170 protein-coding genes, 1 pseudogene and 1 riboswitch (1 of these 172 cut by a window edge) are annotated in these 230,686 nt (G+C 50.8%); of the genes and pseudogenes, 131 read left to right on the forward strand and 40 right to left on the reverse strand.

Annotated elements, in window-relative coordinates; genetic code table 11:
• Positions 1-8: 8 nt before the first annotated feature.
• The 3 genes from AC1DF0_RS06920 (at position 9) to AC1DF0_RS06930 (ending at position 1,996) form a co-directional block, all read left to right on the forward strand.
• Positions 9-104, forward strand: a complete 96-nt coding sequence (locus AC1DF0_RS06920) for an IS3 family transposase (protein ID WP_477573710.1) — start codon at positions 9-11, stop codon at positions 102-104.
• Positions 105-368: 264 nt separating this feature from the next.
• Entirely contained in the window at positions 369-1,004 is a 636-nt protein-coding gene (locus AC1DF0_RS06925) for a glycoside hydrolase family 11 protein (RefSeq protein WP_337102616.1), read from the forward strand.
• A 143-nt stretch (positions 1,005-1,147) separates the two neighbouring features.
• Positions 1,148-1,996: a formylglycine-generating enzyme family protein gene (locus AC1DF0_RS06930; RefSeq protein WP_477573478.1), complete on the forward strand. Its 849-nt coding sequence runs from the start codon at positions 1,148-1,150 to the stop codon at positions 1,994-1,996.
• Between the two features lie 82 nt (positions 1,997-2,078).
• Here AC1DF0_RS06930 and AC1DF0_RS06935 read toward each other — a convergent pair whose 3' ends face one another.
• The gene (locus tag AC1DF0_RS06935) at positions 2,079-2,237 is read right to left on the reverse strand and encodes a hypothetical protein (RefSeq protein WP_477573724.1); all 159 of its coding nucleotides are present in this window, start codon (positions 2,235-2,237) and stop codon (positions 2,079-2,081) included.
• A 99-nt stretch (positions 2,238-2,336) separates the two neighbouring features.
• Here AC1DF0_RS06935 and AC1DF0_RS06940 point away from each other — a divergent pair, with 99 nt between their 5' ends.
• The 11 genes from AC1DF0_RS06940 (at position 2,337) to AC1DF0_RS06990 (ending at position 14,374) form a co-directional block, all read left to right on the forward strand.
• A complete protein-coding gene (locus AC1DF0_RS06940; protein ID WP_477573479.1) occupies positions 2,337-3,077 on the forward strand; it encodes a metallophosphoesterase in 741 nt (246 codons plus the stop codon).
• 70 nt (positions 3,078-3,147) lie between these two features.
• Positions 3,148-3,837, forward strand: a complete 690-nt coding sequence (locus tag AC1DF0_RS06945) for a metal-dependent hydrolase (RefSeq protein ID WP_442053177.1) — start codon at positions 3,148-3,150, stop codon at positions 3,835-3,837.
• 203 nt (positions 3,838-4,040) lie between these two features.
• A complete protein-coding gene (locus AC1DF0_RS06950; protein ID WP_477573480.1) occupies positions 4,041-4,910 on the forward strand; it encodes an AraC family transcriptional regulator in 870 nt (289 codons plus the stop codon).
• 105 nt (positions 4,911-5,015) lie between these two features.
• Positions 5,016-6,608 (forward strand): extracellular solute-binding protein, encoded by a 1,593-nt coding sequence (locus AC1DF0_RS06955; RefSeq protein WP_442053179.1) that lies wholly within the window; start codon positions 5,016-5,018, stop codon positions 6,606-6,608.
• A 49-nt stretch (positions 6,609-6,657) separates the two neighbouring features.
• Positions 6,658-7,620: an ABC transporter permease gene (locus AC1DF0_RS06960; protein WP_477573481.1), complete on the forward strand. Its 963-nt coding sequence runs from the start codon at positions 6,658-6,660 to the stop codon at positions 7,618-7,620.
• 13 nt (positions 7,621-7,633) lie between these two features.
• Positions 7,634-8,515, forward strand: a complete 882-nt coding sequence (locus AC1DF0_RS06965; protein WP_477573482.1) for a carbohydrate ABC transporter permease — start codon at positions 7,634-7,636, stop codon at positions 8,513-8,515.
• A gap of 33 nt (positions 8,516-8,548) precedes the next feature.
• Positions 8,549-10,582, forward strand: a complete 2,034-nt coding sequence (locus tag AC1DF0_RS06970) for an alpha-L-arabinofuranosidase C-terminal domain-containing protein (protein WP_477573711.1) — start codon at positions 8,549-8,551, stop codon at positions 10,580-10,582.
• A complete protein-coding gene (locus AC1DF0_RS06975) occupies positions 10,579-12,339 on the forward strand; it encodes a glycoside hydrolase family 2 protein (RefSeq protein WP_477573483.1) in 1,761 nt (586 codons plus the stop codon). The genes AC1DF0_RS06970 and AC1DF0_RS06975 overlap by 4 nt, the downstream gene beginning before the upstream one ends.
• A gap of 32 nt (positions 12,340-12,371) precedes the next feature.
• Complete coding sequence (locus tag AC1DF0_RS06980; RefSeq protein WP_477573484.1) at positions 12,372-13,880, forward strand: sulfatase family protein; 1,509 nt, start codon at positions 12,372-12,374, stop codon at positions 13,878-13,880.
• Positions 13,881-14,087: 207 nt separating this feature from the next.
• Entirely contained in the window at positions 14,088-14,216 is a 129-nt protein-coding gene (locus AC1DF0_RS06985) for a hypothetical protein (protein ID WP_442050002.1), read from the forward strand.
• Between the two features lie 20 nt (positions 14,217-14,236).
• On the forward strand, positions 14,237-14,374 hold the full coding sequence (locus tag AC1DF0_RS06990; RefSeq protein WP_442050001.1) for a hypothetical protein: 138 nt from the start codon (positions 14,237-14,239) through the stop codon (positions 14,372-14,374).
• 2 nt (positions 14,375-14,376) lie between these two features.
• On the opposite strand, the gene pdxR is transcribed toward AC1DF0_RS06990, so the two are convergent.
• Positions 14,377-15,813 (reverse strand): MocR-like pyridoxine biosynthesis transcription factor PdxR, encoded by a 1,437-nt coding sequence (pdxR, locus tag AC1DF0_RS06995; RefSeq protein ID WP_477573485.1) that lies wholly within the window; start codon positions 15,811-15,813, stop codon positions 14,377-14,379.
• A gap of 90 nt (positions 15,814-15,903) precedes the next feature.
• On the opposite strand from pdxR, the gene AC1DF0_RS07000 reads away from it, so the two are divergent.
• From AC1DF0_RS07000 to AC1DF0_RS07025, 6 genes are all read left to right on the forward strand, one after another.
• A complete protein-coding gene (locus AC1DF0_RS07000; RefSeq protein WP_477573486.1) occupies positions 15,904-17,082 on the forward strand; it encodes a benzoate/H(+) symporter BenE family transporter in 1,179 nt (392 codons plus the stop codon).
• A gap of 96 nt (positions 17,083-17,178) precedes the next feature.
• A complete protein-coding gene (locus tag AC1DF0_RS07005; RefSeq protein WP_477573487.1) occupies positions 17,179-17,385 on the forward strand; it encodes a hypothetical protein in 207 nt (68 codons plus the stop codon).
• The gene (locus AC1DF0_RS07010) at positions 17,336-18,271 is read left to right on the forward strand and encodes an ABC transporter permease (protein WP_477573712.1); all 936 of its coding nucleotides are present in this window, start codon (positions 17,336-17,338) and stop codon (positions 18,269-18,271) included. The genes AC1DF0_RS07005 and AC1DF0_RS07010 overlap by 50 nt, the downstream gene beginning before the upstream one ends.
• 21 nt (positions 18,272-18,292) lie before the next feature.
• Positions 18,293-19,174 carry a carbohydrate ABC transporter permease gene (locus AC1DF0_RS07015; RefSeq protein ID WP_477573488.1) on the forward strand — a complete coding sequence of 294 codons (882 nt, stop codon included), beginning with the start codon at positions 18,293-18,295 and terminating at the stop codon, positions 19,172-19,174.
• A 38-nt stretch (positions 19,175-19,212) separates the two neighbouring features.
• On the forward strand, positions 19,213-20,730 hold the full coding sequence (locus tag AC1DF0_RS07020) for an extracellular solute-binding protein (RefSeq protein ID WP_477573489.1): 1,518 nt from the start codon (positions 19,213-19,215) through the stop codon (positions 20,728-20,730).
• 105 nt (positions 20,731-20,835) lie between these two features.
• Positions 20,836-23,103, forward strand: a complete 2,268-nt coding sequence (locus AC1DF0_RS07025; protein ID WP_477573490.1) for a helix-turn-helix domain-containing protein — start codon at positions 20,836-20,838, stop codon at positions 23,101-23,103.
• 87 nt (positions 23,104-23,190) lie between these two features.
• On the opposite strand, the gene AC1DF0_RS07030 is transcribed toward AC1DF0_RS07025, so the two are convergent.
• Positions 23,191-23,730 (reverse strand): hypothetical protein, encoded by a 540-nt coding sequence (locus AC1DF0_RS07030; RefSeq protein WP_477573491.1) that lies wholly within the window; start codon positions 23,728-23,730, stop codon positions 23,191-23,193.
• Between the two features lie 184 nt (positions 23,731-23,914).
• On the opposite strand from AC1DF0_RS07030, the gene AC1DF0_RS07035 reads away from it, so the two are divergent.
• Both AC1DF0_RS07035 and AC1DF0_RS07040 read left to right on the forward strand, forming a co-directional pair.
• Complete coding sequence (locus AC1DF0_RS07035; protein WP_477573492.1) at positions 23,915-26,563, forward strand: winged helix-turn-helix domain-containing protein; 2,649 nt, start codon at positions 23,915-23,917, stop codon at positions 26,561-26,563.
• A gap of 87 nt (positions 26,564-26,650) precedes the next feature.
• The gene (locus AC1DF0_RS07040; protein ID WP_442049993.1) at positions 26,651-27,892 is read left to right on the forward strand and encodes an NAD(P)/FAD-dependent oxidoreductase; all 1,242 of its coding nucleotides are present in this window, start codon (positions 26,651-26,653) and stop codon (positions 27,890-27,892) included.
• 92 nt (positions 27,893-27,984) lie between these two features.
• On the opposite strand, the gene AC1DF0_RS07045 is transcribed toward AC1DF0_RS07040, so the two are convergent.
• Positions 27,985-30,336 (reverse strand): helix-turn-helix domain-containing protein, encoded by a 2,352-nt coding sequence (locus tag AC1DF0_RS07045; RefSeq protein WP_477573493.1) that lies wholly within the window; start codon positions 30,334-30,336, stop codon positions 27,985-27,987.
• Between the two features lie 310 nt (positions 30,337-30,646).
• Between AC1DF0_RS07045 and AC1DF0_RS07050 the strand changes: the two genes are divergently transcribed.
• The 4 genes from AC1DF0_RS07050 (at position 30,647) to AC1DF0_RS07065 (ending at position 38,698) form a co-directional block, all read left to right on the forward strand.
• On the forward strand, positions 30,647-32,230 hold the full coding sequence (locus AC1DF0_RS07050; protein ID WP_477573494.1) for an extracellular solute-binding protein: 1,584 nt from the start codon (positions 30,647-30,649) through the stop codon (positions 32,228-32,230).
• Between the two features lie 80 nt (positions 32,231-32,310).
• On the forward strand, positions 32,311-33,210 hold the full coding sequence (locus tag AC1DF0_RS07055; protein WP_477573495.1) for an ABC transporter permease: 900 nt from the start codon (positions 32,311-32,313) through the stop codon (positions 33,208-33,210).
• Positions 33,211-33,230: 20 nt separating this feature from the next.
• Positions 33,231-34,100 (forward strand): carbohydrate ABC transporter permease, encoded by an 870-nt coding sequence (locus AC1DF0_RS07060; RefSeq protein WP_477573496.1) that lies wholly within the window; start codon positions 33,231-33,233, stop codon positions 34,098-34,100.
• A 62-nt stretch (positions 34,101-34,162) separates the two neighbouring features.
• On the forward strand, positions 34,163-38,698 hold the full coding sequence (locus AC1DF0_RS07065; protein WP_477573497.1) for an Ig-like domain-containing protein: 4,536 nt from the start codon (positions 34,163-34,165) through the stop codon (positions 38,696-38,698).
• Between the two features lie 382 nt (positions 38,699-39,080).
• On the opposite strand, the gene AC1DF0_RS07070 is transcribed toward AC1DF0_RS07065, so the two are convergent.
• From AC1DF0_RS07070 to AC1DF0_RS07085, 4 genes are read right to left on the reverse strand one after another with little or no spacing between them, the layout of a single operon-like run.
• Entirely contained in the window at positions 39,081-40,064 is a 984-nt protein-coding gene (locus tag AC1DF0_RS07070) for an alginate lyase family protein (protein ID WP_477573498.1), read from the reverse strand.
• Between the two features lie 49 nt (positions 40,065-40,113).
• Positions 40,114-44,112: a glycoside hydrolase family 2 protein gene (locus AC1DF0_RS07075; protein WP_477573499.1), complete on the reverse strand. Its 3,999-nt coding sequence runs from the start codon at positions 44,110-44,112 to the stop codon at positions 40,114-40,116.
• A 44-nt stretch (positions 44,113-44,156) separates the two neighbouring features.
• Positions 44,157-44,843 carry a hypothetical protein gene (locus tag AC1DF0_RS07080; RefSeq protein ID WP_477573500.1) on the reverse strand — a complete coding sequence of 229 codons (687 nt, stop codon included), beginning with the start codon at positions 44,841-44,843 and terminating at the stop codon, positions 44,157-44,159.
• Positions 44,812-45,963, reverse strand: a complete 1,152-nt coding sequence (locus AC1DF0_RS07085; protein WP_477573501.1) for a glycoside hydrolase family 88 protein — start codon at positions 45,961-45,963, stop codon at positions 44,812-44,814. Before AC1DF0_RS07085 ends, AC1DF0_RS07080 begins: the two co-directional genes overlap by 32 nt.
• Before the next feature lie 119 nt (positions 45,964-46,082).
• Here AC1DF0_RS07085 and AC1DF0_RS07090 point away from each other — a divergent pair, with 119 nt between their 5' ends.
• Positions 46,083-46,958 (forward strand): helix-turn-helix transcriptional regulator, encoded by an 876-nt coding sequence (locus tag AC1DF0_RS07090; protein WP_442049983.1) that lies wholly within the window; start codon positions 46,083-46,085, stop codon positions 46,956-46,958.
• A gap of 8 nt (positions 46,959-46,966) precedes the next feature.
• Here the strand turns inward: AC1DF0_RS07090 and AC1DF0_RS07095 are convergent, their stop codons facing one another.
• The gene (locus tag AC1DF0_RS07095; RefSeq protein WP_477573502.1) at positions 46,967-47,836 is read right to left on the reverse strand and encodes a helix-turn-helix domain-containing protein; all 870 of its coding nucleotides are present in this window, start codon (positions 47,834-47,836) and stop codon (positions 46,967-46,969) included.
• Between the two features lie 162 nt (positions 47,837-47,998).
• Here AC1DF0_RS07095 and AC1DF0_RS07100 point away from each other — a divergent pair, with 162 nt between their 5' ends.
• Both AC1DF0_RS07100 and AC1DF0_RS07105 read left to right on the forward strand, forming a co-directional pair.
• Positions 47,999-49,966, forward strand: a complete 1,968-nt coding sequence (locus AC1DF0_RS07100; RefSeq protein ID WP_477573503.1) for a beta-galactosidase trimerization domain-containing protein — start codon at positions 47,999-48,001, stop codon at positions 49,964-49,966.
• Positions 49,967-50,019: 53 nt separating this feature from the next.
• Positions 50,020-51,153, forward strand: a complete 1,134-nt coding sequence (locus AC1DF0_RS07105) for a serine hydrolase domain-containing protein (RefSeq protein ID WP_477573504.1) — start codon at positions 50,020-50,022, stop codon at positions 51,151-51,153.
• Positions 51,154-51,210: 57 nt separating this feature from the next.
• Here the strand turns inward: AC1DF0_RS07105 and AC1DF0_RS07110 are convergent, their stop codons facing one another.
• Positions 51,211-52,362, reverse strand: a complete 1,152-nt coding sequence (locus AC1DF0_RS07110; protein WP_442049979.1) for a serine hydrolase domain-containing protein — start codon at positions 52,360-52,362, stop codon at positions 51,211-51,213.
• Between the two features lie 250 nt (positions 52,363-52,612).
• Here AC1DF0_RS07110 and AC1DF0_RS07115 point away from each other — a divergent pair, with 250 nt between their 5' ends.
• The 12 genes from AC1DF0_RS07115 (at position 52,613) to AC1DF0_RS07170 (ending at position 68,868) form a co-directional block, all read left to right on the forward strand.
• Entirely contained in the window at positions 52,613-54,361 is a 1,749-nt protein-coding gene (locus AC1DF0_RS07115; RefSeq protein ID WP_442049978.1) for a cache domain-containing sensor histidine kinase, read from the forward strand.
• The gene (locus AC1DF0_RS07120; RefSeq protein WP_477573505.1) at positions 54,336-55,955 is read left to right on the forward strand and encodes a response regulator; all 1,620 of its coding nucleotides are present in this window, start codon (positions 54,336-54,338) and stop codon (positions 55,953-55,955) included. Before AC1DF0_RS07115 ends, AC1DF0_RS07120 begins: the two co-directional genes overlap by 26 nt.
• A 99-nt stretch (positions 55,956-56,054) precedes the next feature.
• On the forward strand, positions 56,055-57,404 hold the full coding sequence (locus AC1DF0_RS07125) for an ABC transporter substrate-binding protein (RefSeq protein ID WP_442049976.1): 1,350 nt from the start codon (positions 56,055-56,057) through the stop codon (positions 57,402-57,404).
• 80 nt (positions 57,405-57,484) lie between these two features.
• Positions 57,485-58,438 carry a carbohydrate ABC transporter permease gene (locus AC1DF0_RS07130; RefSeq protein ID WP_442049975.1) on the forward strand — a complete coding sequence of 318 codons (954 nt, stop codon included), beginning with the start codon at positions 57,485-57,487 and terminating at the stop codon, positions 58,436-58,438.
• A 139-nt stretch (positions 58,439-58,577) separates the two neighbouring features.
• On the forward strand, positions 58,578-59,312 hold the full coding sequence (locus tag AC1DF0_RS07135) for an ABC transporter permease subunit (RefSeq protein ID WP_475820130.1): 735 nt from the start codon (positions 58,578-58,580) through the stop codon (positions 59,310-59,312).
• A gap of 168 nt (positions 59,313-59,480) precedes the next feature.
• Positions 59,481-61,331, forward strand: a complete 1,851-nt coding sequence (locus AC1DF0_RS07140) for a cache domain-containing sensor histidine kinase (protein WP_477573506.1) — start codon at positions 59,481-59,483, stop codon at positions 61,329-61,331.
• On the forward strand, positions 61,324-62,934 hold the full coding sequence (locus AC1DF0_RS07145) for a response regulator transcription factor (RefSeq protein WP_477573507.1): 1,611 nt from the start codon (positions 61,324-61,326) through the stop codon (positions 62,932-62,934). The genes AC1DF0_RS07140 and AC1DF0_RS07145 overlap by 8 nt, the downstream gene beginning before the upstream one ends.
• A gap of 61 nt (positions 62,935-62,995) precedes the next feature.
• A complete protein-coding gene (locus tag AC1DF0_RS07150; protein WP_337102647.1) occupies positions 62,996-63,910 on the forward strand; it encodes a carbohydrate ABC transporter permease in 915 nt (304 codons plus the stop codon).
• A 5-nt stretch (positions 63,911-63,915) separates the two neighbouring features.
• Positions 63,916-64,749: an ABC transporter permease subunit gene (locus AC1DF0_RS07155; protein WP_475820133.1), complete on the forward strand. Its 834-nt coding sequence runs from the start codon at positions 63,916-63,918 to the stop codon at positions 64,747-64,749.
• A gap of 133 nt (positions 64,750-64,882) precedes the next feature.
• Positions 64,883-66,229, forward strand: coding sequence for an ABC transporter substrate-binding protein (locus AC1DF0_RS07160; RefSeq protein WP_442049970.1), 1,347 nt, complete (start codon positions 64,883-64,885; stop codon positions 66,227-66,229).
• Between the two features lie 66 nt (positions 66,230-66,295).
• Positions 66,296-67,951 carry an MGH1-like glycoside hydrolase domain-containing protein gene (locus tag AC1DF0_RS07165; protein ID WP_477573508.1) on the forward strand — a complete coding sequence of 552 codons (1,656 nt, stop codon included), beginning with the start codon at positions 66,296-66,298 and terminating at the stop codon, positions 67,949-67,951.
• A gap of 20 nt (positions 67,952-67,971) precedes the next feature.
• Positions 67,972-68,868, forward strand: coding sequence for a glycoside hydrolase family 43 protein (locus AC1DF0_RS07170; RefSeq protein WP_477573509.1), 897 nt, complete (start codon positions 67,972-67,974; stop codon positions 68,866-68,868).
• Between the two features lie 88 nt (positions 68,869-68,956).
• Here the strand turns inward: AC1DF0_RS07170 and AC1DF0_RS07175 are convergent, their stop codons facing one another.
• On the reverse strand, positions 68,957-70,663 hold the full coding sequence (locus AC1DF0_RS07175; protein ID WP_442049967.1) for an RICIN domain-containing protein: 1,707 nt from the start codon (positions 70,661-70,663) through the stop codon (positions 68,957-68,959).
• 299 nt (positions 70,664-70,962) lie between these two features.
• Here AC1DF0_RS07175 and AC1DF0_RS07180 point away from each other — a divergent pair, with 299 nt between their 5' ends.
• Together AC1DF0_RS07180 and AC1DF0_RS07185 are read left to right on the forward strand one after the other, a co-directional pair.
• Positions 70,963-71,754 (forward strand): alpha/beta hydrolase, encoded by a 792-nt coding sequence (locus tag AC1DF0_RS07180; RefSeq protein WP_477573510.1) that lies wholly within the window; start codon positions 70,963-70,965, stop codon positions 71,752-71,754.
• A 198-nt stretch (positions 71,755-71,952) separates the two neighbouring features.
• Positions 71,953-73,344, forward strand: a complete 1,392-nt coding sequence (locus tag AC1DF0_RS07185) for an ABC transporter substrate-binding protein (protein ID WP_477573511.1) — start codon at positions 71,953-71,955, stop codon at positions 73,342-73,344.
• A gap of 62 nt (positions 73,345-73,406) precedes the next feature.
• Here the strand turns inward: AC1DF0_RS07185 and AC1DF0_RS07190 are convergent, their stop codons facing one another.
• A complete protein-coding gene (locus tag AC1DF0_RS07190; protein WP_477573512.1) occupies positions 73,407-74,192 on the reverse strand; it encodes a helix-turn-helix transcriptional regulator in 786 nt (261 codons plus the stop codon).
• Positions 74,193-74,423: 231 nt separating this feature from the next.
• Here AC1DF0_RS07190 and AC1DF0_RS07195 point away from each other — a divergent pair, with 231 nt between their 5' ends.
• A complete protein-coding gene (locus tag AC1DF0_RS07195) occupies positions 74,424-75,590 on the forward strand; it encodes a glycoside hydrolase family 27 protein (protein WP_477573513.1) in 1,167 nt (388 codons plus the stop codon).
• A gap of 200 nt (positions 75,591-75,790) precedes the next feature.
• On the opposite strand, the gene AC1DF0_RS07200 is transcribed toward AC1DF0_RS07195, so the two are convergent.
• Positions 75,791-76,612: an AraC family transcriptional regulator gene (locus AC1DF0_RS07200; RefSeq protein WP_477573514.1), complete on the reverse strand. Its 822-nt coding sequence runs from the start codon at positions 76,610-76,612 to the stop codon at positions 75,791-75,793.
• Positions 76,613-76,750: 138 nt separating this feature from the next.
• On the opposite strand from AC1DF0_RS07200, the gene AC1DF0_RS07205 reads away from it, so the two are divergent.
• The 4 genes from AC1DF0_RS07205 (at position 76,751) to AC1DF0_RS07220 (ending at position 82,910) form a co-directional block, all read left to right on the forward strand.
• On the forward strand, positions 76,751-77,557 hold the full coding sequence (locus AC1DF0_RS07205; RefSeq protein ID WP_477573515.1) for an alpha/beta hydrolase: 807 nt from the start codon (positions 76,751-76,753) through the stop codon (positions 77,555-77,557).
• 258 nt (positions 77,558-77,815) lie between these two features.
• Positions 77,816-79,462, forward strand: coding sequence for an extracellular solute-binding protein (locus tag AC1DF0_RS07210; protein ID WP_477573713.1), 1,647 nt, complete (start codon positions 77,816-77,818; stop codon positions 79,460-79,462).
• Between the two features lie 72 nt (positions 79,463-79,534).
• Positions 79,535-81,304, forward strand: coding sequence for a sensor histidine kinase (locus AC1DF0_RS07215; protein WP_477573516.1), 1,770 nt, complete (start codon positions 79,535-79,537; stop codon positions 81,302-81,304).
• Complete coding sequence (locus AC1DF0_RS07220) at positions 81,279-82,910, forward strand: response regulator transcription factor (RefSeq protein WP_477573517.1); 1,632 nt, start codon at positions 81,279-81,281, stop codon at positions 82,908-82,910. The genes AC1DF0_RS07215 and AC1DF0_RS07220 overlap by 26 nt, the downstream gene beginning before the upstream one ends.
• A gap of 90 nt (positions 82,911-83,000) precedes the next feature.
• On the opposite strand, the gene AC1DF0_RS07225 is transcribed toward AC1DF0_RS07220, so the two are convergent.
• The gene (locus tag AC1DF0_RS07225; RefSeq protein WP_477573714.1) at positions 83,001-84,158 is read right to left on the reverse strand and encodes a family 8 glycosyl hydrolase; all 1,158 of its coding nucleotides are present in this window, start codon (positions 84,156-84,158) and stop codon (positions 83,001-83,003) included.
• Positions 84,159-84,423: 265 nt separating this feature from the next.
• On the opposite strand from AC1DF0_RS07225, the gene AC1DF0_RS07230 reads away from it, so the two are divergent.
• Positions 84,424-85,947: a carboxylesterase/lipase family protein gene (locus AC1DF0_RS07230; RefSeq protein WP_477573518.1), complete on the forward strand. Its 1,524-nt coding sequence runs from the start codon at positions 84,424-84,426 to the stop codon at positions 85,945-85,947.
• A 196-nt stretch (positions 85,948-86,143) separates the two neighbouring features.
• On the opposite strand, the gene AC1DF0_RS07235 is transcribed toward AC1DF0_RS07230, so the two are convergent.
• Positions 86,144-86,908: an AraC family transcriptional regulator gene (locus AC1DF0_RS07235; protein ID WP_442049957.1), complete on the reverse strand. Its 765-nt coding sequence runs from the start codon at positions 86,906-86,908 to the stop codon at positions 86,144-86,146.
• A 330-nt stretch (positions 86,909-87,238) separates the two neighbouring features.
• On the opposite strand from AC1DF0_RS07235, the gene AC1DF0_RS07240 reads away from it, so the two are divergent.
• The 10 genes from AC1DF0_RS07240 to AC1DF0_RS07285 all read left to right on the forward strand — a co-directional run bounded on the left by AC1DF0_RS07240 (position 87,239) and on the right by AC1DF0_RS07285 (position 103,525).
• The gene (locus tag AC1DF0_RS07240) at positions 87,239-88,810 is read left to right on the forward strand and encodes a response regulator transcription factor (protein WP_477573519.1); all 1,572 of its coding nucleotides are present in this window, start codon (positions 87,239-87,241) and stop codon (positions 88,808-88,810) included.
• Between the two features lie 125 nt (positions 88,811-88,935).
• Positions 88,936-90,642, forward strand: coding sequence for a type 2 periplasmic-binding domain-containing protein (locus AC1DF0_RS07245; RefSeq protein ID WP_477573520.1), 1,707 nt, complete (start codon positions 88,936-88,938; stop codon positions 90,640-90,642).
• Positions 90,643-90,751: 109 nt separating this feature from the next.
• Positions 90,752-91,726 carry an ABC transporter permease gene (locus tag AC1DF0_RS07250; RefSeq protein ID WP_477573715.1) on the forward strand — a complete coding sequence of 325 codons (975 nt, stop codon included), beginning with the start codon at positions 90,752-90,754 and terminating at the stop codon, positions 91,724-91,726.
• Positions 91,727-91,743: 17 nt separating this feature from the next.
• Positions 91,744-92,682, forward strand: coding sequence for a carbohydrate ABC transporter permease (locus AC1DF0_RS07255; RefSeq protein ID WP_442049954.1), 939 nt, complete (start codon positions 91,744-91,746; stop codon positions 92,680-92,682).
• Between the two features lie 168 nt (positions 92,683-92,850).
• Positions 92,851-94,845 carry a glycoside hydrolase family 43 protein gene (locus AC1DF0_RS07260; protein ID WP_477573521.1) on the forward strand — a complete coding sequence of 665 codons (1,995 nt, stop codon included), beginning with the start codon at positions 92,851-92,853 and terminating at the stop codon, positions 94,843-94,845.
• A gap of 341 nt (positions 94,846-95,186) precedes the next feature.
• The gene (locus AC1DF0_RS07265) at positions 95,187-95,912 is read left to right on the forward strand and encodes an ABC transporter ATP-binding protein (protein WP_442049952.1); all 726 of its coding nucleotides are present in this window, start codon (positions 95,187-95,189) and stop codon (positions 95,910-95,912) included.
• On the forward strand, positions 95,887-96,945 hold the full coding sequence (locus AC1DF0_RS07270; protein ID WP_477573522.1) for an efflux RND transporter periplasmic adaptor subunit: 1,059 nt from the start codon (positions 95,887-95,889) through the stop codon (positions 96,943-96,945). Before AC1DF0_RS07265 ends, AC1DF0_RS07270 begins: the two co-directional genes overlap by 26 nt.
• A gap of 50 nt (positions 96,946-96,995) precedes the next feature.
• Positions 96,996-99,863, forward strand: coding sequence for an ABC transporter permease (locus AC1DF0_RS07275; protein WP_477573523.1), 2,868 nt, complete (start codon positions 96,996-96,998; stop codon positions 99,861-99,863).
• A 3-nt stretch (positions 99,864-99,866) separates the two neighbouring features.
• A complete protein-coding gene (locus AC1DF0_RS07280; RefSeq protein ID WP_477573524.1) occupies positions 99,867-100,760 on the forward strand; it encodes an ABC transporter ATP-binding protein in 894 nt (297 codons plus the stop codon).
• A 74-nt stretch (positions 100,761-100,834) separates the two neighbouring features.
• The gene (locus AC1DF0_RS07285) at positions 100,835-103,525 is read left to right on the forward strand and encodes an endo-1,4-beta-xylanase (RefSeq protein WP_442049948.1); all 2,691 of its coding nucleotides are present in this window, start codon (positions 100,835-100,837) and stop codon (positions 103,523-103,525) included.
• A 320-nt stretch (positions 103,526-103,845) separates the two neighbouring features.
• Here the strand turns inward: AC1DF0_RS07285 and AC1DF0_RS07290 are convergent, their stop codons facing one another.
• Positions 103,846-104,607 carry a response regulator transcription factor gene (locus AC1DF0_RS07290; protein ID WP_442049947.1) on the reverse strand — a complete coding sequence of 254 codons (762 nt, stop codon included), beginning with the start codon at positions 104,605-104,607 and terminating at the stop codon, positions 103,846-103,848.
• A gap of 271 nt (positions 104,608-104,878) precedes the next feature.
• Here AC1DF0_RS07290 and AC1DF0_RS07295 point away from each other — a divergent pair, with 271 nt between their 5' ends.
• The 12 genes from AC1DF0_RS07295 (at position 104,879) to AC1DF0_RS07350 (ending at position 122,288) form a co-directional block, all read left to right on the forward strand.
• Entirely contained in the window at positions 104,879-106,258 is a 1,380-nt protein-coding gene (locus tag AC1DF0_RS07295) for an ABC transporter substrate-binding protein (protein WP_477573525.1), read from the forward strand.
• A gap of 92 nt (positions 106,259-106,350) precedes the next feature.
• Positions 106,351-109,245 (forward strand): extracellular solute-binding protein, encoded by a 2,895-nt coding sequence (locus tag AC1DF0_RS07300; protein WP_477573526.1) that lies wholly within the window; start codon positions 106,351-106,353, stop codon positions 109,243-109,245.
• Positions 109,246-109,262: 17 nt separating this feature from the next.
• On the forward strand, positions 109,263-110,219 hold the full coding sequence (locus tag AC1DF0_RS07305; protein ID WP_477573527.1) for a carbohydrate ABC transporter permease: 957 nt from the start codon (positions 109,263-109,265) through the stop codon (positions 110,217-110,219).
• 14 nt (positions 110,220-110,233) lie between these two features.
• On the forward strand, positions 110,234-111,097 hold the full coding sequence (locus tag AC1DF0_RS07310) for an ABC transporter permease subunit (protein WP_475820896.1): 864 nt from the start codon (positions 110,234-110,236) through the stop codon (positions 111,095-111,097).
• 16 nt (positions 111,098-111,113) lie between these two features.
• Entirely contained in the window at positions 111,114-112,574 is a 1,461-nt protein-coding gene (locus AC1DF0_RS07315; protein ID WP_477573528.1) for an NHL repeat-containing protein, read from the forward strand.
• Positions 112,567-113,193 carry a Yip1 family protein gene (locus tag AC1DF0_RS07320; protein WP_442053392.1) on the forward strand — a complete coding sequence of 209 codons (627 nt, stop codon included), beginning with the start codon at positions 112,567-112,569 and terminating at the stop codon, positions 113,191-113,193. The genes AC1DF0_RS07315 and AC1DF0_RS07320 overlap by 8 nt, the downstream gene beginning before the upstream one ends.
• Before the next feature lie 17 nt (positions 113,194-113,210).
• Positions 113,211-115,763, forward strand: coding sequence for a DUF5696 domain-containing protein (locus AC1DF0_RS07325; protein WP_477573529.1), 2,553 nt, complete (start codon positions 113,211-113,213; stop codon positions 115,761-115,763).
• Complete coding sequence (locus tag AC1DF0_RS07330; protein ID WP_442052675.1) at positions 115,760-116,668, forward strand: carbohydrate ABC transporter permease; 909 nt, start codon at positions 115,760-115,762, stop codon at positions 116,666-116,668. Before AC1DF0_RS07325 ends, AC1DF0_RS07330 begins: the two co-directional genes overlap by 4 nt.
• 16 nt (positions 116,669-116,684) lie before the next feature.
• On the forward strand, positions 116,685-117,635 hold the full coding sequence (locus AC1DF0_RS07335; RefSeq protein WP_442052690.1) for a carbohydrate ABC transporter permease: 951 nt from the start codon (positions 116,685-116,687) through the stop codon (positions 117,633-117,635).
• 213 nt (positions 117,636-117,848) lie between these two features.
• On the forward strand, positions 117,849-119,102 hold the full coding sequence (locus AC1DF0_RS07340; protein ID WP_477573530.1) for an endo-1,4-beta-xylanase: 1,254 nt from the start codon (positions 117,849-117,851) through the stop codon (positions 119,100-119,102).
• Between the two features lie 118 nt (positions 119,103-119,220).
• Positions 119,221-120,750 carry a glycoside hydrolase family 43 protein gene (locus AC1DF0_RS07345; RefSeq protein WP_477573531.1) on the forward strand — a complete coding sequence of 510 codons (1,530 nt, stop codon included), beginning with the start codon at positions 119,221-119,223 and terminating at the stop codon, positions 120,748-120,750.
• Positions 120,751-120,782: 32 nt separating this feature from the next.
• A complete protein-coding gene (locus tag AC1DF0_RS07350; protein WP_477573532.1) occupies positions 120,783-122,288 on the forward strand; it encodes a glycoside hydrolase family 43 protein in 1,506 nt (501 codons plus the stop codon).
• Between the two features lie 241 nt (positions 122,289-122,529).
• On the opposite strand, the gene dapA is transcribed toward AC1DF0_RS07350, so the two are convergent.
• Complete coding sequence (gene dapA / locus AC1DF0_RS07355) at positions 122,530-123,432, reverse strand: 4-hydroxy-tetrahydrodipicolinate synthase (protein WP_477573533.1); 903 nt, start codon at positions 123,430-123,432, stop codon at positions 122,530-122,532.
• 181 nt (positions 123,433-123,613) lie between these two features.
• Here dapA and AC1DF0_RS07360 point away from each other — a divergent pair, with 181 nt between their 5' ends.
• Positions 123,614-124,630: a sigma-70 family RNA polymerase sigma factor gene (locus AC1DF0_RS07360; protein WP_477573534.1), complete on the forward strand. Its 1,017-nt coding sequence runs from the start codon at positions 123,614-123,616 to the stop codon at positions 124,628-124,630.
• 42 nt (positions 124,631-124,672) lie between these two features.
• On the opposite strand, the gene AC1DF0_RS07365 is transcribed toward AC1DF0_RS07360, so the two are convergent.
• On the reverse strand, positions 124,673-125,563 hold the full coding sequence (locus AC1DF0_RS07365; protein WP_477573535.1) for a diguanylate cyclase domain-containing protein: 891 nt from the start codon (positions 125,561-125,563) through the stop codon (positions 124,673-124,675).
• 199 nt (positions 125,564-125,762) lie between these two features.
• Between AC1DF0_RS07365 and AC1DF0_RS07370 the strand changes: the two genes are divergently transcribed.
• Complete coding sequence (locus AC1DF0_RS07370; protein WP_477573536.1) at positions 125,763-126,791, forward strand: endo-1,4-beta-xylanase; 1,029 nt, start codon at positions 125,763-125,765, stop codon at positions 126,789-126,791.
• Between the two features lie 80 nt (positions 126,792-126,871).
• On the opposite strand, the gene AC1DF0_RS07375 is transcribed toward AC1DF0_RS07370, so the two are convergent.
• Entirely contained in the window at positions 126,872-128,050 is a 1,179-nt protein-coding gene (locus tag AC1DF0_RS07375) for an SGNH/GDSL hydrolase family protein (RefSeq protein WP_477573537.1), read from the reverse strand.
• A 286-nt stretch (positions 128,051-128,336) separates the two neighbouring features.
• Positions 128,337-128,423, forward strand: a riboswitch (cyclic di-GMP riboswitch).
• Between the two features lie 94 nt (positions 128,424-128,517).
• Here AC1DF0_RS07375 and AC1DF0_RS07380 point away from each other — a divergent pair.
• From AC1DF0_RS07380 to AC1DF0_RS07450, 15 genes are all read left to right on the forward strand, one after another.
• Positions 128,518-130,206 carry a pyridoxal phosphate-dependent decarboxylase family protein gene (locus AC1DF0_RS07380; protein ID WP_442052684.1) on the forward strand — a complete coding sequence of 563 codons (1,689 nt, stop codon included), beginning with the start codon at positions 128,518-128,520 and terminating at the stop codon, positions 130,204-130,206.
• Entirely contained in the window at positions 130,187-131,911 is a 1,725-nt protein-coding gene (locus AC1DF0_RS07385) for a methyl-accepting chemotaxis protein (protein WP_477573538.1), read from the forward strand. The genes AC1DF0_RS07380 and AC1DF0_RS07385 overlap by 20 nt, the downstream gene beginning before the upstream one ends.
• Before the next feature lie 95 nt (positions 131,912-132,006).
• Entirely contained in the window at positions 132,007-132,822 is an 816-nt protein-coding gene (locus AC1DF0_RS07390) for an AraC family transcriptional regulator (RefSeq protein WP_477573539.1), read from the forward strand.
• An 81-nt stretch (positions 132,823-132,903) separates the two neighbouring features.
• Positions 132,904-133,857, forward strand: a complete 954-nt coding sequence (locus tag AC1DF0_RS07395; RefSeq protein ID WP_477573540.1) for a proline dehydrogenase family protein — start codon at positions 132,904-132,906, stop codon at positions 133,855-133,857.
• 309 nt (positions 133,858-134,166) lie between these two features.
• Positions 134,167-136,470 carry a helix-turn-helix domain-containing protein gene (locus tag AC1DF0_RS07400; RefSeq protein ID WP_477573541.1) on the forward strand — a complete coding sequence of 768 codons (2,304 nt, stop codon included), beginning with the start codon at positions 134,167-134,169 and terminating at the stop codon, positions 136,468-136,470.
• 12 nt (positions 136,471-136,482) lie between these two features.
• Positions 136,483-138,126 (forward strand): extracellular solute-binding protein, encoded by a 1,644-nt coding sequence (locus AC1DF0_RS07405; protein ID WP_477573542.1) that lies wholly within the window; start codon positions 136,483-136,485, stop codon positions 138,124-138,126.
• 404 nt (positions 138,127-138,530) lie between these two features.
• Positions 138,531-139,391 carry an ABC transporter permease gene (locus AC1DF0_RS07410; protein WP_477573716.1) on the forward strand — a complete coding sequence of 287 codons (861 nt, stop codon included), beginning with the start codon at positions 138,531-138,533 and terminating at the stop codon, positions 139,389-139,391.
• A gap of 22 nt (positions 139,392-139,413) precedes the next feature.
• A complete protein-coding gene (locus tag AC1DF0_RS07415; RefSeq protein WP_442052970.1) occupies positions 139,414-140,319 on the forward strand; it encodes a carbohydrate ABC transporter permease in 906 nt (301 codons plus the stop codon).
• 117 nt (positions 140,320-140,436) lie between these two features.
• Positions 140,437-142,116, forward strand: coding sequence for an extracellular solute-binding protein (locus AC1DF0_RS07420; protein ID WP_477573543.1), 1,680 nt, complete (start codon positions 140,437-140,439; stop codon positions 142,114-142,116).
• An 84-nt stretch (positions 142,117-142,200) separates the two neighbouring features.
• On the forward strand, positions 142,201-146,157 hold the full coding sequence (locus AC1DF0_RS07425; protein WP_477573544.1) for a X2-like carbohydrate binding domain-containing protein: 3,957 nt from the start codon (positions 142,201-142,203) through the stop codon (positions 146,155-146,157).
• A gap of 94 nt (positions 146,158-146,251) precedes the next feature.
• A complete protein-coding gene (locus tag AC1DF0_RS07430) occupies positions 146,252-148,660 on the forward strand; it encodes a glycosyl hydrolase family 95 catalytic domain-containing protein (protein WP_477573545.1) in 2,409 nt (802 codons plus the stop codon).
• A gap of 7 nt (positions 148,661-148,667) precedes the next feature.
• A complete protein-coding gene (locus tag AC1DF0_RS07435; protein WP_477573717.1) occupies positions 148,668-149,453 on the forward strand; it encodes an SDR family NAD(P)-dependent oxidoreductase in 786 nt (261 codons plus the stop codon).
• A gap of 21 nt (positions 149,454-149,474) precedes the next feature.
• Entirely contained in the window at positions 149,475-150,572 is a 1,098-nt protein-coding gene (locus tag AC1DF0_RS07440) for a mandelate racemase/muconate lactonizing enzyme family protein (RefSeq protein ID WP_477573546.1), read from the forward strand.
• A gap of 25 nt (positions 150,573-150,597) precedes the next feature.
• On the forward strand, positions 150,598-151,371 hold the full coding sequence (locus tag AC1DF0_RS07445; protein ID WP_477573547.1) for an SDR family NAD(P)-dependent oxidoreductase: 774 nt from the start codon (positions 150,598-150,600) through the stop codon (positions 151,369-151,371).
• A 30-nt stretch (positions 151,372-151,401) separates the two neighbouring features.
• The gene (locus AC1DF0_RS07450; RefSeq protein WP_477573548.1) at positions 151,402-152,307 is read left to right on the forward strand and encodes a fumarylacetoacetate hydrolase family protein; all 906 of its coding nucleotides are present in this window, start codon (positions 151,402-151,404) and stop codon (positions 152,305-152,307) included.
• A 15-nt stretch (positions 152,308-152,322) separates the two neighbouring features.
• Here the strand turns inward: AC1DF0_RS07450 and thpR are convergent, their stop codons facing one another.
• Entirely contained in the window at positions 152,323-152,892 is a 570-nt protein-coding gene (gene thpR / locus AC1DF0_RS07455) for an RNA 2',3'-cyclic phosphodiesterase (RefSeq protein WP_477573549.1), read from the reverse strand.
• A gap of 169 nt (positions 152,893-153,061) precedes the next feature.
• Between thpR and AC1DF0_RS07460 the strand changes: the two genes are divergently transcribed.
• The gene (locus tag AC1DF0_RS07460; RefSeq protein WP_477573550.1) at positions 153,062-153,742 is read left to right on the forward strand and encodes an MBL fold metallo-hydrolase; all 681 of its coding nucleotides are present in this window, start codon (positions 153,062-153,064) and stop codon (positions 153,740-153,742) included.
• A 24-nt stretch (positions 153,743-153,766) separates the two neighbouring features.
• Here the strand turns inward: AC1DF0_RS07460 and AC1DF0_RS07465 are convergent, their stop codons facing one another.
• Positions 153,767-153,982, reverse strand: coding sequence for a helix-hairpin-helix domain-containing protein (locus tag AC1DF0_RS07465; protein WP_442052960.1), 216 nt, complete (start codon positions 153,980-153,982; stop codon positions 153,767-153,769).
• Positions 153,983-154,003: 21 nt separating this feature from the next.
• On the reverse strand, positions 154,004-154,942 hold the full coding sequence (locus AC1DF0_RS07470) for a helix-turn-helix domain-containing protein (protein ID WP_442052959.1): 939 nt from the start codon (positions 154,940-154,942) through the stop codon (positions 154,004-154,006).
• Between the two features lie 133 nt (positions 154,943-155,075).
• Here AC1DF0_RS07470 and AC1DF0_RS07475 point away from each other — a divergent pair, with 133 nt between their 5' ends.
• The 7 genes from AC1DF0_RS07475 (at position 155,076) to AC1DF0_RS07505 (ending at position 167,224) form a co-directional block, all read left to right on the forward strand.
• Positions 155,076-155,798, forward strand: coding sequence for a ThuA domain-containing protein (locus AC1DF0_RS07475; protein WP_477573551.1), 723 nt, complete (start codon positions 155,076-155,078; stop codon positions 155,796-155,798).
• A gap of 103 nt (positions 155,799-155,901) precedes the next feature.
• Positions 155,902-156,708: an aminoglycoside adenylyltransferase domain-containing protein gene (locus AC1DF0_RS07480; RefSeq protein ID WP_477573552.1), complete on the forward strand. Its 807-nt coding sequence runs from the start codon at positions 155,902-155,904 to the stop codon at positions 156,706-156,708.
• An 84-nt stretch (positions 156,709-156,792) separates the two neighbouring features.
• Positions 156,793-158,061 (forward strand): DNA ligase D, encoded by a 1,269-nt coding sequence (gene ligD / locus AC1DF0_RS07485; RefSeq protein ID WP_442049939.1) that lies wholly within the window; start codon positions 156,793-156,795, stop codon positions 158,059-158,061.
• Positions 158,062-158,177: 116 nt separating this feature from the next.
• A complete protein-coding gene (locus tag AC1DF0_RS07490; protein WP_477573553.1) occupies positions 158,178-159,332 on the forward strand; it encodes an AGE family epimerase/isomerase in 1,155 nt (384 codons plus the stop codon).
• A 189-nt stretch (positions 159,333-159,521) separates the two neighbouring features.
• Positions 159,522-162,863 carry a DUF5107 domain-containing protein gene (locus tag AC1DF0_RS07495; protein ID WP_477573554.1) on the forward strand — a complete coding sequence of 1,114 codons (3,342 nt, stop codon included), beginning with the start codon at positions 159,522-159,524 and terminating at the stop codon, positions 162,861-162,863.
• Between the two features lie 36 nt (positions 162,864-162,899).
• Positions 162,900-164,876, forward strand: a complete 1,977-nt coding sequence (locus AC1DF0_RS07500; protein WP_477573555.1) for a glycoside hydrolase family 2 protein — start codon at positions 162,900-162,902, stop codon at positions 164,874-164,876.
• 35 nt (positions 164,877-164,911) lie between these two features.
• Positions 164,912-167,224 (forward strand): beta-galactosidase, encoded by a 2,313-nt coding sequence (locus AC1DF0_RS07505; RefSeq protein ID WP_477573556.1) that lies wholly within the window; start codon positions 164,912-164,914, stop codon positions 167,222-167,224.
• A 154-nt stretch (positions 167,225-167,378) separates the two neighbouring features.
• On the opposite strand, the gene AC1DF0_RS07510 is transcribed toward AC1DF0_RS07505, so the two are convergent.
• Entirely contained in the window at positions 167,379-168,257 is an 879-nt protein-coding gene (locus AC1DF0_RS07510) for a helix-turn-helix domain-containing protein (protein ID WP_477573557.1), read from the reverse strand.
• Positions 168,258-168,436: 179 nt separating this feature from the next.
• Between AC1DF0_RS07510 and AC1DF0_RS07515 the strand changes: the two genes are divergently transcribed.
• The 7 genes and pseudogenes from AC1DF0_RS07515 to AC1DF0_RS07545 form a co-directional block, all read left to right on the forward strand.
• Positions 168,437-169,723, forward strand: coding sequence for a cellulase-like family protein (locus AC1DF0_RS07515; protein WP_442049933.1), 1,287 nt, complete (start codon positions 168,437-168,439; stop codon positions 169,721-169,723).
• Between the two features lie 20 nt (positions 169,724-169,743).
• On the forward strand, positions 169,744-171,342 hold the full coding sequence (locus AC1DF0_RS07520) for a response regulator (protein WP_442049932.1): 1,599 nt from the start codon (positions 169,744-169,746) through the stop codon (positions 171,340-171,342).
• A gap of 1 nt (position 171,343) precedes the next feature.
• Positions 171,344-173,131: a sensor histidine kinase gene (locus AC1DF0_RS07525; RefSeq protein WP_477573558.1), complete on the forward strand. Its 1,788-nt coding sequence runs from the start codon at positions 171,344-171,346 to the stop codon at positions 173,129-173,131.
• 105 nt (positions 173,132-173,236) lie between these two features.
• A complete protein-coding gene (locus AC1DF0_RS07530; RefSeq protein ID WP_442049930.1) occupies positions 173,237-174,151 on the forward strand; it encodes an ABC transporter permease in 915 nt (304 codons plus the stop codon).
• 32 nt (positions 174,152-174,183) lie between these two features.
• Positions 174,184-175,068: a carbohydrate ABC transporter permease gene (locus AC1DF0_RS07535; protein WP_442049929.1), complete on the forward strand. Its 885-nt coding sequence runs from the start codon at positions 174,184-174,186 to the stop codon at positions 175,066-175,068.
• 96 nt (positions 175,069-175,164) lie between these two features.
• Complete coding sequence (locus AC1DF0_RS07540; RefSeq protein WP_477573559.1) at positions 175,165-176,748, forward strand: ABC transporter substrate-binding protein; 1,584 nt, start codon at positions 175,165-175,167, stop codon at positions 176,746-176,748.
• 145 nt (positions 176,749-176,893) lie between these two features.
• Positions 176,894-177,577, forward strand: a pseudogene (locus AC1DF0_RS07545) (Gfo/Idh/MocA family protein); the annotation flags it as partial.
• Here the strand turns inward: AC1DF0_RS07545 and AC1DF0_RS07550 are convergent.
• The gene (locus tag AC1DF0_RS07550) at positions 177,477-178,223 is read right to left on the reverse strand and encodes an AraC family ligand binding domain-containing protein (protein ID WP_477573718.1); all 747 of its coding nucleotides are present in this window, start codon (positions 178,221-178,223) and stop codon (positions 177,477-177,479) included. The pseudogene AC1DF0_RS07545 and the gene AC1DF0_RS07550 sit on opposite strands and share 101 nt — an antisense overlap.
• A gap of 102 nt (positions 178,224-178,325) precedes the next feature.
• Here AC1DF0_RS07550 and AC1DF0_RS07555 point away from each other — a divergent pair, with 102 nt between their 5' ends.
• A complete protein-coding gene (locus AC1DF0_RS07555) occupies positions 178,326-179,264 on the forward strand; it encodes an aldose epimerase family protein (RefSeq protein WP_477573560.1) in 939 nt (312 codons plus the stop codon).
• A gap of 74 nt (positions 179,265-179,338) precedes the next feature.
• Here the strand turns inward: AC1DF0_RS07555 and AC1DF0_RS07560 are convergent, their stop codons facing one another.
• Both AC1DF0_RS07560 and AC1DF0_RS07565 read right to left on the reverse strand, forming a co-directional pair.
• Positions 179,339-180,250, reverse strand: coding sequence for an aldo/keto reductase (locus tag AC1DF0_RS07560; protein WP_477573561.1), 912 nt, complete (start codon positions 180,248-180,250; stop codon positions 179,339-179,341).
• 90 nt (positions 180,251-180,340) lie between these two features.
• On the reverse strand, positions 180,341-180,715 hold the full coding sequence (locus AC1DF0_RS07565; protein WP_442049925.1) for a winged helix-turn-helix transcriptional regulator: 375 nt from the start codon (positions 180,713-180,715) through the stop codon (positions 180,341-180,343).
• Positions 180,716-180,925: 210 nt separating this feature from the next.
• Here AC1DF0_RS07565 and AC1DF0_RS07570 point away from each other — a divergent pair, with 210 nt between their 5' ends.
• Positions 180,926-181,465 (forward strand): NAD(P)H-dependent oxidoreductase, encoded by a 540-nt coding sequence (locus AC1DF0_RS07570; protein WP_442049924.1) that lies wholly within the window; start codon positions 180,926-180,928, stop codon positions 181,463-181,465.
• 81 nt (positions 181,466-181,546) lie between these two features.
• Here AC1DF0_RS07570 and AC1DF0_RS07575 read toward each other — a convergent pair whose 3' ends face one another.
• The gene (locus AC1DF0_RS07575; protein ID WP_442049945.1) at positions 181,547-181,984 is read right to left on the reverse strand and encodes a MarR family transcriptional regulator; all 438 of its coding nucleotides are present in this window, start codon (positions 181,982-181,984) and stop codon (positions 181,547-181,549) included.
• 201 nt (positions 181,985-182,185) lie between these two features.
• On the opposite strand from AC1DF0_RS07575, the gene AC1DF0_RS07580 reads away from it, so the two are divergent.
• Both AC1DF0_RS07580 and AC1DF0_RS07585 read left to right on the forward strand, forming a co-directional pair.
• Positions 182,186-184,657, forward strand: a complete 2,472-nt coding sequence (locus AC1DF0_RS07580) for an ATP-binding cassette domain-containing protein (RefSeq protein ID WP_477573562.1) — start codon at positions 182,186-182,188, stop codon at positions 184,655-184,657.
• A 60-nt stretch (positions 184,658-184,717) separates the two neighbouring features.
• The gene (locus AC1DF0_RS07585) at positions 184,718-186,223 is read left to right on the forward strand and encodes an MDR family MFS transporter (protein ID WP_477573719.1); all 1,506 of its coding nucleotides are present in this window, start codon (positions 184,718-184,720) and stop codon (positions 186,221-186,223) included.
• 88 nt (positions 186,224-186,311) lie between these two features.
• Here AC1DF0_RS07585 and AC1DF0_RS07590 read toward each other — a convergent pair whose 3' ends face one another.
• Positions 186,312-187,040: a YceI family protein gene (locus AC1DF0_RS07590; protein WP_477573563.1), complete on the reverse strand. Its 729-nt coding sequence runs from the start codon at positions 187,038-187,040 to the stop codon at positions 186,312-186,314.
• 171 nt (positions 187,041-187,211) lie between these two features.
• Here AC1DF0_RS07590 and AC1DF0_RS07595 point away from each other — a divergent pair, with 171 nt between their 5' ends.
• Both AC1DF0_RS07595 and AC1DF0_RS07600 read left to right on the forward strand, forming a co-directional pair.
• On the forward strand, positions 187,212-187,895 hold the full coding sequence (locus AC1DF0_RS07595) for a response regulator transcription factor (RefSeq protein WP_477573720.1): 684 nt from the start codon (positions 187,212-187,214) through the stop codon (positions 187,893-187,895).
• Positions 187,880-189,286: a HAMP domain-containing sensor histidine kinase gene (locus AC1DF0_RS07600; RefSeq protein ID WP_477573564.1), complete on the forward strand. Its 1,407-nt coding sequence runs from the start codon at positions 187,880-187,882 to the stop codon at positions 189,284-189,286. The genes AC1DF0_RS07595 and AC1DF0_RS07600 overlap by 16 nt, the downstream gene beginning before the upstream one ends.
• Here the strand turns inward: AC1DF0_RS07600 and AC1DF0_RS07605 are convergent.
• Entirely contained in the window at positions 189,283-190,128 is an 846-nt protein-coding gene (locus AC1DF0_RS07605; protein WP_477573565.1) for a helix-turn-helix domain-containing protein, read from the reverse strand. The genes AC1DF0_RS07600 and AC1DF0_RS07605 overlap by 4 nt on opposite strands.
• A 118-nt stretch (positions 190,129-190,246) precedes the next feature.
• On the opposite strand from AC1DF0_RS07605, the gene AC1DF0_RS07610 reads away from it, so the two are divergent.
• The 6 genes from AC1DF0_RS07610 to AC1DF0_RS07635 all read left to right on the forward strand — a co-directional run bounded on the left by AC1DF0_RS07610 (position 190,247) and on the right by AC1DF0_RS07635 (position 199,822).
• Positions 190,247-192,499 (forward strand): FAD-dependent oxidoreductase, encoded by a 2,253-nt coding sequence (locus AC1DF0_RS07610; RefSeq protein WP_442049919.1) that lies wholly within the window; start codon positions 190,247-190,249, stop codon positions 192,497-192,499.
• A 65-nt stretch (positions 192,500-192,564) separates the two neighbouring features.
• Positions 192,565-194,109, forward strand: a complete 1,545-nt coding sequence (locus tag AC1DF0_RS07615; RefSeq protein WP_442049918.1) for a response regulator transcription factor — start codon at positions 192,565-192,567, stop codon at positions 194,107-194,109.
• Positions 194,110-194,147: 38 nt separating this feature from the next.
• Positions 194,148-195,926: a sensor histidine kinase gene (locus tag AC1DF0_RS07620; protein WP_477573566.1), complete on the forward strand. Its 1,779-nt coding sequence runs from the start codon at positions 194,148-194,150 to the stop codon at positions 195,924-195,926.
• 568 nt (positions 195,927-196,494) lie between these two features.
• Positions 196,495-197,397, forward strand: a complete 903-nt coding sequence (locus AC1DF0_RS07625; protein ID WP_442049942.1) for an ABC transporter permease — start codon at positions 196,495-196,497, stop codon at positions 197,395-197,397.
• A complete protein-coding gene (locus AC1DF0_RS07630) occupies positions 197,391-198,251 on the forward strand; it encodes a carbohydrate ABC transporter permease (protein WP_337103362.1) in 861 nt (286 codons plus the stop codon). The genes AC1DF0_RS07625 and AC1DF0_RS07630 overlap by 7 nt, the downstream gene beginning before the upstream one ends.
• Positions 198,252-198,283: 32 nt before the next feature.
• Complete coding sequence (locus AC1DF0_RS07635) at positions 198,284-199,822, forward strand: extracellular solute-binding protein (protein WP_477573567.1); 1,539 nt, start codon at positions 198,284-198,286, stop codon at positions 199,820-199,822.
• Between the two features lie 51 nt (positions 199,823-199,873).
• On the opposite strand, the gene AC1DF0_RS07640 is transcribed toward AC1DF0_RS07635, so the two are convergent.
• Positions 199,874-200,671, reverse strand: a complete 798-nt coding sequence (locus AC1DF0_RS07640; protein ID WP_477573568.1) for a helix-turn-helix domain-containing protein — start codon at positions 200,669-200,671, stop codon at positions 199,874-199,876.
• Between the two features lie 120 nt (positions 200,672-200,791).
• Between AC1DF0_RS07640 and AC1DF0_RS07645 the strand changes: the two genes are divergently transcribed.
• On the forward strand, positions 200,792-201,607 hold the full coding sequence (locus AC1DF0_RS07645; RefSeq protein ID WP_477573569.1) for a phytanoyl-CoA dioxygenase family protein: 816 nt from the start codon (positions 200,792-200,794) through the stop codon (positions 201,605-201,607).
• Positions 201,608-201,643: 36 nt separating this feature from the next.
• Positions 201,644-202,645: a glycoside hydrolase family 43 protein gene (locus tag AC1DF0_RS07650; RefSeq protein ID WP_442049912.1), complete on the forward strand. Its 1,002-nt coding sequence runs from the start codon at positions 201,644-201,646 to the stop codon at positions 202,643-202,645.
• Positions 202,646-202,691: 46 nt separating this feature from the next.
• Here AC1DF0_RS07650 and AC1DF0_RS07655 read toward each other — a convergent pair whose 3' ends face one another.
• Positions 202,692-203,585 (reverse strand): helix-turn-helix domain-containing protein, encoded by an 894-nt coding sequence (locus AC1DF0_RS07655; protein WP_442049911.1) that lies wholly within the window; start codon positions 203,583-203,585, stop codon positions 202,692-202,694.
• Between the two features lie 124 nt (positions 203,586-203,709).
• Here AC1DF0_RS07655 and AC1DF0_RS07660 point away from each other — a divergent pair, with 124 nt between their 5' ends.
• Entirely contained in the window at positions 203,710-204,489 is a 780-nt protein-coding gene (locus tag AC1DF0_RS07660) for a phytanoyl-CoA dioxygenase family protein (RefSeq protein ID WP_477573570.1), read from the forward strand.
• Between the two features lie 66 nt (positions 204,490-204,555).
• Here AC1DF0_RS07660 and AC1DF0_RS07665 read toward each other — a convergent pair whose 3' ends face one another.
• Positions 204,556-205,356 carry a DeoR/GlpR family DNA-binding transcription regulator gene (locus AC1DF0_RS07665; protein WP_477573571.1) on the reverse strand — a complete coding sequence of 267 codons (801 nt, stop codon included), beginning with the start codon at positions 205,354-205,356 and terminating at the stop codon, positions 204,556-204,558.
• Positions 205,357-205,592: 236 nt separating this feature from the next.
• Between AC1DF0_RS07665 and AC1DF0_RS07670 the strand changes: the two genes are divergently transcribed.
• Positions 205,593-206,354: an arylamine N-acetyltransferase family protein gene (locus AC1DF0_RS07670; RefSeq protein WP_477573572.1), complete on the forward strand. Its 762-nt coding sequence runs from the start codon at positions 205,593-205,595 to the stop codon at positions 206,352-206,354.
• Between the two features lie 169 nt (positions 206,355-206,523).
• Here AC1DF0_RS07670 and fabI read toward each other — a convergent pair whose 3' ends face one another.
• From fabI to AC1DF0_RS07685, 3 genes are all read right to left on the reverse strand, one after another.
• Positions 206,524-207,303 carry an enoyl-ACP reductase FabI gene (gene fabI, locus AC1DF0_RS07675; protein WP_442049907.1) on the reverse strand — a complete coding sequence of 260 codons (780 nt, stop codon included), beginning with the start codon at positions 207,301-207,303 and terminating at the stop codon, positions 206,524-206,526.
• Between the two features lie 78 nt (positions 207,304-207,381).
• Positions 207,382-208,446 (reverse strand): phosphatidylglycerol lysyltransferase domain-containing protein, encoded by a 1,065-nt coding sequence (locus AC1DF0_RS07680; protein WP_442049906.1) that lies wholly within the window; start codon positions 208,444-208,446, stop codon positions 207,382-207,384.
• Between the two features lie 135 nt (positions 208,447-208,581).
• A complete protein-coding gene (locus AC1DF0_RS07685) occupies positions 208,582-210,123 on the reverse strand; it encodes an FAD-dependent oxidoreductase (RefSeq protein WP_442049905.1) in 1,542 nt (513 codons plus the stop codon).
• A gap of 128 nt (positions 210,124-210,251) precedes the next feature.
• Here AC1DF0_RS07685 and AC1DF0_RS07690 point away from each other — a divergent pair, with 128 nt between their 5' ends.
• From AC1DF0_RS07690 to AC1DF0_RS07725, 8 genes are all read left to right on the forward strand, one after another.
• On the forward strand, positions 210,252-211,106 hold the full coding sequence (locus AC1DF0_RS07690; RefSeq protein WP_442049904.1) for an MBL fold metallo-hydrolase: 855 nt from the start codon (positions 210,252-210,254) through the stop codon (positions 211,104-211,106).
• A 134-nt stretch (positions 211,107-211,240) separates the two neighbouring features.
• Complete coding sequence (locus AC1DF0_RS07695; RefSeq protein ID WP_477573573.1) at positions 211,241-212,797, forward strand: response regulator transcription factor; 1,557 nt, start codon at positions 211,241-211,243, stop codon at positions 212,795-212,797.
• A 17-nt stretch (positions 212,798-212,814) separates the two neighbouring features.
• Positions 212,815-214,587: a cache domain-containing sensor histidine kinase gene (locus AC1DF0_RS07700; RefSeq protein ID WP_442049941.1), complete on the forward strand. Its 1,773-nt coding sequence runs from the start codon at positions 212,815-212,817 to the stop codon at positions 214,585-214,587.
• Positions 214,588-214,768: 181 nt separating this feature from the next.
• Complete coding sequence (locus AC1DF0_RS07705; protein WP_477573574.1) at positions 214,769-216,070, forward strand: ABC transporter substrate-binding protein; 1,302 nt, start codon at positions 214,769-214,771, stop codon at positions 216,068-216,070.
• 190 nt (positions 216,071-216,260) lie between these two features.
• A complete protein-coding gene (locus AC1DF0_RS07710; protein ID WP_337103404.1) occupies positions 216,261-217,076 on the forward strand; it encodes a carbohydrate ABC transporter permease in 816 nt (271 codons plus the stop codon).
• Positions 217,069-217,893 carry a carbohydrate ABC transporter permease gene (locus AC1DF0_RS07715; RefSeq protein WP_442049901.1) on the forward strand — a complete coding sequence of 275 codons (825 nt, stop codon included), beginning with the start codon at positions 217,069-217,071 and terminating at the stop codon, positions 217,891-217,893. The genes AC1DF0_RS07710 and AC1DF0_RS07715 overlap by 8 nt, the downstream gene beginning before the upstream one ends.
• 59 nt (positions 217,894-217,952) lie before the next feature.
• Positions 217,953-221,000 (forward strand): beta-galactosidase, LacZ type, encoded by a 3,048-nt coding sequence (lacZ, locus tag AC1DF0_RS07720; protein WP_442049900.1) that lies wholly within the window; start codon positions 217,953-217,955, stop codon positions 220,998-221,000.
• Positions 221,001-221,195: 195 nt separating this feature from the next.
• Positions 221,196-222,668, forward strand: coding sequence for a glycoside hydrolase family 5 protein (locus AC1DF0_RS07725; protein ID WP_442049899.1), 1,473 nt, complete (start codon positions 221,196-221,198; stop codon positions 222,666-222,668).
• Positions 222,669-222,847: 179 nt separating this feature from the next.
• Here the strand turns inward: AC1DF0_RS07725 and AC1DF0_RS07730 are convergent, their stop codons facing one another.
• The gene (locus AC1DF0_RS07730) at positions 222,848-223,201 is read right to left on the reverse strand and encodes a winged helix-turn-helix transcriptional regulator (protein ID WP_442049898.1); all 354 of its coding nucleotides are present in this window, start codon (positions 223,199-223,201) and stop codon (positions 222,848-222,850) included.
• Positions 223,202-223,345: 144 nt separating this feature from the next.
• Between AC1DF0_RS07730 and AC1DF0_RS07735 the strand changes: the two genes are divergently transcribed.
• The 3 genes from AC1DF0_RS07735 (at position 223,346) to AC1DF0_RS07745 (ending at position 226,403) form a co-directional block, all read left to right on the forward strand.
• The gene (locus tag AC1DF0_RS07735; protein ID WP_442049897.1) at positions 223,346-224,401 is read left to right on the forward strand and encodes an LLM class flavin-dependent oxidoreductase; all 1,056 of its coding nucleotides are present in this window, start codon (positions 223,346-223,348) and stop codon (positions 224,399-224,401) included.
• A 96-nt stretch (positions 224,402-224,497) separates the two neighbouring features.
• A complete protein-coding gene (locus AC1DF0_RS07740; protein WP_442049896.1) occupies positions 224,498-225,676 on the forward strand; it encodes a MalY/PatB family protein in 1,179 nt (392 codons plus the stop codon).
• A 109-nt stretch (positions 225,677-225,785) separates the two neighbouring features.
• A complete protein-coding gene (locus AC1DF0_RS07745) occupies positions 225,786-226,403 on the forward strand; it encodes a DNA-3-methyladenine glycosylase family protein (protein WP_442049895.1) in 618 nt (205 codons plus the stop codon).
• 6 nt (positions 226,404-226,409) lie between these two features.
• Here AC1DF0_RS07745 and AC1DF0_RS07750 read toward each other — a convergent pair whose 3' ends face one another.
• The 3 genes from AC1DF0_RS07750 to AC1DF0_RS07760 are packed head-to-tail and all read right to left on the reverse strand — an operon-like array spanning position 226,410 to position 228,403.
• Entirely contained in the window at positions 226,410-227,231 is an 822-nt protein-coding gene (locus AC1DF0_RS07750) for an SPL family radical SAM protein (RefSeq protein WP_442049894.1), read from the reverse strand.
• On the reverse strand, positions 227,224-227,784 hold the full coding sequence (locus AC1DF0_RS07755; RefSeq protein WP_442049893.1) for a methylated-DNA--[protein]-cysteine S-methyltransferase: 561 nt from the start codon (positions 227,782-227,784) through the stop codon (positions 227,224-227,226). The genes AC1DF0_RS07750 and AC1DF0_RS07755 overlap by 8 nt, the downstream gene beginning before the upstream one ends.
• Entirely contained in the window at positions 227,774-228,403 is a 630-nt protein-coding gene (locus AC1DF0_RS07760) for a bifunctional transcriptional activator/DNA repair enzyme AdaA (RefSeq protein WP_442049892.1), read from the reverse strand. Before AC1DF0_RS07760 ends, AC1DF0_RS07755 begins: the two co-directional genes overlap by 11 nt.
• A 163-nt stretch (positions 228,404-228,566) precedes the next feature.
• On the opposite strand from AC1DF0_RS07760, the gene AC1DF0_RS07765 reads away from it, so the two are divergent.
• Positions 228,567-230,516, forward strand: coding sequence for a stalk domain-containing protein (locus tag AC1DF0_RS07765; RefSeq protein WP_477573575.1), 1,950 nt, complete (start codon positions 228,567-228,569; stop codon positions 230,514-230,516).
• 72 nt (positions 230,517-230,588) lie between these two features.
• Here the strand turns inward: AC1DF0_RS07765 and AC1DF0_RS07770 are convergent, their stop codons facing one another.
• On the reverse strand, positions 230,589-230,686 hold the 3' portion of the coding sequence (locus tag AC1DF0_RS07770) for a tellurite resistance TerB family protein (protein ID WP_337098446.1). 349 nt of this gene lie beyond the right edge of the window; only the last 98 of its 447 coding nucleotides appear in the window; its start codon lies beyond the right edge, outside the window — the gene reads right to left on this strand; it ends in the stop codon at positions 230,589-230,591.

A 230,686-nucleotide genomic window follows, 5' to 3' on the forward strand; every position in this document is an offset into this window, starting at 1 on the left:
AGAACGATATTGATGATTACATCCACTTTTACAATTACGAACGATTGCAGAAAAAACTAAACGGCCTCAGTCCCCTTGAATTTAGGGCTAAGGCCGCTTCATAGATCTTTATTTTTTGTACTGTCTACTTGACGGGGTGCAGTTCATAATGGGGCGGCTTTTATTATGGTTACGAAACATTAGTTAAAATTGTAGGGGTACTTCTATAATTTGATAAGTTGTTATGTATGCGCTTACCTTCTACAATTTAGTTGCACATGACAAAAATTGGTCTTGTTGCTGAACTTAATAAATTTGTTCTTAGCCAGGAGGTGGCAGTTAGAGGTTTAAGGAATACGGTCGTAAATAAAAATTCTAGGAGGCGGAATATGTTCAAATTCAAGAAGAAAGTATTTACGGTATTAATGGCAGCAACAATGAGCTTCAGCTTGTTTGCAGCAACTACAAATGCAGCGACAGACTATTGGCAAAATTGGACCGACGGCGGCGGGACCGTAAATGCGACCAATGGAGCTGGCGGCAACTACAGCGTTAGCTGGTCGAATACCGGCAATTTTGTTGTCGGCAAAGGCTGGAATACCGGATCGCCAACTCGGACCGTTAATTACAATGCAGGTGTATGGGCGCCGTCCGGCAACGGGTATTTGACTCTCTATGGTTGGACGAGAAACTCGCTCATTGAATACTACGTCGTAGACAGCTGGGGTACTTATAGACCTACCGGAACACATAAAGGCACAGTGACCAGCGATGGCGGCACCTATGATATCTACACGACTCAGCGAGTGAATGCTCCTTCCATTGACGGTACCAAAACATTCACCCAGTTCTGGAGCGTCCGTCAGTCCAAGCGACCGACCGGCAGCAACGTTGCGATCACGTTCAGCAACCACGTTAACGCATGGAAGAGTAAAGGAATGAATCTGGGCAGCAGCTGGTCATATCAGGTGTTGGCGACAGAGGGATATCAAAGCAGCGGCAGCTCTAACGTAACGGTGTGGTAATAGGTCGTCTGAAGATGGGCAACTGACGAGCCCATGCTTATAGAAGAATGAAGGGGCGCGGCCGAGGCAGCCTTCACGGCAGAAAGGCCGAAGGTCGTTCCCCTTTCATTTGATCCGTCAGTCCGTTTAAAGGAGATATTTCCATGAGAAAGATGATTATTTTCCTTTTCATAGCAACAACACTTGTAGTCGGCGCTTGTTCGCAACAAGAGCCCGAACGTAAGCCAGAACCCATGCCTGAAAACTTTGTATTCGTCAAAGGCGGAGCTTTCGTGAACAAGAAGTCCAATTATTATGGGCAAAACGTAACCTTATCTAGCTTTTACATCGGAAAATACGAGGTCACTCAAAAAGAGTGGTTGGATATCATGGGAAGCAATCCTTCGGCCTTCAAAGGCGATGATTTGCCGGTTGAAACGGTAAGCTGGTACGACGCGGTGGAGTACTGCAATAAGAGAAGTATAAAAGAGGGCTTAACACCGTATTACCATGTAGACAAAAATAATAAAGATCCAAAAAATAAAAGCGAAACCGATAACTTAAAATGGACAGTAACGATTAATGAGGGAGCAAATGGTTACCGATTGCCGACAGAAGCGGAGTGGCAATATGCCGCGGGCGGAGGTCAGATGAGCAAGAGCTACATCTATAGCGGGAGCGATCAAGCAGACGAAGTAGCATGGTATTGGAAAAATGCCGGAGACAAAATTTTAACAGGGGAATGGAACTGGCCTATTGTAGAAAACAACCACAATAAGACACACCCGATCGGAGCAAAGAAATCCAACGAGTTAGGAATTTACGATATGTCCGGCAATGTGAGGGAATGGTGCTGGAACGGGTATGGAGATTCGGACAGCAATAGCAACTCTACTCGGGTTGTGAAGGGCGGCGGATGGATGGGCGATGTCGGCGAACTATCCTATCTGAGCAATTTCGAAGCCAATGGCATTGGCCCTGATCAAGGTTTTCGTGTGAGTCGCGGCGAGTAGCTGATAAGCGAGCTTTGTTTAAAGAGACGTCGGCTTAGGGCCGACGTCTTCGTAGTTTAAATAGTTAAAAGGCTGTTCACACTTAATTCTTTATCAGATTCAAGCGAAGCGCCCGCTGCTCCGTTAAAATAAATTCCTCCTGGGGCCAAAATTCTTCTTCCTCGTCTCTGCCGAACAGGCGAAGCAGCTCCTTCCAAACCCCTTTCTCCATTGCTTCCGAGGCGGAAATCATGATTTTCAAAGTAATCACCTCCAGCTTTCTGTATACATGATTACACATATCTTAGTTAGTATAAACATCGCTGCAATGATAATGAACGGAAAGAGATGAGTTGAGAAAATGGAATTGGAATTCGATCGAACAGTAGTCATAAGCGATATCCATGGTTGCTATCAAGAATTTGTAGATCTACTTAAGTTAGTCAAGTACAACTCTAGAAGAGACAGACTCATCTTGCTTGGAGATTATGTAAGCAGGGGACCTCGCAGCAAAGAAGTTGTAGAGCTCGTTATGTCTTTGGTTAGGGAGCATGGAGCGATAGCTTTACAAGGTAACCACGACCACCGTTTTGTTAGGGTAATGGAAGACCATGCAAGCGAGAATGAAACGGCAAGATTTTTTGAGTACGGCGGACTTGAAACCCTGCATAGTTATTGTAAAAACAATATTAGGATTAGCCCTGAGCTTTTACATGAAATAAGGAGCTATATGGGGCTGTTTTCGTCACACCTTACATTTTTGAAACAACTTCCGTATTATTACGAGGACCAAGACTACATATATGTGCATGCCGGTTTAAACCCCGAATATCGCAAATTAACAGATCAGAATATTCAAGATTTGTTGTATATCAAAGAACCATTTTATAACAACAGAACGAATGTAGAGAAGGTTGTTATTTTCGGCCATACCATTACGAAGGATATTCATGGTGTTCCAGATATCTGGCTTGGCGGTGACAAGATTGGCATTGATGGCGGATGCGCTTTTGGATACCAACTGAATGGCTTGGAGATAAAGGATGGAAAAGTGAATCGTTTGCTTAACATAAAAGCAAGAGCTGACAAAAACTCGTTATAGCGACACGATCCGAAAATTGTTTTATAGAACTATACTATGTATAATTTTTGAGTAAAGGAGTTGACCAAATATGAAGATCATTTATCATGGACATTCTGCGGTGCAGATCATTACGGGGGACAAGTCGTTGATTATCGACCCATTCCTTAGCGGTAATCCGCTAGCCGTCACGAAGCCGGAGGATATTAAAGCGGATGCCGTCCTATTGACGCATGCGCATGGGGATCACATTCTGGATGCCGCTCCGATCGCGAAGGCTAATCAAGCACCGGTTGTCGCCAATGTTGAATTGGCCGCTTACATGTCATGGAAAGGCGTCGAGACGATCGGCATGAATATTGGGGGTACTATAGACCTCGGATTCGCAAAAGCGAAGATGGTACAGGCCATCCACACGTCCGGTATCGTCGATGAAGAGACCAAGACGGTCATCTATGGCGGCGTTGCTGCGGGCTATATTGTGCGTGTCGAAGGAAAGACGATTCTACATACTGGCGACACGGCTTTATTCAGCGATATGAAGCTGTTAGGCGACCGCGAAAATATCGATGTCGTGTTATTGCCGATCGGCGATCATTTTACGATGGGTCCCGAGGATGCGCTTAAGGCTGCGGAGTGGTACCGGGCGAAGCTGGTCATTCCCGTCCATTACAACTCGTTCCCCGTCATTAAGCAGGATGCAGACCAGTTCGTAAGCCAGTTAGAGGCCCGCGGCATTAATGGCAAAGTGCTCGCGCCGGGTGAGGCAATCGAGCTGTAGACAAGCTATTGCGGCGTCGTGGCCGACATCTTATATTGACGTAGAAAGTCTCGTCAATATAGAATAGTAAACAATGAAATATACCTACTCGCGTTCTGATGTTGACTAGACAGCTAGAGACATAGCAGATTTTTTCTGCTATGTCTCTTTTTTTATTCCTTTATAGCGATAAATGTAAGTATCACGCGTGAGGTGAAAAAGAAATGAAAGATTACGGCCATGAATATGCGGACATTTACTATTACACACCAAACGAATTCGAGAAGCTTGGCGGGCTTTGGCCGCTGCGAACCGGGCATAACGTGGCGAATGCAAATTACAGTGTAGGGCCGAGGGTTATTGAATGTTTTTCCTTCCATTTCGTGCTTGAAGGCGCAGTGACGTTGTCCGGCATGGGAGAGACGGTGACGTTAACGAAAGATAGCCTGTTTTGCCTCTTTCCGGACGTGAAGCACAGCTACTGGGTCGAGCAGTACGATCCGGATTGTCCGCTCCGATTGCACTGGCTGGCGTTTAACGGATCGCAGGCAGAATCGCTTGTCAGAAGACTCGGGCTATCGGAGCAAAGGCCGTATTTGCGCAACAAGCTCACGGCAGACCTATCCGGTCTACTGAAGGCTAGCATGAAGCAAATGGGAGATTGGCAGAAGGATGGAGATTTGCAGTTGCAAATTATGTTATACCGTCTGTTCGAATTGCTGGCGCGTCCGCTCCCCGATGTGCCGGAAGACAAGGACTGGCTGAATGCCTGCCTGCAATATATGGAAACGCACTATGCCGAGGGTATCACCGTCGCGGACCTTGCGCGATTCACCGGCATGCACCGTTCCCATTTGTCCAGTAGATTCAAGAATCATTTCGGGATGAGCCCCCGCGAATATTTAATCAAGTTGAAGATGGAGCGGGCGGGGGAAATGCTGCGCAATCGGACGTTATCCGTTACGGACATCTCTATGTCTCTTGGCTATACGGATTTATATACATTCTCCAGAGCTTTCTGCACGTACTACGGAAAGTCGCCTACGGCTTACCGGAATCATTTGCTCGCACACAACAAAATGCCAAATGAATGACAACGAAATGTCATTTCTATTTGATGTTTGTTACTTTATGCTAAATGCAAGGTATAAAACCTACTAAATTAATTAGAATAGTATGATTTGGAGGAGGAAGATGTAATGAAACGCAAACATTTGGGAAAAGCAACGATAAGCACGATGATCGCTTTCAGTCTGGTAGCGGCGGGATGCCAATCCGGGTCCGGCACGAATAAGGAGTCCGCACCTGAGGGGAGTCCCGAAACGGTCGTGAGCAAGGACGGGTACCCGATCGTGCAACAGCCGATCAAGCTCAAGATGTTCTCCCGGATCGCTCCGGTGAACGGACCTTTCAAGGATATGCCGGTGTTTCAGGATTACGAGAAAACGAGCAATGTGCAGGTGGAATTCACCGAGGTGCCCACGGACGGCTTCCAAGAGAAGAAAAATTTGCTGTTCGCGTCGAATGAGCTCCCGGACGCTCTGTTCCGCTCAGGCCTTACGCCGCTCGAGACGATTCGTTACGGAACGGCCGGCCAGCTGATTCCGCTGGAAAACCTGATTGATGACTACGCTCCGAATTTCAAAGGGCTGATGGACCAATATCCGGAGATTCGGTCGGCGATAACGACACCGGAAGGCCATATTTACGCGCTTCCTGCCGTCGTTACGCTCGGCGCAGCGCGGACCGACAAAAAATGGATCAATCAAGCATGGCTGAAGCAGCTGAATCTAAAAGAACCGGAGACGACCGAGGATCTATACAACGTCCTTGTTGCTTTCCGGGACAAAGATCCGAACGGCAACGGCAAACAGGATGAAATTCCGATGACCGCGCGCGCAAGCAGCGGACCGGGTCTGGGCTTGCCGGTCGTATCGATGATGAGCGGATCATTCGGGCTCGATCTGCAGCTCGGTTACAATATCAACTTGGAAAATAACAAAGTGGATATTTGGATGGGCAGCGAGCGTAATAAAGAGCTGTTGATCTATTTGAACAAGCTGTACAACGAGAAGCTGCTGGATCCCGAGGTATTCTCGCACAAGGAAGCGCAATATCTCGCCAAGCAAGCGTCGGGCACGGCAGGTTTCTTCTTCGATCAGACAAACAATCCGTTTCTGGAAATCGCGGACCAGTATACGGGAATAGCGCCGCCGGAAGGTCCGCACGGGGATCGTCTGCAAAGTCAAGGCGCGCCGGTTCCGCGGGATTTTGGTGCATTTGCCATTACTTCGGTCAATAAAAATCCCGAAGCGACGCTGCGTTGGGTCGATTATTTCTACGGCGAAGAGGGCTCGACGCTGCTCCGATTCGGAAGAGAAGGGGAGCATTACGAGCTGAAGGACGGCATCCCGTATTACAAGGAGGAGTTCTTGAAATCGGGCAATCAGGCGAAAATTACCCCTTACGCCGGCGGCGGAGCGCCGCATCTGATCAGCGATAAGGTGGCCTCTTATATCAATCCGCTTCAGGTTCAGGAGGCGCAGAGCAAGCTGGATCCGTTTATGCCCGAGATTCGTTACGCGGCTCCGATGTTCGACGAGGAAACCGCGCGCAAAGTCGACGTGCTACGCAATGACATCGACAAATATTACGAGGAGCAGAGCACGAAATTTATTGCAGGATCGCTCAGCTTCGACAAATGGGACGAATTCCAGGCTACGCTCCAGAAAATGAACATCGACGAATTGGAGAAGCTTTACCAAGACGCCTACGATGCGATGAATAAATAATGCGACCGTAAGATGAAAATTCCAATTGGTTGAAGAAAGGAGGGAGCGCATGAAAACGGCGCAGGCCAATTCGCAATATGGTTCTCCCGAGAGCCGCGCAGGCCGCGGCTCTCGGTTGCTCAAGCAGATAGCCAGACGATACGATCTATACTTAATGCTTCTTCTGCCGATTGTTTGGTATGCGATCTTTCATTACGGCCCGCTGTACGGACTGCAAATCGCGTTCAAAAACTTCAATCCGGCGAAAGGAATACTCGGCAGCGAATGGGTGGGCTTTGAGCATTTCGAACGGTTTTTCGATTCCTATTACTTCCGAAGACTTCTCTGGAACACGGTGTCCATCAATCTGTTCTCGCTGCTGATTGCGTTCCCGATCCCTATTTTGCTGGCGCTCATTGTTAATGAAATCCCGAGTAAAGCTTTCGGCAAATGGCTGCAAAACATTACCTACATTCCGCACTTTATTTCGGTCGTCGTCATGGTCGGCTTGATCACGTTGCTCCTTGATCCGAGAAGCGGTCCGATCAATCACCTGATCGAGGCGTTCGGCGGCGAGCCGATCCGTTTCATGGAAGAAGCGGGATGGTTCAAGACGATTTTTATCGGATCGAACATTTGGCAAAACATGGGGTGGCAGTCGATTATCTACATTGCTGCGCTAAGCGGAGTTAATCCGCACTTGTACGAAGCGGCCAAGATGGACGGCGCATCCCGTATGAGACGCATTTGGCATGTTTCCTTGCCCGGCATCGTTCCCGTTATAGTTATCCTGCTTATTTTGGATATCGGCCATTTCATGAACATCGGCTTCGAGAAAGTGCTGCTGATGCAGAACAATTTGAATCTCGAGTCTAGCGACGTCATCTCCACGTTCGTGTACACGACGGGCATCCTCAAGGGAGAGTATGGCTACACGGCCGCGATCGGACTGTTTAACTCGGTCATTAATCTGGCGCTGCTGCTGCTCGTGAATCGATTTGCGCGCAAAACGGCGGAGACGAGCTTATGGTGAGGGGGAAATGCATATGTTCATAAAGGGCGTTGCCGAGGAACGGTTGTTTAACGTGATCGTATACGCGATCGCGGCAGTGATTATCGCCATCGTGATGTATCCTCTTCTATTCGTGGTGAGCGCTTCGGTCAGCGATCCGGCGCGGGTGCTGAACGGGGAGATGTGGCTGCTGCCGAAAGGCTTGACGCTGGAAGCTTACACGAATATTTTGCATAACGAACGAATTTGGATCGGTTACCGCAATACGATTATATACGCTGCGGCCGGCACGGCAATCAACATTGTCATGACGGTGTTGGCGGCATATCCGCTATCAAGGCCGGATCTTCCAGGGCGCAAAATGCTAATGCTGATCATCACGCTCACGCTGTTCTTCGGGGGAGGACTTATACCAACGTATTTGCTCGTCAAGGAATTGGGGATGGTCAACACCATGTGGTCGTTGATCGTTCCAGGGGCGATCTCTACGTACAACTTAATCGTGATGAGAACGTACTTCCAATCCAGCATTCCATGGGAGCTGCAGGAAGCGGCCCATATAGACGGGTGTTCGAACTGGCGGTTGCTGCAAAGCATCATCCTGCCGTTGTCGAAGCCGATATTGGCGGTGATGGTGCTGTTCTATGCGGTTGGCCATTGGAATTCGTTTTTTAACGCTCTTATCTATATTCGCAACGAGGAGCTTTTTCCGCTTCAACTGATCTTACGCGAAATTTTGATGATTAGCCAATCCGATGCCATCGACGGCAACGTCGGTCTGGAGGATAAGATTTTGCTGGCCGAGAGCATCAAGTATGCGGTTATTATCGTCTCCAGTTTGCCCGTGTGGATCATGTATCCTCTCGTGCAGCGGCATTTCGTCAAAGGCGTAATGATCGGGTCGATCAAAGGTTAAGGATTACAGGTAAATCCGAACGGAGGTTTAATGTTGAAACCGAACGCAACGATAACAGTCAACTGCATCGGCAGGAGCGAGCATACGATCTCGCCTTATTTATTCGGTCATTTCGTAGAGGATATCCGGGATCATATGGATGCGATGCTTGCCTATCCGCTCAAGGATATGGATTTCGAAAGCGAGGCCGAGACGAGGACGGCGGTGTCGGGAAGCTGGTTCGCCTATACGAACGGACGCAATACGAAGTACGCTCTGGAGTCGCCGGCGCCGGGGCATTCGGGCCGTGCCCAGCGCATTCGCATAGGGAGCGATGACGAGTCTTATGCCGGCATTGCGCAGAAGGCCGCATTGAAAGGGCCGATGACCTATTCGGTCAAGCTGGTGGCGCGGGCGTCCGTCGAGCTTCGTTATTTGCTCATCGAAGCGGTAGACCGTCGATCCGAGGAAAGCATAGGCGTCGTACGCATTGAGCTGGAAAGCCATAACTGGCGGCAATACGAAGCCGAGCTGAACATAACCCGCGCTTGCCAAGACGCGGAGATTCGACTGTACGTGCCGGACAGCCATCCGAGATGGCTCGATCATGTGTCCACCGGCATGCTATGGATCGATCATGTCTCCTTGCTGCCGGGCGACAGTGTCGGAGTGGTGAAGCGCGAGGTCGTGGAAATGACCAGATCGCTTAACGCAGGGATGATGAGGCTGGCGGGCAACTATATCAGCGCTTACCATTGGGAGCATGGCGTTGGTCCCGTGCTGAAGCGGCCCGTCATGTACAACGAAGCATGGGGAGGCTGGGCAAGCAAATATTTCGGCACGGATGAATATATAAGGTTCTGCCGAGAGCTTGGCGTCGAGCCGCTCATCTGCGTGAACGACGGCTCCGGCACGCCGGAGGAAGCCGCGAGATGGGTGGAATATTGCAACGGGGATATCGATACGCCAATGGGAGCGATGCGCGCGGCGAACGGATATCCCGACCCGTACGATGTCCGGTATTGGGAGGTCGGCAACGAAGTATGGGGAGAGTGGCAGGTCGGTTACTGTTCCGCGGAACAGTTCGCGCAGCGCTATATCGCCTATGCCGAGGCCATGAAGGCAATCGATCCTTCCCTCGTCTTATTGGCTTGCGGGCATACGGATCAGGAATGGAACCAAACGGTGCTCGATATCGCCGGCGAACATATCGATTATTTGACCCTGCATCTGTATCATGGCTACGGGCGGTTCGGGATGAACCGCGACACGCCGGCGGAGGACCGTTATAAGGCAATAGCCTCCTTCCCAGAATGGACGCGCGACAGCATCCGCAGGACAGCGGAGTTGATCGGAGCGAACGCCAAGCATCGCCATGTGAAGCTGGCAATCACCGAATACAATACGATGTATTATCCGAACACGATTAGAAAAGGTCTCCCGAACGAGCATACGCTGGGAGCTGCCGTCGCCAACGCCGCCAACCTGAATGAGATGCTGCGCTGCAGCGACATGGTGCACATCGGAAGCTTCTCCGACCTCGTGAACGGTTGGCTTGGGGGTTGCATCCGGGTCGGCGACTATTATGCCGATCAATACTGCGGCAAATCGCCGGGGTGGAGCGGCCATCCTCTTACGGTATACGGAACGCCGACCTATGAAGTGTTGAAGCTGTATGCAAGCCGGGACATCCGGCATATCGTTCCCGCCGATGTCGCGTGCGGCACCTTCGGGGTCCACTCGGCTAAGCCGGCTCCCGTCAGTCTCGACGCGCTTCCGGATTTGGATGTCACGGCTTGCGTCAACGAAGACGGAAGCTCGGTCACGGTGTTTATCGTGAACCGCAGCCTGCAGGAGGTTAAAGCCGAGCTGCGCTTAGACGGCTTCGAACCCGGCGAAGAAACGGTTGTGCATGAAATTACGGGCGACTCCCCTGAAGATATCAATTCCGTCTTCGAGCCGGACCGTATTATTAGCGAGAGCCGAATCGTGCCGGCCGCCGAATGGGAACGAGGTTATCCGCTACGCCCGGCATCCGTTTACTGTCTCGAAATGAAGGCGAAGCATCGAAGAGGAGACTTGAAATGACAACGAGAGCATACGTCAAGGATTATCCGAGACCTCAATTTGTACGGGATCAGTGGGTTAACTTGAACGGCGAGTGGAGCTTCCGCTTTGATGATTCGAATGCCGGAGAGCGGGAGAGATGGCAGGAGAAGTTCGAGGCAATCGACCGCATTACCGTCCCCTTTACTTATGAAACGCAAGCGAGCGGGATCGGCATCGAATCGTTTCATGCCAAGGTTTGGTATGACAGAACGGTCCAGATTCCGAAGGATGCCGAAGGCAAAGCGGTCATCCTGCATTTCCAGGCTGTAGACTATGATGCCAAGGTGTGGGTGAACGGCATGCTGGCGGGCAGTCACCGGGGAGGGTATGCGGCTTTTTCCTTCGATATTACCCCATATCTAGTCTTTGGCGCCGACAACCGGATTACCGTGAAGGCGGAGGACGGCAACGATACAACGCAGCCGCGGGGCAAGCAGCGCTGGACCAAAGATAACTTCGAATGCTTCTATGTGCAGACGACGGGAATATGGCAGACGGTATGGTTGGAATATGTGGAGGAAGAGCGGCTTGAAGCGGTCAAAATAACGCCGGATATCGACCGTTCCGTCGTTCGTTTCGAATATGAGGTGCTAGGAACGGAATCGGCTTCCGAGCTGCGATTGGAGGCTGTCATTACGTTGAAGGGCCGGACCGTCAAACGGGTAAGCCTCGCGGCGGACCGTCCCTACTTGACCGTTGAGGTCGATCTCGTACATGAAGCGAACGGACCGTGGAAGAAATGTCGCTGGTCGCCTAAACATCCGAATTTGTATGATGTCGAATTTATTCTTTATTCGGGCGGCGAAATCGCGGACAGGGTGTTTTCTTATTTTGGCATGAGGAAGGTTTCCATTGAGAAAGGAAAGGTACTGCTGAACAATTCGCCATTGTATCAACGGCTTATATTGGACCAAGGGTATTGGCCGGAAAGCCATTTGACGCCGCCTAGCGAAGAAGCGATCATAGCCGATATCGACAGCATATTGGAAATGGGCTACAACGGCGTGCGCAAGCATATGAAAATCGAAGATGCCCGTTTTCTCTATTGGTGCGACGTGAAAGGACTGCTGGTTTGGTCCGAGATGGCAGCTACGTTCGAATATCATGACCGTGCGGTAGAAGCGTTTACGAAGGAATGGCTGGAAATCGTCCGTCAGCAGTATAATCATCCCAGCATTATTACTTGGGTCCCGTTCAATGAGTCGTGGGGAGTGCCATCCATTCTTCGAGATCAGAGGCAGCAGAAGTTTACGGAAGGCATCTATCATTTGACCAAATCGATCGATCCTTACCGTCCGGTCGTCGCGAACGACGGCTGGGAGCATACGGTCTCCGATATATTGACCTTGCATAATTACGTGGAGACAGGCGATGGATTCTTGAAGCGATACGCGAACAAAGAGGCGATCGTGAACAAGGAGACGACGTGCAACCAATGGAAGTATGCATTGGCGGAAGGTTACGAATACCGGGGACAGCCGATCATCATAAGCGAGTACGGCGGAATCGCGTTCCGGACGGACAAAGGCTGGGGCTACGGGGATTCGGTAACGACCGAAGAGCAGTTTCTGGAACGGTTCGGCGGCTTGACCGGGGCGATCAAAAGCCTTGATTATATATGCGGGTACTGCTACACGCAAGTAACCGACGTGCAGCAGGAAGTGAACGGCCTGCTCACCGAGAACCGCATTCCGAAAATTCCGCTAGCCAAAATCAAAGCGATTAATTTGGCCTGAACTTAGGCATCGATGCACGAGGGAGGCGCAGCATGGACAAACCGAATATTTTGTTAATTACGAGCGATCAGCAGCATTGGAATACGATCGGGGCATTCAATCCCGAGATTCGGACGCCCAATCTCGACCGCTTGGTCCGGGAGGGGACGACTTTCGGCAGAGCTTATTGTCCGAGTCCGGTCTGCACGCCGAGCAGATCGTCGGTTATTACGGGAAAATATCCTAGCCAGCATGGCGCTTGGACGCTTGGAACAAAACTGCTGGAGGACCGCCATACGGTAGGGGAGGATTTCCAGGCAAACGGGTACGGGACGGCGCTCATAGGAAAAGCACATTTTCAGCCATTGAAGGGAACCGACGAATATCCTTCACTCGAAGCGTATCCAATCTTGCAGGATCTGGACTTCTGGGCATCGTTCAACGGTCCTTTCTACGGCTTCGATCATGTGGAGCTGGCGCGCAACCATACGAACGAAGCGCATGTCGGACAGCATTACGTGAATTGGTTGGAGGAGAAGGGCTGCGCGAACTGGCGGGATTATTTCCTGCCGCCGACCGGCACGATGGATCCCTCCGTTACGCATAAATGGGCGATCCCGGAACAATATCATTACAACACTTGGATCGCGGAACGCACGAACGCAAGGCTTGAGCATTACCGGGAGCAGGAGCAGCCCTTCTTCTTATGGTCGAGCTTCTTCGACCCGCATCCCGATTATTTGGCCCCCGAGCCTTGGGATACGGCCTATGACCCGGAGTCGCTGACGATTCCCGGCGCTGTTTCAGGCGAGCACGACAGCAATCCGCCGCATTTTCGGATGACGCAGGAGAGCGACCCCGATTTCTCGCATCTATGGGAAACCGGCCATGAAATTCATGGCTATCGTTCGCATCTTATTCCCGAAGGAGAGCGCAAACGGCTCGTCGCTACTTATTACGGCATGATTAGTCTCATGGACAAGTATATCGGCCACATTCTGAATAAGCTGGATGAGCTTGGGCTGTCCGACAATACGATCGTCGTCTTTACGACCGATCACGGCCATTTCTTCGGACAGCACGGGCTTCAATATAAAGGCGGTTTTCATTACGAAGATTTGATCAAGCTTCCCTTCCTCGTACGATATCCGGGCAAAGTGGCTGCAGGGGTGCAGAATCCGGCGATTCAATCGCTGGTTGATCTTGCGCCTACGTTTTTGTCTTTATGCGGCATTCCGATTCCGCCGGCAATGACCGGCGTTGATCAAAGCGAGGTGTGGCTCGGGCTGCGTCCCGAGGCCCGCGACCATGCGCTGTGCGAATTCCGTCACGAACCGACGACGATTCATCAGAAAACGTATGTCGACGCCCGCTATAAGCTGACGGTTTACTACCGTCAAACCTATGGCGATTTATTCGATTTGCGGGAGGATCCCGGCGAGCTTAACAATCTATGGGACGATCCGGGTTCCGCGGGACTCAAGACGGAGCTTCTGCTCAAATACGCATGGGCGGAGCTCGGCAAGGAAGCGATGCCGATGCCTCGCATTTGGCATGCATAATCAGGCGGGAGGCATAGAGTAACTCGCAAGCGAAACAATGTGCCCAAACAAAAGGAGATACCCCTAAATTGCGAAAGTTTGGGGGGTATCTCCTTTTATAATGGATGGCCTAAAAATCTGATGGATTGGTTGGTTACATCCGTCCCCATCACTTTTAAGATAGTCGTAAGTATTTCGCCTTATCTAACAAGGAAGGAGGATGGACCAATGTCATCTTGGATATGTTTTATCGTGCTTTGTTTAACGTTCGTCGCAGGTCCTTTGCTTATCGTCATAGGGGGAGCTCACGCCATCCGCGAAGATGAGCGAAACCATCGTTCCATCATAGAATCGTAATAAGAATAGGAGGTACAAGAATGAATGTTCCGGTAGGCGTATGGATTGCCGCTGCCCTCATTATTATCGTGCTTTCCTGGATGACTTTCTGGGTTACGAACAAAGCCTACTCCAGAAGATGGGAAGACCACGGCCATGAAAACAAAGACGAAACCTAATATCATTTCATTAACGCCCGAAGCGCTGAAGCAAATCGGGCTATCCCCGGACCGATGTCCTCTGGCCTCGGTCTTGCGAATGTGAAACGCACGTAGCCTTTATTGGAGCCGTAGACGCTGCCCGGCACAAAAACGGTTCCTGCCTTAATCGATTCCTCCAGCAGCTTGCCTTCTGGGATATCCGGTTTTAATTTGCACCATAGATGCAATCCGCCGTCCGGCATATGAAAGTCGATAAGGTCAGGCAATTCCTTCTGCAACGATTCGATAAGCAAATCTCGTTTGAACTGCAGTTGAGCACGAAGACGATCCAGCTGCGGAGCGAAATAGGACGATTGAAGAAATTGTCCCGCCACCAGCTGAGGGATGATGCTTAATCCAAAATCCATCTGCTGCCTAGCATCCGCAAGACGATCCACAATGGAGCTAGGCGCTACCATCCACCCGATCCGCAAGCCGGAAGCGGCGATTTTGGAGAACGAGCCGATATAAATAACGGAGCCCATCGTGTCGATTGCTTTCAAAGGCTGAGGTGGCTCGCCTCCATACGAGGTTAGGCTGAATGGATCGTCTTCTACAATAGGCAGGCCAAGCTCGCTTGCCAGATCAAGAACTTGCTTGCGCCGCTCCGTACTTAGTACCGTTCCTGTCGGATTCTGGTAATTCGGATTCAGAAACACCATCTTGATGCGGTGTTTTTTGTACAAATCGCGAATATCTTCCGGCTGTACGCCTTCATTGTCGACGGGGAGGCGGAATAAACGAAGTCCAGCCGACTGGAACAAAGGCAGCGAATAGCAGTAGGAAGGATCTTCTATCGCAACGGCATCGCCGGGAGACAGCAGGCATTGCGTAATTAAATATAACGATTGTTGAGAACCTGATGTTATCAGGATGGACGATTCCGTTGCCTTGATTCCGCGATATCGGTGAAGATAATCAACTAAAGACTGTCTTAATAACATCGAGCCTTGAGGATTGTCGTAACCCAAATAAGCGGTATAATCATGTTTGCTCATTAACGCGGCGATTTCAGCTGTAGGCGCTAAATCAGCCGACAGTTCACCGCTCGCAAAATCGATTAGCGAAGGCTGTTGAGCCAGAGCTTCGCGGATTCTTCGCATAAACGGCAAATTAGGAAGGAAGCTTCCTCCTTCGGCGAATCGGCTCCAGTTAGGCGTATGTTTGGGGGTCGCCCCCCATTTGGACGTACTAACCCGTGTTCCGCTGCCGATCTGGCTTTCGATAATGCCCAAAGCCCGAAGCTCGGCGAAAGCCGATATGATCGTGCTGCGGTTCACTTGAAGCTGCTCGGCCAGCTTCCGTTCCGAGGGAAGCAAGCTGCCGGGAGGGAATTCGCCATAAGCTATCCGTTGCTCCAAATGGTCGGCAATTTGCTCGTAAAGTGCTTTTGTACTGCTCCGATCAAGCTTCCACATTTTATATTCCCCTTGAATAATCAGATCATATAACCCGTTTGTATGATTTCTATCATAACACTTATGTATGAATACTTGGAGGTGGGCGGCATGGGAGCGAAAACGATAATGACCGGCTTTATGTCTGCTTTGCTCGCCTGCACGGGCGGAGCTATCATGATCGTTCAAGCTGCTCATACGGCCGGGTTATCTAAGCCCGAGCTCGTCTCGTGGTTCACCTCCGCCTATGTCATCGGAGGATTATTGAATCTGCTGTTGACCTTGAAATATAGAATCCCGTTTGCCGGAGCGCATTCGATTACGGCCACGGCTTTCTTAGGTACGGCTGCTGCGGGCTTCTCCTATTCTGAGCTGGCAGCCGCATTTGTAATGTCGGGAATCCTTATTGTAGCGGCGGGAGTATCCGGATTATTTTCGAAAGTGCTGAACTTAATCCCTAAACCATTAATCGACGCTTTGCTGGCAGGCATTCTGCTTTCTTATGTTATTGGTATCGTTTCGGCTGCCGCCAGCTTTCCATATGCTGGACTATTGGCCGGAGTCGGCTATTTCTTAATGCCTAGATTGTCCAAAAGACTGCCACCGGTATTATGGTCACTTCTGCTCGGTCTCATCGGACTGAGCTTCGAATATCATTATCCCGCCTTACCGCATGCCGAGTATATCCCTCCATTAATCGTGATTCCGCACTTCACCATGGAAGGGTTACTGTCGATAGCGGTTCCGATGTCCGTGTTAATCTTGAGCAACGATCTTGCCGTAGCGCTTGCATCGCTCAGAAGCAATCAGTATGATCCCCCCGTGAATAAAGTGTTAACGGCATCCGGATCGGCAAGCATTGTAGCGGGTTTGTTCGGGGGGAACGCCGCTAACGTCGGAGGTTTGATGAGCGCTCTCTGCAGCAGCGCGGAAGCGGGAGTTAAGGAGCATAGATACAAAGCGGCACTCGTGTCGAGCCTGATTGTGATAGGCTTTGGAGCATTGTCATGGAAAGTGATTGACATGATCAATGTCTTGCCGTCTGCATTCGTAACGATAATGACAGGCTTCTCCTTATTAGGCTTGTTTCTTGCGGGGTTAAAAAACGCTTTTTCGGATAAAATGCTGCGTATTCCCGTAATTGTGACCTTCACGATAGCCGTGCTCCATATTCATTTGCTAGGTATCTCCACACCTGTTTGGGCGTTATTGGCCGGCATGGGTATGATGAAGGTGCTCAACCGATCAAATTCGAAGGAGATCGAAGAGAAGCGAGGTCCCGAGGCGTAAAAAAACGTAGTCATAATTTTGAAGGGTCTGCCATTCGGCAGGCCTTTTCTTTATGGATGAAGCTGCAAAAGCAACCAATGACAACGAGCGCAACTAATGACAATGGCTTGCAAATCCTCGCTGGAATGGCATTCCGACGCGATTCTGATCAAGCAGGGACTATCGACGGCAATCAAGGCGCACTCGTATGATGAAGCTGCGGACGAGGAAACGAAAGGATGGAAACAGCATGCTACAAAGAAATATAACGACAATGCGCGTCAATGCGCCGCGAGCCTCCATGTCGTCGACATTGGCCCGTAGGCTATTGCGGAACCGTTGGCTCTATTTGATGGTTCTTCCGGGTTTATTGTACTTTCTTATTTTCAAATATTGGCCGATGTACGGCATCTTTATCGCTTTTCAAGACTTTCAGCCGTTTCTCGGCTTCTGGGACAGCCCGTTTGTAGGCGTTAAACATTTCGAACGGCTTTTCAGCGATTCCAACTTCATGCTCCTGTTCCGGAATACGCTTCTATTGGCAACGTACAACATCCTGTTTTTTTTCCCGCTGCCGATTATCATCGCGCTTATGCTGGGCGAGCTGAGGCAGGAATTCACGAAGCGGATCGTACAAACGCTGGTGTACATCCCGCACTTTATGTCTTGGGTCGTCGTCGTGGGCATTGCCTATATGTTCCTGACGACGGAGGGCGGCATCATGAACGAGCTGCTGGTCCGCTTCGGCGGGGAGAAGATCAACTTTCTCGTAAGCAACGAATGGTTCAGGACGATCATAACGGCCGAGGTCATGTGGAAAGAGACGGGCTGGGGAACGATCATATTCCTTGCGGCTTTGTCAGGCGTAGATCCCCAGCTGTACGAAGCGGCGCGTATGGACGGCGCGGATCGAATCCGTCAATTGTGGCATATTACGCTGCCGGCGATTCGCAGCACCATCGTTATTTTGCTCATCCTGCGTCTGGGCCACTTTCTCGATACGGGCTTCGAACAAATTTTCCTCATGCTTAACGCGATGAACCGAGAGGTCGGAGAAGTGTTCGACACCTATGTCTACTCCGTCGGGATCAGCCAAGGGCAATACAGCTTCAGTACGGCGGTCGGCGTGTTCAAGTCGATAGTCGGTTTGATCCTCGTCGTCGTTGCGAACCGACTCGCCAAGCGATTCGGCGAAGAAGGCATCTATTAGAAGAAGGAGCGTTGAACAGCCATGCCGATCAAGCAAAGCTGGGGAAGCCGGATATTCGATAGCGTGAACATTACATTGCTGCTTGCATTCGCTTTGATTACCGTCATCCCGTTCATTTATGTCATTGCCGGTTCTTTCGCCACGCAGAAAGAATTGTTGATGAGAGGGTTTATTTTATTCCCTACCGAGTTTTCCTTTGATGCGTACAAGTATATTTTCTCCACGAGAACGCTTGTCAGAAGCTTGCTGGTAACCGTCTACATTACAGTAGCGGGTACGCTGATCAACCTGTTTTTCACTTGCTTAATGGCCTATCCGTTAGCGCGCAAGGACATGGACTTCCGCAAGCCTATCATGATGCTGATCGTGTTCACGATGCTGTTCAGCGGCGGCATGATCCCGACGTTCCTCGTCGTGAAGGAGCTGGGCATGATCGATTCCTATTGGTCGTTGCTCATCCCGGGCGCGATCAGCGCTTTTAACCTGATTATTATCCGAAACTTCTTCCAGCAGTTGCCCGAAAGTTTGGAGGAATCGGCCAAAATCGACGGTTGCAACGATCTCGGCATTTTTATTAGAATCGTGCTTCCGCTCTCCATGCCCGCCATCGCGACGTTCTCGCTCTTTTACGCGGTCGGCCATTGGAATACGTTCTTTAATGCGGTGCTCTACATCAACGACAATACAAAATGGCCGATTCAAGTGCTGCTGCGGCAGATTGTCATCTTGGCTTCGGGAGGCATCGGAGATTCCGCCGCGATGGAATCGGATTATGTCGCTCCGCCGGACCAAGCGGTGAAAATGGCGGTAATCGTGGTATCTACTCTTCCGATCTTGCTTGTATACCCGTTCTTGCAGAAACACTTCGCCAAAGGGGTATTGCTGGGCTCGGTTAAGGGATGAATATATAATAGTGAAATGGACAAAGGGAGGATGTACGTATGAACAGAAAACATCAGAAAAGAAGATTGGCGAAAGCCGGGGCTTTGCTTGCCGCAATTGCCTTGACCGTAACCGCTTGCGGAGGGAACGAAGAGGGCAATTCGCAAACCGGCGGAAACTCAGGGGGCACGCAAGGGCCGCTTCAATTGACGATGATGCTTCCGACCTACAGTCCGGAGCAAATGCCGGCAGACAGCTCCGTGCTGAAAATGCTGGAGGAAAAGACGGGCGCGAAGCTTAGCGTCTCCTGGGTGCCTTCCTCGACCTACACGGATAAGCTAAGCGCTACCGTGGCCTCCGGCGAGCTGCCGAAAACGTTCGTGGCGCTGGAACCGAAAGCCTCCTATATCGTCAACGCCGCCCGTTCCGGCATGTTTTGGGAGGTAGGGCCGTATCTGGAAAACTACCCGAATCTCAGTAAAATGTCGGAGCTCGTCTTGAACAACGTTTCAATCGACGGGAAAGTGTACGGCTTGTACCGCGAGCGTGATCTCGCGCGCTTCGGGCTGATGATTCGCCAAGACTGGCTGGGCAATCTGGGGATCGAAGCGCCAAAAACCGTAGACGAGCTATACGATACGCTGAAAGCCTTTGCAACGGGAGATCCGGACAAAAACGGCAAACACGACACGATCGGCCTCGCTGTCGGCATGCAAGGAAACAACATTGCCGGCTTCAAAGACATTCTCGTTTATTACGGCGGTCCGAACGAATGGGAGCTTCGGGACGGGAAGCTAGTTCCGTCCCATATGACGCAAGCTTACCTCGATACGATGAAGTTCTATAAGAAGCTGTATGACGAGAAGATCATTAACCAGGACTTCGCGATCGTTCAGGACGGCCGCTCGGTCATGAACAAAGGCCAAGCCGGACTCTGGATCGATAATATGCTCGACGGCAAAAACATCGAGGATAACATCAAGAAAGTAGATCCGATCGCCAAGATCAACTTGCTTAACCGCATCGCGGGCCCTTCCGGCGACAGAACGCGCGCAGGTTCCGGTTATCTGGGCATGTACATGATCCCGAAAACAAGCGTGAAGACGGAAGCCGAACTTCAGCAAATATTGGCTTACTTCGATAAAGTGTCCGAGAAGGACAATCAGAATCTGATGAAATACGGCATTGAAGGGACGCAATATACGCTGGAGAACGGCGCGTATACGCCGAATGCCGATCCGAAGGTCAGAGCCGAAATCACGGACGGCAACCAGTTCATGATTTTGCAGGACGGGGTCGTCAACTACGGGACCGAGCTGGAGCAGCTAAGCACGAAGCTGTTCCAAGACAATGCGACGTTCGCCGTGCCTAACCCGGCCGCGCCGTTTATTTCCAATACGGATATCGAGAAGGGCAAGGAGCTCTCCAAGATCATAGCCGACGCTACCGTGAAATTCATCATGGGCTCGGTCAATGAGGACGATTGGAGCAGCATCATCGATCAATGGCTGCAAAGCGGCGGCAGCAAAGTAATCGAGGAAATGAACGCCGAATACGCCAAGCTGGCAGGGAAATAAACAACGCCGCCTTGAGATGAGGCGCCAGAATCCGCGTCATGGCTAAATACGGAGTTTTCAAGTACACTTGATTTACTTGTAAGGAAACTACCCATTGGAGGCATTATGAGATTCCGGTCCTCGTCTTATTTATTGAAGCTGATGTTGATGTCTATCTTGATCGGCACGCTTCCGGTCATCGTACTGGGCACGTTCGCCTATTACAACGCATCCCGAACGGTACAGGAGAAAGTAGACGAGAGCAATAAGCTGCTGCTGCAGCAAATGCAAATGCGTGCCGAGCAAACGCTCAGAACGATCGATAATTCGGCTACGCAGCTGCTGCAGTCGCCGATTGTTACAAGCGCTTTCAACCGGGATTTGTCCAATCATGATTTCCAAATGGTTCATGAACTCTACAAGGGCATCTCGCAGATTCAAACCTATGAGCTTGGGATCAAGGACGTGTTTCTGTTCAGCCTGAACAACGATTGGATCGTATCGAGCAACGGCGTTAACGAGTACAGCGATCCGGCGTTCAGACCGGCGCTCGAAGCCTTTTCCCTGAACGCGGCAGGCTCCTTCTGGAGCAGCGGTTCGTCAGAGGCCCCGAATTCGTTCCAGTCCGTCTATTTCGTCAAGAAGTATCCGTTCAACTCGCTTCATCCTTCCGGGATCATCTGCGTCGTATTGTCTTCCGATGTAATGAAGGAGCTTGACGCGTTTCTGAACAGCAAATTCGGCAGCGCGTTTATCGTGGACCAGAACGCCAATATTATCGTTCACCGCGACCGCAACCAGCTTGGAAGCAGCACGCGGGATGAGGCTTACCTGAAGTCCTTCGCTGATTCGAAGGAGACGTTAGGGCAATATGCAGCGAAGCGCGACGGAGAGGACGTGACGGTCACCTACCGGAAGTCGGCGTATAACGGCTGGAGCTACGTTTCGGTCATATCCAACGATCAAGTGAACGAACAGAATCAAATAATCGGATGGATTACTTTGCTTGTATGTCTGGTCATTCTGCTGGTGACGCTGGCCGTTGCCTGGTTCGGCACCAAGAAAATGTACAGTCCGATTCAATCGCTGTATTCGAGGCTTACCGGTATTCCTTCCCTGAACGATAGGGAGAAGCCGAGCGGCGAGCTTCAGGTGATCGGCGAACGCGTCGACTACTTGATCCGCAGTCAGTCTCTTATCATGAACGAGCTCAAGGGGCAGCAGATCCAGCTTAAGGAATTTTTTATGCAAAAATTGTTCGGCGGCACGATTCAGCCAACGGATTTCGTGGAGAAGCTGAGTCTGTACGGCCTGGAGAAGCCGTGGCCTTCCATGTGCGTCGTAGCCATACAAATCGATACGCTGAAGGATACGAGATACGAGGAAGGCAATCGGGATTTGCTCATGTTTGCCATCAGCAATATCGTCGGCGAGCTAGTCGTGTCCGAGCAGAGGCTGGTGCCGATCGTCAAATCGGATTGCCAAGTGACGCTTATCGGCTCCTCGAAGACGGGAGAGCCCTTCAAAGAGCAGATTTTCAACCTATCGGACGAAATTCAGAAGGCGATTCATCAGTACTTGGATATTAAAGTAAGCATCGGAATCAGCCGTCGGTTCGAATCGTTCGCGGAAACCCAGCAGGCGCTCCATGAAGCGATGACATCGCTTAAAGTCAGAGTAGGGCTCGGTCAGGAATCGATCTTGTTCATCGAGGACGTGCAGCCGCAGAAGAGCAGTCCGAGCCGATTCCCGATAGCAGGAGAGCAAGCACTGCTAGATGCGATCCGCGCCGGGAACGCGGAGCAAGCGGAGACTGCTTTGAGGCAGTTGATCGGAGAGCTGTTCCAGCCGCATGCGCAGCATCGGGATTACCAGCTGTCCCTCCTGCGGCTCTTGATCGATCTTCTTAAGTTCGGGCAGGAATTGTCCATCCCGATGGACCGTATTCCGGAAGATGAAGCCTCGTTGATTCAATCGTTGTTCAAGCTACGGAACTTGCGGGAGATGGAGCAGTGGTTCTTGTCGATATTCGTACTTCCTTACATTCAAGAATTGGATACCCGCCGCGATTCCCAGTTTAAGCTTATTTCCGAGGCGGTCATCGATATGATCACGCGGGAATTCGATTCCGGACTGACGCTGGAGGAATGCGCTGCGCGCATCAATTACCACCCGCATTATGTGAGCAGAGTGTTTCGGCAGGAGACCGGTATAAATTTCGGTGACTATTTATCGAAGCACAGGATCGACATGGCTAAGAAATGGCTAAAGGAGTCCGACCTGAAGATTGTAGAGATCGCCGAGCGGCTGCAGTATAACAACTCCGCAAACTTTATTCGCTCCTTCCGGAAGATGGTAGGCATGACACCGGGGCAGTATCGCGAAGAGGCTTAAGGAGCTTGCTGCCTGTTGGCGGAGCGGGATTACCGAAAGAAGAGCACCTTACTGCCTCATAGTAAGGTGCTCTTCTGCGTTCAATTCCTATCTTATTTCGCCTTTCATATTGCCAGACAAGGCGGCTTCCCTTGCGGCATTGTGGGCAAGTCTATGCAAGTAGTTGTTTTTCTTGTGTTTGCCCATATACTTGATTCGAATGTCGACCTCGGGGAACAGGCGATTGAGATGGGCTAGATAGGCAAGCAATTCGTTTCTGCCTTGCCCGTCATGCGGATGCGCGAAGCGGTCCTGTGCAAGGATACGCAAAATACGGCTGCAATCGGTAAAAACGACAGCCGTTTTCGGCCGAAGCTCCAATAAGGCCCCGGATAGGGTTTCAAGGCTTAGCACGATGGCCTGCATTTCGCCGTAGTTCGAACCTTGATCCCGCTCGAATTGCAGCTTTTTAGACGATATCATTACGGTTCGGCTATATACCGCGCAGCAAGCTGCTCCGTAATCGTTTCGCGCAGCGAAGCCTGCATAATCGCAGTAAAGGAACATCGTTCCTTTATTCACGATATGTTGCCGCAGACTAGGGCTCGCGAGAGCTTTTTTGATCAACCGGTCCTTGTTTGCATCCATGAGCGCATCTCCTATACATAGTCGGTACAGAGCGTTATTGAATATGCGATCAGGATAAACCGAAAGGCTGACATTTAAACCGCAAGAAATCATTTATGTTCAAAGCACCGGGTGAATAGGGAGGAATATGACCGCTTATTCGTGAATACTTCGTAATATGGAAAATGCGAAAAGGTGAATGGATATGACGGAATTTGATAAAGCGGCGTTCGAGACGCATCAGGCGGAAGGGCTGCTGAAGACGAAGCTCTATTTGCCCGATAGTTCCCCTTCACATATAGCGCGCGACAGATTGAATCAACAGCTTGAACGTTCACGGGGTGCTCGTCTTACAACGGTTGTCGCACCGCCCGGGTTCGGCAAGTCGACGCTTGTAAGCAGCTGGATTCGGCAAGCGGGTCTGAGCAACGGCTGGGTGTCTCTTGATGCCAAGGACAATGATCCGCTGCGATTTTGGCGTTATTTGCGTGCCGCAGTGGAGCAGACGCTCCATATTAATCTATCTGGGGACCTCGGAGGGTTCGAATCCCCTGAGAGGCTATCGGCACAACTGCTGAATACGTTAATAGAATTATCGCAACAAGACGAGCCTTTGATGCTCGTCCTCGATGATTATCATGTGATTACAACCGAATACATACACGAGTCAATGTACGATTGGCTGATCAAGTTGCCCTCATCGGTGCACCTGATGTTAATCAGCCGGCATGAAATCCCAATTCCGCTAGGCGCTTTGCGGGTCAATGGAAGACTGAATGAGCTTAGTCTATCGGATCTGCGTTTCACTGATGCAGAGATAGATTCTTATTGGAACAAACAGACTGGAGCCCCTCCGGATCGCATGACCCATGGCCATCTCGTTCGTAATACGGAAGGGTGGGCGGCGATGCTGCAGCTTTCAGCACTGTCCTATTCTAGTGGATCATTAGGCGGCGTGATCAAGCCGCTGACCGGTCGCAATCGGCATGTGGCCGATTATTTGATGGAAGAAGTATTCAGTCATATGACTGAAGAGACGAAGCGATTCTTGTTCCAGACCTCGATACTTGATCGATTATGCCCTTCTTTGTGCAGTGCGGTTATGAATGAATCCGATACGAGAGACAAAATGCAGCAGCTCGTGCGCCGGGGATTGTTTCTGATTCCCCTTGATGATGAACGAGAGTGGTATCGGTATCATCATCTGTTCGCGGATTTCCTGCGCGTCAAGCTTCAGGACGAAGACCAGGCAGCGATCACGTTGTTGCACAGCCGAGCGGCTGCATGGTATGAACGACACGGCTTCCTGGAGGAAGCCATTGAGCATGCGCTATCTGCTAATGAGGAGAGCAGGGCGTCCACATGGATACAGCAGCATGCCCATGTCTGGTTGAAGGGAAGAGAGACGGCCATGCTTCGCCGCTGGCTGGAGCGGTTGTCTGCGGATACCGTGAATGAGCCGGGCAATCTGCTGCTTTTGCTCTGGATTGATCTGATGGATGGAAGGACGGCATTGGCCGAGGTCCTGCTCCGCAAGCTTAATACGGCATTAGAGAGTATGAAAGCAGATCCGCACACCTTGGGATTCGTCCGCATGCGGGAAGAGGTCCGTATTATTGAGAACTTTCATTCGGTCATGAGCGGCAACTTCGATCGGGCTCTTGCGCTCATTCAAGAGTACGGGGAGAGAGAAGACTTGCCTGATCCCGAGACCCCGCTGCTGCTTAGTCTAGGACTTGAACTTAATGAAGGAACGGTACCTTTTATTCGAGGTAAATTTGGATTTAGAGGCCGGATTAATAATGCCGAGAGCTATCATCGCGCCTACGGTGAATTTATCGAGAAGAACGGTATGCATGAAAGTACCTTTACATCCTACCAGCAGACGGCAATGGCCGAGATTTGTTATTTGAACAACGAGCTGCCGCTCGCGCGAAGTTATGCAGAAGAAGGACTTCGGTTGGGCAAAAAATTCGGTATAATCGGTTCTTACGTTCCGTCTGTACTCCTATTATCGAATATTCTAATCGCGGAACGGCGTATTCAAGCATCGCTTGACCTCATAATCGATGCGATGGAGCATTTGCGCATTCAACATCAGCAAACTTCGACCTGGTATAACATGCTTGCAGCAAAGACGGCACTGCTTGAGCTTCAATTAGGGAACACGCAATTTGCACGCGATTGGGCGGATGAGCGCAAACGGAGGTCGGCAAGAGGGTCTGTTTCTAGCAGTGACTTGTTCCCTAACGATGAAGATTTCATTTATATTCAGATCTTAATAGGATTAGGAGATTGGGAGGAAGCCTTTGATATAGCGCTTGATGCAAGGACTTTCGCAGCAAAACGAGACAATCCATTAAGCGAGCTCCAGGCGCTTCTCCAGCTTAGCGAGCTGCACGCGAACCGGAACCATTCGGTTGAGAGCGGACGTCTGCTGTTTTCAGCGGTTCGGGTTGGTTGCCAGTATGATTGCATCCGGCCGTTTCTGGACGCGGGACCTGCTATTATGCAGCGTCTGGGCAAATATGAGACGATTTCTTCACTTTCCTCCGTGTGGTCCGACAAAGAACGGGCTTTTATCCAAATGCTCGGTCGTCATTCGGGAACTGCAGGACAGGGGGATATGCAGGCCGTCACCAAAGTGTCCATAGATGCCTTAACTGCGAGAGAGAGGGAGGTATTGCTCCTCATGGCGCAGGGGTTATCGAATAAAGCCATTGCAGCGGAGCTTGTTCTGACGGAAGGTACCGTGAAGCTTCATCTTCACCGGGTGTACAGCAAGCTTCAGGCACAGGGTCGGGTACAAGCTATCCGTATTGCGGAGAATAGCGGGCTGCTCGGCAAGTTATAACCTTCTTCTATATCTTTCGATAGACGCTGACCATACCTATACGGAGGTATGATGGGGGCATAGCGAAAGCGAGGAGGAGAAATAACGGTGAGAACGGATTACGATATCATTATTGTCGGCGCTCGAATTGCGGGAGCGACGCTAGCGTATGAACTGGGGCGTGCCGGTTATGATGTGCTGCTCGTCGATAAAGGACATTTTCCAAGTGACGTGTTATCCACCCATAATGTATTCAATAATTCACTCGCGATATTAAGAGAGATGGGGGTATTGGATAAGCTGCTCGCCACAGGGACTCCGACTTATAAGCGGGCCTATGTACAGCTAGAGGATGCCGTCATTGAAGGGACTTTTCCCGAGGTGAATGGAGAATTAGAATGCCTATGCATTCGTCGGACCCATTTGGACCATATATTATTCGAGCATGCTTGTTCGCTGGATCGCGTCCATGCTCTGCAACAGTTTCGGGTGACTGGGCTGCTGCGCGATGGTGAGATTGTGAATGGTATCGAGGGCGTGCATCCCAGTGGAGATGCCGTGCAATACAGGGCCAAGCTTGTGGTAGGCGCGGACGGCAGACGATCAACGATACGCGCATTGGCTGGGAGCAAATGCTTGACGTCAACGCCTACCGACTTTGCTTCTTATGTCGGTTACTTCAAAGGATTTCGTCAAGATGATGGTCCTTGTTCGGAATTTTATAAGCTAGGGGAATATATCGCGATCGTGTTCCCGACCAGTGATCAGCTTCATGTTGTCGGATTGATGTTTCCGTTTACGAACACGGACTTGCTCAGCCGTATGAAGGAAAATGCGGAGACGGGCTTCCAAGAAGCCATTCAGACCGGTTTCGGAGAAACGTCCTTTGCCCAGAGACTGGGGGAAGCCGAATCTGCGGGGCCGATTCGGGGGTTGCTCGGTTATGACAATGATTGGCATGAAGCAATGGGCAAAGGGTGGGCTTTGATAGGCGATGCCCTTACGTTCAAGGATCCCGCGGTCGGGCAGGGGATGCATGATGCCATGTATAGCGCCCGAATGCTGAAGGAGGTTCTTGTCAGGCACGGGCTGGAGAACTTCGAATGGGAGAAGATGGCGTCGCATTATGAAAGAGAGCTGACGAGCAAGTTTCAGCCAATGTTCGGATTAGCTTGCGAAATGACTCGCAATGTTCCGTATACGCATGAGCAAAATGCAGTCAATCGTATCATCGCCGCTCATCCCAAGGCAACAAGCGTTTTCCTCGGCATGTATAATCATGCGAACGAGCCTGCTGAGCTGGGAAGGCTGATTGGTGAAATGCTGTCAAATCCTATTGTACAGGAGTAACTGTAATCCCGGGAAACGATGACATTAGCGATACAGATGAGGAAAGCCCCGAGATCCTGCCAGAAACAGGAGCTTGGGGCTTTCCTCGTTGTTCAAGAGTGCTCGCCTACTTGGCTATGAAGCTTGTCGGCGGCTTGCTGCTGCCGGTACTGCCCCGGGGTGAGACCTGTGCGGGTTTTGAATATTTTATTGAAGTAGCTTACGTTCGCGTACCCGATTTCCTTGCATATTTCCTCGATGGAAAGTCCCAGCTGCTGGAGCAGCTCCATCGCCCGCTTGATGCGAAGCTGGATCAAATAATCGCCTACGGTCATTCCCGTAGCCTCCTTGAAGATGCGGCTCAAGTAGGAGGAGCTGCGCTGCACATGTTCGGCTACCGTATCCACGGAAATGTTTTTGTTGAAGTTCGCATCCATATAATCGGTCGCCAGCTGCAAGGTCACGGCGGTCATCTTGGAGCGTTTCTCCCGATGATAGTCGATAATCCGGTCGCACATTTCCACGAGGCAATGCTCCATATCGTACAGCGTTTCGGCGCGTGCCAGCACTTCCGTGTAAGCCGTCCGGTCGCCGAATACGGCGGACATATCGCCCCTTGTCTGAACGAGCGTTTTCACGATTTCTCCGCTCAGCTGGAAGAACAACTGCTGGATGTTCGCCTTGCCCAGCTTCTTGTCGATCGCGGTCTGCGTGATTTGGCGGATCGTCTTGAAGCATTCCTCCTTATCCGTCTGCAGCAGCGCTTGCTGCAGCTTCGTCTCCAGCTCATACGGATAATAATAAGCCTTTTCCTCCGCCTTCCAATCTTCAATAATAGCGTACGGAAGTATTTCGCCTTTGCCGATGTACATTTTCAAATTCAGCGCTTCAATCGTATCTTCATAAGCCGAGCGGACCGACTGTTCCCCCGTGTAGATCCGGCTGACGGCGATCGTAACGGATATGCCATACCGGGAAAGCACATGCTGCTTCAGCTTCTTGGCCTGCTCCAGCGGATAGTCGTCTGCCTCTATGGGAACGGAGAGAAGAATGACCGTCCGCTTGTCGTCCTTGGCGAACACCTCTCCGTCGATATCCGCGCCAAGCTCATCCATAAGCCCGTATCGCAAAAGATGAAAATGGAAGATGCCTTCGCTGCCCTTCACCGGGTAAGGCTCCTCAAGCTCGAGCGTCAGCATGGCATACCGGTCCCAATCAAGGCGCAGTCCCAGCAATTCCGCCGCCTGGTTGGCTGCGCCTTCGGGACTGCGTTCATCGTCGTTTCCGCCTTGAATAAGATCGTTCAGGTATTTCTCTTTAATGGCCGTACGGTTATCGGTAAGCAGGGAATCGACCTGCCGCTTCTCCTTCATCAGCGTCTCCCAATTGCGGATCATCTGGTCGAAGCGATGACGGATGAAGCCTGCTTCGTCGCCCGCCGGAACAGGCGAGCCGGTCTCGTCGCGCCGGCTGTCTTCGGAAGCGCCGATATAAGAGATGACGCTTTGAAGCGGCCGGTACAATCTTCTGGATAAATAGAAGGAAATCGCGATAGCGGCAATCAAGTAAACCGCCGCAACGGTGGCGACAATGGTTTTGATCCGGTCCATCCCTTGCAGGAGAACGGAACGCTCCGTAATGTCGACGAACCTCCAGCCGGTCAGCTCCGAGGTCGTATAGGAGACGATCCGGTCGGAATCGTCGATGTAGGAGCCGCTTTCGGCGCTTAGCCTGCCAAGGTCAATCCGTTGATGCAGAGACTCGCCGGCAGCGGGCTCCGCATCGGAATAGAGCAGCTCGGAGTCGGGCCCCAAGACGAGGGTCGTGCCTTTTTTGTTATGGTAGTGGCTTAAGTAGTCGTCGAACAGCAAATCCAGCTTCAAATTAATGATGATGGCGCCGTTCACTTGGCCGATCAAGGGCATTTTCTGAAGCAAGGTGGCGGCGGGATGATCTGGCGCGAAGCCGTTCGGCCGACCCGTGATCCACGTCGTTCGGCTTTCCGATTGCTTGCTCCATATATCCAGCCAAGAACGGTCCGTAAAGGTGGAGATGGGAGACGTCTTGATTTCGGGACGGGACGTCAGGACAAGCTCCAGCGGAGCGTAATATAAATAGATGGAGTCGATGTAAGGACTTATTTTTTTCTGCTCTTCCACGAAGCCGGTCAAATCAATCAGGGAGCTGACGCTTAATTTGCTCCCTTTCGTCTGGTACAGGTACGACTGGGTCGCGATCATGCCGGTCGCATTATATTTAATAGCGGTCAGCTCCTTGTGAATGAGCTCCTGCTGCTGAGTCAGGATGGATTCATTGTACGCGATGGCGTTCTGGATGCTGTTGTCCGCCGAGATCGAATAGGTGACCGTGGCAATGAGCGCGACGGTGATGACGGCAATGGCGGTCAAGGTAAGAAGCAGCTTGACGAACATCGTGTTATGCTTGATCGAACGGTTTCCCGGCATCGCATTCACTCTCCTGTGATCTCGGTTGGTTGCGCTTACATTTTCGAAAGTCAATTAGAGGCGCCAACAGGGGAATTATATCACAGATGCGCGGAGCGGGAAGCGGATGCCCGAAAAACATACGAAAAACGGAAAAACATAATTCGGTTAAATCAGCCAAAAACGCCAAAAACATAAAAAAGGAGCGAAAGAAAGGATTGTGAACGCCGCCGGAGAAGGCTATCGTAAATATTGTAACCGCTCCCATTACCCGGCCGGGAGCAAGAGCGAGGATGCGGTCATCATACCGAATGCATAGGGGGAGATTCTTTTGCAATTTAGACGGAACAAATTAAGCAGTGCCTTAATGGCAGCTATCGTGGCGGTCGGCTTATTGGCAGGCTGCAGCTCCAACGCAAACGACACTACTAATAATACGAACAATCCAAATGTCAGCCCGAACCCAAGCAGCACAGATGAAGCAGCGGCGGAGCCGGTGGAAATTACATGGGGCATCCACTTTCAAGCTGCCGGGGTCGTAGAGAACTCCCAGGTTCAGAAGTGGCTGGAAGAGAAGTTCAACGTGAAGATCAAGCCCGTGAAGGTGACGGATGCAAGCATCGCTTCCGGCGACATTCCCGACATCTTCATGCTGGGCGATCCGGCCAACGTGGCGGCGTACCAGAATCAAGGCGTTCTCATGAGCATCGATCCGAACATGTTAAAGGAGAAAATGCCCGAGTATTACACCGATATCGAGAAAAACAGCAAGCTGTTCCAAACCGTTACGTTCAATAACGAGCTATGGGCGATTCCGATGTTCATCGATCTGAAGCCTTATGACCTGGCGATGCTCTGGCGCAAGGATTGGCTGGATCAAGTCGGCATCACGAAAGTGCCGGAGACGCTCGACGAGTTCGAGCAGGCGGTGTACGCATTCGCGCAGAAAGACCCTGACAACAATGGCCAAAAAGATACGTACGGTTTGACAGGTACGGCAACGTCCACCTGGTCCTCCGGCTTCTATTCGATCTTCGGGGCGTTCGGCGTGGAGCCGACGATGTGGCATGAGAAGAACGGAGAGATCGTCAACGGCTCCGTCATGCCGGAGACGAAGGAAGCATTGGCTAAGCTGCGTCAATGGTATGCGGACGGCGTCATCGACCCTGAATTCATTACGGATACGCAGGATTCCTACCGCAAGAAGCTCTACAATAACCGGATCGGCGTCATCGAGGAGCAGATTGCCAAAGGCGCGCTTCCGGAATCCGGTACCGTGACGGAGATGAAGTCCTTGAATCCGGAATCGGAGCTCGTATTCGCGAAGAATCCGGTAGGCCCCGGCGGCGACGGCTCATGGGATTGGGGAGTGAAGAGCAACTTTGTCGTCATCGGCAATAAGGTGAAGGACCAGCCGGAGAAGCTCGCGAAGCTGTTCGAAATCTTGCGCGCGCAAAGCAGCGACGAAGAAACGATCAATATGACGACCCTTGGATTGAAGGGGACGCATTGGGATTTCGTGGAGAGCGGAGCGACTTCCGGCGCTACGAAGTTCTTGTCCAGCTTCGAGAAGCAGGAGCAGCGCGACCAAGAAGGCATCCGTCTGTTCTCCCTCGGCAACATTACGACGCAAGCGTACCGCCAGAAATATTCCAATCCGAAGCTGAACGAAGCGATCGGGACGTATTCGTCCGCACCGGGGCATACCGATGCGCTGTTGTTCTCGGCATTGCCGTCCGACGGGAAATACAAGAGCGATCTGACCTCGCTGATGCAGAAATATTTTGCCCAAATTATTAGCGGCGAAATTGCGCTCGAAGAATTCGATAAGTTCGTCACGGAATGGAAGGCAAGAGGCGGCGACGAGCTGACGAAGGAAGCGAACGAGATGTACCAGGCGCAATTCAAAAAATAACCGATTCCGCCGACCCGCAAGGGCTGGTTAAGACTTACGGCTCTTGCGGATAAGGCGGGCAAGGTTCAAGGAAGTGTAGCATGAAAACCATACGCAAGCATGGAGAGCTTTTTACGCTGTTTCTGTTTTCCTTTCTGTTTTTCTTCATTTTCAAATACGGTCCGTTGTACGGCGTCATCATAGCATTCAAGGATTTCCGGGTCGTAGACGGGGTATGGGGAAGCGCGTGGGTGGGGCTTCAGCATTTTCAAGAGCTGTTTCAAAACAGCGACTTCTACCGGCTGCTCAAAAACACGCTGCTCCTCAATTTGTACCTGCTGCTCTTCGCTTTCCCGGCTCCGATCGTATTGGCGCTGCTGCTTAACGAGGTTCGATCCCGGTATTTCCAACGATTCATTCAGACGACGATGTATTTGCCCCACTTCGTTTCTTGGGTCATTATGTCGGGGCTGATCATCTATTTTCTGTCGCCGACGACCGGCGTCGTAGGCGATATCGTAGGATGGTTCGGCGGAGAGCCGGTCTTCTACATGGGAAAGAAGGAGTACTTCCGGTCTATCGTCGTCGTCTCCGCCATCCTGAAGGATCTCGGCTGGGGTTCGATCATCTACTTCGCGGCATTGTCGGGAATCAACCCGGAGCTGCAGGAATCGGCCATCATTGACGGCGCGAACCGCTGGCAGCGGATCATTAAGATTAATATACCGTCGATCATGCCAACCGTGGCGATCATGTTCATCTTGAGCTTGGGCGGCTTCTTAAGCGCGAACTTCGAACAAATCATCAATATGCTTAACCCGGTTACCTATGAAACCGGCGATGTTATCGACACTTACGTATATCGGGTCGGTCTGCAGCAGTTCCAGTACAGCTACACGGCGGCGATTGGCTTATTCAAGTCGCTGGTCGGTCTTCTGCTCATACTAGGCGCCAATCTGACCGTAAGGAAACTGAGCCGAGGGGAGAGCGGGTTATGGTAGAAGCAGGAGGAAAGTCAGTCATGAAGGCAAAAAAATGGCAGGATCGCATAGCGCCTGCTATGATCTACGTCATATTAACGATGCTTGCGCTTGTCGTCGTATATCCGTTCATCCATGTGATCGCGGTTTCCTTCAGCGGCCGCGGAGAGGCGCTTCGGAGCGGATTCCATTTCTTCCCCCGGGACTTCGAGTGGACGGCTTACCGGGAGCTGCTGGACTATCCGTTCATCTGGTCGGGCTACGCGAATACATTGTTCCGCATGGGCGTGGGCACCTTACTGACGCTGCTCGTCACCGTCTGCGCGGCGTATCCGCTGTCGCGGCCCGATTTTCCTATGAAGCGCGCTTTGGTGCTGCTCCTGCTGTTCACCATGATCTTCGACGGGGGCATCGTACCGAATTACTTGTTAATCAAAGAGCTTCATCTGCTGAATTCGCTATGGGTCTATGTATTGCCAACGGCGGCTAACGCCTTCCAAGTGCTGGTGATGCTTTCGTTCTTCCGTTCGATTCCGGACGCCTTGATCGAAGCGGCCCGCATCGACGGGGCAAGGGATATGAAGATTTTGTTCCGCATCGTGCTGCCGCTATCGATCCCGTCGCTGGTGACGATCGGACTTTGGTCGCTCGTTCATCATATCAACGCCTTCATGGACAATCTGCTGTACGTGACCGACCAATCGAAGTACGTGCTGCAGCAAGTCATACGGCAAATTCTTATCGAGAATAAGCTGGACCCGTTCACGACGGCAACGAACCTGGTACCGCCTGCGCCGGAGAGTCTGAAGATGGCATCCGTCATCGTATGCTCCTTGCCCGTGCTCGTGATATACCCGTTCTTGCTGAAATACTTCGAGAAAGGGACGATGATCGGATCGGTGAAAGGTTAAGATACGGGAACCGAAAGGTTCCCTCTTCGGATATTCCATCTCTAAGGAGGCATGAATGAAGGATGAAGAGAAAATGGAAATGGATGAGCGTATTATGGATTATGGTCTTAATGATGGCCAGTTTCCCCGCTGCGGGCGTGCAAGCCGAGGAGCCCCCAAGTCCCGGAGCCGTATTTTACGTATCCCAAAATGGAAGCGATTCCAATTCCGGGTCGGAGGCCTCTCCTTTCCTTACGCTCGAGAAAGCCAGAGATGCGATCCGGGGACTGAAGCAAAGCCCGGCGGGGCTGCCCGACGGCGGCGTAACGGTTTTTCTAAGGGGCGGTGTATATAACCGGATCGGGAGCTTTCTGCTGGAAGAGCAGGACTCGGGGACGGCGGACAAACCGATCACTTACCGCGCTTATCCCGGCGAGTCCGTTTCGCTGAACGGCGGTCAATTGTTGGACAAAAGCTGGTTCGTCCCGGTAACGGACGCTTCGGTTCTTAACCGAATCATCAGTACCGATGCCAGGTCGAGGGTCGTGCAGGTTGACCTGACGGCGCACGGCATTACCGACTTCGGCGTTATGAGCCGTCACGGCTATTACAAAGCCAACGATGTCAGCCAAACCCCGCCGATGGAGCTGTACGTCGAGGGTCAAGGCATGACGCTCGCAAGATGGCCCAACAACGGAACGGTCCAGATAGGCAACATCCTCGATCCGGGTCCTACTCGCAAGGATCCTGATCTTCAGACACGGGGAGGGACCTTCACGTACACGTATGATCGGCCGGAGCTGTGGACCGAAGCGGACGATATATGGCTGGACGGGATTTTCGGCTACAGCTGGGAATGGTCGTACAACCGGATCGCGTCCATCGACACGGCGAATAAATCCATTACGTTGGCTTACGGCGAGATGAGCGGCCTGTTCAAAAACTGGTATCCCGACTTCCATTTTGCCCAGAACTTATTGGAAGAGATCGACATGCCGGGGGAGTATTATATCGACCGAAGCCAAGGCATTCTGTATTTCTTGCCGACGGCCGCCTTTAAAGCGGAAGCCCCCGAGATTACCGTAAGCATGCTGAAGACTCCCATGATCAACGCCGTGAATACGTCTTACGTGACCTTCGAGGATCTGATCCTGGAGAACGGCCGCGATTCGGCGGCGGTCATCATGGGCGGCAGCCATGTCCGGCTGGTGCATTGCGAGATCCGCAACTTCACCGAAGGCGGCGTACGGATCAATACGCAGAGCCGATGGTTGTATGACGATTTTGCCAAAGCATCAGGCGTGAACCATGCGATCATCAGCACCCATATCCACCATGTCGGTGGAACGGGGGTCATTCTGAACGGCGGCGACAGGCTTTCGCTTGCGCCGGGCAATAACGTGGTGGAGAACAGCCATATTCATGATTTTGCCTACTATCATAAAGCGTATAACCCTGCCGTCATCCTGACCGGGGCGGGAAACCGCATCTCCCACAATGAAATCCACGACGCGCCTCACCCGGGTATCCTCATCTTTGGCAACGACCATCTCGTGGAATACAACAATATTTATGACGTGTGCAAAACGTTCTCGGACCTTGGCGCCATCTATATGAATTTGGGCGCAGCGCCGCAGGAACGGGGAACGGTCATCCGGCGCAATTATTTCCATCACATCGGGGAGGGCAAAGCCGGCGTACAGGGTGTGTATCCGGATAACTTCACGATGGGCATTACCATAGAAGAAAATATATTTTACCGTATGGGCAATTCCGCCATTCTGAACAACGGGGGCGCTCATATCCGCACGCGCAACAACCTCTTTATCGACGCCAAAGTTCCGTATGATTATGCGGATCTGTACTTGGGAGACGGACCGGAACAGCAAATTTCCAAAAACTATATGGGTCCGTGGCACGCGCTGTTCGATCGATTCAACGATTTCGTCGAGATGCCTCACTTGACGAAATATCCGGAGCTGGCGAATTTCTTTACGGAGAACCGTTATTATCCGGACACGAATACGTTCCAGAGCAACGTCATCTACAATCCGACGAAGCCGAGAAGCAGCACGACGAACGCGAACGGAGCCTACGATAAGTTCAATCTCGTGCAATACGAGAACAACTGGATCACGAATCAGGATCCGGGCTTCGTCGACTTGGCGGGCGGCGACTTGAATCTGAAGGCTGATGCGGCAGTGTTCCAGCAAATACCGGGCTTCCAAGATGTTCCGTTCAGCAACATGGGAATCGTAGGCAAGGCCGGGCCTTATCTGGCTCCGGACGTCATTCCCGTCACGGATGTCGAGCTGTATGACGATACGATTACAATCGGTATCGGGAAAAGCTTTTCCCTGTACTCGGCGGTGGTTCCTTGGAACGCTACCAACGATACGCTGCTGTATACCTCCAGCGATCCAGCGGTCGTGAAGGTCGATGCGGACGGCAAGCTGAAGGGGGTTAGTCTAGGGGAAGCTACCGTAACGGCGGTTTCCGCCGACAATCCGCTCCTCCGGGACGAGGTTCAGGTCACCGTCGAAGTCGGAGACGGCATTATGGACTTTACGAATTTCGAGAACGGCCGTAATAGCTGGCCGAGCGACCCGAACCGAAGCATCGTCGAAGGGGACGGCGGCAACCACGCGTATAAGCTGCTCAAAGGAGCGACCGCGCTGAACGAGAACGACTTCAGCCATTACGAGCTGACCTTCAAGCTGAAGACGCCGCCGGTCATCCCGGAATTGGCTACGTTCTACGTGTTCGACCGGCTGAATCCGACCGGCAGCGGGGGACGAATCGGATACCGGAAGTATGCGGACGGCACATCCTCCTGGCTGCTCTACAACTCGGCTTGGGCTACCGTCAAGCAGAATACGCTTGCTTCCCAGGATCTGCTGCCGGATACCGAATACGATATGAAAATCATCGTCAAAGGGGCGGAGATCAGCGTATATGCCGGCGGTGCGCTTAAACTGAAAGCCGTCGATCCGACTTTTAACCCTTCGGGCAAGGTCGGGTTCTATGCGGGCGGCTTCGACTATCTTCTGTTCGACGATATCAGGTTCAGCGTACCGACGACGGATGTAGCAGGCTTGCTGCTGGATAAGAGCAACATCAATATGGTGGTGGACGAACAGCAGCAGCTGCAGGTTCAATTCGATCCGTCGGATGCCGCCGACCGATCCGTCGTATGGCAATCCGCAGATCCGGACATTGCCTCTGTCGATGAGAACGGTACGGTTACGGCTTTAGCGAAGGGGGAGACGACGGTTACCGTTACGTCCGTCGCCAACCCGGCAGCTTCGGTTTCGGCCCGGATTACGGTATCGGACATCCTTCATTTCACGGATTTCGATTCGGGCGCGAACGGCTGGCCGGTCGACCCGAACCGAAGCATCGCGACAGTTGGCGGCAACAAGCTGTATAAGATCGTGAAGGGCGCTTCGGCGCTTCATCCTAAGTTATTCACGAATTACGATTTGACCTTCAAGCTGACTATGCCTGCCGAAACGCCGGCCCAGGGGACGTTCTACGTGTATGACCGCAACGCCTCCGGTACCTCTGGCAAGATCGGTTACCGCAAGCTGGCCGACGGCACCTCGCAGTGGATCCTGTACGATCCGACGTGGGCCGTGCTTCAAACGAACAACGTTGCCGCGGAGGACTTGCTGCCGAATACGGAATACAACGTTCGAGTCGTGGCCGATGGCGCGAGCATCCGCGTGTATGTGAACGGGGAGCTGAAGCTGAGCGGTTCCGATCCCAAGCACCATGCGTCGGGAACGGTTGGATTCTATGTAGGCGGGTTCAACGAGATGCGGTTCGACGATATCACGTTTACGTTGATCGATCGGATTGCGCCCGTAACGACAGCCGTTGTTACCCCGGAGCTGCCCGAAGAGACGGATGGCTGGCATACGGGACCCGTGACGGTCGAGCTGCATGCGGCGGATGAAAGCTCCGGCGTGTCGGTCACGGAATACAGCGCCGATGGCGGAGTGACGTGGCAGCCTTACGGGGAACCTCTGATTTTCAGCCAGGACGGCAATCATACTTTGAGCTATCGCTCGGTCGACAACGAAGGGAATAGGGAAGCCGCCAAAACGTTGAGCTTTAAGCTGGATGCCAGCGCTCCCGAGCTCACCGTCTCGGGACCGGAGGAGAGAGCTTATGCAGGAACGGAAACGATGACTCTGTCCTGGGATGCCATCGATGCGTTATCCGGAGTGGATTCCGGCAGTGCTGCCGCTTTGCTGGATGGTCAGCCTGTCGTGTATGGAGCGGCGATTCCGCTGTATACGCTGGCTTTAGGCTCGCACACGTTCACGGTATCCGTTAGCGACGAGGCGGGAAATACCGGGGAAAACACGGTAACCTTCACCACCTATACCGACGTGGATACATTAAAGGCGCTTGTCGGCCAGTTCAGGGAGATGTCGTGGATAGACAATCACGGCATCGCGAACAGCCTGATCCAGAAGCTGGATCATGGTCAATTGGAAACGTTCATCCATCATGTCGAGGCCCAGAGCGGCAAGCATATCGAGGCAGAAGCAGCTGCTTATCTGCTGCGGGATGCTAACTATATCTTGGCCGGTATGGAATCGGAAGAATAAAGTAAAGGAGGCGCCCTGATAGCCGATGGCTTGGGGCGCCTCCTTTATCTCATTCAAGTGAGGCTATCTATATTGGATATCTGCAGTAACTTGGTTTGATGGGAGCGTGGTTGGAGCGCCCCAAACTCCCAAAAGTTACTGCGAGAATCCAACATAGACCGAGGACTGAAAGAAAAGACTCGCAGCGAAGTAGCTGCGAGTCTTTTAACTAGATGGAGGTGATTGGATTTCATACAGGCTAATGGGCGAAATGACGACAAATAAGCAGTTTGGTTGGATTTCGTGCAGGCTAATAAGGCGACGTTGGCGGAAACGAGAGAATTGGGCGTATTAGGCTGTATGTTCTCCAATCAAAGGTACTTGCTTACTCTACAGAAAGCTTTTAGGTTGGAAGCTTTCCACTCAAAACCAAATGCAGCTCCGGGAACACCCACGCGTAGGATTGAAAATAGCCGCTGCTCCTATTCCGATTGCCGATGATCGGACGATAGGGAGAGACGAATCGATCGTATTCGGAATCCTCGTACACCGCGGACATCGCCTCGAACAAATCGAGCGGCCATGTATCGGAAGCGAGCGGTGCCGGAACGTTCTGTTCCTTGTCGTACGGCCATTCCTCGGCGCGGCCGTCCGCGTAATAGAGCAGGGTGTCGAGCGCTTTCTTGATGGTTTTGCCGCTTGGCGTCGCCCAGCGGAACAAATCCTCGCCGGTAAAGTCCAGAATCTGCTTACACGCAGCCGTAAGTGGAGCGAGGGCGAAGTAATGGTACCAGATGGCCTTCGTTCCTCTTGTTGTTTCTTCCGGAATGAATCCCGATAAGGCAATCGAAGCATCGATGTGCTCCTTGTAATGGTCGACTTGCTCGGCGAAGCGATCTTTGTCGCCGAGGAAGCGGAACAGAGAGAGCTGGGCGTATAAGCTCCAGCTCCACCAATTGTTCCGGAGCGGGATGCGATCCCACTCCGGCAAGCAAACCTCGGTCATCCAACGGACGAAGAGGTCGCGTTGCTCCTTACGCAAGCCCTCATATTCGCTGATAAGCAGTGCCGCTTGTATAAGTCCTGTTCCCAAGTAGGCGGACACAAGCGGGCCGTCATCGCCCGCCAATTGCTGATTGACAGCCGCCCAGCCGGAGATTAGCTCTATCGCTTTGTCGGCGTAGGCATTGACGCCCGTCAGCCTGTACGCCATCGCTGTCGTAAAGGCTGCCTGAGCGTCCGCTTCCATAAGGCGCTTGGCAACCTGATGTCCAGCCGCATCGAAATAAAAGCCGGGAATGGTCCATACGGGAACGGCATGGCAGCGAGCCGACAGACTTTCGTCGGCAAGCCGGAGCAGCGCGTCCGAAGCAGTCGAGTTATTCATAAGCGCGTGTGTTCCTTTCCCTTAACATGATTATGGAATTCCGCCATTCTTATTTGGGCTCCACTTCATCAATCGTCAGGCGGTACTGTAGATTTCTCATATAGGTACCGTCCGTATTTCGGAATACGAGGCCGAAGCGGATATCTTCTTCCGTGCCCGACACGATGGCAATAAGGCGGTTAATGCCGGCTTGCAGCTCCAAACGATCCTCGGGATCGGGGACGAGGCTGCCGTTTATATAAATCTCGTAATGGCAGTTCGCATTCACTTGCAGTTTGCCTATACGCGTTTCGTCAGCAGGATGGTTTTCCGATTCCAGCACATGCACGAAGCAGCTCAGAAACCATTTCTCGCCGCCCGGATTATAGATGCGGAAGACTCCGTCATCGCGGCCGCGCTCCTTTTTCTGCATCCAGCCGTATAATCCTTCTCCCAAATTGTTAAGCGAAAATTCGGGATCGGTATAATAAGCTCTCATTGCTTCGAAATCCATATACGACCGGCAGGGGAGCGCCATCACCTTCTCAACGGCCCACGCCGCATCACCTTTCGAACGCGTCAGAATCTCTTCTTCGAACGCCGCGCCAAGATTGGCGAGCAGCCTCGTATACAGGCGGATGGACTTATCGCTCTCCGGCTCTAGAAGGAGCTGGGATAACAGAATGCGCCCTGCGCCCGATTCCGTCAGCAGCACATAATCTCCCGAAGGCTGCGCCTTGTCGCGATTGAGCTCCACGAGAGCCAATCTGCTGTATTCATCCGTATGCTGCCCTGCAAAATAATCCTTCCACGCCGTTCCTTCTACGCTCGCGCAAAGCGCAATCGTACCGGCTGCCGCCAAGCTGTACGAAGCGAGCGGACGGTTCACGACTTCCCGGGGTGACAGAAATACTTTGTCGAAGCCGAACAAGTCGACTGGGCTTAATCCTTGCACTTCCGGCAAGCTGTAGTCGGCCTCCAAGTGATACGTTTCCTGTTTGCGAAGCGTGACAGGACGCTCCAGCAAAGCGCTCAAAACGGTTTCCTGACCGGCCTCCGCAGGAAGGATCATAACGTTGCCGCCTTTTGCCGCATATTTCCGTAACGCATGTGCATTTTCCGGCTTCGCGAGCAAATGAGGCTCGGCGAGTAGGAGGCCGTATACCTCAAGATAAGCTAGCGCCTGCTCCGGCAGCACGTCGAATGTCAGGTTAAGCTTGCGAAGGAAATCATCCGCTTGCCCGCCCGGTTCTACGATAGCTCCCGTGCGTACCTCGTTCGTGGCGATGTTCCCGGCGTACGCAAGCAGATTGCGCAGCAGGAGGCAGGCTTGAGGCACTTCATGGAAGCCCGCCGTAAGCTCCAGCTGATTGGCGATGAAAAGCCCATGGCGGCTCCGGTATTCGATAAGAGGCGACCACAGATCGCCGCCGTCGCCGAAATCGCCCGCGCTGCATTCCAGTATCATCGTGAAGTTGCCTTGGACGGGCTTCTCGAACGCAGCATGAACAATCGGAAGAGGGCCATCCTCGCGGAGCTCTTCGTGCCAGAACATCAGGTCATCGTTGTACAGCCCCTGAAGGATGGGATGATCATAGCTGCCGGAGTGGGCTCTTATGAAGTCTTGCCTAGACATCGCCAGATTGCCGAGGGACAGATGGAGCTGCTCCAGCATCAGAACGCGACCCCCTCCGGAGACAAAACGATTGAGCGCCTGCTCAAGCTGGCCGTCTGCATCCTCCAGCTTGCTTCCCGCAATCAGCAGATGATCCGGCGAAAGCTCCCCGATGCTCGAAGGTTCAAGAAGCTTGCACTTCGGATGAAGCGTGCTGATCAGGCCGTAATCCTGTTCGCCGCCCAAGTATACGACCGGTCTCCCTACCTGTACGGGATCGGTCTTAAGACGTGAAGGATAGAGCTTGTAGCTTATATCAAGCTCATGAACGGGTACGTCATCGTGCTGCATCACGGCGTGTAGCTGCATAACCGAAACCTCTCCGACAGGCTCCGGCTTCCATGAGACGGTTGCGGTCGAGCGATCAGCAGGTGCTTGCGCGAATTCGAGCAGTTCCTCATGAATGAGCTTGCCGCCTTGCCGTACTTCGAAAGCAATACGCGTCCGGCGCGGTTGAAGCGTATCATTGTATACGTCGAAGCTTCTGACAATCGGCTTGTCGTCGAAGAAGGAGCGGTTATACTCAATAGCAATCATGGTTGCGGGCTTGAAGGAAGCGGCCAGCATGTCGAACGACGGGTTTTTCACATATAACGGATATGGTTCCGGAAGCATGCCATTGTTCAGCGATAATGAATACCGCGGGATGACAGTCGGCTTCGGTCCCGGAGTATCCAGGCTGGAGATCGGAAGCGGAATATCCATCTCAGGCATAGCGCGCATGAAGTAATGGGCAAAGTTGAAGGTGGATATTCCGGATACGCCTTGCCGCCTCGCATATTCGATGAACAGCCGTTCTTTCTCGGCTAGTCCTATTACGCATTCATCGGTGTTCCGATACGCTGCATGCCCTACGTACATACTGCTGTTCTGAGGACATACATACCACCAGCCGCCATGCTCGCCGAATACGAGAGGCGACTTCCGCTCCCATTGGGCGATCGTGCCGTCAATGTTATAGTGCAAGCTCTCTACCTCGGTAAGCTCTTTGGGAAGGAGTCGGTTGTCGCCTTCAAGAATGAAAGGCCGTGTACCATCGAGCTCGCGAATGATGTCCATCATGGATGGGATTTGCTGCTTGAAGCCGTCGCGTCCGTCTACCCAGCGCATCTCGTTCTGCAGGCTCCATAGGATAACGGAGGGATGATTCCGATCCCGTTCCACCAATCTTCGGATATGGTCCTTGCAGCCCGCGATAAAATCGGGATGATCGGCCTGCATCGACTTGCTGGAGCCGTATATAGCGGTTTCGTCGACGATCAGCATCCCTTCTTCGTCGGCAATATCCAGGTAGTAGGAAGGGTGGGGCTCGGCGTGAAGCCTTACGCTATTGACTCCGGCTTCTCTGCACATGCGATACCAATTACGCACATAAGCTTCCGTTTGCTGCAGGGCACCTTGAAAATGCCATGAATCGCCGCGCAGATTGATCGGCGTACCATTAAGAATGAAACGGGGGCCTTCCGTCCAAATTTCGCGGAAGCCGAACCGCTCCGACACTGCATCTACGACCCTATCGCCGTCCAGAAGCTCGAGCTCCAGCCGATAGAGGAACGGTTGATCCGGATTCCATAGCTTGGGGTTCGTCCAGTCGAGCCGGAAGGTGACCAGGCCGTGCTGGGCGAGATCGATGCCATTCGGGATGCTAGTTTCGGCGCAGAGTACGGGAGCAGAAGTTGGCTTAGCGGCTTCCCGGACATTGAGCCGTACTTTGAGCGGAGGTTCGTGTGATAACGCAAGCTGACCACAAACCGAAACTCTAGCATCCACTTCCAACCGCTTTTCCCGGACTGACGTGCAAATGGCGATATCCGACAGCGTAACGGCAGGTCTGCTCTCCACATATACATCTTGCCAAATTCCTCTAGCCATGGCGCCGAACCAAGAACCGACGAGGCCGGTAAGCTTGGTTTGTCCGGAAGGCAGCGTCACTTTGTCGAAATTCCCGCAGACGACATGGAGCTGGTGCGTGGTTCCCGCCTGCACGTTTTCCGTCACATCCGCCAGAAGCGGCAGATAGCCGTCTTCCCATATCGCGATCAATTTGCGGTCCAAGTAAACGGCTGCTTTTTGCATAATGCCGTCAAACCGCAAGAAGATACGTTTTGTGCCACCCGTCATCGTATCCGGCAGCCGGAACTCCCGATGAAGAACGCCTGCATCGGCCTGCGTCCATTCCTTCGGATAACCGTGCAAATCATATGGGGAATACCCGTGCTCGGGTATTTCCCCGAAGCTTTTTCCCGAAGCCCGAACGTAGGAAGCCCTCCAGCTGGAGGGCACCTGTATTTTTCGATCGTCATAATCAAGCTCCGTTGGGAGATCAAAGCCAGAGTGGTTCTCATACAAGGGCATGAAATCCCATTCGCCGTTCAAGCATATCGATGTTCTCATCACTGTACGCTCCTCTTCCTTCGCAGTCCGTCACTCAGTTCTCGTCAAGCTTGAATCACCAAGGGGATTTCCAGCCAAATGAGAGAGCCATCCGTCTCTTCGTCCCACATGATGAAATGCGGCTCCATCGTCGCTGCCCAGTCCGAGGGCGTGCCCGAGGTGGAGAGCTTGCCTTCGTAAGGAGGAGGTTCGACGGTGGCCGGAAATTCGGAATAAAAAAACATCAGATTCTCATGAAGGGCGATCATTCCATATTTGTCCCCGTCGCCGGGGCGTTCCTCCTGGTATTGGTAATGGTAGAAAATATAACTGGCTACCTGCTCAGGCTTCAGCCGGGCGATGCGGGCAAAAGGCTTAGACGCAGTCTCGTGCCGACGCCATAGCTTCTCGCTCACAGGCTGCTGATAGTGAAAGATGTCCATCATCGGCACCCATTTTCTGGCGATGTCCGTTCCAGGCCAGTCCATCAGCTCCGCTTCGCAATCGAGGAAGAGACGAAGGGGATCGACGTGTTCCGCCGCGCTTTCGAAATATAGAAACAGGTGGGAACCCCAACGGAACAAACTAAGCTGTCGAACGCCTAGGTCTTTCATTCGGCTCTTAAGCTCGGGCAGTGTATCGCGGAAATACGATTCAGGATCGATGCCATTACGGCATTGCGCCCGGTAGTGATAACGCTGCATAAGTCGCCTCCGGTTATTATTCGCCACTCTGTCCTCGTTGCCGCTCATACCAATAGCCGGGTACTCCGCGCTCCAGTCGCATTAAAGCTTCCAGGTAAAAATAGTCGCCCCAGATGACATAATCATCCGGAGAAATATCAAGCCGGACGGCGTAAGAGCCTCGATTGAGAAGTCCTTGGGCATCTTGTTCTCCCTTCGTGGAATAGCTCTCGGCAAGCGCCGCGACCATTCGTTCGGCCGCGCTTATCAGCCAATCCCGATCGGCGTCTCCCTCTGGCAGCAACTCGGCTATTTCGAGCATGCCGGCTGCGGCGATGGCTGCAGCGGAGCTGTCCCGCTTGGTGTCCGGCACCTGAGGTACGTCAAAATCCCAATACACGACGCCGTCCTCGGGAAGCCGATCGACAAAATAACGCGCCAATCGCTTGGCCGTATTCAGCAAATCCGGTTGCCGCATATAGCGATAGGCAAGCGCAAAACCATAGATACCCCAGGCTTGCCCCCTTGTCCAAGTCGATCCGTCCCGGCTGCCCTGATGAGTGCCGCCGCGGATCGAATCTCCTGTCGATAGATCGAAGTAGAACGTATGGTAGGTGGAGTCATCGCCGCGCACGAGGAAACGACGGCTTATAGCTGTTTGCTTGGCGGCAGCTTGCCGGTATCGCTCGTCGCCGGTTTGCTCGTAGGCCCAATGCAGCAGGGGCAAATTCATCAGGCAGTCCACGATGACTCGCCCGCCGTTTTGCGGATCGTCCTTAGGTCCCCATGCTTGCAGAATGCCCGGCACCTCGCGCCATCTCTCCAGCAGTACATCGGCAGCCCGCAAGGTAATCGCGCGGGATTGTTCGTCCTTTTCCACAATCCAATGGGCTTTGGTAGAGAGGGAATATAGAAATCCGATGTCATGATGATCCAGATTGACCCGATTCTCGAGACGTTCGCGGAAGCTGGCTACCGTGTTCATAGCGGCATTTCTATAACGGGAATCGTTAGTGTATTCATAAGACAGCCAGAGAAGTCCGCTCCAGAAACCTTCGGTCCAATCATTGTTCGGAGTCAATCGGTAGATTCGGTTTCCTTGGGAGCTCGTAAGGGGAAACTGGTCTTCGAACCGTTCGATATTTCGGGAAACGACAGTCAGCGCGTCTTCGATCGCTTGTGCCCACATGGCGGCAACCTCCATTTCTTTTGTGAAAAGCTGCCTCCATTATATAACCGGACGAATGATTCTAGGTTGTGCTAAAATATAGCTGAATTGCGATTCTCGTAACGTAGGGGGCGATAGAATTGGCTTCTCGCATCGAGCACGTGGACCTAGGTCACAGCAGCTTCCACTTTGCGTTTCGGGATGAGTGGAATGATGATCATTTTCTCAAATTCCATGCGCATCAAGGTTTGGAGTTGTTATTTATTCATGAGGGCCAAGGTCTAGTGGAGGTAGAGGGCGCCAGCTATGAATTGGAGGGCGGCGTGTTATTCTGCTTCCAGCCTTACCAGCTGCACCGGGTGGAAATTCCGAGCCGTAAAGACGCCAAGTATGTACGAAGCAATCTTACCTTTGATCCGCGGTACTTGGAGCCTTACCTCACTCCTTATCCGAAGCTTCAATCCTTTCTTCATTTGCTGGCCAAAGGTGCTTTGCCCACGCCGAAGTTCGCATTTGCGGAAAGCCGAATGTGTGGACTGATGGAGGGACATGCAGGGGCTATTCGGGAAGCGGGGGATGATCTGGAAGAGGCGCGCATCTTGTTCATGATTGCCTTGTTGCGTCATCTCCAGTTGTCGGTCATCACCCATGCGGAGCTGCCGCCGGAAGGCTGGTCCGTGAAGAAAACCAGTCATATCGAAGCCATTATGGATTGGATCGAGGAACATTTCAGGGAGCCGTTCCGTTTGGAACAGCTGGCCGGAGAGCTGCACCTGTCTTCCTACTATGTATCCCATCTGTTCAAGCAATACACCGGCGTATCCATTACGGATTACGTCACGGTTAGAAGAATTCGCGAAGCGTGCGTTTTATTGGGGAACTCGGACAAATCGGTGGGACAGATCGCCCGCGAGGTAGGGAGACTAAGCGCCCCATACTTTTGCAAACTGTTCAAAAAACATAAAAACATGACGCCGCTGGACTACCGATCGGCGCTGCAACATTCCGCCAAGTAGTTACTTGCTTAAGCTCGGCCTATTCGGGCAGACCGGTATTGTCCCGGCGTCATTCCCGTTTGTTTGCGAAACAAGCGAATGAAATAGTTGGCGTTCTCGATGCCGATGCGTTGGCCGATCTCGGATACGGAGAGCTCCGTGCCCTCCAGCAGCGATTTGGCTTGCTTGATTTGCAGATCATGCAAGTATTGAAGCGGGCTCATGCCCGTATATTTCTTGAGGCATCGGGCGAGATAGTCGAAATGAAAATGCAGACTCTGCGCCATATGCTTCGCGTCGAAAGGCCGGGTCAGATGCTGCTGCAGGTAGGCAATCGTTTGATCGCAGAGCAATCTGGAGCGTGGAACATACTTGTTATGCACGGCCGTTTGCAACGCTACGAACAAGCCGGCCAGCTGCGTCTGCAGCGGCAAGGAGCTTGCGGGCGATAACGTATGATGCAGCTCCAGCATCCGCTGGAGGAACGGGAGGATGTCCGGGGCGTGCACGCTTGTGAACTTCGGAATATACATGACCTGCCGGTGCGGTTCGACATCGTGATTCGTACCTTTGGCAGAAGGGTGCGACCAAGGGATGTGCCCGCTGTCGATCGTTCGAACAGGCTCTGGATGAACAAAATGAATCCAAATGATTTCGGTTGTCTCTTCGCATGGGCGATGCCCGACATGCGTCCGGTTCGGTTCGAGCACAAGCATGGAGCCTTCCTTGATTTCGTAGGGCACGTCATCTTCCGTTATATACAACGTTCCTTTCATGACGAACAGCATGTCGTATACATCGAATGACCGGACAAAGTGCTGTTGACCGGGCGGCCAGAAGGCGTGGCCAATCAGTAATAGCTGCGGCAGCGGAGGAATCGTTAGTTCCAGGCATTGCATGTCCAGCCATCTCCTTTACATAAGGAATCTTTATCTTATTCTAGCATGCCTTACGATCCGGAAGGTAGAAATCGTGCTATAAAAAGTCGCTTATGAACCTGTGCGCTGAGCCGCTGAGCTTATATAGTTAAGCTATACGAACCGGAAAGGGAGATATAGCTTATGCGATTCCGTCAAGTCCATCTCGATTTTCACACCTCCGAGGCGATTGCGCCGATCGGAGCCCGTTTTGACAAAAAGCAGTTTCAGGATATGCTGCGGCTGGGGCGCGTCGATTCGATTACTTTGTTCTCCAAATGCCATCATGGCTGGGCTTATCATCCAACGGAAGCGAACGAGATTCATCCGGGACTCGGCTTCGATCTGCTTGCGGCAACGATTGAGGCGGCACATGAGATTGACGTCAAGACGCCCGTATACTTATCGGCCGGACTCGACGAGAAGTTAGCGAGACGCCATCCGGAATGGCTCATTCGCGACGAGAATGACCATACAAATTGGGTCAAAGGCTTCATGGAGCCGGGTTATCACCAGTTTTGCATGAATTCGCCTTACCTGGATATCCTGCTGGATCAGATCCGCGAGACGTTGTCGCTCTATGACGCCGACGGCTTGTTCCTCGATATCGTCGGGGTGCGCAAATGCTACTGCCATAATTGCGTTCAGAGCGCGCAGGAGCAAGGGATCGATCCGCGCGATGCGAAGGCGATGCGGCAACTATGGGAGAACACGTATGCGGGCTATACGGCAAAGGTGAAGGAAACGGTCGAATCGGTCAAGCCGGGTATGCCGATCTTCCATAATGGCGGGCATATCGCGCGCGGCCGCCGCGACTTGGCAGCCATGAACAGCCACCTGGAGCTGGAATCGCTGCCGACGGGCGGATGGGGCTACGATCACTTCCCGCTGTCGGCCCGGTATGCGCAGACGCTTGGCGTCGATTTTCTCGGCATGACGGGAAAATTCCATACGTCGTGGGGGGAATTCGGCGGCTATAAGCACCCGAACGCGCTTCGTTACGAAGCGGCGCTCAGCATAGCCAATGGCGCAAGATGCTCGATCGGAGATCAGCTGCATCCGGACGGTCATATGGACGAAGCGACCTATGCCTTGATCGGCGCGGCTTATCGCGAGGTCGAGAGCAAGGAAGCTTGGTGCGTGAAGGCGACGAACGTCGCCGATGTGGCCCTTCTGTCGCTTGAAGCGACCGGCATGCATTCGAAGTCGGAGGCGCGCAAGTCGAATTCGGATGCTGGAGCTGTACGCATGCTGCTTGAAGGGAAAATGCTGTTCGACGTTATCGATACGGAACATGAATTTTCGACTTATAAAGTGTTGATATTACCGGATTACGTAGAAGTTGGCGATGAGCTGCGGGGGAAATTGCAGTCTTACTTGCAGCAGGGCGGCAAAATTCTCGCAACGGGCTGGTCCGGACTGAATCCGGAGGGCAATGCATTCGCGATCGACCTTGGCGTGCGGTATCTAGGCACGAACCCGTATCGTCCCGATTATTTCCGCCCTTTCTTCCAGCCGGAGAGCTTGGGTGAAGCGTCCTATATTTTTTACGCGCAGGGACAGAAGATCGAATTGGACGGCGGGACCTTGCTTGGAAGGCGCGAGGATCCGTACTTCAACCGCGACGCATTCACGTTCTGTTCGCATCAGCATACGCCAAGCAGCTTCACTTACGGCGGGCCGGGCATGGTAGAGAGCGGCAGCGGAATCTATATCGCGTGGAATGTATTCGAGGATTATGCAACCAAAGGCAGTCTGATCTTGAAGGAAGCGGTGCTGCATGCATTGAATCGTCTGCTGCCCGGCAAGACGCTGCAAACGAGTCTGCCTGCGCAAGGCATTGTCACGCTCCAAGAGCAGAAGGAAGAGAAGCGGCTGGTCAATCACCTGCTCTATGCGTCTCCGGTTCGCCGTTGCGAAGGTATCGAAGTCATTGAGGATATCGTTCCGATTTACGATGTAAGGGCTTCCGTTCGGACGGCAAGTCCCGTGAGCCGGGTGTACTTGGCGCCTCAGATGACGCCGTTGCCGTTCAGCTACGAGGACGGGACCGTTACGTACACGGTTCCCGTACTGGAGTGCCATCAAATGGTGGTGATCGATTATAATTGAACGAATGAGCGACATTTTCTAGACGACTACATTATACAAAAAGGATGAACGATATGGACTTCAAACCGTTAGCTTCATTTATTGAGCGCATGACCGCTTGGCGTATCCCTTGGGCGGAGGTTCTGGTCATGCACCGCAACGAAACGGTATTCCGTTACCGGAGCGGCTTCGCCAACCTGGAAGAGGAAACGCCAATCCTCGACGGAAGGATCTTCAATATTTATTCCATGACGAAGATTATGACCTGCGTGGCGGCGCTTCGTCTCGTTGAGAAGGGTGCCATCCACCTGAATGACCCCCTGTCGGTCTACCTGCCGGAATACGCCGAGATGAACGTAAAGAAGAGGCTTCCAGGAGGCGAAGTCGTGCTTGAGAGAGCGGAGAAGCCGATTCGGGTTCGTGATCTGTTCACGATGACGGCTGGCTTCTCTTATGATCTCGGCGCTCCTTCTATCCAGCAGGCTGTAGAACGAACAGTAGGCAAATTGCCGACACGAGCCCTCGCGGAGGCGATCGCCAAGGAGCCGCTGCTGTTCGAGCCGGGCACCCGCTGGAGTTACAGTGTATGCCATGATGTGCTCGGAGCACTCATCGAGGTTGTAGACGGGCGAAGCTTCGGCGCGTATATCCGAGACGAGATTACGGGCCCGCTTGGCATGCGAGATACGGGCTTCGATCTCTCGGAAGATCAACAGAGTCGTCTCGCTCCGCAATATGAGTATAACGATGAGCTGGGCAAGCCCGTGCGCAAGGACGGCAACGGCTTCCGCATCGGAACGGAACTCGAGAGCGGCGGGGCGGGGCTGCTGTCTACCGTGAGCGACTATGCGCTGTTCCTTAACGCGTTGACTAATCATGGAACAAGTCCGGACGGCGTACGCATCCTATCGCCGGCGATGGTGGATCTGATGCGCACGGATCATTTGACCGAAGGCATGCGCGGCGATTACGCTTGGGATCAGCTGAAGGGGTACGGCTACGGGCTAGGCGTTCGTACGCATATCGCCAAAGCGGACAGCGGCTCGCTGAGTCCGATCGGCGAATTCGGCTGGAGCGGCGCCGCCGGCTGCATGGCCATCATCGATCCGGAATCGCAGCTGACCGTCATGTACGCCCAGCATCTGCTGAACAATCAGGAGCCGTACGTGCATCCTCGGTTGAGAAATGTCGTGTATAGCTGTTTGTAATCGAAAATAAAGAGCCTATCAAATGCCGGTTGCGGCTTTTGATAGGCTCTTTCGTTATTAGTCGCCCCAGACGCTGGCATACGCATAGTTGCGGATGGTGCCGTGCCAGCGGTACCACGGCGACCCGCCTTCTTGCTGCGCATAGAACAGCGTGATTTCCGCCTCTGGATCAATGACCACATAACAACCGCGGGCACCGTCCCAGCCGAACTCGCCGTTTTGACTCAACGCGTTGTTTTCCTCGCGGTCCACCAGCGTTCGTACACCAAGACCATAGCTGTAGCCGCTCTTGCTCACTCCTCCGAAATTGGCGAAATCCTGCTGCGCCTCTTTGAACAAACGCCTGGTCCTCATCGTATTAACCGTTTCTTTACTAAGGATGCGCTCGCCGTTCAACGCCACACCATAATTGCACAATGCCTCAGCAAACAATATGTAATCGGATACGGTTGAGTAGAGTCCGCCGCCGCCGCTTTCATAAGCGCTGCCGGGATGGATAACGAAGGTCTCGCCAATGCTCTCGGCCGTATGCGTCTTCCCGTCGAAGTTGTTGTATAGCTTGCAGAAGCGCTTCTCATCCTTCAGGTCAAATGACGTTTCGCTCATACCGATTCTGTCAAAAATATTCTCCTTGAAATAGCTTCCCAAAGTTTTGCCCGACAGCACCTCGATAAGCGCCCCCAGCACCTCATGACTTGCACCGTATTTGAAATGCGTGCCCGGCTCGAAGATCAGCGGCTCCTTCGCGAGCGCCCGGATGACATCCAGCGTTTTGCCTTCGCCGCCCGATGCCTCAATTACTTTCCGGGTTTCTTCGGTATCCCGCTGGTCAAGGCCTGCCGTCATGCTGAACAAATGCTCAATCGTGATATCGTTATTCGCAGGGCGAACTTCCTCCGATCCATCCTTCCGAATATGCCGAACGTTCATATTCTTGTATTCAGAAATATAAGCGTGGAGCGGATCACTTAATTTAAACTTTCCAGCCTCGAATAGCTGGAGAAGGGCCGTACAGGTGATAACCTTCGTTGCGGAGTAAAGCCGAAAAAGCGTGTTGGGTCCGAAACGGACTTGATTTTCAACATCCGAAAATCCTGCATAATGCTCAAACACAGGCTCGTGCTTGTAGTACATGGCAAAACCTAAGCCTGGAATGTTTTTTTCTGTATAAAAACGATCCAGATAAGCTTCCAGCTTCGAAAAGTTCATTTTGGTCCTCCTAAAAGGTTGTTAGGTTGTCCTGTCGATAATCACAACTCTATTATGTAAGGCTTATTCTTCCTTATCAAGTAACTTTTCTAAAAATACTGTCGCGCTTAATCAGCTGTTGCGGCAAATTTGAATGATCGTATAACCTGAATATATTAAACAAAAGGATGAAAAAAATGAACGGTATTCTTTTTCACAGTAAGATAATGTAGTAGGATAACTAGATGCTCTAGCGAAGGACAGTGAAGCTATGAAATCCAAACGGATTCAATTGAAAATATTTTTGGCGATGCTGATTTCAACCGCCTTGCCATTATCCATAACGTCGGGCATTATCTTGTATCAGGTGTCGCAGACGATAAAAGACGATCGTGATTTCGCACGCGTGCGGGTAGAAGAGGATTTGAAAGAAGCAATCGATGAGTACGCCCGCAATTTAAATGAAACCGCTTACCAAATCTACTCCAATCCAGATCTGATTCGCAGTATTGCGCGAGACGAGGAGTTTCTGACCGACAGCAGAACCTATGATACGGTCAAAGATATCAGAGAGTTTTTTCTAAGCGTTTATAATCAGTCCCGGTTAACGGACATTATCGGGATGAGTCTGCAACGGAATGACGGCGTGGAGTTGGGAAGCTTCTTTCCTAAGCTGTATCCGCATCTTGAGCAGCCCTATATTCAGTCGCTGCTTGCGATTTCTCGCTCCAAGGACGATCGGCCTACGACGATTCTAAGATATGAAAGCGTTTATAATGAACCGATTATTCAATATTTGTTTCCCGTTCGTTCGCTCGGGAAGCCGGTGGGCTTGCTTGTCATTGATATGAAGGAGCAAAACTTCCGCAAGTTGGTTGAACGGTACAACAGCTTTTACAAGGGACAAATCTCGATTATCGAAAATAACAATCGGGTTTCCTATCATACGCTGCCATCGCTCACAGGAACGGAATTCCGCGACAATGCGGGCAATCGCAATGTCATCCATATGTCTGTGCCGCTGGAGAGCAGCGGTCTCGCCTTGAATTACACGTATGAAATTAATCCGAAGCTGCTATGGTACAGAACGCTTGCTATTATCGCGGTTGGCATCTCTGTAGTGCTGGCGCTAGTGATTTCATTCTTTCTTAGCTTCGGAATCACGAAACCTATCGTCAATATGCATCGGAAAATGACCCGGATCCAGATCGGCGATTACGATGCGAGAGTCGAGGTTCATTCCCAAGATGAAATCGGATTTCTAGGCAATCAATTCAATCGAATGGCCGAAACGATTCAGCAAATGATCGAACATGATTTGAAGCTGAGGCTTATGAATCAAGAATCGCAAATTATGGCTCTACAAGCGCAAATATCGCCCCATTTCTTATTTAATACGCTGCAGATGATGTCGGGCATTGCGGATATGAACCGTGTTCCGGATTTGAAGCTGATCTGCCAAAGCCTGAGCAACATGTACAGGTACAATATGGGGCTGGCTAGCGAATGGGTTACCGTCAAAGAAGAAACGATGCATGTTCGCAATTATTTGGTTATTATCGGCAAACGGTTTGCAGGCCGTATTTCTTTCAATTTGGCGATAACCCCGGAAATTCGGGAATACGCCGTTCCCAAGCTAATCTTGCAGCCGCTGGTGGAGAACGCCGTAGAGCATGGGATTAACCCGAGCGTAAGCCATAAAGGCTTCATTCGGATTGGCGGACGTGTGGACAAGGAGCGCGGCATCTTGTATTTATACGTGGCGGATAACGGGGTTGGAATGACAGAGGAAGAGCTTGATGGCGTTCGCGATCGGCTCGCGGGCCATACGGCGCAGGACCTCACGAGAAGAACCTCGATCGGGCTCTACAATGTAAATCAGCGTATCCGGTTAATATGCGGAGAAGCATATGGCGTTTCTGTCATTAGCCGGGCTGCCAAAGGAACACTTATCGTATGCGAACTTCCGCTGCGCAAAGGAGGCAATAACGAACATGAGAGTATTGATAGTGGACGATGAATCTGCCGTGTATGATCACCTCAAGGCGATCATTCCTTGGGAGCAGCTGGGATGGATGATTGTCGGCCATGCCTTGAACGGCAATGAGGCGATTCAGCTTGTGAATGCGCATAACCCCCAAATGATAATGACGGATATTCGAATGCCGATTATGGACGGCCTCCAGTTCATGGAATGGTTGAGGCGAACCGGCAATACGGCGGAAGTAATTGTGTTAAGCGGTTACGGTGATTTCGAATATTCGCGATCGGCGTTTCTTCATGGCGCCTTCGATTACGTATTAAAGCCGGTGCAAGAGGCGGAACTGCTGCAAGTGCTCGATAAAGTGGTTGAGAAAATTCATATCAATTCGGCTGCCAAAACCGAGCAAATCCGGCAAAAGGCGGTCCTTCGCTCGGGGTTAACCGTGCTGACGGACGAATTGTTCACGCATGCGGTCAGCTCGGGCGAGATCGACGAGAATGAACTGTTCGTTCGATCCGAGAAGCTGCAGATTGAGCTGCCCGAGGACGGTTATTACTTAACCGTATTGAGGCTGCTGAATCAAGATGAGAAAGTACAGGCCAGATACAAGGGGGATCGAGAAGTTTTCCACTTTGCCATTCGCAATATATTGAGCGAATCGTTCGGGTTGTCCGCGAAGCTCATTATTTATAGACAGCTGACGAAATCGAACGAAATCGTTCTGATCTATTCGTCCCATGAGAAGCAGGATAACAGGCTGGCCGTTCAGCTCCATAAGCTGATCCAGTCGCTGCGGACGTATGTTCAAGTGGAAGCCAAAATTGGAGTCAGCATGCACAAAACGCGGCTGTCCAAGCTGTCGGCAGCGTATCGGGAAGCTTCCCATGCGCTTGACTCCATGGCTTTGGATGATCATGAGCCGATCGTTTGTTACGGCGCTGCGCAAGCGGGCGACCAAGGAGCGGCGTATGCCAAAAACTATTTGGACCTATGGAGACATATGGCGCTGCTCGTCGAAACACAGCTGGAAACCGGCATTTTGCGTGACGAGAAGAGCTTGATGGCAAGACTGAATGATGCTTTCGAGGACAAAGCTCTGGCTGGCATTAGAGGGATCGAATTGAAAAAATCAGCATCCGACCTGCTGGAGAAAATCGAGACCAGGAGCAGGGATGAGCAAATTTTGGTGTGGGTAAGCGAAGGCAGAAGCAAGCTGCAGGAAATGAACGTGATGCAGGTGAAGGAGCTTTTGGCGAAAATATTCGAGCGGCTCTTGGCGTTATCCGCCAAAGATGCGCGCATGAAAAACGGTAAGCCGTTGATTGAGGTCATATGCCGTTATATCGAGGAAAATTATAGAACCGTAACGTTAGACGATATTTCGCAGCGGTTTTTCCTGAACAAAAACTATTTCTGCACGCTTTTTAAACAATCGACGAATAAAAGCTTCATGGAGTTCGTAACCGACATACGCATTACCCATGCTAAGCGTCTTCTGAGGGAGACGGGTCTGAAAACCTACGAGATCGCCGAGCAGGTCGGTTACTTGGATCAACGATATTTCAGCCAAGTGTTCAAAAAGATCGTTGGGCAGCAGCCTTCCCAATATAGGCAGTCCCAGCCATCCTAATATATTCAACATTGCTGCGAAGATTGTCGCATAGGATCCGTGATGCCCACAGGCTAGAATGATACATGTAAGGAACAACAAACGAGAGGGGATCCATGCATGAAAGCTAACAAGAGTATCGCTATTATGATGGTTTCGATGGTATTCGCTTTATTGGTTTCGGCTTGCGGAGGCAATGAGGATAACGGCAGCAACGGCAACAACGGTGCGGATGCAGCCAATACAGGCGGCAATGAAAGCGCGGCGACCGAGAAGCCTGCGGCGGAGAAAGTAAATCTGAAGTTTTGGGCGGCGCTAGACCCGAGCACGGATGAGGGAAAAGCGATTCAGTCGAAGGTGAAGGAATTCGACGATTCGCATGAAAACATCACCGTCGACCTTCAAGTCATTACGTATGACATCCTGCATGATAAGCTGGTTGCCTCCATCAATGCCGGCGATGCGCCGGATATTAGTTGGGGACTTGCCGAATGGTTCGGCGAATTCAACAACTTCGGCGCATTGGCGGACCTGACGCCTTACGTTGATCAATGGGCGGACAAAGGCAAAGTGTACGATAATGTGTGGGATGCGCTTAAAGTAAACGGCAAAGTGATGGCGTTACCTAACTACTTGGGCATTCGCGCGCTTCTGTATCATGAGCAGCTGCTCAAAGACGCAGGCTACGACGCGCCGCCGAAGACATGGGATGAGCTGATGGCTATGGGCCCGGTCGTGAAAGAAAAGACCGGCAAAGAAGCTTACGGCATTGCCGGTGCAGGCGTGCGCTCGCCGCAAGAGCTGATTATGTATCTTGCGCAAAACGACGTTCAGCTAGCGAAGAAAATGGATGACGGCAAATTCAAGAATACGTGGTTGGACAATGCGGATGAGCTGGCTAAAGCCGCCGAAGTGTTCAAGTTCTATCAAGATCTGCAAGCAAGTAAGACGATTACGGCCGATGCCAAAACATGGGGTTGGGAAGAAGAGGATCAAAACTTCGTTCTCGGTCAATACGCGATGGTCGTAAACGGTCCTTGGATCGAAGGCCGCAGCACTGAAAATCCTGAAGGCATGAAAGACGTGAAGGTAGCTGCGCCGCCATACAAAAACACGCCTGCGACATTCATGGAAATCGCGCCGCTTTACGTGTACAATTCCGATCACCTCGATGCAACGTGGGAATTTGCTCAATTCCTGATGAGCGCAGATTATCAAGCAACGGTTAACCCGTCGAAGGCTCCGCGCAGCGACGTTGTCAGTGAAACCGGTTGGGGCAAAGACTTTATGGCGCTTGCCGATCAAGGGATCGTTTTCCCGACCGTATCGCTTGGAGGTATTACGAAAGCGATGGAGGATGCGCTTGCCAGAGCGATGCTGAAAAACGATTCGCCAGAGACGGTAGCCCAGTGGCTGGCCGAAGCGATCAACAAAAGTCTTGAATCGACGAATGAGCTAAGCGGCAAATAGGAAACGGACAGAACCTCATAAGCGTATGACCGGGCAGGCTTCGCCTGCCCTTTCCATTCCAACAGAATGCGGTGAGAGACATGAGTAACCAGACTGAAATGCCCAAGGCTGCCCAAGCTCGGCAAGGAGCGGCACGCCAGACGAGAATGACACTTAGAGAGAGAAAGTTGAGGAAGGCAGCTTATTGGTTTATCCTTCCTGCCGCTTTGTTTTTTGTTCTGCTGAATGCCTATCCGTTATTAACGGTGTTGTGGGATAGTATTCATTTTAAAAACTTGCTGAATAAAACGTTAAGCGGGTTTTCAGGCTTAAGCAATTTCAAGGAAGCCGTTCAAAACGAATATTTCTTGAAGGCGCTATGGAATACCGTTGTGTGGACCGTACTCTCGGTCGCGGGCGAATATGCGATGGGGCTTATATCGGCTGTGGCGCTGAACCAGCAAGTGAAGGGACGAGCCCTATTCAGAGCGATTATTATTATTCCTTGGGTGGTTCCCATTGTTATCGCGGGGATGACTTGGACTTGGATGCTGACGCCGGATTACGGCATTATTAATTTGTGGTTGACGAAGCTCGGTATTATTGACCAGCCGTACTATTGGCTCGGCGAGCTCGATACCGCATTACTGACCGTTGTTTTCGTTAACGTATGGAGAAGCTTCCCTTTCTTCACCATCAGCCTGCTGGCAGGTCTTCAATCCGTGTCGCGCGATATGCTTGAGGCTGCTGCGATCGACGGTGCAGGCGTGCGTACCCGGTTTTTCCGAATCGTCATGCCTCAGCTGAAGACTGTATCGATTACCATTATTTTCATTCATGTCATTTGGACGGCAGTCAATTTCGATTTCATTTGGGTGATGACGGAGGGTGGTCCGCTGTATGCTTCAGAAACGCTGCCCATCATGATTTACCGTTATGCGATGGAATCCTACAATTTCGGAAATGCTTCCGCGTTGGCGTCTATGATGCTCGGATTTATGATCAGCGGGTTCATTCTATATTATATGTTCAGCCAAAGGAGAAATCGGACATAGTCAGGTCCGGATGGGAGTGATAGCAACGATGTTAATGAGCCGTCGAAAACAACGAATAATGACCGTGATAACCTATGTCGTTCTATTAGGTTTTGCATTTTATTGTTTGTTTCCTTTCCTATGGATGTTTGTAACATCCTTGAAGCCGGATACTGAAATAAGAACGTTGAATCCGAGCTTCTTTATTTCCAAGCCTACGTTGAAACATTTTGATAATGTATTGAACGGATCGGCCTTCATAACCTTCTTTAAAAATAGCGTGTTTATCGCAGTCGTAACGACAGCCGCATCCTTAATGATCTCCATATTCGCCGGTTACGCGTTAAGCCGCTTTATCCGATTTAAAGGGGTCAAAGTATTCAGCGTCGCCATGCTGCTGTCGCAGATGATTCCCGGCGTGCTGCTGCTCATTCCGCTTTATCTCGTGATGAAAAATTTGCATCTTATTGATTCCTATTGGTCGCTTATATTAGCGTATACGACGTTTACGGTTCCTCTGTGCACCTTCATGATGAAAGGATTCTTCGATACGATTCCTTATGAAATGGAGGAATCCGCGGAGATCGACGGATGCTCGCGGATCGGCATTATTTTCAGAATACTGCTTCCCGTATCGTTGCCAAGTTTGGTAGCTACTTCGCTGTTCGCCTTCTTGAATTCATGGAACGAGTTTATGTTCGGCTTTGTGTTCATTAATGACGAGGCACATCGTACGCTGACGCCCGGCGTCAGTTTATTCAAAGGATTGTATCAGACGGATTGGGGCAGCATGATGGCGGCATCCGTATTAAGCGTGCTCCCCGTAGTCATCATATTCGTATTTTTGCAGCGTTTCCTCATAGAAGGAATGACGGCTGGCGCGGTGAAAGGATAGGGCACGATGTCACCATTTCAACTCATAGTTTTGCCAATAATGTATCGTAACGCAGGCCTCGTGGCTTGCGTTTTTTTCATTGTCGGCTGCACATGAATTCCCCTTTAAATGAATACTGCCACTTGGAACAATGGCCGGTTGTCTATATAATGGGGTTCACAAAGCGTTATGTCCGGTCCTGCTGCCGATGCCTGCGGGATGGAGAGGGGGAAAACGGTGTTTTATTCGCTTCGCAACCGCTTGATCGCAATCTTCGTGCTGCTGTTTGTGCTCGCTTTCTGCACGATGTCCATCCTTATTTTCAACCAATCGCGTTCTATGATCCGCGACCATATCGAATCGTCCGCACTTGAGAAGATGGATGAATACGGCTCTTATATCAGCATGGTACAGACGCAGGTATACGACCTTGCATCCATCGTTTTCAATAGCGACACGACCAAGAACTGGGATGCCTTGATCTCCGATCCGGATGCCAGCTCCGGGGAAAAAAATTCCGCCCATTACCGCATGAGCCAATTTCTAACGCAAACAACCAACAGTTATAGCAGCGTTTCTTCGGTTACGGTATACCGCCGCGAAGGGATGTGGGTGAGCAGCGGCAACCAGGTCGTCTTCGATCAAACGCTCGTGGACAAGCCTTGGTATCAAGATTTCATTCATGACTACGAATATTGGGTGCCTGCCGGGCAGGATGCCGCCGAGCTGCGCAACAATAACCCGAATCCGGTTATCGGCATGCTGATGCCGATCGGTGCGTTCGAGCCCGGCAACGCGAAAAGCATCATGAAAGTGAACGTAACGGCCGATTACTTTCTCGATCCGTTGGAGAGAATCCATCTGGGTACGGGCGGCAGCATTTATTTGCTCGATCAAGACGGCCAGCCGATGCTGAGCCAGTCGGAGTATGTGGCGCATGCGAATATGAAGAAAGCCGTGGATGCCATCCGGACGGGAACCGGCAAGCAAGGCGTCGTGTACGTGAAGAGCGAACAAGGAGCCAAGGAGATTCTCGTGTACAAAAAGCTCGCCAAGACGAACTGGATGCTCATCGGGTTCGTATCCGAGAAGGATCTCTATGCGCCGCTAATGAAGCTTCGCAATACGATCTTCATTCTTGCGTTAGTGTTGATCGTTCTCTCGATCTTGCTTGCCACGTGGCTGTCGCACGGGATTACGAAACCGCTTTCCAGGCTCATTACCGCCATGCGCTACGTGGAGCGCGGCGACTTCGAAGTCGCCGAAAGCCGCGTGCCTCCGGCGAAGTTCATTCGCAACGAGATCGATTATGCCAGCTCGACGTTCAGGCAGATGGTCGTCAGGCTGAGGCGTCATATCAAAGACGAATTCGAGCTCAAGCTGCTGCGCCAGCAAGCGGAATACAAAACATTGCTCATGCAGATCAATCCGCATTTTCTATTCAATACGCTGGAGCTCATGAGCAGCCTTGCCATTCAGAAACGAACGGACGATACGGTGGAGGTCATCGAATCGCTTGGCAAAATGATGCGTTTCTCGCTTCGGATCAACGAGGATTTGATACGGCTGGACGAAGAGCTCAAGTATGTTCGCTATTATGTATCCATTTTGCGAATTCGGTTCGGACATAAACTGCACATCGAGATCGACGAGGAGGATGTCGGCCAACTCGTTATCATTAAGTTCATCCTGCAGCCGCTGATCGAAAATGCCGTGAAATACAGCTATTCAGGCGGCACCGAAGCTTATGTGCATATCGGAGTGAGACGCAGATTAGGCCGCGTCCATCTAACCGTATCCGACAGGGGCCCGGGTATCCCGGAAGCGCTGCGGCGCAAGCTGGTCGAACAATCGGCCAGCGCCCAGCTTGATTATATTTTGAATTCCAGCGGGGGACAGGTTGGACTTGGCAATGTGCTCGCGCGGTGCCGTCTCTATTACGGCTCGCTATTCGATGTACAGATCGAAGCTGGCCAGGACGGACGCGGTACGACGATTGAACTGATCTTGCCCGAACAGGAGGAGCAACGCCATGTATAAAGTATTGATCGTAGACGATGAACAGGAAATTCGCCAAGGTCTGCGTCTTAAGATTGATTGGCAAAGCCTTGGTTTCCAAATAGCCGGAGAGGCGTCGAACGGGAAAGAGGCGCTGGATTGTTTGGCTCATGAAGCGATTGATGTCGTTCTGACCGATATGAATATGCCCGCCATGGACGGCATGGCCTTTCTCGATGCGTGCCGTGAGCAATATCCAACGCTACGTACGATTGTTATTACCGGCTATGAAGACTTTCACTATGCAAAGTCGGCAGTACGCAACCATGCACGCGATTATTTGTTGAAGCCGGTGGCAAGGGATGAGCTGGCGAATGCCGTGACGAAAGTAAAGCAGGAGCTGGATAACGAGCGGCGCAGCCAGGATCAGGAATCGGTGACTCGTTGGCGCCTGTCGCAATATTACAAAGAAATGAAGGAGCATTACATCGTACAGCTCGTCAAAGAACAGCCGGAGCTGGACAGCTTCATGCGGCATCGCTCGCGATTATTCGAGCTCGATTCGTGGCATACGCGCGAGGTGCGGTTCATGGCGGCAGGCTTGCGGCCTATGCTGGCATCGGATGGAGAACAGGCGCGTACGCCCGACAAGTTTCGTTTGCCCTTTGATATTCTGTGCCGCGAGATCGCCGACCAGTTCGAAGGCCGTGTTCATGCCTTTCGGGAAGCGATGTACCCCGGCTTCATGTTTTTTGCCGTTGCGGCCGAGGATGGGGTGCTTGCTTCCATCTCGCAGGCGCTTCGGGATAACGTTGCGGCGTTTATGGATTTTGAAATCAAGCTTGGCGAAGGCCAGCCTGTGACGGGCTTCGAGAGCTGGAAGAGCGGATTCTTGTCTGCTCTCGCAGCTTGGAATATGCCCGATACGATCAAGCAGTTGGACGCCAAGTCAGCATCCGGCCAAAGCCTGCTATCGGAAAATACCGTAAAGCTCATTGAGAGGTATGTGGTTCGAGGAGAAATGGAGACGTTCAAGCGTGAGGTCGGACGGGAGCTAGAGGAAGCTTTCCGATCCTCGCAGCCGGCCTTTGTGAAGACGGTATTCCAGCTGTATCTCATGCTCGAGCCGATCGCCGGCGAAGCGGGGCTCTCTCTCGAAGCGGACGAGCAGCTATGGCTAAGACCCGACATGGTGCTAAGCTTGGACACGCCGGACAAGGCGCTTCGTTTCCTTAGCCGGATTGCCGACAAAGTCATTCGGCTATCGGCCGATGAATCGGGAGGCGAGGAAACCAGATTCATCGAGGCTGCGTGCCATTTTATCGAAGAAAATTATATGTACGACCTGAATTTGACGATGATTGCGGAGAAGTTCAATTACAACCCGTCTTATTTCTCGGAAATGTTCAAAAACAAAGTAGGGAAGACGTTCATCCAGTATTTGAACGAAACGCGCATGGCGCACGCCGTTCGCCTGCTGGAGGACACCGCTCTTGGGTTGTGGGACATTGCGGAGCTGACGGGTTTCTCCAATGCCAGCTACTTCAGTTCCAGGTTCAAGCGGATGTTCGGGACAAGTCCTTCGGAGTACCGGCAGCGAAAAACGGCATCTGTAAAAATCGATAGCGACATCCCGAATAAATAGCATTCATCGGCCTTCTTCCGTCGCCTATAATGGGCGTACAACAGGAAAGGAGGCCGCTTCCATGCGAGCTACGCGAAAAATAAAACCACAGCAGCATAACCTGACCGCTTACGGATTTTTATTGCCGTGGCTGATCGGTTTTTTCTGCCTTACGCTCGGTCCCATGTTAGGCTCGCTCTATTTGTCCCTAACGAAATACAACTTGCTTACCGCACCGAAGTGGGTCGGGTTGTCCAACTATGTGACGATTTTTACCGATGACCAAACGTTCACGAACTCCTTGTGGCTTACCTTCAAATACGTGTTTCTATCCGTGCCGCTCCGGCTCGCGTTCGCGCTGCTCGTGGCGATGGCGCTTAACAAAGGCATTAAGGCGCTGGGCATTTACCGCACCGTGTATTATGTGCCTTCGTTGCTTGGCGGCAGCGTTGCGATTGCGATCGTCTGGAGGCAGATCTTCGACGGCAGCGGACTGGTTAACCGTTTCCTGGGCTGGTTCGGCATCGAAGGACCTTCATGGATCTCGCATCCGGACTACATCGTCTATACGATCATTACATTATCGATATGGCAGTTCGGATCGGCGATGGTCATCTTTCTAGCCGGCCTGAAGCAAATTCCGGCCGATCTGTACGAGGCTGCTCAGGTAGACGGCGCCGGCAAAGCGCGAAGCTTCTTCCGCATTACGTTGCCGATGCTGACGCCGGTCATTTTCTTCAACCTGGTCATGAGCATCATCAATTCATTCCAGGCGTTCACGCCAGCCTTCGTAATCGGCGACGGACGAGGCGGACCTCTCGACGCAACGATGTTCTATACGCTGTACCTGTACATGAAAGGCTTCTCGTTCTTCGAGATGGGCTATGCTTCCGCGCTTGCATGGATCATGGTGCTTATCGTTGGGGGCTTCACGGCGATCGTATTTATGACGTCCAAATTTTGGGTATTCTATGGCGATAGCAAGGATGGGAGATGAAGCAGATGCAGATGAAAGCAATAGGACTCTCGAAACACATGCTGATCATCCTCTTTGGTATTGCCATGCTATACCCCGTGCTTTGGCTGATCAGCAGCTCCTTTAAGCCGAACGACATGATATTCACGCAAACCGGTCTGTGGCCGAAGGAATTTACGCTAGACAATTACCGCAATGGCTGGCAAGGTCTGCAGGACGTTTCATTCGGAACCTTTTTCGCGAACTCTTGGATGATTTCGGTGCTTAGCGTCCTTGGCAATGTCGTCACATGTTCTTTCGCGGCGTTTGCATTCGGGCGGTTGAGCTTTAAATTTCAGAAGGTATGGTTTGCGCTGATGCTCGTTACGATCATGCTGCCTTACCATGTCACGCTCATCCCGCAATACATTATTTATAACGAGCTGCATTGGATCAATACGTACTTTCCGCTCGTTCTGCCGAAGTGGCTGGCGCATGATTCATTCTTCATTCTCATGATGGTGCAGTTCATACGCGGCATTCCGAGAGAGCTTGACGAGAGCGCGACGATCGACGGCTGCAGCCAGCGCCAAATCTACTTCAAGATCATCATGCCGCTGCTTACGCCGGCGCTAATCTCCGCGGCCATCTTCACATTTATTTGGTCGTGGGACGATTTCTTCAGCCAAATGATTTATCTGAGCGACATTAAATTGTTTACGGTACAGCTCGGCATTCGTTCATTGTTCGATCCTTCCGGCCAATCCGACTGGGGTGCGCTGCTTGCGATGTCAACTTTGTCCCTCGTGCCGATTACGCTGATCTTCTTGATCTTCCAGCGGTACTTCATGGAGGGCATCGCGACGACCGGTTTGAAATAAATCGGCTATCGATCGTACGCAATCCGAAAAAAAGACAAGCGATGACCTAAAGAAATCAAATTCCAAGATGGACGCTTTGCGATTAACCTTAGTCATGTAAACGGATTCAACAAAAATCGGGAGGTTGGTTAGAATGAAGAGAAAGAGCGTATGGATCGGCATATTGGCTTTAATGATGGTTGCGCTAACCGCTTGCTCGGGCGGAACCGGAAGCCCGGGCGCTTCGAACTCCGGCAATACGAAGGATAACGGGACAGGAACTTCGACCGGCGGCGACGAGCAAGTCGAGCTTCGCGTCATGTGGTGGGGGGACCAGAAGCGGGCGGACATTACGAACCAAGCGCTTAAGCTGTTCGAAGACAAGCATCCGAATATTAAGATCGTCGGCGAGTTTTCTCCTTCTACCGGTTACTTCGACAAGCTGAACACGCAGCTGGCCTCGGGTACGGCGCCGGACGTTTTCTTCCTCGGCGGCAACGTCGTGGACTATGCGATTAAGGACGTGCTGCTGGATTTGACGCCGTACGTTGGGCAAGAGCTGGATTTGTCGGATATGGATCAGACGATGGTCCAATACGGTACGCTGAGCGATAAGCTCGTCCATATCTCTGCAGGGGCGAACGCGCGCGGCGTTATCGTGAACAAATCGATGTTCGAGCGTGCCGGCATTCCCGTTCCGCAGGACGGCTGGAACTGGGAAGAATATGCGGCGATCAGCAAACAAATTTCCGATAAACTCGGCAGCGGCTTCTATGGAACTTACAACTTGACCGTCGATGGCATGGATATCGGATTAAAGCAATCTGGTAAGCAGTTATATGATATGGCCAATAGCACATTGGGCTTCGAAGAGGCGGATGCGCTTAAATGGTTCCAGTATTGGGATGTTACTTCGAAAGCCGGCGGCGTTGTACCGGCTGAGCTGCAAGTGTCTAATCCGCCAGGAGATACGAGCAAATCATTGATCATTACAGGCAAAGTCGCGATGAGTCTCATTCCTTCCAACCAATTCGCCGCGCATCAAAGCTTGACCCAGGATGAACTCATTATGGTGCAGCTGCCTCGCGGCGACAAAGGTACCGGCGTCGTCTTCGAATCCAGCCAAGGCTTGTCGGGGTATGCGAAGACTAAGCATCCGAAAGAGGTAGCGCAGCTGATGAGCTTCTTCATTAACGATCCGGAAGTAGCGAAGATCCTCCGCAGCGACCGCGGCGTGCCCGTAACCGCAGCCAACCGCGCTTTGCTCGAAGGAGAAGCTAGCGATGCCGACAAAATCGTCTACGATTACACGAGCCGCGTATCCAAAGCAACGGAAACCGAGCCGTTCGCGGTCAGCTACAATCCTCCGGGGAACACGGAGTATTCGAAGCTCGCGGAATCGACCATGTACGAAATCGGTTTCGGCCGCAAGAGCGTGGAGGAAGCGGTCAAGTCGTTCTATAACGGTACGGTGAAAATTTTCAACAACAATCAGGAGTAACCGGTAAGACGGGCTGCCCATGCGGCAGCTCGTTTCGCTATGCATACGCGAAGGAGACGATCTAAGATGAGTGAATCGATGTTGCTGGACAAATTAAGGAGCTTGTCCGTTGATGAACGGATCGGCGAGCCGATCAAGGAATCCGATGGCAGCGTTATCGCGGAATGGAAGCGGGCAGGGGTGAAATTCGCGTCCTCGCAAGGCCGGCTTGAGCAGGTTTATTATGCCGCTTTGCGCTCGCTGCTTGCTTGCATCGTGCCGACGGGCGGAGAGAAGCCGATCTTGCACGAAGGCGGCATTTACCTCGGCTGTTGGCTGGAGAGCACCGGCACGATTAACGCCGAGCTGCTCTCGCGCTTCGTGCCTTCGGTATCCGAAGAGACGTATTTGTCGTTCGCCAAGCATCAAAGGGAGGATGGGATGCTTCCGTATAAAATAACGGAGCATGGCCCCTCCTATAGGCAAATCCAGCTCGTCACGCCGCTCGCCAGGTCCGTCTGGAACCACTATTCCCTGCAAGGCCGGGATAAGTCATTTCTGAAGACGATGTACGGGGCAATGACCCGATATGACGAATGGCTTGTGAGATATCGCGATACGTTCGGTACTGGCTGCGTGGAGGCTTTCAGCGCTTTTGATACCGGACATGATCTATCGCCCAGGTTCTGGCATGTGCCGGATACGCCGCATCTCGGCGATGCGACGCGGGTCAATCCGGACTCGCCGATCTTGCCGTTTCTAGCTCCCGATCTTACCGCCAACGTTTACTGCCAAAGGCTGTATTTGGCGCGGATGGCCGAGGAGCTGGGAGAGTCGGGCGAGGAATGGAGAGCGAAGGCGGAGCAATCGCTGGATAGCTTGTACCGGTATTGCTTCGATGAAACGGATCATTTCTTCTACGATAGAGACCAGAATGGACAGTTCGTGCGCGTGCAGTCCGATGTGCTTCTGCGAGTTATGGCATGCGAGGTCGGCGATCGGCCGTTTTTTGATTCGATGCTGCGTCGTTATTTGCTCAATACGCGCAAGTTTTTCGCTAAATATCCGTTTACGTCGCTGGCGATGGACGATCCACGGTTCGATCCTTTCTCCAGCTATAACAGCTGGGCGGGGCCATCCAATTTCCTTAGCCTGATTCGCGCGCCGCATGCATTCGAACATCATGGCCGCCACGTCGAGCTGACCTGGGTGCTGCAGTCGATCCTGTCGGCCGCAACCGGATTTACCCGTTTCGCGCAAGCCGTTAGTCCGTGGACGGGGGAAGAAGGCTTCACCGAAGCGTATTCGCCATCGATTCTATGCGTGCTTGATTATGTGGAGCGGCTATGCGGCATCATGCCTCGCCCAACAGGCGAGCTGTGGTTCACGGGTCTTCGTCCTTATGCGATGGATCATGGCGAAGAACCGACAGGCGATACCGCTTACAGCCGAACGGTGGCGGAGAACGTATTCGAGCTGATTAACGGGGAGGGCGAATCGGTTATCTACCGAAACGGCGAACGCTGGATCACATTCCCGAGCGGTATACGCGTCATTACCGATCGAAGCGGCAAGCTGCTTGGTCTAGTCGGCATGACTCCGAGGAAGGTCGAAGGGATGATCGAATGGGGCGGCTCGAATATCCCGTTCAGCGTTTCCGGCAATGAGCAAGTCGTTCTCGCGGGAAGCCGGTTCAGGGCGGAAGAGCCTGGAATTGGCATCGTTCCGCCTACTTACCGTTAATTCGCAAAGGGGAGCTTAAGATGACGCTGGAATGCAAGGATATTCAAATACGCGATCCATTCGTGCTGCCGATGCCGGTGGAAGGCAAATACTATCTGTTCGGGAGCACGGATAAAAATATATGGGGTGCAGGAACGGGCTTCGATGCCTATGTGAGCGAGGATTTGCTTTCTTGGGAAGGACCGCATCCGGTATTCCGTCCCGAGGAGGATTTCTTCTCGGATACGAACTTCTGGGCGCCGGAAGTGTACGCTTACGAAGGGCGGTACTATATGTTCGCCACGTTCCGCAGAAGGGACAACGCTCTGCTTGGCACCGCGGTGCTTGCGGCCGATCAGCCGCTCGGGCCGTTCATTCCCCATAGCGACGGGCCTCTGACCCCCGCTGACTGGAGCTCGCTCGACGGCAGCTTGTACGTGGATGAAGACGGCGTGCCGTGGATGGTCTTCTGCCATGAATGGCAGCAGGTGGGCGACGGCGAGGTTTGCGCGATACGGTTGAGCAGCGATCTTAGACGCGCGGCTTCGGAGCCAGTCTTGCTATTCCGCGCTTCGGAAGCTAAGTGGGCAACGCCTTACGTATCGCCCCGTTATCCGGACACAGCCAACTATGTGACGGACGGCCCTTATCTCTTCAGAGGCGAGGAAGGTCATCTCTATATGCTGTGGGCAAGCTTTATCGACAACCAGTACGCCTTGGGCGTGGCGCAATCGGAATCGGGCCAAGTGGCTGGTCCTTGGGTACAGCAGACGGAACCGTTGTTCAAGAGCGACGGCGGACACGGCATGGTGTTCCACGCTTTCGATGGCCGTCAAATGCTAACGATACACGCGCCGAACCGGACGCCAGACGAGCGGCCGATCTTCCTGGAGCTTCTCGAGCGAGAGGGTGTTGTGCGAGTAAAGAGTTCCGATTAATTGGAACAAAAAAACCGCAATTCATCATGAATTGCGGTTTTACTGCGTTTAATGGCCATACAGAGACAGCCCAGTGCACTCGCTATCTCTAATTAATTTGAACCAGCTGCCATTGCTGATTGAGATCGCCGCGGTACAGATTTTGCTGAATCTTCGCTCCATCGGCCGTGGAGGATCCGACAACCTCGACCGCTTTGTTGCTATTCACGTTCAGAATGCTCCAATAGCCGTTGCTCATTTTGATCAATCGGAACTGCTGCGCGGTATTGGAGAGATCCTGCATAAGTTGAATCGCTTCCCCGTTGTTTTTCGTTCCGTTACGAACATCCATGACCTTGTTATCGGAGGAACTAACGCTTCGCAATTCGTAATAGTTATTGTAGGTGCCTTGATCCGTAACGACCCAGCGCTGCGCGTTCGCATTATTATCCGTCCATTGTTGAAGTTGCAGCGCGCTCGTGTTCTGCCCGCCCGGAACCTCGAGTATTTTACCCGAAGCACGGTTGACGAGCTTGTAAGTCGCTCCATTCGTGACTCCGTTCCATATGCCATTCCAAGGATTAAACTGCGCGCGTTCATAGTACCATTCGAAAATAAAGCGGGCCATGCCATCTCTGGCCGTATTGCCATCATACATTAAACCGCCTGTCGGGTCTGCGAATGAGCTTCGCGTGCCGGGATCCAGCAAAAATCCGTTCATATGGACGGCAATGCTCACATTTCCCGCGGCCGTAAAGATCGCTTTGGTATTTTTGCCGAAGCCCGCATTCGAGCCGTTGAACAGATCCCAATAGGAGGAGTCTCCCGCCTGGGTCTTGAACCAGGTTGTCTCCGTAATATTGATTGGATAATTATCGGCGCATGGCTTGATATTGGTGTCCCATTGCTGCTGCAAAGTCGTGTAATTGTCATTGGCTCCGTAGCCCGGGTACCAATGGACCGAATAACCGACATTATTGAGCGGATCCGTCAGCGGGTATGCAGCGCACAGCTGATAGTATTGATCCCAACCAAGTCCGGACGCCCATATGACGTTATCCGCACCTTTGCCGCGAATCGTGGAGATCATGGAATTTTGGAAATTTTTGAGCGAGTTCCAGTACGCAACGAAGTTGGATTGGGATGGATGACCGCCCCAAACGCCGTTGACGTCGGATAGTACCGGCTCGTTAACGAGCTCGAACATCACGTTATCCGCGCTCTTTATGCCCGGCTGATCAGCGAGGTAACCCCAAATCTGATTGAACTTGGCGAGATTGTCCGGCGTTGTTGCTTGGTTGTTGCTTAAAGTGAAATCAAGGCCGAGCGTGACATACAAGCCTTTGGTCTTGGCGTAGTTGATATATGGAATGATAACGTTCTGAGTAACGGCCTGCAGTCCGGCAAAATTGTATGTGCCCGCCGCAACGTCGCCCATGTCTTCCCGGTCAATGAATAGACGTACTTGATTCATGTACCACCCGTGATTGTTGCCGTATTTGGCCGAGGTGCTCGTAAAGGTGTCGGTAATATCCTTCAAATACGCCAAGATGGCCGCATGCCGATTCCCGCCATTCTGATTCAGGTAGTAATTGCTGTTCTGGTACGTCCAGTAAGCGCCAGAGGGTTGATGCCACCCGCTCAGCAGCACGGGCTGTCCGCTGCTGTTCACCAACTGGTTGCCGCTTACATGGAGTTTGGACATCGGCATGCCGACCCACGCCTCTGCTTTCTTGCCGCTCAGCAGCATTGGCGATATCACTAGCGCCATAAGCAACAGAAGCTTTACTGCTAAGCTGACTTTCTTCTTGATCATTAATACTCATCTCCTTTTTTTTGTTTGGTATATGTAAATTCATGGTAGTACAACGGGAGGGCGAAGCGGATAGGAGAGATGGGGGGTTATAAGAATGAAATGTATGCGCTTGCAAAAACGAGTGTACTATTCGGGAGTTAACGTCGACAACCTGTCTAATTATGGCATTATGCCCCTTCTAACTCTATCTTTGGCGTACGAGTGAGAAGTATCCATTGACAGGTTGTTTGCTCAGTGTGGAAAGGTTTATACTTGTCGACAGTTAATCAAGTGTCATTAGGAAGGGGAACGAAAACACGATGAGTTCGATTGACCATGATTCGATTAGAAATGCCGCTCCGCTAGGGTTTGACCAGAACAAGGAAGACATTGCCCGAGGCAAAATAGAATCGATTGAATATTTCTCGACGACGGTAGGCTGCAAGCGCCAAGCGATGATTTACCTCCCTCCCGGTTATTCCGAAGATTTAAGCTATAACGTTCTTTATCTATTGCACGGCATCGGCGGCGACGAGTCGGAATGGTACAAACATGCGGGGCCGCAAGTGATCCTTGATAATTTGTATGCGGAACGCAAGCTTGCGCCCATGATTGTGGTATTGCCCAACGGTCGTGCCATGGCGAACGACCGGGCGGAAGGAAATCTATTCGACCCTAACAAATTAAAGGCGTTCGAAGATTTTGAACTTGATTTGCTGCATGATCTCATCCCTTATATAGAGTCCAACTATTCGGTTCAAGCAGGGCGAGAGAGTCGTGCTCTGGCCGGTTTATCGATGGGAGGAGGGCAATCTCTCAATATCGGATTAGCCAATCTGGATCGATTCGCCTGGCTTGGCGGGTTTTCTTCCGCTCCTAACACGAAGGAGCCCGAGCTGCTTGTCCCGAATCCGGAAGAAGCGTCGGCTAAGCTCAGTCTGCTCTGGCTGTCATGCGGGCTTCTGGACACTCTTAAGCATGTCAGCGATCGGACTCATGCTTATTTGGAGCTTAATAATGTGCCACATATTTGGTACGAGGAGAGCGGAGGGCATGATTGGCCGGTATGGAAAAACGATTTATACCATTTTTCACAGCTTATTTTTAGATAAACGCAAGCGACAATCTGAGCATCACTTATACGGGTGATGCTTTTATAATCTTTAAAAGTTACAAATCATTTCTAATTCCTCTATGGTTCGTGATCATTGGGAGTACTATCATTATCCATGTAGCGGCTGCCTCATGAATTCATTCTTTTGAAAGCGCTGCATAATTAGGGTGTGACCAATGGCTAAGGGGGAAATGGCATGTGGAAGCGTAAAACAATGCTGCTGTTCTGTAGTCTAATCTTGGTTCTTATGGCAGCATGCAGCAGTGGATCAAACGGAGGCAATAACGGCAACGATACCGGAAATCATGTTGAAGGCACAACGGCTCTAACGAATGCAACGGAAAGCGGAGGCGACGAGTCTACCGGAGAAGAGGAAGTTATCGGTACTCCCGAAATGGATTTCGATATGGGCGGACGTACGATCAAATGGGTATCCTGGTACGATGAGTCGATTAAAGAAGATAACCCGGACAATATCAAGATGAAAGAAAATTTGGATGCCTTAATGAAGAAGCATAATTTTAAAATGGAATATGTCGTAGTCGATTATGGCGAGTTTCAGCAAAAGGTATCGGCTTCCTTGTTAGCTGGAGAGCCGCTTGGCGATATTATCCGCGTAGCTAGACCATGGATGATTCCGGGACTGGTCAAGCAGGGCATGTTCACGCCGGTAGATGAGTTTACGAAAAACGAAAAAGTATTTATTCAGCAATATACGAATGAATATGCATTGTTCGAAGGAAGAGGCTATGGATTCAGGGCAGGCATCAACGGTGCTTCGCAAGGCGTTTTCTACAACCGCACGTTAATGAACCAACTGGGCATGAAGCCGTTGCAGCAATATGTGACCGAAGAAAATTGGAATTGGGACACTTTTATTCAAGTCGCGAAAGAAGCAAACAAGGATACGAATAATGACGGCAAACTCGATACGTGGGGGCTGGCCGGCGCTTCGATTCTTGTCCAAGCCCTGGCTGCGAACGAAGCGAATCTGGTAGCCGAGGATAAACAGAATCTCGAGGATCCGAAAACGCTGGAAGTATTGCATTTCTTGTCGCGGCTTGCAACCGAGAGCGTCGGAAGACCAACTGAAGGCGGAGATTGGACTGAACCGGGACAATTTTTCCGTCAAGGCAACACTCTGATGTTTGCAAGCGCCGATTATGAAATGGAGAATCTGAAGAAGGATATGCCGGACATCGACATCGGCTTCCTCCCATTCCCTAAAGGACCGAGCGCTACGCAATATCAATCTTTCAATACGATTCCGAACTATTTGACCATTCCTAGCGCAGTCGAGAATCCGGAACAGCTTGTCTACATTTACGAGAAGATTAACGATATTGAATCCATTTATGATTATCCGAAACAATCGAGATTCGAAACGTTGTTCAGCAACGAGGACGATCTCAATAATGCGAAGGTTGCCGGAGAGAGCATCAGAGTCGTCGAAGAAGTTAACGGATATCCAACGATGCCTTATTACGAATTCATAGGTGAAATACTGGAGGGCATCTCGGTATCGACCGTCGTCGAGAAATATAAAGAGCCGTTCCAGGCAGCTATAGATGAGGTTTGGCAAAAATAACCGTTAATAAGCAGTTCAGCAGTCCCTCTAATAGGCGAATATTAGGGGGACTGTATTTGATTTCAAAGCTTCTTAGCCGCTGATGGAGGATATCCTTTCATTTCCTTGAACACTTTGCTGAAATAGGATATATCGTGAAAGCCGCAGCGTTCGGCTGCTTCCGTCACCGTAAAGTCGCCTAAGGACAGCATGGCCTCGGCGTTGTTGATGCGGATGCGGTGCAAATATTTTTTATAGCTTGTACCTGTGTTATCTTTGAATATTTTCCCTATGTAGGCGGGGTGAAGGTTTAGCCTTTCCGCCCAATCGTTAATCGTGATGTCTTCCGAATAATGCTCGGCGATGAAGGTGGTTAATTTCTTTATCCGAGGATCCATTCCAGGTGACGATCGGCGATTAAAGTTACTAAGAAGCCGATGGAGAATAAGTTCGAACAATGCCCGAGCTTGAATCATATAAAAGGGTTGCTTGCTCATCCACACCTGGTTGAATTCACGAATGTAGCCTAGAATTTCTTTGGTAATCACATTTTTGGTTACGACTTCAAAAGGAAGACGGACATGATTATGGGGGTCTGCCCAAAAGAAATTAAAGGGATATGCTTTCATAGGACAACCCCAAAAGGTATTGGCTTCACGAATGCTGCCCTCCGGGACGTATATAAGATCACCCGCTTCGACAGCGAACTTCTCGCCGTTAATGTAGTAATCGGCCCTGCCGTCAACTACAAACGTGAGATCATGAAAGTCGATTGTCGTCTTCTGAATCTTCCAATCCGGATAACATCTGCGGTCTACAAACAGAAAAATATGGGGTACAAGGTGAAGGTGATATTCAAGCTCCTCCAAACGGCTTCGCCTCCTTTACCCATATCATAATGGCAAATGAAGCGTTTACAACCAGTCAAATGATAGGTATTTCTCATACGAAACAACAATTATCCATAAAAAAGCAACGTAAAGCTATAGGCTGGAAAATCGCGTTTATGATGTAATTTGAATAGGAAAACACAATTGCCAAGTACACTGATATGAGGGTGCTGTACCCTATCAGGTCTAGCGAAAGGATGAATATTCATAATGGACAATCATAAGCAATTGGGGTTGACGCCCGCCTTAGGGTGGAATTCATGGAACACATTCACTTGGGACATTAATGAGCAGTTGATTCGGGATGTTGCGGACATCTTCGTGTCGGAGGGATACAAGGATGCCGGCTACGAATATATTGTAATTGATGACTGTTGGAGCTTGAAGGAGCGGGATCAGAACGGAAACCTGGTAGTCGATCCTGTCAAATTTCCTAGCGGTATGAAGTCTCTTGCAGACTATATTCATGCCAAAGGACTAAAGTTCGGCATGTATTCATGTGTTGGCACTCACACATGCGCAGGATATCCAGGCAGCTTTGAACATGAATTTCAAGATGCCCAGTTGTTTGCGGAGTGGGGCGTTGATTATTTGAAATACGATTACTGCTTCAAGCCGCGCCATATTTCGGGAGAATTACTGTATAAGCGAATGAGTATCGCTCTGAGAAACTGCGGGAGGGACATCTTATTCTCCGCTTGCAATTGGGGGGAAGATCATGTATACCAGTGGATCCGCGAATCGGGCGCTCATATGTATCGATCGACCGGGGATATACAGGATCATTGGGATTCAATAAAAAATCTGACGATATCGCAGTTGGATAAACAATGTTATACAGGTTCCTATTGTCACAACGATATGGACATGCTGGTTGTCGGTATGTATGGCGGCAGCAATAACGATTTTATTGGCAGCAAGATTGGGGGCTGCAGCGATACGGAGTACAAAACGCATTTTTCGTTATGGAGCATGATGGGTTCTCCGCTTATGATCGGCTGTGACATCCGCAATGCAACTCCGGCAACAAAGGATATCTTGATGAACCAGGATCTCATCGCAATCAATCAAGATAGAGAAGGCCGCGGTGCTTACCGCATTAAACCAGAGCCGCAATGGTTCCACACGAACGATGTCTTTATGCTGGTGAAAGTGTTATCCGACGGCGATCTGGCCATTGGCTTTTTCAACCTGAGCGATAGTCAGAGAGAATTATCGCTGCAGTTCTGGGATATCGGGCTCCCCTATGCTGCCGGATATTCGTTGTCTCTGTATGACTGTTGGGAGCATAAGGAACTAGGTGTATATAAAGAACGATACGCTCCTGTGGTGCCGGCGCATGATTGTTTAGTTGTACGAGCAAAGCTGGTAAAGTAAATGTTCAACAACAGAATGTGCAGAACATGCCAGATCCCTCTAATGGCAGACGACGTGGCCATCTACTTGAAGCTTGTCTCTAGAACGGCACAGGATTTTTTATGTATCGATTGCCTTGGCCAAAAGCTAAAATGTGGACGCGAGCCTATAGTCAAATTGATTAAATACTATAGAGAATCAGGGAATTGTATACTGTTTCGTTAAATATCCGTGCAAGCAGCCTCAAGCGACGTCATGTATTCCGAAGGAGGAAATGACGTTGCTTTTTTGAACACTTTCGAGAAATACAGCGGGTCACTGTATCCTACGGAGCAGGCGATAGATTTAATAGACAAGTTGGAGAACTTCAATAGTTCGCAAGCACGCTGGATTCTACAGGTTGTGAGATAGTTGGACACCGACATGCCGGTAGCATCTTTGAACAGGCGGAACAGGTAGCTTCTCTCTATATTTACGACATTCACAATATCCGTGACCGTAATTGTCGGTTTCCAATAGTTATTCATAATATATTCTTTCGCTATTTCTACATAATCGTTCTGACGAATGTTCGCTTCTTTTGGGTAATATTCCATGTAGTAAGATAGCAGCAGACGAAGCTTGGCATCAGAACGTATTTTATCGTATGGCTTTGCATGGGGATTCCCAATAATATGAAAATAAGGCTCCAGATTGTCGGGAGATTCGGAGACAACTGGTTTTTCTGGTTCAAGACCGGCCAAGGCTACTAGCCGCTGCGCTTCATCGCCTTTGAACTCGATCCAAACATACTCCCAAGGGTCGTGCTTATCCGGATAATAATAGACTTCCGTGTGTGGAAAAATAATAAAACTCTCGCCCGCCTTTAATGGAAAAGCAGTGTCTCTCGTCTCCAAAATTCCTTTTCCGCTTACAATATAATGCAAAGCGTAAATATCGCGTACACCCGGTCCCCACTTATGCAGATTTGGAGGTTTATAACCATTGCAGTTACAAATCAAATAATTACTTATAGTTGAATGATAGAATGGAGTTGATTTCATAGGCTTTACCCATATCCTTTCATTTTGATAGAAGGAGCTATAGATTAACTTATCTTAGTGCAAAACCGGCCACGCCAAAAACCCGTCAAAGCATAGTTGTTCACGATGAAATAACGAAAGAAATGGAGAGATGTTTCGATGGCTATGATGCAAATCAGCTTTTTTTCGGAATGCATGAAGAGGGAGGTAACGTTTAATGCACTGTTGCCGCTCGATCAGCCTATTTTTTCTGGGCAAGAAGACGCGGCCTGTATGCCTCTTAAGGCGCTCTATCTGCTTCACGGCTATTGCGGCAGCCATACGGACTGGATCAGCTTTTCGCGTATTCGAGAGCTATCTGACCGGCATCGCATTGCGGTATTTATGCCCGCAGGTGAAAACCGGTTTTATTTGGACGACGAAGAAAGTGAAATGAGGTTTGGCGAATATGTCGGACGAGAGCTTGTGGAATTTACGAGGCGAACATTTCCCATCTCGCAAGAACGCTCTGACACAATCATAGGAGGTTTTTCTATGGGCGGATATGGGGCCATTCGCAATGGACTCCATTACGCGGACCGCTTCGGCCGGATCATCGCCTTATCATCGGCAATTCTGCCGTACAAAATCGCGAATATTCAGCCAGGTTATCATAACGGCATAGCGGGTTACGGATATTACAGAAGTGTATTCGGCGACCTCAACTCCCTGCTTGGCAGCGATAAGGATCCCGAGGAGCTAGTTCGTCGGTTGAAGCAAGGTAATGGGAACATGCCTCATATTTATATGGCTTGCGGCTCTGAAGATTTTCTGCTCGATGTCAATCAACGATTCCATCAATATTTGAATGACGAAGGGATCGAACATACTTATAAGGAAACCGCGGGCGCTCATACCTGGGACTTCTGGAACGATCGGATTGGAGAAGCGCTGGAATGGGCGTTGGAAGACCGAAGCTCTAAATAATGCAGCATTATCAGAATGACGAGGGCCATTCAAACACGCCAATACACGGCGTGTTTTTTTGTATGCGGTCGGCAATCAGATTCTATTTTACACAAGCTCTTATCTTAACTCGAAGTAAATATTAGATAACATTATCAATAATTGCACCTTGATTTTTTTGCTGCTAATCAGGGAGAATGATAATTATGCATAAATATTGCGTTGCTGGGAAATGGGGTTGTAATCGTGCCGAAGCGAATAGGGAACAAGGCTGCAATCATGCTTGCCGTAGTAATGTTTGTGCAGACGATTGCGGCATGCGAGCATCAGCGCCCGACTGAGGAACCGGATAAGAGAGGCACGGAAGAAGCGATCTATTCGGATCCGGGGTTAACCAAATACAATCCTCCGATCGAGATTTCGCTCGTTCGGAATGTAAATGAAGATTTCAGCGACTTGATCAGCAATTTTCCGGGAGAGACTCTCGAGGATAATCGATGGAGCCGGCTTTACGAGGATGTGCTGGGCATTCGGGTAAAATACGAATGGACGGCCAAAGACGATCTCTATCATCAGAAGTTAGGCTCGGCATTGGCATCGGGCAACATTCCCGATATCGTAAGAGTGAATGCGCAGCAGCTGCGGCAGCTCGCGAACGAAGGTTTAATTCAGGATTTGACCGACGTGTATGAACAGTATGCGGCGCCGTTCACCAAGGACGTGCTAAGTCAGGAAGGAACCGGACCGTTCGAAGCGGCAACGATAGACGGAAAGCTGATGGCCATTCCTGAAACATCGGCATCGATTGAGGCTGCCCAATTTTTGTGGATACGAACCGATTGGCTGGATCGGCTTAAGCTTAAGCCTCCGAAGACGATGAACGACCTGCTCGCGATTTCGAAAGCGTTTACAGAGAACGATCCTGACGGCAACGGCAAGGATGATACGTACGGGCTGGCACTGACGCAATATTTATGGGATCCCGTCATGGGTGCGTTGGACTTTATGGCCGGTTACGGCGCATATCCGAATATTTGGCTCGAGGACGATACCGGCAAGCTCGTGAATGGAGCCGTACAGCCTGAAGTGAAGCAAGCGCTAACCGTGCTTCAAGGCATGTACCATAGCGGTCAGATCGATCCGGAATTCGGCTTGAAGGACGGCCGCAAAGAAAAGGCGCTGATCGCGGAAGGTAAGATAGGCATCATGTACGGGGAGCAATGGGGCTCCTTCACCGTTCAATCAAGTTATGAGAAAGACTCAGCTGCGGACTGGCAGCCGTATCCGATCGTGTCGGCTACGGGGGAGCCTGCCAAGGTACCGCTCCGATTTGCGACTAATCAATTTTTGGCTGTCAAGAAGGGCGTTCAGCATCCCGAAGCGATCGTGAAGATGATTAATTTGCATCTGGAGAAAAATTGGGGTGTTACGGCGGAATATGAAACGTACTATAGCACCCCATACCCGGCGTGGCAGCTATCGCCTGTTACTCCGGCTCCTTTACTCAAAAATTACGAGGCGTTTCTGCAATTAGAGGAGTTCCGGGCGACGGAAGACGAAGCCGTTCTCCATGATGAAGCCAAAGCGATTCAGAAAAACATCAATGCTTATCTCACGAGAAACGATATAACAGGATGGGGCTGGGAACGTACCTATGGTCCGCAGGGAGCGTTCTCGATATTCAGACAATATGAAAAAAACAATCAACTGTTGTTCGAGAGCTTCGTAGGCGTTCCGACGGAAGCGATCATCGAGAAGCAATCGATCTTGGACGAGTTGAAAAACAAAACGTTCATGAACATTATTCTCGGACGGCCAATCGAGGAATTCGACCTTTTCGTCGAGGAGTGGCATCGGTTAGGCGGGACGGAGATGACGACCGAGGTTAACGAATGGTACGCGGAGAAGGGCCGAAAGACGCAGTAAGCGCGAGGCTTCGATCGCCTACCTCACCTATTCGCTCCGCGGACAAAGCTGCTTGCGAGGAGTTGTATAAGATTGCTCAAGATACCTGTCAATTCCATGCGCCACGCCTTGTTTCTTAGGCTTGTCATCATGCATCTCGTTGTCATTCTACCCATTATTATATTAGGCGTTTATTTGTATAATTGGAGCTATACCAACGCGAGCCAAGACATTTCAAGGAACACCTTGGCGCAGTTGTCCTCTTATCTCGATGACATGAACCGTGAGGTTGAATGGCTGGAGGTCCAGCAGTTCGATATGCTGCAAGAGGGAGAGCTTACGAAGGTCGCGGTAACGTGGGAGATGATGGACAGCGTCGAAAAGAAGGAGAGCATGGACTATTTGGTTCATCGGCTAACTTCCATTAGGAACAGCAGCGCGTATATGAAGGATATATACGTTCATATCCCCTCGATTGGCAAAACGTTATCGTTCGGCAATGCCGTTCACGATCTGGAACAAGGAAGGTATGACCAAATTCGGGCTTTGTCGGAACGAAGCGGAGCCAAACGTTTGATTAGGCAGGGCGATTCGCTTCATCTTAGCGCCTCCAAGTACGGCGGGAAGAAGGGAGAAGAGCCGCTCTTCATCGTTCAGATCGAGCTTGATACGGCAAAGCTGAAGGAATCGCTGAACCAATTGAGCGTGTATCCCGAAAGCGGCTCTTTTCTTATCGCTGAAGAGGCGAATTTCACCCTGCTCGGCAGCGATAAATCACCTCATATTTTGAACGAATATTTGAAAGCGCAGCGACTTTCGGAGGAAAGTTCCTTGCTATTGAAAGCAGATGGACGATCCTACCATATCGACAAAGCGGAATCATCCGAATTGGGCCTTGCGGTAGTGACCTATTTGCCGGAGGAGACGGTGAAGAGGCCACTGAACAAGTTTAATAAATGGGCTTGGCTGTTTACGGCAACCTCGATTCTTGCGATCGTTGTCTATTCTCTCTCGACTTACCGTCTCGTTCATCGGCCGCTGCTGCTGCTTGTTCAGAGCTTCCGCAGAATGGAAGGCGGGACGCTTGATATCCAGATCGAACACGAGAACAAAGACGAATTCGGTTATTTGTACGATCGATTCAATCAGATGCTGAACAAATTGCAACTGCTGATTGACCAGGATTTCAAGCAGAAGCTCATGATGCAGAAGGCCGAGCTGAAGCAGCTTCAGTCTCAGATTAACCCGCATTTCCTATATAACAGCTTTTTCATACTTAATTCACTAGCCAAGACGGGCGATACGGATCGTATCGAGCTGTTCACCAATATGCTCGGCGAATATTTCAGGTTCATTACGCGCAACGGTGAAGACAATGTGTACTTATCCGAAGAAATCAAGCATGCCAGGATGTATACGGAGATCCAGAAGCTTCGGTTCTCCAGGCGTATCAGCGTGCAATTCGACGAACTTCCGAAGGAAATGGAGCGAATTCGCGTACCAAGGCTTATTGTTCAACCGATCATCGAGAATGCATACGAGCATAGCCTAGAGAAAATGTCGGAGGAAGGTTTTCTTCGCGTTTCGTTCGAGAGGCATGAGTCGGATTGGCTGATCGTTGTCGAGGACAACGGAAGTCAGATTGACGATGCAATGATCCAAGCGTTGAACGACCAAATGACGAACAACGGCGAAGCGCATGAAATGACGGGCATCATTAATATTCATCGCCGAATTATGTTGACTTACGGAGAAGGCAGCGGTTTATTTTTGTCCAGAAGCAAGTTGAACGGCTTGCGAGTCGAAATACGGATCAATCCAAAGGAGGCGGATGGAGATGCACCGATTGCTGATCGTCGATGACGAGGAAATTATTACAGACGGCCTCTACGAAGTGTTAAGCAATCTCATGCCGGATCAATTGGATGTTTGCAAAGCATATTCGGCTAAGGAAGCGCTCGCTTGGATGGCGCGTACGCGCATCGATATCGTCATGACCGATATCGCGATGCCGGGCAAAAACGGTCTGGAATTGTCGGAAGAAATATTGACGTATTGGCCGAGATGCAAAGTTATTTTTCTTACCGGTCATAGCGAATTTGACTATGCGTATAGAGCTTTCCAGATGCCTGATGTCCGTTATTTGCTGAAGACGGAAGGCTATGCGAAAGTGACGGAGGCCGTACGGGGCGCATTGCTCGACATTCAGCGCAGCAATCTCGAGAGCACGCTGCTGGAGCAGTCGCGCGAGCAGAAGTACGCTTACGAATTCATGGCGCAAGGGGATTACATGAGGCAACTGCTGCAAGAAAGCGACGCTCTTTGCGCAGAGCAAGCGCGAGTCATCGAGGAATTCGGCCATCTGAATATTGGCTTGGATCCGACGAATCCGGTTATGCTTGTACTTGCTCGATTGTCTTACCCTCCCAGGATGACGTATACGGAGAGAAGCAAGCTCCTTGTATCAGCAAGAACGGTATGGGATTCCTATCTGAAGGACCACGCCGATAGCATCGGAATCGTCGATAGGCATGGAGACCTGATGTGGTTTATTCAGCCGTCCAAAGAGTCAAGCGGAATCCATGGTGGTGACTTTATCCGCTATATGGAAGGTGTGCTCGAGCTTATCCAGGAAGCTTGCCTAACGTCGCTCGGATTAGAGATTACATTGACTATAAGCGGCGCAAGCTGCGATTGGATAACGGTCACCCACCAATATGAAAGGCTGCGCCAGCTGCAGCAGTTGAAGATCGGCGACGGCATTTCCATGATATTGCGGGATCGCGACGAGAATATGAACGGCTTCGGCGGCAAGGAAACATTCGTGCCGGGCCGCAAGGCGGAGATTATGGCAGCGCATTTGGAAGCGGGCCGGGCGGACGAATTTTATGCGGATTGGGATCAGTTGGCGATGGCAGCGTTGCAATATAACGAGCATGCGCAGCGATCGATTGAAGCGTACTATTCCGTTGCCCTGATGCTGTATTCTTGCTTAAACCGTCTGGGTCTGCAAAATCGCCTCGACGACCACTCGAAGCTGATGCGGCTCGATTGCCATGCCTCCATGAAGGATGGATTTGTTTATTTGAAGCAAACGGCGGATGCGATCTTCCGCTACAAGCAGAGCGACGATCGGGATAGAACATCGCAAGTGATCGACCGGATCTGCCAGTATATCGACGAGCACTTAAGCGATGATTTATCCTTGGTGCGACTGGCGGAAATTCATTACTTCAATCCTTCCTATCTATCGCGTTTCTTCAAGCAGGAACGAGGCATTAATCTATCCGAATATATCGATACTTGCCGGGCCAGAAAGGCGAAGGAGCTTTTGCGCGACAACGATCTGAAGGTCAGGGAGGTCGCCGTGTCAGTCGGGTATGAAGCGGCTCATTCGTTCACGCGGTTCTTCAAGAAGGTAACGGGAATGACGCCCCAGGAGTATCGTGATTCTCTGACTACCAGCTAATAGAGACCATAGAAAAAGAAAGCGGCGATCGCCCCCTTATGTTAGCAAGGGAGTCGATCGCCGCTTTCTGTATTTATATCGGGCAGTCGGTTAATAGATACGGTAGTTTCCGCTTAATGCCAGAAGGCTGAATAAGTACAGGCAATTGTCGTAATAACGCCGCTCGCCGGTACGCAAAGGGGTGTTCCAGAACAAATGGACAAAATGAGCGGCATCCGGTCCGTCCGCGGCAAGCGATGCCATTGCATTCGTCGCCAGAAGGCCGATCGGATGCAGAGAAGATTCTTCGAATGCCTTCCCGTCAATCGTGTAACGGCGATAGTCGGATACGTCGATTTCGCGGAAGAACGCTTGAATGCGATTCGACTGTTCGACTTGCCACGGGTCTTTGCGGAACCATTCATAATCAAGTCCGATGTTCGCCGCTACGCGGTAGGCATCGCTGAAAAAATGCCGGTAGTCGCCGTGAGGCTGCGGTACGGCAGGACTCCCGTCGTAATTCGCGTACTCGGGCGACAGTCCGGTTACCGGATGGCAGGCGGTTCGCAGATAAGCGCGGCTTGCCTCGGCGGCTTCCCTCCAGAAGCGTCTATCCTGCTCGTCCGCATGAAGCGCGAACAAGTCGTAGAAATGAGGCAAATGATAGGAAGGGTCGCTGAACGGCGATTCCGGTATGAACTTAATCAGCTTGGTAGCGGGATCCCACATCGGATCGCCTTCGCCGTTCTCTCCCTGATGTATGCACGCTCGAAGTATCGTCTTCGCTTGCTCGGAATAGTCGAACGGCTCCGGTCCGTCACCCCAGCGATTCGAAGCGAAGATCAAAGCCATGGCGAAAAACTCTTCCCCGTCCGGTGCCGGTCCCTGGGAGATGCGGGTACCGTCAGGCTTGCAGTGCCAAGCGAAATAGTGCTTGTAGCGGCCTTCCGTATGCTGCATGAACGTCTTCGCATAGTTCCAGAGACGGTCGAATTCTTCCTTCTTGTTCATTTGCACGGCCATCATCATGCCGTACGACATACCTTCGGATCGAACGTCCGAATTGCCTGTATCGAGGAGATAACCTTTATCGTCACCCATAGGATAATAGATTCGCAAGTCAGCACGGCCATAAAATAATTCGTTCCAAGCCTGCTCCAGTCTGGCGTGTATTTCCTGTTCGGAATATCCGAGCTCTTTGAACAAATTCCTGTAATCGGCTGTATGGAAAGCCCCTTTAGTTGTATTGGACACGATCGTAACCTCCATTATTATCGTATTAAAACTCATCATAACATGGCCGCTGGTTAAGGAATTAAAGCGTTTTCTTAAAAAACTATAGCATTTCTGGAGGAGCTAAACCGAAATCATTACATATTAGGATACATCAATGAAATAGTCGCATACGTCATTGTCTGATAAGGGCTCGTATTATAATATTTTGTTCCAAGACAGTGTTTTGGCAAAGCTAACAATGGAAACGCTTCCGACAAAATGGAGCATTTGATCTGTTACATGATAGGAGTTGTTAAGCATGCTTAGAATAGTGAAGGTTGAGAACGGAATCGTTCAGGGATTGCCGGCGGCCGACCCCCGAATTACGAGCTTCAAGGGGATACCGTTCGCCGCGCCGCCCGTGGGGGAAAATCGTTGGCGTGCCCCGCAGCCCGCGAAAGACTGGAATGGCGTGCTCAAAGCATACGAATTCGCGCCGATCTCGATGCAGGTGAGGCAAGAGCTTGATGAAAAAAACATCTATACCCGAGAATGGGCAGTGGAACCGGACATCGCCATGAATGAGGACTGTCTATACCTGAACGTTTGGACACCGGCCAATCATACCGATGAAATGTTGCCTGTATATGTATGGTATTTTGGCGGAGGACTACAGGTTGGCCATACGGCAGAAATGGAGTTCGACGGAGAACGGATAGCTAGGCGGGGCATCGTGGTAGTTACAATCAACTATCGTTTGAATGTATTCGGATTTTTATGCCATCCCGAAATTACGTCGGAAGCGCCAGAAGCGCCTGCTAATTTCGGAAACCTCGACCAACAAGCGGCTACGAGATGGGTCAAGCGAAATATTGAGGCTTTTGGCGGAGATCCGGACAACATCACGATCGGCGGACAGTCGGCCGGAGGCGGAAGCGTCATGAGCCAGCTCACTTCGCCTCAGAACGAAGGACTCTTTCAGAGGGCGATTATTCAAAGCGGAATCTTTACGAAGCTCTACCCGGGAACCCTCATGCCCAGTCTTCGGAGCGATTTGGCGGAAGCCGAACAGGACGGTTTGAAGTTTTTTGAGTATCTTGGCGTCTCTTCGCTTGCAGAAGCCCGGCAACTGGATGCGGTATATATTCGCGACAAGGCTGTGGAGTACCAAGGGTTTTGGGGCACCGTCGCGGATCAGGTCTTTAATGAAGGTAACCCGTTTGAACGGTTCCTTCGTAATAAGCGATGGATGGTTCCGGTCATGTTCGGTCATACGTCCTCCGAGTTTTTCAGCGTTCCGAATGCCGGGACGCTTGACGACTTTAAGAAAATGGCAGAAGACGTGTTCGGTGACGATGCCGAAACGTTTCTGGCGCTTGTCGATTTCAGTTCAGCCAATTTGGAGGAGATTGTGAGAAAGGCATCGGTAAGCGGCATCGAATATGCGATTCGCATTGCCGGACAGGCTAATACGGACTCAGGTGCTAATATCCCTTTGTACTATTATAATTTCGACGCGGAAATACCGGGCTGGGATAATCCCGGCACCTTCCACTCGGTGGATCTTTGGTTTTTCTTCGAGACGCTTGCTAAATGCTGGAGACCGTTTGTCGGCAAACATTACGATTTGGCCCGCCAGATGTGCAATTACTGGGTTAACTTCATTCGTTCCGGAGATCCGAACGGACAGGATTCTACAGGAGAGGAGCTGCCGCGATGGGAGCACTATTCGTCCGAAGCGCCATATGGGATGTTGTTTACCGATCGGGCCGAGTTTTCCAGGGAACAACCGAATGAGGTCATGACATTTCTTGTGCAGCACTATTTCAAACACAACACTTAAGGTTTGAGGAGACATCGTTTATGCAAAATCAAATGAAGTTCCTTTTGCCCCGCATGATGATCAAGTTCCCGATCCCGCCAGGGTGAGATATGCATGGGCTGACAATCCGGAAGGTGCCAACCTGTATAGCCGGGAAGGCTTGCCTGCATCGCCTTTTGCTACGGATTAACCGTTGCTGCCTTAATTGCAGGGGACATCACGTTTTGGCCGCCTTTTGAAAATTTCTTGGCGTATACCCTGTCAGCTTTTTGAATTGCCGGCAAAAGTGTTCCACATTTTGATATCCGCATCGGGAAGCGATCTCAACAATGCTTTGGGTGCTATGAATCAAATATTCTTGCGCTAATCGGATTCGATATTGAATGACGTCATCCATGCAGGAAATTCCAAACGTTTTCTTATAGAGGCTCTGAAGATAGCCCGGACTTATTTGGAGATAATCCGCCATTTTCGAAACCGTCCAACAGTCTCCCGGATCGTTTTGAATCGCTGTGCGAATCTTTAATAGATTGTAGTAATGAGGCGTAATGACATCATGAGAATAGGATTCCAATAGCTTGTTAAACAGCGTCCGGAGCAAATAGTCGATGGAAGATTCCTTGTAATCGCGATTATAGTTATGCTCGATGACTAGCAGTTCAAACAGCTTATGGCAATAGTCAGGATCGTTGATGGAAAAAGGAACGCCGGGCGGAAGTGAGGATTTCGTAATATAAGATTCATTGGATTCGAAGCGGATCCAGTCATTGACGAAATAATCGGAACTGGCTTGGTAATAAACTTTTTGCTTTGGGCGGTAGAGGACGGCGCTGTGAGCAGGGTATTCCTTAAGATCGCCATTGACCCAAAACTTCGCAGGAGTCTTAGTGATCACAAGGAGCCAGTGATAACCTACGGGCACATCAATAACAAAATTGCTTGCGTGTGTAGTATTGCTTTCAACATAGTAAATATGAGCCATCCGTACCCCTCCATGTTAGCATTTCTACATTATATCATAGCGAGGTAGTTAGGCATAAGATGAGGTGCTAACCTAGCAAGAAGCTCTGATAGTCGTAGAAACTAGAATTAGAGAGGTAATTATACAGAGTTTGTCGGGTTGTGCACTTGTCTTGAAGTCGATAAATTGATGTAAGAGAGAGGCCGAACGATTATTCGCAATGCAATTAAGAAATAAAAATGTTATCCGATGAAGAAAGCGGCGGTCGTCCCTCGAGTTCAATAAGGGAGAGAACGCCGCTTCTGTTTTTCCTAAGCGATTCCTATTTTTCGAAGAGAGAGGGTTGCCTGCATGCATAGCGTAATTATTGTCGACGATGAAATATATTTCCGTAAAGGCTTTATAAGGATGATTGATTGGGAAGGAAACGGATATCAGGTCATTGGCGAGGCCGACAATGGAGAGGATGCGCTTGAGATGATCCGGGATAAAATGCCCGATCTAGTCATCACCGACATTCGGATGCCCGTTCTGGACGGTCTTGCCTTAATCCAGGCGGCAGAGGAAGAGAAGCTTGATACGGAATTCGTCATTATTAGCGGACATAACGACTTCACCTATGCGCAGCAGGCCGTTCGTTTCGGCGTGCTCGATTACGTGCTTAAGCCGGTAGACGAGGACGACATCGCTCAAGCGCTGGGCAAGCTGCGGGACAAGCTGACGAAGAAACGAGAGCTTCAGGAGCGACGACGCAAGCTGTTGAGCGAGAAGCAGATCGAAGCGCTCATACGCGGAGAATCCGTAGATGACGCGGCGGATGCTTGGATGAGGTATGAGACGGCAATTGGTTCTCGAACGTTTACATACACGCTGATCGAGCTGAACAATGTTCACCCATGGAGCGATAAGAAGCAGCCGTCGACGGATGAGCTGCGGGCAAGTATTCGGGCTGCGGTGCGGCAGCTGGCTCCAAGCGCTTCCGATCCGATTCTCTATGAGCATCGCCGAACATATGGGTTGATCGTTACGAGTATGCATCTCTCCGAAGCCGGAGGCAGCGTACATGCGTTTATGGAGCTTCTGTTATTGCGGTTAAACGAGCAATTCGGACTCGAGTACCGCGCCTATGCGGGAACAACCGTCCAACATTTGAGTGGTATCAAGGAGTCGTATACAAGTGCCAAGGAAGCAATGAGCTGCAAATATTACAGAAGCACCGATCGCGTCATTGCCTCTTCGGACGTGAGCGGAACGGAACTAATTTACAGTCAATTGGACGACGACATATGCCGAAGGCTGGTAGAGGCGGTCGAAGAGAACGATTCGTACGAGATGAAACAGGTCATCGACTCGTTATTTTCGGAGTTTCGCGGTAAACGCTATTCTCCTGAAGCAATCAAGACCGGCATTGTCCAATGCGTGCTTGTGATTTGCAAAACGATTAGGGGCATGGAGGGGGATGAAACCGAGCTTGCTTCCTTCGAGCCGGTCATTAATTGGCATGATCACAACGTTACGCTGGAGGAAATCAAACGCTTGCTTACCGCATTTGTCTTTGAGGCCGGCGTTATGGTAAGCGAACTGTATCGCTCCTATGGCAAGGGCACAATGCACAAAATCAAAACGTACGTGGATCAGAATTACAGCAAAAATATTAGCTTGAAAATTATAGCCAGTCAATTCTACATGAACCCCGCTTACTTGGGTCAGCTCTTCAAAAGAAGTTACGGCTTGTACTTTAACGATTACTTGCAAAAGCTGCGGATCGCGGAAGCCAAAAAGCTGCTTCGGATAAAGGACATGCGAATCTACGAGGTGGCTGAAAGGGTAGGCTTCAACAATCCCGATTATTTCGTTACCCAATTCGATAAGCTGGAGCGAATGACGCCGTCCGAATATCGAAATAAAGTAAACCTGCAATAGTTTATTCGGGTTGAAATCAATAATTAGTGAGGAATTCGATGCAGTTAGGCGGGTAAACGAACGATGTAATCGCTTTTATACTTAGGTTGTACGTACATTTAGATGAGAGAGGGGTAAGAAGAATAGTGAAGAAAAACAAAGTATTGCTTCTCAGCCTGGCAGCTGCCTTGACGCTGTCCGCCGTGACGGCCTGCTCCGGCAACAACAACAACACAGACAAGCCATCTGCAACGAACGCCGCAACCGGTAATAACGAGGGCGCATCGGAGCCGACGAAGGAGAAGGTAACGTACACGATCTATAACGGAGTGGCAGGATCCAAGGACGGCAACACCAACGAGACGACGATCGGCAAAATGCTCGAGGACCAAACCGGAGTCAACTTCAAGCTGGAGTTTCTCGTTGGCGACTTGAACACGAAGATCGGCACGATGATCGCGGCGAACGAATATCCGGACGTGCTCATTCCGGACGCGGCGATGGAAGAGGTAATAAATGCCGGCGCATTCATTCCGCTTGACGATTTGATCGAGAAGCACGGTCCGAACATCAAGCGGGTATACGGGGATACGCTCGACCAAATGAGATCGGCTGACGGCGAGCTATATATTCTACCAATCGCCGCCCAGGTAGGCGAGTTTATTCCCGATCCTGAAGCGGGCTCAGGGTTCTGGATTCAGCGTCGCGTGCTCGAGGAAGCGGGCTATCCGGTCGTTAAGACGCTTGACCAATACATTAAGCTTATTGAGGACTATGAAGCGAAGCATAAGGACGAGAAGCTGACAGGCCTCATTTCGCTTACGCATGACTGGAGATTCTTCGCAACGTCCAATGTGCCGATGCACTTGATGGGTTATCCGAACGACGGCAACGTCATGATCGACGCGGATACGTTGGAAGCGAAGACGTATGCAGGCGACGAAGGCACGAAAAAATGGCTGCAGACGCTCAATGGCCTGAACGCAAAGGGTTTATTCGACAAAGCTTCGTTCGTAGATAACTACGACCAATACATCGCGAAGTTGACGTCGCACAACGTCCTTGGTTTCTTTGATTACAAATGGCAAGTGGACAATGCGCTTAACGTGCTGAAGGATGATGCGCGCAAGGATCCTTCCCTGGATAAGTACAGATACTTCCCGCTGCCGATTACGTTCGACGAGAGCATTACTGACGCTTACATCGATGCGGAAGCAGGCGTTGTTACTAACCGCGGTATCGGCATTACGGTCAGCGCCAAAGATCCGGTCCGCATTATCGAATATTTCGACAACTTGTTGAAAGAAGAGAACCAAATCCTGACGTCGTGGGGTATTAAAGGCGAAACGTACGAGGTTAACGAAGAAGGCCGTTTCTACCGTACGCAGGAGCAAATCGACAAAATCAACGAAGCGTTCAACGAGACATTCGGCTTTAAATATTATAGCTGGAACTGGCCAAGCTACGGAGCCAATTCTACGCTGTCTGACGGTAATGCCAAGGGTGTAAACATTCAGCCTGAATATTTCCAAGCGAGCTTGACGGAAGCGGATAAAGCAATCCTGGACAAATACGGCGCTCAGACGTATTCCCAAATGTTCGCAAAGCCTGTATTCCGCCCATGGTATCCGGCATGGGGCTTCGCTAAGGAGCAAAATTCGCCGGAAATCATGTGGGAAACGAAAAAGGACGAGTTGACGAAGAAGTACTTCCCTAAGCTTGTCCTTGCCGATCCTGGCAAATTCGACTCGATATGGGAAGAGTACATGAAAGAATTCGGCAAGCTTGATACGGCCGGCTATGAGAAGTGGACGACGGAGAAAGCCAAGGCGAAGGTTGAAGCTCTTAAATAAAGGATGACGGAGATAGGCCGGGCTTAACATATCGATTTTTATTCGATCAGTGTCCGGCCTATTCCTATTGTTAGGGCAAGATGCTTCGGTACCGGAAGGAGAGAAAATGATGGAGTCCAATGCGATACAGACAACGAGCCGGCCGCCAATAAACAAGAAGCCGAAGGGAATCAAGCTGTTCTTTGCGAAGCTGCTTCAGCAGCGTGCGCTCGTAATAATGACTGTGCCATTTTTGTTATGGCTAATTCTATTCAAGTACGTTCCGATTTGGGGCTGGACGATCGCTTTCCAGGATTTCAAGCCTGCACTCGGGTTTTGGGAGCAGAAGTGGATCGGCTTTCACCATTTCGAATTTTTATTCGGGGACGAAAGGTTCCTTCGGGTACTTCGCAATACGCTTGCGATGAGCACCATTAACCTTGTTTTTGGTTTCTTGACGGCGATAACCCTTGCGCTGCTGCTAAACGAGTTAAGGAAGGCAGCCTTTAAGCGGGTCGTACAGACGGTTAGTTATTTGCCGCATTTTATTTCTTGGGTCGTGGCGGCCAGCATCATCCAAACGACTTTGTCGCCAGACGGTATCATTAATGAACTGTTGGTTTGGCTTGGATTTGTGAACGAAGGAAATGAAATCTTATTTTTGGGCATTCCTGAATACTTCTGGACGATCTTCGGAGCAAGCTCGATATGGAAGGATATCGGATGGAACACAATCGTTTACTTGGCCGCTATGACAACCATAGACCCCGCACAGTACGAAGCGGCAGAGATTGATGGCGCGAACCGGCTGCAGAAGATGACGTACATTACGCTGCCTGGCATTAAATCAGTCGTCGTCGTATTGTTAATTATGAATATCGGATATTTGCTGGATTCGGGATTTGAACCGCAATATTTGCTGGGCAACGGCATGAACGTGGACTATTCCGAGAACATTGATATATTTGTCTTGAAATACGGCATCGCGCAAAGCAACTTCTCCCTTTCCACCGCGGCAGGCATGTTTAAGACAGTGGTCAGCTTCATCCTGTTGTTCGTAGTGAACAATATTGCGAAACGAATGGGCGAAGCAAGACTATTCTAGAACAGGAGGGTTTTCAGATGGCTTCAAGCGATGTGAATCGGAACAAGAAATACAAAATCAAAGCCCCGATGGGCGATCGTATATTCGACATCTGCAACTATACTTTTATGATTTTGTTGATGGTTGTTACGCTTTATCCATTCCTTAACGTATTGGCCGTATCGCTTAATAGCTCGCAGGACTCGCTTAAAGGCGGTATTTACATGCTTCCAAGGGTGTGGACGCTGGACAACTATCAATACATTTTCAAGGAAGCTACGATTTTCCATGCCACGTTGATCTCGATTTTGCGTACGGTCATCGGAACGGGCTTGACGGTGATATGTTCCGCGATGGTAGCCTATTCCATCAGTCGGCAGGAGTTTGTGCTGCGGAAGTTTATTACACTTGCATTTATTTTGACCATGTATTTTAGCGGCGGCCTGATTCCTACTTTCTTGTTGATGAGAGATTTGCATCTGGTAGGCAGCTTCTGGGTGTATATTTGGCCGGGCTTGATCGGCGTCTTCAACCTGATCATTATCCGCTCCTTCATTGAGAACTTGCCGGACAGCATTCTCGAATCGGGTAAAATCGACGGTGCCGGCGAATACCGGACATTCTTCAGCATCGTGCTGCCGCTGACGACTCCCGTACTCGCTACTGTCGCCTTGTTCTCGGGCGTCTCTCAATGGAATTCCTGGTTCGACGTGTTCTTGTACAACTCTTCGCATATCGATCTAAGCACGCTTCAGTATGAGCTGCAGAAGATCTTGCAGAACTCCAACACGACTGCCGGTACGTCGGGCATGGATGGCATGATAAGCGGCGCGAGCGGAGCTCAGCAAAATAGAGTCACGCCGCTATCCGTCCGGGCAACGATGACAATCGTCGCTTCCGTACCGATTATCATGGTGTATCCGTTCTTGCAAAAATACTTTGTCAAAGGCATGATGGTTGGCGGCGTTAAAGGCTGAGTAAATTGTTATTTGCAATTCATCATGAGCGCGGGGCACCCAAATGGGGTGTCCCGCGCTGTTATTGCGCGAACCTAGAAATTGACGGGTAATGACTAAGTAATAGGCAGGTTGTTCCTATCCCTAGTTGACATTACTATGTTCTTTAATAGGGAAAGAGGTGACATCTTGCTGACCGTTAAGAAGCGTCTTGGACTCGCAGTTGCGATCCTTGCCGCGGGCACGGCAATATTTCTTTTCTACCAATCACAGATTGGCCGGAACGAATTAGAGCGACAGAAGTCTGAGGTTGTGTTGTCGGCTTACCTGAAGGAAGAGACGCTAGAATTAAGCAAGGAGAAGGACACAACCTATGAAGTGAAATTATTGATGGACGATTTTCCGGTTGAGCAAGAAGTTGTGCAAATTCGCGCACTGCTGAACATTCCAGCTGCGTTCGAAGTCGATACAATCGTCCCGAACCCGAGCAACGTTTCGGCGGCAGCCGTCGCGTTCCAGCCTACGGAGGAAGGGGTGGAGCTTCGAATCGGCAATGATAACGGCTCGGTTATTACATTCGCCAACCTGGATGGCAGCAAAGAGCTGGCAACGATTACATTCATACAAAAAAGGGAGTTGATTGTGCAAATGAGTAAGGAATTTAAAGTAAACAGTCTGGATATTGTGGATTCAGGTAATAAAAGCACGGCGTATAACGTTAGCGGAGCGTCCGCCGATATGAGCTATCAGCCGCCCGCAAGCGCGATCGGCAAGCTTCCTCAGAACGGCAATCCGATTGTGTCGCATAAATTCGGCGCCGATCCTTACGCGATCGTATACAATGACCGCGTCTACATCTATAGCACTTACGACGTGCTGGAGTACGACGAGGCAGGTGAAGTGAAGGATAACACTTACGGGTCGATTAACCGGTTGTCTATCGTCTCATCCTCGGATTTGATGAACTGGACGGATCATGGCTTCGTAGTCGTTGCTGGTCCGGAAGGCGAGGCGAAGTGGGCAACGCAATCTTGGGCCCCGGCAGCGGCACATAAGGTGATTGACGGCAAGGACAAGTTCTTCCTGTACTTCGCGAACAACGCGAGCGGGATTGGAGTACTGACAAGCGATAGCCCGACCGGCCCTTGGATCGATCCGATCGGCAAGCCGCTGATTTCGAGATCGGCGCCGGCAGCGCAAGGCGTAACTTGGCTGTTCGATCCGGCCGTACTGGTTGACGACGACGGCACGGGATATATCTATTTCGGAGGAGGCATCCCGGAAGGGAAGGAAGAGAAGCCGGATACGGCTCGCGTTATGCAGCTTGGCGACGATATGATCAGCGTTGTCGGCGAAGCCGCGGTCATTCCTGCGCCGTTCATGTTCGAAGATGCCGGCATCAATAAGGTTGGCGACGTTTATTACTACACGTATTGCTCGAATTTCTACGGAGGCGCCAGGCCGGAAGGAAGCCCGGCGGCAGGTGAAATCGCCTATATGACCAGCGAAAGTCCAATGGGTCCGTGGACGTATCAAGGTTCCATTCTAAAAAATCCCGGCCACTTCTTCGGCGTAGGCGGCAACAATCACCACGCGATGTTCCAGTTCCACGGCGAGTGGTATATCGCCTATCACGCGCAGACGTTGTCCAAGGCGATGGGCGTACCGAAAGGCTATCGTTCGACGCATCTGAACAAAGTAAGCTTCGGCGCGGATGGTGCCATTCAGGAGATTGAAGCCGATCTGAAAGGTGTTCCTCAGTTGAATAAGCTTAATCCGTTCGTTCGCGTGGAAGCGGAGACGCTTGCGTGGAGCGCTGGCGTCGATGCGCTGCCGCAGAAGAGAGATGATAGAGGAACGGCTGTCGCAGAACTTGCGATTGCGGACATTCATAACGGCGATTGGACGGCTGTAGCAGGAGTGGACTTCGGCGATGGCGCATCCGCCTTCTCGGCGTTCGTAGTTGGCGGAATCGATGATGCTATCATCGAGCTGCATCTGGATAGTCCGGAAGGTGTCGCGATTGGCTCGCTTGCCATACCGAAGGGAGAGGGCTCTACTAGCTGGACAGAAGTGAAGACAGCGGTCGCAGGCGCCGAAGGCGTTCACGATCTGTATTTCGTGTTCAAAGGCAAGGCCGATGTAGAGTTATTCACTTTCAATGCATGGCAGTTCGGCAAATAAGTTAATGGAAGTGTTTTGTGCAGCGCCAGTCGGGGGAGTCCGGCTGGCGCTGCTTGTTTTTTATTAATACTTTTCGCCTTCGTGCTTCGTGTAAGCGCATATTTGCTCTTACAGAGCGAAGCAGGGTTTGTGACTGTGTCCGTAAGTACATATAGGCTCTTATGGAGCAAATCCGGAAGATCGAGCCCACCAGCCGCACCTTCGTGTCAGAGCGTATTTGAGCTTACAACCCGAAAACCTATCGTTTATAAGGTGAACGAACAAGAAACGAACAGGTACTTCTCAAGAAATGAAAACGTTAAAATTAATAGTGATAATGAGATAAAACAAGGAGGTTAGCGATGTCGGCGAAGAGAGAGTCACCGAGTGCAGCAAGCGGCGAGACGATATTAAAGGCGATCGGCCTTAAGCGGATATTCGGCAAAGGCAATGGCGCCGTCACCGCGTTATCGGACGTTCATTTGGATATACCGGCCGGATCGATGGTGGCGCTCAAAGGCAGGTCCGGCTCAGGCAAGACGACTTTGCTGAATATGCTTAGCGCGCTTGACGAGCCCACGGAAGGACAGGTGTTCTTTCAAGGCAGAGAAATTACGCGCATGCCCAGCAAGGCGAGAAGCGCTATACGTCGAAAGAAAATCGGTCTCGTGTTCCAATCCTTTGGTCTCATTCCGCTTATGAATGCCTACGAGAACGTTGAATTCGGACTGCGCGTGGCGGGTACGCCGTTCAAGGGCAATCGCGAGGCGGCCGAGCGGGCGCTGGAGCAGGTCGGGATGAAGGAGCGGATGAAGCATCGTCCGGCCGAGCTGTCGGGAGGCGAGCAGCAGCGCGTAGCGATCGCACGGGCGATTGCCCATGAACCCGTGCTGCTTATCGCTGACGAGCCGACGGCCGAGCTCGATAGCCGGATGGGCATTCAAGTGATGAGGGTTTTCCGTGAGCTCGTTAATCGTTCCGGGATGACGGTCGTTCTAACGACGCATGACCCTGGCATCATGGAGCTTGTTGATCATGTTATTTCATTGGAGGATGGAACAATTGTATCGCATACGAACATCGAATAACGGATATGGACGGGTGTTGACGGCAACGCGGCGAGCTGCAATCGCACTAGCCGCGATGCTGGCGCTGTCCGGATGCGGACTGCTCCCTGCCGAGCAGCAAGCCTTGCAGCCTCCGCTCATACAGCCTGCGCAAGAGCAGCTGGATATCGTGGAAGCAAGCCGTGGATCCATTCAGACGTATCTCAAAGGAACAGCCCATTTCGTCTCCTCGAGCTCGGAGAACTTGTCGTTCAAGGAGTCGGGAGGCCGGCTTAAATCAATCAATGTGACGATCGGTCAAGAAGTGAAGGCCGGTGATCTGCTCGCGGAGCAAGAAACGGGAGATCTTGAGCTGCAATATAATCTGCAGAAGCTTAACTTGGAGAGAGCGCAGCTGATGTATAAGCAAGCCCGTGACGCTGACGCAACGCCGATCGATCTTCGTCTGCGCGAAATCGATCTTGAGCGAGAGAATATGTCACTGCAATCGATGGAGACACGGCTTGCGAAATCCAGGATATATGCAACGATTTCCGGGACGGTAACATTCGTGGAAACGTTGAATGCGGGGGACTTTGTGAATGCGTACCAATCCATCGTATCGATTGCGGATACGTCTCGCATCCAACTCACGTATGTCGCAGGTGAAATGAAGGAAGTACAGCCGGTCGAAGCGGGCATGCCCGTCAGTCTGAAGTATAAGGGCAAGGCTTACACGGGCAAAGTGCTGCAATCGCCTTCCAATGTTCCGATCGGCGCGGATGGGGCCAAAGCTGAGCGTAACGCAGTAACCCTGTACATGAGTATGGACAATGCGCCGGACGGCATCCATATCGGCGACAGCGCCGAGCTTACGATTGAGCTGCAGAAACGCGAGAACGTCATCGTTCTGCCTCGCTCGGCCATTCGCTCTTATATGGGACGTTATTACGTGCAGGTGGCGGAAGGCGAACGACGCAAGGAGGTCGACGTTGAGGTAGGGCTGATAACATCGACCGAAGCGGAGATTGTTAAAGGGCTCGAGGAAGGCCAGCAGGTCATTCTGAATAACTAACATGAAGACCAGTTACAAGCATGTAACTGGCGCAAGGATGGGGTGTACGTATGGCCTTATGGACGATGATCCTCCGCAAGATGGCAAACAACAAGTGGCTGCAGCTGAATCTATGGATCGGCCTCACCGTATGCGTGGCCTTATTCAGCTCCATGCCGCTTTACTCGGAAGCCATCCTGCAGCGAACGCTGCAAAAGGAGCTGCAATCGGTGCAGCTTCAGGAAGGCGTGTATCCGGGTTATATTCGCATCGGTACGACCGTATCCGCGTCGGCAATGGACGCGAAGACGATCGAGGCTATCAAGCGGGCGGACCGATTCGTGCAAACAATACCGGGCAAGGCGGGACTTGAAGCTTTATCCTTCTATCAGCAGCGTTTCACGCAGCGCATGAAGGTGTACGGTGCTGACGCAACGGATCAGGAGAAGCAGTCGCAGAAGGCAGCGGGCAGCATCAGATCGCTCTCCGGCCTTGAGAACCGCGTTCGCTTGATCGATGGCGCAATGCCGACCGTTCGCGCCGACGGTATTTACGAGGCGCTCGTTACGCAGAAGTTTCTAATCGCGACGAAACGAGATCTGGGGGACGAACTGATTGCCGAAGCGCCGGACAAAACGAAGTTTCGCGTCATCCCGGTTGGGATTATGGAGACCAACCCAACGGCAGATCCGTATTTGCCTTTTCTTACTTCCGAGGATAGCGACGGCTTCATTATTCCTTTCGATCAGTTTGAGAGCGATTTCATACTTGGGGGCATGACGAAGCTGGCAAGCTTGGATTGGCGCCTAGCACTTAATTACGAGGAATTAACGATCGATAATATCGATGCATTCATGCAAGCCGACAAGGATATTAGACGATATTTCCGCGGCCGAATTGGTGTCGACGAGGTCAACATTCCTGCCGTATCAACGGTTAATGACTATCAGGGAAAGCAAGAGAAGCTTGATGTTATGATGCTGTCACTCTATTCGCCGGTTATGCTCATGCTTGCCTTCTATCTCTATATGGCCGCCAATCTCATTATTGAGCGGCAGAAGACGGAAATATCCGTCCTGCGAAGCCGCGGGGCAAGCCGTTTGCAGATTATGACGGCTTATACGCTCGAAAGTCTGTTTCTTGGTATAAGCGCGCTTGCCGTTGGTCCGTTTCTCGGCATTTGGTTCACGAAAGTGCTTGGCGCATCGAACGGTTTCCTGGAGTTCGTCAATCGCTCGGCGCTTGAGGTCAGTCTGACCAGCAGCGCTTACATGGTGTCATCTGTGGCGGTAGCCGCCGCATTGGCTTTGATCCTGATCCCGGCGTTCATGGCGACTAGAGTCAGTATCGTCAGTCATAAGCAGCAAAACGCCCGCCATAACAAGCTGTCGTTCTGGCATAAGACGGGCCTTGATTTTATCCTTGTCGGCATAGCCGTATATCTGCTCTACAATTTCAACAAGCGCCAGGAGGACTTGCAGCGGTTAGGGCTTGACTCGGATGCCTTCCAGCTCGATCCGATGCTCTTCCTCATGCCTTCATTATTCGCGCTCGGAGGCGGCTTGCTGCTGCTGAGGGTATATCCATGGTTCATTCGACTTGTCTATTTGGCAGGTCGCCGGTGGTGGTCGCCTGCACTGTACAACACGCTAGTTCAGATCAGCCGGTCGTCCGGACAATACCAGACGATTAAGCTGTTCCTCATCATGACCGTCGCAACGGGACTCTTCAGCGCGAATGCGGCCCGTACCATTAATGACAACATGGAGAGCAAGATTCAGTACAATATCGGAGCCGATATGACTATTATGACCCGCTGGGAAAGCGATGCGCGGCCATCGACCTATATGTCGTCCGCTCCGCAAACGCAAGCCGATACGACAGCTTCGAGCTCGAACCGGGTTCAATACACCGAGCCGCCGTTCCAGCCTTTCGAAGAGCTGGAAGGCATCCTCGCGAGCGCCAAAGTGTTCAAGAAAGAGAAGGCGCGATTCGTAACGCCTGCAAGCGGAGCAAGCGGGGCGACTACTCTGATCGGCATCGACACGATGGACTTCGGCCGGACGGCTTGGATGAAGGATGGGCTGCTCGAACACCCCATTAACGGGTACCTTAATCTGCTCGCGCCCAATACGAAAGCGGTTCTCATTTCTCGCTCGATCGCGGACAAGGCAAAGACGAAGCTGGGCGATACGATTTCACTGTCTTGGGATGGGCTCGATCAAGCACAATTCGTCGTTTATGGCATTATCGACTACTGGCCGAGCTGGAATCCGCTTCCGACCGGCAATGCCGATAACGAGAAGGCTGTGCAGCCGAACTTGATCGTGGGCCATCTCGGCACGATTCAGAACAGGCTTGCCGTAGAGCCTTATGAGGTGTGGCTGAAGCTGAAGGACGGTATTTCTAGCCAAACCGTCTACGACCAGTTGGCGGAGAAGAAGCTAAGAATTATCAATCTTCAAGACGCTACGCAAGAGCTGATTCAATCGAAAAACGATCCGTTCAGACTTGCGATCAACGGTGTCATGACGCTTGGCTTCGTCATCTCTATGCTGATCAGCTTTTTCGGCTTCCTGCTGTTTTGGGTGCTTACGCTGTCGGGCAGAACGCTTCAATACGGCGTGCTGCGGGCAATGGGCATTCCATTCGGGCAAATAATCGGCATGCTCGTCAGCGAGCAAATGTTGACTTCAGGAGCGGCGGTTCTGTTAGGCGTCGTCATCGGCAATACGATAAGCGAGCTGTTCGTGCCGTTATTCGAAATGTCATTTGCAACGAAGGATCAAGTGCCGCCTTTCGAAATGATTCAACAGCTTAGCGATTATCTGCAGTTGTATAGCATTATCGGCATTACATTGACGCTAGGCCTTCTAATCCTCGGTTACCGCTTGTCGAGAATTCGGATTGCGCAAGCTCTCAAGCTTGGAGAGGAGTAGACGATGATTAAAAGCGAAGGGCTCGTCAAAATTTACAAAATGGCGGATCTTGAGGTATTCGCCTTGCAAGGTCTTGATCTGCAGGTCGAAAACGGAGAGTTGATGGCGATTATCGGCAATTCCGGCAGCGGGAAGTCGACGCTCCTGAATATGCTTGGTGGCCTCGATAAGCCGTCAGCCGGCAAGCTGTTCGTAGACGGTCAAGACTTGCTGAAGTTCGGCGAGAAAGAGCTGGTAGCGTACAAGCGCGATACGGTCGGTTTCGTATGGCAGAACAATGCGCGCAACCTGATTCCATACTTGACCGCATTGGCTAATGTAGAGCTTCCGATGCTGCTGCGCGGCAAGCGGCGAAGGGCACGGGCGATGGAACTGCTGGAGGCGGTGGGGCTTGGACATCGAATGAAAAACAGGCTGAGCGAGCTGTCTGGCGGCGAGCAGCAGCGGGTAGCGATCGCGATCGCGCTGGCCAACGATCCGAAGCTGCTGCTCGCCGACGAACCGACGGGCTCGCTTGACACGAAAACATCAAACCAGGTTCTCGATTTGTTCCGGACACTCAACCGTTCGATGGGAATTACAATCGTAATCGTAACACATGATCCGGCGCTAGCGCGCAAGGTGGACCGCGTTGTCCAGATTCGGGACGGCAAGACGTCGGCGGAAATGATCCGCAAAGTGTCGTACGCCGACGAGCTGGCCATGTTGGATGCCGAGAGCGCCATGCTTGAAGCGGAGAGCCACACGGAATACGCCGTGCTTGACAAGGCAGGACGGCTGCAAATTCCTTCCGGATTCCTTGATATGGACGGTTTCAAAGACAACAACAAGGTACGCGTGGAAATGGAGGACGGCCGTATCGTTCTCTATCCCCAGTCAGCGAAGCAGACAGGCTAACCAAGCGCCATTTCCACTCCCCGCAAGAGGAGTTTGATATGGATAAATGATTGGAGAGAGGTGTTGTTCGCAAGATGAAACGGTTAAAAAGGTTGATGGTACTGGGACTGGCCGCAGCGCTGATGCTAAGCGCAGCAACGATTGGCTCGATCACGTCCCGGACGCAAGTGTATGCGGAGGCAATTGATGAGACATCCTTCGAGCCCCAGCGTATCGCAACGGACTTTGAGGACGGAACGGTACAAGGCTGGCAGCCGCGCGGCGGAGGCGTTATTTTGTCGGCATCGTCTGATGCGGCTTATTCGGGCGAGTATGGGCTTAAAGTGGAAGGAAGGACGCAAGGCTGGAACGGCCCAACGTTCAACGTGACGTCGTTCATGGAAGTCGGCAAGACATACGGCATCACGGCATGGGTACGTCTCCCGGCCGGCTCGAGCGCCTCGTCCGTCGGCATGCTCGTCGAGCGGACGACGGACGGCACGCCCTATTACGAATCTGTCACGACCAAAACAGCGACGGATAGCGGATGGGTGAAGCTGTCGGGCGAATACACGCTCAAAAATCCCGTTTCCAATGCCGGTGTTTACTTGGAATCGTTCGACAATCCGACGTTATCCTTCTACGTTGATGAATTTATAATTGAACGCGTACCCGATCCGATTCCGATCGAAATCGAGCAAGACATACCGAGCTTGAAGGATGTGTTCGCTGACGATTTTCTTCTTGGTTCAGCCTTGCTCGTTAACGAGATAGCAGATAAGGAGGGGCCGGACGCTGAGCTGCTCAAAAAACATTTCAACAGCCTTACCGCAGGCAATGAGATGAAATGGGATGCGACCGAGCCGGTCGAAGGGCAGTTTACTTTCGCCAATGCGGATAAAATCGTAGAATTTGGGGAGGAAAACGGCATTGCGGTACGCGGACATACGCTGATTTGGCATTCGCAGACACCGAACTGGGTGTTCTATGACGACAATGGCAATCTAGCCAGCAAGGAATTGCTGTTCGCGCGCATGAAGAGCCACATTGACGAAGTTGTCGGCCGCTATAAAGGGAAAATCTATGCCTGGGACGTCGTGAACGAGGTCATTGAGCCGGGAGATCGTAAGCGAGGCGGCTTAAGGAACAGCTTATGGTATCAAATCGCAGGCGAGGAGTACATCGAGAAAGCGTTCGAATACGCCCATGCTGCCGATCCGGATGCCGTGTTATACATTAATGATTACAACACGCATTTTACGGATAAACGGCAATTTATATATGACCTGATCAAGCGCCTCCAAAACAAGGGCATACCGGTCCAAGGTGTCGGCCATCAGACGCATATCGGCATCGCGAGTCCTTCCATTCAGGAGCTCGACGACATGCTCGCGGCCTTCCGCGACCTTGGCATCGAGCAGCAAGTTACAGAGCTGGATATGAGCGTTTATACGAATGACGCCGAGTCTTACGAGACCTTCCCGCTGGAATTGCAGATCACACAGGCGAGACGGTACCAGGCGATCTTCGACGTGTTCAAGAAGCATGCGGATCAGCTTACATCCGTCATCTTCTGGGGCAAGGACGATTTGAATACTTGGCTGCGAACGTTCCCGGTCGATCGGAACAATTGGCCGCTGCTGTTCGATGAACGTCTTCAAGCGAAGTATGCGTACTGGGCGCTTGTTGATCCAAGCAAACTGCCGGTTGAGATACACAAGACATCCGCAGTTGCCGGCACCGTGAAGGTAGACGGCAAGCTGGATGATTCATGGAAGGCAGCAAGGCCGATAACGATTCAATCAGCGGGCAGCAAGGCTGCTTCTTACCGGACACAATGGGCAGCCGGAAAGCTGCATGTTTGGGTCGATGTGCTGGACTCGTCGGTTAACGGAAACGATTCGGTTGACGTATTCATTGACGGAAACAACGGCAAGACAACCTCCTACGAGTCGGACGACAAGAAGTATACGTTCCGCAGGAGCGGGGCGAATCCGCATAGTCCAGCCGAATACAAGGCGGTCAAAACCGCGACCGGCTACGTTATCGAAGCGTCAATTCCGCTCGCGGGGGCAGCTCTTGGCCAAACGATCGGCTTTGACGTACGAATCAATAATCGTTCAGGCAGCGCTACCTCGTTGACGTCGTGGAACGATGTTCATCATAAGCAGGATGCCGATACGTCGGGCTTCGGCGAGCTAGAGCTAATTGAAGGCCCTCAATTGACGAAGGCTGTGCGTGGAACGCCGATTATTGACGGCCATATCGACGGCATCTGGACGTCAGCATCCGCCATTACGACAGACCGGTGGGTGCAAGGAACGTCCGGTTCAACAGCGAAGGTCAGAACGCTCTGGGATGGCAGCCGCCTTTATATATTGGCGGAAGTAACTGATTCGCTGCTTACAAAACGAAGCGCGAACGTATGGGAGCAGGATTCGGTAGAAATATTCCTTGATCAAAACGATGCAAGAACCAATCCGTATGATGCGGACGACGGGCAATACCGGATCAACTTCGACAACGAGCAGTCCGTTAGCCCAGGTTCTTCGAGCGGACGGCTCGTATCCGCAGCGAAGCTTACTGCTAACGGCTATATCGTCGAAGCTTCCATCGCTTGGACTGGAACGGCACCTGCGGCCGGCAGCTTGGTTGGTTTCGACGTACAGGTCAACAACGACCAAAACGATGACGGCATTCGCGACAGCATCGCGATCTGGAATGATACGACAGGAATGACGTGGCAGAACTTGTCCGAGATCGGACTGCTGGAGCTTACGAATTAATTGAAAGGGCTGTCCCGGTATCGGGACAGCCCTTTCAAACCTTTATTGACAAGGAGTGGAAATGTGAGACTGTCGATTCATAAGGCTCGCTTAGAGTTGCACTAGCTTTTGGATGGACTTTATCCAATCAAAAGGCTAGGAATGAGAAGATTTCAGAGTTTGGCTGGATTTTGTGCAGTCAAATGGGCGGAAAAAGGTTACTGAGGGCTAAACTGCAGGTTTTGGCTGTATAATTTCCACTTAAAAGTAATTTCGTAGCTGATTTGGGTCGATTAGACTGTATGAAATACAGGCTAACGTAACCCTCTTCTTGTAAGCGGTTACGCAGTAATGAAAAACATTTTTCGATATTCGTTGGCGCTTACGCCCGTATACGCTTTGAATTTCTTGTAGAACCAATCCATTTCCGTATAACCGATCTCATTCGCGATTTCATACACTTTCATGTCCGTATTCTCAAGCAGCAGCTTCGCCTTCTCCATGCGCTGTTGCAGCAAATATTCATTGAAGGTCATATTTTCCTGGAACTTAAACTTTTGACCCAAATAAGAGCAATTGAAATGAAGGCTATTGGAAATTTCCTTTAAGGTGATGTTTTGATGCAGCGCCTCATCCACATATTCCTTAACCTTCTCGATAATATTCGGTTGAGATTGGGATTCCTTTTCCGTCGGCGTCCATGACAGCGCTTTATTTTTGTCGATAGCGCAATCGAGCTCGGCTTTGACGGCCAACAAGCTTGACGTTAGCTCGACAGAGGAAACAGGATCAGGCAAATAATCGCTTACTTGGTAATAGAGAGCCTTCCGGGCAAGCTGGAAATCGTTGCTTCCGCCAATCAGAACAATCGGTACGCGGCTCTTCTGGCGAATGTAATCGCAAAGATACAAGCCGTCGTTATGGGAGCCGTTCATACTTATCAGGATTAGTGAAAAGTGGTTTCGGTCGAGAAAATCGATCGCGTCCGCAGAGCTGTTCGCATAAGCGTCCATTTCAAACTCGATCCGATTCCATTCCGACATATGTTGCAACATCTCCAACGACGATGAGGAGTCAAAGTCGACAAGCAGCACTTTATACACGATGATTACCTCCTATTTGTACTTAGGGGTTTTCCTTATGGGAGAATGACTACGCTTTAATTATGTGAACTGGGCGCAAACGAAACAACGTGCTTTTCTTTGCATAGCCCACAGGTTTTTACTTCTTGCTCAAAAAACAAATTTTCGTGAAATGAAATGATTTCCAATCTAGAATTTGACGGGTGACAGACCTGTATTCGCACAGGTTGTTGCCTGCCTTATGAAAGCGCTACACTTTCGGTGTAGTTCAATATGTTAAGGGGGATTCGCAATGAAGATTCGCAAATTAATGGTGCTGCTATGCGCGTTCGTTCTCGTACTTTCCGCATGCAGCGGCGGTTCGGGCAACGGCAGTAGCACGAACAACGGATCAAACCAAGCTACAAACAACGGCGCTGGCAACACGGCCACAGCTGCGCCGGAGGGTGAAGAAGAAGTAGATGCCGGCTCGCCGGAGATGGACTTCGACTTAGGCGGCAAAACGATCAAAGTCGTATCCTGGTGGGATATGACGATACCTGAAGACAACCCGGACAACATTCAAAAGAAGAAAAACCTGGATGAATTGATGAAGAAGCATAACTTCAAAATCGAGTACGTTGCGGTCGACTTCGGCGAGTATCAGCAAAAGGTTACAGCCTCCTTGCTGGCCGGAGAACCGCTTGGCGACATCGTCCGTCTTGGCAGAAACTATACGGTTCCGACGCTGGTGAAGCAAGATTTGCTATGGCCGGTTGACGAATATACGAAAAACGCGAAAGTATTCCATCAGAAAACAACTAGCGAATTTTTCACTTATGAAGGCAAAGGGTATGCATTCACAGAAGACCAAGGCGGCCTTATCCAAGGTATTTTCTACAATCGGACGCTTATGAGCCAGCTTGGCATCAAAGCGCTTCAAGATTATGTGAACGAAGACAATTGGAACTGGGATACGTTCATTCAAGTTGCGAAAGAAGCTAACAAAGACACGAATAACGACGGCAAGCTGGATACTTGGGGACTTGCAAACTCCCAAGTCGCAGAGCACGCGCTATACTCCAACGGAGCTTACCTGACCAAGGGCGACAAACAAAACTTGGAGGATCCAGCTACGCAAGAAGCATTGAATTTCTTGTCGAAAATGGCAACGGAGCAAGTGTACAGACCGACAGAGGGCGGGGACTGGACAGAGCCGGGACAATTCTTCCGTCAAGGCAACACGCTTATGTATGCAGGCGCTATGTACGAATTAAACGGCTTCAAAACGGATATGCCAGATGCGGACATTGGCTTCTTGCCGTTCCCTAAAGGCCCAAGTGCGACCGAATATCATTCCGGTGAAGGCGCATTCCAAGCGCTTACAATTCCGAAGTCGGTCGAGAATCCGGAGCAGCTCCTCTACATCTGGGAGAAAATCAACGATATCGATTCCGAATACGATTATCCGGGCCAAGCAAGCCTAGAATCGTCATTCAGCAACGAAGACGACATTAACAATGCACGGAGCGCGCTTGCAGGCTTGCAAGTATTCGATCATGGCACGTACGGCGATGCCTTGAAGTATTGGGACTTCATCGGAGAGATCAACAGCGGAGTATCGGTGTCCACTGTTGTTGAGAAATACAAACCGGTGTTCCAATCGGCGATTGATGCGGTGTACGGTTCGTAATCTATTGTAACGAGTGACCGACAGTCCCCATTAGAAGTCATTCTAAGGGGACTGTTATTGAATTTAACTTCTTGCTGCAGGAGGGAGAAAAGTTGAACTTCAGAAAGAAGAACTACGTCGCGATTATACTCGTTCTCGCCGTACTGGCAACGTCTATATGGGCGTTCTACCCTTCGGATTCATCCGATAGCGGACGCGCCATGGCAATGGCGGATTTCAGCGCCGTTACGGCATCAGCAGGAGAAGACAGCTACGATATGTACTTGGATAGCTACTCGGCTGCTGAAAGACCGGAAGAGATCATCCGTATTGAAGGTGAGAGCTTCTCGGAATCGACCGGTGACGGGTTTGAAACAACGGATCAATTGGACGGATTGGACGGCAAGGCGGTTGTCACACCGGAGTCAGGCACCATTCAGTGGAATGTGCAAGTAAAGCAAGCGGGTATGTACAATGTGAGAATCCATTATTTGCCGATCGAGGGTAAGAGCTCTGCGATCGAAAGACAGTTTGCCATAAACGATAAAGTCCCTTTTAAAGGCGCGGAGATTCTATTATTCGATCGGGTTTGGGGTAATCGACAGGACGAAATCGGACGAGACGATCGCGGCAACGAAATCAGGCCACGGCAAGTAGAGAAGCCGGCATGGCAGCTCGGAAGCTTCAATGATCGCAATGGATATTATGATGAGCCTTACTCCTTTTACTTTGAGAGCGGGCAGCAATCGATTTCCTTGACGGCCTTAAGGGAACCGATGGCGATTGATTATATTGAACTTTACCAGGACCAAGCTTTGATGACTTACGAGGACTTAAAGAAGAAGTATGAGACCGAGGGCATCAAGCCCGCCGTCGACCAATACATCGAAATTCAAGCCGAGGACGCGGTCGCCAAGTCATCGCCTACGTTGTATCCTCTGTCGGACCGGTCGAGCCCGACTGTCGTTCCGTACAACGTGTCTAAGCTGCGAATCAATACGATCGGCGGGACAAATTGGAAGCTCCCCGGGCAGTGGATCGAATGGGAGTTCGAGGCACCTGAGGACGGCTTATACCAAATTGCGTTGAAGCAGAAGCAGGATCAGCTGCGGGGCGTGTATGCCACTCGAAGCTTGACGATCGATGGACAGATGCCGTTTCAGGAAATGAAGCGCCTGCGGTTTAACTTCGACATGGAATGGAAGATGAACGTGCTTGGCGGCGATGAGCCGTATTTGTTCCATTTGACGAAGGGAACGCATCGTATTCGCATGATGGTGTCGCTCGGCGATATCGCGCCGCTTATTCGTACGATCGAATCGAGCGTGCTGCAGTTGAATGAGATGTATCGCAAAATATTGATGATTACGTCGAATACTCCCGATCCGTTCCGCGATTACCAGCTGGAGAAGCGGATTCCGGATATGGTAACGACGTTTGAGGAGCAAGCCGGCATCATCCAAAGCGTAGCTGATTATTTGGAGCAATCGACCGGCGAACGCAGCGACAAGGTGGCTGTTCTTCATACGATGGTCGGGCAATTGAAGGAAATGATCGAGAATCCGGAGACAGTCGGCAATCGCTTAAGCGCGTTCAAAACGAATGTCGGCGGACTTGGCACATGGATTCTTACGGTGCGTGAGCAGCCGGTTGCACTAGATTATTTGATCGTATCCTCGCCCGGCAAGAAGCTTCCAAGAGCGGAAGCAACGATGTTCGAGGAGGTCAAGCATGAGCTTGGCGCTTACATTGCTTCTTATACCGAGGATTATGACAGCATCGGAAATACGAGCGAAGAGCAAGACAGCAGGATTACAGTCTGGGTAACGACAGGCAGGGATCAGGCGCAGGTGCTTAAGAGCTTGATCGACGACTCCTTCACGCCGGATTCGAAAGTCGCGGTAGACTTAAGGCTCGTTCCAGGCAACATATTGCTGCCGGCAACGCTTGCTGACGAAGGTCCGGATGTTGCGATGCAGATTGGAGAAGACGTTCCCGTGAACTACGCCATGAGGGGGGCGGCTGCAGACTTGACGCAGTTCGATGATTTCGAGGAAGTCGCAGCGCGTTTCCAAGACAGCGGACTTACGCCGTACAAGTATGACAGCGGCGTGTATGCCTTGCCGGAGCAGCAATCGTTCCCGATGCTCTTCTATCGCAAGGATATTCTCGAAGAGCTGGATCTTGCTCCACCGCAGACTTGGCAGGATATTTACAACATGATCTCGGTCCTCCAAAAGCATAATATGGAATTTTGGCTTCCGATCGAGGCGTCGAATGCGAGTCTCGTGCCGAATGCGACATTCTCCGCGCTGCTTTATCAAAATGGCGGCGAGTTCTACCAGGATGAAGACAAAAAGACAGCGCTCGATACAGACATCTCCATGGAAATGTTTAAAAAGTGGACGCAATTTTATACCAACTACAAATTTCCTGTCATTGCTGACTTCCCGAACCGCTTCCGTACGGGAGAAATGCCGATCGGCATAGCGGATTACACGACCTATAATATGCTGACGGTATTGGCTCCGGAAATTAAAGGGCTATGGGATTTCACGCTCGTTCCGGGTACGGAGCAGGCAGACGGCACCGTCAATCATCAGGTAGCCAGCCATACGACGGGCGTCATGCTGATGGAAAACGCCGATAACAAAGAAGCTTCGTGGGAGTTCATGAAATGGTGGACCAGCAAGGAAACCCAAATTGCGTACGGACGCGAGATGGAAGGCCTGATGGGCGAAGCCGCGCGTTATCCGACGGCTAATGCCGAAGCGCTTGAGGAATTGCCATGGCCGGTCAAGGATTACAACAATTTGGCAAGTCAGTGGGAATGGGTAAGAGGCATTCCGCAAGTGCCGGGCGGCTACTTTACAGGGCGCCATCTGGACAACGCCTTCCGCAGAGTAGTCAATGCGAGCGAGAACCCTCGAGAAGCCTTAAACGATTACGTCCTGTATATTAACGACGAGATCGAAATCAAGCGCAAAGAATTCAATTTACCGTATTAGTTTGGGGGTGGAATCCATTGCAAGCCGAAACAACCAGTCAAGCCGTGCCTAACCTTATCCATCCGAAGAAAAAATCGAGATTGGCCAGTGTATGGACGGAATTGAAGAAAAACAAACATTATTATTTTTTGATGAGTCCGTACATGTTGATTTTCTTCACGTTTACGGTCATTCCGGTCGTGTTTTCTTTAATTCTTAGTTTCTTTTATTTCAACATGCTCGAATTTCCGCGTTTCGTCGGATGGCAGAACTATTCCAGGCTGTTTCTGAACGACGATATCTTTATGATCGCAGTGAAGAACACCTTCCTCTTCGCGATTATTACCGGACCGGTCAGCTATATCGCGTGCTTCTTCTTTGCATGGATTATCAACGAGCTGTCGCCTAAGGTGCGGTCGGTCATGACTTTGATCTTCTACGCGCCGGCTATTTCAGGCAACGTATTTTTCATTTGGCTGATCGTATTTTCGGGCGACCGCTACGGCTATTTGAACGGATTCCTGATTAAGTTCGGATTTATACTGGAACCGATTCAATGGCTGACCAATGAACAATACATTCTTATGATTGTTATGATCGTACAGCTGTGGCTCAGCCTGGGCACTAGCTTCCTCGCCTTTATCGCAGGTTTGCAGACGATCGACCGGACGCTGATCGAGGCGGGCGTCGTAGACGGAATCAAGAACCGCTGGCAGGAGCTATGGTTCATTACGCTTCCTTCGATGAGACCGCAGCTGATGTTCGGCGCCGTCATGCAAATTACGGGATCGCTCGCAGTCGCCGATATTACCGTGGCGCTGGCAGGCTTTCCGAGCGTTAACTATGCAGCGCATACAATCGTTACGCACTTGATGGACTACGGCACCATTCGTTTCGAAATGGGTTATGCGTCCGCCATTGCGACCGTACTATTCTGCATCATGATCGGAACGAATAAGTTGACGCAAAAATTGCTCAGAAAGGTAGGTGAGTAACGTTGGTCGTTAAAATGATGGCCGCATTCCGAACGCCGAAGAGGCTTAACCGTTCGTTTGCCGTCAGCTTTATCTTATTCGCGTTTCTCGCCGTGTTCGGTGCGTTCATGGCGCTTCCGCTGCTTTATGCGGTGAATAACGCCTTCAAGCCGCTGGACGAATTGTTCATTTTCCCGCCGCGCTTCTTCGTGAATAATCCGACACTGGATAACTTTTACGATTTGGTCGCCTTGATGGGCAATTCCTGGGTACCTTTGTCACGTTATATCGCCAATACGCTGCTTATTACGCTAATCGGCACAGCAGGACATATATTGCTTGCTTCGGCAGCAGCATACCCATTGGCGAAATACAACTTTCTTGGTTCTAAAGGGCTGTTCTCGATCGTCGTCCTGTCGCTAATGTTCTCGGGACATGTAACGGCCATTCCGAACTACATGGTGATGTCTTGGCTGGGCTGGATCAATTCCCATGCTTCGATTATCGTTCCATCGCTCGCGTTTCCGCTCGGGCTGTTCCTGATGAAGCAATTCATCGAGCAGCTTCCGACGGCTCTGCTGGAAGCGGCCAAAATCGATGGAGCGAGCGAATACCGGATATATTGGAGCATCGTCATGCCGAACGTAAAGCCGGCTTGGCTGACGCTTATGATCCTGCAGTTTCCTGCGTTATGGGGAACCGATGGGGGCAACTTCATTTACAGCGAAAATTTGAAGACGCTCCATTACGCGCTCGGTCAGATCACTTTGGGAGGTATCGCTCGTGCAGGCGTCGGCGCTGCCGTCGCTCTTATCCTGATGGTCGTTCCGATATCGCTCTTCATCATCTCTCAGAGCAGCGTCATTCAGACGATGGCCACCTCCGGGATGAAAGATTAGAAGGGAGACTTGCACGATGTTGAAGAGCAAGACAAAACTAAGAGCTTATCTTCTTGCGGCAATGTGCTGCGTATTCGGCATAAGCGCGGGTGGTTCTCTTGCGCATGCGGCGGATGGAGGGGCCTCCTATAACTATTCCGTTTGGGGCGATACGGTTGTATCTCCTTCCGCTTATGAAGCGACGGAATTGTTGACAGGCGATAAGCTGGGTGTCGGGGTATTCAAAGATCCGAGCGATCTTCATGTAACGCCGGACAACGAAATATACGTTCTCGATTCCGGCAACAATCGTATCGTTGTGTTGGATGAGGACTACAGCGAGGCGACGGTGATCGACTCCTTCGAGCGCGAAGGCCAGACCGAAACGTTCCTGAACCCGCAGGGGATCTTCGTCTCGGATGAGAAGCATCTGCTGATCGCCGATACAGGGAACAAGCGCGTCGTACATCTCGACGAAGAGGGCCGCTTGGTGAACATTGTCGAGAAGCCCTCGTCCGAGCTGCTGAAGGAGAATTTCGACTTCCAGCCTGTTAGGGTCATCATGGACAAAGCACAGCGCATCTATGTGATGGCGACGGGCGTGTTCGACGGACTAATGGAATTTAGCGCGGAAGGAACGTTTACATCGTTCATCGGAGCGAACCGCGTATGGGTCGATCCGGTGGAGCTGTTCTGGAAGCGGCTGTCGACGAAAGCGCAGCGCAGCCAAATGGTCATGTTCACGCCAACCGAATTTACGAACATGGATATTAACGATGAAGGCTTCATCTACGCGACGAGCGGCGATATGGGCGACTCGATTCGGAAGCTGAACGCGCAAGGCAGCGATATATTGCGGAGAACGGGCTATTTCAATCCGATAGGCGACATTAATTATAGGCCCGCGGACGGGCGTTCACGGTTAATTGATGTCGATGTTACAGACAGCGAGATCTATTCTGTTCTTGACTCGAAGAAAGGCCGAATCTTTACGTACAACGGCGATGGACACTTCATGTACGTGTTCGGCGGCATGGGCAACCGGATCGGCGAATTCAATACGCCGGTAGCGATAGAACGTGTCGGGGATGATTTCCTCGTACTGGACAAGGCGTTCGGCGAGATAACCGTGTTCCGAACGACCGAATACGGGCGGACTTTGAACGAAGCGGTCAGAAGTTACTACCGCGGCGAGGAAGAGAAGTCGTTCGAGCTCTACGAACAAACGATTAATATGAACGCGAATCTGGATTTCGCTTATTCCGGTATCGGGAAGTCGATTCTAAGGCAAGGCGATTATGACGATGCAATGCGTTATTTCAAACAGAGTTTGGACCAGCGCAATTATTCGAAGGCGTTCCTCCTTCACCGAAAGGAAGTGCTGAGGGAACATTTCGGCATCATTATGACCGTGATCTTCGGTTTGATCGCCATCGTCCTGCTCACAAGGGCATACCGGAAAATGTTGGATAGAAAGAGGGGCGTTTCGGTTGAATAAAGAGCTTATTAAATTTCCGTTGTATGTGATCACGCACCCCTTTAACGGTTATTGGGAGCTGAAATACGAACAGAGCAAGAAGCTGAATCTTATCATGTCGTTCGGTATTCTGCTGTTGCTCATCCTGACCAATGTCTTAGGCAGCCAGTACAGCGGTTTTCTGGTCCATATTTATAATCCGGACCAAATGAACAGCCTGATGGAAATTACGTACGTGATCGTTCCTGTCTTGTTCTGGTGCGTGGCCAATTGGTCGCTTACCACACTAATGGATGGAGAAGGGAAGTTTGTAGATATTTTCACGTCGACCTGCTTTGCGCTCGTGCCGATGGTCATTATCAACTTCCCGTGGATATGGCTGAGCAACGTAATTTCCTTGCAGGAGACGACGTTCTATTATTTCTGCAACAGCTTTGCCGTTTTATGGTCGATGTACCTGTTGTTTGTTGGAAACATGACCGTGCACCAATTTACGCCTAGCAAAACAATCCTAACGATTGCGCTGTCGCTTGTGGCGATCGGCTTCATGGCGTTCCTGTGTCTATTGTTCTTTAGCTTGCTTCAACAAATAGTGTCTTTCGTCACTATTATTTATCAAGAAATCACCTTGAGGAACTGAGGAAGGAGGAACGAAAGATGCGTATGGCCAGAAATGCCGTCTTGTCTGCGGTTCTTGCTGCAGGGCTGCTGGTCGCCGGTTGTTCCGGCGCGGGCAACGCCAATCAAACGAACGATGAGCAGCAGCTGGAGGCTGCATTCGAGCAAGGCAAGGCGCTTAACGCTTCGTTCACGGATACGCGTATCGCGGGAATGAAGGGGATCGCCGAGAATGACCTGCTTCGGCTGTTCATTAACGACGAGACGGGCGCTATAGCTGTGCTTAACAAAAGCAGCGGCGAGATATGGCATAGCAATCCGACCGAAGCCGAAGCCGATCCGATCGCGACCGGAGTTAACAAGGGCTTACTGTCCTCGCAATTGAAGATCGATTACTATAACAGCTTTGGACAGGTTAATTCAATTAACACATTCCTGGACAGCGTCGCATACAAGCAGGTTAAATATGAAGCGATTGACGGCGGCGTTAAAGTAACCTATAAATTCGGCAAAGCGGAAAAAACGGCGATGGATCTGCCTCTCATGCTGAGCGCTGCGCGTCTCGAGGAGTTGTCCGGCAAGCTGGATAAAGCGGGACAGCGCGCTTTGCGCATCGGCTATAAGGAGGATCCCAATTCAGGGGCCTATGTTCGGAACGACCAGGCGCTGAACGGTCTTCAACTCGAGCGCGCATTCAAGGCATTCGAGGAAGCCGGCTATACGGAAGAGGATTTGCAGAAGGATATGGCTGAGCTGAACTTCACGCAGGAATCGCCGGCGCCGAGAATTTTTATGGCTTCTATCGAATATAAGCTGGACGCCGACAGTCTCGTCGTCAAGGTTCCCGTGGAGGAGATTAAAGCTCCGACTGAATATCCGGTCAGCACCGTCACGTTGCTCAGCTTCTTCGGAGCCGGGGGGACGGATGAGGAGGGCTCGATATTCGTGCCGGACGGCTCAGGAGCACTTATCACCTTTAATAACGGAAAAACCAAATATCCGGCTTATCAGCAGATGGTTTACGGATCCGACCAAGCATTGGAAGTGGTCGAAAATGCCGTTAACGAGCAGCCGGTCAGACTGCCCGTATTCGGCATCATTAGGAAAGAAGGCGCGTTCCTAGGCATGATTGAAGAAGGCGCTTCGGCCGCTAGCATCAATGCCGATATCAGCGGTAAATTGAACAGTTACAACTATGTGTACCCTACCTTTAACGTCACGAGCAAAGGGGAGCTTACGCTCCAAGCGAACGGTTCGGAGCGGACGCTGCCGAAGTTCCAAGAGCGTCCGACGAACAGCGATTTTACGGTGCGGTACGCTTTCCTTAGCGGAGAAGACGCTACGTATCAAGGAATGGCCGCCTATTACAGGCAGCACTTGGAGCAAAACGGCGGACTGCCGAAGCCAAAGGAGGAGAACGGGGATGAAAATCTTCCTTTCTACCTTCAAGTTGTTGGAAGCATTGCGAAGCAGAAGCATTTCGTAGGCGTTCCGTACAAAACGTTAGAGCCTCTAACGACGTTCAAGCAGACGGAGCAAATGATCGGCGAGATGAAGGAGCTTGGCATCAACCATATCAAGCTTCGTTATTCCGGATGGTTCAACGGCGGACTCGACCACAAAGTGCCGGACGACGTAACGGTAGACAAGGGGATCGGCGGTGCCAAAGGCTTGCGCGGCTTGGTGTCTTTTGCGAAGGAGCAGGGTGTGGAGTTGTATCCGGACGTTGCTATTTTGACAGCTCATACGGGCAAAGGGTTTGACGAGAAGGATGACGCTTCACGGACGCTGCGCTCCGTTCCTGCGGAATTTTACCCGCTCGATCTGGCGCTCAATCGTCGGGACCGAACCAAATTGCCTTCCTATGTCGTCTCGCCAAAACTCGTCGGATCGTACGTAGATACCATTTTGAAAGGAATGAAGGGCTACGAGACGGGCGGCATCTCGCTAAGGGATATGGCTGATCAGTTAAATAGCGATTTTCGCAAAAACAATCTGATTGACCGTACGGAATCCGAGGCGATTTCGGTTGAAGCTCTAAACGACATTCGCGAGGGGAATCTGAACATTATGGCAGAGGGAGGCAACGCGTACGCCCTTCCATACTTGTCGGATGTGACAAACGCGCCGATGTCGAATAGCAACTTTAAGCTCGAAGACGAAGCGATACCCTTCTACCAAATGGTCGTTCGCGGCCATATCGGATATACGGGCTCGCCTTACAATTTGACGGCTTATACGAACGTTCGGCAATACATTTTGAGAAGTTTGGAATACGGCGCCGGCGTTTACTTCGAATGGATTCATGAACCTAATTACAAGGTGAAAGATACGGAATCCAATGAATTGTATGCCGTTAATTACAAGCAGTGGCTAGAGCAGGCAGCCGACATTTACGAAGAAGTAAACGGCGTGCTGAAGGACGTGCAGAATGAGCGTATCACCCTGCACGAGAAGCTTGGCGAAGGTGTGTTCAAGACCGTCTATGAAAGCGGGAAGTACGTCATCGTCAATTATAACGACACTGGGGCTACAGTGAACGGGTTGACGATAGAAGCCGAGAGTTATGTGACGGGTGGTGAACAATCTTGAGAACGATAGCGAAGCGTGTATTTCGATCAAGAACGTACAATGAACAGAAAGCATTATGGGGATTTCTGTATGTGCTGCCTTGGCTGCTTGGATTTTTGTTTTTCTTCTTGATTCCTTTATTGTATTCGTTGCAATACAGCTTGAGCGAGATTGAAGCGAATGCAAAAGGGATGACGATTACGTTCATCGGCTTTGACAATTTTATCGAAGCGCTAACGGTGAATACGAGCTTTAACCGTACTTTGACCGATGCGGTCATCAATATGGTCGTTAACGTGCCGCTTATCGTCATCTTCAGCTTGTTCCTGGCCGTATTGCTGAATCAAAAATTCGTCGGCAGGGGTATTGCAAGATCGATCTTCTTTCTTCCGGTCATTCTCGCCTCGGGCGTCATTGCAAATCTGGAAGCGGAGAGCCTTGTGCAAGCGATTAATGAGCAGAATGCCACTGGTGGCGTATTCACTACCGGTACGATGGAACTGATGAGAATAATGCTGAATTCCGGCATGAACGAAGATATCGTGATGTATTTAATGGATGCGGTCGAGAGGATTTACCAAATCGTGAGTCAATCGGGGGTACAGATTCTCATATTCTTAGCTGGCATCCAGACGATTTCGCCGCAGCTGTATGAAGCATCCAAGATTGAAGGCGCGACTGGATATGAGGCGTTCTGGAAGATTACGTTCCCGATGGTCAGCCCGCTTATACTCGTTAACGTCATCTATACGATTATCGATTCGTTCTCCAGGAACGATATGACGACGCTCATCAGAGAAACCGGCTTTACGAGCTTTAACTTCGGTCTCAGCTCGGCCATGGCTTGGATCTATTTCCTGGTCATCATGATCATCCTGTTGATCAGTACGTACATCATATCCAAACGGGTCTTCTACCAGGAATAGAAGGAGAGTGAGAACGTTGCTTATGGAGCGATTGTTATCGTTGGAAAGCTGGAAGCGAGGACTGTGGACGATTGTTCGGCTCGTGCTGATCATCGGCTTGTCATTCGTTATCCTGTATCCAATCATTCAAAAAATATCTACATCGATCAAGGATAAAGCCGACATGTATTCACCTATCGTCGTATTTATCCCCGAGCATTTTACGCTCGATAATTTCAAGCAGGCGATCTCGATTATGGATTATTGGAAAACGCTGGTGAACACGATCGGCTTGTCGACTATGACGACCATATTGACCGCCGTATCGTGCGCCTTTGCAGGTTATGCGTTCGCCCGGCTGAAGTTCAAAGGAAGCAACTTGCTGTTCGCGGGAGTCATTCTAACGATTCTAGTTCCGCCTACGACCATATTAATTCCGATCTATATGAACTTGAAGGATTTTACGCTGCTCGGCTTGGTGCCGCTGCTAACCGGAGGCAAATCGATTAATCTGCTAGATTCGTATTGGCCGTTCATTCTGACGTCGATAACGGCGAACTCGCTGAAGGCGGGGCTGTACATTTTCATCTTCCGGCAGTTTTTCCGGGGCATTCCGAAGGAGGTCGAGGAAGCGGCCTACATCGACGGCGCAGGCATAGGTTCGACGTTTCTGCGGATTATGCTTCCGAACGCTACACCGTCGATCATTACGGTATTGCTGTTCTCGTTCGTGTGGCAGTGGAACGACAGCTTCTTCACGACGACTTATTTGACCTCAAGCAAGGTCATGTCTACGCAATTGACGTCTCTGCCATACAATTTGCAGATTATGCTCGAAGGCGGCGCCACGACCAACAAGGATCCGTTCTTCATGAGCATGGTGCAGGATACCGGCATTCTGCTTGCCATTCTGCCGCTCGTTATTCTTTATTTGTTCGTTCAAAGGTACTTTGTCGAAAGTATCGAACGTACGGGTATCGTCGGATAAAGGCAGTAGAGTCGCATCAAGCCAAGCGCCTTGCAGGATCGGCCACTTCGGCTGGCCCGCAGGGCGCTTGTTGCAGTTGTGCACCTAGCGGTGAGATAGTCTATGTTGGATAAAGTTGCTGCAGTTATCCAATATAGCCGCAAAGGGTAGTAATCTACTCTTGAATGAATGTTTTTTGTATGTCGGATATGGCTAAATGAGAGGTGGAGTGAAATGACTCGAGTAAACCATAAATTTGTTTATATCGCAATATCAGTTATCGCAATAATTGCAGTCGTAATGGTCCTTCTATTGAACCGGCATCAACCTGAAAAAGAAGGTGGCTTGAATGAAACGACTGCTGCAATAGAAAGCGGAACGCCGCAGCCTGCATCGGAGCCGACTCCGGTGTCGACTCCGACGCCGGAGTCGTCGGTCGAACAAGATATTCCGTCGCTGGCGGAGACGTTCGCCGATTACTTCCCGATCGGAGCGGCCATCGAGCCTTCTCAGACGGAGGGGCTGAAAGCGGAGTTGCTTAAGAAGCATGTGAATTGGCTCGTAGCGGAAAACGTGATGAAGCCAGATGCAATCCAGCCAACGGAAGGAAGTTTCAATTGGACGAATGCGGATCGTCTTGTCGCTTTTGCGAAGGAGAACGGTATGGAGGTTCGTTTCCATACACTTGTCTGGCATAGCCAGACCGGCGCCTGGTTTTTTAAGGACGCTGAGGGCAAACCGATGGTTGACGAAACCGATGAGGCGAAGCGGGATGCCAATAAGAAGCTGCTGCTGAAGCGGCTCGATACGCATGTCCGCACGATCGTTGAACGATACAAGAATGATATCCATTCGTGGGATGTAGTTAACGAAGTAATCGAGCCGGCCGATCCGGACGGCATGCGGGCCAGCGAATGGTATAAGATAACGGGTACTGACTTTATCGAGACGGCGTTCCGCGCAGCTCGCGAAGCAGGCGGATCTGAAGCGAAGCTGTACATTAATGATTACGGTACCGATAATCCTGCCAAACGGGACAGGTTGTACGAGCTCGTGAAAGAGTTGCTGGACAAAAGCGTGCCGATCGACGGTGTCGGCCATCAGACGCATATCGATGTATTCGGGCCGACGGTCGATTCCATCATCGAATCGATGAAGAAGTTCGCGGAACTCGGCCTTGATAATCTCGTAACCGAGCTTGATATGAGCATGTATGCTTGGAATGACCGTACTGATCTAGGAAATGACATTCCGGAAGATCTGCTGCAGAAGCAAGCGGATCGTTATCGCGAGCTATTCGAGGCGTTCAGGACGAATAAGGATATAATCGGCGGCGTCGTGTTCTGGGGCATTGCGGACGATCACACTTGGCTGAATAGCTTCCCAGTGACGCGTACCAACGCACCGTTCCTGTTCGACAAGCAGTTGCACGCGAAGCCGGCATTCTGGGCTGTTGTCGATCCGGCTGGAACAGAGAAGTCCAAATAATATGGAAGTTCGATTCATAACAGGTGAACCCCTATAAATAAACGGGTTGTTGCCTAAGCGTATGTTGGCTAGACTGGTTGGGTGATGGACTATTCAGGTATACGAAGGAGAGCTGGCAATGAACAGGACGACAATTACGAATCCGATTATCTGGGCAGACGTTCCGGATCCAAGCGTAATCCGTGTGGGGAGCACGTTCTATATGGTGAGCACGAGCATGCATTCGATGCCCGGCTGCCCGATTATGAAGTCTGAAGACTTATTGAACTGGGAGCTCGTCAATTACGTCTATGATACTTTTGAGGATAATGAAGCCCATAACTTGCTAAACGGCAAGGGCATTTACGGCAAGGGCTCATGGGCTGCCAGTCTACGATATAACGATGGCAAATTCTATGTCTGCTTCTCGAGTCTGGATATGAATCAATTTTATATTTATACGACGAGTGATATTGAGAACGGCAAGTGGGAGCGAAACGTCATTCAAGGACTGCATCATGATCCAAGCATGCTTTTCGACGATGACGGCCGTGTATTCGTCTTCCACGGCAATGGGGATATACGCATTACGGAGCTGACTGCGGATGCAACGGCGCTTAAGCCTGACGGTGTTAATCAACTGCTGCTTGAGACGGAGCGAGCAGGAATTATGCTTCGTGCCGAGGGCTGCCATGCATACAAAATAAACGGCTATTATTATTTGTTCTTTATCGATTGGCCGAGCGAAGGCAATAAGCGCCGCAGGCAGCTGTGCTACCGGTCGCTAAATCTGCTGGGTCCATACGAACACAAGCTAGTGCTCGATGATCAAATGGATTATCGCAATAACGGCATTGCGCAAGGCGGCATCATCGATACGCAAGATGGAGATTGGTATACGGTGCTGTTCCAGGATCACGGAGCCGTCGGCCGCATTCCTTGCGTTGTACCGGTTGCTTGGGAGAACGATTGGCCAGTTCTGGGACAAGACGGCAGAGCGCCGCAGACGTACGAAGTGAAGCTGCCGAGCACTTTGCCAAAGCCTATTATCATCAGCGATGATTTTGATTACGATGTGAACTTGTTGGCGCTTAATTGGCAGTGGAATCATAATCCTGACCCGGACAATTGGTCGGTCACGGATCGTTCGGGTTATTTGCGCCTCACGACAGGACATCTTGCCAACAGCGTAGAGTTTGCTCGAAATACGTTGACGCAACGCACAGAAGGTCCAGCTTGCATCGGAACTACGTTACTGGACATAACCAATATGCAGCCGGGCGACCGTGCAGGATTGGTGGCGCTGCAATACGTCTTCGGCTCAGTCGGTATTCAGGTTGACGATAACGGCGAACATTTCGTAGCAATGAGCTTCAATGGAAGAGCGGATGGCAGTGAAGGCGAGATAACGGTCGAGCGGACAAGATACGAAGGGACTCGGATCTATTTGCAAATCGAGTTTCAATTCGATAATGGCGGTCGCGAGGACATTGCACACTTCCGATACTCTTCGGACGGTGAGGAATGGCATTCGATCGGCAGTCCGCTGCAGTTGCATTACAAGCTTGAGCATTTCATGGGCTACCGATTTGGACTATATAATTATGCTACGAAGCAAATTGGTGGATTCGCCGATTACGATTACTTCCATTATAAGAAGCTTGTTTAATTATTACGCGCCAATGAGGAGAGTGTGCTTGCATGAATTATAAAAATCCAGTTATAAGCGGGTTCCATCCTGATCCGAGCGTGTGCCGTTCTGGCGATGATTATTATCTCGTAACGAGCTCCTTCGAATATTTCCCTGGCGTACCTTTATTCCACAGCAAGGATCTGGTGAATTGGACGCAGCTTGGCCATGTTCTAACAAGGCCGGAGCAGCTTGATCTGAGCCGTGCGCCCAGCTCCGGCGGCGTATTCGCGCCGACGATCCGCGAGCATAACGGCAGATTCTACATGGTGACGACGAATGTTACCGCTGGCGGCAACTTCTTCGTGCATACGGATGATCCGCGCGGACAATGGTCGGACCCGATTTTCGTAGATCATCCCGGTATCGATCCAGAACTATTCTTCGATGAGGATGGAACGGTCTATTTCACATCTTCATCCAATCAAGGCATTTATCAAAGCAAGATTGACGTAAAGACTGGCCGGAGGCTGTCCGAACCAACATTCCTATGGACGGGAACAGGCGGCCAGTATCCCGAAGCGCCGCATATTTATCGTATCGGCAATTGGTACTATCTTATGATTGCCGAAGGCGGCACCGAGTACGGCCATATGGAAACGATCGCGAGAAGCGAGCGGCCAGACGGGCCTTATGAAAGCTGTCCGCATAATCCGATTTTGACCCATCGGAGCTTGCTAAAGTCCATTCATGCTACGGGGCATGCGGATCTTGTCCAGACGCCCGAAGGAGATTGGTGGGCCGTATTTCTAGGCATTCGGCCGCATGGTTATCCGAACAAACATCATCTAGGCAGAGAGACGTTCCTTGCGCCTGTTACATGGACAAAGGACGGCTGGCCGATTATCGGCGAAAACGGGACGGTAAGCGAGACGATGCCGGCAGGCAATCTTCCGCTGCAGCCAGCAGCTGTTGTGCCGGTTCGCGAGCATTTCGAGTCTTCGAGCCTTGCTCCATGCTGGAACTTTATGCGTTCGCCTAATCCGGATAATTGGTCGCTGGGCGAGAAGGAAAGCTGTTTGACACTGCGGGGCAACGAGACGACGCTGAATGAAATCGGAGCGCCTGCCTTCGTCGCTAGAAGACAGCAGCACTTTGTTTGCAGCGTGTCTGCGCATATGGAATTTGCTCCACAGCGCGACGGCGAGGAAGCCGGCATTACGGCATACATGAATGACCGTTTCCATTACGAAATTGCCGTGACGAGAATTGCCGGCGTCCGCAAAGTTATTTTCCGGAGAAAGTTGGGCAGCCTCCAGGCAATCGAAAGCGAAGCTCCTTGGTCTTCCGATTCGATCGTGCTGCATCTGAAAGCGACTCGGGGGCAATACGAATTCGGTTTTTCCTATGGTGATGGAGCGCCTTTCTGGTTCGGCTGTGGCGAAACGTCCCTGCTATCGACAGAAGTGGCGGGCGGATTTACGGGCGTGCTTTTCGCCTTGTACGCAACAGGTAACGGTAAGAAATCGGAAGCGCCGGCGCACTTTGACTGGTTCGATTACGAAGCGGTTGAATAATATCGTTTATTACGTGCTCGACAGCCAGACCGCAATTCCAAGCGAATTGCGGTTTTTTCTTTGCAGGGGTACTAGGCTCGCGTAACGGCATTTTGTTGAACTAAATAGGACGATTACCGAAAAGAGAGTGAATAGCGACATTTTGTCAAACTACACGCCCTTTTTTTGACCATAAAGCGAAAAACGCCTCGTTAACGTTCCTAAATCAAACTAAATCAGCGTATACGGTGTAATTCCCATTTTAGTTGCCCGAAATGCCGTTATAGCTGCTGTTCTCCAGCACATTAGTAAGCAAATCGACTTCTTCTGGGGTCAATGGAGTAAGAGGCTCACGGCAAGCAGGCTTGATGAGCCCCTGTTCTGCGAACAAATGACGAATGACTCTTACCCATCCGATCTGTCCCAGTTTCTCCAATACCGGTTGAAGCCGTTTCAGCTCCGTATCGGCAAGCTCATGTTGCCCTTCTCTTAAGCGAGTTACGATGGCGTTCATCTCGTTCGGATATAAATTTCCGGCAACGCTCGTGAGGCCGTCATATCCTTTCTTAAAATAGTCGACAAACGTCAGGTCTATGCCGGAGAACAGCTGGAGCTTGTCGCCAAGCATGGCGCGTATGCGCTGAGCCTGGCTTAAATCGCCGGTTTCTTTAAGCGCGATAATTTGCGGGAATTGGTCGACTAGTCTAAACAGCGTGTCCGGTTCGAGGTTAAAACCAGTACGAATAGGATTGTTGTACAGCATAATCGGCAGCGAGGTCGCGGAACATACGGACTCTACATACAATGCAGCTTCCCTCTGATTCGGACGTACATACGGCGGGAAACCGAGCATAATGGCGTCGATGCCTGCTTGTTCAGCCTCCACTGCGAGCTTTACAGCATCGCGGGTTCGTACGGCTGCTACGCCGGCATAGAGCGGTAAGTTGCTGCGGGCAGCGCCCTTGACGGTCCGATAGAGATGAATTCTTTCCTCCACCGATAATGAATGCTGTTCGCCGGTCGATCCGCTTAAGAGCAAAGCCGGTACATGATTCGCCTCATAATATTCAAGCATGCCCACAACGCCGTTCTCATCTATGCGTTCATCCTCGTCAAATGGCGTTATCATGGCAACGCTGTATGGCAGAATGGTTTTCAAATCCATAGTTAGTCACTCCTTTGCTACTATTCATACTTGCTTTCGAATTCGTTGTCAATCTATTGCTTTCTATAACCGCTCCATATTTTTGTATAATAGAAGAAGAGTAGAAAAAAATTTTTGAGATCGCGACGGTTTTTTCAATGAACTCCCGTCTTATATATAGATCGATTTGAGGAGGAGCAACTTGTCTGTTACGGATGCAGAGTTGGTGGGCAGGGCGTGCAAAGGCGATAACGAGGCATTCAGCGATTTAATCGGCAGATATGCGAATGCGGTGTACGGGACAGCGTACGGTAAGCTAGGCGATTTCCATAGGGCGCAAGATATTGCGCAGGAAGTGTTCGTCAAAGCTTTCAAAAAATTGTCCAGCATTAAAGAACCCGATAAGCTGGGCAGTTGGTTGTATGCGGTTACGAATAGGGAGTGCTTGGACTGGTTGAGGTCGAGCAAAAACGAGTCCGTATACGACCCGGCACATAACGAGAATATGCCGCAACATGAAATGCATGAAACTGCCGAAGATACATGGCTGAGGAAAGAGCTTCGAAACGAGGTATGGCAAGCGCTTAGCAACCTGACTGAAGCTAACCGTACGGTCACGATTCTCTACTACATCGATGACTATAAGATCAGGGAAATCAGCGATTTCCTCGGTCTGTCCGTTGAAGCGGTAGAGAGCAGACTTCGTCGATCGAGAACGTTATTAAAGAAGGAGATGCTCAGCATGGTTAACGAAAATCTGAATCAGAATAAGCTGAACGAGGAGTTCAAGAAGAAGGTGTTTCAGGACGAAAGAATGCCCGAAACACAATTTCGCCGCGTGGCGATGGGCGAGAGCGATTTTGACGATATCGACATGTACAAAACGAAGTTTGTTAACATTAATTTAGAAGGCGCTAGCTTCGATAATATCAATATGAGCAAAACGTTATTCCACGATATCAACATGCATCAGGCCAAATTCATTGAAGTAGGTTTGTGGGATATCGAGATCGGAAACTGCGCAATGGGCGGGGCTTACTTTCACGATATCGGGCTGAAGGGCAAGAGCAATACGTTCGAGAACTGTGAATTAACCGGAACATCCTTTACAAACTGCAATCTTTCCAACGTGGAAATTAAAGACTGCGACATATCGGGACTTAAGATTAATGGGATATCCATTCAGGATTTATTAGAGAACTATACGAATAACAAATAAGAACGAAGGCCCTCTTCTAACAGGAAGGGGGCCTCGCAATTTCTAAAGCTTGCACGATTCGATAGCGATCGAGTTTGGTCCTTCTTTCCGCGCTTCATTAATGGTTTCAATAGAGTCTTCGATGACCTTACGAATCTCCGCAATCGATCTGACAGAGCCGACTAATGCGCCGATATAACAACCCATTTGCTTCGGACAACCGATGCTATTGAAATCAAAGGCTATCATATCATCGACTATGGACTGCGCGACACGAGTGATCGCTTGGTGATTTGCGATTGCGAATACGATGAATTCATCGCCATCAGCACGGCCGATAGCGGCCTGAGTTATGCCGGCACGGACATTGGCTTCAATGATTTGATAACAAGAGGCAATGACGTTGTCCCCTACCTCGAAGCCGTAATCGTCGTTCACCTGCTTGAAGTGGCTGATATCAAAGCGAAAGACGGAGAGGCTATCGTCAGACGAACATGAGGCTGTGATGCCGGCGGCTGCCTCCAGAAACATCTCCATATTGGGAATGTTTTTTTTGATTTCATGGGCTGCAGACTGCTCGATATGCAATAAATCTATTTTTTTATCCATATCAAACCCTTCTTTCTCGATTATAGTGATAAGCCGATCAATTGCGATTTTCTTCTGAATGTGTTCATTAAGCAGCGATGAGATTTCGATCCGCTTACGAATCAATTGATGAACGATGATGCTACTATCTACAGGTCCGTTTATCAATTCTTTGATTTCAGTAAGGGAGAAGTCTAGATTTTTGAGAATGACGATCCAATTCAATAAATGGGATTGGCTCGGATCGTAGGAACGATATCCCGTTTCAGCATCGATCGCCGACGGCTTCAGCAGACCGATCTCGTCATAGTGACGCAGCATTTTAGCAGTAACGTTGTTTTGTACGGCGAATTCACCAATTTTCAATCGATGACACCCTTTCATAAAGAACTCCGGCCGGAATTGCTTAACCTAACGATAAACCCTCCCCCTATGGGAAAGTCAATCTATTATTTTCCAAAAGCGTTTCCTATACTTCGACGGGTTGTTTGCAGCGCATGCAAGGTCTAAACTATACGCGAGCAACGATAATAACCGATGGATCGAACGAGGGGAGCAATCATTCATGAATCAATCCACATCAGCACAAACACCGAAGCTGCACGAAGTGTTCGATCAGCAGTTTCGAATCGGCGCAGCCGTTAATCCGAAGACGCTTGTCTCGCAGCGCGAGCTGCTGGCGCTGCATTTCAATAGCGTAACGGCAGAGAATGAAATGAAGTTCGAACGGCTGCACCCGGCCGAGGAGCGGTATACGTTCGAGGAAGCGGACCGATTAATGGAGTTTGCGAAAACGAACGGTATGGCAGTAAGAGGGCATACGCTCGTATGGCACAACCAAACGTCCGATTGGGTGTTTGATAACGGTGCGGGCGGCTTAGTTGATCGCGATACACTGCTTGCACGAATGAAAGCGCATATCGAAACGGTAGTTGGGCGTTATAAGGGACAAATCTATGCATGGGACGTTGTGAATGAAGCAGTGTCTGACAGTGGAGATGAGCACCTTCGTCCGTCCAAGTGGCTGGACATTATCGGCGATGATTTTATTGCCAAAGCGTTCGAGTACGCACATGCGGCTGATCCTGACGCGTTACTCTTTTATAACGATTATAACGAGTCAGTGCCAGCTAAGAGAGAAAAAATTTACGCGCTGGTCAAGTCGCTTAAGGAAAAAGGCGTGCCGATCCACGGCGTTGGCCTTCAGGCGCACTGGAACCTGACGCATCCGACGCTGGACGATATTCGTGCAGCTATCGAACGATATGCGTCGCTAGGACTGCAGCTGCATATTACGGAAATGGACTTATCGGTATTTGCCTTCGAAGACAGACGCACGGATCTTACCACTCCTACGGCTGAGATGATGCAGTTACAGGAGGAAAGGTACGGTGATATGTTCCAGTTGTTCCGGGAATATAGCGATGTACTGACAAGCGTTACGTTCTGGGGAGCCGCTGATGACTATACGTGGCTGGATGGATTCCCGGTTAGGGGTCGTAAGAATTGGCCGTTGCTGTTCGACACGAAGCATCAGCCAAAGGGCTCGTACTACAAAGTGATTAGCCAAACGGCGGAAGCGCTTGAAGGCTAATAGCTAGTGAGACGGTAAACAGTGAAAGACGGCCGCCATCCCTATATTAGGGAAAGGAGGCCGTCTTTCGTTTCCCCGCGTTAGGATACGAAGCCAAAGCCGAGGATCGTAAACCTTTTGCACGCGTGATTGGGCGACATCTCGATTTCCACCGTGTGCTCACGCGATTCTTGCTCCGTATACAAGATGACTACATGGCAATGGGTCCATTTGATTGCCTGTGGGTCGACGACTTTCACAATCTCGCCGTCAACGTAAATGTTAGCGCTGCCGTAATCGTCGCTTCCTGAATCTTTGTAGACCAAGAGGAGACTTTTGCTGCGAATCGTCATCGTAAAGTTGTGGTTACTCGAATCTGCCGTATGCATCCAATTGTTAGGGAATTGAGGCGTGCCGTACGGATGGTCGTCCATCTCCGCCATTTGAAGTTCGGTATCGATTGCGTCGAAGCCTCCTTCCGATATATTGGCTATGCTAGAGCCGTTGGCCCGATCCAACAAACGGACATGGACGAAGTCATTACCGATTACCGGCGGCTTGTCGATCACAATATGTTCATGATCCATGGCGGAACGGTCGGTTTCGGCGAACAGCCAGCCTAGACAATCGGCCATGATTGTATGACCTGCATTGGTCGGATGGTAGATGTCGCTGAAAAATTGCTCTTTGGTAATGATGTTCCCCTCGTCTTTGGTTATCTGAAATTGGTCCACCACCGCATCTTTTATGCTTACCATGGGAAGCTCATAATGATAACCAACGGGCGCAAGCCGATCTTGCAAATTCCAGTCGCTTTCGAACACACTGAACAATAGGATGACGGCTGGAGCGTTGTCAGCAGTCAGTGCTTTTAATACCAGGCTTTCGTAACAGCTCCCTTCCGTTTCGTCGTCGGCGTCATTGACTGCAAATTCCACAATGACGATATCAGGGCGTACGGCTCCATCTCTCAGAACATCCCTCTGATAACGAATCATCCCCAGCTCGGAGGGCGTGCCGCCGAGTCCAGCTTTGACGAAACGAATAGAATCGCCGCCGTCCTTTCCGAACATCGACTTGAAGGTGGAATATGACCGATGAGCATAGCAGTCGGTATGGAGCGGATTGGCTCCCGCGCCGTGAGTAATGGAGCCGCCAATGTAGGCAATCGTAATCTCTTCGCCTCTTTTCGCTTTTTCGATAGCGGTTTTTAATCTCCTGTTGTTTCCTTTGTTTAATAGCGATTTGGCAATTAAATCGTTGTATGTTTCGTCTGTCATAGATAATCTCCTCTCTTTTAAATATGATCTTAAAACGAATGGGAGGATAAGAAAACCTGCTGAATCATAGCTGTATCGGGGTTGAACAGATTGGCAGTAGCAGGAATATTGCACCAAATATAATCGGTCGACAATATCGAACAAAGGAAGATTGTGACAAAATGATGATTTCTTAAAAAAATTAACGAAATCTCTATTTCAAATCTATTGATCTCTGAAATGTAAAATAGTAGAATGTTCCTATTCGCTGTAAATGTTTACTAATTGTATCGATGAACTTTCCTAAAATCACATAATGCAAATCCGTCGAAAGACGAGAGACGCAAAGCTATAGGGACTACTTCTCAAAAAGAAATGTCAGCCAGTTGCAAAAGATTTAGCAGAGGCATGTCTATGGTCGTCCATAGGCATGCCTCTTTGCTTACAACAAAAAAGAGAGAATAACGAAATAGGAGAGAGTGGAGACAATGAGCGAGCAAGAGATGAATATCCGGACCTTATTTCCAAGCGACGACGGCAACGAGCGACAACGAGACGATCTTATAGCACTATTCAGGCAAATCGTAGAAGGGGTCGATGCTTTAAAGGATCCCGATTCCGTTAATTTAAAAGGAACGAAAGATAGAGGAGCTACTTTCTATCAGGATTTAACGAAGAACAGCCGCATTCCCGTTAGCGGAAGCACGCAAAATGAAGTGAACGGCGAGCTGCTCAAGCTTCTGCACGGTCATCCCTACCATACGAAATACTTTTTGACTAATATTTTGCCCATGGCCAGTATTCCGGGCATCATGGGAATGCTCACCGCTTTTATGGTGAATGGCAATAACTTGTGGGACGTATACGGACCTGCCGGAGCGGAGGCCGAAGTCAGAGTCGTTGCCATGATGTCGGCGCTGATTGGTTATGACCCTACGGCAAGCGGCGGATATACGACTTGGGGCGGGCAAGGGGCCATCTTTACGGGACTTCGACTAGCCATTAATAAATATGACGCCAAAGCTGCAAAAGCAGGCGTACCTGACAACTTGTTTGCCTTCTGCTCGGAAGCGGCTCATTACAGCCTGTTCAAATCGATGGAAGCAACGGGTCTGGGCAGCAATAACCTGATCAAAATCCGTACGCGAGAAGACAGCTCCATGGATGTTCGGGATCTCGAAGAGAAAGTGGAGAGCGTTATTTTAAGCGGAGGCGTCCCTGTGTACATTGTGGCAACGACAGCGACGACGGATGCGATGGGCATCGATAATGTCGAGGAAATCTTGGCTGTGTCAGAGGAACTAGCGACAAAGCATGGCATTCAAAGGCCGCATATCCACGCGGATTCAGCGCTGGGCGGATTTTTTGCCTTCTTTAACGATTACGACTTTGAAGGAAATCTACATAAATTCGATACTGAAACACTATCTGCGCTTCAAGCGATAAGGGAGAGAATGAAGCATTTGGGATTGGCGGATTCGTTGTGCTTTGACTTCCAGAAGCTCGGTCAAACGCCGTACTCCACGAGCTTATTCCTTGTGAAGCGGGCATCCGATCTCAAGCTGCTTGATTTGGAGCCGGATGAAACGCCGTATGTTGGACATCGGGGTTATGGGGATTATCATACGAGCTATACGCTGGAATGCTCTAGAATGGGCAGCTCGATCAGTATTTTAAGCGCGCTAACGGCTTTCGGCATCGAAGGTTATCAGAAGCTGCTCGCCCAATTCGTCGAAGTCAATATAGCGTTCAGGAAGACGTTGGCTGCCGAAGTTCCCGAAGCCGTCATCGTCAATCCGCTAAATCCGGGCATTATCACGCTGTTCCGTTTGTATGCAGATCGTAAAAACGGCTATCACGCGGAATACGAGGGGCTCCGCAGCTATGCGGAGATTGAGCGCGAAAATAAGCTGAACGAGCTATTGTTCGAAATATTGGGCAGAGACCGCGGAAAAATGTTTTTCGGAGATACGAAGAAGCATCTCTACGTGCCAACCGCGGACCGGGCGGGTCAAATTGCGCTGTATGCGGCTAAGTTATTCGTCATCTCTCCGTACACGCAAACTTCCGATGTCGGTGCAATCGTTCACTATTTGAAACAAAAAATCGCTGAAACGTATGCCGCTTTTGATCGGCTATCCACGAAGGAGAACAACCATGAAGAAATCTATTCTTAAATTGAATTGGTTCAGAGAACATCTTGCTGTCAAAATCTCGGTCAGCATCCTGCTGCTGCAGGTCGTGACATGCGTAGCCTTTGCTCTGTCCGGCTATATGACGCAGAGCAACCTCTCGGAGAAGCTTCTGGAGCAATTCGATAAGCGGCTCGCGACGGATATTCAAATCGCGTCGAACACGCTCGCAGCCATTCCGGGAAGCGATATTCAACTGACAGGGGCGGACGATCCGAACTACGCGATAATCAAGACGGAGCTCGAGAAGCTCCAGACCGTTCATAGCTTGGAGAACATTTATATTTTATCCAATACCCAGGATGAAGAACGGATTCTGATTTTGTCGGGCGTCCCTGACGACTTCGGAACCGCTTATCCGTTTACTGATGAAATGAGGGAAGCCATTGCTTCCAAGAAAACGATGTTCAGTCCGATTTACGACGATGAATACGGCACGCATAAATCTATCTTCGTGCCGCTGACCGATAAATCCGGCACCGTGTACGGCATCTTGGGCATCGATCTCGATGCTTCCGTTGTGCCTGAGACTGCATCCAGCTCGAACTGGATGACCATTATCATTTCCGTCATCGTCTTCGTAGTCGGCAGCGTGATCGCCGTTATTATTAGCCGAATCATTACGAATCCGCTTCGCAAACTGATGATTGCAGCCGAGAAAGTAGCGGCCGGCGATATGAGAAGCCAGTTCTCGATCGACAGCAAGGATGAGATCGGCAAGCTGGGTGCCGCTTTCGGCATCATGATTACGAGCTTAAAAACATTGATCGAGCAGGTCATCGCTTCGTCCGCCCTTATCGGGGATACGAGCAAGCATCTGAAGCAATCCGTGAATGAATCGACGAATAGCGCGCAGCAGGTGGCCGAATCGACGAGCAAAATGACAGAAGGCATTACGGAGATCGTGCAGAGCGTATCCGAAAGCCACTCGAGCATTCATAACATTGATACCGACATCAAAGAAGTATCGGCAGGCATGAAGGAAATTCAAGAAATCGCGTCCGAGGTCCATTCGCAATCGGAGCAGGGGCAAGAGCTTGTCGATCGTACCCTCCAACAAATGGAGACGATCAAGCAGGCGATGCAGCAGTCGCAGCAAGCGGCAGCGGCGCTGGAGACACGTTCCAATGAAATCGGAGAGATTATCGGCATTATAACCGAAATATCGACGCAGACGAATCTGCTTGCGCTTAATGCTTCGATCGAGGCGGCACGGGTCGGCGAGCTCGGAAGAGGCTTCGCGGTCGTTGCCGAGGAAGTCAAGAAGCTGGCAACGCAGTCCGCTCAAGCGGCGCTGTCCGTTAACGAGCTCGTCTCGAGCACGCAATCGAACAGCCATCTGGTTAAGCAAAGCATCGAAGAAGGAACGAAGGCTGTCGAGCTTGGCCATTCTTGGATTAGCGGTACCCACCAAAACTTCAAGCATATATATTCGGGCGTTTCAGAGTTTACCGTCCACACGAACCATATGTCCGGCTCGCTGGAGAAGGTAGAGCATTCCTTCGTACGCATCACGGATGCCATGCAGCAAATTAACGGGGTCACGCAGGAGCAGGCAGCCGGCACGGAAGAGGTTGCTGCGTCCGCTCAACAGCAAAGCGCGTCCATGCAGGAAATATCGGCTGCCATCCAGCAGCTGTCGTCTCTTTCGGTTGACTTGAACGAATCGGTAAAGCCGTTTAAGCTGTAGTAGTATCGTTCGAGCACGCTGAGCCCTTCCGCCTTCGAGCGGGAGGGCTTTTTATTGCGAAGAAACTTTCTGTTTATGAAACGAGGACTCGAAACATGTCTGATGTGACCTTTTACCGCCATGAGGCGCTGCCTTTCTTGGAAGCTAAGCGATGTCTGAAGAGCGATCTAGCGTACCAAAAACATTTTCATGAGGAATATTCGATCGGGTTGATCGATAAAGGCGTGACGAACGCTTGGTGCGACGGAACCATGCACCGGGTCGAGGATGGAAAGGCAATCAGCTTTCCGCCGATGATGCTGCATGCCTGCCAGCCGGAGACGGGAATGGAGTGGAATTACAAAATGCTCTTCGTCAAGCAGGCTTGGTTAGAGCAGCTTGACCTTGAACAGCGGGAGCGCGATCAGCTTCATATCCCGTTTCTATTGGCCGAGGACAAAAATAGAGTCTGTCGCTATCGCATTAACCAAACGATGGAGGCTTTTATGGGAAACGGTTCTCCTCTTGAAATCGAGACGGCTATGATTGAGCTGATACATGATCTCGTTAGTCAGAACGCGTCAGATTTGGTGCATGAAATACAGCAAGGCAAGCAGGATCAGAAGTACGTCAAGCTTGTACAGGACTATATGCATGAGCATTTTACAGAGAAGCTGACGATGGAGGAGCTCGAGAACGTAACGGGAATAAGCCGATTTCATCTCATTCGGTTGTTTAAACGATGGAATCATCTGCCTCCTCATGCCTATCAGAATCTGCTGCGCATTAATTATGCCAAGGCCGAATTGATGAAGCGGCGACCGATTGCCGACATTGCAACCGATGCGGGATTTTATGACCAGAGCCATTTTGCGAGAACGTTCGGCAGGATTGTAGGAGCAACGCCATACTCTTACGCGTTGTCATCTTAATAACAAAGAGCAATTTTGTACAATACCGTCATCCCTCTACTCCGTACAATGGAAGGAACTTGAGTAGGGGAGAGATGTTGTATGCACCATGAATCGAATTTGGAAAAACAATTTTCAGCGGCTCTAAAGTCAATCGCTCGCCGTGAAGACCTGAAAGCTTACGTAGAGCGGACACCAGAGCTCTATATGCTGCTTCAGCAAGCCGCTTCTCGGTATGTTACGGGTGAAACCCGACAAGAGGGAGTTGCCGCTAGCCGCCGGCTGGCCCGGGAAGGGTATAAGTTTTCCATCGAATATATCGGTGAAAATACGACGGATGCTGACGAATGCGAAGCGGCTGCTGCGGAGATGAAGGCGCTCATTCAAGATTTGGGGCGGGCCGGACTTCCAGCTCGCGTATCCTTCGATCTGTCGCATATCGGGCTTTCGTTGGATAAGGAGCTTGCTTATTCCCATCTGATGGATGTGGCAGCCTATGCCGGAACTGTAGAAACGGAGATTGAGTTATTCATCAGCATGGAAGAGTCCAGCAAGACGGAGGATATACTATCTGTCTACACAAGCGCTGCAGCAACTTATTCGAGCATAGGCATTACGTTGCAAGCTCATTTGAATCGAACGCCGCAGGATTTGGAAGCTCTAGCTGATTCGCCACGTCGTGTACGGATCGTGAAAGGCGCTTATCAAGAACCGGAAGACCGCGCAATCCATCGGTCTCCTGCTCTTAATGAACGTTATTTGGAGCTTGTGGAAAGCGCCATTCGCCAAGGCCATTACGTATCGATTGCTACCCATGATGAAGCGATTGTGGATGAAGTGCTGAAGAACGGGTGGCTGTCTCATGGCAATGCCGAATTCGAGATGCTGTACGGTATTCGTCCGGAGCTGGGAAGCAAGCTGCAGGCAGACGGGCACTCGGTTAGAATCTATCTCCCATATGGCCATGAATGGTATTTGTATCTGTGCCACCGGATTGCGGAGTACCCGCCGAATCTGTACCGTGCGGTAATCGACATTGTGAGTAAACGCATTTGAATCGTGTTTGATATTGAAAAACCGGTCACTTCAGAGTGGCTGGTTTTTTTATGGGCCGAATATCGCCGTACCCTAGGCGATTGCCGTGCGGCAAGGCGGGAAATGGTACGCCTATAACCGCGATTGTACCTTTACGGAACAGGTGACTGTCGGTATCCTATTCAAGAAGTAGATGAGTTGAGGTTTGCTGCCTAATCCATCATAAGCAACTGTAGCGGACAGTTGTTTTTTTATCTTAGCAGTATTGCGATTTGAGGTATAATTAGTTATGATAGCGCTCTCAATGTTGAACCGGAAGGAGGCCTTGCCTTGCCTAAATATTCACGGGTGTTCAGACGGTTTCTCATCTCTTACATCATTATTCTGATCATTCCAAGCATTGCGGGTTATATGTCGTACAAGACCGCGATAACCGTGACGGAATCCGTCTCGATCGAGAACAGCGTGACGCAGCTCCAGAAGAGCAAGGAGCTATTGGAACGTCGTATGGCAGAGGTTGAAGGCTTCACTAGGCAGCTTGCGATCAACCAGGATTTGAACATTTTGATGAATGAGAACGGATCGGGCGACGCGTCCAATGTGTATGGGATTTGGAAAATGATGAGGAACGTCCTCACGTTCGGCCAAACGAATGATTTCCTGAAGCATTATTATGTTTATTTGAGCAACTATAATGTACTTTTGACGCCGGGTTCGGCTTATTTTCGGCCGGAGCATTATTATGAAAGCTATCATTACGAGGATATGCCGTTCGAGAAGTGGAAGAGCACGGTTCTAGAAGGAACTCATCGGAGCGAGATGATACCGTTAAGCCCGTTCATGGACAATAAGAACGAAACCTCGGTCGTGACCTATATGCAGTCTCTTCCGCTCGACAGCTTCACGGGCACGTCGCCCGCCGTCGTCGTCGTAATCATCGATCAGCAGAAAATTACCGATTTACTGTCCGGCATAACGGACCGTTACGGCGGATGGGTTCATATTTCCGACGCGGACGGACATACGGTTGGCTTGCAGGGTACGGATGAAGCCCATGTCGGCCTGCTATCGGCGGACGACAGCTTCGACGGGGAGAAGCTGAGCCAATTTTACGAAGACGATCTCGTCATTACGATTCGCTCCGACTCGACCAATTGGGTCTACAGAGCCGGTATTCCAAGGCATGTGCTGATGGAGAGCGCGAACCAGATCAAATACATTACGTGGTCCGTAACCGGTGTCGCGCTGTTCGTAGGCGTCGCGGCGGGTTTGCTTCTTTCGTACCGGAACAGCGCTCCGATTATTCGGATCGTCGGCGTTATGAAGGAGCAATTCGGGCAAGAAGGGCAATCGGAACGCAACGAATACGATTTTCTGCACGGCAATATTTCGCAGATGCTTACGAATAACAGACGGCTGGAGTCCGAGCTGCATCGGCAAGCGCCGCTCGTGCGAGACGCTTTCTTCAAGCGTCTGCTTGCGGGCGAGTTCCAGACGAGGGATGAAATTATAGCGGCTGCCGTTCAGGCGAACGCCGGATTGACCGGCGATACGGGGTATGTCGGTATAATGCAGGTGAACGGTTACTCGTTGATGGACAACGTCGAGGTTCTGAACGAGCTGAACGCGGCTCGTCTTATTTTGAAGCAGGCCTTGATCGACACCGGAAGCTCGGTCCGCATGACGGATATCGGCTCAGACAAGATTGTATTCCTATTTGCCTATATGGATAAACCGACGGCGGTCGAGATCGGCAAGGATGAAGTGACGATGACGCTGGATCGCATATCGCGGCTTGCTTTTGAGGAGTACCGGATCTCGACGACCGTAGCGCTTGGCGGCATGTTCCAAGCGGTGACGGAAGTGAGCCAGTCGTTCGAGCAGGCGAAGCAGACGCTGGACGTGGCCGTACATCAGAACAGGAAAGAACTGAGCTGGTTCGAGGATACAAGGCAAGAGAGCTCCACCTACCATTATCCGCTCGAGCTGGAGCTTCGTTTGATCGGCACCGTTCGTGCCGGAGAGCAGGAGGAAGCAGCGCGGATTTTGCATACGATCATTTCGCAAAATACGGTGCATAGGGAGCTTTCCTATGAGATGAAGCAGCAATTGGCGGGTGAAATGAAAGGAACGTTCCTGAAGCTGCTCGACCAGAAGGTATTCATCGAATCGGAATCGTTCGAGGAAATGAAGAACCGAATTATCGCCATCCAGCCGGCAGAGCCTCTGGAAGCGATTCAAGTCGAGCTGGCTGCCGTTATGAATGTGCTATGCGAAGTTGTTCGAAGCCGCAAGAACGATAGCCATACGCGGACGATCGAGCAGATTAAGAATTATATTGAATCGGCCTATACGGATTCCGCGCTGACGTTATATCGGGTAGCCGAGCAAGTGGAACGGCCCGAGAAATATATCTCGCAGCTGTTCAAGGAAGTGACGGGCGTCAATCTGTCTGATTATCTAGAGAACGTAAGGATGGAGCAAGCGGCCGAGCTGCTTCATAACGAAGTATTGACTGTTGACGAGATTGCCTCCAGAGTAGGCTATAACAGTTCGCACTCTTTCCGAAGGGCTTTCAAGCGGGTAAGAGGCGTATCGCCGAGCGTATTCAGACAGTCCGCCCTGGACGGATAGGAGGGAAGCAAGTTGCAGAAGTATTTCATTCGGCTCATTGCCGTATTGCTGATCCCCTTTATTCTAGGAGGCTGTACGGATATAAATAATAAGGGCGGTTCGGAGGACGGGAGCGGCAAAGATGCCGATGCCGTTCCGATCCGCGTATTCGCCCAGCAGGATACTTGGTTCGATCTTGCAACCAATGATTTCTCGAAGGAGCTGGAGAAGAAGTTCAACGCGAAGTTTGAATGGATTGCCGTTCCTTATGAGGGTGCAAGGGAGAAGCGCCAAATATCGCTTGCCAGCGGAGACTATGCGGATGCCTATATTCTGACTTCGTATATTGACCAGTTCTCGCAAGCGGACGTACTTAGGTACGGCCAACAAGGCGTCTTCTTGCCTTTGAACGAATTAATCGAACAGTACGCGCCTCATATCAAAGCCGCCATGGAACAGAATCCGACTCTAAGAGCCTACAGCACGGCGCCGGATGGGAACATTTACGGCTTGGTCGGGTACAGCGAATGTTACCATTGCTCCTATCCAAGTAAAATGTGGCTGAACACGAAGTGGATGGAGCAGTTAGGGCTCGCAATACCGCAGACAACGGAGCAATTCAAGCAGGTGCTGCAAGCGTTCAAGACGCAAGATCCGAACGGCAACGGCGTAGCGGACGAAATACCGCTTAGCGGCTCGATCGAGGATTTTGGCGTTCGCGTCATCCCTTTTCTAATGAACGGCTTCATCTATGACGACGATCGTACGTATCTTCATTTGACGAACGGTCGCGTCGATACGGTAGCCGACAAGCCGGAGTGGAAAGAAGGGCTGGCCTATATCAAATCGCTGTACGATGAAGGTCTCATCGATCCGGGCGCATTCACCCAGAACGCCGAGGCCTTCAAGCGGATTGGAGAGAACGACGGCGAGCAGCTTCTTGGCGCGGCAGCGGCGATGCATCCGGCGATCTTCGTGGACGTCGGTCCGGACAATACGAGGGGGAGCGATTACAGCCCGCTTGCTCCTTTACAAGGTCCGAATGCGTCATTCGCAACGTACAGCCGAATCGGTGTGGCGCCGGGAGCGAAGTTCGTCATCACGAATAAGGCAAGCCGCGAAGCCCAGATTGCTTTGATTCAGATGGTTGACTATATGTATACGCCCGAAGGCCAAGCTTTTGCCGAGGTTGGGATGGAAGACGTCGATTGGCGGAAACCCGCCCTGGGAGAGTTGGCGCTGAATCCGGACGTGAAGCCGGTATTCGCAAGCATTCCGGATAAGGACGGGGAGAAACCTAACAACTCCAATTGGAGCGGGATGGGACATTTTTATATGCCTAAGACGTATCGCGAAAGCTGGGTGCAAGGCATGGATATTTATGCTCCAGACGGCTACGAGCGAAGGCTGATGGAAGCGACGAAGCTGTATGACGGACATGAACCGGATGAGGTGTTGTCGGTCGAGTCGCTGTGGATCCATCCGGATGAAGCAGATGAGGTCAACTTTCTGCAGATCAACCTCAAAAACTACGTCGAGGAATACGCGCTGCAGTTCATTACTGGCAATCAGAAGCTGGACGAGGATTGGGAGAGCTACGTGAAGGGACTTCACGACCTTAACGTGGACCGTTATGTGGCGATTATGCAGAAAGCATATGATTCAGCGTTGAAATAAGTGTTTGTGCGCGGCATCAGAGCCGTCCCGCAAAGTCTATATATGACTTTGCGGGACGGCTCTTTTTTAATGACTCGCTTGGCGCTTGAGTACAATAGTGCTGGAGAATGCGATAAGCAGACCATACTTGACGAAAACGTACGCAGAACGGGCATTTGCACCTGCCAAAAAGGGGCAACTGTACCTAAAAATGAGCAACTGTACCTACCGCGACGCCTCTGCTGCCCATTATGATCAGCGGTATAGAAAGCGCTATCATTTCATCGCGGCAAGTGACTTAGGGAGGGATCGTTCTGAAGGATCAATTGGTTTTAAAACGAGGCGATAGCGCCGCTCAGCCTACAAAGAAACGTGGGCTGTTGGAGGAAGCGGGCAGAAGCCTAAGGAAGCATTGGCAGCTTTATATGATTGTTGTTCCGCCTCTGCTGTTTTTCCTTATCTTCAAGTATTATCCGATGCTCAATACGGTGCTCGCCTTCAAAGACTACAACGTCATTAAAGGCATTTGGGGAAGCCCGTGGGTAGGGATGAAAAACTTCAATTTGTTTTTCGACAATCCGATGTTTTGGCCGCTCGTCAAAAACACGCTGCTCATTAGCGGATATTTGCTGCTGGCTGGCTTTCCGATTCCGATCTTGCTCGCACTGATGCTGAACGAGGTTCGAAGTGGTCGGTTCAAGAAGGTCGTGCAAATGGTGTCCTTCGCCCCGTATTTCATCTCGACCGTCGTAATGGTATCCATCATTATGCTGTTCCTATCGCCGAGGCTCGGCTTCGTTAATATCGCGATGAACGCGCTCGGGCTGGATTCGATCAATTTTCTCGGCGAGCCTGGCATGTTCCGCTCCATCTATGTATGGTCGGACATTTGGCAGACGGCAGGTTATACGGCGGTGATCTATTTGGCGGCGCTTGCCGGTATCGACCCGACGCTGTACGAAGCGGCTAAGGTCGACGGAGCGTCGAGGTTCCAGAAAATCGTACATGTGGATCTTCCGGGTATTTTGCCCACCATCATGATCGTCCTTATCCTCAACGTAGGCAGCGTCATGGCGATCGGCTTCGAGAAAATATACCTGCTGCAAAATCCGCTCAATCTCGTGAATTCGGAAATCATCGCAACTTACGTGTACAGCGTTGGCTTGCTGAACGCAAACTATAGCTTCGCGACGGCGGTAGGATTATTCAATTCCGTGATCAATCTCATTCTGCTTACGTCGATGAACAGCTTAGCCAAGCGGTTCTCGAACACTAGCATCTGGTAAGGAAAGGGGGAGCATAAGCGCCATGGCTGCAATTAGAACCAATCATAAAATCAAGGACTCGGCCGGGGACAAAGTGTTCCTGATCATCATCTATGCCATTCTGAGCCTCGTGCTCGTCGCGGTTCTTTATCCGCTTATCTATATCGTCAGCAGCTCCATTAGCAGTCCTGCGGCGGTCACATCCGGCAAGGTATGGCTCTGGCCGGTCGACATCTCGCTGGAAGGTTTCAAGGTGCTGTTCCAAACGAAGCAGGTGGTGTCCGGTTACGGCAACTCGATCTTCTATACGGGAGCCGGTACGCTGATCAGCGTCGCGTTAACGATCATGATCGCCTATCCGCTGTCGCGCAAAACGTTTTTCGGACGCAACGCGCTCATGATGCTCATTACGTTCACGCTGCTGTTCAGCGGCGGTCTTATTCCGACGTACATGGTCGTCAAGGAAGTGGGCCTCATCGATTCCAGATGGGCGCTGCTCATTCCGAACGCGATCTGGGTATGGCAGGTCATTATCGCAAGATCCTTCTTCCAGTCCTCGATCCCGGACGAATTGTTCGAGGCAAGCGAGATGGACGGCTGCAGCGATCTGCGCTTCCTGAGGAGTATCGTCGTCCCGTTGTCGATGCCGATCATTGCCGTTCTCGTGCTTATGTACGCCGTCGGCCAGTGGAATGCGTATTTCGACGCGTTGATTTACTTGAAGACGGCCGACAAATTCCCGCTGCAGCTTATTTTGCGAAGCATCATTATCCAGAACAACAGCGCCGCGGGTTTGAACGACGCCATGAAGCAGGTCGAGCGGCAGCAGCTTGCAGAGCTTCTCAAGTATTCGCTCATCGTCGTGGCAACGCTGCCCGTGCTGGTCATCTACCCATTCGTTCAGCGCTACTTCGTGCAAGGGATGATGGTTGGTTCGGTGAAGGGCTAACGGCTAGCCTGACATCAATCATTTTAAGGAGGTGGTGCTTATATCGATTTGATCGTCCAGCATCGCGTTTCATCGCGTTAAGACATTCATCCATTTAATAAAAAGGGAGCGATACCATTGAAAAAGAGAATCGCGGGTTTGTTCGCCATCGTTTTGTCGGTATGCTTGGTGCTTGCCGCATGCTCGTCCAGCAATAACAACAATCAACCGGGCAACGCCTCATCGCCGCCTAAGGAATCGGAAAATACAGGAGAGAAGCCAGCCGCTCCGGTAGAGATCAGCGTGTTTGCCGTGCAGGACCAAAGCATCGATCTGCCAACGAATAAATTCACCCAGCATGTGCAGGACATGTTCAACATGAAATTAAACTTTGAGGTTATTCCGTCCGACGGCGCGAAGGAAAAACGCCAAATCTCGCTCGCGAGCGGCGACTATCCGGATGCTTACATTCTCACAGGCTACGTGGATCAATTCACGCAGACGGACGTGCTGAAATACGGCAAGCAAGGCGTAATCGTACCTTTAAACGATCTAATCGACGAATATGCGCCGAATATCAAAGCGGCAATGGAATCGAATGCCGATCTGAAGGCGTTTAATACGGCGCCTGACGGCAACATCTACGGTCTCGTCGCTTATTCGCAATGTTTCCACTGTTCGTATCCGAATAAGCTGTGGCTGAACACTTCATGGCTGGAGAAGCTGAACCTGGAAATGCCAACGACGCCTGACCAATTCCGCGAAGTGCTGCGCGCTTTCAAGAACGACGATCCGAACGGAAACGGCGTGAAGGACGAAGTTCCGCTCAGCGGTTCGACCGAAGACTTCGGCGTACGGGTTCTTCCGTTCCTCATGAACGGGTTCGTCTACAATGACGACCGGAACTATTTGAACCTGACGAACGGCAAAGTGGAGTCCGCTGCCATTAAGGAAGAGTGGAAAGAAGGGCTCGCCTACGCCAAGTCGTTGTACGACGAAGGACTGATCGACCCGGGAGCGTTCACCCAAAACGCCGAAGCGTTCAAAAAAATCGGCGAAAACGCGGATACGCAAATTCTCGGCGCCGGAGCGGGCATGCATCCAGCCATCTTCGTCAATATCGACAAGGGCAACCAATATTCGGCCGATTACAATCCCCTTCCTCCGCTTACTGGCCCGAACGGTGCATCATTCGCGACGCATGACGGCGGCGGCGTAGCGCCTGGCGCGAAATTCGTCATTACGAACAAAGCGAGCAAAGAAGCTCAAATCGCGCTCATTAAGCTCGTCGACTACATGTTCACATGGGAAGGTCAGACGAATGCGGCGTCCGGCATGGAAGGCATCGACTGGGAACGTCCGGGTCCTGACGATGTAGCGCTGGGCGAAGGCGTCAAAGCGATGATCAAGCCGATCCCTGCTGCTGAAGGGGAAGCACCGCGCAATGCCGGCTGGAGCGGCATGGGTCACTTCTACATGCCTTCCGAGTACCGCGACAGCTTCGTGCAAGGAACCGACATTTACGATTCCAACGCTTACGAGCGTCGTCTCTACCAAGCAACATTGCTCTACCAAGGTCATGAGCCTAAGGAGCTGTTCCCGCTCTGGTCGGTATGGGTCGATCCGGCGGAAGCCGACGAAGCGAGCATTCTCCAGACGAACCTTCGCAAATACGTGGAGCAAAGCGCGTTGCAATTCGTTACCGGCAACAAGGATCTGACCAAAGATTGGGATGCTTATGTCAAAGGATTGAAGGATCTGAAAGTAGACCGTTACTTGGAAATTTTGCAGAAAGCGTACGACGCCTCGAATAAATAACGAAAAGCATGAACTAGCAGAAAGCCTGGACATACAACGATCCGGGCTTTCTGCTCTACTTTAACGTTAAAGGGGATGAATGAAGTGGGTAAGTCGATGAGAAAATGGCGCTTGTGTTTCCTTGCTTTCGTTATTTTTGCGGTGCAGCTAACGTATGCGCCTCCGGTATCCAACGTGGTCGAAGCGGCCGACAATGGCCTCGGACTGAAGCCATACATGGGTTGGAGCAGCTTCAGCATGCAGGTGTACAGCGGGAATAACAGCATTATCTCCGCCGCTCAGATCAAAGCGCAATCCGATGCGATGCATACGCTCCTGCAGCCATACGGCTACGAGTACATCAACATTGACGCTGGCTGGAACGGAAGCATGGACGGATACGGACGTCCGATTCCAAGCACGACGCATTATCCGAACGGCTTCCAGGAAGTGATCGACTACGTTCATTCGAACGATCAGAAGATCGGCATTTACGGCATTCCGGGTTTGTCGCCGCAAGCTTACGAGGACGATCTGCCCATCTACGGCGCACCTGGCTGTTCGATGCAGGATATCGCCGCTCAGCCGCTGTCGCAGGCGGATTACTGGAACCTGGGCTACAAGATCGATTTCTCTAACCCTTGCTCCCAAAGCTACATTAACTCCATTGCGGATTTGTATGCCGAATGGGGCATCGACTTTCTCAAGTTTGACAGCGTGACGCCGGGATCGGGCATCTCCGACCTGTCGCTGGACGCGCGCGACGACGTGGCTGCTTGGTCGGCTGCGCTAGCGCCGCACGGCATATGGCTGGAGCTGTCGTGGGCACTGGACATCAACTACATAGACACCTGGAAGCAGTATGCCAACGGCTGGCGCGTTGACTGGGATATCGAATGCTACTGCGGCACGGCAGGGCTTACGAGCTGGAGCAGCATCGCAAGACTGTTCCCGAAAGCAGAGCAATGGTGGCCGCACGGCAAGCCGGGCGGCTGGAACGACTTCGATTCGCTCAACGTAGGCAACGGAGCGATGGACGGCATTACGCAAGACGAGCGCAAGACGGCCATGACGCTGTGGGCGATGTCCGCCGCGCCGCTCTATATCGGCAACGATATGACGAATCTGGACAGCTACGGCCTTGAGCTGCTTACGAACGAGGAGGTCATCGCGGTCAACCAGAACGGCCGTCCGACTCGTCCGCTATCGACCGAGACCGATCAGCAGGTCTGGTATGCCAATAACGGAGACGGCAGCTTTACGGTCGCGTTATTCAATTTGGACGACGCGGCCGCAACGGTTGAGGTCGACTGGAGCGACATCGGGCTATCGGGTCCGGCATCCGTCCGCGATCTGTGGAGCAAGTCGGAGCTTGGAAGTTTCAACGACGGCTTCAGCTCGGCGAATTTGGCCGCCCATGGCTCCCGTTTGCTTAAAGTGACGCCGCAAGGCGGGACGGTTAGCGCGAATGACGATGATCATGGCTTCTCCTTCGACGGAGATTGGAGCACGAACGGAGGATATGAGGAAACGGGGGGCAAGCAAAATCTGCTCGTATCCGTTACCGATTCCCGCGTACAGAACAGTCTCATCGAGCCAAGCTCGGCGAAGTTCAATAAGAAGCCTGCCGCTAGGGCCGACATTCCGATTTCGTTAACGCTTAACGGCAATACGTTAAGCAGCGTTTCGAACGGGGGCGCGGCTCTGTCGAACGGGACCGATTACACAGTGTCCGGCTCGACCTTAACGATCAAGAAGGAATATGCCGCCGGACTTCCCCTAGGGGAGACGAAGCTGATCGTTGGATTCAGCGCCGGGGTGGCGCAGACGCTGTCGATAGAGGTCAGCGATACGACGGAAGGCGTCATCGTGAACTTGAACGACGATGATTCGGCAGTTGCCTACACGGGCGCGTGGCATCGCAGCTGGAACCGCGGATTAGGAGATTACGGCGACGACGTCCATTTCACGGAGGCGAACGGCGATTATTTCGAATACGAGTTCACCGGCACGGGCATCGAGCTGATCACGGAGAAGCACGACTCGCAGGGCGAGATCGATATTTACGTGGACGGGGTTTTCCAAGAAACCGTCGACACGTACGATGCGAACCGGCTTGCACAGCAAACCGTCTTTGCCGTTAACGGCTTGACGGACGGCGTTCATACGTTGAAAGCGGTGAAAAAGTCCGGTATTTTCATGCTGCTCGATAAGCTGAAGGTGATCAAGCCGGATCTGATTCTGCCTTCCGAAGGCAGCTTTAACAAGAAGACCTCGCTGCAAAGAGACGTCACGGTCGAGCTGACGCCAGGCGGTCCGGCTCTCGCAGGCATCGCGAACGGCGGAACGGCGCTCGCATCGGGAACGGACTACACCGTATCGGGCAGCGAGGTGACGATTAAGAAAGAATACCTGGCCGCGGAGCCGGAGGGCACGACAAGGCTTGTCTTCTCCTTCGCCGGAAGCGAAACGGCGATGCTTACGATTACGGTCGCGGATACGACGAGCCAGATTATCTCGCTTAACGATAATGATTCGGCCATTTCGTACAGTGGCGCATGGGGGTATAGCTGGAGCCGCGGGCTTGGCGATTACAACGATGACGTTCATTATACGGAGGCGAACGGCGATTATTTCGAATATGAATTTACCGGTTCCAGTATTGAATACGTCACGGAAAAAGACTCCTCGCAAGGGGAAGTAGACATCTATTTGGATGGCGTATTCCAGGAGACGGTCGATACTTACCATTCGAGCCGACTTGCAAGGCAAGCCGTTTATTCGGCCTCCGATCTGCCGGAAGGCGCGCATACGCTGAAAGCGGTGAAGAAATCGGGCAGTTACATGCTGCTCGACGAATTGAAGGTGACTTCGGCGTCGCAGGTGCTGCAAAGCTCGATCAGCCCTACGACGGTAAGCTTCGACCAGCAAGTATCGGAACAGGACGAACCGACCATCACGCTTAGTCTGAACGGCAATTTGCTTACCGAAGTCGCGAATGGCACGAGCGTGTTGACCGAAGGGTCGGATTACGCGGTATCCGGCAATCAATTGACACTCAAGCGGGGCTACTTGGCGGGGCTGGATATCGGCATGGCGAATTTGACGCTTTCCTTTACCGAAGGGTCACCGCAAGATCTGGCCGTCGCGGTACGCGATACGTCTAGAGGCCGGTTCGTCCCGGTGAACGACGCGGACGCAGGCATTGCGTATTCGGGGGCATGGCAGCACAGCAGAAATCGGGCATTCGGCGATTATAAGGACGATGTCCACTTCGCCGAAACGAACGGCGCGTTCTTCGAATATACATTCCACGGCACGGGCATCGAGTTGTTGACCGAAATGGATACGTCGCAAGGAGACGTCGACATTTACGTGGACGGCCAGTTCCAACGGACGGTAAGCGCGTATCGCGGCAGCAGGGTTGCGCAGGAGCCGCTGTACGTCATCGCGGACTTGCCGGACGGCGTCCACACGCTCAAGGCGGTGAAGCAATCCGGTTCGTATATGCTCCTCGATCAATTGCGGGTGCAGAAGGCGTCGAGATTAACGCCGGATAAGGGCATTTTCGATAAAAATCCTCCGGAGAAGGAAGACGTTGTCGTCACGCTGGCAGTCGATGCAAGCAATTTGATCGGCATTTCGAACGGTGCGTACAATTTGAAACCGAATAAGGATTACAAGCTGTCTGGAAATCAATTGACCGTGAAGAAGCAATACTTGGCATCGTTGCCTGCAGGTACGACAGCACTAACGCTTGCCTTCAAATCCGATTACAGGCAGGACGTGCAATACACGGAAACGAACGGCGATTTCTTTGAGTATTCCTTTATCGGTGAAGGCGTGTCGCTGATCGGACCGAAAGGGCCGCAGCAGGGCAATATCGACATCTATGTGGACGGCGCCTTCGTTCAGACGGTCAGCGCTTATCATGCCAGCCGTTTGACGGGCAAGACCATCTTCGACATCAACGGCTTGGCGGACGTACCGCATACGATCAAAGGGATTAAGGCATCCGGAGACGTGATGCTGGTGGATCAGATCAAATATAAGGTTGACTAAGCAACCAATGGAAGATGGGCCGGGTTCTCTCAGGACTTGAAGAGAGCCCGGCCCTTTACTTTATTCCAACTAGGGCAGCATAGGGGAGATTCCGATGACATTGAACAGGAAAGTAATCGCCGATAAACATGCGATCTCGTTCGAGGGGCCGGCGCAGGACTTTTTCGAAGGAGCGCTGCTCGGCAACGGCGGCATGGGGGCGGTCGTAACGACCAGGCCGGATGCGATCGTCATTCACTTCGGACACAATAACGTGTGGGATATTCGGATTGCCGAAGATCACCAGGATGAGATTGGGCGATTCGAGGAGCTGTTCGCCCGAATCAAGGAAATCCCGGCACATTACGCTTCCTTAACCGACGATCCATGGTATCGGGAATATGTCGCAATGGCGGGGGACAATTACGATAAGCCGTATCCGCGGCCGATGCCCTGCGGTTCTCTTCTGCTTGGCTTCGATAGAAGAACGACGGAGGTTCTCGGCCATCGATTGTCTCTTAATACAGGATTATGCGAGGTCGAACTTAAGGTTGAGGAGCAAAGCGCCCGGCTGATTCTGTTCGTCGACCAGGAGGAAGACCGGTTATGGGTGTCGCTTAGGAGCAAGGATGGAGGAGCGCCCGAGACGCTTCCGAACGTGTTTAACCGAGTGAAATTGATCCCGGATCCTTATACGCCGATTGAGCTCCCGTTATACGAACCAATGTCAGGCGCCCAACTTAGCGGTTTAACTTTCCGGCAGAAGCTGCCGGCTTCACTCACGGAGAGTCGAGAGAATGCAAGCAAAGCACGGGCGTTTCGGTTGTCGGCTCGCCTCTCTTCCGCCGTCGCCGTTCGAGAAAGCGGCAATCTGCTGGAGCTGGCGGCAGGGAAGGGCTATTCGTTCACACTGTGCGCCGCGCTCGAGGAGGGGGCGGACGATGCGGTCAGCCGCAAGCCATCCCAAGCCCTTGCAGCGATCGAAGATCCTGACGAATCCGCATTCGAAGCGGCTTTGGCCAGATCCAAGCAGGTATGGGAGCGTTATTGGTCGCGGTCTGGCGTGGAGTTGGAGGATGATCTGCTGGAGCGGGTATGGTACAGAAACCTTTATTTCTTCCAATGCTCCGTCAAGCCGGAAGCGGCTTGTCCGGGCTTATTCGCCAATTGGAGCTACGGTAAGATCGGAGCGGAGTGGCATGGCGATTATCATATGAACTACAACACGCAGCAGCCGTTCTGGGTTGCGTTCTCGAGCAATCATGCCGACAAACACTTGGCGTATGCCAATATGGTGGATCATGTGCTGCCGGTCAGCCGCAAGTGGGCGAAGGATTACTATGGGCTGCGAGGCGCATACTTCCCGCATTCAGCCTACCCGGTAGAGATGAGCATGATGCCTTATCCCGTGCCGCACTGGGGCTGGGAGGTATGCGAAACGCCATGGACGGTTCAGAGCTTGTGGTGGCATTACTTGTACACGATGGATAAGGCATTCCTAGCCGATCGGGCTTTCGTGCCGATGAAAGAAGCGGCACGCTTCATGGCGGATTATATGATGCGGCCAGGCAGCAGTGGTGACGATTGGGGCGACGATCGGTACCACATTTTCCCGACTGTCGTGCCCGAGCTGTACGAATTGACGCCGGGCTTCAAGCGCAACCGCGACTGCATGGTCGATCTGACGCTGACGAAGTTTCTGTTCCGCGCCTTCGCGGAGGCTTGCGCCGCTCTGGATAGAACGGAGGCAGAAAAGCAGCTGCTTGCGGATATTAGCAACCTGTTGGCGCGGTTTCCTGAGTATCCGACGGCGGAATCGCAGCGGGGTACCGTGTTCGTTTCCGTGGAGGGGGAAGACCCTGAAGTGGTCTATAACGTACCGAATGGCATAACGACGGTATTTCCAGGCGAGGAGCATGGCTTGCACTCGCCGCCGGACACATTCCAAATCGCGGTGAACTCTTATCGCAATCACCGAAACGAAGGCGGTAATGAGCTCGTGTTTCTTAATCTGGCGGGAGCTCGGCTAGGCCAGCTCGATCTGGAGCGCTTCAAGCGGCAAATCGTTTATTGTACGCTGCCGAACGGCACCTGCACCGATAAGCTGCTGGAATCGGGAGGACGATATTCCGATACGACGCCGTTCGATTACATGGGGCGCATGGGCATATGGTTCGAGAATTTTGCATTGCCCGCCGTCATTAACGAGTGTTTGCTGCAAAGCTATAACGGCACGCTCCGCTTGTTTCCGAATTGGCCGGACGATAAAAGAGCCGAGTTCGCTACGCTGCGGGCGGTAGGGGGATTTTTGGTCAGCGCCTTCAAGGAAGCTGAAAAAGTCGCGTGGATCGAGGTGACGAGCGAAGCGGGCTCGCCGCTGCGGATGTATAACTGCTGGGAAGGCGTCGTAAGCTGCAAGCGGGCAAGCGGAGAACTGCTGCTAGAAGGAGAGATATTGGAGCTCGATACGGTCGCAGGCGAAACTTTGCGGTTCACATATGGGGAAAGCAATAGGAATCGATAAGGAAGTGGTGCGCTTGCGGTTTTTAAATAAGGTTGTGCTCATCACGGGGGGCGCTTCGGGAATCGGCGAGGTCAGCGCCAGCCTGTTCGCGAGCGAAGGGGCAAACGTCGTCATTGCCGACCGGAACGAGGAAGAAGCTAGCCGTCTCGCTGTAGAGCTAACCGTGAAATATCCCGCGACAAACGGACTCCCTAGGGCGGTTGCAATACGAACCGACGTATCGCAAGAGGCGGACGTGACCAGCTTGCTTGAGCAAGTACGGCAACTATACGGCCGTATGGACGTGCTGTACAATAACGCATCGATTATTATGCCGAAGCAGATCGAGGACATCGAGAGCCAGGATTTCGACCGGTTAATCGCTGTGAATCTGAAGGGTGTTTATTTGATGATTAAGCATTCATTGCCGCTGCTGCGTGCATCGAAGGGAACGATTGTGAACATGGCTTCGCTGAACGGATTGACGGGCCAGCGAAATAATCCGATCTATGCCGCTTCGAAAGGAGGCATCATCGCCATGACGAAGTCGCTTGCGCTCGACCTTGCGCCTGACGGCATACGGGTCAACGCCATATGTCCGGCGGGCGTCTCAACGCCGTTATTGGATGCGTGGACAGCGCAGCAGGAAGATCCGGCGGCAACGGTTCAGTTGTTGAACGATATGCATCCGCTAGGCAGGCCGGCTGCGGCTGCGGAAGTGGCGCAAGCGGTTATGTTTCTTGCTTCCGAGCAGGCCTCTTTCATTACAGGCGTCGCGCTGCCGGTAGAGGGCGGCGCTTCACTAGGCTATTAATCGATTAAGGGAGCGTATGATATGAAAATAACAAAGGTAGAAACGTTCATCCTGCATGTTCCGATCGATCCGCCGATCACGGACGCGATTAATGCAGCTACGCATTGGGGGTTGTCGGGCGTACGTATTTTCACCGACGAAGGATTTGTCGGTTATGGTTACACAGGGACGTGCGCCCATGGCGATTCTATGATTGTGGATACGATCGACCGTTACTATGCGCCGGAGTTGATCGGCAAAGATCCGTTCATGGTCAAAGAAATATGGGATACGCTTCGATACGGCAAGATGCATTGGATCGGACGCGCCGGCATCACCCATATGGCGCTTGCCGCCGTTGATATCGCGTTGTGGGATATTATGGCGAAAGCGTCCAATAAACCGCTGTGGCAATATCTCGGCGGGCATAAGAGCAAAGGGATCAAAGCGTATAATACGAACGGCGGCTGGCTGAATTGGTCGAAGGACCGCTTGCTGAAGGATGTTACGGATATTGTGGAGCAGGGCTTTACGGGAGTGAAAATCAAGGTAGGCAAGCCTGATCCGCATGAGGATTACGATCGCGTGAAGGCAGTTCGCGGGGCAATTGGCGACCAAATCAACTTCATGATCGACGTGAACCAGCAGTGGAATATCAATACGGCGATGACGTGGGGAAAAAGACTGGAGGAGTTCCATTTATTTTGGCTGGAGGAGCCGCTTAATCCTGACGACATTGCCGGCCATAAGAAGCTTGCCGATGCTTTGAACGTTCCGATTGCGCTGGGCGAGCATGTCTACTCGAAATATGCGTTCCGCGATTATATCCATCAAGGGGCGGTAGAGTATTGCCAGGTGGATGTAACTCGGGTGGCAGGCATAACCGAATGGCTTCAAGTTGCCGGGCTTGCTGCTTCCTATGATGTGCCGATCTGTCCGCATGTAGGCGATATGGGCCAAATTCATCAGCATTTGGTGGCGGCTACGCAAGGGGCGATCATGCTCGAGTATATTCCGTGGATCCGGACGATCTTTGTGGAGCCGGCTACGGTCAAGGACGGCCATTACATTTTGCCGGAAATGCCGGGTGCATCGACGGAAATCATCCCCCGATATTTTGACCAATTCCGGATCAGGTAGACGCAATATGGGAGGGGGAGGAACGATGAAGCTTCAAAATAAGGTTGCGCTGGTGACGGGAGCAGGCTCTGGAATCGGACAAACGACGGCCGAACGGTTCGCTATGGAGGGCGCTTTCGTTATTGTTAACGATGTTTCCGAGCGCAGCGGATTAGAAACGGTTGAACGCATACGAGAGTCGGGAGGGAAAGCGCTGTTCCTGCTTGCCGACGTGACGGATGCGGCAGCGGTACAGGCGATGGTGGGCGAAGCGATCAAGGCGTGCTCGCGAATCGATATCTTGTTCAACAACGCGGGCATAAGCGGAGTCGGAGCGATTCATGAAATCGAGCCTGAGGCATGGGATCGCGTGATGAGCGTCAATGTTCGCGGCGTGTTCCTGCCCTCTAAGTATGTGGTTCCCCATATGATGGTGCGGAGAGCAGGTACGATCATCAATATGTCTTCATGCGTTGCGGAGATTGGTTTGGCCCGAAGAGCTTCCTACTCCGCTTCGAAAGGTGCGGTGCTTGCCTTAACAAAGTCGATGCAAGTTGACTATGCAAAGTATAATATAAGAGTTAACGCCTTATTGCCGGGAACGATTATGACACCTTTCGTCGAGGCTTACCTGGAGCGTTCCTATGACGATCCGGAAGCAGCGATTGCGGCGATTCAGAAGCGGCAGCTTAGCGGACAATTGGGCAAGCCCGAAGACGTGGCCAACGCAGCGCTGTTTCTCGCTTCGGAGGAGTCATCGTTCATGATGGGCTCACCACTGTACATTGACGGTGGAGTTGTATTTGGCAAAGATGCTTAATACCAGAAAGGGAAGGGGCAAACAACCAAAATGAAGGTCGTGGCGATTAATCAAGAGGGGCAATACAGACTTGGAGTCAAGCGAAGTGATGGTATTATCGATATTTTATCCGCGCTCGAGCGCATGCCCGATTCCGAAGTTCCGACGTCAATCATGGACGTTATAGCCGGAGGCGAGAAGGCTGTGGAAAGCTTAAACGGCTATGTGGAGCGTTTGCTCCTATCGCCAGGTCACGGGCGTGACTTGCTGATTCGCGAAGAGGAAGTCCAATTCGGCCCCTGCGTGCCGGCTCCGAACAAAATCATTTGCGTGGGGCTTAATTACAGGCAGCATGCAATTGAAACGAATGCGGCCATTCCGGAATTTCCGATTCTGTTCAATAAGTTCAATAATACATTGACGGGTCATCTTCAAGACGTCGTATTGCCGGAACGGGTGACGAGCCAAGTCGATTATGAGGCGGAACTCGTTATCGTCATCGGCCGTACAGCCAAAAACGTCAGCAAGGAGCAAGCGCTTGACCACGTATTCGGCTACTGCTGTGCAAATGATTTGTCCGCTCGCGAGCTGCAGATGAGAACCTCGCAGTGGCTGCTCGGCAAGAGCTGCGACGGTTTCAGCCCGCTTGGACCTTATTTGGTTACGAAGGATGAGATCGCCGATCCGAACGCGTTGGTTATCAAATGTTTCGTGAACGGGGACGAGCGCCAGCATTCGAATACATCGGATATGATTTTCCATTGCGATGAGGTCGTCAGCTATATTTCCCGGCATATGACGCTTGTACCTGGCGATATCATATTAACGGGAACACCGGAAGGCGTCGTGCTCGGTTATCCGGTCGACAAGCGCGTATATTTGAAGCCCGGCGACATCGTAACGATTGAGATCGAAGGCTTGGGCCAATTAACGAATCGTATGGTAAGCGAGGCATAATGGCGGCAATACCCCCTACCGAGGTTGTAGGGGGTATTTGCCTATGACTTCATACATGGGCGACGTGTTCAGATGAGTGCGCATAAGCACAAAATGGTCAACTAACCATCGTTGCGATGAGTGAAAGCTAGAGAAAGCCGTCACATCCAAGCTGCCCTCGCCGGCAAACGTTCTCGCCAGCGTAATATGCGGCTTGTAAGGGCGCTCCTCCGGAACAAATCCAAGCGGACTCGTTTTCTTCACGACCTCACCGTGCAGAGCGGTCAAGTGTACAAGGTCGCCGTCAATGGCTGCCCATAAAACTCTTGGCGCTGCAGTAGGTCCGAATGTACCGACGTCGGTGAGGTGTAATCCAAAGGTGGGATAGTGAATGTCGGCTAACGCGATGTTGAGAGCCTCAAGCTTATCCGCCGGCATCTCCCCGAGAAACTGAAGCGTTATATGGTAATCGTCCGGATGCGCCCATTTGCGAAATGGAAGACTTTCTTTATTTTGCTGAGCCCACAGCTTCAACTGATCCTTTATAGGAACTGGCAAAGGCAGTGCTATAAATAAACGGATATTTTCCGATTGAGGCTTTCTCAATTTCAATTCCCCCTCCGATCATAGGTTACGAAAATAGTGTAGCCTAACTTCCCAGAGCACAAACAACCACTTCGAATGAAGTGGTTGTTTGTTTCTTTGCTCTACGAACCTAGCTGGTGGTAAAATAAACTTGTTGTTCATTAAAGGTTAAGAGAGGATGTTGCGCCAGATGACACGACCCAATGAAGGAATAAAAGCGATTCAATTAACGATGGATGCCAATGGTACGCCGTTTGTGGTTTATCCGACTCTGCTATGGGATGATCAGGATGTCATTCTCGTAGATACGGGTCTGCCCGGTCAGTTAGAGCTTATCCGCGAGCTATTGGAGCAGCAGTCCGTTCCGTTCAACAAATTAACTAAAATCATCATTACGCATCAAGATCGCGACCATATCGGCAGCTTGTCTGATCTTGTGCAAGCTTCAGCGGGCGCTGTTCAAGTGCTGGCTCATGAAGCAGCCGTACCTTACTTGGCTGGGGAGATTCCGCTTATTAAAAGCAAAATCATCGTTTCATCGCCCGTGAAAGTGGACGTGATGCTTCAAGATGGCGATATTCTTCCTTATGCCGGCGGCATTCAAGTCATACACACGCCCGGCCATACGCCGGATCATATATCGCTCTACCATATCCCTAGCAAAACCTTAATAGCAGGGGATGCCTTAACGTCCCGAGACGGCGTTCTCCAGTCTTTCGATCTGAAGTTCACGCTCGATCATCAGCTGGCAACGAAGTCCGTAGCTAAGTTTCAAGAACTAGCGATCGATTCGGTCATCACGTATCATGGCGGCGTGTGCATAGACCATATCGCCGATAGGCTGCGGGAAATCGTAGAAGCTGGGCAATAAACGATGTAATCCTAGACTAAACATTCACTTTTGCGCAAAAGACAGTCCTCTTGCTTGGAGAGATTCATTCAGTATTCGAATTCCTTTAGGCCCTACGCCATGCAGCTTGAGGATGTCTGCCTCCGTTACTTTAGTAAACTGCTCAAGCTTAAAATAACCAGCCTGTGTGAGCGCGCGAGTAGCAGGGTTGCTGATCTTAGGTAAATCGATTTCTTGTGCATTTTTGTCTAATGACGTCATCGTATCTCTCCTTATATAGAGCTACTCATGCTGCATCTCTATTACTTTGGAGCCGCTGCGCATGAACAGCTTGAATTCTCTAGGCGAGCAGCCGTTATGCCGCTTGAACAGCTTGTAGAATTGGGCCATGTTGGTGATGCCGACCTCGCAGCTCACATCCATAATATTAAGATCGCTTGTCAGCAGAAGCAACTCGGCTTTCTTGATTCGTTTGTAATTGACGTATTCAACAAAGGAAAGCCCCATCGTTTTTTTGAAATATTTGATGAAATAATGATAGCTCAGATTCAGCAAAGCGCATACTTCCTCAACGCTGATTTTCTCATCGAGATGCGTGTCAATATAGTCAAGAACCGGCCTGAAGCGGACTAAGTCCGTTTCCTCCGTATCCTTTAATACGCCTCGGCTATCGTTTCTTAACATGAGCAGTAAGAGGCGCTTGATGGCAGCGCTTACGGCAATTTCATAACCTCTCGTGCGCCGCTGCGATTCATGGAATATATCCATGATGAAGTTATGCGCTTCCTGTTTGACGGCGTTGTTGCTATTGAAGATGTAGTTCAGATTATCCAGCGGTTCCGTATGCTCCGAGAAGCAGGATAAATACGGCATCGTGCTTTGGTCAAAATGTTTGCCAAGATCGATCTGGAACACGATATAGTGCTGGTCGTCAGCAAAAGGCTTGTGGGTTCGATGAGGCTGTGAGGCTCCGAGCACCAAAACGTCACCTGGTTCAAGGACAACGTAATTGTGTTTGCTTTGGACGCCTAAGCTGCCTTTCAATATCGCAAGAAACTCGACTTCTTTATGATTATGCCACGGTTGATTCTCAATAGGGCCGTATTGGCTTGCATTCGCGCTGATTTCCCATATTTTTAGAAACAGCAGCGGGTTTTGATAGACGACCTCTTCGTTGATCGCTTCGGCATAGGTGTCCATGTACGTTTTGATAGATGACATGTCAGTAACCTCCTGTCTCTTGAAGTATAACACTTTTGAATACAAAAGAGGCATGATTAAGCATTCCCATGACGGATCACGTTTTCTATACTGGGAGTAACAATAACATTAACAAGAAGGAGAGTTCTTCTACATGGTTAAAGTAACGGTATGGAATGAAAATCGTCATGAGAAACAAAATCCGCTAGTCGGCGAAATATATCCTGAGGGCATACATGGCACAATCGCATCCTTTTTGAAGGAAGCTGGATATGAAGCTGGGACAGCTACTTTGGATGAGCCTGAGCACGGTTTAACGGATGAAGTATTGAACAATACGGACGTACTCATATGGTGGGGACATCTTGCGCATGATCAAGTACAGGACGAGATCGTACAGAAGGTCCGCCAGCGCGTACTGGACGGGATGGGGCTGATCGTCCTTCACTCGGGCCATTTCTCCAAAATCTTCAAAGTGCTGATGGGGACGAGCTGCGATTTGAAATGGCGCGAAGCCGATGAGAAGGAGCGCCTGTGGGTCGTGGCGCCAAGCCATCCGATCGCGGAAGGCATCGGTGAATATATCGAGCTCGAGAAGGAAGAAATGTACGGCGAGCACTTCGATATTCCTGCACCGGACGAGCTGATCTTCACTAGCTGGTTCGAAGGCGGCGAAATTTTCCGCAGCGGATGCACGTTCACCCGCGGCAACGGCAAAGTATTTTACTTCAGACCGGGCCACGAAACCTATCCGACTTATTACAACAAAGACGTTCAACGCGTCATTACGAACGCCGTGAAATGGGCTAAGCCTGTAGAGCGTCAGCGTCCTGTATATGGCAATGCGAAGCCGCTTGAGACCATTTCGCCTAAATAGAACAATGAGACGCCAGAACGTAGATACGTTCCTGGCGTCTTTTTTATGTATAATTCTTGTAGGTACAGTATGGTTTCACTATTTTGAAAGGAGCTAGCTTGTTATGCTGCCGCAAGTAGTTGAATCAATCATGAATAAGCTATGTAATGGTTTCGGTGAAGACCATTCGATTATTGAATCCGTTTATCTATACGGTTCGGTTGCATTAGGGGACTTTATTGAAGGCTCCAGCGATATCGATTTCATTGCCATTTTACGCGAACCTCCAAAAGTGTCCGATATCGAATCCATCTCCGCAGCTCATAAAGCGGTTGAAATCGAATTTCCGCAGACCGACATTATGGGGGCATACCTGCTTGCGAGCGATCTAGGAAAACCACACGCTGATAGTGCTCCTTTATTAACCTACTATAATAAACAAGTGCATTCAAACGGTTATGGTTCCGATATCAATCCAATTACGTGGTGGGTTCTCAAAAATCATGGCATTAAGATGTATGGTTCGGACCAATCCTTTCATTATGATATAGCGACAGAAAATTTGGTCAGATACGTAATTGATAATTTAAATACGTATTGGATTAGCTGGATCGATCGATTAGACGATATTTCGATTACGCAGTTGGATGAGGCCGTTGAATGGTGTACGCTTGGCATGCTTCGGCAGCTCTATACATTGAAAGAGCATCGTATAAAAAGCAAGGTTGAAGCGGGTTATTATGGAATAACAGTTATTCCGCAACAGTGGCATGGGCTGCTACACGAAGCCATCAACATAAAGCGCGGTATTCCCGATCGTTATTATCATTCGAATGAACAGCGCTTGGCCGACCTTGCGGCATTGCTTCGTTATATTCATCTAGAAGCGAATCGTGTCTTTGAAGATTGGAATGATTTGTCGCATGAATGAAAAATGTATAAATTTTGCTGTCGATGGGGATCTACTATACGTACATGGATGACTAAAACCTACTAGTCTATTAAGGAGTCGCGTATGGCAGTTGACAGGAGCAAGGCATCATTATTTCTTAAATCGAACGGACCGTATAGCGGTCTGTTTTTTATTGCCGGGTATGATGAAACGAATCAAAGCTTTATGGCAGCGCTGCAAGAGAACACGAATATTGTTGAAGTTGGATCATTCAGTTACGGACTTCGTCCAGAGGAGAAACAAACGCTTATTCAGACGATTATGGCGAACCGGATCGACGCGGGGAATAGCGGTGTGATTCGGATAAAGCCAAGCATTTGCGTTGAGCTGCAGTTTGAGTCGATGCTGAACGATCGGTTGACGCTGCCGATCTTCCGCGAATTTCGCCTATCCGCCGACTGGACCGAATGCACATGGAACAAGCTCATTATTGATAACGCTGCCGTTCATGGCGAAGTGAAGCTAACCAATCCTGCCAAGTGGTTATGGCCTGATGCTCGCATCGACAAAGAAGAGTATGTCGCTTATTTGGTTCGGATTTCTCCTTTGATGCTGCCTTTCTTGCGCAATCGGACACTAACGACGATTCGGTATCCTCATGGGGTGCCTGGGGAATCTTTTTATCAGAAAAATCGTCCGGATTACGCCCCAGACTTTGTCCGAAGCCATGTCGAAGGTGACATCGATTATATCGTATGCGATGATCTCGCAACGCTGTTGTGGCTGGGCAATCAAGCTGCGATCGAATTCCACATTCCCTTTCATACGATCGGAACGGAGCATCCCATCGATATTGTGTTCGATCTGGACCCGCCCAGCAAGGATAAGCTATCGCTTGCCGTGAAAGCGGCCTTAGAGATGAAAGCGGTATTCGATGGTTTCGGTATCGTAAGCTACCCTAAATTAACGGGTGGCAAAGGGATGCAGATCCATATCCCGCTTGGCCCACGTTCTGGTCTAACTTATGAGGATACAAGAGTGTTTACGCAGTTTGTTGCGCAGTATGTTACGGAGAAGCACGCGACAGACTTCACGACGGAACGGTTAAAGAAAAACCGCGGAAATCGGCTTTATGTCGATTATGTCCAGCATGCCCCAGGGAAGACGATGGTATGTCCATACTCCCCGAGAGGCAGCATCCAAGCAACGGTGGCAGCGCCAATGTATTGGGATGAGGTGAATGGGCGGCTTAACGCGGAGGCATTCACGCTACGCACCGTGCTGGACAGACTAACGGATAAGGCATGTCCGATGCTTGATTTCTGGAAGCAGGACAATTCTAGTGTGCTGACACAGCTCATTAGGCGGCTAAAAGAAACCGGAGGCTCATAAAAGACCGCAAGAAAACAATATTTTCGGTTAACATACCTACATTATTAGCGGATTTAGGGAGCTATAATGTGCCTATGACAGACAACTATACCTCATAGGAAAGAAGGTTAATCAAAATGTTGGTTCCAACTGAACGACAAGATTGGCTGCAAGAAGTCATCGCTAAAATTACGGCTAAGATGGATTGGGTCAGCGAGAAATCGAAACATAAGATTCCGTACACGACTATTAACGGTACGCATGACGATAGATCGGCGGATAATCCATCCGGTGCGGATGCAGACGGCATCAACTGGTGGACGAATGGTTTTTGGGGCGGCATGATGTGGCTGATGCACCATGAGACGGGCAATGAGAAATACAAGGAAATCGCGCAAATATCCGAAGTGAAGCTCGATCAATGCTTCGAGGATTATTATGGTCTTCATCATGACGTCGGTTTCATGTGGCTGCCAACGAGTGTGGCCAACTACAAAGTAACGCAGAACGCCGATTCCCGCCGAAGAGCGCTTCACGCAGCCAACCTGCTGGCAGGCCGCTTCAATCTGGCGGGAGGATTCATCCGCGCGTGGAACGATCTGAACGAAGGCGATACGAGAGGCTGGGCGATCATCGATTGTATGTTCAACATTCCGTTGCTGTATTGGGCAACAGAGGAAACGGGCGATCCGCGTTTCCAACAGATTGCCATGAGACATGCGGACACGGCAATGACGGCTTTCGTTAGACCGGACGGGTCGGTGAACCATATCGTTGAGTTCGATCCTTTCAATGGCGGTGTCGTTAAGACTTACGGCGGGCAAGGCTACGAAGAGGGTTCATCCTGGACGAGAGGCCAGACTTGGGCGCTGTACGGCTTCATGATGAGCTATATCCATACCGGCAAAGAGGAATATTTGCATATGGCTAAGCGAATCGCTCACTACTTCATGGCTAATATTCCTGCAGACGGCGTCATTCCGGTTGACTTCAGACAGCCAGCCGAACCGAGGCTGGAGGACGATACGGCTGCGGCGATTGCCGCTTGCGGACTGATTGAGATCGCGAAGGCGGTGGGGCAATATGAGCAAGGTGTCTATCTGGATGCTGCAGTCAAGCTTCTGAAGACGCTCGAATCACGTATCGACTGGACGGAGGCATCGGATAGTTTGGTGCAGAAGGGGTCAGCAGCTTATTACGCCAAAGCGCATCACGAGCCGATTATTTACGGAGACTATTATTTCATGGAAGCGATCTTTAAGCTGAAGGGCAATGACTTGTATTTGTGGTAATGCACATCATGAAATAATAGTCATACATGTAGACGACACTCCGGAGTGTCGTCTATTTTTCTGTTCAAAATCAAAATATAATCCATCACATTCCGAATATGGTGAATGGTTCGATGCCTCGTTATCCTGTAAAGTTATAGGTATTGAAAGTCAATCATTCAGCTGAAATGCTTATAGGGAGTGAGTTTTATGAGTCAGGAAACGGTGAATTGCCGCGTATGGGAAGAAGTCGTCGAAATACCGACTTACGGAGTTGGTAAACCCGATAAAAATCCAATGTTTCTAGAGAAACGAGTCTATCAAGGAAGCTCTGGACGCGTATATCCGCATCCAGTCATCGATAAGATCGAAGATGAGAAGCAGCTCAAGCCATATAAGATTGTCGTATTGGAAAACGAATATTTGCGAATTGAGATTATGCCGGAAATCGGCGGCAGAATTTATCGGGCTGTCGATAAGACGAACGCATACGACTTCGTATATTATAATCAGGTTATCAAACCTGCGCTTGTAGGTCTTGCAGGACCTTGGATCTCAGGCGGCATCGAGTTTAACTGGCCGCAGCATCATCGTCCGAATACGTTCGGACCGGTGGAATACAAGATGACCGAAAATGAGGACGGCAGCGCAACCGTATGGGTGAGCGAAATTGACCGTATGTACGGCACGAAAGTGACGGCTGGCTTTACGCTTCATCCGGGCAAGGCTTATTTGGAAATTCATGCCCAGCTGTACAATCGGACGCAAGAACCGCAGACCTTCCTTTGGTGGGCTAACCCGGCTGTAGCCGTGAACGATCATACCCAGTCGGTATTCCCTCCAGACGTTCACGCGGTCTTCGACCATGGCAAACGCGACGTTTCCAAGTTTCCGATTGCTACGGGCACGTATTACAAAATGGATTATTCGGAAGGCGTCGATATTTCGCGGTATAAGAACATTCCCGTTCCTACTTCTTATATGGCCTACAAGTCGGATTACAATTTCGTAGGCGGCTACGATCATTCCGTGCAGGCGGGCTTGCTGCATGTCGCCAACCATCATATTTCACCCGGCAAGAAACAATGGACGTGGGGGAACGGCGAGTTCGGCCAAGCATGGGATCGAAGCTTGACCGACGAGGACGGACCGTACATCGAGCTCATGACAGGCGTGTATACCGACAATCAGCCTGACTTTACATGGCTTCAGCCGTTTGAAGAGAAATCGTTCAAGCAATATTTTATGCCTTACAAAAATATCGGGGTTGTCAAAAACGCGACAATAGACGCGGCGGTCAATCTGGAGATAGACGCGGCAACCGGAATAGTTACCATTCAAGCTTACACGACGTCCTCTATTGAAGGGGTGACGATTGAGCTTGTCAGCCGGAACCGAAATTACGTTAAGGAATCGGCAGATTTGTCGCCGAGCAGCACGTTTACGGCAACGGTTCCGCTGCACGCGGACGACGAGGAGCATGACCTCAGGCTGACGGTGAAGGATGCTTCAGGCAAGTTATTGGTCGGCTATCAACCGAAGAAACAACAAATCGAGGATATTCCAGAAGCGGCGAAGCCATTGTCTGAGCCGAAGGATATTCGGACGAATGAGCAGCTTTATTTGGCCGGTCTACATTTGGAACAATACCGTCACGCCACATTCGAACCGGAAGCCTATTACTTGGAGGGCTTGAAGCGAGACGAATCGGATATTCGAATCAATGTCGCGTACGGTACGCTGCTGCTCCGTAGGGGATTGTTCGCGAAGAGCGAAGAGCATTTCCGTAAGGCAGTTTCAAGCCTGACCTGGCGCAACCCGAATCCTTATGACAGTGAAGCGTATTATCAGCTTGGCGTGTCGCTCAAGGAACAAGGGCGCTTGAAGGAAGCGTTCGCCGCATTTTACAAAGCGGTGTGGTCAGCTGCTTGGCAAGATAGCGGATACTTCTCGCTGGCCCAGATCGCCGCGGAGAATGGTTCGTACGAAGAAGCGCTCGAGCTGGTCGACCGTTCCTTGGTTCGGAACGCGCGCCATTACAAGGCAAGGGATCTTAGATCGGCTCTGCTGAGACGTCTTGGCCGATTGGACGAAACGAAGGCTTCCGCAGTGGAAACGATTGGGCTCGATATCGCCGACTTCGGCGCTTATCATGAATGGTTCCTAGTTAGCAGACTTGCAGGAGATCTGAAGGGTGCCGATCATGCGCTTCGCGAGCTGTCCGCGCTCTTGCGCAATGATCCGCATAACTATATTGCGCTGGCTTCCGATTACGCTGGGGCAGGACTTTATGAAGAAGCGATAGAGGTATTGCATTTAGTCGCGCCTGATGAACAAGCAAACGCATACCCAATGATTCATTATGCGCTAAGCTACTGTTACGCTAAAATCGGGAAAAACGACCTTGCATGGAAGCACTTGAACGCGGGCGAGACCGTTTCACCCGAATATTGTTTCCCGAATACGCTGTTCGACCTTACGGTATTGGAATTCGCCGTTCGTCTTCAGCCGGACTCGGCAAAAGCTCGTTATTTCCTAGGAAATTGGTACTACGACAAGAAACGCCCTGAAGATGCGATCGAACAGTGGGAAGCATCCGCAGCCATTGATTCTTCGTTCTCTGTTGTACAGCGGAACCTCGCGCTTGCCTATTATAACAAGCAAGGCGAGCCGGAGAAGGCCAGAGTCTCGTTAGAAGCGGCATTCGCATGCGACAAGAAAGATGCTAGGGTGTTCTACGAATTGGATCAGCTGTATAAGAAGATTCAGGTGTCGCCAGAGGAAAGGCTTGCTAAGCTGAAGCTGGAGAACCGGTTGGTTGAAGCTCGCGATGATTTGTATATCGAATTCGTGTCGCTTCACAATACGCTGGGCTTCTATGAGGAGGCAGCGGAGCTGCTCGCAGCGCGCCAGTTCCACCCTTGGGAGGGCGGCGAAGGCAAGACGCTTGGTCAATATATCCAAGCTCATGTCGAGCTGGCGAAGCTGGCGCTCGGAGAGAAACAGTTCGCAGAGGCGGAACGGATACTGCGCAAGGCGCTTGAAAATCCGGTTAATCTAGGCGAAGCGAAGCTTGAAGGCGCGCAGGAAAACAATATCCATTATTATCTTGGCTGCGCGCTTGAGGCGCAAGGACGGCAGAAGGAAGCAATTGCAGCTTTCACAGCCGCGTCGCAAGGGCTCGAAGAGCCGGCGAGCGCCATGTATTATAATGACCAGCCGCCTGAGATGATCTTCTATCAAGGATTGGCGTGGTTAAAGTTGAACAATACGAAAGAAGCAAAGCGGCGCTTCAACAAGTTGATCGATTTTGCCGAGAAGCATATGTTCGATGACGTGAAGATCGATTATTTTGCCGTATCGTTGCCGGATTTCCTTGTATTCGAAGAGAATTTGAACCATAGAAACCGCATCCATTGCCGTTTCATGCTAGGGCTTGGTTTGCTTGGCTTGAATCAGAATAGCGAAGCAGCTCAGGCATTCGATGAGGCGTTGGCGTTGGATCGAAATCATCAAGGTGCAGCTATTCACCGGAAGCTGACGCTTGCTTAACATCGCATCATGAAAAGATAGAAGGAGCGAGTGACGATGTCATACCGTGAAAGTGTCCCGTTAACAGACAATTGGCGTTTCCGCGTTGATCCAGACGGCATTGGATTGCGTAATCATTGGTACGCCGATAAACTCGATTCGGCAAGAGAAGTAAAGATTCCTCATACATGGAATGTGGAGGACGGCTTAGAAGAGTACCGAGGGACGGCATGGTATTCATATCATTTGGCCGTTCCCACTGAGCTGGAAGGGAAGCTGCTTCGGCTGCAGTTCGATGCGATTTATCGGGATGCGACCGTATGGCTGAACGGAATTCGGGTCGGAGAACATAAGCATTCCGGTTATACGACGTTTATCATTGACATTACGGAAGCAGCAAAACCGGGAAACCATAATGTATTAACGGTGTCCGTTAACAACGAGAACAGTGATCAAGCGCTCCCGATGTCGAACAGCTTCGACTGGGCGGACGATGGCGGCATCATTCGTGGTGTATCCTTGATCATAACGGGTGCCGCAGCGATCGATTATGCCAAAATCATCGCGAAGCCGGAATTTGAGGGGGCAAGCGTCACCGCTTCTCGTGGTACGATCAGCGGTCAAATCAAGCTGTGGGATAACGGTCTGCCTTCCGACTTGCTTCCAACCGTTCATGTGAATGTCTTGTATCAGGACAAGCTGATTGCATCGGAAGCCTATCCGGTCCGCATCGAGAATGGCTGCTTTGCTATAAACGAAATAACGATAGATCAGATTAAGTTATGGCATTTCGATCACCCCCATTTGTATACGTTGAAATTGATGCTTGAAGCAGATGGTATTTACACGGATGAACTTTCGATCCCTGTAGGATTCAGGGAAATCAAGAATGAAGGCAGCAGACTTCTGCTGAACCGCGAACCGGTCCGATTAATGGGGGTAGAATGGATGCCGGGCTCGAATCCCCATATCGGAATGGCGGAAACGGTGGAGGACTTTATTCGATCGCTTGAACAAATCAAGAACGCGAACTGCGTCATTACAAGATTTCATTGGCAGCAGGACAGCAAGCTGCTTGACTGGTGCGACCTGAACGGGTTGCTTGTACAGGAGGAAATTCCGCATTGGCAGCAGCCTGATGAGCCTGATGATGCGCTCCTTCCCGTTGCCCTCCAGCATGCGGCGGAGATGATAACGAGACATTTTAATCATCCTTGCATCTACGCATGGGGGATCGGCAATGAAGTGAACGGGCAATCGGCGCAAACCGTCGCTTACATGAACAACCTAAGAACGCATATCGAACGAATGGACAACACGCGGTTTATTAACTATGTGTCTAATTCCATCCATACCGTCCCTTCCAAAGACGCGACGGGCATCGGCGACTTGCTGATGTGGAACGATTATATCGGCACTTGGCATGGAGAGCTGGACGAGTCCGAAGTGATTGGCCGAATTAACGCCGCCTATCCGGATAAACCGTTGACGGTAGCGGAGTACGGCTTATGCGAACCGGCATTCGAGGGAGGAGATCCCCGGCGAATTCAAATCTTAATGCAGAAGACGGAAGAGTATCGCAAGCATGACCAAATTGCCGCGCTCATCTTCTTCAGCTTGAACGATTATCGCACGCAGATGGGAGAGGAAGGCGTAGGGCGATTGCGTCAGCGGGTACACGGGACGACGGATGTCTACGGGAATCCGAAGCCGTCTTATCAAGCATTGCGAGAGATCGGAGCGCCGATAACGGTTAAAGTTGAGAGGGCACAGGAGACCGAGGCTATCAGACTCACACTGTCCGTTCGTAATGACATCCCTTCCTATAGCGTTTCAGGTTATATCCTTAAGGTGATGATGGCGGGGGCTGAATGGCAATCGCTATTCATTCCTTCTCTCTCGCCTGGCGAGCAGTGGACAATAGAATGGTATGAGCAAAGTGCTGAGCAAGCGGACAATATCCGTTACGAGATATTCCGTCCTACCGGATTTAAGGTCATAGAGGGAACCCTGTCAGAGGCATTGGAATTATAAAAATAAAACATAGAAATATGGGAGGGAATATAGGCATGGCGACTTATAAGCTGAATTTTGATGTACCGAACAAGGCGATCACACCTGGAAAGCTGGCAAACCGCAACGCCGTGAATCCAAAAGGGGATACATTCGATTTTACAAACTTTTATATGACATGGAACGGCAAGCCGATCGTGCCGGTCGTCGGCGAGTTCCACTTCTCACGATTTTCTTACCTGCATTGGGAGGAAGAGCTGCTAAAGATGAGAGCCGGCGGAGTCAATATCATCGCCACGTACGTATTCTGGAACTACCATGAGGAGGAAGAGGGCATATTCCGCTGGGACGAAAGCCGTAATCTGCGTCATTTTATCGATTTATGCGCCAAGCATGAATTACGCCTCATCCTGCGAATCGGACCGTTCTGTCACGGCGAAGTAAGAAACGGCGGCATACCGGACTGGGTATTCGAGAAACCTCTAGAAATTCGTTCCAACGATGAGCGTTACTTGTTCTTCACAAGACGTCTGTATCGTCAAATTGCTAAGCAAGCGCAAGGCTCGTATTTCGCCGAGGGCGGCCCGGTTATCGGCGTACAGCTCGAGAATGAATACATGCATTGCGGAGCTCCGCTGGATTCATGGGGATATAAGGCTGGCGTGTTCATGTCGTCGGGCAAAGGCGGCAACGAGCATCTGGCCGAGCTTCGCCGGCTTGCCGAGGAGGCGGGTATAAAGCCTGCGTTCTATACGGCTACGGCATGGGGAGGCGCAGCGGTGCCCGAGACGGATACGCTGCCTATGCTTGCCGGATATGCGTATACGCCATGGATACCGAATCAGCCGCCGAGCGGTGAATACATTTACCGCGATTTGCATGTGAAGCCTTCGGAAGCCGTGAATTACGAAACGCAGGACTATCCGGTCGCTTATTGCGAGATGGCAGGCGGTATGCAAGTCAGCTACACGGCAAGACCGAATGTAAGTCCCGAGAGCGTGGAAGCGATGACGCTGGTGAAGCTGGCGAGCGGCAGCAATCTGCTAGGGTATTATATGTATCACGGCGGCTCCAATCCGGTCGGCAAACATGGCTACCTGAATGAATACGGCTTGCCGAAAATCACATACGATTATCAGTCGCCGCTTGGCGAATTCGGCAGGGTTGGCAAATCGTATGATCGCATCCGTTCGCTCGCACTTTTCATGGAAACATTCGGCTCGATCATCGCGCCAATGGGAACGGTTCTTCCCGAGGGACAATCCGACATTCATCCAGAGGACAAGCAATCTCTTCGTTGGTGCGTTCGTCAGAAGGACGGTTCGGGCTTCCTGTTCCTGAACAACTTCCAGGACCATCTGGAGCTGCCCGATCGCGAAGACGTTCGGATTGAGCTGGAGACGCCGAAAGGTAAGGTTTCGTTCCCGCATCAAGGCTCGCTTACGTTGAAACAAGGAGTTAGCACGGTACTTCCATTCCATCTCGAAATGGCCGGCGTACACATTGTATCTGCGACGATACAACCGCTTACCGCTATCGAGAACGGAAATGAGCGCGTGTTAGTCTTCTATGCGCAGGATGGCTTGGAGCCCGAAATCGTATTGAACCGTGCAACGACGGCGCAAGTGTCGCAGCCATCCGCTGTGATTACGCTCGAAACGGATGTCATCGTCGTTAAGCCGCTAGTCGGCAAGCAGCATGCGCTGGAAGTTACTTTGGCCAATGATGAAACCGTTCAAATACTCGTTCTGACAAGAGAAGAAGCGCTTCAGGTTTATAAATTCAAGCTATGGGGCGAAGAGAGGCTGTTCATCAGCGAAAGCCGTCTCTATACGAAAAATGAACGGTTGATGATGACTTCCGAAGGGAAGGAACAGTGGGAGATAAACGTATTTCCTCCAGTACCCGAGGAGGTGTCCGCGGATCATGGCCTATTGTCTACAGGACAGGCGGGGGTGTTCCAGTCGTATCGGATTGAGGTTGAGGCTTACGAGCCGAGCATCCGTATCGAGCATCCGCAGGAGCGAAGCGCAATCGTTGAGATCGATCCGAACTGGCCGAGTCAAGTGTCCGATCTATTCCTGCAAGTGGAATACGACGGGGACGTTGCAGCTGCCTACTTGGACAACCGGCTCATAACGGACCATATTCACTACGGCGAAGTTTGGCCGATCGGCTTGAAGCAGTTCAAGGACGATCTCGAGAACCGTCAGCTCCATCTTGCGATCACGCCGCTGCGCAAAGGAACGGTCCATACGTTCGTGAATCAAGCGTTAGTCGAACGGTTCGAAGGCGTGGAATTGGCCGTATTCCATCAAATACAGCCAGTACCTTATTACGGCGCTGCTCTCTACCGCAAAATAAAATAGCAACCGAACAACAAGAGGGACACCCCTAAAGCCACTAGGCTTATAGGGTGTCCCTTTTATTCTATTAACCGTTCGGCTTTATAAGAAATAGAGATAGTTTGTATACCTATTCAGCTCTATTCGGTCATGCGGCTGTCAGTGGGGGCGAGGCGGCTCAACCTTTTGGTTGATTACGGTATTCGGAAGGAGAGCAGCCGTTCATTTTTTTGAACAGTCTCGAGAAGTAATACGGATCCTTAAAGCCGAGCATCGTGCTTATTTCTTTGATTGAGGCATTCGACAGATCCAGCATCTGTCCAGCCCGTTGTATCTTCATGCGCAAGTAGTAGTCGACTGGCGAATAGCCGGTGGACTGCTTGAACATAAAGTTGAGATGCTGCTTGGATACTTGGACGTGACGCCCGATATCGTCCAGCGTAACGGAAGACTCCAAGTGCTCGCTTAAATATCGGATCGCTTTCTCGATATGGCCCTGCGATTTGCTGTCTTCCCTGCGGGCAGCGATCGAAATGACGAAGCTGAGCAAATAGCGGATCGTTTGCGATACTTCCACGAGATGGACCAGCGAGTATGACTTGGACGATAGCAAATCGTAGCATTGGTGATATAGCTCGAGAAACTTCGTTTCGTCTCTTGCCGGCAGAATGACCAGTGACGGCGACGCTTCAGCATCCAGCAGAAGCAAGAAATCGGCGATCTGCGTTCCGCTTAGGTGAAACCAGTAGATGGTCCATGGATTCTCGTCATCTGCACCGTATGCATGGGGGATGCCAGCCGGAATGAAAATGAACTGCCGTTCCGTGATGCGGATTCGCTCGTTGTCTTTCGTTTGAACCCAGCCTGCTCCGCCGGCGCAATAAATGAAAATGTAGGTGTCGCATCCCGTCGGCCTTTCACGGAAATGATTATGGGCTTGGTGAAAACAGCCAATATCGGTAATATACGCCTCTCTCGTGAGCGGATGGGATTTCACTTCATCGAGAACGTAGTGAGGCAGAACGTACAGCTTCTCCCAATCAAAGCTCGTCGTCATCTGATCCATGATCCACCTGTCCTTCGTTAGACCTCTAGCATCAATAATAAGAATATAATCTATCATTAACAGTGGATTGTCAATTGTTCGGTGCCCAATCCTCCTGTAAGCTTTGAATAGAATGCGATAAGCATACATTTGCTAGATTATTTCTTTTGTTATAAAGGAGCGAAAATCATATGAACGAAATTATGAAACGCCTGCCGCGAAAGCTAACGATAACGATGTGGGATTTCTCGTGGTATACGATGACACTGCCAGGCGAACCGTATAGTGATCTTGCTGCAAGATTCGAAGAGGCCGTAGAAAGAGGCTACAATACGATCCGAATATGCGCGATGCCGTTCATGCTGTTCACGGCGGAGGGGAAGCGGCCCGGTCCGCTGAAGTTCGGCAATCTCGGCGAGGTGGGCCAGCGTACGCGCTGGTATAATTGCCGCGGCGGAGCCGAGCTGGACGGACATGCCCATCTGCTTGAGCTGTTCAAGCAGGCGAAGGCGCATAACTGCTACATTATGTTGTCTTCCTGGGAATATCAGCAAAGCCCGAGTTTCCTCGCTCATCCTGAGCTGCGCGACCAACTGGCCGCCATACCGCCGGAGGAGCGCTTCATGGCAATAGCGTCGTCTATGAATCAACTCATTCGTTATATCAAAGAGGAAGGCTATGGGGGGCAAATCGTATATGCAGAGCTTCATAACGAAGTGGAGTTCGGCCAATTGACCGCCGTCGGAACGAGCCGTGGCATCCCTGAATCGAATACGCCCGAGCTTGTCGAGGCGATGCAGCCTTATATCGAGGAGGCGGTCGGCTATTTGCGGGAGCAGCATCCCGACATCCTGATGACGGCGAGCTATACGCTGAACGAAGCCTACCCGAAAGCATACGTCGCCCGCAATATGCAGGTCGCGCACTATCATTTATATATCAAAGGCGTGCTTAACGAGCTGATGGACGCAGCGGGATTGAATGACGAATCGACGCCGTTTCCGAATCCCTTCGTCAAGTCGCTGTTAAGAGAGGATGCGCCGCCATTTGATCGATGGACTCTCCCTGAAGGACAAGAATGGCGAATGGAAGGCAATCCGGTAGGAGTGAAGCTCATCTATTTGCATGATTGGTCCGATCCTGACCAGTGGGATTTATACTTATACGATCGCTATGGCGCCCATAAGGAAGCGATGCTGCAGAAGACGGATTTCCGTTTCGAGGAAATCCACGATTGGGTGCGGCATTACGATATTCCGATCGTGATTGGCGAAGGCTATGTCGGCTATACGCCGCTTCATGCCGGCTTCGAGGAAGGGCCGGTCGGGAAGTTCATCGCTGAATATGCCCTTCGCAAAGGGATGAAGCTTGGCTTCTGGGGCATGACGTTATGCTCGAACTGTGCGCCTCATCATCCGTTTTGGAGCGATATTGCATGGCAGCGCAAGTGGAATCAGTTTATTTTGGACTCGGAATAACAGCACAGGGGGAACGGCTAATGGAAATGAAGCTTCTCATTATTGACGACGAGGTGCGTACGAGAGAATTTCTTCATCATCGCATTGGATGGGAATCGCTTGGCATAACGATGATCGAGTCGGTCAAAAACGGGATGTTGGCACTGGAGCTGGCGGAGAAATGGCTGCCGGACATCATTCTTTGCGACATTCGCATGCCGAAGATGGACGGCATCGAATTCGCGAGGCGGCTGCGGCTGCTGGATTCGGATGCCAAGCTCATTTTCCTTAGCGGGTTCTCGGACAAAGAATATTTGTTTTCCGCCATCCAATTACAAGCGTTCCAATTCATAGAGAAACCGATTAATCCGGCGCGAATTCTGGAGGTCGTCGGCGATGCCGTCCGTGCCCGCAGGGCGGATGTCGACAAGAAGACGGAGGGACTCCGATTGCAAGCCAGCTTCGACGAGAACCTGCCGATTCTGCGGCGGGAGATGGTACGGAAGCTTGTTACGGAACCGAATTCTCCGCATATACTGCCGGCTCTTATGGATCGCGATACGTTTCTCCTGCCGGCCGATGGGAGCTTCACGGTAGCGGTTGCACCTTTGTTTTGGCGCTTATCGGATATTCCGAAGGAAGCTCGGATCGTGCAGGAGGAGCTGCTTAGCGCCTTGTCCAAAAGCGGAGAAATGCTCGAATGGCGCTCGATCGCCGGCTTTGATTCGCAGAACTGGCTTATTGTCATTATGCCGGGACGATATGGATCCGCTTACACGGCAGGCAGGGAAAGGCTGGAGCAGCTGATGGATCTGCTTAGACGCTGTCTCGGTCCCGATATTTCCTTCCTTATGGGCGTCGGACAACCGGCACTGCAGTTGCTCGATATCCCGCATGCTTACCGCACGGCGGTTGATGCGGGAAATTTGCAATTTTACAGGCCTTATGGCGAGATCGCCTTTCCTTCGGAGGAGCGGCTGAACGAGCCGCTGGATACGGATTGGGATGAGCTGAAGAGGTTTCGCGAAGCGGTTCGCAAGGGCGATGCTGCCGAGGCAGGCCGCATTATTAAGGGACTGACTGAGAGAGCGAGGCAACGCAAGGATCTGGACATTATACGGGTGAAGGACGTATACTTCCAATTTCTTCTTATCGTACTGGAGATCGCGCTTCAGCAGGGACTGACCGACAAGGAGGAAGGCGGGGAAAGCCGCTATATTTGGAAGGAAATCGACGTTATACCGGATCTGGACCGACTCCATCAATACGTGCTCTCTTTCCTTGACCTGTTCGATCGGGACGAGGGTACGGGCAGCGCAGGGAAGATGAGAGAGATCGTCAAGTTCATTCATGCCAACTATCAGGAGAAGGGCTTCGGTATTCAGATGATTGCCGATCACGTTGGATTAAGCGAAACGTATTTATGCTCCTTCTTTAAGAAACAAAGCGGTCAGACAATCAAGGAATTTATGACGGGAGTACGGGTAGAGAAAGCGATGGAGCTTCTCGCCGATCAGGAGCTGAAGCTCTACGCGATCGCGCAGGCTGTTGGCTTCTCCGATCCGAACTATTTTACGACCTTCTTCAAAAAATATGCCGGCTGTACGCCAACCGAATACCGTGAAAGGCTGGGACATTGAGATGACGAGGCTGATGCGTCTATGGTCGGATCTGGGCATTCGTTACAAGCTGTTCGCAGCCGTTCTGTTCGCGGTATTCGTTCCGTTTATACTGCTGCTCTACATTCATCTAAGCATGAGCGCCAAAGAAAGCAAGGCGCAGGCCGATATATCAGCAATCAAGACAATGGACGAAACGAAGTCCTACCTCGAGTACAAAGCCAATTCGATTCATGAGGTGCTGAATTTTATTTCCTTCAACGATCTGATTCAGCGCGAAGCGGGCAAAACGACAGGCTACGCAGACGTCAACGAATGGTCGATGGATGCGAACCGCGTCGATAGGGTGCTGCATCAATTCCCATACAATCAGGATATAGAGAACGTGCGGCTTTACTTGCAGGCGGGGCTTGCCGGCGAGCCCGGGAACGACGACTACTTGAGGATGGATCATATTGCCGATCGGGTGTGGCTTCGGAAGTTCAAGGAATCGAGACAGTATTTCTCATGGGTGCCCGCATCGGTATTGGATCGGGAAGCCGATGACAATCGAATCGTAATTATGCGCAAAATTCCGGAGGAGCACAGCGTCATCAGCTTCTCCGGTCTTGCCAGCGCCCAAATTCATGTATCCTCCCTTCGAAGCGTGCTCGATCACGCGAAATTGACTCCTCATACTTCTGCTTTTCTATTCAACGAACGAGGCGATTTGTTAAGCGCAAGCACGGAAGCGAATTTAAAGGCAGAGGATGTTTTACGAATCATAAGCGATAACAAAAGCATCGGAGAAGACACGTATCGATGGGGCGAACGTGTCAGCTATCAGGGCAAAGAACTGCTAATAGGCGCTACATCCGTACAAAATACGGCGATGAGGCTAGTCGTTGTCGTACCGGAAGCGGATATATTGGCGACGATCTATCATTCCCGCAACCGTCTCCTATCGATCTTTCTGATCGTTATTCCGTTCGTCCTGCCATTATCGTTTTTTGTCGCAGGCTCGTCTACCCGCAGGATGAGGCAGTTAAGCCGCCATATGCGGAAGATCAAGGACGGCAACTTCCATGCGGCGCAGCTTCCCGAAGGTCGAGACGAAATCGGGGAATTGATTCAAACCTACAACACGATGGTGCAAAATATCGGCAAGCTGATGGACGAGACGTATCAGCTGGGCCGCGAAGTGAAGAACAAGGAGCTTAAAGCGCTTCAGGCGCAAATCAATCCTCATTTCTTATATAACACGCTGGATTTGATCAATATTATGGCGATCGAAAGCGAAGAAAAGGATATTTCCAGCGTCGTCGAGGAGCTGGCGGTGTTCTATAAGCTGAGCCTCTCCAACGGACGTGAAAAGATTACGCTCGGCAATGAAATGAAGCATGTCGAGGCTTACGTTCACATCCAAAATATGCGTTTCGGCGGAGGCATTCAGTTAATTGTGGATTTGCCTGAGTCGCTTAAGGAATGCGAAGTGCCAAAGATCATCCTTCAGCCGCTCGTGGAGAACTCAATTCTTCACGGCATTCGCGAGAAAGATTCGGAGAACGGGATCATTAAGATTCAAGCGGAAGCCAAGGACGGATTTTTACAGCTGCATATCCGTGATGATGGCATCGGAATGGACGAGACGCGAATGGCAGGAGCTCTTGCGGGCAAGAGCAGCAAGCATACCGGCGGCTTCGGCGTGCGCAATATTCAGGAGCGTATCGCCTTGTTGTTCGGAAGCGACTGCGGGCTTAGCTTCGCCAGCACAATCGGAGAGGGGACGACCGTCACGATCAGATTGCCGCTTGCGAAGACCAGCTTGTAGCAGCGCAGATTTTCGAAGATGATCGTAACTTTGTCCCGTAGGTTTCACATTCGCAGGGCGGTAAACTTAAGCCATAGCTGATAGAAACTTACGGATGGTGATTGCATGAAACAAGTTTTTGGAGAATTCCGAAGGCATTGGCCGCTATACACGATGTTCATTCCGATAGCGGTTTATTTTTTGATATTCGCTTACGCGCCTATGGCGGGCATTGTGATGGCTTTCAAAGATTTTAACTACCGCGAGGGCATATTCGGAAGCCCCTGGAACGGTTTTGAGAACTTTGAGTACTTCTTTGTTTCGGGCAAAGCGTGGATCGTTACCCGCAACACGATTTTGTACAACGTTGCTTTTCTCGGGCTGTACACGTTGTTTTCAATCGTAACGGCTATATTGCTCTCTGAAGTTGCAAAGAAGTTATTTAAGAAAATATCGCAAACGATGTTGTTCCTTCCTTATTTCATCTCCTGGGTAACCGTATCGGCATTCGTATACAACTTTCTGAACTACGAATACGGCATTGTTAACGTTTTGTTCAGGAAGTTCGGCCTGGATGCCATCGATATTTACTCGACGTCCTGGTATTGGTTCATCCTGCTGCCCTTACTGTATGTATGGAAGTGGGTAGGCTACGGCAGTATTCTTTATTTGGCGGCAATTGTAGGTATCGATCAAGAAGTATACGAGGCAGCTACGATCGACGGCGCTTCGCGATGGCAGAAAATAACGAGAATTACGATTCCGCTGCTCAAGCCAACGATGATTATTCTGATCCTGCTAGGGCTTGGCCGCATTATGCGGGGCGAATTCGATATGTTCTACCAGTTGATCGGGAACAACGGCTCGCTGATGGACGCAACGGATATTATCGATACGCTTGTCTTCCGCTCGCTAGTGAATACGCAGGATTTCGGCATGGCCTCATCCGTCGGCTTCTATCAGTCGGTTCTTACGCTGATCATTATATTAACGGCGAACTATCTCGTCAGACGGTATGACAAAGACCAAGCGTTATTCTAAGCAAAGCTATCCTAGACAAGCGGGTGATAAAAATGGAAACGAATAAGCTCAATTCTTCGCCGGTGTTTTCCTCGATTGCTTACATCGTTATCGGCGTCATTTCATTAATAACCTTTATTCCTTTCGTCGTTCTCATAGCGGGTTCGTTCTCCGCCGAGAGTACGGTTCTGAAAGAAGGCTTTTGGTTCTGGCCGCGTGACTTCTCGCTGGATGCGTACGCCTTCATCTTCCGGTATCCTGCGGAGGTACTCTCCGCTTACCGTGTTTCGATCATGATTACAGTCATCGGAACGGCAATTGGCCTCCTGTTCTCCACGATGGCAGCTTACGTGCTGTATCGCAAAGAAGTAAAGTATCGCAATGCGCTGGCCTTCTTCCTGTTCTTCACGACGCTGTTCAACGGGGGACTTGCTCCGTTCTACATTCTCGTAACGAAGTATTTGGAGCTAAAGAACACAATGGGCGTTTTGATCCTTCTTCCGATGTTCAATGTGATGTTCGTCCTTATTCTACGCAGCTTTATTCGCGGATCGATACCGGAACCGCTAATCGAGTCAGCTAAGATCGACGGAGCGGGAGAGTACAGGATCTTCTTCCAGATGGTGCTTCCGCTGTCGAAGCCGGCGCTTGCCTCCATTGGGCTGTTCACGGCACTGGCGTATTGGAACGATTGGTGGACGGCCATGATGTTTGTGGACAAGGATCAACTTATTCCATTGCAATACATGCTATACAAAATGCTGTCCTCGGTGAACATGTCCTCTCAGATGGCGCAATATGCCGGGGCGGTCGACCAGCCGAAGGAAACGTTCAAGCTGGCCATGACGGTTATCGCAACAGGCCCGATTCTGCTCGTATTCCCGTTCGTGCAGAAGTATTTCGTCAAAGGCGTAACGATCGGTGCCGTGAAGGGCTAAACCATCGGCAACGTGAGAGACCAGTTTCGTTCGGTATGAATCCGTTACGCGGATTGATATAGCTTGCCAAACAACTTTCAAGGGGGAAATAAGAAAGTGAAGAAAAAGCTGAATTTAGGAATATTGACGCTGATGATGGTTGCGCTCTTGCTGTCGGCTTGCTCCGGCAACAATGGCAATAACGCTCCAGCGACGAGCGACAATGCGGGAGGCAATGAAGCAGCAAGCGGCATCGACAATTCGAAGGAAGTTAAGCTTAGCATGTACCTGCTCGGCGATGCTCCGAAAGGGATGCCTGAAGTGCTGACGGAGCTGAACAAGAAGATGAAAGAAGATATTAACGCGACGCTTGATGTTAATTATATCGGATGGGGCGAGGTGCAGTCGAAGTATCCGCTCGTGCTCGCTTCGGGCGAAGACGTGGACATTATTTTTGCAGCCGATTGGAACTTCTATGTACAGGAAGCAATGAAAGGCGCTTATATGGAGCTTAATACGGAGCTGCTTAACAAATATATGCCTCAGCATATGGCGAAGCTGGACCCGCTTGCGCTGAAGGCGGCGGAAATCAACGGCATTCCGTATATGGTTCCTACCGCCACCCCTGACCGCAAAGCGTCGGTCGCGCTGATCCGCCGCGACTTGCGCGAGAAATACGGCATAGCCGAGGTGACGAAGCTTTCCGAACTTGGACCTTATTTGGAAGCGATCAAGAAAAACGAACCGGATATGATTCCGCTTAACTTGGACAGCCAATTTGATCTGCCAACGCCGTTCCTGTACTTGACGAACGAGAAGATGGGGTATACGCAGCCGCTTGATTCGGGCAATCCGATGGCACAAGGCATCGCTTATGATTATGAAGATACGTCAGGTGCCGTATTTACAACGGTCGAGGAGCCATTCTTGAGCGCGGGCAAGTTCGCAGCGAACATCATGAAGGATTGGTACGACAAAGGTTACGTGAACAAAAATCCGTATGCAAACAAGACGCGCTCCAAAGACAACTTCTGCGAAGGCCTGTCAGGCGTTGCGTTCGGCAACTCGCTTGACGTAGCAAGCGTAACCGAAACGTGCGCGGCTAAAGGCATCGAAGTTGATATCATTACAGCGGTGTCTCCGCAAGGACATGCGCCGCAGAACACATGGCTCAACAATGGTCTAGCGGTAGCTGCCAACTCCGACAATCCGGAACGCGCCCTTCAGGCGATGGATTTGATCATGCATGATCCGGAGTATGTATACTTGACTACCTTCGGCATCGAGGGCAAAAACTATGTCATTACGGAAGACGATAAAATTGCTTTGCCTGAAGGCGTTACGTCTGAGAACAATACGTTCCCTGCCGATTCCAGCGGCTTCTGGTTCGTCAACAAAGATCTGATCAAGCCGATGGCTAACTGGCCGCAATCATATATCGATCACCGAAATACGGTCGGCGAGAAGCTGAAGCCGCTGCTGTATGCAGGCTTTACCTTCAATAGCGAGAACGTGAAGGCACAGATCGCGAATATCGCCAACGTATCGACGCAATACGGCAGCCCGCTCTTTATCGGCGCGGTGAAAAATGTCGACGAGGCTTACGCGCAACTGACCGAGAAGCTGGATGCAGCCGGCATCGATAAAGTGAAAGCGGAAGTCGAGAAGCAGGCGCAGGAATACTTGAAAACCATTCAATAGCTAATAGACAGTCCCGGAGCAGCCGATGCAGCTCACGGGATTGTCTGCATTCCTCCGCAAAGTAGCGGTATTTTTACGCAATATGAAGTCACAATTCGGGCGGTGTCCTTGTTACGATATAAGCATCAAATCCATTGGAGGTTAATATGAAGACAAAGCATGGGCCCAAATCGAGAAGTTCGGGCTTGAGGCCAAAGGCTATAAAAACTATCAGGATTTGCTGGCGGAAGATATTGATCTCGTATCCATCTGTACGCCTCCTTACACGCATGCTTCTCTGGCGGTCGATTTTATGGAAGCGAATAAGCACGTGCTCGTAGAAAAACCGATGGCCTCCTCCTTGGAGGAATGCGATTTAATGAATGATGCTGCCCGCAGAACCGGGAAAATATTGTCCGTCGTTGCGCAAAACCGTTTCAGAACGCCGATGATGAAATTAAAATCCGTTCTCGACAGCAAGCTGATGGGCGAAATCGTGCATGTTCAAGTAGACTCTTTCTGGTGGCGCGGTCATTGCTATTATGATTTGTGGTGGAGAGGCACTTGGGAGAAAGAGGGTGGAGGGCTGACGCTAAACCATGCCGTACATCATATCGACGCGATGCTTTGGATGAACGGCAGGCCGAATCAAGTGCAAGCTTTCATGAGCAACGTATCCCATGACAATGCCGAAGTAGAGGATCTGTCAATCGGCATGCTCAAGTTCGATAACGGGGCTTTGGGGCAAATTACGAGCTCCGTCGTCCACCATGGCGAAGAACAGCAGTTGATATTCCAAGGAGCCAAAGCCAGAGTGTCCGTCCCTTGGAAAGTAACGGCTTCGCTCTCCAATGGATTATCGTGCTGCCCGTGCAATCCTTGAATAAATGAGACAAGTGATGCGTAGATAGGTGCAAATCCGTGCTCATCTTCTCCAGCCACTCCATGATCTTCTCGGCTTGGTGCGGTTGACGGGTTTGCGGCTCCGCCTGCGAATCCAAGCGCCGGCTCTCGTACAGAGTTCTGAAGGTACGGAAAAAAGCGATCAGGAAAAGAGAGAACTCCTCGAGATATTGATCCTTGGACAAGCTCTTTATCGATTCTTGCAGACTTAGCAAAATATGCGATAGCCGCTCCATCTCCTTAGGTTCGTAATACCCGGGAGTGGGCGGCTTTCCTTTGTGAAATTGCTTTAAGAAAGCATGTAGAGCAGGCCAATTCTCAAAGAAGGCTTCATATCGCGACGGCTCGAATTGAATGACGGAGCGTACGAAGGGCGTATTTTCTCCAATTACCGTTTGCACATGATGCAATTGAAAGGGCTGGAATACGCAGATCATGCCGGGCTTAATCTCGTAATTCAGCTGATTGACGATAATCGAGCCCTGGCCTTCATGGATCATCAAAATTTCGACTTCTAGATGGGCATGAAATACGCCTTGGTATTGTTCTTCGTAGCTGCTTTTGCGTTCATATGAAAAGTACAATGGCGCCATGCGCAGATCGGTTCTCACTCGGATATCTCTCCTGTGCCGCAATAAATTGTTCTATTTATAGTTTATGTTTATTATTTCAAAAACAAGAGGTGAGGAATAACAATGACCACTACATGGAGCGAATACATAGAACAAGGCTATACGTGCTTAATCGGTGACAACGAACGGATAATCGTTCGTATCGTTCCGGAACGGGGAGGCAAAATCATCTCACTCGAGGATAAGCGCTCCGGCAAGGATTGGATTCATCATACGGATCGTCCCTGGGAGGAGCTTCGTTATGGCATGTCCTGGGGCGAAGGGGATCGGGGAGGATGGGACGAGATGTTCCCGACGATCGAAGCCTGTCCCTGTCCGGACGAGCCGTGGACGGACAAGCGATATCCGGATCACGGAGAAGTATGGTCTATGCCATGGAACCGAGATTTTGATGGCGATCGGTTAATTCTTACGGTCGAAGGCGTTCATGTGCCCTATCGGCTGACGAAGACCATCGCGCTTGTTGGCAATGAGCTGAAGATCGATTACCGGCTAGATAATACTACGCCGCATGTGTTCTCTTATTTGTGGGCAGCCCATCCACTATTAGCCGTTAGTCCCGGCATGAAGCTAGATACCGAGCCATCCAGCGGCAATATTCAGATCTCATACTCTCATCTTGATAGAATCGGTAAACAACTGGACGTGACGAGCTTTCCTATAGCTTCGACAAATAACGGAGCTGAAGTTAACCTGTCCGTTATGGAGGACGGCTCAACCTTGGCGGCGGAGAAATATTATTTCACGGATGCTTTGCAGGACGGATACGCAAGCTTGGCGGATCCAGTCACAGGCGATCGCATTACATTCCGCTTCTCTACGGAGGAAAATCCTTATTTGGCCATATGGGCCAACTACGGCGGCTTCGACGATTACACGTTCGCCATCGAGCCTGCTTCCGGCTATATGGACAGCGTTGATTATGCGCATCGAATCGGCAAAGTAAAGCAAGTACAAGGATATTCGACGAACCATTGGACGCTTAGTGTAGCGTTGGATTAATAGGGATTGCCTATTAAAAAAGCTCATTCCACATGGCCCATGTTGGCCTAGGAATGAGCTATTTGGGTTGTTGCTTACGCGATGGTTAATGCTTTGCGTCCGATCGCATCAAGACGCTTCTTCGCTTCCTCATACACATCGTCAGGCAATGGCCCCATCTCGGCATAGCGAATATTTTCCGCCAAATGATTAGGATTCTTCGTTCCGACGATCGTCGTCGTCATGGACGGATGAGACAAGGTGAAACGAAGCAAGAAGCCCGTTCGCTGTTCGCCATGCTCAAGCAGTTCGTCAAGCTTTGCCTCCTCCCATGCGCTCCAACGGTCTGTCGATCCGCGCCCGACTCCCGGCTCGCCTTGGCCAACGCCGCCTCGGACGATGATTCCAGCTCCGGTGCCGGCAGCTTTCGTTACCCAATCTTCATGCTCTCTTTCCAAGGCTGAGTAGGGAAGCTGGAACGTATCGAATGCGTCCCATTTGACAAACGGGGGCAGGTTGGGGAGATAGGAGGACACGCCGATATAACGAACCTTGCCGCTTGCTTGAATTTCCTTCAGAACATCGACCAGTTGGCCTTCCTCGGCCTGCTGCGGTGTTGGGCCATGCAGTTGGAGGAGGTCAATATAATCCGTTTTCATTCTTGTCAAACTCGTGTCTATATTATGCAGCAGGTTGTCGCGCGTCCAAATATGAGAGGTTTCGTCATGGTCGCCGCGATCGGTGACGCAGCAGCCGCATTTCGTGGCGAGAATGTATTCATCACGGCGATGGCTGATGAAACGGCCGATTAATTCCTCGCTTCTACCATAGTCGTAAGAGGTATCGATGAAGTTGATGCCTAAGTCCAGTACGGCATTCAAGATGCGCTCCGCGTCAGTATCCTCGAAAGGCCTTCCGCTCCATACGCGTGGACCTCGAATTTCCATAGCGCCGTAGCTAAGTTTCGTTACCGGCAGTCCTGTCCGGCCAAGTAGAGCTTTCTCCATTGTCGTATACGCAGCTCCTTTTCTTCCAAATATAAGAAAGATAAGTTCGTTTTATCACAAAAACGATAGACTGGCAACTAAACTACGAAACTATTTGTTGGCGCTGTTGATTGGCGAGAGAGCAGCCTCATCATCGCTTTGGTTATTCGTCTCTTTCATATAATCGATATGGGTAAAGCCCCAACCGCACATATCGGCCAGCACCTGATGAAGCGAACGGCCATGCTCGGACAGTTCATATTCGACCTTCGGCGGAATTTCCTGATATACCCGGCGAACGACAAGACCGTCGCGTTCCATTTCGCGAAGCTGGCTCGTCAGCATGCCTTGCGTAATATTCGGCAGCAAACGCCGCAGTTCTCCGAATCGAAGCGTTCCTTCATTCAGCAATAGGAATAAGATAAGCGGCTTCCACTTGCCCCCGATGACTTGCAGCGTAGCGATGATTCCGTTCGTTAGTCCCATTACGATCCACTCCCGACTGTCTGGTGCTAAGACTGATACTTGCATTTTAACAGATGAATCCCGTTATTGTGGAGTACGATTTTCCAGCGTACTAAGTATGGTTAACCGTACCAAGTACGTAAAAACTGCGTACTTTCCTAAACTTTGCATCGAGTCCATAATGGGGGTGTAGATCGCGATTCTGCAATTATCGAACAAAGGATGGTTGTTATGAACATAATGATTATTGCCGTGCATCCCCATATTGGCGAATCTCGGGTTAACCGGGCGCTGGCAGTTGCTGCCATGGAGGAGACGAACGTTACGTATCGCGATCTAAGCGCGGAATATCCGGGCTGGGACATCGACGCGGAGAAAGAGCATCAACTGCTGCTTGCGCATGACCGTATTGTGCTGCAGTTCCCCCTATATTGGTATAGCAGCCCGCCGCTCTTGAAAAAATGGTTCGACGACGTGTTAACGTACGGATGGGCATACGGTCCTGGCGGAAATCATCTCCACGGCAAAGAGTTCGCGATCGCGACAACTGCCGGAGGCACATGGAATTCATACCGATCCGGCGGCGACAATGAATATACGCTTAGCGAGCTGTTCCGGCCGATCGAGCGGACGATCAAGAGATGCGGAGGCACCTATTTGCCGTCGTTCGAAATCTACGGTGCAATGGAGATAACGGATGATCGGCTCAAGCAGGAAGCGGCCAATTACGTTCGATTTATCCAATCTTCCGCACTTGCGCTCGCGCATTAGTATGTGATTATACTAAACAGCTCTGCTCTCCTTAATGGAGATGCAGGGCTGTTTTTGGTAGCCGTAGATAGAACGACGGGGTTAAGACGTTGATTTGCTGCGTGCGATGGAGCTGAGCGCAGTCATTTGCTCCTCTATAACGTTACTTGCTTTGTCTAGAAACTGCGTGATGAGTGTGAGTTCTTCGTCTGAATAAGTGGAGGCCAGCTCCATCATGGCATCGTTAAGCGGCATGTAAATATGGCTGACGTCTTCCTTCTCTTCGTATATCGGAACGATTATGACTTTGCGACGATCATTGGGGTCATTCTGCCTGCGGACAAAGCCGTTCTTCTCGAGCCTGTCGATTAGCGCGGTAACGCTGCCGGTGGATAGGCCGGTTAACTTGGAAAGCTCGCCTGCCGTAATGGGACCTCTTTCGCGCAAAATATCGACGGACAGAAAATCGCTATTGTATACCTTGAGCGCTGCAGCAACGTTTTGTTGATACAAGACGGTACGACTTCCGAGTCCCCGCATGCGCTGAGCGAGCTGCTCCTGCAGATGAGTTGTTGGCGTAGGTTGTTGGCTTGACAAAAGAACAAACCTCCTCTTAAGATATAAATATCTTGATAAACGAGATATTAGGTAGTAGAGATATTTGATGAACCGAACAATTAAATACATTCTATACTAAACGATCTTTAAGTGCAAAATAAAGCGAGGGAGGCTTCATTTTTGATGAAAGAAATGATCATGATCAAAGGTGCGCGGGAAAATAACTTAAAAAATATAAATGTATCGATTCCAAAGTACAAGCTTGTCGTTGTTACCGGGCCGTCAGGTTCGGGCAAGTCAACGTTAGCGATGGATACGCTCCAACGGGAATGTCAAAGGCTGTACTTGGATTCTATGGGGATGACGTCCGATTCCATCAGCAAGCCGAAGGTGGATGCGATCGAAGGTTTGTCGCCCTCTATAAGCGTTGGACAGCATGTGACCAATCGCAATCCGCGTTCGACGGTCGGGACGGTGACGGATATTTATACGTTCGTCCGCTTTATTTTCGCTAGACTAGGCGAGAGGATATGTCCACATTGCAATGAACTAATTGCGCCCTCATTCGAGCCGCAAGGAGCCATCACGGAGGAAGACGATTGGATGGAGCGTCAGACGACAGGCTGCCCGCATTGCGGAGCGCAGCTTGAGAAGTTAGGCATGTCGCACTTCTCCTTCAATAAACCGGAAGGCGCTTGCGAGTCATGCGGCGGTCTTGGTCATGTGGCCAGTATCAATGAAGCGGCGGTCTTTAGCCCAGAGCTAAGCTTGCGCGAAGGAGGCGTTGCCTCGCTGAACGGCGTTCATCGCGATATTCAGATTCGCATACTTGCAGCGGCTGCTAAACATTATGGTTTCGAGCTCGATCCCGATCAGCGATTGAAGCACTATGGCGAGCTGCAGCGGGATTTGCTCTATTACGGCGTGGAAAGCGAAGCATTCAAACGCCATTATCCGAATGTGAAGCCTGTCCAAGGTACGAAGTTCGAAGGCGTCATCCCTGGTCTATGGCGGCGCTATAAGGAGAAAGAAGCGGACGCGGGCACGCAGGAAAAGGAAGGCGGCTTCTTCCATGAACAGCAATGTCCGGCTTGCCTCGGCGCACGATTGAAACAAGAGGTGCGTCAAGTTCGCGTGGCAGACGCATCGATTACGGATGTATCGGACTGGTCGCTTGGCGAAGTATACGCATGGACGAATGCGCTGCAGCATACGATCCCGTCAGAGGGGCTGCATCTGCTCGAACCGATTCTTCACGACATGCCAATCCGGCTAAAACGGATTATGGATGTCGGTCTTGGTTACCTCTCGCTGAACCGTCAGACGGTAACGTTGTCCGGCGGTGAAGCACAGCGTCTACGGCTCGCCTCGCTGCTTGGGTCGGGTCTGACCGGAGTGCTGTATATTCTCGATGAGCCGACGACGGGGCTTCATCCCCGCGATACGGTCGGCCTTATTCGAGTACTGCAAGAGCTTCGCGATCTAGGCAATACGGTGCTCGTGATTGAGCATGACGTCGAAATGATGCGAGCGGCCGATCATATCATCGATATCGGACCGGGGGCTGGCCTGTACGGCGGCACCGTTGTAGGCGAGGGTAGCTTGGAAGACTTATTGACAAGCGAGTCTTCGGTCACGGGCGCTTATTTGAGGGAAGAGAAGCAGAGGGCAGCCGCTGCTACTTCCGCTTCTGATCGCTTGCGCAGGAAAGGCAATGGCAAGCAGATTACGATTAAGAATGCGAAGCTTCGCAATGTGAACATCCCGGAAGTCCGTTTCCCGCTGGGGCAACTGGTGTCCGTAACGGGGGTATCGGGTTCCGGGAAGTCAACGCTCGTATTCGATATTCTCGCAGAAGAACAGACGGGGAATACAATCATTTTCGATCAGACGCCAATGGGAAGAATGCAGCGTTCGAATGTCGCAACGTATACCGATGTATTCACGCATTTGCGTCAGCTGTTCGCGGCTTTGCCGGAGGCTAAGAAGCGGAAGCTCACTTCGAAGCACTTCTCGTTCAATACGCCGGGAGGGCGCTGCGAGACATGCCAAGGCTTAGGCGTGTTGACGGTAGACATGAACTTCATGCCCGATCTAGAGGTGAAGTGCCATGACTGCAAAGGCAGAAGATTTACAGACGATGTGCTGGAAGTCCAATATGCAGGGTATTCGATCTCCGATTTGCTCAATATGTCCATACAGGAAAGTCTGCCCATCTTAAGCTCGGAGACGAAGATTGCAGCGCTTATCGCTATGCTTTGCGAGGTGGGGCTCGGTTATTTGATATGGGGTCAGTCGGTCAAAACATTATCCGGCGGTGAAGGTCAACGAATCAGGTTAGCGAAGGAGCTGAGCAAACCCTCGAAAGATCATACGCTGTATTTGCTGGACGAGCCGACAACCGGTCTCCATCCTTCGGACATCAAGCGGCTGCATGTGCTGCTCAGCAAGCTCGTCGATTCGGGCAATACCGTTGTCGTCGTTGAGCATAGCTTGGAGCTGATTCGGGAAACTGACTGGGTGATCGATATTGGCCCGGAAGGCGGCTCAGCAGGCGGCATGCTTGTAGCCGAAGGCACGCCTGAGCAAGTGGCTGAAGTGAGTGCTTCTTATACGGGACGGTTTTTGAAGCAAATGCTGGCAGAAGGCATGTAAGGTAGAGATAAGACGCAAGAGTGCGTGGAGGGAGTAAGCAACGTGGTTAAAAGAAACAATATGGGGATCATCATTGCGGGTCTGCTGCTGGCCGTCCTCATGGGATCGATGGACAATACGATCGTGGCAACGGCTATGGGAACGATCGTTGGAGAACTAGGCGGTTTTGACAAATTGATGTGGGTAACTTCCGCTTATATGGTAGCGGAGATGGCCGGCATGCCAATCTTCGGCAAATTATCGGATATGTACGGCCGCAAGCGTTTCTTCATATTCGGTATCATCGTGTTCATGATAGGCTCTGCCTTATGCGGCACTGCGGAGACTATCGTGCAGCTTAGCATTTATCGCGCGATTCAAGGGATCGGCGGCGGCGCTGTATTGCCGATCGCGTTCACGATCATGTTCGATGTCGTGCCAGCGGATAAGCGCGGCAAGATGGGCGGGTTGTTCGGCGCCGTATTCGGTTTATCCAGCCTTTTCGGACCGCTGTTAGGCGCTTATATTACGGACTACATCAATTGGTCGTGGATTTTCTACATTAACTTGCCGCTCGGCCTTATTTCGTTCGGCCTGATTACGTTGTTCTACAAGGAATCTGTCGAGCATTCTAAGCAAAAAATCGACTATATGGGCGCATTTACGCTTGTAGCCGCGATCGTCTGCCTCATGTTCGCGCTTGAGCTTGGAGGCAAGGAATACGCTTGGGACTCCGGCATGATCATCGGATTGTTTTTGGCTTTTGCTGTCCTTATCGTTGGTTTCGTCTTCATCGAACGCAGTGCGCAAGAACCGATTATTACGTTCGGCATGTTCAAGAACCGTCTCTATTCGACAAGCAATATGATGGCTTTGTTCAGCGGCGCAGCTTTTATTACCGCTTCGGTCTATATTCCGATCTTCATTCAAGGCGTTATCGGCGGATCGGCAACGAATTCGGGGCTTATTTTGCTCCCTATGATGTTAGGCTCGGTTGTTACTGCCGCTGGAGGCGGTTCGTTGCTTACGAAGTTTAAGTATCGCTCCATCATGATCGCGACATTAACGCTGCTTGTCATAGGCATCGCACTTCTGACGACTCTTACGCCAGATTCGTCGCGTTTCATCCTTACGATCTTCATGATCTTGATCGGTCTCGGCATTGGCGCATCATTCTCCGTGCTGAGCAACGCGGCGATTCATGGCTTCACGGCAAGACAGCGCGGTTCTGCGAGCTCTACGCTGAACTTTACGAGGGAGCTTGGAATGACGCTGGGCATTACAGTATTCGGCATTATCCAGAGTCATATCTTTACGAATAAGCTGGCTGCCAAGTTCAGCAGCGGCGGTGAAGTGCCGGACGGCATCGATCTAGGGGATCCGAGTCAAATTCTTACTCCGGCGACACGGGAGCATATTCCGACCCAAGTTCTCGATCAGATTACGGAGGCGCTGTCCTCGTCACTCGTTCAAACGTTCGCATGGGCTATTATCCCGGCGGTCATCGCGCTTCTTGCAGCACTAGCTATGAGCAAGGAAAAGTTCGATCCGGCAACGGAACTAGAAGAGTATGTAGTTGGACATTAGAGTGCAATTAGTATTCTATACGTGAATAAGAAGCCTTTGGTACCGCTGCTGGAGCGACACTAAAGGCTTCTATTTCTATTCGGTTAAATTATGCTTGGGCCAATATTAGTTCAAGCTGAACAGACAGATCGTTTTCCGTTTCTAATACGACAGTGTGCGGGCTGGCCATTCCGAAATCAGCGAACGTGACTTTCGTAGTGCCGGATAGTAGAAGCTGACCGTTCTGATACATGGCGTTGGAATCAAAAGTAACTGCTTTCTCGACACCCTTAACCGTTAATGTTCCTTCGATAGTTAGCGGAACGGCTGTGCCTTCCGTGAACTCGGCTGCTTGAGGCGAGATAGCCGTTGCCGTGAATGTCGCTTCCGGGTACTGGCTAACGGCGAGCAGGTCGTCGCGATCCTTGACATGACCGTCGCGCTGGCTGTTGCCGGAATCAAGAGCCGTCATATCGAGGACGCCTTCACCTGCCATTTTCGACGTGTCGTTCAAGTCTACAGTCCATGAGCCGCTTACCGATTCATTAACGAAATTGACCGTTTCCTTCGATGTCGTGACTGACCAATATACCTTCGAACCGCTAGCGATATTCCATTCACCATTAAGCTCGTCCACCGATACGGCGGCACCGGCCGTAACGCCTTCGCCAGAGCCCGTCTCCTCAGAAGTATTTGCATTGTTTTCCGCGGATGGAGTCATGACCGATTCGATCTCTACATTGTTGCCGAGATAGTCATTCATTAGCGCGTATCCTCCTACGCCGATGACAATGACCGCCGCGATGACGCTTGTCCAGATGATTCCTTTTTTCTTCATGATTTCCCTCCATTTATGGACTGATGCCCTCTATTTAAGTTCATTGTAACGGACGAATAAGTCGGGAAGATGTCGGAGCATGAACGGGAAATTTCTTTGTTTCGACGGCATTGCCGCATGATCCGACTGTTGCTACAATAGAGGGCAACGATCATGAGAGGGGCGTATGGTGTGCAAACGATTATGGTTGTCGAAGATGAACCGGCCATTGCCCGCGTGCTGACCGTTTATTTGCGTAAAGCCGGCTTTGCCGTTGCATTGGCCGCGGATGGGCGACAGGCTATGGACTTATTCGCAGTGGAAGCTCCCGCGCTCATATTGCTTGATGTCATGCTGCCGCATATGGATGGCTTTGAAGTGCTTCGCAAAGTCCGCGAGACGAGCAGTTGTCCGGTAATTATGTTGACGGCGCGAGGCGGCATAGACGACAGGTTAAACGGTCTGAACGGCGGTGCCGATGATTATATGCCGAAGCCTTTCATTCCGGAGGAGGTCGTTGCCCGCGTCCTAGCGGTGTTGCGAAGGCCGGCGCATTGGACGGACGGGAGCAGACAGAGGCGCTTCGGGAGCTTAAGCATCGATTTTCTAGCACAATCCGTATCCTTGAACGGCGCCGAAGTCATGTTAATGCCGCGTGATTTGGCGGTACTGCTATTCCTGGCGGAAAATCCGAATCGGATCTATACGAGAGAACAACTTATCGAATATGTATGGGGCGCGGACTATGAAGGAAGCGATCGTGCGGTTGACCTGTCGATCAAGCGGCTGCGTCAATCGTTGTTCCATTGGCCGTCCGAGCAGGGCGAGATTCGGACGTTGCGCGGAACGGGGTATCAATTATGGATCGAAAAGTAAAACAAGCTTCATTGTTGTCCTACTGGACCATGCGATATTTTATTATACTGCTCGTTGGACTTCTTCTTCTTGCCGCCGCCGCGATCTGGTGGACGAACCGAGAGACGCTGGACAGCCGGCTGCAGACGGTTGAGCTGCTCGCGCAGGAAATTGCCGATCGGCTGAATGGGGCGGAAGGAACGATTGAGGTACCGGACAACTTGGGACCATACATTGACAAAAGGTCGCGCTTCTTCAAGCTCGGGCCGGGCATGTGCGTCATCGTTACCGATACGGAAGGCAGGCTGCTCTATTCGAACGATCCTTTGACGCAAGAGGATTTGAGAACGAAGCTGAACGACAAGCTCGATAAGGCGAAGCAGCCAGGAATGAAAGCGATCATAGCCCCGATCGAACATGACGGAAGCAAGATTGGTCAGGTAACGCTTCTCCAGCCGACCCAATCGTTAACCCATATTCCCGAACTGAAGTGGGCAATCGGTCTTCTGCTCGTCAGCTTGACAGCGCTCGGCTGGCTGACGATATACTTGCTGTCGCGCAAGCTCGTCCGTCCGATACGCAATGTTGCGTCGGCGGCCCGAGAGATCAGCTTAGGCCATTACGACGTCCAGCTGGAGGCAAACGCGAAGGAGCAAGAGCTGAACGAAATGATTATTTCGTTCAAGGAGATGGCTGGCCGCCTCAAGCAATTGGAGCATTCCCGCAACTTCATGCTGGCCGGCTTGACGCATGAGCTGAAGACGCCCGTTACTTCGGTGAAAGGGCTTGTCCATGCCGTGAAGGAAAAGGTGGTGCAGGGCGATGATGCCGACGAATTTCTGTCTATCGCCCTCGAAGAGACAGGCAGACTGGAACGGATGGTTGCCGATCTGCTTGATTACAACGCCTTGGAAGCTGGGCTTGTACACTTGAACCGCGAAGTTCTCGACGCTGCGGTGTTGATACCCGAAATTATTTACCAATGGACTCTGCATCAAGACGTGACAATTGCCGAGCCTTCATTGTCGCTGACAGGTCAGCCTGTTCGGGTCATAGGCGATCCGCTGCGCATTCAACAAATAATGGTCAATTTGCTCAATAATATCGTACAATCCCGTCATTCGGATCGTCCGCTTAGCGTTCGTGTCTCCCTAAGCGCGCGAGAGGATGGGTTCGCCGAAATCGTCGTTGCCGACAACGGGCAAGGCATCCCGCAGCCGGAGCAGGATCTCATCTTCGAGCGGTTCTTCCGCGGCGAGAACAAGAAACATACCGTACGAGGCCTCGGACTGGGCCTCACGTTCAGCAGGCTTCTAGCGCAAGCTCAGGGCGGGCAGCTTTCACTTAGAGAAAGCTCCGGAGAAGGCAGCGTATTCGTGATCATGCTTCCGATTGCCGTATATAGGGCCTAGACTCGGTTTGTTTTACGGTAAGCGGAAGGGCTGATTTTCATCATCTTCGTGAACACGCGACTGAGGTAAAAGCCATTGTTGAAGCCGCATGCCAAAGCGATTTCTTCTAAATTGAGCTCGGTATCGACGAGCAAAGATTTCGCTTGCTCCAGTCTAATATGACTTAAATAACGCGAAGGGGTCATCCCCGCGCTTCTGGTGAAACGACGGGTGAGCTGAACGGGACTAATACCCAGCTCGTCCGCGAGCACCAGCATGCTCATATCTTCAAAGGCGTTCTGCCGGATATAAAGCTGCGCTTGTTCCATCAGAGGATCGGCAGGCTGCATATCTTCGTTGACCGACCCGGCAGCTATTGATTGCAGACAAAACAGCCATATATCGTTAAGCGCATGATTTTGCCAATAGATTCGCTGATCGATCTGTGCGGCGGCTTCGTCCTGTCCCTTGAAATACCTCAAATTATCGGCAAGCCTTTCCTTATGCGTGACGGCAGGCTTGTAGGCGGAAGCCGCCAAACGAAGTCGGACATTGTGCTCATCCTCTTGTCCTTCATTACCAAGCCCTCCCGATAGTGAATCTAAAGAAAATCCGATGAAATGAAAGGACGCCGCATGGATAACCTCGCGATGAAAATCGATGCCCGGCGGGCATATTATGACGTCGCCCATCTGCGCAATCCCCTCACTGTTTCCAATCCCATAACGAAAGCTGCCACCCTCCACCGCAAATAGAACCCAATGTTCGTAAGTGTCTACGCTGTATTGAAACTTCTCTTTATGATTCCAAAAGACATGATGCAGCAGCGTTGGCGATAGGACGGAGCTTCGAAAAGTCATCATCCCTGCACTCAGCCTCCTATGTGAAATAAAGTATATGCTTATATGATAGCGCAGTGCATGTTAAATAACGACCCCCTAGGGTTAAGATGAAAGTAATTCTTGACTTGGGGGGATTCGAATGAAGCTTGAATCAGTAAAATCTGACATTACCGTTATTGGCGGAGGCTTGGCTGGCGTATGCGCTGCCGTTGCAGCCGCGCGCCTCGGACAAACCGTGTCGCTCGTGAACAACAGACCCGTACTTGGGGGCAATTCCAGCAGCGAGGTTAGGGTGTGGGTATGCGGCGCTACGGCGCATGGTACGCAGCGTTTCGCAAGAGAAACGGGCATTATGGGCGAAATGTTCGTCGAAAATCAATTCCGCAATCCCGATGGCAATCCTTATTTATGGGATCTCGTCGTATTAGAGACGGTTCGCGCCGAGCCGAATATTACCTTGTTTCTTAACACCGATGTGCACGAGGTGGAAGCGGACGGTGCGGAAGAGGAGCGCGTCATCAAGTCCGTTACGGGCTGGATGATGGGCTCCGAGCGTAGAATCCGGTTTGAGAGCGATATATACATCGATTGTACAGGGGATGGGCTTGCGGGATTTTTGGCAGGCGCCAAATACCGGATCGGCCGCGAGGCTAGAGACGAGTACAACGAGGACTGGGCACCGGAGACGCCTGACGATATTACGCTTGGCAGCACGCTCTTGTTCTATACGAAGGAGGCCGATCGGCCGGTCAAGTTCATTCCGCCGAGCTTCGCGAAGGATATTACCCAAACGACGATCCCGATGAAGCGGGTCATCCGCAGCGGCGATTCGGGCTGTCATTATTGGTGGATCGAATGGGGCGGCGAGCTGGATACGGTGCATCAAAATGAACGAATTCGGGATGAGCTCTGGTCAGTCATCTATGGAATATGGGATTACATCAAAAACTCGGGCAATTTCGATGCAGAGCGTATGACGCTGGAATGGGTGGGATCGATTCCAGGCAAACGGGAGTACCGCCGTTTCATTGGCGACTATATGCTGAACCAAAACGATATTATCAAGCAGGAACCGTTCGCCGACCGCATCGCCTTCGGAGGCTGGTCGATCGATCTGCATCCGCCGCAAGGCATGTATTCGACGGAAAGCGGTTCGAAGCATTTATTTTCGGATGGGATCTACCATATTCCATTCCGGAGCCTGTACTCCAGCAACGTCAGCAATCTGCTGTTCGCAGGCCGCGACATCAGCGCAACTCACGTCGCATTCGGAACGACGAGAGTCATGGCGACCTGCGCCGTCATCGGCGAAGCAGCCGGAAGCGGCGCCGCGCTGTGCGTTCAGAAAGGGATATCGCCGCGTGCGCTACACCGTGACCATATGAATGACCTGCAGCAGACGATGCTGCGGCAGGATGCGTCGATTATCGGGATCGCGGCAGACGATCCTTACGATCTCGCCAAGTCGGCCCGCATTACGGCTTCCAGCACGATGACCCAAGTTGCGCTAAAGGATTCGTCTTATAAGCACCCGCTGGACAAAGATCTCGGGATTCTGTTTCCCGTGAATCCATCGCTTGAATCGGTGGAGCTGCTGGTCGATGCAGCGAAGTCAGCTACCCTTGAAGCGGAGCTGTGGCATACGGGCAAAGGGGAGAACTACGTGCCGAAACAAATGGTGACTTCCGCATCGGTGACCGTATCCGAAGGCGACGGGCAGTGGGTGAAGCTGGATCTGGCTTGGAAGCCCGATGCGGCTTGCAATGCATTTCTCATTATTAAGGCGAACGAATCGATTGCGGTCCACGGATCGGATCATGCGATGACCGGCGTGCTGTGCTTTGAGAAGGGACCGAAACCGATCGTCTCCACGCTTCTTGAGGATCGTCAGCCGGATCAGCCGGTCGTACAGTGGAGCATGCGCAATTGGAACCGCCGTCCGCTATGTCTGCAGGTTACGCCGAATACGGAAGCATACGCTGCCGCAGCGGTGACTGACGGGTATATTAGGCCGTTCGCCGGTCCGCATTCGTGGATGTCCGAGCCGATGTCCTCAGGGAAGCCGGAATGGCTGCAGCTAGAGTGGGCTGAAGAGCAGTCGATCGCCGAGGTTCACGTCACGTTTAATGACGACGTTAATGAAGATTTAATCAATTTGCACCATCATCGCACAACTTTCGAAGCGATTCCCGAGCTCGTCCGAGCTTATCGGATAGAGGCGCTCATCGGCGAGGAATGGGTCACAGTGGCTGAAGAGAAGCATAACCATAAACGCAAAAAAGTGCATAAGCTGAGCCGTTCCGTAACGTCGCGAACGATTCGATTATGGATCGATGAAACGAACGGAGGACCGCGCGCGGAGGTTGCCGAAATTAGAGTCTATGCTCTATAATGGGGAAAAGTAATTGACAGCGCTTTCATTTCATAAGCATTTAAGACTTGAAAGGAGAGGATATCATGGCCGTGAAGCCGCTTGGCGTATTGATCGTCGACGATGAAATTCCTCTGCGGCAAGAGCTTCGCATCTTTCCCTGGGAAGCGTGCGGCGCCGAATGGATCGGCGAAGCGAGCAATGGTCAGGAAGCCTTGCAGCTATGCGCCGACTGTGAGCCTGATGTCGTTATAACGGATATTACAATGCCGGTTATGGATGGCATTGCTCTCATTCGTGAGCTCCGGAAGCGTCACCCGAGCGTTCAAATCATCTTGTTGACCTGTCACAGCGATTTCCATTATGTACAAGAAGCGCTCCGTCTCGGAGCGCTTGAATACATTTTGAAGGTATCGATGGAAGAAGAAGAGCTTAAGCTGGCGATGGACAAAGTGAGAGCTGCGATCATCAAGGAGCGCATGGCGCAGGGGCATGCGAGAAGGGAGCAAAGGCAGCTGCAAGCCGCTTTATTCGGCAAGCTGCTTCACGGGCAAGTGCCGTCCAGCTCCGACTGGCAGCCAATGGCGCTTAGCGCAGATCGCTCGATTCGATTGGTACGGCTTCAACTGGACATTCCTCCACTAGCCTATCTGCAAGTGAAGGAGACGGTTCAGCAGTGGCTGACCGAGCGTGAGAGTAAAGATCCGAACTGGCTGACGTGGCTTACGGTACGGGAGCGGGAATATTTTATTGTAATCGAAGGGGGGCATCGTTCTGAAACAGTAGTCGATGAGTTGCAATCGGATGTTCTGCATTTGGCAGAGCTGATAAACCGGGAATCGACGGTGCTGGAACGAAATGCAACGGCTTACGCTCTTGTAAGCGAATCGGTCACATCCAAAGAAGGACTTGCGGAAGCGCTGGCTGTCTCCAGTGAATGGAAAGATGCGCTCTTTTACGATCGATGCCCGGACGAGAGCACCGTGTTCGCTGTACAATCAAGGTCGCTGACGGAAATGACGGATAACAAAGCGAAAGGAATGGGTGAGCTGCTTAGAAAAGCGTCACGGTCGGCCGAAAGCTTGAAGGAATGCTTACAGAGTGAATTCAGAGATTGGTGTATAGCAGAACGCGTGAAGCCAAGCCAACTGAAGGAGCGGGTCATCCATTGGCAGATTGAATGGCATAGGCAACAAGATGGCGCCGAGCTGAACGCAACGCGAATTAGTCAATTGATGGATGCAGGAACGTTGACCGAGATGATCGCCAGCCTCGTACTGGACATGGAGACTGCCGAGCTTGGGAAATCGCGTTCGCGCTATGAGATTCGTTCGGCCGTGCAATGGATCAAAGACCATCTGGGAGAGCCGATCTCGCTGCCCGTCATTGCGGAGCAGGTAGGTCTAAGCTCGCATCATATCAGCAAACTGTTTCGCGAGGAAACGGGGAGTACGGTCAATCAGTATATTACCCGTCTCCGCATGGAGAAGGCGATCGAGCTTCTAAGGCATTCGAACAAGAAAGTGTACGAGGTTGCGGAAGAGGTCGGCATTCCGAGCTATCGCTATTTTACCGTTACGTTTCGGAATTGGACCGGGGTGTCGCCGACGGACTACAAACGGAATGGCTGAAGCAGGGGAGAGAGAACGGGCGCGGAGGAAGGGTGGATATGACGAAGCTGTTTCACTGGTATGCCAGCCTTGGTCTCGCTACCAAGCAGTTTATTTATTTGTTCATCGTGACGCTGCTGCTCGTTCAGGTGCTTGCATGGCGCAACCTTAACGAGGCGGAGAGCTTGCTTCAGAATCAGGTCATTCGCGATGCCGAGCTGCTCGTCAGCCGGACGAACCAATATATCGATGCAAGCCTGGACAATGTGGAAAATATGCTGCTGCTGCTCTCGACCCGCGCCGATTTGCTGGAGAGCGGGAATGAGGGGGCGGCGGTCGAGACGCTTCGCAAATTCGCGGGCATTAACAACTCGATTGCCAGAACGCTGTTCATGATTCGAGCCGATGGGCAAGTGTTCGCAAGCTCGCAGGTCGTTTACGACATCATCGGCAATCCTAGACTGAGCCAGCTTTATGAGCTGGCGCTTATGAACTACGGGGCCATTAACGTGAGCGAGCCTTACGATTCGCCGATGTCGGGCCGTACGCTTGCATACGTATTGCCGATTGCCGATGCCGGCAATAAGGTGAAGGGCGTTGTGGTCGCCGAACTTAATCTTGATTTGCTCACGGAGCGCATTGCGCCTATGATTTATCAATCTTATATTTTGTTCACGAAGGAAGGGAGCGTCATTAATCGGCTTGATTCCCGGGATAAGCTCCTTCCCTTCCAAACGGCTTCCTATCCGCCGAAGCTCGAGGAAAGCTTTCGCGGGCAGCTCGTAGGTCTCAAAGTAGGCGTTAGCGGCATCGAAGGGGATTCCTTGAATCCGCTCGTCGCCGTGAAGTCGACCAAAAACCGTCTAGGCTGGACGCTCGCGGCGTTCATCGAAGAGGATTATTTCTATCAGGACCTGCAGAAGTTGAACAACAACTATCGGACTGCAAGTATCGTATGGATTATAATGCTGCTGCTCAGCGCGTATCTGCTCAGCCGATCGTTCACGCATCCGATCCGTCGGTTCGTCGAGAAGATGGACCGACTTAACGACCTTCAGGTCGTGGCGAAGCTGCCTGTCACGAGAAGGGACGAAATCGGAAGGCTTACGCAAAGCTACAATGCCATGCTTGAGCGAATTCAAAGTTTGCTCCAGAAGACAAAGTCGGCGGAGGAGCAGAAGAAGGAATACGAGCTGAAGATGCTGCGAAGCCAGATTGCGCCCCATTTTCTGTATAACACGCTTGCCTGCATTAGCAGTTTGGCCAAGCAGCAGCGCATCGACGAGGTACGCGACACGATCCGTTCGCTGGTTAAGCTGTTAAGCTTCAGCTTTGACAAGCAATCGGAATACGTAACGCTTGCGGATGAGCTGGAAGGGCTGCGCATGTACATGCATATCCAGCAGGTGCGCTATGGAGATCAATATCAGTTTAGGATTGATATTAATCCTGACCTTCTGCAGTACCGCATTCTTAAGCTTACGCTGCAGCCGCTCGTGGAAAACGCGTTGTTTCACGGATTAACGCCGAATCACGGCGGTTTTATCGTCGTCAAAGGCGGGCTTGAGAACGGAATTCTAAGGCTATATGTTCGCGATAATGGGGTAGGCATTGCGCGGGTGAAGCGGAGCAGGCTGTTACTGGAGGATCAGGACGGCGGGCAGCGTTCGGTGTACCGATTTACGGGTATCGGCTTGCGGAACGTGCATGAGCGGATTCGGATCCATCACGGTGAAACGTACGGCTTGCGGATTGGAAGCGCGGTGGGGAAAGGCACCGTCGTGCGCGTCGATATGCCCGTCCTGACGGAAAGCGACGAGCAATTAGGCATTTGGTAAATGAGAATCGATTGCGGATTTGGGAACATAAAAGGAGATGCACGTATAGCCTTTGGCTATTCGGGCATCTCCTTTTGTCTCATCTGTTGATCGTTGTCTGTATTCCATTAACGGATTACTAATTAGTCCATTTATATGGTTTTTCATCCAAGACCAGTCAAACAAGACGGGATTTGAAAAACTTATACGATATATCGTACAAAAGTGAATAGTCCATCCGCGCGGCCGATGATTTTGTGCGATTTTTCGATCAAATGCCTTGATTTAGCCTATCCGTAGCTTGGTTTATACGATAAATCGTACAACTATTGGGTAGTCGCAGTTAATCTTGAACACCTAGCCTTTTGATTGTATTGAATCCATTCAAAGCGTAGCATACTTCTAAATGATCCAAAGTGGCGTCTGAAATGCGTACATTTTTTACGTTTTTGTGCATATCGGGGAAACGCTCCGCCCTTTATACTTACCTTATTGGAAGCGCATTCAAACTAGGAGGGATACGATGGAAGCCAATCATAGCCTAACGCCAGCCCCTCGGATACGGCCATCTCCGCGGACCAAGCTGCTCATGATTGCAAGATTGGCATGGCGGTTTAAAGCCTTTTACGTCATGCTTCTGCCCGGCATTATTTATTTCGTTATATTTCGGTACTTCCCGATGTACGGCGTCATTATCGCCTTCAAGGATTTTGCGATCCTGGACGGCATAACGGGCAGCTCGTGGGTTGATCCGTGGTATAAGCATTTTCAGAGCTTTTACGAGTCGCCTTATTTCAGCCAACTCTTGAGCAATACGCTGTTGATCAGCCTCTACAAGCTGGTATGGGGGACGCTTCCTCCGATCGTGCTGGCCGTGCTGCTGAACGAATGCCGCGTTCGCTGGCTGAAGTCGATCGTTCAGACGCTGACTTACATGCCGCACTTCTTGTCTTGGGTCATTATATTCGGCATTCTTCTGACGCTCTTCTCCCAGAACGGCGGCCTCATAAACCGCTGGATCGTGGAAGCGGGCGGAACCTCGATTCCGTTCCTGACCTCGACAGAATATTTCCGCAGTATACTGGTTGGTTCGGAGGTATGGCAAAATCTCGGCTGGGGTGCCATTATTTACTTAGCCGCGATGGCAGGCATCGATCCAACCCTCTACGAAGCGGCGAAAGTGGACGGCGCGAGCCGGCTGCGCATGATCTGGCATATTACGCTGCCGGGCATTAGAAGCATTATCGTCCTTCTGTTCGTTCTGAAGCTTGGCCATCTGCTTGACGCCGGCTTCGACCAAATCTACATCCTGTACAATATACAGGTGTACCCGGTCGCGGACATTATCGATACATGGGTTTACCGAACCGGTCTGCAGCAGCTTAATTTCAGTTTGGCATCGGCAGTCGGATTGTTCAAATCGGTCATCGGGCTCATCCTCGTACTGGGCGCTAACCGCGTGGCGAAGAAATGGGGTGAGGGCATATGGTAAGGAGCCTCGATGATAAAATTTTCAACACGATCATATACGTTATTCTCGGACTATGCGGACTTGCCGCCATTCTGCCGATCCTGTATGTCGTATCGGTATCCATTACGCCTTTCGGGGAAGTGCTGCGCAACGGCGGTTTCATATTGTTCCCGAAGGAAATTACGTTTTCCGCTTACCGCACGCTGCTGACGGAGTCCAACATTCCGAAGGCATTCCAAATAACCGTCCTCATTACGGTCATCGGAACGGCGGTCAATCTCGTCTTGACGGGATTGATGGCGTACCCGCTCAGCAGGCGGAATTTGCCGGGAAGAAACTTTTTTCTGCTCATGATCGTATTCACGTTGTTGTTCAGCGGTGGACTTATTCCGACCTATCTGGTCGTGAAGTCGATGGGGCTGCTCGATTCCATCTGGGCGATGATTTTGCCAAATGCGGTGTGGAGCTTCAACGTTCTTATTATGAAAAGCTTTTTTGAAGGGCTGCCGGAGGAACTGTTCGAGTCGGCCCGAATGGATGGAGCCAAGGAGTTTCGCATCCTGCTGCAAATCGTTACGCCGCTTTCCGTTCCCGTCTTGCTGACGGTTGGATTGTTTTACTTGGTTGGTCACTGGAACGAGTTTTTTCAAGCGATTTTTTATGTGACCGATCGCACGCTGTATCCGCTGCAGGTCGTCGTCCGAGAAATTCTGATGCAAAGTCAGCAGCCGCTGGAGAACGCGGAAAATATGATGCCGACGCAGACGATGCAGATGGCGTCCGTCATGATTGCGAGCTTGCCGGTCATCGTGATCTACCCGTTTCTTCAGAAGCATTTTACAAAAGGGATGCTGCTTGGTTCGATAAAAGGTTGACCGATGAAATCATTCAGAGAGGGGTTAAAATCATGAAGAAATTAGGGACTTTGCTAGTAGCCGTTTCATTAGCGGGAGCTTTGCTTACGGCTTGTTCGGGGGGGAACGGCAGCGATAATCCGGGAAATAATTCGGGCGGCGTTACCGCCAAGCCAGGAGCGGAAACGGAGCAGCCGAGCAGCAAGCCGGTTAAGCTCGATATTATCGAGACGGGGAACAATCTGCCGTCGCCGGATAAAGACATGATTAAGCAAGCACTGGATAAGGCGCTGAATATCGATCTGAATCTGACGGTGTATCCTGCAGCAGACGATTATAACAATCAATTAAACGTTCGGATGTCCTCGGGCAACTTTCCCGATCTGTTCATGGTCAACCGCCAGCAGCTCATACAGTTCTCCAAACAAGGGCTGCTTCTCGATCTTACGCCATACATGGATAAGTTGGAGCAAACGGTAGCGTTCATCGGGGAGGACAGCGTCAAGAAGGGGACAGTCGACGGAAAAGTGTACGGCATCTCGAAATCTCCTCAAATCCCTTATAACACCTTATGGATCCGCAAGGATTGGCTCGACAAGCTGAAGCTGGAAGTGCCGACGACCGTAGAGCAATTGGCCTCCGTAGCGGAAGCGTTCACGAAAAACGATCCGGACGGTAACGGCAAACCGGACACCTTCGGCCTAACGGGAAGCAAGCTGTTCGCGTTCTCGACTGTCTTCGGCGCATTCGGCGTCGGCATGCCGGGCAACTTCTACGAGAAGGACGGCAAAGTCGTGAATTCGCTGCATGAGCCGGCAATGAAGGATGCTTTGGCCTTTATTAAGAACATGATCGCGACTGGCTCCGTCGATCCAGAGCTGCTCGCGAACAGCGGCTTGCAACATCAAGAGAAGGCGATCAAGGGGCAAGCGGGCATCGTCTATCTCGACTGGCCGAACATGACGAAGGAGCAGTTCGTGGAACAGATCAAAACCGTTAATCCAAATGCGGAATGGCTGCAAATCGCTGCTCCGTCGGGTGCAGGCGGACAATTCGACGGTTCATGGGACATCGGCGCAGCGCCTGGCCGTTACGCCATACCGAAAGCGCTCGAGAAGGATCCGGAGAAGCTTCAGCGGGTGCTCGATCTGCTCAACTATATTTCGAATCCGGACGGGGGCTCGCTGCTCGTGCAGTTCGGGGTGAAGGATACGCACTTCACGCTGGAGGACGGCAAGCCGAAGATGACGGACAAAGCGGGCGAGGTCGGCCATTCCTGGCTGTACCAATTCACCGGCAGACCGGAAATGGAATATTTGCAGGCGAAGTTCGCCGCGCAATCGGCTGCAATCGAATTCGCGAACGATCAGCCTCGCATCGAAGCGTTGAACGGATTCATCGACAATCCGGAGGGGTATAACCCAGCCGATGCGGATCGGTATATGGAAGAGGAGATCGCGAAGTTTATTTACGATAAGCGTCCATTGACCGAATACGATGACTTTATCAAGACGCTGGAAACGTCCATGAACTACAAAGCGTTCGTGGACAGCGCCATGGAGCAGCTTAAGGCGCTCGGTTACGGGAGCTAAATAGCGAGAACGAAAGCCGACCTCATTCGATGCAGGTCGGCTTTGTTCTTTTTAAACGTTATGATTTTTTCGGTACGATGAAGGATTGACGCCGCACAGCTTTTTGAAGCTTTTGCTCAAATGATGTTCGTCCGTAAATCCGCAATGCTCGGCGATTTGGGCAAGGGTAAGCGAGGAGTGTACAAGGAGCTGCTTCACCTTGTCCATTCTAAGATTAGCCGAGTAAGCGCCTGGGGTTATACGGAATTCGCGTGTGAACAGTCTTGTCAGCTGCACCTGGGTGAGGCCAAGCTCCACGGCAATTGACTTTAGCGAAATGCCGAATTCGGCTTGCTGCTGAAGCAGATGCAGGGCTCGTCCAAGCGTCGGATCCTCGCTGAACAATGACTTCGCAAGCTGCTCGGATTGCTCGATCTGAAGCAAGTAGAGAAGATCCTTAAGTAAGTGTTTCTTGTACGTACGACCAATTCCAGCTTGCAAGTATTGGGCTTCGCGAAATTGGGAGAGGGTGGACAGGAATCGTTTGTTGTTCATGAGCCGCAGCTTGCCGATAGTTGGGAAATCCACCGCATGCTGCGGTGCCTCTGGGGAAGCGATCCATTGAAACCCCATGAGATGGAACGATAAACCGTTCGTTTGCCGGTAGAAGATTAGATCGGGCGGGCATAATACGAGGTCATCCTTAACCGCCCTTCCGCTTTGGCTGCCCATTCTGTAATCAAAGGCGCCTTCTTCGACGACAAACAACGCCCAGTGATCATACGTATCATGCGTTTTCTGAAATTGAGGCGTATCCTTCACGTAGACATGGTATTGCAGATCGGGCTCCAGAAATCGGCTGAACTCCATAGCGTGACAACACCTTTTCGCAAAGTGAAATTATTTACAAGTAAAAGTAATTTTTCTTACATTATAACATGATCGTTGGCCATATATAATTAAATTAAATACAAGTAGGAGGTATGAAGGATGAAAACAGCCCAATTGGAATTACCCAAATTAATGGAGCAATTTCACGAACAAGGGTATTTGGTTATCCCGGATATTTTGTCTCAGGAACAGGTGAATCGGCTGAATGCCGCCATCGACGAAATTGTCTTGACGGAACCGGAAGCGCTTTCGCATAATATCTATAACAGCGTAGAACGCCATTCCGAGATCGCAGCATTAATCGATCAGCCTGCCATTCTTCCGTTAATCGTTAATTTGCTTGGCCATAACATTCAGCTTCACATTTCGCACCTCACGATCAGACAACCAAATCCAAGCGAAGCCCAAACGGCGACGCACAGCTTCATCGATTGGCATCAAGACGGCCCGCATCCGCAGTTTCCCGTCATTAACGGCTTGACGGCAACCTATTATATTAAGGTTTGCTATATTTTAAGCGATATGTCGGAGCCGGATCGCGGCAATACGAAGGTGATTCCGGGCAGTCACAAGCAGCCGTATAATCCGAATCATAAGGATGTGCGCCAGCAGCTTGACGGCGAGGTTCAGGTATGCGGCAAACCGGGCGACGTCTTCGTGTTTGCCCAAAACCTGTGGCATGCGGGCTCGCCGAACCGCTCCGCGTTCACGAGAAGGCAGCTGTTCCTCGGCTACAGCCCGATCTGGATGCGTCCTATCGACTATCATTCGGCGTCGGAAGAGCTGCTGAAGGACGCCGATCCGATTCGCCGCCAGCTGCTTGGACAGATCAGCGACAACAAATTCAAGTATTACGTTCCTGAGGATTCGATGGTACCTCTCAAATCTATGCGGATCCATCCATCCTCGCAGTAGCGATCACAATCCATTCGAATGGGAAGGATGAACGAGATGACCGTATTCAATGCCGCTTCCGATACAGCAAATCCGCAATCAGGCCATAAGCTGGCCGATATTCCGGCCCATGATCCGTTCGTCGTTGCCGATGACCAGACAGGCACTTATTACTTGTACACCGGGGGAAGTCCGCGCTTGCATGGGATGAATCGTTACGGCGTCCTTGCTTACAAAAGCCGGAATCTTACCGAGTGGGAGGGACCGTACGTCGTCTTCACCATTCCCGACGGCGCGTGGGCGCATCCGCAGCATGGCGCGTGGGCGCCTGAGGTACATGCTTATAACGGGCGCTACTATTTGTTCGTTACGCTTCACCATAATGACAAGATGCTCGAAGGCGAGGGACATGGCGGTTATCCGCTCCAACGGCGAGGAACCGTGGTTGCGGTATCCGATTCCTTGGAAGGTCCGTTCGAATTAATGGATTCCGATGAACCGATCGCGCCTTCCGAGCATATGACGCTGGACGGATCGCTGTATATCGACGAAGAAGGCAGCCCTTGGATGGTCTATTGCCATGAATGGGTACAGACGGCCGACGGCACGATCGAAGCGGTCCGGCTGCGTGACGATCTATCGGGCCGCTCGTCAGAACCGATCCATCTGTTCGATGGTTCCGCTGCCCCTTGGGACAATGGCGATCATCCGGCAGACCGCTCGCAGCGCTCCATGTATGTGACGGACGGCTGCCAGTTGTACCGCACGTCTGGCAATCGGCTCGTGATGTTGTGGTCTACGTACGAAGCGGGAAGCTACGTCCAGACGATCGCGCGTTCCGTCAGCGGCAAGCTGGAAGGACCTTGGGAGCAGCTGGAGCCTCTCGTTCGCGATGATAGCGGACACGGCATGCTGTTCCGCAATTTCGAGGGCAATTGGATGCTTATCGTTCATTCTCCGTTCAAAATGCCGGATTCCCGGTGCAAGCTGTACGAGATGACGGATACCGGCGAAACGTTTGTCGTGAAATCGCCGATACACGCCGCCAGATTCGAGTAAACGGTCAAACGGTTGAGCAGTTCGAGGTTCTCAGTCCAACAGAACATTAAGGTTGAACGAATAAGGCGTTTCTCCGGCTTGCTTCGCGATAGGCGGCCGGGGGGACGCCTTTGGCTTGCGAGAATGTCCTTGTAAAGTAATGGACGGTAGAAAATCCGACCTGATCGGCGATTTCCTTGATCGGTATTTCGGTATCGCCGAGTAGCTTCTCCGCGGCGCGAATCCGCTCCAACCGAACGGTTGCCGTGAACGATTCGTGGATGCCCGAAGCGAACAACCGGGACAGATGCCGCTCCGAAATGCTCAGGTAACGGGCAATTTCCGGCAGCGATAAGCTGCTTGCCAGATTGTCGCGAATGTACAGCTTGGCCCGCCGGATCAAATGCGCGGCGTTGGTGCGAGGTGACGGCATCTCGGCCTCATGCTCCACGGGACTGAACAAATTCGGGAAAGAGGCAAGCAAGGAGCTGGCAAGCGGAGGAAGCACGGATGAGGGAAGCATTCCGTCCGATTCGCTCTGTGCAAGCATCGATTTCCATAACTGAATGATCGGCGAACGTTCCTTCTTATCCAGCCATACGGCGCCGCGTTCCAACCTTTCATAATAACGGCTGAATTTCTCTGCGCTGGAATGCTCTTCGATCGGCTCGAAGGTTACGAACAGCAGGTCGAGGCCGTTCACGTCTTTGATTTGATGATAGATTCCCGGCCTGGAGCAGAAGGCCACCCCTTCGTACAAAGGATACGTTTGGCCTTCCTCTGTGTAAACGCCGGAGCCGCCGTCGACATAGCATATTTCGAAAAAAGAATGTTTATGGACGACGTTCGCCGGCAACTGCTGCTCCGCTCCCCAATAATAAGTATGAAATGTCAGTTGATCGCCTTCCAGCACTCTTGGAATCCGGTTCAATCGATCGACGCTGACTTGCCAATTTATCATATTCAGGTTTTCTCCTTTGGCGTAATATTGCAAAAAGATGTCCTTCGGCTGCAAATACGTTTTGACTATAGAATACCTATAATAAAGACAGATTAGCAACCTTCACTCACAAAGGAGAATGAATATGATTACGAGCCAAGATGTACAATTTTACAAAGAAAATGGTTATTTGCTAGTGAGGGGAGTATTCTCTCAGCCGGAGGTTCTGCAGATGCGAGAATCCGTTGAACGGATTATCCAGCGTGCCGCGCGAGCCAAGGCGGATGCCAACCATGCTTGGCAGGGAGACTTCTTGCCGCCGGAGCAACTGAAGAAGCTTGTATTGAAAGGGTTCCATGACGTGCATTATCATGATGCGGCGTTTACCCGTGCTGCGACCCATCCTAATATGGTAAGCGTATTGAACGGAATTATCGGGCCTAACGTGCAGCTGCACCATTCGAAAATGCTCGTGAAGCCGCCGGCGAACGGCGCGGCATTCCCGATGCATCAGGATTATCCGTACTTCCCGCACAGCAATCATTCCATGCTGGCAGCAAGCGTTCATCTTGATGATGCCGATATGGAGAACGGCTGCTTGTGCGTCGTTCCCGGTTCGCATAAGCAGGGTGTTCTCCCGCATATCGGAGTTCATTACCTGAATCATAAGGAGCATCCGATCTCGTCGGGAACGCCATGCCCGGCCGAGGCGGGGGACGTGCTGTTCTTCAACTACTTGACGATTCACGGCTCCGATGTCAACCGCAGCGAGCGGACGCGCAGAAACGTACTGTTCCAGTACCGCGACGCGGCCGATCTGCCGACGGAGAATGTGCACTTCGATTGGGGCATGGGCTTAATGGTAAGCGGCGAAAATCCGGACTTCAACAATGTGAAGCCGAACTATCGGATCGTCGAAGAGTAACTAAAAACGGCAGTGCGGGGGAGTCATCCTGCACTGCCGTTTAGATGTTCTACGGCTTAATTCATCTCATTGATTGATTTCATCAGAAGCCTGGTCGGCGTAGACGACAGTTGCGACCTTCTTCTCGATCTCCTTCATGGCCGTTTCTGATGAGGCAAGGTCGGTTAGAACGATGTCGATTTCCTCGATTGGTATAGAGGAGATGAACATCCGATGTCCTACTTTCTCATGCGGGGCCAAGCAGATATTTCTGCGAGAGACTCGCGCGACTGCTCGGGCGAATGCCGCTCCTTCAGGCGTAGCCGTGCTTAATCCGACGGCGTCCAAGCTGCCGCCGGTCACGAAGCCGATGTCCAGCGTGAACTTGCTGATCATTTCGATAGCGATCGTGTCGATGATGCTGCCTGCCGACTCGGCTCTTAATCTGCCCCCGATGAGGTAAGCGGCGATGTTCTCCTTCTTACGAATCGCCTCTGCGATCTTGATCGAATTCGTAACGACAGTGAATGGGATATCATCGCGCAAATATTTCAACATGCCATATTGAATGCCGGCACCGCCGATAAATACGGTGTCGTTCTCGTGAATATACGAGGCAGCCAGCTTGGATATCGCGTTCTGATGCACTTCGCCTTCGCCGTAACGTCTGGCTTCCCCTTGCGGGAGAGTGCGAACTTTAGGTGATTCGGCGAGAGGGATCGCCCCGCCGTACGTTTTCTGAAGCGTGCCTTGATCTTCCATAATCGTTAAGTCTCTTCGTATGGAATCGATGGACATCTGGAACTGCTCCGATAGATCTTTGGCGATAACGCGTCCTTCCGCTTGCAGCAGTTCCAAAATTTTTTGTCGGCGTTGTTCTGCTAACATGGCTGAACCCTCCCGTAATATCCTCTAATATTTACCATCTTTCAGGATAATGATATTCCTGTTCTATCTGTTTTGTCAACAAATAACTTCATGTTCATTCGGTTTCATTAATGTTTATTCAGTTTTCGGTGATGAGCCGTCATGAAGTCATCGATCAAACAATCAACCAACTTCGAATTGAGCTGTGGTAATATATAGTTGCGAACAGTCGACGATGAAAGGTGGAGGACATGCAAATGGAGTCAAACGTGATTGCTTATTTGAATCGGATCGGCATCGAAGGTCCTGCAGCACCAACGCTTGATATGCTTAGCCGACTTCAATACGCTCATCTTCATCACATCCCTTACGAGAACTTGGATGTAATGAATGGCATACCAATATCGCTAGAAATCGAACGTTTATTCGATAAAATCGTTACCCGCGGTCGGGGCGGTTATTGTTTCGAGCTTAATGCCTTGTTCGGCTGGTTGCTTGACAGGCTAGCGTACCGTGTGACGAACTATTTTGGTCGATTTTGGAGAGACGAGGAGGTCGTGCCCTCGAAGCGTAGACATCATATCCTGCAGGTAGAGATAGATGGGGAGAAATATATCGTGGATGTGGGCGCAGGGGCAGCTGCACCTCGCTGGCCGCTCATGCTGGTTACCGATACACCGCAAGTACAGCAGGATGAAAGCTATCGATTAATGAGAGATTCCATTTACGGATGGATGCTGGAAGAGAAGAAAGGCGAGGAGTGGAGGGGGATCTATTCGTTTACCGAAGAGCCTACTTTGGCGATTGACTTCGAGACCACTTCCTATTGGTGCTCGACTAGCCCGGACTCGAAATTCAAGAAGGCTTCCATGGTTGCGATTCGAACGGAGAGTGGTCGCAACACGATTGCAGGCGATGAATTCCGTATTTTCAAAGCGGAGAGCTTTAACTCATTTGTACCCGATTCGCAGGAACAATACAAGTTGAGCTTGAAACAATATTTCGGAATAGAACTATAATCGGTTGTGGGCTGCGAATTCCAATCAAACGGTCAAACGTAAGTCTAAAAACTAATTAGGGTGGATGAAATCCAGCCAAATGGACTATGGATCGATTGGCAGGAGAGAATGAGGTAAGCGCAACAAAACAGGCTGTCGCAAAATTAGCGACAGCCTGTGTCATGTGAGCTTAATAACCGAGAATGTGATATCCCGAATCGACGTGAAGAACCTCGCCGGTAATGCCTCGCGACAGCTTGCTTAACAGGAACATGGTCGCATCGCCAACTTCATCCTGATCGACGTTCTTGCGGAGCGGCGATTTGTCTTGAATCGTCGAGAACAGATCGGTGAATCCAGCTACGCCGCCTTTGGCAGAGAGTGTGCGAATCGGTCCGGACGAGATCGCATTGACGCGGATATTGTATTTGCCGAGATCGTCTGCCAAGTATCTTACGCTTGCTTCCAGCGCAGCCTTCGCAACGCCCATAACATTATAGTTTTTTACGACGCGCTCCGCGCCGAGATAAGATTGAGTAACGATGCTGCCGCCCTCTGTCATGAGCTTCTTGCATTCCTTAGCCATCGCGACGAGCGAATAGGCGCTAATATCTTGAGACAAGTGATAGCCCTCGCGAGTTGTATCGACATACTCGCCTTGCAAATCTTCCTTCTCAGCGAATGCGACAGAGTGGGCAAGACCGTGAATAACGGGTACTTTCGCCTCAATCTCGCGGAATGCCGCAGCGATACTCGCATCGTCTGCGACATCGCAAGACACGCAAAGCAGCGGCTCGATTCCGTTGGCCGCGAGCAATTGCGTCAATTTGTTAAAGGAACGTTCCTTCCTATATGTGAAAATCAAGTTAGCCCCCGCCTCGTGCAGCGACTTCGTAATTCCCCAAGCAATGCTTCGTTCGTTGGCGATACCCATGACGATAATATTTTTTCCGGTAAGTAATCCTGACATTGAATAAAACCTCCAAGTGCTGATGATCTGATCGCAATATGCGCTGCAATGAGTATAACACATGATTAGTACCTAGTACTAATCAAGATTATAGTTTCTGGATCTTCGTGATACGAGACGTTTGAACGGGGACTCGAGCGAAAACAGCTTGTCAGGGCAAGGTGAATGTACGAGAAGCGTCAGCAGCAAAGCAGAATAGGGCAAGGTTGCAGGAGCTCCGACGAGGTAGACATCCTTCCATTGCGGTTCAAATTTATTTTTGTACTCATACAGTCCTTTAAAGTTGTATAGCTTGTTGCCGTACCTATAAATGAGCTTAGCGATTGCGGAATCGCACACGTTCGCCAGTGGCGCTGCTCCTAAGCTGCAGACTGCGTATTTATTCTCCTTAGCCCATAGCAGAACCGACAGAAATAGGAAATCCATCGTTCCATGCGGACAAGCTTGCGAATAACGCATCAGATCCAGCGTAATTTGACCTTTGGCAGAAACGTCCATGGTGGAAACGGCTTCTGCCAATGGAGGGTCGCCAGGCAGTGTAACAAACGCGGTCATGTTTCCGTCAGGGTCAATCAGAACGGCTACCGGGAAGCGACCCACATATTCCGGAGTAAAAGCGCTGACCGAGAAACTCTTTTCTTTCCGTTTGCGAAGCCATTCATCCGATATTGCTTGGAGCTTGGACAGGAATTCCTCCGTATACGGAGGCTGCAGCACCTTCAGCCTATAGCCGCTGCGATGAAATTTATTAAGCCGATTGCGCAGCTTGAGCCAGGCTTTGCCGTTCAAGTGAAAAGCGCCAAGCTCGACCCGCGCCTCCTGTCCAATCTTCTTGCAAGACAAGCCCAAGTCGTTAAAGAGAGGGAGATACGTTGAACTCGTCTGATAGAATACCGGCGTTCGCCGCCGTGCGAGGCAGTAAACAATGAATTGCTCAATGACTCGGCGATGCGCTTGCGGGTCGCCAGCAGGATCCCCCAGCACGATATCCCGATTGCCTATCGATCGGTAAGCGATGAACGCTCTTTGATCCGAATCATGAAACCATTGTTTGTCGCCAAGAAAATAAAGATGAGTATGCCAATTATGGCCAAAGCCATCGAGAAGCGCGATAAGCTTGGGTTCTGTCTGAGTAAAAGGCAAAAGAAAACCTCCGGGATGCAATTTCTGAGTTGGTAATCGAAAGATTACAATCGTCATCTACAATACATCGGAGATTTTCAGCTCATTTTAAAGACAATGAATATGGATACTTAGGAAAATGCAGGATGCGGAAGGTTATTGCGACAATTGTGGCAGCGGCTGTTCAGCAGGCCCTTCGATCACATCGCCATTAACTGAAAATCGAGAGCCGTGGCAAGGACAATCCCAGGTGCGGTCGCCGTTGTTCCACTCCACCTCACAGCCCATATGCGTACAGGTCGTGTCTACGATATATAGCTTTCCAGACTTATCCCTATATGCGCCTGCTCTCTTGCCATTATGCCTTACGACACCACCTTCATCATTTTGCATATCCGTGGGATGCTTATGAACAATATCCAGTTTGCCTTCGATTAAATGTTTCGCCACATCCAAGTTGTCGACAACTACATTTTTGATGGCAGTTAACGAATACGATCGCGAAGGCGAATACAGCTCCTCATACGGGTTAGCGCGTTCCATGATCAAATCGCGAATGAGCAGAGCCGCGGCTGTGCCGCCTGTCATTCCCCATTTGCGATAACCGGTGGCGACATAAACGTTCGGGGACGATTCGGTTATGCGACCGATATAAGGAACTTTGTCACCCGTTACAAGGTCCTGCGCCGACCAGCGGTAACTAATCTCCTCCAGCCCAAAATGTTCTACAGCGAATTTGCGCAATTCTTCATAATGATTGATAGTGCATATGCCTTGACCGGTCTTATGGCTTTGTCCGCCAATAATGAGGAGTTTGTCGCCGCTTGCGGTATCGGTATACCGAATAGAGCGTTTCGGATCCTCCGCACTTAGGTACATACCGCCTGGATAGTTGTCCTTGCTTTTAACTCCAAGCACATAAGAGCGATCTGCATGCATTCTAGCAAAATAAAAGCCCATTCCGTCATAAAAGGGGAAATGGGAACAAGAGACCACATGCTTGCATGAAATACGATGTCCGTTGCTCGTTATGACTTGAGGCATCATGCCGCTCTCCACATCGACAGCCGTCGTATGCTCGTAAATCTCTGCACCTTCCTTGACAAGCTCGGATAAAAGGGTGCTTAGGTAGTGCAAGGGGTGAAATTGAGCTTGATTATGAAGGACCAGCGCCGCCTTAGAAGGAATGTGAAGCGGAATGCGATCTTGGAGCTCACCAGGCATGCCAAGCTTCGAGTAGGCTGCGATTTCCTTCTCCAGCTTGGCTAAGTATGGCTCGGAATTCGTATACACATAAGCAGACTGCTTGGTAAATCCACAGTCGATTTTATACTTCTCGACATTCTTTTCGATGAATTGGAGTGCGTCTTCGCAAGCTTTATAGTACAAGGCCGCTTTCTCCACACCTTCCTTCGTGACCAGTTCATCGTAAATAAGATCATGCTGAGCTGTAATCTTCGCGGTTGTATGTCCGGTTGTTCCGTTAAGGAGGACGCCTGCTTCTAGCAGCACGACTTTCAAACCTTCTTTTGCTAGCAAATAGGCCGTTGTTATGCCCGAAATTCCTCCGCCAACAACAACCGCATCGGTGCTAAGGTCTTGCTCAAGCTTTGGAAAGGTTGGGAGTTTGTCTGTTGAATGGATCCAATAGGAATCGGGAAATTGGGGCAACGCTTCTGATTTATTTGATTTATTCATGAATGGACTCCTTATGCTGCTTCATAGTTTCATCTATTTTGCTCAGTGGATTTGTATTTAATTCCAAATCATTTTTTTGAACAGGTTGGAGAGGTTATAGGAAGGAGCGTATACATGAGGAAGAGGGAATGGTTGAGGTGGAAAATGAATTCGAGCACAAGCTCATGCCGCTTACGTCCATGGCAAGCGGCAATGGATTGGCCTATCGGCCGGATATTTATTGTTATTCGGTTCAAATCGTTAACGTTTGCTTTATTGGAGACCCGAAGCAGGGCGATGAGGGCTGGGTGCTCGTCGATGCCGGAATGCCGCGTTCCGCGAAAAAGATCATTAAGGAAGCGGAGAAGAGGTTCGAAACAGGGCCAAGCGCAATCGTGCTGACGCATGGACACTTTGACCATGTCGGCGCTATTGTTGAATTGATTGAGCATTGGAAGGCACCGGTCTACGCACATCCATTGGAGCTCCCTTACTTAACGGGGATTGCGGATTATCCGCCAGCTGATCCCACTGTAGACGGAGGGATGATATCGGAGCTTTCTCCTTATTTTCCGCATGAGGGAATTAATCTTGACGATCATGTGAAGGCGCTGCCGGAAGACGGCAGCATACCAGGACTGAAGGGCTGGAGCTGGGTGCATACGCCGGGCCATACGCCGGGTCATATTTCATTATTTCGACAAGAAGACGGCACGCTTATAGCGGGTGATGCATTTGTAACCGTCAAGCAAGAATCACTGTATAAAGTGATTACTCAGGAGCAGGAAATTAGCGGCCCGCCCAAATATTTTACGACGGACTGGGCACAAGCGGAGCAATCGGTAAAGAAGCTTGCCGCACTTAAGCCGAGCTTAGCCATAACCGGTCATGGTGAGCCGATGTTCGGTCAGGTGCTTGAGGATAATCTTACGCTGCTCGTCAGTCACTTTAATCAAATAGCCGTACCCGTAAACGGTATCTATGTGAATACGATATTGCATTAACGAAGCAGAACAATGAACCATGAACGTGCTGTAGACGCGCTCTTGGTTCATTGTTCTGCCTTTTTTCGAATAGACACATAATCATAATCGGTTATAATGGCTGTACAAATATGTGTAGGCCTGGAGGCGTCATTATGACCGCGTTCAATTATTGCAAAGTATTAATCGTCGATGACGAACAACTCATAAGGCAAGGGATTAAGCACTTCATGAATTGGGAGCAGGAAGGCTTCCAAATCGTCGGCGAAGCATCGAATGGCAGAGAAGCGCTCGCGCTGATCGAGGAGCTGCGGCCGCATATCGTGTTAACGGATATCGTCATGCCGGTAATGGATGGTGAGGAACTAACGAGAATCATCAAGCAGCGTTATCCGGAAATTGAGGTTATTATCTTAAGCAGCTTCGGTGAATTCAACTATGTGCGTTCGACGTTCCAAAGCGGAGTTGCAGACTATATTCTGAAGCCGAAGCTTGATATGCGCCATCTTCTTAGCGTGCTTAAGCTTGCCGCGGACAAAATTCCGGGTCTGGGCAGTGAACAGTTGGAGTCCGATAACAGACTGTCGCTAGACTCGTTGCTGGAGAAGATTTTATCCGGCTATGACATTGAGGACGGCCTTTCGGCTGCTGAACACTATTTGCCGCATTCGTATTATGTTCTAGTAGGATCGAAAGTAGTGGAAGGAGCGGGTACACGGTTCGTACAGGAAACACGAAAGGCACTGGATCAGCTGATTGCTGAACAATCGATCGTCCAGCAGCTTCCAATAGGCTCCGAATGTACCGTGCTGCTCGTTAATACGAATGAAAGCGGATGTGACAGACTTCTGCGGCAAGCCGGGCAATTATTTGCACAGGTTGCCGAATTCACTGCCGGCAAGGCGATTGTAATTGGAGAGCCTTTCGAAGAGTTGACGCTTCTGCGTGAACGATATGAAGAAAATATGCGGAAGCTAATGGATTACGGCTTCTTCCTGCCTGAGGTTCGGTTATTCATATATAATGATCTGCCTAAGCTACCGACAACGACGATTGAGCCATTCAACTTGAACCGGTTCACCGATGAATTCAAGCGCGAACGATTCAACGAGGCTTTCGACTATTTAAGCGGACATGTGCTTGCCTTATCGTCGAATTACAAGATGAACGTGTTCGAATTCAAGTCCATTCTAGGCAATCTTATTTTCAATATGACGGTACTGCTCGGCAATATGAAGTATGACAATAAGGAGCTGGACAACAACAAGTTCACTTATTTCAAAGCGATAGAAGACGCGGCTACTGCGAATGAAGCGATTGCGGCATTAGAGCAATTCATCGTACTTGCGAAGGCATGTATTGCGGACAAGTCCGAACAATCCCAGACCGGCAACGTCAATATGAAGCGGCTGCTAGATTATATCGATGAACATTATGCCGAGCCGCTTAACCTGACGGAGATGGCGAAGCATTTTCATTTCAACCCCTCTTACCTATCGAGCTACTTCTCGACGCATAACGAGGAAGGGTTCATCGAATATTTGCACAAAGTAAGGACAGATAAGGCAGCTTCGCTGCTGCGCAAGGGAGAGGCGATGATCTCCGAGATAAGCGGCTTGGTCGGCTATTCGGATCATAGCTACTTCTGCAAGGTATTCAAGCGTCATACCGGACATTCGCCTAGCAGCTACCGTCGACAATACATGAAATAAGGAATGAACCGATAATGATTAGAAGGGTAAATGATCGATTCCGCAACAACAGATTGTTTGTGAAAATGTTTCTTGTCATGCTCCTCAGTATCGTTGCAGTCGCGATTGCCATTACATGGGTTACGCTCAATACGTCTGAGCGTCTCTTCATGCAGACGTTCAGCATAACGAATTCGAAGGTGCTGACCCAGATCGAGAAGAGCTTCAGCTCGCTTAACTATTCGATCGTTCTAGCGTCCAACACGATGCTTCAAAGCGGTTCGATCAAGAACTTCCTGACGGAGAGCGAAGGCAATTCGAATTCGATCGCCAAAACGTATTACAACATGAATCAGCAAATGAAACGAATCACCTCTATTGTGGATTCGTATGAGGTAGGGCTTACAATTACGGGCAATAACGGCCGAAGCTATGCTACCGACCGTTCGATATGGCCGCTGACCGACAACCAAATTCAAGCTCATCCCATTACCCAGCAGACGCTCAAGGAGCCGAAGAAGCTGCTTTATCAATTCGATTATGTCGAGCCCTCCGAAACAGCGACCGGGCAGGCTTCTATCGTCGCTTCAAAGGCATTCATGGAGAGGACGACAGGCTATGTCTACGGGGCGATGTATTTCTCCATTCGCGAACGTGAATTCAAGCAACTCTACGAATCGTATACGAGCTTAGGCAATGATGTCGTTATCTTGAATGGCAAAGGCATGATTATTTCTTCTAACCGCACGGATTGGATTGGCCAATCCGATCCCGATCTGTTAGATAAAGCCCATGAGATTGTCGAACAATCGCTGGAATACAAGAGCGTGGATCGATTAGGCAAGGATGAATTGCTAATCGCGAAATATTTGGAATCGCAGGATCTTTATCTCGTGAACGTCATCGACAAGGAGACGGCGATTGGGCAACTGATGGATACGCGTGCAATTGTGCTTATCGTTACGGCAATCGTGTCTATAGCGCTTCTGATCGTGTTCCTCATATCCGGCCGAATGACGAAGTCTTTGTCCAGACTAGTGAAACAAATATCGACGATATCCAAATACGAGTTCGATCATTATGTCACCGTTGGCGGCAGCTATGAGACGAGACAGCTGGGGCAGGCGTTTAATGCGATGCTCGACGAGCTACACGATTACGTGGACGAACTGGTCGAGACGCAGCGGAGGCAGCGGAACGCGGAGCTTGAAGCGCTGCAGCAGCAGATTAATCCGCACTTTCTATACAACACACTGGCTTCTGTGAAATTTATGGTGCAGCAAGGGAGCAAGGATAAGGCGGCCGATACGATCAACGCGCTTATTTCACTGCTGCAAAATTCGATCGGCAACGTCAGCGAGACGATTACGATCAGTCAAGAGCTAGTCAACATGCGGAACTATGTGTTCATTAATCATGTGCGCTACGGGGAGAAGATCAAGGTTAATTATTTCGTCTCGCCTGACTGCATGGGTTATATGGTACCGAAGCTAATTATACAGCCGTTTATCGAGAACGCCTTTTTCCACGGCTTCAACAAGAAGTCCGAGGGGCATATTTACATCCTGGTCGCCCAAGAGCTGAACGCACTCGTCTGCGAGATCGTCGACAATGGCGATGGCATGGTCATTACCGCCGAGCAATTACCAGATCAATCGAAAGGCACCAGGCAGCTGTTCACCGGCATTGGCGTAAGAAACGTTCATGATCGTATTAAGCTGCTGTATGGAGATGAATACGGCGTATCGATTTCAAGCGAGTTAGGGGAAGGGACGAAGGTGAAAGTTCGCCTTCCGCTGCTCAAAGGATAAAAATTGTCCAAGTTTCTAAAAATCGTGCAAACGACTTAGAGGCTCGGACTTTTTTTTATAATAATTTCACTAAACGAAGCAAAGATTATCCTAACGGGCACGATAATCAAGATGCTACGATAAAGCAGTAAACGGGAAACCGCTTACAGCATTTTACAAAGAGAGACGGAGGTCTTCAAAAGTGAAAAAATTATTGCCATTGCTGGTTGTGTGCATCATGATCTTCACAGCCTGCTCGTCCAACACGGACAAGACGAACAACAATACAGGTACTGACAATGCTGCAGGTGAAACAAGCAAAGTAACAGTCTGGGCTTGGGATCCGAACTTCAACATCAAAGCGATGAACCTCGCGAAAGATGCTTATGCAGCCGATCACTCGGATGTAACGATCGACATTATCGAGAACGCTCAGAACGATATCGTTCAAAAGCTGAATACGGGTCTTAGCTCCGGCACGACCAAAGGTCTTCCAAACATCGTATTGATCGAGGACTACCGCGCACAAAGCTTCTTGCAAGCTTATCCTGATGCATTCTACCCGCTGACGGATTCGTTCAAAACAGAAGACTTCGCTGATTACAAAATCGGCCCGACAAGCTTCGACGGCAAACAATACGGTCTTCCATTCGACTCCGGCGTAACTGGCGTTTATGTAAGAACGGACTATCTCGAGCAAGCTGGCTACACGGTAGCTGACATGCAAGACATTACTTGGGACAAGTACATCGAGATCGGCAAAGCGGTAAAAGAGAAAACAGGAAAAGACTGGATTTCACTTGACCCGAACGATCTAGGCATCATCCGCGTCATGGCGCAATCCGCTGGCTCGTGGTATATGAAAGAAGACGGCAAAACAGCTGACATCGCAGGAAATGCGGCTTTGAAAGAAGCTATGGAAACATACAAAAAAATGATGGACGCAAACATTGTTAAAATTCATGCGGACTGGAGCCAATTCGTTGCTAACTACAACAACGGTGACGCTGCCTCCGTACCAACAGGCAACTGGTTCACGCCATCCATTACGGCTGCCGCTGATCAATCCGGCAAATGGGCGATCGTTCCGCTTCCTAAGCTGACGAACAACGACAAATCGGTTCATGCTTCCAACCTTGGCGGCAGCTCGTGGTATGTGCTTAACGTTCCAGGCAAAGAAAAGGCGGCTGAATTCCTCGGCGCTACATTCGGTTCGAATGTTGATCTGTACCAAAAGCTTGTTACGGAAATCGGCGCAATCGGAACGTACAAGCCTGCTGCTGAAGGCGAAGCTTACAAAGCGGCTAGCGAGTTCTTCGGCGGCCAACACATTGTAACCGACTTTGCAGCTTGGACAGCTCAAATCCCTAATGTCAACTACGGCATGCACACTTACGCTGTTGAAGACATCATGGTTGTGGAAATGCAAAATTACCTGAACGGCAAAGCAATCGATCAAGTGCTTGCAGACGCTCAGAAACAAGCAGACTCCCAATTGAAATAGTGTAAAACTGTGGTAACGGCCTTGGACATCGGCTGCCGGCGGATAAGCAGGCAGCAGGTGTCCAAGGTTATTTTAGAGATAAAAACGAATGCTGGAAGGAGATGACAGTAAAGTGAGAGAAGCCAAAGCAATAAATTTACGCAACAAAACAAATGTCATTGGCTGGTCATTTATCGCTATCGCGGTAATTATGATATGTGCCTTTTATTTCTATCCGATGATACGAGCATTATTAATGTCATTCCAATCGGGTACTGGAACGAATCTGTCATATGTCGGTTTGGACAACTATACGCGGCTGTTCAGTGATTCCACGTTTATAACGACACTGACGAATACATTCCTGTATCTGATTGTGCAAGTGCCGATCATGATCGTGCTTGCGCTGTTTATATCCGTACTGTTGAATGACAAGGACTTGAAGCTAAAAGGTTTTTTCCGGACGGCTATTTTTCTGCCGGCGGTAACGTCGCTCGTTGCCTATTCGGTTATATTCAAATATTTGTTCGGCGCAGATGGACTCATCAATGAGATGCTGCTCAAACTTCATCTGATTTCCGTGCCTATCCAATGGATCACAGATCCGTTCTGGGCAAAGATTACGATCATAATCGCGATTACATGGCGCTGGACCGGTTACAACATGATTTTCTACTTATCGGCGCTGCAAAATATAGACGGCTCCATCTACGAAGCTGCGCGCATCGATGGCGCGTCCTCTTTCAAGCAGTTTACGAAAATAACGGTACCGCTTCTGAAACCAATCATTTTGTTCACATCCATTACGTCAACGATTGGTACGCTGCAATTGTTCGACGAGGTTATGAACATTACGAAGGGCGGACCGGGCAATGCGACGATGACGCTCTCGCAATACATTTACAACCTGTCGTTCAAGTACACGCCCGACTTCGGTTACGCGGCGACTGTATCGTATGCCATCGTTATCTTGATCGTTATCTTCTCGATTCTTCAGTTCAAATTGGCAGGTGATCGCAATGACTAAGCTCAAGCGGATATTTATATATGTATTTCTAAGCGCGTCGGCGATCGTATCGATTTTCCCATTCCTATGGATGATTACCAGCACAACGAATCGTTCCATCGACATTACAAAGGGAAAGCTGCTGCCGGGCAAATATTTGTTCGAGAACTTGGACAAAGCGTTTAACGACGTGGACATCCTGCCGTCGCTAATTAATTCGGCGAAAATCTCGATTTTGACTACATTGCTTGCGATGCTGATTGCTTCGCTTGCCGGATACGGCTTTGAAATTTTCAAAAGCAAAGCGAAGGATGTCGTGTTCAGCATCTTGCTGCTCTCGATGATGATCCCGTTCGCGGCGCTTATGGTACCGTTGTACCGCATGTTCGGAACGATATCGCAAACCGTGCCGTTCATCGGCATTGACACGATTTCTTCCGTTATTTTGCCTACGGTAACGACTGCGTTCTTAATTTTCTTCTTCCGTCAGAGCACGAAAATGTTCCCTAAGGACATGCTTGAAGCGGGAAGAATTGACGGCTTGAACGAGCTTGGCGTGTTCTTCCGCATCTATATGCCGACGATGAAGACGACTTATGCGGCAGCGGCGATCATTACGTTCATGTCGAGCTGGAACAACTACTTGTGGCCGCTCGTCGTGCTGCAATCGCCGGAGAAAAGGACGATTCCGCTTCTGATTTCCAATATGGGCTCCAGCTACGCGCCGGATTACGGGGTAATCATGACCGTTATTCTGATCGCGACGCTCCCAACGGCTATTGTATTCTTCTTGATGCAGAAGCATTTTGTGGCTGGTATGACAGGATCGGTTAAGTAAGCGACAGAGATTGATTGCAACTACAGACAGAGTAAGCACGATAGGAGAGGTTTGTCGATATGAGAGCAATAAACGCAAGCTTGGACTGGCTGAGCGATCCGGCGGTATTTGCCGTGAATCGGCTGCCAGCCCATTCCGATCATAAGTATTACGCATCTCTTGCAGAAGCTCAGCGCAAGGAAGCGATGCCTTGGAGGCATTCCTTGAATGGAGCGTGGAAGTTTAATTACGCAGTAAACCCGGCCAGCAGGCCTGTTGATTTCTATAAGACCTCATTCAGCGTATCGGGATGGAATGAAATTATGGTTCCCGGACATATTCAGCTGCAAGGCTACGGCCAGCCGCAATATGTGAATACGATGTATCCATGGGATGGACATGAGGACTTACGCCCGCCGCAAATCTCCTCGGATCATAATCCGGTAGGCAGCTATGCAAGAAGCTTCTTCGTACCGGAGCACATGGCCGGCGGGCCGTTGTTTATTTCGTTCCAAGGCGTGGAGACTGCATTCTACGTGTGGCTGAATGGCGAATTCATCGGATATGGGGAAGACAGCTTCACGCCATCCGAGTTCGAATTGACGCCTTTCCTGAAAGAAGGCGACAACAAGCTTGCTGTAGAGGTGTACCAGCGCAGTACGGGTAGCTGGCTGGAGGATCAGGATTTCTGGCGTTTCTCCGGCATCTTCCGTGACGTGTATCTCTATACCGTACCTGAGGTGCATGTGCAGGACGTGTCCTTGCGGACGGAGCTTAACGATCGTTATGACAGCGGTTCGTTGAACGTAGCGCTCGCATTTCGCTCGGTTGTGCCAGCTGGAACGAAAGCGGTTCTGGATTTGTGCGATGTCGATGGCTTGTTGATCGTATCAGAAGAGATTGTCCTGGACGATTTGGAGTCAGAACGTACTTCGCTTCGAGTGAAAAATCCTTCGTTGTGGAGTGCCGAGCAGCCGAATTTGTACAGCTTGTATGTTCGAATTATTGGTGCGAACGGCAATGAGATCGAAGTCATCCCGGTGCGCGTCGGCTTCCGCCGCTTCGAGATGGAAGATAAGATTATGAAGCTGAACGGCAAGCGCATTGTGTTCAAAGGGGTTAATCGCCATGAATTCAACAGCCGCCGCGGACGTGCGATTACGAACGAGGATATGCTGTGGGACATCAAGGCGCTGAAGCGCAACAATATGAACGCCGTACGGACATCCCACTATCCGAATCAGAGCTATTGGTATGAGCTTTGCGACGAATACGGCATTTACGTCATCGACGAAATGAATTTGGAGACACATGGCTCTTGGCAGAAGATGGGCGCCGTTGAGCCATCGTGGAACATTCCTAGAAGCAATCCGGAATGGCAGGACATCGTGATGGATCGCGCGATTTCGCTCTACGAGCGGGACAAGAACCATCCGTCCGTTATTATTTGGTCGCTTGGCAACGAATCGTACGTGGGCGATGTGCTTGTGAACGTTGCAAGGTACTTCCGTACGGTTGATCCGGGCCGTCTCGTTCATTACGAGGGCGTATTCTATGACCGCGCATTCACCGAAGCAAGCGATATGGAAAGCCGGATGTATGCGAAACCTGCGGATATCGAGGAGTATTTGGACAATAATCCGGACAAGCCTTATATCAGCTGCGAGTACATGCACGCAATGGGCAACTCCCTTGGCGGCATGCGCAAGTATACGGATCTCGAGCAGAAGTACCCGATGTACCAAGGCGGCTTCATCTGGGATTACATCGATCAAGTTATCGTGAAGGAGAACCGTTACGGTGACGAGTTCCTCGCTTACGGCGGCGACTTCGATGATCGGGCGACCGATTACAACTTCTGCACGAACGGCATCGTTTATGCGAACCGCGAGCTGTCGCCGAAGATGCAGGACGTGAAGTTCCTGTATCAGAACGTGAAGCTTGTTCCGGAGCGCGACAGCGTGTTTATTCGCAACGAGAACTTGTTCGTGAATACGGAGGCATTCTCGCTTGAAATAGCTTTGTTCCGCGAAGGTCATGAAGTACACCGCTTCCCATTGGAAGCGGCTGTTGCGGCAGGCGAAGAAGCACGGATAAGCTTTAATATCGAGGAGCAGGTTGCTCTGCCAGGCGAATATGCGGTTCATGCTCTACTTACGCTGAAGGAGCAGACGCTTTGGGCGGAAGAAGGTTATGAGATCGCGTTCGGTGAGCATATCTTCAAGGTTGCCGGTGAGGCTGCACGTACAGCATCGTCTAATGGCAAGCTAAGAGTTGCGAACGGGGATGTGAACATCGGCGTGCATGGTACTGATTTCCGCATTATGTTCTCGAAGCAGGCCCATACGATGACGTCGATCGTATTCGAGGGACGCGAGATGATCGCTATGCCGCCTGCGCCGCTATTCTGGCGGGCGACGACGGACAATGACAAAGGGTACGCTCAGGGTTATGATTCCGGTCTATGGTATGCAGCAAGTCTTACTCGCAAATGTGTAGGAATCGACGTGTCGGAGGCAGAGGACGGAAGCTCTATAACAGTAGCTTATCGATTCCGCTTCTCGATCAGCGAGACGGCTGAAGCTAAGATTGCGTATACCGTAAGCGCGAACGGTTCGATTCGAGTGCAAGCGGAATACAAAGGTGCTCAAGGGCTGCCTCGTCTGCCGATCTTCGCCGTGTCGTTCAAGGTGAAGGCCGATTACGATCAGTTGGAATGGTATGCAATGGGGCCCGAGGAGAACTATGCTGACCGTGCGAACGGCGCGCGGTTATGCATATTCGAGAATACGGCGGCAGACAATGTTGCTGCATATGCCGTGCCTCAGGAGTCAGGCAACCGTATGGGCGTTAGACGTCTAAGCGTACGCAATCGTGATGGACAAGGCATTCGTATCGTCTCGAGCGGTGAGCCGGTGGAATGTAATGTATCGCCTTATACGGCGTTCGAGCTGGAGAACGCGCAGCATCATTACGAGCTGCCGGAGGTGCACTACACGGTTATCACGGTAGCAGGGCGCCAGATGGGCGTCGGCGGCGACGACAGCTGGGGTGCTCCGGTGCATGAGGAATATACGATCTCGGGCGAGCAGGATCTTGCTTTCGAGTTCACGATAGAACGAGCGTAAATACGGTAAAAGCGGTGCAAGGATGATCCTTGCGCCGCTTTTTTTTATGTACAGCTAACCTCGCCTGAAACCTTCTCGCATTAAGCCATATAAACAGTAGCATCATGACATTTATTATGGGTTGGCCGTGAAGTTATACTTCTCATATGGACGGCGGTTGTCGTTCCTAACCATAAGAGGAGGGATTTAGTAAAAATGTTGATGATCACTCGCAGGTGGAAGCTAACGTTTATGTTTACCGTATTACTCGCTTTAACCATACCTTTCGTCGCACCGCAGCCGACACATGCCGCTAACGGATTTTATGTAAGCGGAACCAATCTGAAGGATGCCAACGGGAATAACTTCGTAATTCGCGGCGTCAATAACCCGCATATTTGGTTCGACACACAAGCTTATTCGGCATTGACGACTATTGCGAATAACAAAGCGAATGCTGTGCGTATCGTATGGCAGACGAGCGGCTCGGCAACGCGTCTCCAACAAATAATCGACCGTTGCAAGGAGCTTGGGATGATCGCCATCGTGGAGCTTCACGATGCAACGGGTTCGAACAGCGCCACGCTGCTTAATCAAATGGCGCAGTACTTTACCCAAAGCGCTGTAAAGACGATACTTAACAATAACGAGAAATACGTCCTCGTGAATATCGCCAATGAATGGGGCGGCAACGACTTGGCCGATACTGCCTGGCGAGATGCATACAAGACTGCTATATCGACGATTCGGAATGCGGGCATCCACAATACGATCGTTGTCGACGGATCGGGATGGGGACAGAATGCATCGCCGATCAAAGCGTACGGCAATGCTTTGCTGACGCATGACCCGGATCATAACGTGATGTTCTCCATCCATATGTACGGCTCGTGGAACAATGCAAGCAGCATCGGCACGGAGCTGCAAAATATTAAAAACCTGGGACTCGCCGTGATGATCGGGGAATTCGGCTACAATTACAATAACGGCAACAACAACCTAGGCAGCCAAGTGAATGCGCAAGAGGTGTTGAACCAATCTCAGGCCAAAGGAATTGGATATATGGCTTGGTCTTGGACGGGGAATGATTCCTCCAATTCATGGCTCGATATGACGACAAGCGATTGGCAGACGCTCACTTCGTGGGGGAACCTCGTCGTTAATGGTACGAACGGCATTCAGGCGACTTCCGTGAAGGCTACGGTGTTCAACAGCGGAGGTGGCGGCAGCAGCTCGACGTTATATGATTTTGAAAGCGGCAATATTCAAGGATGGTCAGCACTTAATGCAGGCGGCGGACCATGGTCAGTAACGGAATGGGCGACAAGCGGCAGCAGCTCCTTGAAGGCGGATGTCACGCTTGGCAGCGGCGGCCAATTCACGCTCAAGTATACAGGCGCGAATAACTTTAGCGGCAAAAGCTCCGTCACCGCCAAAGTGAAGCATGCAGCTTGGGGGACCTTCGGAAGCGGCCTGCAGGCGAAGTTGTTCATCAAGACCGGATCAAGCTATACTTGGTATGAATCGCCAACCGTAAACATCAATTCGTCCTCGGCGACAACCGTTACGCTAAGCCTTAGCGGGGTCGCGAATCTCGGCGATGTAAGGGAAATCGGTATTCTATATATGTCGCCGAGCAACTCGAGCGGAGCAACTTCCGTCTATGTAGACAGCGTCGTTCTGCAATAGCAGCAAGCATCAAGAAGAGCCATCCCAATAGCCAGTAGGCTGTTGGGATGGCTTCCCCATCTTACTATGTCTGCAACCCCGCCTACTCCAAACACAACCGCCGTCTATTGCCGCTCTCAAGAAGGCTTGTTTATCCGAAACAGATATACTTTCTAGCCCAATTAGGTCATGAGGCTCCATCATTGATTTGTAGTCTGTGTAGAGTTTGTCCTGGCTTTGTGCGACGGATGCGCTGCGCTCCAATTATGAAGAGCTGTCAATATCGGCTCAAGAGTCATGCCGTATTCCGTCATCGAGTACTCAACCTTAGGCGGTACCTGAGGAAAGACGACGCGCTGGATGATTCCTTCTTCCTCGAGTTCTTTTAGTTGGGTGGTTAGCATTTTGGGCGTTATAGTGCCCATGGCTTTCTTGATTTCGCCATAGCGCATCGTGCCTGTGGAGATGAGATGCAGCAAAATGCTCGTCTTCCACTTGCCTACGATTATCGAAAGTGCGTCTTCCACTTTGCAGAGCTCGGGCTGGATCTTCATAGGGCCTCCATTAGTATCTTTTTGGATACTATAACACTTATAAGTGCATACTTACAATTTGAATAGCAATGGTATAAGATTAGCCCATGAGAAAAGCAGCAAGATTATACTCATGCAACCAAGAAGAAAGAAGGGCTAATCAGCATGGAATCATATCGATTGAATAAGAGCAAAGGCCTGGAATTTGGTTTATATACGCTCGGAGACCATATTCCGGATCCTCATACGGGCAAACGGATATCCGCAGAGCAACGGATTCACGAGATTATTGAATTGGCGAAGCTGGCTGATGAGGCCGGACTTGATTTCTTTAGCGTTGGCGAGAGCCACCAGGAGTACTTCACTACCCAGGCGCATTCTGTCGTGCTTGGCGCAATCGCTCAAGCAACGAACAATATTAAGATCGGAAGCTCGTCCACGATTATAAGCACGTCTGACCCTGTCCGCGTCTATGAGGACTTCGCGACAATCGATCTGATCTCGAAGGGGCGTGCAGAAATTATTGCCGGCCGCGCTTCCCGTATCGGGTTGTTCGAGTTGTTAGGCTATAACGTGCGCGATTACGAAGCTTTATTCGAAGAGAAGTTCGATCTGCTTGTAAAGATTAACAACGAAGAGCAATCAGTTACGTGGAAAGGCCAGTTCCGAGCTCCGCTCAACGATGCCAACGTATATCCCCGCCCTCGCGGCGGTAAGCTGCCGATCTGGCGAGCGGTAGGGGGACCGCCGGAAAGCGCGATTAAGGCTGGTGCCGCAGGCGTTCCGATGATGTTGGCTACACTCGGCGGTCCCGCGACGAGCTTCAAGCGATCGATCGATGCTTATCGGGAGGCCGCTTCACGGAGCGGACATGACGCTGCGGGGCTGCCGGTAGCGACCGCGGGCTTATTCCACGTCGCTGATACGACGCAGCAGGCGCTTAGCGAGGCCTATCCTCATGTGAACAAAGGAATGGAGCTTATTAACGGAAGAAGCTACCCGATGCAGCATTTTGCCCAAGGCTCAGATGTAAAGGATGCTATGATGGTGGGCAGTCCACAGCAAATTATTGAGAAAATATTGTATCAGCATGAGCTGTTCGGCCATCAACGGTATATCGCGCAAATGGATTTTGGCGGCGTATCCTTTGAAGTGTTGACTCGTAATCTTGAGCTGATTGCAACGGTTATATTGCCAGCGGTTCGCAAATATACGGTATAATTCATTAGGGAGCGGCGCTGCTGCTCTCTATTTTCTTTTACGGCAAGAAGCACTATGATTAAGACATACTTTATGAAGAAAGACTGGTGAAGCTACATGGCAGCCAACAATCAATTTGACCAAATCGTGAATCGTAAAAATACGCGTTCTTTTAAATGGGATCATGCGGAAGCGATGTTCGGCGCGAAGGATCTCCTTCCTTTATGGGTTGCGGATATGGATTTCTTAACTGTACCTGCGATCACAAAACGTCTCGTGGAACGTGCCCAGTTAGGGTCTTACGGCTATTCCGTTCGAACAGACAGCTATCATGAAGCGATCGTTAGCTGGTACAGCCGCCGGCATGAATGGACCATTCAGAATGACTGGATCGTCGACTCGCCAAGCGTTGTCACTTCGCTAAGCTTAGCCGTTCAGCTGTTCAGCGAGCCAGGCGATACGGTTGTCATTCAGACGCCGGTGTACTACCCGTTCTATGAAGTGATTCGGGGCAACGACCGTGTGGTTGGGGCAAGCTCGCTGCGCGTCGTCAAAAATCGGTATGAAATGGACTTCGACGGCATGGAAGCAATGTTCCAAGCCGGTGCAAAGCTGCTTCTGCTTTGCAGTCCTCATAATCCGGGCGGGCGCGTCTGGAACGAGGATGAATTGCGCCGATTAGGCGATCTTTGTCTGCGTTATGGGGTTACGGTCGTATCCGACGAAATACATGCCGACCTCGTTCATTCGGGGAATCGTCATACTGCATTCGCATCGTTGTCTCCAGAGCTCGCAGACATTACGATTACTTGTCTTTCGGCTACAAAGACGTTCAATCTCCCAGGTCTTCACACGTCATTCATGGTTATTTCGAATGCCTCCTCCAGGCGTAGAATGGATCAGCGCTTGAAGCTGCTTGGCCTCCGGAATGCGAACCATTTCGCCGAAGACGCAGTAGAGACGGCGTTTAATGAAGGAGAGGCATGGCTGGATGAGCTTCTCGTATATATCGAGGGGAATATCGAATTTGCTAATCAATATTTAGCCGAGCATCTTCCGCAAGTGAAGACGATGATGCCTGACGCGACATACTTGCTCTGGGTGGATTGCCGATCGCTTGGTCTAGATTCGCGCGGCTTGAAGGAGCTTATGTTCCATCAGGCGAAGGTAGCTTTCAACGAAGGCTCCGGCTTCGGCGAGGATGGAGCGGGCTGGCTGCGGATTAACCTGGCTTGCCCAAGATCGCTGCTCACCCAGGCGCTGGAGCAATTCTGCGAAGCGGCTCGGAAGCTGTAGCGTTCGATTACAAAATGTTGCTATTCTATTCGAATAGCCGCACAACAAGCCTCCGAAGCGTTATAGTGTAGTCATATTCGGTATACTTGTGATGAGGAGGCAGATACCATTGGAGACTGCTAATAAAAAAAACTTTGATTACGGACAGCGCGAGCTGGATTACTTAAGGAAAGCCGATCCTGTATTAGGTGCGGCGATTGATCGATTAGGCTTGCCGCAGCGCGAGGTTACTCCTGATTTATTCGCATCCCTCGTGGAAGCGATGGTCGGTCAGCTGATATCGGTTAAGGCTGCTGATACGATTTGGGCCAGAATGCAGGAGCGCCTCGGTGCGATGACCCCAAACAATCTGGCACAGCATACGGTAGAAGCGATCAAGAGCTGCGGGTTGTCCATGAGGAAGGCTGAGAATATCCATGCGATTGCGAGCGCGATTGTGCACGGCGAATTGCAATTGGAAGAGCTTAATGACATGCCGGATGCCGAGGTTGCAGCGAGGCTTACGTCCCTTAAAGGTGTCGGGCAATGGACGGCAGAGATGCTGCTTATTCATGCCTTGGAGCGGCCGGATATCGTAAGCTGGGGCGATGCGGCGATCCGCAAGGGAATGATGAGGTTATACGGCTTAAGCGAGCTGTCCAAAAAGCAGTTCGACGAGTATCGTACGTTCTATTCGCCCTTCGGTACAGTCGCATCGATCTATTTGTGGAAGCTATCTTCCGAATAAGCTTTTTTAAGGCTCAAAGCCTCTTTGGCTTATATATACTTGTTCGGCGGGAAATATTTCGATGAAGCGATCATAGACGAACCGATAGGCGTCCGGTTTGTACCAATTCTCGAGTCCTAATCGGGCATAGATCGATTCCATACCGATAGACTTCGTTCGTTTGCCTCCGCTTCCGTCGCCCATATAGTAGTCGTCGATACATACGCGATTAACGAGCGGCTTTAGCAGCTTGGGGAACATCTCGCTGCTTGGGAGAATTGGCGCGATGGTCGCTTGCGCAGGAATGCCGGCGTCTCGGAGGAGCTGCAGCGTCTTCAGCCTCGCCGCAATCGGCGGAGCTTCCGGCGTAAATTGCTTGCGGATATCCTCGATATCCGTCTCTATCGTCATGCTGATCCGCACGCGATCTCCAAGCTGAGCGAACAAATCAATATCGCGGCGCACAAGCGGACTCCGCGTCTGCACGAACAAGAAATCAGGCGGTTCATCGACCATTGCTTCCAGCAAGGATCGGGTGACGCCTTCTTTGTGCTCGACGGGCTGATAAGGATCGGTGCTCGTGGACATGAAGATCGTCACAGGCCCTTTGCGCTTCGCAATCGCTAGCTCCTTGCGGAGCAGCTTCGCCGCGTCCTGCTTAATATCTACCCATGATCCCCATGCTTCCTGCCGGAAGAGGGAGATCGGCATTTGGCGTACATAACAGTATGAGCAGCTGAAAGAGCAGCCTGCATACGGATTAAGCGTATGGCTGTATCCCGATAGATAACCGGTTCCTTTGTTCAAAATGGTTTTCGGATGCGTGCGCTTGTAAGTCTCGTTAGCCATGTACGATGTGTTCCTTCGTATTGTTATCGATGCCGGAACGACTCTGCTCTAGTTCGAGCAACGCTGACTTCATGCTAAGGCCGCCACGGAAACCGGTTAGCGAGCCGTTCTTGCCAATTACCCGATGACAAGGGACAGTAATGAGGACGGGATTAGCTCCGATCGCGGTGCCCACGGCCCGTACGGCAGAAGGCTTGTTGATGCGGCTGGCGATTTCCGAATACGACGAAGTTTGTCCATACGGTATTTCGCATAACGCTTTCCACACGTCCAATTGGAAAGCAGTTCCTCGCAGGTCGAGCGGCATGTCGACGCTGTCCACCGTACCTCGCAGATAACCAATTAATATCGTTTTGTATGACTCCAGCATTTTATCATCTTGTACGAGCGCGCTGCCGGGGAACTTCTTGCTAGCCCAAAGGGATATCTCATCCAGCGATTGATTTTGCGAGCCAATATAGCAAAGTCCTATGGGTGTAGCTGCTAGATGAAGCTTCCAATCGTCTACTGATAATAGCGACCAATAGATAGATGAATGGTTGTCAGCTTTCATGAATGTTATCCCCTTTCTTGTACTGTCGCCGATAAACTGCAGGCGTACAGCCGACCTTCTGTTTGAATAAGGTGACGAAATATGGCGTATTGGTCATTCCAACCTGCAAGCCGATGTCGGCAATTTTAAGATCGGATTCGGCAAGCCATCTTTTGGCATGCTCCATTCGCAACTGCTGCATATGCTCAGTGGGAGTTATGCCGCAAAGACGCTTGAACGTACGCTGCAAATGAAAGGGGCTGCTATGGCTAATCTCGGCCAACAGCTCCAACGTGATGTTTTCATTATAATGGCTGTTCATATATTCCGAGACAAGGCTGATCCACTCGTCGTCCGGCAGCTTCTCGCCTGTGGGTTTGCATCTCTTGCACGGGCGGAATCGTGCCGCTAACGCTTGCTCGGGTGCCATGAAGATGCGGACATTTTCTTTCTTAGGGGGCCGAGATTTGCAAGATGGACGGCAGAAGATGGACGTTGTCTTGACAGCGTACCAGAACTTGCCGTCATAGGTGATATCGTTCTGCAGGATTGCCTGCCATTTCTCTTCGCTTAAGTCTACCCGTGATACCCCTGTCTCTTGAATAGGACGTCTCTCAAATTGATCATTCCACGTTTCCATATGCTGATCACCTCTTGCTTTAGTATACCCTCCAAGAGTGCATTCTGTACGCCATTTTCAATAAAAAAGCAAGATATCGAAATTATAGATTCCGAAATTTTCCTTACTTGTACGCTACATACATGGTACAATATTCCTACTACATAAGTGAGGAGAGATAGATTTGAAGAGATATTTATCAATATTGGTCGTTTTTTGCTTAACTGTATTGTCCGTTGCTTCGCTCGGAACTGTAGCGTTAGCAGCTAGTACTGGTACGAAAGTAATAGGCGTGGCTTACGACAACTTTTTATTGGATGACGGTTCGATCTGGGTGAAAAACTCGAATGGCCCAATCCGTAAAAATTTGGATATCGCGCAGATCGTAGGATATGGCAAAGAGGGCTTTGGTGTAACGAAAAAGGGAGAGCTTGTTTCTTGGGATTACATTACTGAACCGACAGTAGACACCAAACAAACAGGCATCAGCCAGTTAGTGTATGGTTCATATCTGAAGACTGATGGCACATTATGGTCAACCGATGGTTACAAAATGACTTCTAAAGTTCGCCTAATCGGCGGAAGCGGAGGAAGTCTTGCTTACCTTACAAAGTCAGGGGTACTATCAGCAGCAGGCGTGGAAGAAAACTATACTCTAAGTGACGCTGCATCTATTATTGCTATTGATGCTACTGTCATGGAATACAATAAAGGGCGGACCGCAACTTTAAGTTCCAGCGGTGAAGTCATGATTTATGATGAGAGAAATATCGATTACGAGAACGGATGGAAGATCATACCTGAGAAGGTGACATCAGATGCATCGGGTATCGTATTTGCCGACAACGGACAGCTTCTCGTAACTCTTAAGGATGGAACTGTGTGGGTAACAGGTGATTATGAATACCGATATAAACTAGAGAAGCAACTTACGGGTATAAAAAATGTGAAGCAGATTTCGGCTTTAAAAGATGATGAATCTTTTTACTTCTTAACTAATAGCGGAGATTGGAAATTGTACAAATATGGATTGGAGAAGCCGATTGAGATTCCAAAAGTAGCTGATCTAACTTTTGATCTATCTAATCTAACTCCGAATGTAGGAGATAGCATTAAAGCGGAAATTTCCGAGACGTATTCTACAGGTGAAACGAAGAAAGTGCCTTTGAGCCAAGCCACTGTACAAATCGACAAACCGCATTTATTGAAAGCTATTGGCAATGGTACGTTTAAAGCACTCGGCGTCGGAGTATCCAAAGTTACCGTTACATCCGGGACTGCAGCGAAGACGCTTACTGTAACGACAAGTCTGAGCGCGAACCTTAAAAATGCAGCGCAGATTAAGAATGTAACTTATGTGCCTATCCAATCTGTCTTCAAATCGCTCGGCGGTACAGTTGTGTATACAGCAGCGTCGAAGACATTCGATATCAAGGTTGGAAGCACGGCGATCAAGCTGAAGTCAGGCGAAGCCAAAGCCACCGTGAATGACAAGGAGGTAGTGCTCGGAGGTCCGATTCAAACGGCAAACGGAACAGCCGTGTTCCCGGCAGCCTTGTTGACGAAAGTATTCGGTGCTAAGCTGCAATGGGATGCCAAGTACAAGACGATCACGATCTTGTTCGGCGCAGCCAAAATGAAAATCGAAACGCCTGAAACAGCGAACGTGCTGAAGAGAGAGGCGCTTGGCACTTTAACGAAGTACATTGGGAAGTCTTATTGGTCTAATCATGTTCCAGGTGCAGACCGATTCATTAAACTAACGATTATTGATATCATTCCCGATGCATCAAAAGATTTCGTAATTGTTTTCCAAACGACGAAAGGCGTTAAAGTCAAGTCAAGCGTATTGTATGGCAGCAGTGCCGTAGAATCGTATCTAGCTACAGATTACTATCTGTTGACGTATGATCCGTACAAAAAATATAACTGGTCCACGAAAATATGGACAGCGGTCAAAGCCGAGAAAATCGGCGTCGGCATGACGAAGGATCAAGTCTTACTGTCGTGGGGAAATCCGAGTTCCTCTAGTGTTGTAAGCGGCAGCGGGATTACGATCGAAACGTGGGGTTACGGCTTAAGTCAATACGTAACGTTCACGAATGGCAAAGTATCTCAAATTTATACGCTCTAATCCCATAAATATCAACCAAAAGAGCCCCGTACGCTTTATCTAGCGTAAGGGCTCTTCTTCATTCCATAACGATTACAAGCTGAATTCGCTAGGGTTCAAACCAAGCGCGTTGCAAATATCGGTAACCGCTGCTTTCTCATGCGGATCGAAGTTGCCGTCCGCCGCGCCGA

It is taken from the genome of Paenibacillus sp. 05T425, assembly GCF_056396205.1.

What these genes read in the sequence shown, in the direction of transcription:
- AC1DF0_RS07125 (WP_442049976.1), top strand. Translation starts at nt 56,055, where the DNA reads ATGAAAGCTAACAAGAGTATCGCTATTATGATGGTTTCGATGGTATTC.
- AC1DF0_RS07535 (WP_442049929.1), top strand. Translation starts at nt 174,184, where the DNA reads ATGGAAACGAATAAGCTCAATTCTTCGCCGGTGTTTTCCTCGATTGCT.
- AC1DF0_RS07160 (WP_442049970.1), top strand. Translation starts at nt 64,883, where the DNA reads ATGAAGAGAAAGAGCGTATGGATCGGCATATTGGCTTTAATGATGGTT.
- AC1DF0_RS07175 (WP_442049967.1), bottom strand. Translation starts at nt 70,663, where the DNA reads ATGATCAAGAAGAAAGTCAGCTTAGCAGTAAAGCTTCTGTTGCTTATG.
- AC1DF0_RS07685 (WP_442049905.1), bottom strand. Translation starts at nt 210,123, where the DNA reads ATGAATAAATCAAATAAATCAGAAGCGTTGCCCCAATTTCCCGATTCC.
- AC1DF0_RS07660 (WP_477573570.1), top strand. Translation starts at nt 203,710, where the DNA reads ATGATTACGAGCCAAGATGTACAATTTTACAAAGAAAATGGTTATTTG.
- AC1DF0_RS07285 (WP_442049948.1), top strand. Translation starts at nt 100,835, where the DNA reads ATGAAACGGTTAAAAAGGTTGATGGTACTGGGACTGGCCGCAGCGCTG.
- AC1DF0_RS07550 (WP_477573718.1), bottom strand. Translation starts at nt 178,223, where the DNA reads ATGGCGCCATTGTACTTTTCATATGAACGCAAAAGCAGCTACGAAGAA.
- AC1DF0_RS07250 (WP_477573715.1), top strand. Translation starts at nt 90,752, where the DNA reads ATGGAGTCCAATGCGATACAGACAACGAGCCGGCCGCCAATAAACAAG.
- AC1DF0_RS07240 (WP_477573519.1), top strand. Translation starts at nt 87,239, where the DNA reads ATGCATAGCGTAATTATTGTCGACGATGAAATATATTTCCGTAAAGGC.
- AC1DF0_RS07710 (WP_337103404.1), top strand. Translation starts at nt 216,261, where the DNA reads ATGATATGTGCCTTTTATTTCTATCCGATGATACGAGCATTATTAATG.
- AC1DF0_RS07350 (WP_477573532.1), top strand. Translation starts at nt 120,783, where the DNA reads ATGAATTATAAAAATCCAGTTATAAGCGGGTTCCATCCTGATCCGAGC.
- lacZ (WP_442049900.1), top strand. Translation starts at nt 217,953, where the DNA reads ATGAGAGCAATAAACGCAAGCTTGGACTGGCTGAGCGATCCGGCGGTA.
- AC1DF0_RS07530 (WP_442049930.1), top strand. Translation starts at nt 173,237, where the DNA reads ATGAAACAAGTTTTTGGAGAATTCCGAAGGCATTGGCCGCTATACACG.
- AC1DF0_RS07390 (WP_477573539.1), top strand. Translation starts at nt 132,007, where the DNA reads ATGTCTGATGTGACCTTTTACCGCCATGAGGCGCTGCCTTTCTTGGAA.
- AC1DF0_RS06925 (WP_337102616.1), top strand. Translation starts at nt 369, where the DNA reads ATGTTCAAATTCAAGAAGAAAGTATTTACGGTATTAATGGCAGCAACA.
- AC1DF0_RS07210 (WP_477573713.1), top strand. Translation starts at nt 77,816, where the DNA reads ATGCTTGCCGTAGTAATGTTTGTGCAGACGATTGCGGCATGCGAGCAT.
- AC1DF0_RS06975 (WP_477573483.1), top strand. Translation starts at nt 10,579, where the DNA reads ATGACAACGAGAGCATACGTCAAGGATTATCCGAGACCTCAATTTGTA.
- AC1DF0_RS07080 (WP_477573500.1), bottom strand. Translation starts at nt 44,843, where the DNA reads ATGAGCGGCAACGAGGACAGAGTGGCGAATAATAACCGGAGGCGACTT.
- AC1DF0_RS07505 (WP_477573556.1), top strand. Translation starts at nt 164,912, where the DNA reads ATGGCGACTTATAAGCTGAATTTTGATGTACCGAACAAGGCGATCACA.
- AC1DF0_RS07495 (WP_477573554.1), top strand. Translation starts at nt 159,522, where the DNA reads ATGAGTCAGGAAACGGTGAATTGCCGCGTATGGGAAGAAGTCGTCGAA.
- AC1DF0_RS07655 (WP_442049911.1), bottom strand. Translation starts at nt 203,585, where the DNA reads ATGATAAATTGGCAAGTCAGCGTCGATCGATTGAACCGGATTCCAAGA.
- AC1DF0_RS07430 (WP_477573545.1), top strand. Translation starts at nt 146,252, where the DNA reads ATGACATTGAACAGGAAAGTAATCGCCGATAAACATGCGATCTCGTTC.
- AC1DF0_RS07640 (WP_477573568.1), bottom strand. Translation starts at nt 200,671, where the DNA reads ATGGAGTTCAGCCGATTTCTGGAGCCCGATCTGCAATACCATGTCTAC.
- AC1DF0_RS07100 (WP_477573503.1), top strand. Translation starts at nt 47,999, where the DNA reads ATGCGATTCCGTCAAGTCCATCTCGATTTTCACACCTCCGAGGCGATT.
- AC1DF0_RS07015 (WP_477573488.1), top strand. Translation starts at nt 18,293, where the DNA reads ATGCCGATCAAGCAAAGCTGGGGAAGCCGGATATTCGATAGCGTGAAC.
- AC1DF0_RS07150 (WP_337102647.1), top strand. Translation starts at nt 62,996, where the DNA reads ATGCGAGCTACGCGAAAAATAAAACCACAGCAGCATAACCTGACCGCT.
- AC1DF0_RS07370 (WP_477573536.1), top strand. Translation starts at nt 125,763, where the DNA reads ATGAATCAATCCACATCAGCACAAACACCGAAGCTGCACGAAGTGTTC.
- AC1DF0_RS06930 (WP_477573478.1), top strand. Translation starts at nt 1,148, where the DNA reads ATGAGAAAGATGATTATTTTCCTTTTCATAGCAACAACACTTGTAGTC.
- AC1DF0_RS07180 (WP_477573510.1), top strand. Translation starts at nt 70,963, where the DNA reads ATGAGTTCGATTGACCATGATTCGATTAGAAATGCCGCTCCGCTAGGG.
- AC1DF0_RS07145 (WP_477573507.1), top strand. Translation starts at nt 61,324, where the DNA reads ATGTATAAAGTATTGATCGTAGACGATGAACAGGAAATTCGCCAAGGT.
- AC1DF0_RS07695 (WP_477573573.1), top strand. Translation starts at nt 211,241, where the DNA reads ATGACCGCGTTCAATTATTGCAAAGTATTAATCGTCGATGACGAACAA.
- AC1DF0_RS07585 (WP_477573719.1), top strand. Translation starts at nt 184,718, where the DNA reads ATGGGGATCATCATTGCGGGTCTGCTGCTGGCCGTCCTCATGGGATCG.
- AC1DF0_RS07170 (WP_477573509.1), top strand. Translation starts at nt 67,972, where the DNA reads ATGACGCTGGAATGCAAGGATATTCAAATACGCGATCCATTCGTGCTG.
- AC1DF0_RS07105 (WP_477573504.1), top strand. Translation starts at nt 50,020, where the DNA reads ATGGACTTCAAACCGTTAGCTTCATTTATTGAGCGCATGACCGCTTGG.
- AC1DF0_RS07140 (WP_477573506.1), top strand. Translation starts at nt 59,481, where the DNA reads ATGTCCGGTCCTGCTGCCGATGCCTGCGGGATGGAGAGGGGGAAAACG.
- AC1DF0_RS07375 (WP_477573537.1), bottom strand. Translation starts at nt 128,050, where the DNA reads ATGACAGACGAAACATACAACGATTTAATTGCCAAATCGCTATTAAAC.
- AC1DF0_RS07645 (WP_477573569.1), top strand. Translation starts at nt 200,792, where the DNA reads ATGAAAACAGCCCAATTGGAATTACCCAAATTAATGGAGCAATTTCAC.
- AC1DF0_RS07185 (WP_477573511.1), top strand. Translation starts at nt 71,953, where the DNA reads ATGTGGAAGCGTAAAACAATGCTGCTGTTCTGTAGTCTAATCTTGGTT.
- AC1DF0_RS07520 (WP_442049932.1), top strand. Translation starts at nt 169,744, where the DNA reads ATGGAAATGAAGCTTCTCATTATTGACGACGAGGTGCGTACGAGAGAA.
- AC1DF0_RS07020 (WP_477573489.1), top strand. Translation starts at nt 19,213, where the DNA reads ATGAACAGAAAACATCAGAAAAGAAGATTGGCGAAAGCCGGGGCTTTG.
- AC1DF0_RS07730 (WP_442049898.1), bottom strand. Translation starts at nt 223,201, where the DNA reads ATGAAGATCCAGCCCGAGCTCTGCAAAGTGGAAGACGCACTTTCGATA.
- AC1DF0_RS07515 (WP_442049933.1), top strand. Translation starts at nt 168,437, where the DNA reads ATGAACGAAATTATGAAACGCCTGCCGCGAAAGCTAACGATAACGATG.
- AC1DF0_RS07345 (WP_477573531.1), top strand. Translation starts at nt 119,221, where the DNA reads ATGAACAGGACGACAATTACGAATCCGATTATCTGGGCAGACGTTCCG.
- AC1DF0_RS07610 (WP_442049919.1), top strand. Translation starts at nt 190,247, where the DNA reads ATGAAGCTTGAATCAGTAAAATCTGACATTACCGTTATTGGCGGAGGC.
- AC1DF0_RS07600 (WP_477573564.1), top strand. Translation starts at nt 187,880, where the DNA reads ATGGATCGAAAAGTAAAACAAGCTTCATTGTTGTCCTACTGGACCATG.
- AC1DF0_RS07415 (WP_442052970.1), top strand. Translation starts at nt 139,414, where the DNA reads ATGGCTGCAATTAGAACCAATCATAAAATCAAGGACTCGGCCGGGGAC.
- AC1DF0_RS07470 (WP_442052959.1), bottom strand. Translation starts at nt 154,942, where the DNA reads ATGTCATCTATCAAAACGTACATGGACACCTATGCCGAAGCGATCAAC.
- AC1DF0_RS07295 (WP_477573525.1), top strand. Translation starts at nt 104,879, where the DNA reads ATGAAGATTCGCAAATTAATGGTGCTGCTATGCGCGTTCGTTCTCGTA.
- AC1DF0_RS07635 (WP_477573567.1), top strand. Translation starts at nt 198,284, where the DNA reads ATGAAGAAATTAGGGACTTTGCTAGTAGCCGTTTCATTAGCGGGAGCT.
- AC1DF0_RS07480 (WP_477573552.1), top strand. Translation starts at nt 155,902, where the DNA reads ATGCTGCCGCAAGTAGTTGAATCAATCATGAATAAGCTATGTAATGGT.
- AC1DF0_RS07055 (WP_477573495.1), top strand. Translation starts at nt 32,311, where the DNA reads ATGAAAACCATACGCAAGCATGGAGAGCTTTTTACGCTGTTTCTGTTT.
- AC1DF0_RS07085 (WP_477573501.1), bottom strand. Translation starts at nt 45,963, where the DNA reads ATGTGGGCACAAGCGATCGAAGACGCGCTGACTGTCGTTTCCCGAAAT.
- AC1DF0_RS07130 (WP_442049975.1), top strand. Translation starts at nt 57,485, where the DNA reads ATGAGTAACCAGACTGAAATGCCCAAGGCTGCCCAAGCTCGGCAAGGA.
- AC1DF0_RS07340 (WP_477573530.1), top strand. Translation starts at nt 117,849, where the DNA reads ATGACTCGAGTAAACCATAAATTTGTTTATATCGCAATATCAGTTATC.
- AC1DF0_RS07560 (WP_477573561.1), bottom strand. Translation starts at nt 180,250, where the DNA reads ATGGAGAAAGCTCTACTTGGCCGGACAGGACTGCCGGTAACGAAACTT.
- AC1DF0_RS07110 (WP_442049979.1), bottom strand. Translation starts at nt 52,362, where the DNA reads ATGAACTTTTCGAAGCTGGAAGCTTATCTGGATCGTTTTTATACAGAA.
- AC1DF0_RS07605 (WP_477573565.1), bottom strand. Translation starts at nt 190,128, where the DNA reads ATGATGACTTTTCGAAGCTCCGTCCTATCGCCAACGCTGCTGCATCAT.
- fabI (WP_442049907.1), bottom strand. Translation starts at nt 207,303, where the DNA reads ATGTCAGGATTACTTACCGGAAAAAATATTATCGTCATGGGTATCGCC.
- AC1DF0_RS07750 (WP_442049894.1), bottom strand. Translation starts at nt 227,231, where the DNA reads ATGGCTAACGAGACTTACAAGCGCACGCATCCGAAAACCATTTTGAAC.
- AC1DF0_RS07650 (WP_442049912.1), top strand. Translation starts at nt 201,644, where the DNA reads ATGACCGTATTCAATGCCGCTTCCGATACAGCAAATCCGCAATCAGGC.
- AC1DF0_RS07165 (WP_477573508.1), top strand. Translation starts at nt 66,296, where the DNA reads ATGAGTGAATCGATGTTGCTGGACAAATTAAGGAGCTTGTCCGTTGAT.
- AC1DF0_RS07715 (WP_442049901.1), top strand. Translation starts at nt 217,069, where the DNA reads ATGACTAAGCTCAAGCGGATATTTATATATGTATTTCTAAGCGCGTCG.
- AC1DF0_RS07045 (WP_477573493.1), bottom strand. Translation starts at nt 30,336, where the DNA reads ATGCCGGGAAACCGTTCGATCAAGCATAACACGATGTTCGTCAAGCTG.
- AC1DF0_RS06965 (WP_477573482.1), top strand. Translation starts at nt 7,634, where the DNA reads ATGTTCATAAAGGGCGTTGCCGAGGAACGGTTGTTTAACGTGATCGTA.
- AC1DF0_RS07115 (WP_442049978.1), top strand. Translation starts at nt 52,613, where the DNA reads ATGAAATCCAAACGGATTCAATTGAAAATATTTTTGGCGATGCTGATT.
- AC1DF0_RS07615 (WP_442049918.1), top strand. Translation starts at nt 192,565, where the DNA reads ATGGCCGTGAAGCCGCTTGGCGTATTGATCGTCGACGATGAAATTCCT.
- AC1DF0_RS07275 (WP_477573523.1), top strand. Translation starts at nt 96,996, where the DNA reads ATGGCCTTATGGACGATGATCCTCCGCAAGATGGCAAACAACAAGTGG.
- AC1DF0_RS07010 (WP_477573712.1), top strand. Translation starts at nt 17,336, where the DNA reads ATGCGCGTCAATGCGCCGCGAGCCTCCATGTCGTCGACATTGGCCCGT.
- AC1DF0_RS07265 (WP_442049952.1), top strand. Translation starts at nt 95,187, where the DNA reads ATGTCGGCGAAGAGAGAGTCACCGAGTGCAGCAAGCGGCGAGACGATA.
- AC1DF0_RS07690 (WP_442049904.1), top strand. Translation starts at nt 210,252, where the DNA reads ATGGTTGAGGTGGAAAATGAATTCGAGCACAAGCTCATGCCGCTTACG.
- AC1DF0_RS06985 (WP_442050002.1), top strand. Translation starts at nt 14,088, where the DNA reads ATGTCATCTTGGATATGTTTTATCGTGCTTTGTTTAACGTTCGTCGCA.
- AC1DF0_RS07555 (WP_477573560.1), top strand. Translation starts at nt 178,326, where the DNA reads ATGACCACTACATGGAGCGAATACATAGAACAAGGCTATACGTGCTTA.
- AC1DF0_RS07510 (WP_477573557.1), bottom strand. Translation starts at nt 168,257, where the DNA reads ATGACGACGAGCTTTGATTGGGAGAAGCTGTACGTTCTGCCTCACTAC.
- AC1DF0_RS07500 (WP_477573555.1), top strand. Translation starts at nt 162,900, where the DNA reads ATGTCATACCGTGAAAGTGTCCCGTTAACAGACAATTGGCGTTTCCGC.
- AC1DF0_RS07095 (WP_477573502.1), bottom strand. Translation starts at nt 47,836, where the DNA reads ATGCAATGCCTGGAACTAACGATTCCTCCGCTGCCGCAGCTATTACTG.
- dapA (WP_477573533.1), bottom strand. Translation starts at nt 123,432, where the DNA reads ATGGATTTGAAAACCATTCTGCCATACAGCGTTGCCATGATAACGCCA.
- AC1DF0_RS07070 (WP_477573498.1), bottom strand. Translation starts at nt 40,064, where the DNA reads ATGAATAACTCGACTGCTTCGGACGCGCTGCTCCGGCTTGCCGACGAA.
- AC1DF0_RS07445 (WP_477573547.1), top strand. Translation starts at nt 150,598, where the DNA reads ATGAAGCTTCAAAATAAGGTTGCGCTGGTGACGGGAGCAGGCTCTGGA.
- AC1DF0_RS06950 (WP_477573480.1), top strand. Translation starts at nt 4,041, where the DNA reads ATGAAAGATTACGGCCATGAATATGCGGACATTTACTATTACACACCA.
- AC1DF0_RS07665 (WP_477573571.1), bottom strand. Translation starts at nt 205,356, where the DNA reads ATGTTAGCAGAACAACGCCGACAAAAAATTTTGGAACTGCTGCAAGCG.
- AC1DF0_RS07155 (WP_475820133.1), top strand. Translation starts at nt 63,916, where the DNA reads ATGCAGATGAAAGCAATAGGACTCTCGAAACACATGCTGATCATCCTC.
- AC1DF0_RS07325 (WP_477573529.1), top strand. Translation starts at nt 113,211, where the DNA reads ATGCGTATGGCCAGAAATGCCGTCTTGTCTGCGGTTCTTGCTGCAGGG.
- AC1DF0_RS07525 (WP_477573558.1), top strand. Translation starts at nt 171,344, where the DNA reads ATGACGAGGCTGATGCGTCTATGGTCGGATCTGGGCATTCGTTACAAG.
- AC1DF0_RS07475 (WP_477573551.1), top strand. Translation starts at nt 155,076, where the DNA reads ATGGTTAAAGTAACGGTATGGAATGAAAATCGTCATGAGAAACAAAAT.
- AC1DF0_RS06955 (WP_442053179.1), top strand. Translation starts at nt 5,016, where the DNA reads ATGAAACGCAAACATTTGGGAAAAGCAACGATAAGCACGATGATCGCT.
- AC1DF0_RS07735 (WP_442049897.1), top strand. Translation starts at nt 223,346, where the DNA reads ATGGAATCATATCGATTGAATAAGAGCAAAGGCCTGGAATTTGGTTTA.
- AC1DF0_RS07450 (WP_477573548.1), top strand. Translation starts at nt 151,402, where the DNA reads ATGAAGGTCGTGGCGATTAATCAAGAGGGGCAATACAGACTTGGAGTC.
- AC1DF0_RS07235 (WP_442049957.1), bottom strand. Translation starts at nt 86,908, where the DNA reads ATGGCTCATATTTACTATGTTGAAAGCAATACTACACACGCAAGCAAT.
- AC1DF0_RS07205 (WP_477573515.1), top strand. Translation starts at nt 76,751, where the DNA reads ATGGCTATGATGCAAATCAGCTTTTTTTCGGAATGCATGAAGAGGGAG.
- AC1DF0_RS07380 (WP_442052684.1), top strand. Translation starts at nt 128,518, where the DNA reads ATGAGCGAGCAAGAGATGAATATCCGGACCTTATTTCCAAGCGACGAC.
- AC1DF0_RS07310 (WP_475820896.1), top strand. Translation starts at nt 110,234, where the DNA reads ATGATGGCCGCATTCCGAACGCCGAAGAGGCTTAACCGTTCGTTTGCC.
- AC1DF0_RS07395 (WP_477573540.1), top strand. Translation starts at nt 132,904, where the DNA reads ATGCACCATGAATCGAATTTGGAAAAACAATTTTCAGCGGCTCTAAAG.
- AC1DF0_RS07625 (WP_442049942.1), top strand. Translation starts at nt 196,495, where the DNA reads ATGATTGCAAGATTGGCATGGCGGTTTAAAGCCTTTTACGTCATGCTT.
- AC1DF0_RS07315 (WP_477573528.1), top strand. Translation starts at nt 111,114, where the DNA reads ATGTTGAAGAGCAAGACAAAACTAAGAGCTTATCTTCTTGCGGCAATG.
- AC1DF0_RS07725 (WP_442049899.1), top strand. Translation starts at nt 221,196, where the DNA reads ATGTTGATGATCACTCGCAGGTGGAAGCTAACGTTTATGTTTACCGTA.
- AC1DF0_RS07760 (WP_442049892.1), bottom strand. Translation starts at nt 228,403, where the DNA reads ATGGAAACGTGGAATGATCAATTTGAGAGACGTCCTATTCAAGAGACA.
- AC1DF0_RS07460 (WP_477573550.1), top strand. Translation starts at nt 153,062, where the DNA reads ATGACACGACCCAATGAAGGAATAAAAGCGATTCAATTAACGATGGAT.
- AC1DF0_RS07005 (WP_477573487.1), top strand. Translation starts at nt 17,179, where the DNA reads ATGACAATGGCTTGCAAATCCTCGCTGGAATGGCATTCCGACGCGATT.
- AC1DF0_RS07465 (WP_442052960.1), bottom strand. Translation starts at nt 153,982, where the DNA reads ATGACGTCATTAGACAAAAATGCACAAGAAATCGATTTACCTAAGATC.
- AC1DF0_RS07200 (WP_477573514.1), bottom strand. Translation starts at nt 76,612, where the DNA reads ATGAAATCAACTCCATTCTATCATTCAACTATAAGTAATTATTTGATT.
- AC1DF0_RS07220 (WP_477573517.1), top strand. Translation starts at nt 81,279, where the DNA reads ATGCACCGATTGCTGATCGTCGATGACGAGGAAATTATTACAGACGGC.
- AC1DF0_RS07410 (WP_477573716.1), top strand. Translation starts at nt 138,531, where the DNA reads ATGATTGTTGTTCCGCCTCTGCTGTTTTTCCTTATCTTCAAGTATTAT.
- AC1DF0_RS07590 (WP_477573563.1), bottom strand. Translation starts at nt 187,040, where the DNA reads ATGAAGAAAAAAGGAATCATCTGGACAAGCGTCATCGCGGCGGTCATT.
- AC1DF0_RS07575 (WP_442049945.1), bottom strand. Translation starts at nt 181,984, where the DNA reads ATGCGGGGACTCGGAAGTCGTACCGTCTTGTATCAACAAAACGTTGCT.
- AC1DF0_RS07120 (WP_477573505.1), top strand. Translation starts at nt 54,336, where the DNA reads ATGAGAGTATTGATAGTGGACGATGAATCTGCCGTGTATGATCACCTC.
- AC1DF0_RS07755 (WP_442049893.1), bottom strand. Translation starts at nt 227,784, where the DNA reads ATGAAAGCTGACAACCATTCATCTATCTATTGGTCGCTATTATCAGTA.
- AC1DF0_RS07580 (WP_477573562.1), top strand. Translation starts at nt 182,186, where the DNA reads ATGAAAGAAATGATCATGATCAAAGGTGCGCGGGAAAATAACTTAAAA.
- AC1DF0_RS07230 (WP_477573518.1), top strand. Translation starts at nt 84,424, where the DNA reads ATGCTTAGAATAGTGAAGGTTGAGAACGGAATCGTTCAGGGATTGCCG.
- AC1DF0_RS06990 (WP_442050001.1), top strand. Translation starts at nt 14,237, where the DNA reads ATGAATGTTCCGGTAGGCGTATGGATTGCCGCTGCCCTCATTATTATC.
- AC1DF0_RS07030 (WP_477573491.1), bottom strand. Translation starts at nt 23,730, where the DNA reads ATGGATGCAAACAAGGACCGGTTGATCAAAAAAGCTCTCGCGAGCCCT.
- AC1DF0_RS07065 (WP_477573497.1), top strand. Translation starts at nt 34,163, where the DNA reads ATGAAGAGAAAATGGAAATGGATGAGCGTATTATGGATTATGGTCTTA.
- ligD (WP_442049939.1), top strand. Translation starts at nt 156,793, where the DNA reads ATGGCAGTTGACAGGAGCAAGGCATCATTATTTCTTAAATCGAACGGA.
- AC1DF0_RS07565 (WP_442049925.1), bottom strand. Translation starts at nt 180,715, where the DNA reads ATGGGACTAACGAACGGAATCATCGCTACGCTGCAAGTCATCGGGGGC.
- AC1DF0_RS07280 (WP_477573524.1), top strand. Translation starts at nt 99,867, where the DNA reads ATGATTAAAAGCGAAGGGCTCGTCAAAATTTACAAAATGGCGGATCTT.
- AC1DF0_RS06945 (WP_442053177.1), top strand. Translation starts at nt 3,148, where the DNA reads ATGAAGATCATTTATCATGGACATTCTGCGGTGCAGATCATTACGGGG.
- AC1DF0_RS06980 (WP_477573484.1), top strand. Translation starts at nt 12,372, where the DNA reads ATGGACAAACCGAATATTTTGTTAATTACGAGCGATCAGCAGCATTGG.
- AC1DF0_RS07570 (WP_442049924.1), top strand. Translation starts at nt 180,926, where the DNA reads ATGAACATAATGATTATTGCCGTGCATCCCCATATTGGCGAATCTCGG.
- AC1DF0_RS07670 (WP_477573572.1), top strand. Translation starts at nt 205,593, where the DNA reads ATGGAGTCAAACGTGATTGCTTATTTGAATCGGATCGGCATCGAAGGT.
- AC1DF0_RS07000 (WP_477573486.1), top strand. Translation starts at nt 15,904, where the DNA reads ATGGGAGCGAAAACGATAATGACCGGCTTTATGTCTGCTTTGCTCGCC.
- AC1DF0_RS06960 (WP_477573481.1), top strand. Translation starts at nt 6,658, where the DNA reads ATGAAAACGGCGCAGGCCAATTCGCAATATGGTTCTCCCGAGAGCCGC.
- AC1DF0_RS07490 (WP_477573553.1), top strand. Translation starts at nt 158,178, where the DNA reads ATGTTGGTTCCAACTGAACGACAAGATTGGCTGCAAGAAGTCATCGCT.
- AC1DF0_RS07440 (WP_477573546.1), top strand. Translation starts at nt 149,475, where the DNA reads ATGAAAATAACAAAGGTAGAAACGTTCATCCTGCATGTTCCGATCGAT.
- AC1DF0_RS07255 (WP_442049954.1), top strand. Translation starts at nt 91,744, where the DNA reads ATGGCTTCAAGCGATGTGAATCGGAACAAGAAATACAAAATCAAAGCC.
- AC1DF0_RS07060 (WP_477573496.1), top strand. Translation starts at nt 33,231, where the DNA reads ATGAAGGCAAAAAAATGGCAGGATCGCATAGCGCCTGCTATGATCTAC.
- AC1DF0_RS07740 (WP_442049896.1), top strand. Translation starts at nt 224,498, where the DNA reads ATGGCAGCCAACAATCAATTTGACCAAATCGTGAATCGTAAAAATACG.
- AC1DF0_RS07195 (WP_477573513.1), top strand. Translation starts at nt 74,424, where the DNA reads ATGGACAATCATAAGCAATTGGGGTTGACGCCCGCCTTAGGGTGGAAT.
- pdxR (WP_477573485.1), bottom strand. Translation starts at nt 15,813, where the DNA reads ATGTGGAAGCTTGATCGGAGCAGTACAAAAGCACTTTACGAGCAAATT.
- AC1DF0_RS07225 (WP_477573714.1), bottom strand. Translation starts at nt 84,158, where the DNA reads ATGGAGGTTACGATCGTGTCCAATACAACTAAAGGGGCTTTCCATACA.
- AC1DF0_RS07035 (WP_477573492.1), top strand. Translation starts at nt 23,915, where the DNA reads ATGACGGAATTTGATAAAGCGGCGTTCGAGACGCATCAGGCGGAAGGG.
- AC1DF0_RS07025 (WP_477573490.1), top strand. Translation starts at nt 20,836, where the DNA reads ATGAGATTCCGGTCCTCGTCTTATTTATTGAAGCTGATGTTGATGTCT.
- AC1DF0_RS07620 (WP_477573566.1), top strand. Translation starts at nt 194,148, where the DNA reads ATGACGAAGCTGTTTCACTGGTATGCCAGCCTTGGTCTCGCTACCAAG.
- AC1DF0_RS06940 (WP_477573479.1), top strand. Translation starts at nt 2,337, where the DNA reads ATGGAATTGGAATTCGATCGAACAGTAGTCATAAGCGATATCCATGGT.
- AC1DF0_RS07630 (WP_337103362.1), top strand. Translation starts at nt 197,391, where the DNA reads ATGGTAAGGAGCCTCGATGATAAAATTTTCAACACGATCATATACGTT.
- AC1DF0_RS07075 (WP_477573499.1), bottom strand. Translation starts at nt 44,112, where the DNA reads ATGAGAACATCGATATGCTTGAACGGCGAATGGGATTTCATGCCCTTG.
- AC1DF0_RS07385 (WP_477573538.1), top strand. Translation starts at nt 130,187, where the DNA reads ATGAAGAAATCTATTCTTAAATTGAATTGGTTCAGAGAACATCTTGCT.